The sequence below is a fragment of the Pseudohalioglobus sediminis genome (genome assembly GCF_008370495.1).
Classification (GTDB): Bacteria; Pseudomonadota; Gammaproteobacteria; order Pseudomonadales; family Halieaceae; genus Halioglobus.
Genome location: NZ_VTUX01000001.1, coordinates 57672 through 288357, shown reverse-complemented (window position 1 = coordinate 288357; position 230686 = coordinate 57672). Strand labels below are relative to the sequence as shown.

197 protein-coding genes, 3 tRNA genes and 4 pseudogenes (2 of these 204 only partly in view) are annotated in these 230686 nt (G+C 59.8%); 115 read left to right on the top strand and 89 right to left on the bottom strand.

The window, feature by feature from the left end; translation table 11 throughout:
• Positions 1 to 68: the end of a HupE/UreJ family protein gene (locus F0M18_RS01260; RefSeq protein WP_149609567.1), read on the top strand. Its footprint begins 934 nt before the window's first position; the window shows 68 of its 1002 coding nt (coding positions 935–1002); the start codon falls outside the window, past its left edge; its stop codon occupies positions 66 to 68.
• Here the strand turns inward: F0M18_RS01260 and F0M18_RS01255 are convergent.
• Positions 65 to 859: a hypothetical protein gene (locus tag F0M18_RS01255; RefSeq protein WP_149609566.1), complete on the bottom strand. Its 795-nt coding sequence runs from the start codon at positions 857 to 859 to the stop codon at positions 65 to 67. The two genes, F0M18_RS01260 and F0M18_RS01255, sit on opposite strands and share 4 nt — an antisense overlap.
• A 30-nt stretch (positions 860 to 889) precedes the next feature.
• Between F0M18_RS01255 and F0M18_RS01250 the strand changes: the two genes are divergently transcribed.
• Together F0M18_RS01250 and F0M18_RS01245 are read left to right on the top strand one after the other, a co-directional pair.
• Entirely contained in the window at positions 890 to 1690 is an 801-nt protein-coding gene (locus tag F0M18_RS01250; RefSeq protein ID WP_149609565.1) for an alpha/beta fold hydrolase, read from the top strand.
• Between the two features lie 70 nt (positions 1691 to 1760).
• Positions 1761 to 2087, top strand: coding sequence for a DUF3301 domain-containing protein (locus F0M18_RS01245; protein WP_149609564.1), 327 nt, complete (start codon positions 1761 to 1763; stop codon positions 2085 to 2087).
• Between the two features lie 7 nt (positions 2088 to 2094).
• Here the strand turns inward: F0M18_RS01245 and F0M18_RS01240 are convergent, their stop codons facing one another.
• The 3 genes from F0M18_RS01240 to F0M18_RS01230 are packed head-to-tail and all read right to left on the bottom strand — an operon-like array spanning position 2095 to position 5905.
• Entirely contained in the window at positions 2095 to 2718 is a 624-nt protein-coding gene (locus F0M18_RS01240) for a LysE family translocator (protein ID WP_149609563.1), read from the bottom strand.
• 5 nt (positions 2719 to 2723) lie between these two features.
• Complete coding sequence (locus F0M18_RS01235; RefSeq protein WP_149609562.1) at positions 2724 to 4172, bottom strand: coniferyl aldehyde dehydrogenase; 1449 nt, start codon at positions 4170 to 4172, stop codon at positions 2724 to 2726.
• Between the two features lie 17 nt (positions 4173 to 4189).
• Positions 4190 to 5905: a GMC family oxidoreductase gene (locus F0M18_RS01230; protein WP_149609561.1), complete on the bottom strand. Its 1716-nt coding sequence runs from the start codon at positions 5903 to 5905 to the stop codon at positions 4190 to 4192.
• Between the two features lie 89 nt (positions 5906 to 5994).
• Between F0M18_RS01230 and F0M18_RS01225 the strand changes: the two genes are divergently transcribed.
• A complete protein-coding gene (locus F0M18_RS01225; RefSeq protein ID WP_149609560.1) occupies positions 5995 to 6588 on the top strand; it encodes a TetR/AcrR family transcriptional regulator in 594 nt (197 codons plus the stop codon).
• A gap of 430 nt (positions 6589 to 7018) precedes the next feature.
• Here F0M18_RS01225 and queD read toward each other — a convergent pair whose 3' ends face one another.
• Positions 7019 to 7375 (bottom strand): 6-carboxytetrahydropterin synthase QueD, encoded by a 357-nt coding sequence (gene queD, locus F0M18_RS01220; RefSeq protein WP_149610082.1) that lies wholly within the window; start codon positions 7373 to 7375, stop codon positions 7019 to 7021.
• Between the two features lie 183 nt (positions 7376 to 7558).
• Here queD and F0M18_RS01215 point away from each other — a divergent pair.
• The 5 genes from F0M18_RS01215 to F0M18_RS01195 all read left to right on the top strand — a co-directional run bounded on the left by F0M18_RS01215 (position 7559) and on the right by F0M18_RS01195 (position 10492).
• Positions 7559 to 7634 (top strand) — tRNA-Val (locus tag F0M18_RS01215).
• Between the two features lie 28 nt (positions 7635 to 7662).
• Positions 7663 to 7739 (top strand) — tRNA-Asp (locus F0M18_RS01210).
• A 617-nt stretch (positions 7740 to 8356) separates the two neighbouring features.
• Positions 8357 to 8758 carry an OB-fold protein gene (locus tag F0M18_RS01205; RefSeq protein WP_149609559.1) on the top strand — a complete coding sequence of 134 codons (402 nt, stop codon included), beginning with the start codon at positions 8357 to 8359 and terminating at the stop codon, positions 8756 to 8758.
• 85 nt (positions 8759 to 8843) lie between these two features.
• Positions 8844 to 9089 (top strand): hypothetical protein, encoded by a 246-nt coding sequence (locus tag F0M18_RS01200; protein WP_149609558.1) that lies wholly within the window; start codon positions 8844 to 8846, stop codon positions 9087 to 9089.
• A gap of 95 nt (positions 9090 to 9184) precedes the next feature.
• A complete protein-coding gene (locus F0M18_RS01195) occupies positions 9185 to 10492 on the top strand; it encodes a hypothetical protein (RefSeq protein ID WP_149609557.1) in 1308 nt (435 codons plus the stop codon).
• A gap of 3 nt (positions 10493 to 10495) precedes the next feature.
• Here F0M18_RS01195 and F0M18_RS01190 read toward each other — a convergent pair whose 3' ends face one another.
• Positions 10496 to 10738, bottom strand: coding sequence for a phage portal protein (locus tag F0M18_RS01190; RefSeq protein WP_188109543.1), 243 nt, complete (start codon positions 10736 to 10738; stop codon positions 10496 to 10498).
• Between the two features lie 41 nt (positions 10739 to 10779).
• Between F0M18_RS01190 and F0M18_RS01185 the strand changes: the two are divergent.
• Both F0M18_RS01185 and F0M18_RS01180 read left to right on the top strand, forming a co-directional pair.
• Positions 10780 to 11897: pseudogene (locus F0M18_RS01185) on the top strand (IS3 family transposase).
• A gap of 277 nt (positions 11898 to 12174) precedes the next feature.
• Positions 12175 to 13212, top strand: a complete 1038-nt coding sequence (locus tag F0M18_RS01180; protein ID WP_149609555.1) for a hypothetical protein — start codon at positions 12175 to 12177, stop codon at positions 13210 to 13212.
• Positions 13213 to 13555: 343 nt separating this feature from the next.
• Here F0M18_RS01180 and F0M18_RS01170 read toward each other — a convergent pair whose 3' ends face one another.
• From F0M18_RS01170 to F0M18_RS01160, 3 genes are all read right to left on the bottom strand, one after another.
• Positions 13556 to 14221, bottom strand: coding sequence for an integrase core domain-containing protein (locus tag F0M18_RS01170; RefSeq protein WP_223177880.1), 666 nt, complete (start codon positions 14219 to 14221; stop codon positions 13556 to 13558).
• A gap of 131 nt (positions 14222 to 14352) precedes the next feature.
• Positions 14353 to 14526: a hypothetical protein gene (locus tag F0M18_RS20035; RefSeq protein WP_223177879.1), complete on the bottom strand. Its 174-nt coding sequence runs from the start codon at positions 14524 to 14526 to the stop codon at positions 14353 to 14355.
• Between the two features lie 232 nt (positions 14527 to 14758).
• Positions 14759 to 15793, bottom strand: a complete 1035-nt coding sequence (locus F0M18_RS01160) for an AraC family transcriptional regulator (RefSeq protein WP_149609553.1) — start codon at positions 15791 to 15793, stop codon at positions 14759 to 14761.
• Between the two features lie 203 nt (positions 15794 to 15996).
• Here F0M18_RS01160 and F0M18_RS01155 point away from each other — a divergent pair, with 203 nt between their 5' ends.
• The 6 genes from F0M18_RS01155 (at position 15997) to F0M18_RS01130 (ending at position 26374) form a co-directional block, all read left to right on the top strand.
• On the top strand, positions 15997 to 16797 hold the full coding sequence (locus F0M18_RS01155) for an SDR family NAD(P)-dependent oxidoreductase (protein WP_149609552.1): 801 nt from the start codon (positions 15997 to 15999) through the stop codon (positions 16795 to 16797).
• A gap of 99 nt (positions 16798 to 16896) precedes the next feature.
• Entirely contained in the window at positions 16897 to 18285 is a 1389-nt protein-coding gene (locus F0M18_RS01150) for an SRPBCC family protein (protein WP_149609551.1), read from the top strand.
• A 64-nt stretch (positions 18286 to 18349) separates the two neighbouring features.
• Positions 18350 to 20221 (top strand): DUF3604 domain-containing protein, encoded by a 1872-nt coding sequence (locus tag F0M18_RS01145; RefSeq protein ID WP_149609550.1) that lies wholly within the window; start codon positions 18350 to 18352, stop codon positions 20219 to 20221.
• Positions 20222 to 20362: 141 nt separating this feature from the next.
• Positions 20363 to 21898, top strand: coding sequence for an arylsulfatase (locus F0M18_RS01140; RefSeq protein ID WP_149609549.1), 1536 nt, complete (start codon positions 20363 to 20365; stop codon positions 21896 to 21898).
• A gap of 29 nt (positions 21899 to 21927) precedes the next feature.
• Positions 21928 to 23841, top strand: a complete 1914-nt coding sequence (locus tag F0M18_RS01135; protein ID WP_149609548.1) for a DUF3604 domain-containing protein — start codon at positions 21928 to 21930, stop codon at positions 23839 to 23841.
• Between the two features lie 142 nt (positions 23842 to 23983).
• Positions 23984 to 26374, top strand: a complete 2391-nt coding sequence (locus F0M18_RS01130; protein ID WP_149609547.1) for a TonB-dependent receptor — start codon at positions 23984 to 23986, stop codon at positions 26372 to 26374.
• A gap of 86 nt (positions 26375 to 26460) precedes the next feature.
• Here F0M18_RS01130 and F0M18_RS01125 read toward each other — a convergent pair whose 3' ends face one another.
• Positions 26461 to 27630, bottom strand: coding sequence for a transporter substrate-binding domain-containing protein (locus F0M18_RS01125; protein ID WP_188109542.1), 1170 nt, complete (start codon positions 27628 to 27630; stop codon positions 26461 to 26463).
• A 178-nt stretch (positions 27631 to 27808) separates the two neighbouring features.
• Between F0M18_RS01125 and F0M18_RS01120 the strand changes: the two genes are divergently transcribed.
• Positions 27809 to 28888 carry an energy transducer TonB gene (locus F0M18_RS01120; RefSeq protein WP_188109541.1) on the top strand — a complete coding sequence of 360 codons (1080 nt, stop codon included), beginning with the start codon at positions 27809 to 27811 and terminating at the stop codon, positions 28886 to 28888.
• A 7-nt stretch (positions 28889 to 28895) separates the two neighbouring features.
• On the opposite strand, the gene F0M18_RS01115 is transcribed toward F0M18_RS01120, so the two are convergent.
• The 6 genes from F0M18_RS01115 to F0M18_RS01090 all read right to left on the bottom strand — a co-directional run bounded on the left by F0M18_RS01115 (position 28896) and on the right by F0M18_RS01090 (position 36143).
• Positions 28896 to 29705, bottom strand: a complete 810-nt coding sequence (locus tag F0M18_RS01115) for a LytR/AlgR family response regulator transcription factor (RefSeq protein ID WP_149609544.1) — start codon at positions 29703 to 29705, stop codon at positions 28896 to 28898.
• Positions 29702 to 30796 carry a sensor histidine kinase gene (locus F0M18_RS01110; protein WP_149609543.1) on the bottom strand — a complete coding sequence of 365 codons (1095 nt, stop codon included), beginning with the start codon at positions 30794 to 30796 and terminating at the stop codon, positions 29702 to 29704. The genes F0M18_RS01115 and F0M18_RS01110 overlap by 4 nt, the downstream gene beginning before the upstream one ends.
• A 66-nt stretch (positions 30797 to 30862) precedes the next feature.
• Positions 30863 to 32650, bottom strand: a complete 1788-nt coding sequence (locus tag F0M18_RS01105) for an ABCB family ABC transporter ATP-binding protein/permease (RefSeq protein ID WP_149609542.1) — start codon at positions 32648 to 32650, stop codon at positions 30863 to 30865.
• Between the two features lie 60 nt (positions 32651 to 32710).
• The gene (locus F0M18_RS01100; protein ID WP_149609541.1) at positions 32711 to 33451 is read right to left on the bottom strand and encodes a fumarate reductase iron-sulfur subunit; all 741 of its coding nucleotides are present in this window, start codon (positions 33449 to 33451) and stop codon (positions 32711 to 32713) included.
• Entirely contained in the window at positions 33448 to 35418 is a 1971-nt protein-coding gene (locus tag F0M18_RS01095; protein ID WP_149609540.1) for a fumarate reductase flavoprotein subunit, read from the bottom strand. Before F0M18_RS01095 ends, F0M18_RS01100 begins: the two co-directional genes overlap by 4 nt.
• Entirely contained in the window at positions 35418 to 36143 is a 726-nt protein-coding gene (locus F0M18_RS01090; protein WP_149609539.1) for a fumarate reductase cytochrome b subunit, read from the bottom strand. Before F0M18_RS01090 ends, F0M18_RS01095 begins: the two co-directional genes overlap by 1 nt.
• A gap of 146 nt (positions 36144 to 36289) precedes the next feature.
• On the opposite strand from F0M18_RS01090, the gene lipA reads away from it, so the two are divergent.
• The gene (gene lipA / locus F0M18_RS01085) at positions 36290 to 37276 is read left to right on the top strand and encodes a lipoyl synthase (protein WP_149610081.1); all 987 of its coding nucleotides are present in this window, start codon (positions 36290 to 36292) and stop codon (positions 37274 to 37276) included.
• A 72-nt stretch (positions 37277 to 37348) separates the two neighbouring features.
• On the opposite strand, the gene F0M18_RS01080 is transcribed toward lipA, so the two are convergent.
• Positions 37349 to 38032: a DUF3313 family protein gene (locus tag F0M18_RS01080; protein WP_149609538.1), complete on the bottom strand. Its 684-nt coding sequence runs from the start codon at positions 38030 to 38032 to the stop codon at positions 37349 to 37351.
• A gap of 65 nt (positions 38033 to 38097) precedes the next feature.
• Between F0M18_RS01080 and F0M18_RS01075 the strand changes: the two genes are divergently transcribed.
• Positions 38098 to 39018: a 1-aminocyclopropane-1-carboxylate deaminase/D-cysteine desulfhydrase gene (locus F0M18_RS01075; RefSeq protein ID WP_149609537.1), complete on the top strand. Its 921-nt coding sequence runs from the start codon at positions 38098 to 38100 to the stop codon at positions 39016 to 39018.
• A 12-nt stretch (positions 39019 to 39030) separates the two neighbouring features.
• Here the strand turns inward: F0M18_RS01075 and F0M18_RS01070 are convergent, their stop codons facing one another.
• The 3 genes from F0M18_RS01070 to F0M18_RS01060 are packed head-to-tail and all read right to left on the bottom strand — an operon-like array spanning position 39031 to position 42679.
• A complete protein-coding gene (locus F0M18_RS01070) occupies positions 39031 to 40851 on the bottom strand; it encodes a phospholipase D-like domain-containing protein (protein ID WP_149609536.1) in 1821 nt (606 codons plus the stop codon).
• A gap of 3 nt (positions 40852 to 40854) precedes the next feature.
• The gene (locus F0M18_RS01065) at positions 40855 to 41769 is read right to left on the bottom strand and encodes an endonuclease/exonuclease/phosphatase family protein (protein WP_188109540.1); all 915 of its coding nucleotides are present in this window, start codon (positions 41767 to 41769) and stop codon (positions 40855 to 40857) included.
• The gene (locus tag F0M18_RS01060; RefSeq protein WP_188109539.1) at positions 41756 to 42679 is read right to left on the bottom strand and encodes a DUF1853 family protein; all 924 of its coding nucleotides are present in this window, start codon (positions 42677 to 42679) and stop codon (positions 41756 to 41758) included. Before F0M18_RS01060 ends, F0M18_RS01065 begins: the two co-directional genes overlap by 14 nt.
• A 41-nt stretch (positions 42680 to 42720) precedes the next feature.
• On the opposite strand from F0M18_RS01060, the gene F0M18_RS01055 reads away from it, so the two are divergent.
• The 5 genes from F0M18_RS01055 (at position 42721) to pepN (ending at position 48304) form a co-directional block, all read left to right on the top strand.
• Positions 42721 to 43605: an NAD(+) kinase gene (locus F0M18_RS01055; RefSeq protein WP_149609533.1), complete on the top strand. Its 885-nt coding sequence runs from the start codon at positions 42721 to 42723 to the stop codon at positions 43603 to 43605.
• Positions 43605 to 44471 (top strand): rhomboid family intramembrane serine protease, encoded by an 867-nt coding sequence (locus F0M18_RS01050; RefSeq protein ID WP_149609532.1) that lies wholly within the window; start codon positions 43605 to 43607, stop codon positions 44469 to 44471. The genes F0M18_RS01055 and F0M18_RS01050 overlap by 1 nt, the downstream gene beginning before the upstream one ends.
• Positions 44472 to 44543: 72 nt before the next feature.
• Positions 44544 to 44795 (top strand): YeaC family protein, encoded by a 252-nt coding sequence (locus F0M18_RS01045; protein WP_149609531.1) that lies wholly within the window; start codon positions 44544 to 44546, stop codon positions 44793 to 44795.
• Positions 44796 to 44840: 45 nt separating this feature from the next.
• Positions 44841 to 45641 carry a DUF2797 domain-containing protein gene (locus F0M18_RS01040; protein ID WP_149610080.1) on the top strand — a complete coding sequence of 267 codons (801 nt, stop codon included), beginning with the start codon at positions 44841 to 44843 and terminating at the stop codon, positions 45639 to 45641.
• Positions 45642 to 45649: 8 nt separating this feature from the next.
• Positions 45650 to 48304, top strand: coding sequence for an aminopeptidase N (pepN, locus tag F0M18_RS01035; RefSeq protein ID WP_149609530.1), 2655 nt, complete (start codon positions 45650 to 45652; stop codon positions 48302 to 48304).
• Between the two features lie 10 nt (positions 48305 to 48314).
• Here the strand turns inward: pepN and F0M18_RS01030 are convergent, their stop codons facing one another.
• From F0M18_RS01030 to F0M18_RS01005, 6 genes are read right to left on the bottom strand one after another with little or no spacing between them, the layout of a single operon-like run.
• A complete protein-coding gene (locus tag F0M18_RS01030; RefSeq protein ID WP_149609529.1) occupies positions 48315 to 49985 on the bottom strand; it encodes a BatD family protein in 1671 nt (556 codons plus the stop codon).
• Positions 49966 to 51744 (bottom strand): VWA domain-containing protein, encoded by a 1779-nt coding sequence (locus tag F0M18_RS01025; RefSeq protein WP_262500788.1) that lies wholly within the window; start codon positions 51742 to 51744, stop codon positions 49966 to 49968. The genes F0M18_RS01030 and F0M18_RS01025 overlap by 20 nt, the downstream gene beginning before the upstream one ends.
• Entirely contained in the window at positions 51741 to 52775 is a 1035-nt protein-coding gene (locus tag F0M18_RS01020; protein ID WP_149609528.1) for a vWA domain-containing protein, read from the bottom strand. Before F0M18_RS01020 ends, F0M18_RS01025 begins: the two co-directional genes overlap by 4 nt.
• Positions 52768 to 53247, bottom strand: coding sequence for a DUF4381 domain-containing protein (locus F0M18_RS01015; protein ID WP_149609527.1), 480 nt, complete (start codon positions 53245 to 53247; stop codon positions 52768 to 52770). The genes F0M18_RS01020 and F0M18_RS01015 overlap by 8 nt, the downstream gene beginning before the upstream one ends.
• Positions 53244 to 54185: a DUF58 domain-containing protein gene (locus F0M18_RS01010; RefSeq protein ID WP_149609526.1), complete on the bottom strand. Its 942-nt coding sequence runs from the start codon at positions 54183 to 54185 to the stop codon at positions 53244 to 53246. The genes F0M18_RS01015 and F0M18_RS01010 overlap by 4 nt, the downstream gene beginning before the upstream one ends.
• On the bottom strand, positions 54185 to 55141 hold the full coding sequence (locus F0M18_RS01005) for an AAA family ATPase (RefSeq protein ID WP_149609525.1): 957 nt from the start codon (positions 55139 to 55141) through the stop codon (positions 54185 to 54187). The genes F0M18_RS01010 and F0M18_RS01005 overlap by 1 nt, the downstream gene beginning before the upstream one ends.
• A gap of 256 nt (positions 55142 to 55397) precedes the next feature.
• On the opposite strand from F0M18_RS01005, the gene F0M18_RS01000 reads away from it, so the two are divergent.
• Positions 55398 to 60272: an NAD-glutamate dehydrogenase gene (locus tag F0M18_RS01000; RefSeq protein ID WP_149609524.1), complete on the top strand. Its 4875-nt coding sequence runs from the start codon at positions 55398 to 55400 to the stop codon at positions 60270 to 60272.
• A gap of 36 nt (positions 60273 to 60308) precedes the next feature.
• On the opposite strand, the gene rmf is transcribed toward F0M18_RS01000, so the two are convergent.
• Positions 60309 to 60512, bottom strand: coding sequence for a ribosome modulation factor (gene rmf / locus F0M18_RS00995; RefSeq protein ID WP_149609523.1), 204 nt, complete (start codon positions 60510 to 60512; stop codon positions 60309 to 60311).
• Between the two features lie 474 nt (positions 60513 to 60986).
• On the opposite strand from rmf, the gene F0M18_RS00990 reads away from it, so the two are divergent.
• Together F0M18_RS00990 and F0M18_RS00985 are read left to right on the top strand one after the other, a co-directional pair.
• On the top strand, positions 60987 to 61376 hold the full coding sequence (locus F0M18_RS00990; protein WP_149609522.1) for a bactofilin family protein: 390 nt from the start codon (positions 60987 to 60989) through the stop codon (positions 61374 to 61376).
• A 21-nt stretch (positions 61377 to 61397) separates the two neighbouring features.
• Positions 61398 to 62003 carry a hypothetical protein gene (locus tag F0M18_RS00985; RefSeq protein WP_149609521.1) on the top strand — a complete coding sequence of 202 codons (606 nt, stop codon included), beginning with the start codon at positions 61398 to 61400 and terminating at the stop codon, positions 62001 to 62003.
• Here the strand turns inward: F0M18_RS00985 and F0M18_RS00980 are convergent.
• The 6 genes from F0M18_RS00980 to F0M18_RS00955 form a co-directional block, all read right to left on the bottom strand.
• Positions 62000 to 62494: a GNAT family N-acetyltransferase gene (locus tag F0M18_RS00980; protein ID WP_149609520.1), complete on the bottom strand. Its 495-nt coding sequence runs from the start codon at positions 62492 to 62494 to the stop codon at positions 62000 to 62002. The two genes, F0M18_RS00985 and F0M18_RS00980, sit on opposite strands and share 4 nt — an antisense overlap.
• The gene (locus tag F0M18_RS00975) at positions 62491 to 64164 is read right to left on the bottom strand and encodes an AMP-binding protein (RefSeq protein ID WP_149609519.1); all 1674 of its coding nucleotides are present in this window, start codon (positions 64162 to 64164) and stop codon (positions 62491 to 62493) included. The genes F0M18_RS00980 and F0M18_RS00975 overlap by 4 nt, the downstream gene beginning before the upstream one ends.
• A 62-nt stretch (positions 64165 to 64226) precedes the next feature.
• Positions 64227 to 65462, bottom strand: coding sequence for a glycolate oxidase subunit GlcF (gene glcF / locus F0M18_RS00970; RefSeq protein WP_149609518.1), 1236 nt, complete (start codon positions 65460 to 65462; stop codon positions 64227 to 64229).
• A gap of 4 nt (positions 65463 to 65466) precedes the next feature.
• Complete coding sequence (gene glcE / locus F0M18_RS00965; RefSeq protein WP_149609517.1) at positions 65467 to 66504, bottom strand: glycolate oxidase subunit GlcE; 1038 nt, start codon at positions 66502 to 66504, stop codon at positions 65467 to 65469.
• Positions 66497 to 67945 (bottom strand): FAD-linked oxidase C-terminal domain-containing protein, encoded by a 1449-nt coding sequence (locus tag F0M18_RS00960; RefSeq protein ID WP_149609516.1) that lies wholly within the window; start codon positions 67943 to 67945, stop codon positions 66497 to 66499. Before F0M18_RS00960 ends, glcE begins: the two co-directional genes overlap by 8 nt.
• Positions 67942 to 68343, bottom strand: a complete 402-nt coding sequence (locus F0M18_RS00955; RefSeq protein ID WP_149609515.1) for a secondary thiamine-phosphate synthase enzyme YjbQ — start codon at positions 68341 to 68343, stop codon at positions 67942 to 67944. The genes F0M18_RS00960 and F0M18_RS00955 overlap by 4 nt, the downstream gene beginning before the upstream one ends.
• A 121-nt stretch (positions 68344 to 68464) precedes the next feature.
• On the opposite strand from F0M18_RS00955, the gene F0M18_RS00950 reads away from it, so the two are divergent.
• Both F0M18_RS00950 and F0M18_RS00945 read left to right on the top strand, forming a co-directional pair.
• Complete coding sequence (locus F0M18_RS00950) at positions 68465 to 68911, top strand: YaiI/YqxD family protein (RefSeq protein WP_223177897.1); 447 nt, start codon at positions 68465 to 68467, stop codon at positions 68909 to 68911.
• A gap of 53 nt (positions 68912 to 68964) precedes the next feature.
• The gene (locus tag F0M18_RS00945; RefSeq protein WP_149609513.1) at positions 68965 to 69537 is read left to right on the top strand and encodes a lysophospholipid acyltransferase family protein; all 573 of its coding nucleotides are present in this window, start codon (positions 68965 to 68967) and stop codon (positions 69535 to 69537) included.
• Positions 69538 to 69555: 18 nt separating this feature from the next.
• On the opposite strand, the gene F0M18_RS00940 is transcribed toward F0M18_RS00945, so the two are convergent.
• Together F0M18_RS00940 and F0M18_RS00935 are read right to left on the bottom strand one after the other, a co-directional pair.
• On the bottom strand, positions 69556 to 70650 hold the full coding sequence (locus F0M18_RS00940) for an ATP-binding protein (RefSeq protein ID WP_149609512.1): 1095 nt from the start codon (positions 70648 to 70650) through the stop codon (positions 69556 to 69558).
• A complete protein-coding gene (locus F0M18_RS00935; RefSeq protein WP_149609511.1) occupies positions 70651 to 72912 on the bottom strand; it encodes an ATPase, T2SS/T4P/T4SS family in 2262 nt (753 codons plus the stop codon).
• 135 nt (positions 72913 to 73047) lie between these two features.
• On the opposite strand from F0M18_RS00935, the gene F0M18_RS00930 reads away from it, so the two are divergent.
• Positions 73048 to 73938, top strand: a complete 891-nt coding sequence (locus F0M18_RS00930) for a crotonase/enoyl-CoA hydratase family protein (RefSeq protein WP_149609510.1) — start codon at positions 73048 to 73050, stop codon at positions 73936 to 73938.
• Positions 73939 to 74154: 216 nt separating this feature from the next.
• On the opposite strand, the gene F0M18_RS00925 is transcribed toward F0M18_RS00930, so the two are convergent.
• A complete protein-coding gene (locus F0M18_RS00925) occupies positions 74155 to 74817 on the bottom strand; it encodes a ChrR family anti-sigma-E factor (protein ID WP_149609509.1) in 663 nt (220 codons plus the stop codon).
• Positions 74818 to 74821: 4 nt separating this feature from the next.
• A complete protein-coding gene (locus F0M18_RS00920; RefSeq protein ID WP_149609508.1) occupies positions 74822 to 75400 on the bottom strand; it encodes a sigma-70 family RNA polymerase sigma factor in 579 nt (192 codons plus the stop codon).
• Between the two features lie 176 nt (positions 75401 to 75576).
• Between F0M18_RS00920 and F0M18_RS00915 the strand changes: the two genes are divergently transcribed.
• The 4 genes from F0M18_RS00915 to F0M18_RS00900 are packed head-to-tail and all read left to right on the top strand — an operon-like array spanning position 75577 to position 79551.
• Positions 75577 to 76863: an NAD(P)/FAD-dependent oxidoreductase gene (locus F0M18_RS00915; RefSeq protein ID WP_149609507.1), complete on the top strand. Its 1287-nt coding sequence runs from the start codon at positions 75577 to 75579 to the stop codon at positions 76861 to 76863.
• A complete protein-coding gene (locus F0M18_RS00910) occupies positions 76860 to 77612 on the top strand; it encodes a DUF1365 domain-containing protein (RefSeq protein ID WP_149609506.1) in 753 nt (250 codons plus the stop codon). Before F0M18_RS00915 ends, F0M18_RS00910 begins: the two co-directional genes overlap by 4 nt.
• Before the next feature lie 2 nt (positions 77613 to 77614).
• Positions 77615 to 78880, top strand: a complete 1266-nt coding sequence (locus F0M18_RS00905) for an SAM-dependent methyltransferase (protein ID WP_149609505.1) — start codon at positions 77615 to 77617, stop codon at positions 78878 to 78880.
• Positions 78877 to 79551, top strand: coding sequence for a hypothetical protein (locus tag F0M18_RS00900; RefSeq protein ID WP_149609504.1), 675 nt, complete (start codon positions 78877 to 78879; stop codon positions 79549 to 79551). Before F0M18_RS00905 ends, F0M18_RS00900 begins: the two co-directional genes overlap by 4 nt.
• Here F0M18_RS00900 and F0M18_RS00895 read toward each other — a convergent pair.
• Positions 79509 to 80987, bottom strand: a complete 1479-nt coding sequence (locus F0M18_RS00895; protein WP_149609503.1) for a cryptochrome/photolyase family protein — start codon at positions 80985 to 80987, stop codon at positions 79509 to 79511. The two genes, F0M18_RS00900 and F0M18_RS00895, sit on opposite strands and share 43 nt — an antisense overlap.
• Positions 80984 to 82414 (bottom strand): SDR family NAD(P)-dependent oxidoreductase, encoded by a 1431-nt coding sequence (locus F0M18_RS00890; RefSeq protein WP_149609502.1) that lies wholly within the window; start codon positions 82412 to 82414, stop codon positions 80984 to 80986. The genes F0M18_RS00895 and F0M18_RS00890 overlap by 4 nt, the downstream gene beginning before the upstream one ends.
• 178 nt (positions 82415 to 82592) lie before the next feature.
• Between F0M18_RS00890 and F0M18_RS00885 the strand changes: the two genes are divergently transcribed.
• The 3 genes from F0M18_RS00885 to F0M18_RS00875 all read left to right on the top strand — a co-directional run bounded on the left by F0M18_RS00885 (position 82593) and on the right by F0M18_RS00875 (position 87649).
• The gene (locus F0M18_RS00885) at positions 82593 to 84035 is read left to right on the top strand and encodes a coniferyl aldehyde dehydrogenase (RefSeq protein WP_149609501.1); all 1443 of its coding nucleotides are present in this window, start codon (positions 82593 to 82595) and stop codon (positions 84033 to 84035) included.
• A 166-nt stretch (positions 84036 to 84201) separates the two neighbouring features.
• On the top strand, positions 84202 to 86058 hold the full coding sequence (locus F0M18_RS00880) for a propionyl-CoA synthetase (protein WP_149609500.1): 1857 nt from the start codon (positions 84202 to 84204) through the stop codon (positions 86056 to 86058).
• A 64-nt stretch (positions 86059 to 86122) separates the two neighbouring features.
• Positions 86123 to 87649 (top strand): phospholipase D-like domain-containing protein, encoded by a 1527-nt coding sequence (locus F0M18_RS00875; protein WP_149609499.1) that lies wholly within the window; start codon positions 86123 to 86125, stop codon positions 87647 to 87649.
• 8 nt (positions 87650 to 87657) lie between these two features.
• On the opposite strand, the gene F0M18_RS00870 is transcribed toward F0M18_RS00875, so the two are convergent.
• The 3 genes from F0M18_RS00870 to F0M18_RS00860 all read right to left on the bottom strand — a co-directional run bounded on the left by F0M18_RS00870 (position 87658) and on the right by F0M18_RS00860 (position 89595).
• Positions 87658 to 88575, bottom strand: coding sequence for a patatin-like phospholipase family protein (locus F0M18_RS00870; RefSeq protein WP_149609498.1), 918 nt, complete (start codon positions 88573 to 88575; stop codon positions 87658 to 87660).
• Positions 88576 to 88581: 6 nt separating this feature from the next.
• On the bottom strand, positions 88582 to 89247 hold the full coding sequence (locus F0M18_RS00865; RefSeq protein ID WP_188109537.1) for a hypothetical protein: 666 nt from the start codon (positions 89245 to 89247) through the stop codon (positions 88582 to 88584).
• 96 nt (positions 89248 to 89343) lie between these two features.
• Entirely contained in the window at positions 89344 to 89595 is a 252-nt protein-coding gene (locus F0M18_RS00860) for a GlsB/YeaQ/YmgE family stress response membrane protein (RefSeq protein ID WP_149609496.1), read from the bottom strand.
• A 251-nt stretch (positions 89596 to 89846) separates the two neighbouring features.
• Between F0M18_RS00860 and F0M18_RS00855 the strand changes: the two genes are divergently transcribed.
• Genes F0M18_RS00855 through F0M18_RS00845 form a run of 3 tightly spaced genes read left to right on the top strand, consistent with a single transcriptional unit; the run spans position 89847 to position 92277 of the window.
• The gene (locus tag F0M18_RS00855; protein ID WP_149609495.1) at positions 89847 to 90809 is read left to right on the top strand and encodes an LOG family protein; all 963 of its coding nucleotides are present in this window, start codon (positions 89847 to 89849) and stop codon (positions 90807 to 90809) included.
• Between the two features lie 35 nt (positions 90810 to 90844).
• Entirely contained in the window at positions 90845 to 91102 is a 258-nt protein-coding gene (locus tag F0M18_RS00850; RefSeq protein ID WP_149609494.1) for a hypothetical protein, read from the top strand.
• Positions 91099 to 92277, top strand: coding sequence for a magnesium transporter (locus tag F0M18_RS00845; protein WP_149609493.1), 1179 nt, complete (start codon positions 91099 to 91101; stop codon positions 92275 to 92277). The genes F0M18_RS00850 and F0M18_RS00845 overlap by 4 nt, the downstream gene beginning before the upstream one ends.
• 60 nt (positions 92278 to 92337) lie before the next feature.
• Here the strand turns inward: F0M18_RS00845 and F0M18_RS00840 are convergent, their stop codons facing one another.
• On the bottom strand, positions 92338 to 93294 hold the full coding sequence (locus tag F0M18_RS00840) for a magnesium transporter CorA family protein (protein ID WP_262500787.1): 957 nt from the start codon (positions 93292 to 93294) through the stop codon (positions 92338 to 92340).
• Positions 93295 to 93499: 205 nt separating this feature from the next.
• Here F0M18_RS00840 and F0M18_RS00835 point away from each other — a divergent pair, with 205 nt between their 5' ends.
• From F0M18_RS00835 to F0M18_RS00815, 6 genes and pseudogenes are all read left to right on the top strand, one after another.
• Positions 93500 to 94363, top strand: coding sequence for a mechanosensitive ion channel family protein (locus F0M18_RS00835; protein WP_149609491.1), 864 nt, complete (start codon positions 93500 to 93502; stop codon positions 94361 to 94363).
• Between the two features lie 6 nt (positions 94364 to 94369).
• Positions 94370 to 96607 (top strand): phosphoenolpyruvate--protein phosphotransferase, encoded by a 2238-nt coding sequence (ptsP, locus tag F0M18_RS00830; protein WP_149609490.1) that lies wholly within the window; start codon positions 94370 to 94372, stop codon positions 96605 to 96607.
• Positions 96608 to 96621: 14 nt separating this feature from the next.
• Positions 96622 to 97545: pseudogene (locus F0M18_RS00825) on the top strand (ATP-grasp domain-containing protein); the annotation flags it as partial.
• A 9-nt stretch (positions 97546 to 97554) separates the two neighbouring features.
• Positions 97555 to 97845 (top strand): cation:proton antiporter regulatory subunit, encoded by a 291-nt coding sequence (locus tag F0M18_RS20070; RefSeq protein ID WP_394349381.1) that lies wholly within the window; start codon positions 97555 to 97557, stop codon positions 97843 to 97845.
• The gene (locus F0M18_RS00820) at positions 97842 to 98315 is read left to right on the top strand and encodes an ATP-dependent zinc protease family protein (RefSeq protein WP_149609488.1); all 474 of its coding nucleotides are present in this window, start codon (positions 97842 to 97844) and stop codon (positions 98313 to 98315) included. The genes F0M18_RS20070 and F0M18_RS00820 overlap by 4 nt, the downstream gene beginning before the upstream one ends.
• A 30-nt stretch (positions 98316 to 98345) precedes the next feature.
• On the top strand, positions 98346 to 99401 hold the full coding sequence (locus F0M18_RS00815) for a succinylglutamate desuccinylase/aspartoacylase family protein (protein WP_149609487.1): 1056 nt from the start codon (positions 98346 to 98348) through the stop codon (positions 99399 to 99401).
• Here F0M18_RS00815 and F0M18_RS20165 read toward each other — a convergent pair.
• The 3 genes and pseudogenes from F0M18_RS20165 to acnA form a co-directional block, all read right to left on the bottom strand.
• Positions 99402 to 100115: pseudogene (locus F0M18_RS20165) on the bottom strand (L,D-transpeptidase family protein); the annotation flags it as partial.
• Positions 100116 to 100268: 153 nt separating this feature from the next.
• Positions 100269 to 100895: pseudogene (locus F0M18_RS20160) on the bottom strand (hypothetical protein); the annotation flags it as partial.
• A 168-nt stretch (positions 100896 to 101063) separates the two neighbouring features.
• Complete coding sequence (gene acnA / locus F0M18_RS00805; protein WP_149609485.1) at positions 101064 to 103802, bottom strand: aconitate hydratase AcnA; 2739 nt, start codon at positions 103800 to 103802, stop codon at positions 101064 to 101066.
• Positions 103803 to 103918: 116 nt separating this feature from the next.
• Here acnA and F0M18_RS00800 point away from each other — a divergent pair, with 116 nt between their 5' ends.
• The gene (locus F0M18_RS00800; protein ID WP_149610078.1) at positions 103919 to 105271 is read left to right on the top strand and encodes a class II fumarate hydratase; all 1353 of its coding nucleotides are present in this window, start codon (positions 103919 to 103921) and stop codon (positions 105269 to 105271) included.
• Positions 105272 to 105397: 126 nt separating this feature from the next.
• Positions 105398 to 105685 carry an encapsulin-associated ferritin-like protein gene (locus tag F0M18_RS00795; protein ID WP_149609484.1) on the top strand — a complete coding sequence of 96 codons (288 nt, stop codon included), beginning with the start codon at positions 105398 to 105400 and terminating at the stop codon, positions 105683 to 105685.
• A gap of 90 nt (positions 105686 to 105775) precedes the next feature.
• Here F0M18_RS00795 and F0M18_RS00790 read toward each other — a convergent pair whose 3' ends face one another.
• On the bottom strand, positions 105776 to 106252 hold the full coding sequence (locus F0M18_RS00790; protein ID WP_149609483.1) for a MarR family winged helix-turn-helix transcriptional regulator: 477 nt from the start codon (positions 106250 to 106252) through the stop codon (positions 105776 to 105778).
• A gap of 169 nt (positions 106253 to 106421) precedes the next feature.
• Between F0M18_RS00790 and F0M18_RS00785 the strand changes: the two genes are divergently transcribed.
• Genes F0M18_RS00785 through F0M18_RS00775 form a run of 3 tightly spaced genes read left to right on the top strand, consistent with a single transcriptional unit; the run spans position 106422 to position 111126 of the window.
• Complete coding sequence (locus F0M18_RS00785; RefSeq protein WP_149609482.1) at positions 106422 to 108188, top strand: N-acetylglutaminylglutamine amidotransferase; 1767 nt, start codon at positions 106422 to 106424, stop codon at positions 108186 to 108188.
• A gap of 53 nt (positions 108189 to 108241) precedes the next feature.
• Positions 108242 to 109963 carry an N-acetylglutaminylglutamine synthetase gene (gene ngg / locus F0M18_RS00780; RefSeq protein ID WP_149609481.1) on the top strand — a complete coding sequence of 574 codons (1722 nt, stop codon included), beginning with the start codon at positions 108242 to 108244 and terminating at the stop codon, positions 109961 to 109963.
• Entirely contained in the window at positions 109960 to 111126 is a 1167-nt protein-coding gene (locus F0M18_RS00775) for an osmoprotectant NAGGN system M42 family peptidase (protein WP_149609480.1), read from the top strand. The genes ngg and F0M18_RS00775 overlap by 4 nt, the downstream gene beginning before the upstream one ends.
• A gap of 101 nt (positions 111127 to 111227) precedes the next feature.
• Here the strand turns inward: F0M18_RS00775 and F0M18_RS00770 are convergent, their stop codons facing one another.
• The 3 genes from F0M18_RS00770 to surE all read right to left on the bottom strand — a co-directional run bounded on the left by F0M18_RS00770 (position 111228) and on the right by surE (position 114746).
• Complete coding sequence (locus F0M18_RS00770) at positions 111228 to 112691, bottom strand: FAD-binding domain-containing protein (RefSeq protein WP_149609479.1); 1464 nt, start codon at positions 112689 to 112691, stop codon at positions 111228 to 111230.
• On the bottom strand, positions 112688 to 113629 hold the full coding sequence (locus tag F0M18_RS00765; protein WP_149609478.1) for a GIY-YIG nuclease family protein: 942 nt from the start codon (positions 113627 to 113629) through the stop codon (positions 112688 to 112690). The genes F0M18_RS00770 and F0M18_RS00765 overlap by 4 nt, the downstream gene beginning before the upstream one ends.
• 193 nt (positions 113630 to 113822) lie before the next feature.
• Positions 113823 to 114746: a 5'/3'-nucleotidase SurE gene (gene surE, locus F0M18_RS00760; RefSeq protein ID WP_149609477.1), complete on the bottom strand. Its 924-nt coding sequence runs from the start codon at positions 114744 to 114746 to the stop codon at positions 113823 to 113825.
• Between the two features lie 294 nt (positions 114747 to 115040).
• Between surE and F0M18_RS00755 the strand changes: the two genes are divergently transcribed.
• From F0M18_RS00755 to F0M18_RS00730, 6 genes are all read left to right on the top strand, one after another.
• Positions 115041 to 115220, top strand: a complete 180-nt coding sequence (locus F0M18_RS00755; protein WP_149609476.1) for a DUF6435 family protein — start codon at positions 115041 to 115043, stop codon at positions 115218 to 115220.
• A gap of 93 nt (positions 115221 to 115313) precedes the next feature.
• Positions 115314 to 116798: an amidase gene (locus F0M18_RS00750; protein WP_149609475.1), complete on the top strand. Its 1485-nt coding sequence runs from the start codon at positions 115314 to 115316 to the stop codon at positions 116796 to 116798.
• A gap of 111 nt (positions 116799 to 116909) precedes the next feature.
• On the top strand, positions 116910 to 117368 hold the full coding sequence (locus F0M18_RS00745; RefSeq protein ID WP_149609474.1) for a tellurite resistance TerB family protein: 459 nt from the start codon (positions 116910 to 116912) through the stop codon (positions 117366 to 117368).
• 137 nt (positions 117369 to 117505) lie between these two features.
• Positions 117506 to 118219: a DUF599 domain-containing protein gene (locus tag F0M18_RS00740; protein ID WP_149609473.1), complete on the top strand. Its 714-nt coding sequence runs from the start codon at positions 117506 to 117508 to the stop codon at positions 118217 to 118219.
• 266 nt (positions 118220 to 118485) lie between these two features.
• The gene (locus F0M18_RS00735; RefSeq protein WP_223177878.1) at positions 118486 to 119988 is read left to right on the top strand and encodes a hypothetical protein; all 1503 of its coding nucleotides are present in this window, start codon (positions 118486 to 118488) and stop codon (positions 119986 to 119988) included.
• 25 nt (positions 119989 to 120013) lie between these two features.
• A complete protein-coding gene (locus F0M18_RS00730) occupies positions 120014 to 121093 on the top strand; it encodes an amidohydrolase family protein (RefSeq protein ID WP_149609472.1) in 1080 nt (359 codons plus the stop codon).
• A gap of 60 nt (positions 121094 to 121153) precedes the next feature.
• On the opposite strand, the gene F0M18_RS00725 is transcribed toward F0M18_RS00730, so the two are convergent.
• Entirely contained in the window at positions 121154 to 121357 is a 204-nt protein-coding gene (locus tag F0M18_RS00725) for a hypothetical protein (RefSeq protein WP_149609471.1), read from the bottom strand.
• Positions 121354 to 121533, bottom strand: coding sequence for a hypothetical protein (locus tag F0M18_RS00720; protein ID WP_149609470.1), 180 nt, complete (start codon positions 121531 to 121533; stop codon positions 121354 to 121356). The genes F0M18_RS00725 and F0M18_RS00720 overlap by 4 nt, the downstream gene beginning before the upstream one ends.
• A 560-nt stretch (positions 121534 to 122093) precedes the next feature.
• Here F0M18_RS00720 and F0M18_RS00715 point away from each other — a divergent pair.
• Both F0M18_RS00715 and F0M18_RS00710 read left to right on the top strand, forming a co-directional pair.
• Entirely contained in the window at positions 122094 to 123014 is a 921-nt protein-coding gene (locus F0M18_RS00715; protein ID WP_149609469.1) for an alpha/beta fold hydrolase, read from the top strand.
• A gap of 170 nt (positions 123015 to 123184) precedes the next feature.
• The gene (locus F0M18_RS00710) at positions 123185 to 123817 is read left to right on the top strand and encodes a VOC family protein (RefSeq protein ID WP_149609468.1); all 633 of its coding nucleotides are present in this window, start codon (positions 123185 to 123187) and stop codon (positions 123815 to 123817) included.
• Positions 123818 to 124028: 211 nt separating this feature from the next.
• On the opposite strand, the gene F0M18_RS00705 is transcribed toward F0M18_RS00710, so the two are convergent.
• Both F0M18_RS00705 and F0M18_RS00700 read right to left on the bottom strand, forming a co-directional pair.
• Positions 124029 to 125864 (bottom strand): DUF885 domain-containing protein, encoded by a 1836-nt coding sequence (locus F0M18_RS00705; RefSeq protein WP_149609467.1) that lies wholly within the window; start codon positions 125862 to 125864, stop codon positions 124029 to 124031.
• 230 nt (positions 125865 to 126094) lie between these two features.
• Complete coding sequence (locus tag F0M18_RS00700; RefSeq protein ID WP_149609466.1) at positions 126095 to 126526, bottom strand: hypothetical protein; 432 nt, start codon at positions 126524 to 126526, stop codon at positions 126095 to 126097.
• A 509-nt stretch (positions 126527 to 127035) separates the two neighbouring features.
• Between F0M18_RS00700 and F0M18_RS00695 the strand changes: the two genes are divergently transcribed.
• From F0M18_RS00695 to F0M18_RS00680, 4 genes are all read left to right on the top strand, one after another.
• A complete protein-coding gene (locus tag F0M18_RS00695) occupies positions 127036 to 128307 on the top strand; it encodes an acetamidase/formamidase family protein (RefSeq protein WP_262500786.1) in 1272 nt (423 codons plus the stop codon).
• A gap of 173 nt (positions 128308 to 128480) precedes the next feature.
• The gene (locus F0M18_RS00690; protein ID WP_149609465.1) at positions 128481 to 129434 is read left to right on the top strand and encodes an IS481 family transposase; all 954 of its coding nucleotides are present in this window, start codon (positions 128481 to 128483) and stop codon (positions 129432 to 129434) included.
• 309 nt (positions 129435 to 129743) lie between these two features.
• Complete coding sequence (locus tag F0M18_RS00685) at positions 129744 to 131315, top strand: amidohydrolase family protein (RefSeq protein ID WP_149609464.1); 1572 nt, start codon at positions 129744 to 129746, stop codon at positions 131313 to 131315.
• 302 nt (positions 131316 to 131617) lie between these two features.
• Positions 131618 to 131989: a hypothetical protein gene (locus F0M18_RS00680; RefSeq protein WP_149609463.1), complete on the top strand. Its 372-nt coding sequence runs from the start codon at positions 131618 to 131620 to the stop codon at positions 131987 to 131989.
• Between the two features lie 212 nt (positions 131990 to 132201).
• Here F0M18_RS00680 and F0M18_RS00675 read toward each other — a convergent pair whose 3' ends face one another.
• The 3 genes from F0M18_RS00675 to F0M18_RS00670 form a co-directional block, all read right to left on the bottom strand.
• The gene (locus tag F0M18_RS00675; RefSeq protein WP_149609462.1) at positions 132202 to 132651 is read right to left on the bottom strand and encodes a GFA family protein; all 450 of its coding nucleotides are present in this window, start codon (positions 132649 to 132651) and stop codon (positions 132202 to 132204) included.
• A gap of 95 nt (positions 132652 to 132746) precedes the next feature.
• The gene (locus F0M18_RS19930) at positions 132747 to 132902 is read right to left on the bottom strand and encodes a hypothetical protein (RefSeq protein ID WP_188109536.1); all 156 of its coding nucleotides are present in this window, start codon (positions 132900 to 132902) and stop codon (positions 132747 to 132749) included.
• Between the two features lie 2 nt (positions 132903 to 132904).
• A complete protein-coding gene (locus F0M18_RS00670) occupies positions 132905 to 133468 on the bottom strand; it encodes a TetR/AcrR family transcriptional regulator (protein WP_149609461.1) in 564 nt (187 codons plus the stop codon).
• Between the two features lie 215 nt (positions 133469 to 133683).
• Between F0M18_RS00670 and F0M18_RS00665 the strand changes: the two genes are divergently transcribed.
• From F0M18_RS00665 to F0M18_RS00655, 3 genes are all read left to right on the top strand, one after another.
• Positions 133684 to 135624, top strand: coding sequence for a flavin-containing monooxygenase (locus F0M18_RS00665; RefSeq protein WP_149609460.1), 1941 nt, complete (start codon positions 133684 to 133686; stop codon positions 135622 to 135624).
• An 11-nt stretch (positions 135625 to 135635) separates the two neighbouring features.
• The gene (locus tag F0M18_RS00660) at positions 135636 to 136418 is read left to right on the top strand and encodes an SDR family NAD(P)-dependent oxidoreductase (RefSeq protein WP_149609459.1); all 783 of its coding nucleotides are present in this window, start codon (positions 135636 to 135638) and stop codon (positions 136416 to 136418) included.
• Between the two features lie 259 nt (positions 136419 to 136677).
• Positions 136678 to 137928, top strand: coding sequence for a cytochrome P450 (locus F0M18_RS00655; protein WP_149609458.1), 1251 nt, complete (start codon positions 136678 to 136680; stop codon positions 137926 to 137928).
• Positions 137929 to 137967: 39 nt separating this feature from the next.
• On the opposite strand, the gene msrB is transcribed toward F0M18_RS00655, so the two are convergent.
• From msrB to F0M18_RS00640, 3 genes are all read right to left on the bottom strand, one after another.
• Positions 137968 to 138516 (bottom strand): peptide-methionine (R)-S-oxide reductase MsrB, encoded by a 549-nt coding sequence (msrB, locus tag F0M18_RS00650; RefSeq protein WP_149609457.1) that lies wholly within the window; start codon positions 138514 to 138516, stop codon positions 137968 to 137970.
• Positions 138517 to 138593: 77 nt separating this feature from the next.
• A complete protein-coding gene (locus F0M18_RS00645; RefSeq protein ID WP_149609456.1) occupies positions 138594 to 139340 on the bottom strand; it encodes an OmpA family protein in 747 nt (248 codons plus the stop codon).
• A 29-nt stretch (positions 139341 to 139369) separates the two neighbouring features.
• A complete protein-coding gene (locus F0M18_RS00640; protein ID WP_149609455.1) occupies positions 139370 to 139756 on the bottom strand; it encodes a DUF4398 domain-containing protein in 387 nt (128 codons plus the stop codon).
• Between the two features lie 188 nt (positions 139757 to 139944).
• Here F0M18_RS00640 and F0M18_RS00635 point away from each other — a divergent pair, with 188 nt between their 5' ends.
• The 3 genes from F0M18_RS00635 to F0M18_RS00625 all read left to right on the top strand — a co-directional run bounded on the left by F0M18_RS00635 (position 139945) and on the right by F0M18_RS00625 (position 144918).
• Complete coding sequence (locus tag F0M18_RS00635; protein ID WP_262500785.1) at positions 139945 to 141303, top strand: serine hydrolase domain-containing protein; 1359 nt, start codon at positions 139945 to 139947, stop codon at positions 141301 to 141303.
• Between the two features lie 188 nt (positions 141304 to 141491).
• Complete coding sequence (locus F0M18_RS00630) at positions 141492 to 143105, top strand: leucine-rich repeat domain-containing protein (protein WP_149609454.1); 1614 nt, start codon at positions 141492 to 141494, stop codon at positions 143103 to 143105.
• 385 nt (positions 143106 to 143490) lie between these two features.
• The gene (locus tag F0M18_RS00625) at positions 143491 to 144918 is read left to right on the top strand and encodes a TIGR00341 family protein (protein ID WP_149609453.1); all 1428 of its coding nucleotides are present in this window, start codon (positions 143491 to 143493) and stop codon (positions 144916 to 144918) included.
• Positions 144919 to 145015: 97 nt separating this feature from the next.
• Here F0M18_RS00625 and F0M18_RS00620 read toward each other — a convergent pair whose 3' ends face one another.
• Positions 145016 to 145795 carry a hypothetical protein gene (locus F0M18_RS00620; RefSeq protein WP_149609452.1) on the bottom strand — a complete coding sequence of 260 codons (780 nt, stop codon included), beginning with the start codon at positions 145793 to 145795 and terminating at the stop codon, positions 145016 to 145018.
• 510 nt (positions 145796 to 146305) lie between these two features.
• Between F0M18_RS00620 and F0M18_RS00615 the strand changes: the two genes are divergently transcribed.
• Positions 146306 to 147910 (top strand): thrombospondin type 3 repeat-containing protein, encoded by a 1605-nt coding sequence (locus F0M18_RS00615; RefSeq protein ID WP_149609451.1) that lies wholly within the window; start codon positions 146306 to 146308, stop codon positions 147908 to 147910.
• 281 nt (positions 147911 to 148191) lie between these two features.
• Here F0M18_RS00615 and F0M18_RS00610 read toward each other — a convergent pair whose 3' ends face one another.
• The 3 genes from F0M18_RS00610 to F0M18_RS00600 form a co-directional block, all read right to left on the bottom strand.
• A complete protein-coding gene (locus tag F0M18_RS00610) occupies positions 148192 to 149547 on the bottom strand; it encodes a metal-dependent hydrolase family protein (RefSeq protein ID WP_149609450.1) in 1356 nt (451 codons plus the stop codon).
• 215 nt (positions 149548 to 149762) lie between these two features.
• Complete coding sequence (locus F0M18_RS00605) at positions 149763 to 150668, bottom strand: hypothetical protein (RefSeq protein ID WP_149609449.1); 906 nt, start codon at positions 150666 to 150668, stop codon at positions 149763 to 149765.
• A gap of 25 nt (positions 150669 to 150693) precedes the next feature.
• On the bottom strand, positions 150694 to 152199 hold the full coding sequence (locus F0M18_RS00600) for a hypothetical protein (protein WP_149609448.1): 1506 nt from the start codon (positions 152197 to 152199) through the stop codon (positions 150694 to 150696).
• Between the two features lie 344 nt (positions 152200 to 152543).
• Here F0M18_RS00600 and F0M18_RS00595 point away from each other — a divergent pair, with 344 nt between their 5' ends.
• On the top strand, positions 152544 to 153569 hold the full coding sequence (locus F0M18_RS00595; protein WP_149609447.1) for an AraC family transcriptional regulator: 1026 nt from the start codon (positions 152544 to 152546) through the stop codon (positions 153567 to 153569).
• 16 nt (positions 153570 to 153585) lie between these two features.
• Here F0M18_RS00595 and F0M18_RS00590 read toward each other — a convergent pair whose 3' ends face one another.
• Complete coding sequence (locus F0M18_RS00590) at positions 153586 to 154740, bottom strand: hypothetical protein (RefSeq protein ID WP_149609446.1); 1155 nt, start codon at positions 154738 to 154740, stop codon at positions 153586 to 153588.
• Between the two features lie 299 nt (positions 154741 to 155039).
• Between F0M18_RS00590 and F0M18_RS00585 the strand changes: the two genes are divergently transcribed.
• Together F0M18_RS00585 and F0M18_RS00580 are read left to right on the top strand one after the other, a co-directional pair.
• Positions 155040 to 156533, top strand: coding sequence for a UxaA family hydrolase (locus F0M18_RS00585; protein WP_262500784.1), 1494 nt, complete (start codon positions 155040 to 155042; stop codon positions 156531 to 156533).
• A 186-nt stretch (positions 156534 to 156719) separates the two neighbouring features.
• Positions 156720 to 157175 (top strand): MaoC family dehydratase, encoded by a 456-nt coding sequence (locus tag F0M18_RS00580; RefSeq protein ID WP_149609445.1) that lies wholly within the window; start codon positions 156720 to 156722, stop codon positions 157173 to 157175.
• Between the two features lie 86 nt (positions 157176 to 157261).
• On the opposite strand, the gene F0M18_RS00575 is transcribed toward F0M18_RS00580, so the two are convergent.
• From F0M18_RS00575 to F0M18_RS00565, 3 genes are all read right to left on the bottom strand, one after another.
• Entirely contained in the window at positions 157262 to 157879 is a 618-nt protein-coding gene (locus F0M18_RS00575) for a cadmium resistance transporter (protein WP_149609444.1), read from the bottom strand.
• A gap of 214 nt (positions 157880 to 158093) precedes the next feature.
• Positions 158094 to 158303, bottom strand: coding sequence for a hypothetical protein (locus tag F0M18_RS00570; protein WP_149609443.1), 210 nt, complete (start codon positions 158301 to 158303; stop codon positions 158094 to 158096).
• Between the two features lie 159 nt (positions 158304 to 158462).
• Positions 158463 to 159842, bottom strand: coding sequence for a GntP family permease (locus F0M18_RS00565; protein ID WP_149609442.1), 1380 nt, complete (start codon positions 159840 to 159842; stop codon positions 158463 to 158465).
• A gap of 337 nt (positions 159843 to 160179) precedes the next feature.
• Between F0M18_RS00565 and F0M18_RS00560 the strand changes: the two genes are divergently transcribed.
• The 9 genes from F0M18_RS00560 to F0M18_RS00520 all read left to right on the top strand — a co-directional run bounded on the left by F0M18_RS00560 (position 160180) and on the right by F0M18_RS00520 (position 172349).
• Complete coding sequence (locus tag F0M18_RS00560; protein WP_149609441.1) at positions 160180 to 161394, top strand: CaiB/BaiF CoA transferase family protein; 1215 nt, start codon at positions 160180 to 160182, stop codon at positions 161392 to 161394.
• Between the two features lie 34 nt (positions 161395 to 161428).
• A complete protein-coding gene (locus F0M18_RS00555) occupies positions 161429 to 162205 on the top strand; it encodes an enoyl-CoA hydratase-related protein (protein WP_149609440.1) in 777 nt (258 codons plus the stop codon).
• A gap of 45 nt (positions 162206 to 162250) precedes the next feature.
• Positions 162251 to 162559 (top strand): putative quinol monooxygenase, encoded by a 309-nt coding sequence (locus F0M18_RS00550; protein WP_149609439.1) that lies wholly within the window; start codon positions 162251 to 162253, stop codon positions 162557 to 162559.
• Positions 162560 to 162598: 39 nt separating this feature from the next.
• Positions 162599 to 163903 (top strand): serine hydrolase domain-containing protein, encoded by a 1305-nt coding sequence (locus F0M18_RS00545; protein WP_149609438.1) that lies wholly within the window; start codon positions 162599 to 162601, stop codon positions 163901 to 163903.
• Between the two features lie 124 nt (positions 163904 to 164027).
• A complete protein-coding gene (pdxR, locus tag F0M18_RS00540) occupies positions 164028 to 165884 on the top strand; it encodes a MocR-like pyridoxine biosynthesis transcription factor PdxR (protein ID WP_149609437.1) in 1857 nt (618 codons plus the stop codon).
• Between the two features lie 82 nt (positions 165885 to 165966).
• Positions 165967 to 166830 (top strand): carbon-nitrogen hydrolase family protein, encoded by an 864-nt coding sequence (locus tag F0M18_RS00535; RefSeq protein WP_149609436.1) that lies wholly within the window; start codon positions 165967 to 165969, stop codon positions 166828 to 166830.
• Positions 166831 to 166949: 119 nt separating this feature from the next.
• Positions 166950 to 169448 (top strand): TonB-dependent receptor, encoded by a 2499-nt coding sequence (locus F0M18_RS00530; protein ID WP_149609435.1) that lies wholly within the window; start codon positions 166950 to 166952, stop codon positions 169446 to 169448.
• 101 nt (positions 169449 to 169549) lie between these two features.
• Positions 169550 to 171166: a tetratricopeptide repeat-containing sulfotransferase family protein gene (locus tag F0M18_RS00525; RefSeq protein ID WP_149609434.1), complete on the top strand. Its 1617-nt coding sequence runs from the start codon at positions 169550 to 169552 to the stop codon at positions 171164 to 171166.
• A gap of 10 nt (positions 171167 to 171176) precedes the next feature.
• Complete coding sequence (locus tag F0M18_RS00520) at positions 171177 to 172349, top strand: serine hydrolase domain-containing protein (protein WP_149609433.1); 1173 nt, start codon at positions 171177 to 171179, stop codon at positions 172347 to 172349.
• 41 nt (positions 172350 to 172390) lie between these two features.
• On the opposite strand, the gene F0M18_RS00515 is transcribed toward F0M18_RS00520, so the two are convergent.
• Entirely contained in the window at positions 172391 to 173869 is a 1479-nt protein-coding gene (locus tag F0M18_RS00515; RefSeq protein WP_149609432.1) for a sodium:solute symporter family transporter, read from the bottom strand.
• A gap of 225 nt (positions 173870 to 174094) precedes the next feature.
• Between F0M18_RS00515 and F0M18_RS00510 the strand changes: the two genes are divergently transcribed.
• Entirely contained in the window at positions 174095 to 174319 is a 225-nt protein-coding gene (locus F0M18_RS00510; RefSeq protein WP_149609431.1) for a hypothetical protein, read from the top strand.
• 21 nt (positions 174320 to 174340) lie between these two features.
• Here the strand turns inward: F0M18_RS00510 and F0M18_RS00505 are convergent, their stop codons facing one another.
• Together F0M18_RS00505 and F0M18_RS00500 are read right to left on the bottom strand one after the other, a co-directional pair.
• Entirely contained in the window at positions 174341 to 176101 is a 1761-nt protein-coding gene (locus F0M18_RS00505; RefSeq protein ID WP_149609430.1) for an amidohydrolase, read from the bottom strand.
• A gap of 258 nt (positions 176102 to 176359) precedes the next feature.
• A complete protein-coding gene (locus F0M18_RS00500; protein WP_149609429.1) occupies positions 176360 to 177793 on the bottom strand; it encodes a DcaP family trimeric outer membrane transporter in 1434 nt (477 codons plus the stop codon).
• A 671-nt stretch (positions 177794 to 178464) separates the two neighbouring features.
• Between F0M18_RS00500 and F0M18_RS00495 the strand changes: the two genes are divergently transcribed.
• From F0M18_RS00495 to F0M18_RS00465, 7 genes are all read left to right on the top strand, one after another.
• Complete coding sequence (locus tag F0M18_RS00495; protein ID WP_149609428.1) at positions 178465 to 180714, top strand: TonB-dependent receptor; 2250 nt, start codon at positions 178465 to 178467, stop codon at positions 180712 to 180714.
• A gap of 63 nt (positions 180715 to 180777) precedes the next feature.
• Positions 180778 to 181881, top strand: a complete 1104-nt coding sequence (locus F0M18_RS00490) for an alpha/beta fold hydrolase (protein WP_188109535.1) — start codon at positions 180778 to 180780, stop codon at positions 181879 to 181881.
• A 190-nt stretch (positions 181882 to 182071) separates the two neighbouring features.
• Positions 182072 to 183370 (top strand): metal-dependent hydrolase family protein, encoded by a 1299-nt coding sequence (locus F0M18_RS00485; protein WP_188109534.1) that lies wholly within the window; start codon positions 182072 to 182074, stop codon positions 183368 to 183370.
• Between the two features lie 102 nt (positions 183371 to 183472).
• Positions 183473 to 184603 carry an esterase/lipase family protein gene (locus F0M18_RS00480; RefSeq protein WP_149609425.1) on the top strand — a complete coding sequence of 377 codons (1131 nt, stop codon included), beginning with the start codon at positions 183473 to 183475 and terminating at the stop codon, positions 184601 to 184603.
• 177 nt (positions 184604 to 184780) lie between these two features.
• The gene (locus F0M18_RS00475; protein WP_149609424.1) at positions 184781 to 185320 is read left to right on the top strand and encodes a hypothetical protein; all 540 of its coding nucleotides are present in this window, start codon (positions 184781 to 184783) and stop codon (positions 185318 to 185320) included.
• Positions 185321 to 185461: 141 nt separating this feature from the next.
• Entirely contained in the window at positions 185462 to 186034 is a 573-nt protein-coding gene (locus tag F0M18_RS00470; protein WP_149609423.1) for a methyltransferase family protein, read from the top strand.
• A 148-nt stretch (positions 186035 to 186182) separates the two neighbouring features.
• Positions 186183 to 187004 carry an SDR family oxidoreductase gene (locus F0M18_RS00465; protein ID WP_149609422.1) on the top strand — a complete coding sequence of 274 codons (822 nt, stop codon included), beginning with the start codon at positions 186183 to 186185 and terminating at the stop codon, positions 187002 to 187004.
• 30 nt (positions 187005 to 187034) lie between these two features.
• On the opposite strand, the gene F0M18_RS00460 is transcribed toward F0M18_RS00465, so the two are convergent.
• Positions 187035 to 187814, bottom strand: a complete 780-nt coding sequence (locus F0M18_RS00460; RefSeq protein ID WP_149609421.1) for a crotonase/enoyl-CoA hydratase family protein — start codon at positions 187812 to 187814, stop codon at positions 187035 to 187037.
• A gap of 239 nt (positions 187815 to 188053) precedes the next feature.
• A complete protein-coding gene (locus tag F0M18_RS00455; protein ID WP_188109533.1) occupies positions 188054 to 189538 on the bottom strand; it encodes an amidohydrolase family protein in 1485 nt (494 codons plus the stop codon).
• Between the two features lie 224 nt (positions 189539 to 189762).
• On the opposite strand from F0M18_RS00455, the gene F0M18_RS19925 reads away from it, so the two are divergent.
• Together F0M18_RS19925 and F0M18_RS00450 are read left to right on the top strand one after the other, a co-directional pair.
• Positions 189763 to 189924, top strand: coding sequence for a hypothetical protein (locus F0M18_RS19925; RefSeq protein ID WP_188109532.1), 162 nt, complete (start codon positions 189763 to 189765; stop codon positions 189922 to 189924).
• A gap of 237 nt (positions 189925 to 190161) precedes the next feature.
• Complete coding sequence (locus tag F0M18_RS00450; RefSeq protein ID WP_149609419.1) at positions 190162 to 191778, top strand: amidohydrolase family protein; 1617 nt, start codon at positions 190162 to 190164, stop codon at positions 191776 to 191778.
• 174 nt (positions 191779 to 191952) lie between these two features.
• On the opposite strand, the gene F0M18_RS00445 is transcribed toward F0M18_RS00450, so the two are convergent.
• Positions 191953 to 193371, bottom strand: coding sequence for a DUF1254 domain-containing protein (locus tag F0M18_RS00445; protein ID WP_149609418.1), 1419 nt, complete (start codon positions 193369 to 193371; stop codon positions 191953 to 191955).
• Between the two features lie 134 nt (positions 193372 to 193505).
• Between F0M18_RS00445 and F0M18_RS00440 the strand changes: the two genes are divergently transcribed.
• From F0M18_RS00440 to F0M18_RS00425, 4 genes are all read left to right on the top strand, one after another.
• Positions 193506 to 194678, top strand: coding sequence for a helix-turn-helix domain-containing protein (locus F0M18_RS00440; RefSeq protein WP_149609417.1), 1173 nt, complete (start codon positions 193506 to 193508; stop codon positions 194676 to 194678).
• Positions 194679 to 194936: 258 nt separating this feature from the next.
• Positions 194937 to 197375 carry a TonB-dependent receptor gene (locus F0M18_RS00435; RefSeq protein ID WP_262500783.1) on the top strand — a complete coding sequence of 813 codons (2439 nt, stop codon included), beginning with the start codon at positions 194937 to 194939 and terminating at the stop codon, positions 197373 to 197375.
• A 79-nt stretch (positions 197376 to 197454) separates the two neighbouring features.
• Positions 197455 to 198831 (top strand): alkyl sulfatase dimerization domain-containing protein, encoded by a 1377-nt coding sequence (locus F0M18_RS00430; protein ID WP_188109531.1) that lies wholly within the window; start codon positions 197455 to 197457, stop codon positions 198829 to 198831.
• A gap of 93 nt (positions 198832 to 198924) precedes the next feature.
• Complete coding sequence (locus tag F0M18_RS00425) at positions 198925 to 200349, top strand: amidohydrolase family protein (protein ID WP_188109530.1); 1425 nt, start codon at positions 198925 to 198927, stop codon at positions 200347 to 200349.
• A gap of 137 nt (positions 200350 to 200486) precedes the next feature.
• On the opposite strand, the gene F0M18_RS00420 is transcribed toward F0M18_RS00425, so the two are convergent.
• The 6 genes from F0M18_RS00420 to hppD all read right to left on the bottom strand — a co-directional run bounded on the left by F0M18_RS00420 (position 200487) and on the right by hppD (position 205880).
• Positions 200487 to 200735 carry a hypothetical protein gene (locus F0M18_RS00420; protein WP_149609414.1) on the bottom strand — a complete coding sequence of 83 codons (249 nt, stop codon included), beginning with the start codon at positions 200733 to 200735 and terminating at the stop codon, positions 200487 to 200489.
• Positions 200736 to 200880: 145 nt separating this feature from the next.
• Positions 200881 to 202596: an aromatic amino acid hydroxylase gene (locus F0M18_RS00415; RefSeq protein ID WP_149609413.1), complete on the bottom strand. Its 1716-nt coding sequence runs from the start codon at positions 202594 to 202596 to the stop codon at positions 200881 to 200883.
• A gap of 6 nt (positions 202597 to 202602) precedes the next feature.
• Positions 202603 to 203241, bottom strand: a complete 639-nt coding sequence (maiA, locus tag F0M18_RS00410) for a maleylacetoacetate isomerase (RefSeq protein ID WP_188109529.1) — start codon at positions 203239 to 203241, stop codon at positions 202603 to 202605.
• A 4-nt stretch (positions 203242 to 203245) separates the two neighbouring features.
• On the bottom strand, positions 203246 to 204238 hold the full coding sequence (locus tag F0M18_RS00405) for a fumarylacetoacetate hydrolase family protein (RefSeq protein ID WP_149609411.1): 993 nt from the start codon (positions 204236 to 204238) through the stop codon (positions 203246 to 203248).
• Complete coding sequence (locus F0M18_RS00400; RefSeq protein ID WP_149609410.1) at positions 204235 to 204780, bottom strand: VOC family protein; 546 nt, start codon at positions 204778 to 204780, stop codon at positions 204235 to 204237. Before F0M18_RS00400 ends, F0M18_RS00405 begins: the two co-directional genes overlap by 4 nt.
• 11 nt (positions 204781 to 204791) lie before the next feature.
• Positions 204792 to 205880, bottom strand: a complete 1089-nt coding sequence (gene hppD / locus F0M18_RS00395) for a 4-hydroxyphenylpyruvate dioxygenase (RefSeq protein WP_149609409.1) — start codon at positions 205878 to 205880, stop codon at positions 204792 to 204794.
• A 145-nt stretch (positions 205881 to 206025) separates the two neighbouring features.
• Between hppD and F0M18_RS00390 the strand changes: the two genes are divergently transcribed.
• A complete protein-coding gene (locus F0M18_RS00390; RefSeq protein ID WP_149609408.1) occupies positions 206026 to 206493 on the top strand; it encodes an Lrp/AsnC family transcriptional regulator in 468 nt (155 codons plus the stop codon).
• Positions 206494 to 206606: 113 nt separating this feature from the next.
• Here F0M18_RS00390 and F0M18_RS20030 read toward each other — a convergent pair whose 3' ends face one another.
• Complete coding sequence (locus F0M18_RS20030) at positions 206607 to 208463, bottom strand: mechanosensitive ion channel family protein (RefSeq protein ID WP_223177876.1); 1857 nt, start codon at positions 208461 to 208463, stop codon at positions 206607 to 206609.
• A 175-nt stretch (positions 208464 to 208638) separates the two neighbouring features.
• Here F0M18_RS20030 and F0M18_RS00380 point away from each other — a divergent pair, with 175 nt between their 5' ends.
• Together F0M18_RS00380 and F0M18_RS00375 are read left to right on the top strand one after the other, a co-directional pair.
• Positions 208639 to 208836, top strand: coding sequence for a BrnT family toxin (locus F0M18_RS00380; RefSeq protein ID WP_149609407.1), 198 nt, complete (start codon positions 208639 to 208641; stop codon positions 208834 to 208836).
• The gene (locus tag F0M18_RS00375) at positions 208823 to 209104 is read left to right on the top strand and encodes a BrnA antitoxin family protein (RefSeq protein ID WP_149609406.1); all 282 of its coding nucleotides are present in this window, start codon (positions 208823 to 208825) and stop codon (positions 209102 to 209104) included. The genes F0M18_RS00380 and F0M18_RS00375 overlap by 14 nt, the downstream gene beginning before the upstream one ends.
• A gap of 445 nt (positions 209105 to 209549) precedes the next feature.
• Here F0M18_RS00375 and F0M18_RS00370 read toward each other — a convergent pair whose 3' ends face one another.
• Complete coding sequence (locus F0M18_RS00370; protein WP_149609405.1) at positions 209550 to 210029, bottom strand: hypothetical protein; 480 nt, start codon at positions 210027 to 210029, stop codon at positions 209550 to 209552.
• 290 nt (positions 210030 to 210319) lie between these two features.
• Between F0M18_RS00370 and F0M18_RS00365 the strand changes: the two genes are divergently transcribed.
• Together F0M18_RS00365 and F0M18_RS00360 are read left to right on the top strand one after the other, a co-directional pair.
• Entirely contained in the window at positions 210320 to 210799 is a 480-nt protein-coding gene (locus tag F0M18_RS00365; protein WP_149609404.1) for a hypothetical protein, read from the top strand.
• On the top strand, positions 210799 to 211758 hold the full coding sequence (locus F0M18_RS00360) for a tellurite resistance TerB family protein (RefSeq protein WP_149609403.1): 960 nt from the start codon (positions 210799 to 210801) through the stop codon (positions 211756 to 211758). The genes F0M18_RS00365 and F0M18_RS00360 overlap by 1 nt, the downstream gene beginning before the upstream one ends.
• Before the next feature lie 236 nt (positions 211759 to 211994).
• On the opposite strand, the gene F0M18_RS00355 is transcribed toward F0M18_RS00360, so the two are convergent.
• The gene (locus F0M18_RS00355) at positions 211995 to 212990 is read right to left on the bottom strand and encodes a restriction endonuclease (protein ID WP_262500782.1); all 996 of its coding nucleotides are present in this window, start codon (positions 212988 to 212990) and stop codon (positions 211995 to 211997) included.
• A gap of 478 nt (positions 212991 to 213468) precedes the next feature.
• Between F0M18_RS00355 and F0M18_RS00350 the strand changes: the two genes are divergently transcribed.
• Positions 213469 to 213984 (top strand): hypothetical protein, encoded by a 516-nt coding sequence (locus F0M18_RS00350; RefSeq protein WP_149609402.1) that lies wholly within the window; start codon positions 213469 to 213471, stop codon positions 213982 to 213984.
• A gap of 245 nt (positions 213985 to 214229) precedes the next feature.
• On the opposite strand, the gene F0M18_RS00345 is transcribed toward F0M18_RS00350, so the two are convergent.
• Positions 214230 to 214306: transfer RNA gene (locus tag F0M18_RS00345), tRNA-Arg, on the bottom strand.
• Between the two features lie 169 nt (positions 214307 to 214475).
• Here F0M18_RS00345 and F0M18_RS00340 point away from each other — a divergent pair.
• The 5 genes from F0M18_RS00340 (at position 214476) to F0M18_RS00320 (ending at position 219381) form a co-directional block, all read left to right on the top strand.
• A complete protein-coding gene (locus F0M18_RS00340) occupies positions 214476 to 214898 on the top strand; it encodes an Hsp20/alpha crystallin family protein (protein WP_149609401.1) in 423 nt (140 codons plus the stop codon).
• Between the two features lie 278 nt (positions 214899 to 215176).
• A complete protein-coding gene (locus F0M18_RS00335; protein WP_149609400.1) occupies positions 215177 to 217069 on the top strand; it encodes a transglycosylase SLT domain-containing protein in 1893 nt (630 codons plus the stop codon).
• 50 nt (positions 217070 to 217119) lie between these two features.
• Positions 217120 to 218076 carry an arsenosugar biosynthesis radical SAM (seleno)protein ArsS gene (arsS, locus tag F0M18_RS00330; RefSeq protein ID WP_149609399.1) on the top strand — a complete coding sequence of 319 codons (957 nt, stop codon included), beginning with the start codon at positions 217120 to 217122 and terminating at the stop codon, positions 218074 to 218076.
• A 2-nt stretch (positions 218077 to 218078) separates the two neighbouring features.
• Positions 218079 to 218759 (top strand): TIGR04283 family arsenosugar biosynthesis glycosyltransferase, encoded by a 681-nt coding sequence (locus F0M18_RS00325; protein WP_188109527.1) that lies wholly within the window; start codon positions 218079 to 218081, stop codon positions 218757 to 218759.
• Positions 218749 to 219381, top strand: a complete 633-nt coding sequence (locus F0M18_RS00320) for a TIGR04282 family arsenosugar biosynthesis glycosyltransferase (RefSeq protein ID WP_149609397.1) — start codon at positions 218749 to 218751, stop codon at positions 219379 to 219381. The genes F0M18_RS00325 and F0M18_RS00320 overlap by 11 nt, the downstream gene beginning before the upstream one ends.
• Before the next feature lie 19 nt (positions 219382 to 219400).
• Here the strand turns inward: F0M18_RS00320 and F0M18_RS00315 are convergent, their stop codons facing one another.
• Both F0M18_RS00315 and F0M18_RS00310 read right to left on the bottom strand, forming a co-directional pair.
• The gene (locus tag F0M18_RS00315; protein ID WP_149609396.1) at positions 219401 to 219796 is read right to left on the bottom strand and encodes a hypothetical protein; all 396 of its coding nucleotides are present in this window, start codon (positions 219794 to 219796) and stop codon (positions 219401 to 219403) included.
• 310 nt (positions 219797 to 220106) lie between these two features.
• Positions 220107 to 220472 carry a translation initiation factor Sui1 gene (locus tag F0M18_RS00310; protein ID WP_149609395.1) on the bottom strand — a complete coding sequence of 122 codons (366 nt, stop codon included), beginning with the start codon at positions 220470 to 220472 and terminating at the stop codon, positions 220107 to 220109.
• A gap of 74 nt (positions 220473 to 220546) precedes the next feature.
• On the opposite strand from F0M18_RS00310, the gene F0M18_RS00305 reads away from it, so the two are divergent.
• From F0M18_RS00305 to F0M18_RS00285, 5 genes are all read left to right on the top strand, one after another.
• Positions 220547 to 220786 carry a SlyX family protein gene (locus F0M18_RS00305; protein WP_149609394.1) on the top strand — a complete coding sequence of 80 codons (240 nt, stop codon included), beginning with the start codon at positions 220547 to 220549 and terminating at the stop codon, positions 220784 to 220786.
• Between the two features lie 68 nt (positions 220787 to 220854).
• Positions 220855 to 222090, top strand: a complete 1236-nt coding sequence (locus tag F0M18_RS00300) for an acyl-CoA dehydrogenase family protein (protein ID WP_149609393.1) — start codon at positions 220855 to 220857, stop codon at positions 222088 to 222090.
• A gap of 11 nt (positions 222091 to 222101) precedes the next feature.
• A complete protein-coding gene (locus F0M18_RS00295) occupies positions 222102 to 223229 on the top strand; it encodes an acyl-CoA dehydrogenase family protein (protein ID WP_149609392.1) in 1128 nt (375 codons plus the stop codon).
• A 14-nt stretch (positions 223230 to 223243) separates the two neighbouring features.
• Positions 223244 to 224956 carry an amidohydrolase gene (locus F0M18_RS00290; RefSeq protein ID WP_149609391.1) on the top strand — a complete coding sequence of 571 codons (1713 nt, stop codon included), beginning with the start codon at positions 223244 to 223246 and terminating at the stop codon, positions 224954 to 224956.
• Positions 224957 to 225093: 137 nt separating this feature from the next.
• Positions 225094 to 226458: a hypothetical protein gene (locus F0M18_RS00285; RefSeq protein WP_149609390.1), complete on the top strand. Its 1365-nt coding sequence runs from the start codon at positions 225094 to 225096 to the stop codon at positions 226456 to 226458.
• Positions 226459 to 226545: 87 nt separating this feature from the next.
• On the opposite strand, the gene F0M18_RS00280 is transcribed toward F0M18_RS00285, so the two are convergent.
• Complete coding sequence (locus F0M18_RS00280; RefSeq protein WP_149609389.1) at positions 226546 to 227697, bottom strand: epoxide hydrolase family protein; 1152 nt, start codon at positions 227695 to 227697, stop codon at positions 226546 to 226548.
• A gap of 203 nt (positions 227698 to 227900) precedes the next feature.
• On the opposite strand from F0M18_RS00280, the gene F0M18_RS00275 reads away from it, so the two are divergent.
• Both F0M18_RS00275 and F0M18_RS00270 read left to right on the top strand, forming a co-directional pair.
• Positions 227901 to 228659 (top strand): class D sortase, encoded by a 759-nt coding sequence (locus F0M18_RS00275; protein ID WP_149609388.1) that lies wholly within the window; start codon positions 227901 to 227903, stop codon positions 228657 to 228659.
• 12 nt (positions 228660 to 228671) lie between these two features.
• Complete coding sequence (locus F0M18_RS00270; protein ID WP_149609387.1) at positions 228672 to 229238, top strand: hypothetical protein; 567 nt, start codon at positions 228672 to 228674, stop codon at positions 229236 to 229238.
• A gap of 153 nt (positions 229239 to 229391) precedes the next feature.
• Here the strand turns inward: F0M18_RS00270 and F0M18_RS00265 are convergent, their stop codons facing one another.
• Positions 229392 to 229727 (bottom strand): hypothetical protein, encoded by a 336-nt coding sequence (locus tag F0M18_RS00265; RefSeq protein WP_149609386.1) that lies wholly within the window; start codon positions 229725 to 229727, stop codon positions 229392 to 229394.
• A 71-nt stretch (positions 229728 to 229798) separates the two neighbouring features.
• A protein-coding gene (locus tag F0M18_RS00260) for a M61 family metallopeptidase (RefSeq protein ID WP_188109526.1) crosses the window boundary here: on the bottom strand, positions 229799 to 230686 show its 3' portion. Its footprint extends 33 nt past the window's final position; 888 of the gene's 921 nt are visible here — the last part of the coding sequence; the start codon falls outside the window, past its right edge; the stop codon is at positions 229799 to 229801.

Below are 230686 nucleotides of genomic sequence, written 5' to 3'. Positions count from 1 at the left end.
CGATCTATGTGCTTGGCTGCCTCTCGGCTTTCTGGTGCATAGAACGCGGCCTGGAAGTACTGGCCTAGTCGGGGTTGCCGGGCCAGCTTTTCATTTCAATCAGGGGGTGGAAGGCCAGTTGCACGCCTTCCATCACAAAATCCTCGTTTTCCAGCATGTTGCGGCGGCGCGTAAAGCGCCCGCTGGAGGAACGGGTGTCGATGGCGTCGGTTGCGTCCAGCCCGCCACGGCTGAAGAATACCCGCTGCAGGTCGGCATTGAAGATGCTGACCTGCAGTGAGGCGACAGCGGCGGGTGTGTTCCAGTCAAAGTCGGCAGTGACCCCGGATCCGGGGCCCTGCAGCGGCGGCTTGCGGCTGACGCCGTCCCAGCGTGCCAGGTGCTTGATGCCGCCGGAAAACGGCACTTCCAGTTCCACCAGGTCGGTAAATACGAAGGCATCCAGCTGGTGCTTCTGCACCAGTTCATCGCGCACACTTTCCATGATCTGGGCGAAGGTCTTCATATTGACGCGGCCGGAGGTGGGATCTACCGGGTCACCGTATGCGCGCGTGCCCACGCTCCACAGTTGCTTGAACTCACGCTGGTCGATCACTTTGTAGCCGTTGGCCTTGAGATAGCTGCTGACAAAGCCGTCGATGCGAGGTGCTTCTCTCTCCAGGTAATTGCGCGATGGCGTGCCGAGGTTGACGTGTGGGATGACCACCGTGCGTATATTGCTGGCCGCCAGTTTTTCTTCGTCGAGCTCGAAGGGGAAGGTGGTCGGGTTGTACGTCGGGGTACCGGCACAGCCGGCTATGAGCAGGCCCAAAACCAATAGGGTGAGGTAACGCAGGCCACTCAAATCAAATACACGCATGCTCGAATCCAATCCGTTATAGTGGCCCGCATGGTAGCAAAATCTCTCATTGTTCACAGCACCGCGGGCCAGGGTTCCCCCATTGTGTTACTCCACGGCCTGTTTGGTAATCGCAATAATCTCGGTGCCCTGGAGCGCTCGCTGGCTGATCGATACCAGGTATTCAGCCTGGACCTGCCCAACCACGGCCGTTCCGGGTGGACCGAATCTCTGGACCTGGCCACGCTGGCGGCAGCGGTAGGGGACTGGATGCAGGAGCAGGGCCTGGATAAAGCGGCCTTTGTCGGTCATTCCCTCGGTGGCAAGGTGGCCATGGAACTCGCGCTCGCCACGCCACGGCAGGTAACTGCACTGGTGGTGGCGGATATCGCTCCCGTAACCTACCCGCCGCATCATGACGCGGTCTTCGCCGCACTGGACGCGGTGCTGGCCGGGGAGTGTCGCTCTCGGCAGCAGGCGGCCAAGGTCATGGCGGAGCATCTGCGGGAGCAGGACGTTATCCAGTTCCTGCTGATGAGCCTGGCGCGAGGGGACGATGGCGTCTATCGCTGGCGTTTCAACGTGGACGGCATCAAACGCGATTACGCGGCGCTGAGGGCGGCGCCCGATGTTACCGCAGCCTACCCCGGCCCGGTGTTGTTGGTGAAGGGCGGGGATTCCGATTACATCCGCGAGGCGCATCGCGAGCAGGTGCTGGCGCTGTTTCCCGCCGCCGAGGTCAAGGTGATGCCTGGCTGCGGGCACTGGTTACATGCGCAGCAACCCGACCTGTTCAACCGCATTGTGGGTCGCTTCCTCGATGATGTGCTGCTGCCCGGTGAACGCGGCTGATGATGTCGCAGTTGTATACGCCGTGTTGCAGGCGCAGTAAGCTAACGGTTTTTTCTGACGGGGTTAATGCGTGTATCTGAGTCTGGGCGAGGTTCTGGCACTGCTGCTGTGCGGCGCTGTCGTGCTGCATTTCCTGGCGGCAACCCGGGTGCGGGAGCTGGCGCTACAACAGGTTATCCGCGCCAGCTCGCGGGACGACTTCCAACTGCTCGATCAGTCCGTCCACATCCAGCGCCTGTCGCTGAGCCGCGACCAGCAGGGGCGCTGGCGAATCTGGCGACAGTACCGTTTCGACTACAGTCTCGACGGTGTCGAGCGCCGCCAGGGGCATGTCATCATGCTCGGCAAGCAAATGCAGGCGCTGGTCGTCAGTGAACGGCCCCGCGTGGTGCACTGAGCCGCCTTCAGGACAGGGCCCTGATGGCGACGCTCAGCGCCAGCAGGATAAGAATGATACCGAAGGCGCGATCGATCAGCGCGGCGCTGCGCCGCAGTCGCGCCAGGAAAGCGGGATGGGATACCAGGCTGGCCATCAGCACATACCATGCCGCGTCGGTCACCCCCACGGTCAAAACCATGATGCCTTTTTCCATGACGCCTGCTTCCGGGCGCAAGAACTGCGCGAACAGCGCCAGCATGAAAACCGCCAGCTTGGGATTGAGGAACGCCACCAGAAAGCCATTGATGGCGGCGGCACGGGCGTTGCCAGTAGCGGGCTCATCAGGTGCCTGCACCGGGCCGCTTCCCGCACTGCGCAGGGAGCGCACGCCGAGGTAGGCCAGATAAACGGCGCCCGCCAGTTGCATCGCCAGGAACACATTCGGCGAACGCGCAATCAAAACCGCCAGCCCGGTCACGGTCAGCAGGCCGTAGAGCCCCACGCCAACACCGTGACTCAGTGCGGCGACGATACCGTGGCCTCGCCCTCCCTGCAGTGCCGCGTTGACCACCACGGCGAGGCTGGGGCCCGGCGACATGGCCCCGAGCAGGCAGATGCTGAACAGCGACAGCCACTGCGTTGGCTCCATAGACGCTACTTCTTGATTTGCGAGGCCAGCATCTTATCAATTTTCTCGCCGAAGGGTGGCAGCGTGCCGCCGAGCTTGGCCAGGTTTACCCAGCCCTCCTTGTACACACCGCGCGCGTGGCTGAAGGTGCGGAAGCCGTCGAAACCGCGGTAGTTGCCGCTGCCGCTGTGGCCGGTGCCACCGAAGGGCAGGTCGTCGCAGGCCACGTGCATGGCGACATTGTTGATGGACACACCACCGGAAATGGTCTCGTCGAGGACACGCTGCATCTCCGCCTTGTCGTCACCATAGTAGTAGAGCGCCAGGGGGCGTTCGCGGTCATTGATGAATTCCAGCACCGGATCGAGTTCATGGTAGGACTTGACGTTGAGCACGGCGCCGAAGATCTCGTCCTGCATACAGGCCAGGTCATCATCCGGGTCGATAATCAGGTGCAGCGCAATCTTGTGTTCTTCCCGCGATGAGAATGCCTCGCCTTCCGGGCACAGGGGGATGACCCTGGCGCCTCTTTCCCGCGCCTCGTCGATGTACGCCTTGACCCGGTCGAAGTGCCGCTCGTTGATACAGGCGGTAAAGTCCGGGTTGCCCTGCACAGTGGGGAACTGTTCCGCGATGACATCGCGACAGCGCCGGATGAACGCTTCCAGCTTGCTCTGGGGTACAAAGCAATAATCGGGGCTCACACAGAGCTGCCCGCCATTCATCGCCTTGCCGGTGATGATCGACTCCGCCGCCTTGTTGATATCGACCTTCTCCGAGATCACCACGGGGGACTTGCCGCCCAGTTCCAGCGTCACAGGCACCATGTTTTCGGCCGCGGCTCGCATCACCAGCCGGCCGATGCCGGTGGCACCGGTGAAGATGATGTGATCGAGCTTCAGGCTGCTGAATGCGGCGCCCACTTCCGGGCCTCCGGTCACCACGCAGACCTCGGACTCCTCGAAATACTGCGCAAACAGGCGCTGCATCAGCTCGGCCGTGTGTGGCGTGAATTCCGAGGGCTTGATCATGGCCCGGTTACCCGCACCCAGCACATCGGCCAGCGGGCTGAAGATCATGTTTACCGGCACATTCCAGGGCGTCATGATGCCGACCACGCCCTTGGGCTTGTACTGGACATACGCTTTTGCCCCGAGGAAGTTCATCGGCACCAGTGGCGTTCTCTTCTCGGGCTTCATCCACTTTTTGAGGTTTTTCTTGACGAACTTGAGGCTGCCCACGGAGTTCATGATTTCCATCATCTTCGAGGCGTACTCGGAGCGACAGCCAAAATCCTTGTTCAGCGCCTCGCAGATTGCGGGCTGGTTATCCACCAGCAGGGCAATGCAACGATCGATCCGGTCTATGCGGGTCTCGAGGGCCACCGGGCCCTCGGCCCGGAAGGCGGCGCGCTGGGTCTCCAGGATTCGATTGAGTTCACCTTCGGCGGTGTTGGCAGTGGTCGGTGCGTTCATGGCATGTTCTCCGGAATTCAGTTGTTGGTGGCGACGGCTTTGATCGGGGTGGTGACCGGGTCCTGCGGTGCGCTCTCTGCAAGCTCCGTGGGCAGAGTGACCTTGAGTCCGGCGTCCTGAAGCAGCATGTCTGCGCATTTCTCGGCAATCATGACCGCGGGTGCATGGGTATTGCCGGCGGTGATAACGGGCATGATCGAGGCATCAGCGACGCGTAGTCCCTCGATGCCGTGAACCCGCAGGCGCGCATCGACTACCGACATATCGTCATTGCCCATCTTGCAGGTGCCCACAGGGTGGTACACGGACTCGGCCTCGGCGCGTATGTAGGACAGGAGGTCCGCGTCGCTTTGCACGCTGTCGCCGGGCAGGAACTCCTTGCTCAGCCGGTGCGCCAATGCCGGCGCACGAAAGATTTCCCGCACCCGGCGCAGCGCGCCAATCATCACATTGCGGTCGCGTTCGGTGTCGAGATAGTTCGCGCGAATAGCCGGAGCCTCGGTCGGGTCGGTGCTGCGGATGTGCACGCTGCCCCGGCTCTCGGGCTGCAGGTTACATACCGTTGCGGTGGTGCCGGGGCTGGTTTTCATATTGCCCTTGCGATCCTGCTCGCTGGCGGCTGGCGCGAAATGAATTTGCGCGTTGGGTGTTTTGGCCTGGTCATCAGTGCGGAAGAAAACGCCAACCTGCGCGGCGGGATGCGCCAGTAAGCCTTTGCCGCGGGTGAAGTACTTTGCCAGGTTGCCCAGCATCGCCAGCGGTCGGGTCTCCTGGTAGAAGGTGTTGACCCCTTCAACTCCCTGCTGCACGTTGATAGTGAGGTGGTCCTGCAGGTTCTCGCCAACACCGGGCAGGTCTTTCACCACCTTGATGCCCAGTGATTCCAGGTGTTCGCGCTGGCCGATACCGGATAGCTCCAGCAGTTGTGGCGAATTGATTACGCCGCTGCAGAGAATGACCTCATTGGCAGCCAGCGCCTGTACGGATGTCGCGTTACCCTTTTTGTCTTCCACGCGGTACTGCACCCCGGTGGCGCGGTTTTCCTGCAACAGCACTTTTTCAGTCAGGGCTCCGGTAACGATGGTCAGGTTGGGGCGTTGTTTGCAGGCCTCCAGGAAAGTGCGCGCTGCACTCTGGCGTTTCCCGCGACGAATATTGAGCTGGTAATCACCGGCACCTTCCTGGCTGCTGCCATTGAAGTCTTCGTTGTAGGGTAGGCCGGTCTGCACCGCGGCCTGTACGAACATGTCCGCCAATTCCAGTTTTTCATCCAGCGCGATTTGCTCTACCCAGAGCGGCCCGCCATAGCCGTGGTATTCATTGGGGCCTTCCACCTTGTGTTCGGAGCGCTTGAAGTAAGGGAGTACCTCATCATAGGACCAGCCCTCGTTCCCCATAGCGGCCCAGCCGTCGTAATCCTCTTTCTGCCCTCTTATATAAACCATACCGTTGATACAGCTGCAGCCACCGAGCACCTTGCCGCGCGGGAACGCGATGCGCCGGTTGTGCATATTGGGCTCGGGCTCGGTTTCATAGCACCAGTTGACCTTCGGGTTTTTCATCATGAAGGCGAAACCCAGCGGGATATGGATCGCGGGGAAGGAGTCCTTGCCTCCGGCCTCCAGCAGCAATACCCGGCGACTGGCTTCCCGCGACAGTCGATAAGCCAGTGCGCAACCGGCCGAACCGGCACCGACGATGATGTAGTCGTACTTGTTTGTTGGCTCACTCATGATGCGCTCTCCAACGCTGCGGCTATAGACAATTGAACAATTACTGATTATTGTTCAATCGCTATCGTGATTCAAGAGAGGCCGGGCGTTTGAGTGCAGGGCAGTTCACCGCAGTAGACCACAATGACCCCATGATCGGCCGCATCCTCGACGCGGCCGAGGAGTGTATACGCCGCTACGGGATACGCCGCACCTCGGTGGGCGAGGTGGCAAGGGTGGGGAAGATGTCGCGGGGCACGATCTACCGCTACTTTGGTGACAAGGACAGCCTGGTGCAGTCCGTGTTTGCACGATTACAGGAAGCCTTTCTCAATCGCACAGAGTCAGCCATGGAGAAGCTGCCTACTTTGGTGGATAAAGTGACCTATGCCGTGGTGATGGGGCGCAAGGACGCGGCCGAAGGTATCTATGCCAGCCTGGCGCAGACTGAGCCGGAAACGGTTGCCATGATGTACCTGTCGCCGGGATTCTATGCCCGCAGTGTCGCATTCTGGCCGCCGCATATAGAGCAGGCCCGTGACGCGGGTGAAATTGCCGGGCAGGTCGACACCCGGTTCGCCACCGACGTGGTGATGCGCTTCGCGGTTTCCATGGTGCTGTTCCCGGACATGGGCCTGGAGCTGACCTCAAAAGCGAAAATTCGCGCCTACCTGGAGCGTGTTCTGGGCAGTGGTCTGGGCTGATCTGCAGACGCGGAATACCTGAGTTGTGCAGTGCGGGATTTTCCGTAACAGACCGCCTTAGTTTTCCACAGATTCTGTGGATAACTCGGTGGGTAAAGTGTTTAACCGGGCTGCAAATGCCCGCACCAAAGCCTTTGTTACAAATTGATTAAAAAGTGAGCAATAGCAATAAGTCTTTAAATATCATATAGATACATGCGGTATTTAAAGTCTTGGCAGTGAATAGACGGGTAACTTAGCCTTAGCGGCATCAGCTCCCGGTGCGTGTGTATAACATTCTTTGTCGTGCTACTGGAAGTAACTCGAGCGGTTTTTTGGAAACAGTTTGTTACAGTTTTGCCCAGCACCCCTGAAGTGCCTTTCAGCAGACCCCTGTATTTGTAGCACCAGCGAATTCGTCAAGTGTTTTTACCAGTGTTACCGGAATATTTCAGTCGCCCTTGTATACACAACCGCTGGTGCATGTCTCACGAATTTCTATCCTGTCGAGCGCAGGCAGTTCTGGTTTCAAGCGTTGCCAGATCCACCGCGCGATGTTCTCACTGGTCGGATTTTCCAGCCCGGGAATGTCGTTCAGGTAGTAGTGGTCAAGTTGATCGTAGATCGGTTTGAAGGCCGCCTTGATATCGGCGAAGTCCATGACCCAGCCGCTGGGTTCTGCGGCCTCACCGACGACACTCAGGCGAACCTGGAATGAGTGACCGTGCAAGCGCGCGCACTTGTGGCCCTCCGGTACGTTGGGCAGTCGATGCGCCGCCTCAAAGTGAAATTCCTTGTAAATCTCCATGTCCGGTACCTGCTCGGGAAGGGGGCTCAGGGCGCGCTTCATTAACTGCGTCTCGCGCCCGCTCAAGCGCGGATTTTACTACTAAAATCAACGGTTTTAATATTTCCAGGATATTGAAATGTTTTTTGCTGCGAACGTTTGACAGCCCAAGACAAATCTCTATAATGCGCGTTCTCGGTTCGGGGGTGATTAGCTCAGCTGGGAGAGCATCTGCCTTACAAGCAGAGGGTCGGCGGTTCGATCCCGTCATCACCCACCACTTCCGAGGAAGATATTGCTACCGTTTTGGACCGGTAGTTCAGTTGGTTAGAATGCCGGCCTGTCACGCCGGAGGTCGCGGGTTCGAGTCCCGTCCGGTCCGCCATATACAAAAAAGCCTCGCCCTTCAGGGCGGGGCTTTTTTGTATATCGTGGATGGGAATGCGGACGAGAAGCAGCCTTCGACAAAATCCGACCAAAGGAGGATTTTGGACGCGGGAGCGCAGCGACGGCGCCCCGAAGGGGTCACAACGGCCCCTAGGCTGTTGTGATCACTAACGACCAAAGGAGCGTTTGAGACGCCGCAGGCGCCCCGAAGGGGTCAGTGCAGGTCGAACGCGACCCCGGCCAGGCTGCAATGATCTAATCCCGTCCGGTCCGCCATATTTAAGCCCGCACGTTGCTGAAACTGAGGGCTTTTTAGTTTCTGGGGTTAGTTGAGATGCCCCATCAATACTTTCTGCCTGATTGCTTAAGTGCACATTAAGTGCAACGTGGCGCTGCGGTTTCATTTTTCCGCTTAAGCTGCGCTACCATATTGCGACAATAACGCATGACATGGAGCGTCTCGGACATGGCAAAAGCGAAATTTGAAGCGCGTGACCTAACACCCCCGCCACCCCGCAAGACAAAGGCTGAGGCTGACGCGCAGCCTGACCCCGCGCCCGTCCCACCGGCAGCGCGCCAGAACAGCAGCAGGAAGCACCCTACCTGAAACAGCGATTGCCTTGGTGGGAGTCGCTTTTATTCATTACAGTGGCCATTGGCGGCTTCGTGGCCTACGGCTACTGGTCAACCCACGGTGGTGAACCTGACTACACCATGACGGCGCAGCAGCTTGCCGCCGAATACCAGCAGAATGAAGTGCAAGCGCACGGTAAGTACGCTGGCAAAACCGTGCGCGTGACGGGTGCCTACATGACGTCAGGCGTTAGCTTGGGCGCGCCTTGGGTTATCCTCGACGCCAAGCGTGAAGGGCTGATAGGCGTCAGCGGGGTGCAGTGCCATTTTGGGCGCGGGGACGCGGCCAGCCTGCCACGGTTCAAGGAAGGTCAGCGTGTCAGCGTTACGGGCGAAGTGGCTGAAAAAATGATGTATGTGCAGTTGATGGATTGTGAATTGTAGTTCACGTTTTCGTGATTTCACCGCTGCTGAAAACTTCAGGCTGCGCTAACATGCCCCCACGACTACGACATGGACCGTCACCAGTATGGCCAGAGCAGCCGCAGCCCTTTGTCTAACCATCGCCGTTGTTACCGTCAGCGGCCCTGTACGAGCGCAGGACGCTCCCCTGTGGCAGTGTCAGCAGTGGCAGGACAAGATTGACTATTACACTGACCTGCGCAGGAAGGGTGGCAGCGTGCGTGATTTGGAAAGCTGGAAACAGGCGCGCGCTGAATATGAAGAAAAATTCAAAGATGCCGGGTGTCGGAAGCATGCAGGGCTATCGAAATAGAGAGTGCTTCTGAGCGCTCTGCTTGAGTCTTAGGTTATCAAATTTCACTACCAGCCCGCACGGGATGGCATAAGCAACAGTTTTGGGAGGTGAAAGTGGGTCAGTATGAAAAGGCGTTTGAAAACCACGAAGTGCATGCTGTTACCCAGCAACTTCTATCCACGCTAAATGAAAAACTTGAGTCTGATCTAGAGGATACTGGCGACGATCAGCGGAACCATCTGCATCAGGCCGCGAAGTACGTGCAGGCACGGCTCAAGGTTGCAAGCCCTGTGCTCACTACTAGTGCGCAACTCGACCCGCTTCGGGATCATATTAAAAATTCTCTTCACCAGTACAACCAGTACGTAAGTAGAAAGAACGAGGCCCACCTCACTAATGCAGCTAATGAAATTAATAGTGCTTTAACACGTGCCGTAACTTTGCCCTCTCTGGAAACAAGCATTCCCGGTTTCACTTCAGAGGATGCGTTGCAGTTTGGCAAGATTGTAGAAGAGCACCTTAATAGAATTCGGGCTAGTTCAAGTGATGTTGACGAGAAGTTAGAAGACCTGAAATCGCTGACGGACTCTATGACCGCTGAAGCGGAATCTCTGCGACAGCAGTTGATCAGTGTCAAGGGCAAGCAGGAGCAGTTTGAAGAAACCTTCGATCAAAAGGCTGAAGCCGCGTTGGCGCAATCTGAAGCTGCCGCCAACGAACAGCGGGAAGCATTCAAAGTTCTTTTTGAGAATGAATCTGGAACACGCGCAAACCACTTTCAGTCCGAAATAGACCGCATCACGCAGGCACACGAAGACGAGCTTGAAAAGCTCTCTGAAAAGAACAAACAGCACTTTCAATTTCTGGCCGAACAAAAGAAACGTGTTGAGAACGTGGTGGGGCTTATTGAGAACGATGGCTTGACCGGAAATTTTCAGCGGACCGCTAAGGAGGAGCGCACTGCTGCCAACCGGCTTCGCTGGGGTGCAATACTCTCCTATGTTGTAATGGTTGGAATAATTTTGTGGACTGCTTTTGATGTCACTTCGTTGCTAAGCCCTGCCGTTGGCGAGGAAATGGATAAGGCTGCATCCGTTTCGAAGGTTGACTATTTTCTACTGTTTGCGCGACTTTTCACTGCGTTTATCCTCTTGATCCCTGCGAGATACTTGGCGTCAGAAGCAAGCAAGCATATGGCTGTTTCGGAGCGGAACAGACGCTTTGAGTTGGAGCTTGCCACGATTGATGCTTACTTCATGTATCTCCCCGAAGAGGAGCGCGCAAAGGAAAAGGCAAAATTTGGTGAAAAGTACTTCGGGCAGATTGACAATGAACAGGTCGTGGTTGACGGGAGCATTAACGCTCCCGAATTGCTGAAGTCACTCCAAGCCATCGTGATGGAAGCACTGAAGCGAAATTGATGGTCAACTAACTTCCCTGCCGTTGTGCAGCATGTTCATGGGAGTCAGGCACACATCACCCCCATCACGCGGATTCATGTCACCAAGTGCCCTGATTTCATTCTGTGACAGCGCGCTATTCTGAAGCTGCTTGGTGTAAAACTCCGCGCGGGCTTTCATGTCGCCCCGTAGCAGGCTACGCACTTCAAACTTTACGAACTTGTCACCAGTCATCACCGCCTTGTTAAGCCTTGACCGTATCCCCATAATTCGATCCATGCAGGATGTGAGATTTCCATCTATTGTTGATAAACGGAGATCTCAATAAGAAGCGCAAACGCTACCCAGAAGAGCAGATCATTTCGATCCTCAAGCAGCATGAGGCCGGCCGCACGATGGTCGACTTGGTCCGTGAAAACGGCATCGCCGAGAACACGCTGTACCGGTGGAAGTCCAAGTACGGCGGCATGGAGGCCTCGAAGGCCAAACGTGTACGTGAACTGGAGTCTGAGAACGCCAGGCTGAAGCGGCTCCTGGCCGAGGCTGAACTCTACAAAGCTGCGATAAAGAAAGTCATCGAGGGAATGCCCAATAAAGCGGTGCAGGCCCAGTGTTAACAGCTCGCCAGCGGCGCCGGGCTGTGTAGTATCTCAAGAGCCGCAATGTCAGTGAACGTCGGGCTTGCCGGGTGATCCGGTTCAGCCGATATGCAGCATGGCGGACGCTCTAGGGGCGCAATGACGCAGCCCTGCGATCGGAGCTCAAGTCACTGGCGGAGCGCTACCCGCGTTATGGCGTGCCCCACGCTGCACGACGTGCTCCGCGCTGCGGGCCTGGTCCTAAATCACAAGCGCACCCATCGCATCTACCGCGAGGAAGGCTTACAGGTACGTACGAAAAAACGGAAGAAGTTGACCCGGTCGCGGGTACCGCTGCCTGTGCCAGATCGCATCAACGAGCGTTGGTCTGTCGGCTTCGTATCTGACCAGCTGGCGTATGGTCGCCGGTTCAGGGTATTCAACGTGGTCGACGACTTTAGCCGTGAATGTCTGCTCCAGCTCGTCGACTTCTCGATCAGTGGCCACCGGCTGACTCGCGAATTGGACCGCCGGCAGAGCAGCGAGAGCTGCCAAAGCGCATCGTCATGGACAACGGTCCTGAGCTAACCAGTAAAGCTATGTTCTTCTGGTCAAAACGGACCGGGTTGAAGCTGCATTTCATCCAACCAGGTAAGCCGACTCAGAACGCATTCGTGGAAAGCTTCAACGGCAAGTTCCGCGACTACTGTCCGGACTTGCATTGGTTCGTCAGTCTGGGCGATGCCAGGGAGGAAATCGAGTCCTGGCGCAACCATTATAACCATGTCAGGCCGCACCGCTCCCTAGGGAACAAACTGCCGGCGGTGTTCGCCCAGGAGGCAGCCTGATATGCTCAACTTCCCACATTCAGCAATGCTCCAACAAAGGGTACGGCCAGTGGAAGCAGGCGCGCATTGAGTTGCAAGACAAGTTCAAGGAAGTTATGTATCGGAGATTGGAGTAAGAAAGTGGGGATGCCCTGTTGTTTAATCCAAGTGACCCCTCATTGGGTTCAAAGGCGCCTACGAGAAAACGCCTTAGCACTCTTTTCAAGCCATGGACGTTAAGTATAACTTGTGCTCTTATATAACAAATGAAAACGAATACCAGATAAGGGTAGGTAAAATGCTGGGGTTACGCCTGATATGTATAGCGCTCATTTCTTTAGCTGTTTGCGCCTGTAAGGTCGAGATTATTGTTCCTGAAGGTGGTCGCGTCCTTACTGAATCCGGCGCTTACAATTGTTCGGAAGGCAAGACCTGTACTATCGATGTGGTCGATATTTTCTTCGACGAAGTCTTCCAAGCCCTTCCTGAGGAAGGGTACTTATTTGAAGGGTGGAAGAAACGAGACAATGGCTTTTGCGGTGGTAAGGATGAAGCCTGTAGTCTGTCAACTAAAGATTTTGCTGGTAATGATTTGCTTTTAGCAATTCTTGAGTCGGATGAAACTTTTTTCCTCCAACCGGTTTTTTCTAGAGTTGATGCCATTAGAAGCCAAGCTAGGAAGCTCTACATTTCTGACGGTATTTCGGGGATCATTGTAGACACCAACAAGTGGATTGAGACGGATACATTCGGTTTCAACGTGAATTACGCTGATTGGGTTTATCTGGATGGATCCCTTTACGGAATTCGCTCCAGCGGTACGGTATATAAGATAAATCCGTTGACCGGAGACGTTGCCGTTGTCGGCAGTTCGGGGCTGTCGACTGGGTCTACTGAAAGATTTCATATGTTCTCAGCAAACGGGAAAATGTACATTCTGATTGAAAGTTTCATACAAAGCACCCATAAGATATTTAAGGTTAATTTAGAGACTGGTTTCGCTAGTTTTCATTCTGATTTAAATGGAAAATCGTTCGAAGCAATTTCGTCTAGAGCGGACACTCGAGGTTTGGTGTATGCCGTCTCTGATGGGGATAACGACAGCTATTGGGTAAATGGATTGGACATAGAGTCAAAGGTTACGAAATCTTGGCTCCAAATTGATAATCCTGCCGGATATGACCTGAGACATATAGCTATAACCAAAAATGGTTTATTTGGTATAACAAGCGGCGGAACAATAACAAGATTTGACTTCGAGGCAGGAGAGCTGCGCGGTCTAGCAGCGTTAGATAATTCTATTGCTGTGTCTTTTGGAGTCGCTACTGGACCCTAGCTTGTCAACGTGTAAAGCACCTAATGCACAGGCAATTTGATCAGATAGCTAAATATTTGGCTAATCCGTAGATACAAATGTCAATACGACCCGAATGGCAACGCAGCGGGTACCGCCGAAGATGCCGGATATTGATTGTCGTCAGAAGGTCATGAGCTTACCTCCCTACCGTTATGCAGCATGTTCATAGGGCGCAGGTACACATCACCCTCGTCGCGCGGATTCATGTCCTCAAGAGCCCTGATTTCATTAGGTGACAGCGCGCCATTTTGAAGCTGTTTGGTATAGAACTCGGCACGGGCTTTCATGTCGCCCCTGTAATGACCCAGCTAAAACTGCACACTCACGCCGCTAAATTGTAAGTTTCCCTGGGCGTTTTCATGCCCAGGGCCTGGTGGGGACGCTGTTCGTTGTAATAACGGAACCACGCGCCCAATGCCTGTCTGGCCTCATCGAGCGAGGCAAAATTATGGAGCCACAGGTACCGCTCCTTCACAGATCGAATCAGCCGTTCCATCATGCCGTTTTGCTGCGGCGTATGGGGGCGGATGAACTCCTTCTTGATACCATAGCGATACACAGTCCGGGTATAGCGCCGACTGGTGAACACCAAGCCATTATCTGATCGGATGGTCAGATCATCCAGGGCTCGCCCCAGGATGCCATAACGGCTGTTCAGGGCCTCTTCCAGCGCCGCTTCTGCCGCCCGTGCATTGCCCGTAGGGCTTAATTGCCAGCCAAGCAGCTCCCGCGTGAAGCAGTCCATGGCCGGCGTCATGGAAAACCAGACCCTAGCCATTTCCGTCGCCCAGCGCTCATTCGGACTGGTGGCCGCAGACGGCAACGATTGTACTCGGGGTCGCGAACCGGACTTACGCTTCCAAACCCGCCAGCCCCTGATCTGGAAGATCCGCTGCACGGTTTTCTTGTTCTCGCCCAGTAGCCAGGCCACTGTGCGATACTCGGCGTACGGCAAGGTATCGATGACGCGCTTGATGCGTTGGGCCAAGAGCTAGTTCACCTTCGGTCTGCGTCGCTTAGGGTTTTAGTAATACGTCCGCCGCGACAGACCAGCCAGCTCACAAGCCTTGCTCACCGCAATCACTTCGCCTTCCTCCGCCATCTCAACAATGAACCGCTCTACGACTCCTCGGTCGATGCGAGATGGCGCTGCAACTTTTTTAGGAATTTGTTTTCAAGCATGTCCTCACCGTACGCTTCTCTCAGCTCACTGAGCTGCTTCTCGTATTGTTTAGCAATGTCTTTGGGATTAGTCTTCAGGGCGTTTTCCATGCCGGCTTCGGCATCGTCCATCCAGCCTTCGATCTCTGCCTGGGCGAGGTCGTACTCCCTGGCTGCCTCAGGAACAGTCGTCTGCCCCCGGTAGATCTATTTTATCAGCTCAGCCTTACGCTTCGCGGTCCATCGCTTGATTTCTGGTTCTTGCATCATGGTGATGCCCTCGGCAGTTGCGGCGACTATACCATGTGAAGTTATTCACTGGGTCGTTACACCGCCGCCATGGCACAGCAGAGTCCTTTGGAGATTATCGTGCCTGCAGCGTGAGGTTCTCTGCCTGATGTCCCGACTGCTGCTGTCTCCAGCAGCGCGGGGAGACGCCGAAGCGTTGGCGGAAGGCGTTGGAGAAAGCGCTCAGGTCTGAATAGCAGAGCATATCCGCCAGCGCGGTCAGCGAGCCATTGGACTCGCGCAGGTATTTCCTGGCCGCGTCAAAGCGCACCTCGTCCAACAGTTCCTTGAAACTACTGCCCTCTGCTTTCAGTCGCCGCTGTAGCGTGCGTTTGTTGATGGCCAGTGTGGATGCAACGCGCTCGATAGAGCAGTCACCGGTGTACATGGCCTGCTGGATCAGGTACACGACCTTGCCGCGAAGGTTGTCCGCGTGGGCGAACTGCAACTCGTCCAGGTAACTCTCGAGTAAGCGGTGCAGTTGCGGGTTGGCCTGCTCAATGGCGGTATCGAGAATCGCGGCATCGAAAGTTACCGTGGGGACGTCCCAGTCGAAGTGCAGCGGGCAGCGGAAGCGTTCGCGATAGGGCTTGATATCTTCGGGCTCCCCATGGGCGAAATAAACGGCATTGGGTGTCCAGTCGGGTCGCCAGAGCAGGCGCAGCATATCCACGCCGATACCCGCGACCAGATCCTCCTGCTGTCGGATCGGCAACTCACCCTGGAGTTTGCAGGTGAACTGCCAAGAGGCTACGCCCTTATCGACGCTCAGTGACACATTGGCGCCCTGGTTGTGGAACGAGAAGCGGGTAATCAATTCGCGCAGGGCAGTGCGTATATCCGGGGCCTGCTGGATGACGAAGCCCAGCGCGCCAAGGATGCTTACATCCTGGTGCTCAGACAGCAGCAGTCCAAAGTGCGGGCAACCGGTTTCCAAACTCGCCTGCTCCAGCAAAAGCAGGAAGCCGGAGTAGGAAATCCAGGTATCCGGATCCGCTTCCACGCCGTCCAGGCCGAGTCGCTGCAGCAGGTGACTGGCGTCGCCGCCCAGCTGCTCGATGGTGGGGCGAATCCCCGTCAACGCGGATGCCCGCACGAGGTAGTCTGACATCGCTTGTTATTCCGTGTATCGAATGTCTGTCGTCGAATATCAAGTATCGCGGAGGGGGTGTCAAGCTGTCCTGCCCGGCCTATCGGCGTGCTTTGTGGGTTTCTCCATGACACGTATTCGCAAGTTATTGTCGCGGATTACAAAATTCCCCTCATAGTCGTCAGGTAAAGTGCGCTGCAGAATAAGATGATGGCAGCACTGTCATGACGGATCAGCAGCAGGTGGTATTTATCAGTGGTGGCGGAAGTGGTATCGGCCTGTTCCTGGCCAGGCATTTTTTCGTCAGCGGTGCCCGTGTGGCAGTTTTTGACCTCTCCCTCAGCGCTGCCGTGCGTGAGGAAATTGACGTCCCCGGTAATTCCGGCAACTCGGTCTTTCACGAGGTTGATGTGCGCGATACTCGGGCACTGGAAATGCGCGTCAGCGAGGCTTGTTCCGCGCTGGGCGCGCCCACGCTGGCGGTGAACTGCGCTGGCGTACAGATAGCCGGCACCTTTGCGGATTTATCGGCGGAGCAGTTCTCCCGCGTGCTGGATACCAACCTGCTCGGTAGTCGTAATTTCGCCGCCGCCGTACTTCCGCATATGCGCCAGCACGGCAGGCTGGCGCTGGTGGCCTCCCTGGCGGGCCTGGTGCCCAACTACGCCTACTCCGCCTACAGCGCCTCCAAGTATGGCGTGGTGGGCCTGGCTGGCGCATTGCGTATGGAGTGTCTGCCCCGCGCTATTCACGTCTCGGTCATCTGCCCTCCCGAGGTCAGCACCCCGATGGTGGAGCGGGAAATGCAGACCATGGATCCCATCACCCGGGAATTGAAGCTGGCCGCAGGCACGCTGGACCTGGACACGGCCTGCCGGGAAATTCTCGTTGGGCTGCAACGTGGCGACTTCCTCATCATACCCGGGTCGAGGGCGAGGATGATCGACCGGCTCAATCGCTGGTTCCCCGGTTTGTTGCGGCGCAAGGCGGACAAGATCATCCTGTCCATGGCAGGCGGCACCTGATGCTGCTGCCTCCACAGCTGCTTCCAGAGGGCAGCCCTGTGACGGCTGGAGAGACCGGGTGGCGGGCATTCGCGCTGCCCGGGCAGAGGGCCCGACGCCGTGGCTGATCCGCATATTGCTCAGGTCGCGCTTTGCGCCCACAACGCCGGACAGCTGCGGCAGTGGTACCGCAGCGTATTCGACCTGGCAACCGGAAGCGGCGCGCTGGTGTCGGTGCCGCCCATGCCGACGCAACGCATACAGGGCATTGATCCCAATCCCGCCGAAGCGGTGACCTGGCTGGTGGACCAGCAGGATTACTTCCAGCTGGAGTTTTTCCAGTTTTACCGGCCCGTCTCAAAGCTCAAGCCAACAGCGTGGCGGCCCTGTGATATCGGTTACAGCATTATCGGCATCTGCGTCGCCGATTTTGAGGCGACTCTGTATCGCTACGCCGCGCACAGCGATGCGCCCCCGCCGCCCTCAGTCGTCGGTGAGTCGGGCAGGCGGCGCGCCTGTGTTCGCGACCCTGAGGGCAACTGGATTGAAATTCTGGAGCGGGATCCGCTGGATGACATTGCGGGCGCGGCGTACGGAATAGTACGCCCTGAGCTGGGCGCCGTGGTGCGTTTCATGCGTGTCTCCGTGCCCGACCTGAAGCGTGCTCGGGAGACCTATGTCGACGCGCTGGGCCTCGTGGAGGTGGCTGACGGTGCCCTGCACAGCGACGAGGACGAGGCGCTCTGGGGCCTGCCCGGCGCCAGCACAGATACCCTGCTCTTGCGCGGCAGCAATTTCCTGGTGGAACTGGTGCAGTATCTCGATCCCGAGCCGGCGCCGAGACCTGCCGGGTACCAGATCTGCGACCAGGGCGTGATGAACATCGCCCTGGGGTTCCGGACACCGGCGCAATTCAATGCGGCCTTCGCCCGGGCTACCGGGCATGGTCTGCGCCCCAACGGCAAGCCGGTGGATATCGGTATTTTCCGGGTCATGTACGTTAACGACGCGGATGGATTCAGCGTGGAGATGTTGTGCGCGCGGCCCTCCCTGTGGAGCCTCAGTGGCTTCTCGCCGGGCGGCGCCTACGTGCAGAACGAAGTCCTCATCCGCGCGCGGCCCGAGCGCGTGTGGCAACGACTGATCGATCATGCCGGCCTCGGTGATTGGACCCTGTTTCGCGGCCGCGTGCTGCGGCCCGGGGCGCCCGCGGAGGTGGGGCCGGGTTGTATGCGCGAACTGAAAGCCTTCGGTTTGCGCATTACCGAGGAGGTCGTAAGCTGGGAGCAGGGCAGTCGCTACCGTTACCGCCTGCGCAGCGGTGCACCGTTTCGCTGGCACTGCGGCGATGTGTTTGTCACTGCGGAGCAGGGCGAGTGCACGCGGGTACGCTGGGCGATACGTTTCGAGTCCCGGCTCCCATTTACTGGCAAGCTGACCGCCTGGGTGTTGGGCCGCATCTTCCGGCGCGCCCTGGGCCAGCTGAAGCAGCAGTTGGAGGCGTCGTGAACGATGGCGATTCAGCGCTTTGAGCTGTCGGCGAGCACAAGAGAATAAGAGGGTAGGTAAGCCTATGCGCCAAAACAGTAAATGCAGCCTCGCACTGGCCATTGGCCTGACTGTGAACCTGGTACAGGCCGGCGACTATTCACCCCATGTCGCCCCGCAGCCGCCGCGGGCACTACTCTGGGGAGACACCCACCTGCATTCCAGTCTGTCCACGGATGCCTTCGGCTTTGGCGTTACCCTTGGTCCCGAGGCAGCGTACCGTTTCGCCTCCGGTGAGACAGTCACCAGCACGCACGGTGAGCCCGCCCGCCTGGCCCGGCCACTGGATTTTGTGGTGCTGGCGGATCACGCCGAATCCTTTGGCCTGATGAATCGCGTGCAGGCGGGCGATAAGCGGCTCATTGACAACGACAAGGCGGCGCAGTGGCATCGCGTGTTGACGCAGGGTACGCCTGAGGAAAAGCGCGCCCTGCAACGCAAGTTCCTGACCCGGGAGGGGCGCTGGGAAGCGTTCGGGCTGCTGGATAATCTCAGCACGCCGGAACTGGAACTGGATGTATGGAGTGACGCCCTGGCCATTGCCGAGCGCTACAACCGCCCGGGCGTGTTTACCACGCTACTTGGCTATGAGTGGACGTCCGCGCCGGCAGGCAGCAACCTGCATCGCGTGGTGATATTCCGCGATGGCAGTGACAAGGCCGGGCGCATACCACCGCTGTCTTCACAGGCGGACCCTGACCCCCGCTCGCTCTGGTCCCACCTGGGGCGCTACGAGAAAGAGACCGGTGGCCGGGTGCTGGCCATTCCGCACAATGGCAATCTCAGTAACGGGCTGATGTTCCCGGTCGCCGAACGACTCGAGGGCCTGGAAGTCGACGCGGAATATGCAGCGCAGCGCGCGCGCTGGGAACCGGTGGTCGAGGTTACCCAGATCAAGGGTGATGGTGAAACGCACCCCTTGCTGTCGCCGGACGACGAGTTCGCCGACTACGAAACCTGGGACCTGGGCAACTTCGAGGGCAGGCCGAAGACACCGGACATGCTGCCGCGGGAATACGCCCGCGCGGCTTTGCGCAGCGGTCTCGAACTGCAGCGCTCGCTGGGCACCAATCCCTACCAGTTCGGCATGATCGGTGCGACCGATTCCCATACCGGCCTGGCCACGGCGGACGAGGATAATTTCTTCGGCAAGCACAGTGCGGTGGAACCCGGGTCACAGCGCTGGCAACAGCCTGTGGGCCGGGCTGGCGATACTGTGGTGCGCGGCTGGCAGATGGCCGCTTCCGGGTACGCCGCGGTCTGGGCCCGGGAGAACAACCGCGAGTCCGTCTGGGATGCCATCAAGCGTCGCGAAGTCTACGCCACCACCGGTTCACGCATCGCCGTGCGTTTCTTTGGTGGCTGGGAATTCGAACCGGCGGATGCCCGGCGGCCCGATCTCGCCGCTGTAGGTTATGGCAAGGGTGTGCCGATGGGAGGCGAACTCAGCTCCGCTGCCGGGAACGCTCCCGTCTTTCTGGTTGCCGCGAGTCGCGACCCGCTGGGCGCAAACCTCGATCGTATCCAGGTCGTCAAGGGTTGGCTGGACGCAGAGGGCGCAAGCCATGAAAAGGTCTACGATGTGGTCTGGTCGGACGCGCGTAAACCGGGCGCGGATGGCAGCCTGCCCCCTGTGGGTAGCACGGTTGACGAAGCCTCAGCCACCTGGCTAAACAGCATTGGCGAGGCATCGCTGGCGACGGTGTGGCGGGACCCTGACTTCGATCCGCAGCAGGACGCCTTCTACTACGCCCGCGTGCTGGAGATCCCAACGCCGCGCTGGACCGCTTACGACCGTCAGCGCTTCGGGGTTGCCATGGATGCGGACGTGCCCATGTCCACGCAGGAACGGGCTTACACTTCGCCGATCTGGTATCGGGCGGGCCCCGGGGGCTGACCGTGAATACTCTGCGGGTGTGCAGTGGCGATCAGCACCATGCAGGCGAGATTCAGCCCCCCGCGGTGGGCAGCAATAACGAGGCGTGTTTGGTTTACTACCGACTACACTGATGACAGGCAAACTCAGGAGACGATAACAATGCGAACCCGATTAACGACTGGCCGACTGCTGGCACTGCTGCTGGTCTGTTGCGGCCTGGCGCCACTGGCCCAGGGCGCCGACAAACCCAATATCCTGGTGATCTGGGGTGATGACATCGGCTACTGGAATATCAGCCGTTACAGCCTGGGCATGATGGGTTACCCCACGCCCAACATCGACCGCATCGCCAATGAAGGCATGATCTTCACCGACTACTACGGCGAACAGAGCTGTACTGCCGGCCGCTCCGCATTCATCACCGGCCAGCACCCCGTGCGCACCGGCTTGACCAAGGTGGGGATTCCCGGCGCGGACCTGGGCATACAGCCCGAGGACCCGACGCTGGCGGAACTACTCAAGCCTCACGGCTATACCACCGGGCAGTTCGGCAAGAATCACCTGGGCGATCGCGATGAATTCCTGCCCACCAACCACGGTTTCGATGAGTTCTTCGGGAACCTGTACCACCTGAATGCCGAGGAGCAGCCGGAAGACCCTGACTATCCGCAAAACCCTGCTTTCCACGAGCGCTTCGGCCCACGTGGGGTGATCCGCAGCTACGCCGATGGTCGCATAGAGGACTCCGGCCCGCTCACGCGCAAGCGCATGGAAACCGTGGACGAGGAGTTCCTGGCGGCATCCCTGAAGTTTATCGACAAGGCCCACGCCGAGGGCAAGCCCTTCTTCGTCTGGTTCAACTCCACGCGCATGCATTACTACACGCACGTGAAGGAGGAGCAGTTGGGCGCCTCCGGGCAGGGGTTCTACAACGACGGCATGGTGGAGCACGACGGCCATGTAGGCGTGCTGCTGGACAAGCTGGATGAGCTGGGTATTACCGATAACACCATCGTCGTCTATTCCACGGATAACGGCCCGCATTACAACATGTGGCCCGACGCGGCGATCACCCCGTTCCGCGGTGAGAAGAATACCAACTGGGAGGGCGGATTCCGCGTACCGGCGGTGGCGCGTTGGCCCGGCCGTATCGAGCCCGGCAGTGTCAGCAACCAGGTGATGTCACACCTCGACTGGGTGCCGACACTGATGGCGGCGGCGGGCGACAAGGACATTGTCGAGGACCTTAAAAAGGGCAAGCGCGTGGGGTCCAAGAACTTCAAGGTGCACCTGGATGGCTACAATTTCCTCCCCTACCTGACCGGCGGCACAGAAACGGCACCGCGGCGGGAATTCTTTTATTTCAGCGACGATGGCATGCTGACGGCGGTGCGCGTTGGCGACTGGAAGATGGTCGTCGCCGAGCAGCGCGCACAGCGCTTTGATGTCTGGCGCGACCCTTTCGTGCCACTGCGTATCCCGAAGATATTCCACCTGCGCCGTGACCCCTTCGAACGCGCGGACACCGATTCCAATGGTTACAACAACTGGTGGGACAAGAAAGTCGCGCCGGTGGCGATGCAGGGCAGGGTGGCGGTGGAACGCTTTGTGGGCTCGCTGGTGCAGTTCCCCCCGCGGCAGCGTCCCGCTTCCTTCAGCGTGGACCAGGTCATGGAAGCGCTTTACCAGAAATAATTAACGCGTACGGCACAGGGGTCAAGCTTATGCAACAACGCACTCTGACGGCGATACTGACAGCCGCAGCCTTCAACGTCGGTTTGAGTATGCCTGTTCGGGCTGCAGCAGACGCTACTACAGCGTACTCACCCTACGCCGGTCGGGACTATCCGACGCAAGTGCTGTTCGGCGATGTACACGTGCATTCGGGTTTGTCGGCAGACGCCGGTGGCGGCGGTACGCGCCTCATGCCCGGCGATGCCTACCGCTTTGCCCGCGGCGACGAGGTCACCTCCAACACCGGGCTGCCGCTGAAGATTTCCCGGCCCTATGACTTTCTTGCCGTGACCGATCACAGTGACGGCATGGGCGTGATCACCGACATACTGAAAGGTGCGCCCAATATCATGGCTGACCCTTACGGTCGCGAACTCAACGCCGCTTTCAATGAAAGCGGCATGACCGCCAAGAAAGCCATGGTGGGTATGATCGCCCGCTTCGCCCAGGGCGACGTGCCCGCGGCACTCAACTACCAGCCTGGCAATCCCGCCTACCGTTCTGCCTGGGAGGATACCGTTGCGGCCGGTCAGGAATTCAACGAACCGGGCCGCTTTACCACCCTGTTCGGCTTTGAGTGGACGTCCCTGGTCAACGGCAACAACCTGCACCGCGTGGTGCTGATGCGGGATGACGCCGCAGTGGCGAAACAAGTCGAACCCTACACCACCACACCACCGGTGGGCAGCCCGAACCCCCGCGACCTGTGGCGCTGGATGCAGGACTGGGAATCCACTACCGGGGGGCAGATGCTGGCCATCCCCCACAACGGTAACCTGTCCAATGGCTGGATGTTCCCGCTGGTGGATGATTTCCAGGACGGCAAGGCCCTGGACGTTGAGTACGCGCGTACCCGGCAGCGATGGGAGCCGCTGGTGGAAGTGTCGCAGCACAAGGGTGACGGCGAATCCCACCCACTGCTGTCAACGGATGACGAGTTTGCCGACTTCGAGACCTGGGATATGGGCAATCTCGATGTCAGCGAGGCCAAGACCCCCGAGATGTTGCCGGCAGAGTACGCGCGCTCCGGCCTCAAGCGTGGCCTGGAACTCGGTAAGGCTCTGGGCGTGAACCCTTACAAGTTCGGCATGATCGGTTCCACCGATACGCACCTGGCTGCCTCCACCGCACGCGAGGAAAACTTCTTCAGCAAGAATACGCCTGAAGAACCCAGGCCGGAGCGGGCCACGGCAATCGGCAAGCAGAACAAGGAACTGGGCCTGGTCCGCCATGGCTGGCAAACCTCCGCCGGCAGCCTGGTAGCTGTTTGGGCCAGGGAAAATACGCGTGGAGAAGTGTTCGACGCCATGCAGCGTCGCGAGGTCTACGCCACCACCGGTACCCGCATCCGCGTGCGTTTCTTTGGCGGCTATGGCTTTGCCGCCGCGGATGGGCGACGCCGCGATATCGCCCGCGTCGGCTATGCCAAAGGCGTACCCATGGGCGGCGACCTGCCTGCAGCCAGCAAGGGTAGCGCCCCCAGTTTCCTGGTAGCCGCCATGCGCGATCCCGACGGCGCCAACCTGGATCGGGTACAGGTGATCAAGGGCTGGCTGGATGACGAGGGCAGGGCGCAGGAGAAAGTCTACGACGTGGCCTGGTCCGGAGACCGGGTCCCCGGTGACGATGGCAAACTGCCCCCGGTGGGCAATACGGTTGACCTGTCAGTGCCGACCTGGACCAACACCATCGGCGCTGCAGAACTGACAACCGTGTGGACAGATCCCGCTTTCGACCCCGCTCAGGATGCTTTCTATTACGCCCGGGTGATCGAAATACCCACGCCGCGCTGGACAGCTTACGACCAGGCCCGTTTCGGTATCGATTTGCCCGATGATATCCCCCTGGTCCTGCAGGAGCGTGCCTATACGTCCCCCATCTGGTACACCGGCCGGCCCAGATGATGTCGCCCATGGGCAGGCGCGGCGGTAATTTGCCTCTGGCCTGTCACTCCATCGCAAATTCCTGTCGCCAATTCCAAAGTGCCTTACGATGCTGATGGTAGTGTTGCATAGCCGCAAATAATATAAACAGAGGGAAATTCTTATGCGCAACATTGCATTCCATCGTCTTACACCTATTGCCATGGCGCTCACCCTGGCGCCTTGTGCGCCACTGATGGCACAACAATTGATGCTGGAAGAAGTGGTCGTGACCGCGCAGAAACGCGAGCAAAGCCTGCAGGACGTGCCCATCGCCGTCGCGGCGATGAGCGGCGACAAGATCGAGGACATCGGCATTACCGACCTCGAGCAGGTGGCGCTGTACATTCCCAATGTGAGTATCAACCAGGGCCAGGCTACCTCCAATATCTTTATCCGCGGCGTGGGCTCAGGCACTAACCAGGGTTTCGAGCAGTCGGTGGGTCTGTACATAGACGGCCTGTATTCCGGCCGGGGGCAACTGGCGAAAGTGCCGCTGACCCTGGATCTTGAGCGTGTGGAAATTCTCAAGGGCCCGCAGGGCATCCTGTTCGGCAAGAACACCATCGGCGGGGCCATCAATATCACCACGGCGCGCCCTGACTTCGAGACCGGCGGTCTCGTCGAGGCCCTCTATGACCCGGACCACGGTGAACAGATACTGACCGGCGTGCTGACCGGTGGCCTCAGCGATAACCTGGCTGGCCGCCTGGCTGTGCGCTATGAGGGCATGGACGGCTGGTGGGAAAACGAGACCCTGGACGAGGAGGGGCCCGATAAGGACAACCTGTTCATTCGCGGCAGCCTGCTCTGGGAGGCCACGGATACCCTCGAGATCATCGCCAAGTACGAGCACGGCGATTTCGAAACTCTCGGCCGCCCGCAGGTGGTATACCAATCAGACCAGCCGACCAACTACCTCGGTCAGTCGCCCTTCCCGGTGTTGGATGACCATGACCGTGGCGCCGGTGACATCCTGGATACCGACGATACCGAACTCGATGTGGCCCTGTTGACCCTCAACTGGGATGTCGGCATGGGCACCTTCACATCTATCACCGGTTATGCGACTTACGATACCGAGCGCAACACCAACAGCGACATTGCCGCGACGGCCTCGCTCAACCGCCTGCAGGAAGAAGAGTACGACCAGTTCAGCCAGGAAGTCAGGCTGGTGTCTCCCGGTGGCGAGACCCTTGACTGGATCGTGGGCGCCTATTACCAGAGTTCGGAACTGTCCGTATCCAAGACCAACACCGACATTGATTTCCTCCTCTCCGGGCCGTTGTCTGTGCCGGCGCTGACGGCGACCACGGACCAGCGCATCCCCACGCAGTTCGACCAGGATTCAACCAGTTGGGCGGTGTTTGGCCAGGGCACCTATGCGCTGACTGACACCCTGCGACTGGGTTTGGGCGTGCGTTATAACGAAGAAGAGAAGGAACTCGACAAGGCGAGCACCAACCCGGGGCTGGGCGCACGCCTCACTGCGGATTTCGTGGTGCTGGCCAACCCCGCCAACAATATTCTTATCGAGGACCTGCGCAGCCACTCATTCCAGGGGCTCAAGCGCGATGAGGACAAGTTCACCTGGTCTGCCAACCTGCAGTGGGACGCAACCGACGACTCGATGCTCTACGCCAGTGTCAGCACCGGATACAAAGGCGGCGGCTTTGATGAGGCCTACAGCAACTCGGGGCCAACTGTGCGTACCGGCAATATTTTCACCGGAGAGCCCGACGGCGGCGTGGTGGAGACCGGCGTGGACAGTTCCATTCTCAACTACGATGAAGAGACGGTGCTGGCCTACGAACTCGGCGCCAAGATGACTCTGGCGGACGGCGCGGCGAACCTGAATCTCGCCGTTTTCCGCATGGAGTATGATGATCTCCAGGTCAGTTCCCTCGTGGGTGACGTGTTCCGCGTCGGCAACGCCGGCGAATCCGTCAGCCAGGGCGTGGAAGTCGACGGCCGCTGGCTGCTGGCCGAGGGCTTTACCCTCGGCGGCGCGGTAGCCTATCTCGACGCCACTTACGACACGTTTACCGGCGCCACCTGTACCGTGCCCCAGGTCTCCGATCCGGTGGCCAATCCCGGCTGCCTGAACCAGGACGGCACTAACATCGCCCCCGGCGAAAGTGGTGGGCAGGACCTCAGCGGCGAGACCCTGTTGTTTGCACCGGAGTGGAGTGGCAACCTCAACGCGGAATGGATACTGCCGCTTGGCGACAACCTAGAGCTGCGCAACAACCTCGACGTCAACTTCACCAGCAGTTTCTACTCCTCGCTGGACCTGGACCCCAACACCGAGCATGATTCCGCGACCAAGGTGAACCTGCGCATTGCGCTTGCCAGTGTCGCCGATACCTGGTCGCTCGCGGTGATTGGCAAGAACCTGACGGACGAAAAGACCATGGTCTGGCGCAATGACGTCGCACTGACTGACAGCAACAGCTACTTCGGGGTGCCGGAGCGGGGTCGCTCCATAGCTGTGCAGGCCCGCTACCGCTTCTGATCTTCGCAGGCGGCGCCGGCCCTTGATCAGGGGCTGCGCCGCGCTGGCCACTCTCGGCCTGGTCTTGCACGTTATCCGGGCGATACTTACTCGCCCAGGTATTTCTTCACCTCATTGCGCCACGCCGGTGTCCTGCGTACGACCAGTAGCGCCTGGTTGACTGCCTCGTCCAGTTCGCTGGCCGGTTGCATGGCAAAACCATAGTTCTGGTTGTCGAACTTGTAGGGCAGCACTGACAGCCTGTCGTAGATGCCTTGTTTCCTGCCCTCGAGAATGGTGTAACGCAGGAATGCGGCATCTGACACCACCGCATCCAGTTGCCCGGCGTCCAGTTCGCGCATCATCTCTTCCAGGTCCGGTTTGCGCAGATGCGGGATGCCGTTGTCCTGCAAAAACTTGGACGAGGTCGAATCCTGCAGCGCTGCCACGCGTACGTTGTTCAGGTCCTGCAGGCCGGTCACATTGGAACGCATTGCATCCAGGGTGAATGCGCTGGCCAGTATTGCGGTGATGGCGGCAATCAGGAAGGTGCTGCTCAATGCCAGCACGGCGGCCAGCACCCGCGCGGTCATGGTGCTGAATTCGTAAAACTTGATCGGCCCCTGGGTGACGAACATCAGGCCGACGATAAACGCCTCCGCCAGACGTCCCGGACGGGTCTCCGATGAATACAGTTTTGGCGTGCGCCTGCGTTCCAGCAGGTACAGCACACCGCCTACCAGTGCGGCAACGCCAATAACAATGGCCAGCGCTCTCCATATGGCAGCGCTGCCAAAAAAGCCACGCAGCATATCCATGAACGTGTGTTCGCGTACGACGATACCAGTGTAGGTTTCATGAAAGGAATGTGAGAAGTCGATAAGTTTCTCCCGTTCCGCGGTAATGGACAGGCAGGATATGCCGACATCGGTACGGGTCGGACTCATCGAGCGCGATTCCGATATGGCACTGAGCATATCGCTCAGCGGCAGTTCGTAGAGCTCGTATTGCAGGCCGATCTGTGCGGCAACCTGCTGCCAGAGGAACACGCCAAGACCGCTGAGTTCCCCGTTTTCACTGATGACGAAAGGCGGGCAGGGGGCGGCGGCAACGCGTATCCTGCTTTCTTTTGCTGGTTCGGCGGCGGCTGGACCTGTCTGCGCTGCGCTCATCAGCGGCGCCAGCAGCAGGATGAGCGGGAGCAGTAAATGCGCCGCCGGGATCAGGGTACGCCGAATGATCAGTGACTGGCACATCCATGACAGGTATCTGTTCAAGGTATTGCTCACTTCTGCAGTGTTTACCGGTTTGTATTCTGGACCAGTATGCAGGGATCGTATAGTTTTTGTCCTTCAGGGCGGGTGCCAGCCCCCGCGGCCGGATTTGCTGTTTCCGTGGGCAGCCCGCTACCGCCAGCTGGTACACTCGTCGTTGTCGCGATGTAATGGAGTGGTTATGTGGTTTCGTAAATCCTGTCAACGCAAGCGGGCGCTGCCCGCTGCAACCTGGTTCTGCCTGCTCTGCCTGGGGTTCAGCAGCGGTACATGGGCGCAGTACGAGCCGGCCCGCAATCTTGACCCTGCCTCGGCCAGTATCCGCCTGGGCACGCAGTTCCAGGACGATGCCTGGCTGGTCTACACCTACGATATCGATGTGCAGGGCAACGTCACCAACGCCGCCATACGGCGTTCCAATGGCGTCACCGAAGTGGAGACGGCGGTGCTCGACCAGGTTCGATCAATGCGCTTCCAGCCCGCAACCCGCGGCGGCACGCCGGTGCAGTCCTCCGCCAACCCGGTGATTTTTACCTGGATTCTCGACAAGCAGCGGGAGATGGGGCCCGCCTTCGCGGAGCGCTCTACCGAGGCCTGGGACCTTTTCGCCAGCGGTGATTATGCCGCGGCCGGTACCATCGCCAGCGAGCTGCTGGCGTTTCCGGGGCGCAACGCCCTCGAGGAGGTCAAGGCCAGCCTGCTGGCCGCGGCGGTGTCGCATCGCCTCGGCGACAATGGCGCCGAGACGCGCCACCTCGGTCGCGTAATGGAATTGCAATCGCTGGCACTGGACAATAATTTTCGCCACGGCTACGTACCCACGGAACAGTACCTCAAAGTATTGAGCCGCCTGGTCACGCTGCATGCGGAGGGCAACCGGCTGGGTGATGCGGGTGTGGTACTGGATCGGATGCAGGCGCTCGCCCGGGGCGAGCCGGTGGTGCAGCAGGCCGCGGCGCGATACGTGGAAGCGGAGAATTTCTTTCGCAACAACCAGGATGTCGCCGCAGCCGGTGAACTGGTGGCCCTCTACCCCGGGGGGGCGGCTACCTGGAAACTGCGCCTGACACGGGACCAGTTTTACATCTCTGACGTGAGCGGCAGCGTCAGCTCGGTCTTCCTGATCTGTGCCCAGGGCCAGCGTGTGATGGCCCGGTCCAGCAAACAACCCTGGCGTGTGCCGGCGGGATGGGACCAGTGCAAAGTGGACGTCTCGGGCACGGTGGGTACCCGGCTGCTACTGCACCAGGTTTCCTCCTGAGCGAGGTTCAGCCGGCCAGCAGTTCCCTGACCCGGGCGCGGTAGCCGCGGCTCACCTTCAGTTGTGCGCCACCCTCGAGAGAGAGCATATATTCGCCGTTGCCCAGGGTCTGGGCGCCACTGATGTAGTCGGTATTGACCAGGGTAGAACGGTGTACGCGCAGGAATCGCGCCGGATTCAGCATGGCTTCCAGCTGTTTCATGGTGATGCGCATGATATGGGTCTCGCCATCGGCGTGCACGCACATGTAGTCGCCGGCGGCGTCTATCCAGTGAATATCATCGATTTTTACCAGGTGAATGTCGGCACCGTCCTTGATCACCAGTTTGTCCGGCCACTGGGGCAGGCCGCGCTGCGCCTGCGCCATTTCCTCGATCGAGGAAGCGCTGGCGCCGGTCAGGCCCATCATCAGCTCCATGAGGCGCTGTTTGGTGCGCTCTGACTCTTCCTGTGAATGGTGTGCCACGGCGCGATCAATCGCCTCGTGCAAGCGGTCGTCGTCGATGGGTTTCAGCACGTAGTCCACCGCATGCACCTTGAATGCCTCCACTGCGTACTGGTCAAATGCGGTAACGAAGATAATCATGGGCATTTGCCCGGCCTGCAGTTTGCGCACCACGTCGAAGCCATCCATGCCCGGCATCTGTATGTCCAGGAAAACCAGGTCCGGCGAGTGCGCGGCGATGGCCTCCAGGGCCTCACGACCGTTGGCACATTCGCTGACCACGTCGACGCCTGGAATCTGCTGCAGTCGCAGCGCCAGCCCGCGTCGGGCCAGCGATTCGTCATCCACAATGATTGCGCTAAGGTTGTTCATGAGGCCCGGTTTCCAAATTCCAGCGGTATGTTTATGTCGATGGTGAGGCCGTGGGGTTCAGTCCTGCAGAGCTCAAAAGACTGTTGCTCGCCATAGATTTCCTTGAGCCGCTCGCGGCAGTTTACCAGTCCCACCCCGCCCGATTTGGCCGGCGACTTGCCGTTGAGTTCGATGCCGGGTCCGTCATCGGCGACCTGCAGGTGCAGGCGCTGGCCCTGCTGCTGTGCCGACACGGCTATGCGGCCGCCGTTGATCGCCTGGGCAATGGCGTACTTGATCGCATTTTCAACCAGTGGCTGCAGCAACAGGCTGGGCATCAGGGCGTCGCTGACCGCCTCATCGACGTCAAAGTGCAGTTGCAGGCGCTCGTCAAAGCGCACTTTCTCGATATCAAGGTAAAGGCGCAGCGCTTCCATCTCTTCTGTCACCGACACCTTCTGCATCGGGTCGTTATCCAGCGTATAGCGTAGGAAGCGGCTCAGGCGTGTCACCATGACATTGGCCAACTCGTTGTCGCGGTCGAGAATCAGCGTGGAGATTGCATTGAGTGTGTTGAACAGGAAGTGCGGGTTGAGCTGGTAGCGCAGCATCTTCAGTTGCGCCTCGTGGGCCATGGACACCGCCTTGAGACCGCGTTCCTTTTCTTCCTGGGCCAGCATGTAGTTCTTGATGCCGAAGTACAGGGCGCTCCACACCAGCATGACCCAGAAAGCGGAGATGGCGCCGTCGAAGTAGGAGAGTAACTCCATACCGTGTTGCTCCGTGACTTTCCGCTGCTCCGGGTAAAAGTGGTAAAACACGGTGCCGCGCACTGCCATCCACACCAGTCCGGCGGCGTAGGAGCCGGCAACAATGGCGACGATGCGCCGGGTGATTTCCATCTCCCACATGTGCCGGTACAGCGCGCGCAGGACCAGGGTAAGCAGCATGCCGATGGTGGCGATAAAGGGCAGGTAGAGATAGTACATCTCCGGTGGCCTGCCCCACATGATAACGCCGAGGTAAAACGACATGGCCCAGCCGCTCCAGCCGGCCAGCTGTAGCAGCCAGAAAAGCTGGCGTTTGTCCTTGAGCATTTCCTGCATATTCATGCGGCCATTATACGGGTGCAATCTGACTTGCTGTTGCAGTTTGTCGCAGCGTGCATGCTGTTCGTCTCAGTCCTGCGCATTCTGCTGCTTGCGCCAGAGTGCGGCGTAGCTGCCATCGCTTGCCAGCAGGCCATCGTGTGTGCCCGATTCAATGACACGGCCCTGTTCCAGCACCACGATGCGATCCGCGTCCACCACCGTTGACAGGCGGTGCGCAATCACCAGCGAGGTGTGGCCCTGGGCAATTTCGCGCAAGGCCCCCAGGATCGCCTGTTCGGAATGGCTGTCCAGCGAGGAAGTGGCCTCGTCAAAGACCATGATCGGGGGGCGCTTGAGAATTGTGCGGGCAATGGAGACGCGCTGCTTCTCGCCACCCGACAGTTTCAGGCCGCGTTCCCCCACCAGGGTGTCTGCACCGGCAGGTAGTGAGTCAATGAATGCGTCGAGGTGGGCGAGGCGTATGGCCTCGCGCACAGACTCATCGCTGGCATCCGGTGCGCCGTAGCGCACGTTTTCAAAGATAGTGTCATTAAACAGCACTGTGTCCTGGGGCACGATGCCGATAGCCTGGCGCAGGCTGCCCTGGGTAACCCGGCTGATATCCTGGCCGTCGATGGTAATGCAGCCGGCATCCGGGTCGTAGAAGCGGAACAGGAGTTTGACCAGGGTTGATTTACCGGAGCCACTGGGGCCGACCACCGCGACCTTCTCGCCCGGCGACACGGCCAGGTCGACGCCGTGCAGAATCTGGCGTTCGGCCGTATAACCAAAACTGACGTCCTGGAAGCGAATTGCGCCGCGGGTCTGGACCAGCTGCCCGGCACCGGGGCGGTCCACCACCTTCGGCTTGATAGCCAGTAGTTCAAACATATTCTCAATGTTGGCCATCGAACCCTTTATCTCGCGGAACACGAAACCGAGGAACCCGAGCGGCAGGAACAGCTGGATCATAAACTGGTTGATGAGTACGAAATCGCCGAGGGTAAGCGTGCCGGCTCTTACCTGCCAGGCCGCGAGCCCGATCATCGCGGTCTGGGAAATGGCGATGATCAGCGCCTGGCCGCCGTTGAGGCCAAACAGCGACAGTCGGTTCTTGCGCCGTGCCTGCTCCCAGCGGGCCAGCTCGCGGTCATAGCGCTCTGCCTCAAACGCCTCGTTGGTGAAGTATTTTACCGTTTCAAAATTGAGCAGGCTGTCTACCGCCCGGGTGTTACTGGCCGAATCCGCCGCGTTCATTTCCCGCACGAAGCGCGTGCGCCACTCCGTGGCATACAGTGAAAACAGGCCGTAGCTGAACACGGCGACCAGGGTGATGAGGGCGAAGCCTGCGCCGTAGTTGAACAGCAGGATCCCGACCACCATGGTGATTTCAAAGAGCGTGGGTGCGATGTTGAACACGAAAAAGCGCATCAGGAAACTGATGCCTGTGGTGCCGCGCTCGATGTCCCTGGCGAGGCCGCCGGTGCGCCGGTTGAGGTGGTAGTCCAGGTCCAGCGCATGTACGTGGCGAAACACCTGCAGGCCTATGCGGCGCATGGCGCGCTCGGTGACCCGGCCGAAGATGGTGTCGCGCAGTTCGCCGAAGAAGACGTTGGCAAAGCGTGCGCCGCCGTAGGCCAGTACCATGCCCAGTAACAGGGTGGGTGCCAGCGCGGCGAGATCGGCGCCGTCGAGCGCATCCACCAGGTTCTTCAGCAGGAAAGGGATCACCAGAATGGCCGCTTTCGCCAGCACCAGGCAGGCAAGCGCCCACAGCACGCGCTGGCGCGACTCCAGCAGGTAGGGAATCAGGTGTTTGACGATGCGCCAGTTTATCCTGGCGCCGGGCTCGGTATCGTGATGACTGGGGCGCATCGAGGCATCTTACGGGGTTTTGGCGCTGGCGTCAGACAGCTTTGTGGTGTGCGGCGCGGTCTAGGTGGCAACCATCCTGCGGCGCAGGAAGGCAATCTGCGTGGCCAGCGGCAGATCCTTGGGGCACATGTCCTCGCAGCCCAGCAGGGTCATGCAGCCGAAGACACCGGAGTCGTCACCCACCAGTTGGTAAAAGTCCGCGTCACTGCGCTGGTCACGCGGGTCGAGTCGAAAGCGGGTAATCTGGTTGAGACCGACGGCGCCGGCGAAATCCTCGCGCATTTGCGCAGTGCCGCAGGCGGCGATACAACAACCGCACTCGATACAGCGCTCCAGTTCATAGAGCTGCTGCGCCAGCGCGGGTTCCATCGGTGCTTCCATGACGTCGAGATCAAGCTGCTCCAGGCCCTCGGCATGCACCCAGGTTTCCAGGCGCTCGGCCATGCCGCGCATCCATTTCCCGGTGTTGACGGACAGGTCCGCGATGAGTTCAAAACCCGGTAGCGGGGCCAGGGTGATGGTGTCGGGCAGGTCGCGGGTGAGCGTGCGACAGGCCAGGCCCGGGCGGCCGTTGATGATCATGCCGCAGCTGCCGCAGATGCCGGCGCGGCAAACAAAGTCAAATTGCAGTGATGGATCCTGCTCCTCGCGGATCAGGTTCAGGGCCACGAACAGGGTCATGGCGTCGGCTTCTTCCACCTCAAAGGCCTGCATGCGCGGTGTCGATTCCGGGTCATGTGGATTGTGCCGCAATACATTGATGTTGAGCGTGCGCTGCTGGCGCACCGGGATCGTGTTCATGTGTCGTCTCCCAGGCGCTGGTTGGGTCCGCGAAAGCAACTCGGCAGCAGGTGCAGAAACGGCATCAGCTGTTGCTGGCGGTCGGTGTCACCGGCATCGGCCAGGAGTTGCTGTATCTGTGCCTGCCGGGTTGCGGTGTCCGGGTGCTCAATATAGTCGCGGGCACCATAGCCGCGCCAGCCCGGGGGCAATTCCATGCCCATGATGTCCAGGTCCTCGTAAGCGATGGTGGGCAGTTCGTCGTCATCCCCCGGCCAGCTGGCCAGGGTCCGCTTCATCCATTGCAGGTCATCGCGGCGCGGAAAATCGTCGCGAAAGTGTGCGCCGCGACTCTCTGTGCGCAGCAGCGCGCCGCGGGCCACACACAGGGCCAGCTTGAGCATGCGCGGCAGGCGGTACGCGGCAACCAGTTCCGGGTTGGCGCCCCGGGCCGCGCTGCGAATACCGATCCCGGCGGCCCGCTTTTGCAGCGCCTGCAGCGCTTCGACCGCAGATTCCAGCTTGTCACCGTTGCGAAAGATGCCGACCCGGTCGGTCATGGTTTCCTGCATGGCCCGGGTCAGTTCCACCGCGCTCTCTTTGCCGCCGCAGTTGGCCAGGGATTTGAGTTTGTCCGCCTCGCGGTTGAGGAAATCGCGCGCCAGCGCGGTGGAGAACTGCAGCTGGCCGGCATCGGATTCACAGAAGTCGGCCATGGCTTCGCCTACGATCATGCCCGCGACCACGGTCTCGGCGACGGAGTTGCCACCGAGCCGGTTAAAACCGTGCATGTCCCAGCAGGCGGCCTCGCCGACGGCAAACAGGCCCTTGAGCTGCGGGCTCTGGCCCAGTGGGTTGGTGCGCACGCCACCCATGGAGTAGTGCTGTGCCGGGCGCACGGGGATCAGTTCCCTGGCCGGGTCGATGCCGAGGAAGTACTGGCAGATTTCCTTGACCTCGCGCAGCTGGTCATTGATGTGCTCGGCGCCGAGCAGGCGGATGTCCAGCCACAGGTGCTCGCCGAAACGGCTGCGGGCGCCGTGGCCTGCGGCGATGTGCTCCTCCATGCGCCGGGACACGACATCCCGGGACGCCAGTTCGCGTTTCTCGGGCTCGTAGTCGGGCATGAAACGGTGTTCGTTGCCGTCCAGCAGCAAGCCGCCGTCGCCGCGACAACCCTCGGTGACCAGGATCCCCGCCGGGAAGATGCCGGTGGGATGAAACTGCACTGCCTCCATATTGCCGAGGGTGGCGAGGCCGGTTTCCAGGGCAATGGCTGCGCCCATACCTTCGTTGATGACCGCGTTGGTGGACACGCGATAGATGCGGCCAAAGCCGCCGCTGGCTATACAGGTGGCCCTGGCCATATAGGCCACCAGTTCGCCGGTAATGAGATTGCGCACCACGGCACCGGCACAGCGCTCACCCTCGTGAATCAGGGCGATAGCCTCGGTGCGTTCGTGCACGGGAATACCGGCAGCGATGGCCTGGTTGCTCATGGTGTAGAGCATGGCGTGGCCGGTACCGTCAGAGACGTAACAGGCACGCCACTTGGCGGTACCGCCAAAATTGCGGCTGGTGATCAGGCCGTGGGCGTTGTCCGCCTCGGTAATGGTCTTCTGCCTGCCGTCCTCGCTGATAGTGTGTTCACCGCGCTGTACGCGGCTCCAGGGCACCCCCCAGGCGGCGAGTTCGCGGATGGCCTTGGGCGCGGTGTGGGCGAACATGCGCACCACCTCCTGGTCTGCACCCCAGTCCGAACCGCGCACGGTGTCAGCGAAGTGCAGGTCCTCGTTGTCGCCAGCCCCGCCGAGGCAGTTACCCAGGCTCGCCTGCATGCCGCCCTGGGCCGCCGCGGAGTGGGAGCGCTTGGCCGGCACCAGGCTGAGCACGATGACGTCGTTGCCGCGCCGGCGTGCGCCGATGGCAGCGCGCTGCCCGGCCAGGCCCCCGCCGATAACCAGTACGTCGGTGTAGATGATTTGCATCAGCGCGCTGCCCCGTGAATGGCCGGGTCATAGCGCTCACCGGCGTAAGGTGCGTGTTCCGCACCGATGCGCATATAGGTAACCAGGGAAGCGGTGCCCAGGCAGAGGTAGAATGCCACGATGCAGTAGACAGTCAGCTTGATGCGGCCGCGCCAGAGGCCGGAAGTGGCGGCGGAAAAGGGCCCCCATTTCATTGCCAGGCGATAGATACCGATGCCCGCGTGTACATGCACCACCAACAACAGGAAAGCATAGAGAATCCAGAAACGGCCGCTCCAGATCCGGTCGGAGGACGCGTAGGGGCCGATGTTGTCAGGTTGCACCATGACCACCAGCAGGTGCACGGAAGCCAGGAAAAACAGCAGGAAGCCGGTAATGACCTGCACCACCCACAGCGTGGTGTCCAGGTGACGGATGCTGCCGACATGCTGGTTCAGGCGCTGGTACTGCCGGTAGCTGGCGGGAAACTTGCGCAGGGCCAGCAGTGCGTGCAGGGCAATCAGCAGAAACACGATCGCGGCAGCAGCGGAGACGAGGAGCGGGTAGGGTTGGCCGAACAGGTGCTCGCCCTCGAACATTTTCGTCACCCACAGCATGGCATCCTTGCCTAGCAGGATGCTGGATTCGAAAAACATGTGGCCCCAGATGAACAGTACCAGTAGCAGGCCACTGAGGCTTTGCAGCAGGTCCAGTCTCGCGGGCCAGCGATTGAGCGTGTGTTGCATTCCCGGGCACTCCGCCAGCTTGCCCCGTATTCTAGTCGGGCTATAGCCGTTGCGCCTTTGTCATGGCTCAAGAAATTGTCTGATCGCCGCCGCCACGGTGGTTCTGTATAATGCGGCTTCGCAGTAACGACTTCCGTGACCAGGCCATGACTGATCGAGACCTCATCCCCGCCGTGCAGGTAGCCAGCGGAGAGAAATTCGTCACCGACAAGGGCATTACCGCCATCAAGGACGGTATCAAGGCATCCAACCGCGCCAGCGGCCGGCTGGCAAAGCCCGACTGGTTGCGTATCCGTGTGCGCGGCGGCAAAACCTTCGAGAAAGTCAGCAACATCGTGCACGAGCACAAGCTGGCCACGGTTTGCGAGGAGGCGAAGTGCCCGAATATGAGCGAATGCTGGAGCTCCGGCACCGCCACTATCATGCTGCTGGGCGATGTCTGCACCCGCGCCTGTCGCTTCTGCGCCGTGAATACGGGGAACCCGAAGGGGTGGCTCGACCCGGAGGAGCCGGCCAACACCGCGCGTTCGGTGCAGTTAATGAATCTCAAGTACGTGGTACTGACCTCGGTTAATCGCGACGACCTGCCTGACGGCGGGGCAGGGCAGTATGCCGCCTGTGTGCGCAAGGTAAAGGAAGTCAATCCCGATACCGCGGTGGAGGCGCTGACCCCGGATTTTCTCGGCGTGCTGGAGGACGTGGAAACAGTAGTGGATTCAGGCATCGAGGTGTTCGCGCAGAACGTCGAAACCGTGAAACGCCTGACCCACCCGGTACGGGACCCCCGTGCCAGTTATGAACAGACGCTCGCGGTGCTGGCGCATGCCAAGCGTCACCGCCCGGAGGTGTTGACCAAGACTAGCCTGATGCTGGGCCTGGGCGAGACCGAGGAAGAAATACACGAGTGCCTGGACGACCTGCGTGCGGCCAATGTGGATATCGTCACTTTTGGCCAGTACCTGCAACCCACGGCGCATCATTACCCGATTGACCGCTACGTGACCCCGGAAGAGTTTGAACGCTATCGCCAATGGGGCCTGGACAAGGGCTTCCTGGAGGTGGTGTCCGGTGTGTTTGTGCGCTCCAGCTACCGCGCGGAACAGGTGTTGGCGAAGAACAACGTGGGGCTGTAACCGCCCCGTCGCTGGCCGCACCGGCGTCGGGTCGACACGCGTGTCCGGTCGCCCCGACGGGTTGAGCGCTGCTTACTGATCGCGGCCTGTCGCTCGCGCCAGCGCCGTATTGATCTGCGTCGCCCAGCTGTTGAACACGCGCTGCACCTCTGCCTTGTTGGTGACGCTGTTGTTCATACCCCAGAAACTGCTGCTGCTGCGCGCGTCCTTGACCAGGCCCAGTACCTCGCCGGTCTCGGAATCGCCAAAGGCCACGGCCACGGCGATACTGCCTGCACCCTCGGTAATCACGTAGTTGCGACCCGGGGTGCGCGAACGGTTGTCATCCTTGGGCCCGGAAGGGGCAATAGCGGTAATCATGGCGACGATCTCCAGTACATCATCGTCCGGCGTGGTCGCCAGCGGGAAATCACCGCGCTCCTGCAACTGCTTTTCCATCGCAGCGGCGAACATCTCCTGCAGTGACTGTTTGTCCGCGTCGGTCAACGCCCACTCTTTGCGCTGTATGGCACTGGTGGTGTTGGAGGGCTGGATAATCTCCACGTTGTCCACGCCCAGCGGCTGGATAAGCACGCGCTGGTATTTGCTGAAATCCGCGTTCGGGTCCACGTAGGCGAGCGACGCGCGGCTGTTGTCCACGCGATGCAGGTTGCCGTTGATGACCTCGGCGTCAGCGCCGGTCTCCACGGTGGGTGTGCCGGTACAGGCGGTGACGAGCGTGGCAACGCCAGCGATGCCCAGGAAATGTTTGATCATGATTTCACCTTGTTTGATGACAGCGGGATAATGCAGATGTCCGGAGACATGCGACAATCTTACCGATGGCCGTGAAATCCTCAACGCTATTTTCGTCACTGCGTGACGTACCCCTGCTCACTGTGCCAATGGCCAATGTCACGGTGATGCGTCTGGACCGGGAGGGGGGCGCAGCGCCGGGCAACAAGTCGTTCAAGCTTCGGCATAGCCTGCAGCGCGCCCGGCGCCAGGGCCTGCGGCGCATACTCAGCTTCGGTGGTGCCTGGTCCAATCACTTGCACGCGCTGGCCGCAGTTGGCGCCGAGATGGGGATGGAAACGATCGCCGTGGTTCGCGGGGGGGAAGTGGACACGCCGATGCTGCAGGATGCGCGCCGTTGGGGCATGCACATCGTCCCGGTTTCGCGCACGCAGTACCGTCGGCATAGCGACCCCGAGTGGTGCGAGGAGCTGGCGCAACGCTTTGCCCCTTGCCTGGTGATACCCGAGGGCGGCGCGTCCGGAGATGGTGTGCGCGGTTGCCTCGAAATCGGCCGGCTGATTCGTGACAGCGGGCGCCGTTTTACCCGCGTGGTGCTGCCGGTTGGCACCGGCACCACCCTGGCCGGCCTGGTGGCGGACCTGGAGCCGGATATTGAGGTGGTTGGTATCTCCGCGCTGTGCGGCGCCCGAGACCTGGAGCAGCGGGTGCTTGCCTCCCTGGACGAAAGCGGGCTGGCGCCACGGGCGTCATGGCGAATCCTGCACCACTACCACTGCGGCGGATTCGCACGTACCAACGCTGCCCTGCGCAGTTTTATGCTCGCTTTCGAGGATGCGCAGGCCATCGCGCTGGAGCCGGTGTACACGGGAAAACTGTTCTACGCCATTCACGCGCAGCTGGCCACCGCGGCGTGGTCGCCCGATGAACCGATTCTGGCGATTCACACCGGTGGCCTGCAGGGCCGGCGCGGTTTCCCGTGGCTATCCGGGGATCAATCCGGCTAGCGCTGGCAGCGCCTAGAACTGCCAGTGCAGGCCGGTCTGGCGCAGGTTTTTGAACAGGCTGCGCTGGCGCTTGCTGGTCACGCCTTTCATGCCGCCTTTCTCCCGCACCGCAGCGCGCATCTGCAGCCATTCCGGGGTGCCCCAGCGGTAGGATTGCGACTTCAGTGCCTCAAATTCCTCGACCAGTTCTTCGCGCAGTGGCTCGCCGACCACGTAGAAACCCATCTCGTTATTGAACAGCAGCGAGCGGTAATCCAGGTTGGTGGTGCCGACAAATGCCCAGGCATCGGTGAGGAAAAACTTGGCGTGCAACTTGCCATAGGCGACGTCGCCGCCGAGCAGGTCAGCGTCCAGGCGCCCGGTCTGGTAAATTTGTATGCGCGGATTGTTTATCATCCGCTGCCAGTGATCGCTGGCCACCAGTTCCGGGTTCAATTCGCTGTCCGCGAGTTTCTTGCGCCATTGCTTTACCGAGGCCTCGTCCAGCAGCAGGCTGGGTGCGGTGTCCATGTCGATGATGGACTGGGTGAAAAAATTGTCACTGGTGAGCACCGAGTTGGTGACGATCTCGAGACGGTTGTCCGGGTGCTCGTCCAGCCAGCGCTGGATATTGTCGGCACTGTCGTGAAACACGCTGCCATCATCACGCTCGTACCGTGGCAGGAACAGGTAGGGAGATACGATGCGTATGGTCCTGTTGTCCGGGTCCAGTTGTTCCAGCTTGCGGGCGATGTAGACGATTGAATTGGGATTTTTCGCCAGGTTCTCATCGTAACTGCCGACCACATCGTCGCTGACGATATTACCGAGCTCATGGGCAATGCGTGTGCGCACAGGGTGTATGTTTTCCTGCAGGTAGACGGGCATCGCGTCATAGGCGCGCTGGAAATCCGGCATGGCCCGTAGCGCCGCCAGGCTCTCCTGCATTTTCTTGCGTTGCCCGGCGTAGGCCATGCCTGAACTCAGCACCTTGTTGCCGGGATTGGCCAGCAGGATGCTTACGTAGTTTTCACTGACCCGGCCAACTGATTCCTCCGGTAGCACACCGGGTGCCGGACGCAGCAGCAGCTCGAGGTCCTTGTAGGCGTTGGGGTCGCGGCTGCCATCCTTGTTCAGGCCGTAGTAGGCCAGGGAAATATTGCGACCGCCGGTCATTACCCAGGCGTACTCCGGCAGCGAACCGTCGACGACCAGTAGTTTGTCGTGGGAGCGCCGGTTGTAATTACTGCCGGGCTGGGTCAGCGCGCCAAACACCGCGGCCTGCACCCTGGCCTTGCGTGTGGTGAGCTGGCCCGCGCTGTTTACCGCGAAACCACCGTCAGTAGCGCAGTGGCGCAGGGCCTTGAGTTCCGAATGCGTGGGGTGGTTGGAGCCCAGCGAATCGACCATAACCCGCACGTCCACACCTCGCTCAACGGCTTCACACAGTGCCCCAAGGAAGGCGTAACCGACCAGGTCGCGGGTAAATATGTAGTAGACGGCGTCCACACTGAAGCGGGCGTTGTCCACCAGCCACATTTTTGCCGCCAGCGAGGCAATGGATTCTTCATAGCTGCTGCCGATGACTTTCCCCAGCGCGTCCTTGACCGGGACATCTGCCTCCATGCCCAGCTTTATCGGGTCTATCTGCAGCGCACTGGCGTCGGCAATGGACCTGCGCTGGTAGCGTTGATCCACTACCGGATCCTGCAACGCGCCTTGCGGGGGGCAGTCCGGCAGGTTCTGGCGGTCGGGGTTGCACGGTGGTTGCGGCGGCGTGGCGGCACAGGCGGCGAGGAACAGCGTTGCCAGCAGGGCGCAGCCGCGCCAGGCGTTGTTTAGCTTTAACTTCATTCCTCAATCCTTCGTTTCAGCATTTCGCAAGCGCACGCTTGCCACTACCGCGCGATGGTCGGACAGCACCTCGGGTGCGGAGCGATAGTCAATAAACTCAAGTTCCCCGGAAATGATGATCCAGTCAAGTCGCTTGTTCTTGTAGGTGCTGAGTTGTCCCGCGCCGGTGTCAGGTGTATGCAGCAATCGGTCGTTGGTCGCGGCCGCCGCAACCAGGCGCGAGGCCAGCGCCTCGGAATTGAAGTCCCCCATTATGATCAGCGGGTTTTTGCGGCCCTGCATAATCTCGGCGAGTTCAGCGCTCTGGCGTTCGCGCACGGACTTACGTGAAAAATCCATGTGTACGGAGATAACGTCCACCGTCTGCTCGTGTCCAGGTGCCACCGGCCACTGTATTTCCGCAACGGTAAAGCCCTTGCGCGCAGTTGGCGGGGAGGGTGCGAAGCTCAGGCCGGCGGCCGCCGTAATCGGCAGTGCCGACAGCACTGCGGTGCCGTAGTTGGCGATACCCAGCCGGGCGTGGCTGTCCTGGGTCCACCAGGGGTAGCCAACGCGGTTGGCCAGAAAGTCTGTGTGGTGGAAACCGCCGCTCCAGTGTGAGGGTGCATCGGCTTCCTGCAGGGCGACAATATCGATGCGCTGCTGCACCAGGAAGCGCGCGATCTTGCGCAGGTTGTCGCGAATGGCCCGACGCGAAACCAGCAACTGGTTCAGGCTGTCGCCGCGGCCATGGGCAACATTCAGCGAGGCGATGCGCAGCTCCGTGCGCGCGGCAGGTGCGGAGTAGAGTTCGGGAGAGCGGATGTCCAGTCTGACCGGTTGCTCCGGCGCGGAGGCGCTTGGCGCACAAGCGCAGATGGCAAGCAGCATTGGCAGCAGGCCAAGCAGGCGTTTACGAGAGCGTCTAGGGTTGGTCATCGGGCCACCTGTCGGGTACGACGAACAGCCGTCCCTGTTCATTGCCCTGTGCATCGGTGATGGCAACCTGGAACGGCCTGTCCTCGAGTTCAGCTTGCCGTGTTGGCACGGGTTGCGCAACCGTGACGGTGACGCCGGATGCTGCTGACACCGGTGCCAGCCATTGCTGGCGGTGCAGGATCGCGACCTTCGCGCCCTGGAGGTGGTCACCGTATTCGTTGTCCCGGCACCAGTGCTGTAGTGGCAGTTGAGGATTGTAAGCCTGTGGTGCCGGTGCCCGGGAATCAATGTGTCGGAACAGTCGTCCTTTCAGCTCGATTTCCAACAGGGGGTTGGTGGCGCCTATCTGTTCCAGAGCCCGGGCACCCTCCGGCGTTGTCGACAGCAGGATCTGGTGCTGGAGCAGGCGCTGCAGCTTCAGGTCGAGGCGGTCCCGGGTATTGGGCCCGACCCAGTTTTCATGGGCTTGCGCAGCGCACGCCAGGGTGCGGTGGTGCAAATAAAACTTCAGTGCCAGCTCCAGGTGCACTGCACGCTGTCGCCGCTGGCAGAAGTAGATGCAGTCGTATTCGCCCAGCGTCTGTTTCCGGCCACGGACCGGCAGGTTATGGGCCAGCAGTTCCACTTCACTGTCGTGCAGCAGGAAAAAATGCCACAGCGCTTCAAAGTACAGGCCCAGGCGCCGGGATGCCCGTTCCGCCAGGTGATTCAGCAATGCGCGCGGTTGCCGGTCAAGCTGCAGGAGCCATTCGCGGCGCTGCGGTGTGAGTTCAAGTGCGCAGTTTGTCACCGGCATTGTGCAGGGCAGTTGCGCCGTGTGCAGCAAGGGCGGCGCGAAGCAGGCCCAGGCCAGGTCGCGGACGGCGGGGGAATGCAGTGATACAAGAGTGTTTTCGGGCAGGGCGCTCACGTGGTTATAATAGCAGTCCTTTGCCCGAATAGGCTGCGATCATGCCCGCGCCCTTTAACAAGATTGGACTCGTTGGACGCAGCAAGCAGGAAGGCCTCGATGTTGTGTTGCAGGAACTGCTGGCCTTGTTGGCGGCGCGCGGACACGAGGTGATCCTCGAAAAACGACTGGGCGAACTGGTGCCCGGTCACGGCGCACGCCTGGGCGGGCGCGACGACATCGGCAAGGAAGCTGACCTGGTGATCGTGGTGGGCGGTGACGGCAGCCTGCTCAGCGCCGCGCGCACCCTGGCACGCTACAAGACGCCCGTACTCGGCGTGAACCGCGGGCGCCTTGGTTTCCTCACCGACATCAATCCAGACCAGATCGCTTCACAGGTGCCGCCGGTGCTGGATGGCGAATACGACAAGGAAAACCGTTTCCTGCTCGACGCCGAGGTGCATCGCGAGGGTGAGGTGGTGGCGCGTGCCGACGCACTCAATGATGTGGTCGTCAACTCAGGCACCTCGGGCCAGATGATCGAAATCGAGCTGTCGATCAACGGCGTGTTCGTCTACCGCCAGCGCGCGGACGGGCTGATTGTGTCCACGCCTACCGGCTCCACCGCCTATTCGCTGTCCGGTGGCGGGCCGATCATGCATCCTTCCCTCGATGCCATCGTGCTGGTGCCCATGTTCCCACATGCCCTGAGCAGTCGCCCCATTGTCGTCGATGGCAATTCCGAGATCCGCGTGGATATCCTGCAACGCAACCGCACCCATCCGCCGGTCACCTGTGATGGCCAGGTCAACATGACCGCGCGGCCGGGCGATGCGGTGTATATTCGCAAGAAACCGCACCACCTGACCCTGTTGCATCCACTGGGCCACAGCTTCTACGCCAGCTGTCGCGACAAGCTGCGCTGGAGCAATGCGCTGGTCGACTGATGCCGGAACGTTATCGCGTACTTTGCGTCCCGCTCGACGAGGATCTGCTGCCGCTGACTGCCTTGCTGCGTTCGCGTGGCGTTGCCCACCAGATTTTTGAGGAGGATGGCCAACAGGTGTTGGAGGTGTTCAGCGCGCATCACCAGCGCCAGGTGTCCGAACTCTATCGCGCCTGGCGCGCCGGCGAGGTCCGGATTGCTGCCACGGCGGGTGGCAAGCCTGCGGCGCGGGCACCCGCGATGGCCTGGCGGTCAGCACCGGTGACCCTGGCTTTCGCCCTGGCCAGTGTGGCGGTATTCCTGGCTTTCCTGCTGGGCGCGCCCGACCAGTGGCTGGGCTGGCTCACTTTTTCGCCGCTGGATATCACCCGCGACGGGGTGCGCTTCCTGCCCATGGGTGAGCAATACTGGCGCCTGCTCACCCCGATATTCCTGCACTTCGGCTGGCTGCATATCACTTTCAACATGCTGTGGTTGTGGGAGCTGGGCTCGCGGATAGAGCGTACCATCGGCAGCCTGAACACCTGTGGCCTGATCGTGGTGGTGGCGGTTATCGCCAACGTCAGCCAGTTCCAGTTCGGCGGCCCCAGCCTGTTCGGTGGCATGTCGGGGGTGGTCTACGGCCTGCTCGGGTTTGCCTGGGTGGCACCGTGGCTGGAGCCGCGCTGGGCGATTCAGCCCTCCGCGCCGATCATGCTGTTCATGGTGGGCTGGTTACTGCTGTGTCTTTTCGGGGTGGTGGAAGTGCTGGGCTTCGGCGCTATCGCCAACGCCGCGCATTTTGGCGGGTTGCTCGCGGGCGCGGCACTGGGCCTGGTGTTCGGTGCGCTCGCACGCGCCCGGCGGGGCGGCCCGGCACAGGGTTAATCACCCGGCGCAGCAACACATTTGCCCGCTGCAGGCGTATAATCTGCGATCCATTTCAACCCGGGAGCACCTGTGGATTACCAACAGATGATTGAGTCCATGACCGCGGAAACCTATGCGAGTCTGCGCCGTGCCGTGGAACTGGGCAAGTGGCCGGACGGCCGCAAGCTGACGCCTGAGCAGCGTGAACACGCCATGCAGGCCGTTATCGCCTGGGGGCAACAACACCTGTCGGAGCAGGAGCGGGTCGGCTATATCGACAAGGGACACAAGGCGGGGGAGCAGTGTGATGATCCCGCCGAAACCCCCCTCAACTGGAAATAGGAGCAAGCGGTGACCAACCTACTGGCCGAGGGCAAGTTGCGCAAGATGCAGACGGCGCTGGAGCAACCTGTGTCCTACGCGCTGCCGCTGGACGATAATTCTGTAGACATGAACCCGCTGCTGGGCCAGGTAGTGCAGTTACGCTACCAGGGTGTCATCAACTGCATCGCCTGTAACCGCAAGACCAACAAGAGCTTCAACCAGGGATATTGCTATCCCTGCTTTCGACGCCTGGCCCAGTGTGACAGCTGCATCATGTCGCCGGAAAAATGCCATTACACCGAGGGCACCTGCCGCGAGCCCGAGTGGGGCGAAACCCATTGCATGATCGAGCACGTGGTTTACCTCGCCAACACGTCGGGGCTGAAGGTGGGGATCACGCGCCACAGCCAGGTGCCGACCCGCTGGATGGACCAGGGCGCCACCCAGGCGCAGCCGATTTTCCGCGTCGATTCCCGTTACCATTCCGGCATTGTCGAAACCCTGTTCAAGGACCACGTGGCCGACAAGACCAGTTGGCAGGCCATGCTCAAGGGCGATGCCGAACCACTGGACCTGGAGGCGGAGCGGCAGCGGTTGATGGCCGAGTGCAGTGCCGGCCTGCAGCAGGTACGTGAGCAATTCGGCCTGCAGTCGGTGACCGAGCTGGTCGGCGCGGAGGAAACCCGTATTACCTTCCCGGTGCTGGAGCACCCGCAGAAAGTGAAGTCTTTCAATCTGGACAAGGATCCCCTTGTCGAGGGCACGCTGCTGGGTATCAAGGGCCAGTACCTGATTTTCGACACCGGCGTTATCAACATGCGCAAGTATGGCGGCTATCAGCTCGCCATCGGCACCATTAACTGAGGTCTTTTATGCGAGACGCAACACCCGGGGCCATCTATCTGGCGGATTACCGCGCCCCCGATTTCCTGATCAACCGTACCGAGCTGCATTTCCATCTGGGGGAGGAGGAGACCATCGTTACCTCCCGCCTGCACCTGCTGCGCTCCTGTGAGGTTGACGGCACCCCGCCACTGGTGCTGAACGGGCAGGACATGGAACTGCTGCAGGTCAGTATCGACAACGAGCCGCTGGCCCCCGAGGCCTTCGAGGTGAACGATGACACGCTGGTGATCGCCGATGTGCCCGAACAGTGTGTGCTCTCGTGCCGGACGCGTATCCGGCCCCAGGACAACACCTCGCTGGAGGGTCTGTACAGGTCCCACTCGATGTATTGCACCCAGTGCGAGGCAGAGGGGTTTCGCAAGATCACCTATTACCTCGACCGCCCCGACGTGATGAGCGTGTTCACGGTAACTATTGAGGCTGACCCCGACCAGTTTCCGGTACTGCTCAGCAACGGCAACCTGTTTGCCAGTACAACCCTGGACAACGGCCTGCAGCAGGTGACCTGGCATGACCCGTTTCCGAAGCCGAGCTACCTGTTTGCCCTGGTGGCAGGGGACCTTGAGCATGTCGAGGACACCTTTACCACCGCCGGGGGCCGTGAGGTCACCCTGCGCATCTATGTGGAACCCAAGGACCTGGGCAAATGCGCGCACGCCATGGACTCGCTGAAGCGCTCCATGCGCTGGGACGAGGAGGTGTTCGGCCGCGAGTACGACCTCGATATCTTCAACGTGGTCGCGGTAGACGACTTCAACATGGGGGCGATGGAAAACAAGAGCCTCAATATTTTCAATACGTCCTGCGTGCTGTGCGATCCGGATATCACCACCGACCAGGGCTACCAGCGCGTTGAATCCATCGTCGCCCATGAGTATTTCCACAACTGGAGCGGTAACCGGGTGACCTGTCGCGACTGGTTCCAGCTCAGCCTCAAGGAAGGCTTCACCGTGTTCCGCGACGCGGAGTTCTCTGCCGATATGGGTTCGCGCACCGTAAAGCGGGTAGAGGACGTGAGCCTGTTGCGAACCGCACAGTTCACCGAGGACGCCGGCCCCATGGCGCACCCGGTGCGGCCGGATTCCTACATCGAGATCAACAATTTCTACACCGCCACGGTGTACGAGAAGGGCGCGGAAGTGGTGCGCATGATCCATACGCTGTTGGGCCCCGAGCGCTTTCGCAGCGGCTCGGACCTTTATTTCCAGCGCCACGACGGCCAGGCGGTGACCTGCGAGGACTTCCTGTGCGCCATGGAGGATGCCAGCGGTGTCGATCTTACCCAGTTCCGGCGTTGGTACGCCCAGGCGGGTACGCCACAGCTGCGCGTGCGCGACCGTTACGATGCCGACGCCCGCACCTATACACTGGAATTTTCCCAGTCGTGCCCGCCCACACCGGGGCAGCCGCAAAAGCAGCCTGTTGTGATTCCCTGCGCCATGGGTCTGCTCGGTGATGCCGGCAACCTGCCACTGCGGCTGCGGGGGGAGCCTGTCGATGCGGAAACCGCGGACAATACGCACCGCGTACTGATTATCGACCAGCCCAGCCAGGAATTTGTATTTGAGAATGTAGCGGAGCGTCCGGTGCCCTCGCTGTTGCGTGGTTTCTCCGCGCCGGTGCGGCTCGATTATCCCTACAGTCGCGAGGCCCTGTGCCAGCTGATGAGCCGTGACGATGACGGTTTCGTGCGCTGGGACAGCGCCCAGACCCTCGCCGTACAGGTGATCTCGGAAGTGCAGGAGCAACTGGCTACCGGGCAGGCGGCGAGCGTGGACGACATGTTGTTGGCGGCCTGCGCCCAGTTGCTGGAAGACGCCACTCTCGATCCCGCCATGGTCGCGGAGATGCTGACACTTCCCAGTGAGAACTACCTGGCCGAGCTGGCCGGGGAGGGCGCTGCTGATGTGGAAGCTATCCATGCCGCGCGCCGTGCCGTGCAGCAAGCCATAGGCCGCGAACTGGCCGGCCCGCTGCTGGCCCGGTACCGGGAACTGGAAGTGACAGGCGACTACGCCCCCAGCGGTGAGCAGATCGCCGCGCGGTCGCTGCGCAACCTGTGCCTCGGCTATCTTGCCGGGGCGGACGCGCAGCACCTGGCGCTGGCGGCTGGGCAGTTTGCCGCGGCCGACAACCTGACCGATAGGTTAGCGGCGCTGCGAGTGCTGGCTTGCCACGGCAGTGAAGCGGATTGGCAACAGCCCCTGTCGCGGTTCTACAGCGACTGGCAGCATGAAGCACTGGCAGTGAATCACTGGCTGACCACGCAGGCGATGATGCCTGATGCCGGTGTCATTGCCCGTGTGCGTGAATTGATGCAACACCCGGCCTTCGACCTGCGCAACCCCAACAAGGTGCGCTCGCTGGTGGGCGGTTTTGCCGGCCATAATCCGCTGAACTTCCACCGCGCCGATGGCGAGGGCTATCGCCTGTTGCGTGAAGCAGTGGCCGAACTCAATGGCATCAATCCGCAGATTGCTGCCCGCCTGCTGGCACCGCTGACGCGCTGGCGTTACTACCGCGGCAGGGCCGACCTGATGCGTGCAGAACTGGAGAAGCTGGCGGGGATGGAAGACCTTTCCCCCGATGTCTACGAGGTGGTCACCAAGTCCCTGCAGTAGGGCCGATAACTCAGCCTGTGGGGTAGAGACGCAGCCGCGCTTCCTGCTCAGGGCGATCCTTGTTCCGCCTGGCGTGCAGATGCTCGACGATAGCGCGCAGTCGCTGTCCCTGCCAGGCCTGGGCGTCGCTGCCGTAGAGCGCCCGTTCCAACCGCTCCGCCTCGGCCGCGAGCTCGTCGCTGTCCAGTGCTTGCACTGCCGCCTGCAGGGAAGTGATTGCCGGATCGTCCGCCAGCGCTGCTGCCCAGTTGATCAATGCGCTGCGCGCGGCTGCCGGCTGGTCCGAGGCACAGGTCGCCAGCAGCGACTTGTATTCACGGCGCGCGGAGTTGGCCACTGCTGTCGCTGTAGCTTCATTGGTGGCCACCCTGCGGCGCAACAGCAGGAACGTGGTGACAGCCCAGCCCAGGGCACACACCAGCGTCAGCGCTTGCCACAGCAGGTTGCTGCCGGCGGCAGGCGCCGGTGTGCTGGCGCCGGGATTCAGTGCGGGCGCGGTTGGGCCGACAGGCGCCGAAGTCTCCGGCGCCGCGGCGCTAACGTCCAGCGTGCGAGCGGGAATGACGGCAGTGCGCATCACTTCGGCGTCAGTGTCCCACCATGGAATCTCCACCGCGGGCAGTTCGATGCGCCCTGCGCGTGTAGGCACAATCGCCACACTGTCGCTGCGCGAACCCAGCAGGCCGCTGGATATTTCGCTGTCGCTGATGGCGGGCTGGTCCGGGTAGTGCTTGATGCCCGCAACCGGCTGGAACAGGACCGGCGGCAACTGTGCTCCCTGCACGCCTTCAGCGCGCAGCCTTACCGTGCGGGTCACCGACGCGCCCACTTGCAACGCATCCGGATCAGCGGACCATTCTTCCTCCACTACCAGGTTGCGTGCCGGCAGCCATGAATCGCCGGTGAATGCGGCCGGTCGCGGTTTTACCTCGATGCGTATCGGTTCGCTGTTAAGCCTCACCACGCGCCCGCGCGTGGAATCGAACAGACTGCGGCGGCGCACACTCTCGCGTGCGGTAAAGCGCAGCGCGGGAATTTCCATGGCGCCGCTTTGCTCGGGAAACAGCGCGTAGCGAACCTCGTATACCAGCCAGGGGCGGCCATTGACCTGGCGCTGGAACGATTTCTGTTCCAGCGGCACTACAAATGCCCCGGGCACCTCCAGTTCGGTGATCCGCTGATCATCCAGGTTGATGGCCTGCTGCAAGCGCACGGTGAGCAGCACCTGCCCCTGGACATAGACGCTGTCGCGATCGACTTCCGCCTCAAACAGTACTGTCTGCTGCCCCGGATCGAGCTTCGGTGCATCGGTGACCCGTATCTGGATAGGTGCGGTGCGTTTACTGCCAATTGTAAAAGCGGGGATTTCCAGTACCCCGGTGCGCAGCGGGGTGATTTCGAGTTGCAGCTGACGCTGGTGGCTGCGCTGGCCATTGACGATGCTGGTATTGCTGCGCGTGCTGCGGGACAGTACCTGGAAGTCGTCCTGCAACCCGGCGAGGTCCGCGCTGCCGAGGTCCTCGTCATCTTCCGAGGCACTGATCACCAGTTGCAGGGTGTCGCCCAGCGCCGCTTCAGTGCGATCCACGCTGGCCTCGACCACCGCCCACACACCGGGGCTGGCCTGAAGCAGCAGCAACACCAGTGCTGCACGCAGTGCTTTACCAGTACGTGTCATCATCTTTCGATTTTCCTTCTGCCTGGCGTCGTTGGCTCTGGTAACGGAATTTTTCCCGCAGCAGGCCCGAGGGGTCGTCCGGTACGCGACGCAGCCATTGTTCCAGTGCCTGGTCTTTTTCCATGTCGGCAGCGGTGTCGGCGTCGGTCATTGCCCGCAGTGCTTCCTGTGTCCTGGCCTGCTGCGGGTCCTGTCCCTGCTGCTGATTCTGTCCCTGCTGCGGCTCCTGTTCCTGTTCCTGTTGCTGGTCCTGTCCCTGCTGCTGGTCCTGCCCCTGTTGCTGGTCCTGTCCCTGCTGCGGGTCCTGCCCCTGTTGCTGGTCCTGCCCCTGTTGCTGGTCCTGCCCCTGCTGCTGGTCCTCTCCCTGTTGCGGGTCCTGCCCCTGCTGTTGCTGCTCTTGCTGCTGTTGTTTCAGCTGTTCCAGCAAGGCCAGGTTTTCCTCTGCGTCCCGGCGTCCGGGATCGCGCTGCAGTGATTCCCGATAGGCGGCAATGGCGGCATCCAGCTGGCCGGCGCGGGCCAGCGCATTGCCCCGGTTATACCAGCCGTCGGCGTTGTCGACAGCCGAGAAATGCTCGCTGGCCGCCTCATAGTCCCCTGCTGCAAAGGCGGCGGTGCCGGCCCACGCCGGGTCGGTAAACAGCTCTGCCGCAGCCGCCGCGTCGTCGCGCTGCAGCGCACGTTGCCCCTGCTGGTCGCGGGTCAGCCAGAGGTCGTCCCAGATACCGGCCTGCGCCGGCTGCGGCAGGGGCAGTACCAGCAGGGGCAGCAGGCAGACGACCCAGCCGCGACGAAACGCGGCCAGCGTCAGTGGCAGCAGCAGCAACACCAACCAGTAGCCCTGGTCTTCCCAGGCATCGGCAGAGCGATCCAGTGCCAGCATCTGGTCTGCATCTTCCAGCAGTGGCTGTGACAGCAGGAAGTCGAGGTCACTGTCGTCCACCTGCATACGCATGTAGCGTGCGCCGGTGGCGCTGGCCAGCTCGCGCAGCCTCTGCTCCTCCAGGCCGGGCATGACAATGGCGCCAGCATCGTCCTTGAGAAAGCCACCACGCGGCAGGGGCAGGGGTGCACCGGTCTGCGTGCCGATGCCCATGATGGACAGGCTAGCGCCGCTTCCGCGCATTGCGTCTTGCACCGCTTCGCGGTCCCGCTCTGTCATGCCGTCGGTGAGCAGCAAAATACGCCCGCTGCGGATGCCGGCGGAGTGCAACAGTTGCAGCGCCGAGGAGATAGCCCCGGCTGGCGCGGAACCGGGTATCGGCATCATGCCGGGGTGTAGCGCCGGGAGCAGGTTGGCAATCGTGGGCGTGTCATCGGTCAGCGGGGTCACGATGTGGGCGTCCCCGGCATAGGCGATCAGCCCGGTCTGGCCTTCGCGCCGGCGCTGCAAGAGGTCGAGCAGTTTCTGCCGGGCGCGATCAATACGCGAGGGTGCCAGGTCGCCCGCGGTCATCGAGTAACTGAGGTCCAGTACCAGCACCAGGGCGTCCTGCTTCTGCAATACCGGCTGTGCAACCTTCTGGAAGCTGGGGCCGGCCGCGGCCACGGTCGCCAGCACCCAGGCCAGCAGCACCAGTCCGGGCACCAGGCGGCGGGGGCTGCGCAGGCTGTCTTCGCCGATCAGGTGAGGCAGTAACTCCGGGTCGATCACGTTACTCCAGCCTGCGCTGTGGCGCCCCGAGCGCCACAGGATGATGAACAGCAGCAGTGCCGGCAGCAGCAGCCAGAGCCACTCCGGTCGCATCAGGTGAAAGCTCATCGGCCGCCCTCCGGCAGCGCTGCAGCGCGGCCATACGATCGCCAGCTGCGCCACAGCGCGAGAGCGAAGCTCGCCCCCAGCGCCAGCAGCAGCGGAATGTATCCCAGCGCCTGTCGCGGGCGGTAGCTGGCCGCGTCCACTTCTATCGGCTCGAGCTGGTCCAGCAACTGGTAGATGTTGGCCAGTTCAGCGGGGTTGCGGGCGCGGAAATACTGGCCACCTGTCAGCTTTGCAATTTCTTGCAAGCCTGCCTCGTCGAGCTCAGCGGAGGGGTTGACCTGGCGTGCGCCGAAGCTGGATCCGAAGATACCGGGCATGGTCAGTCGGTCGGCGCCGATGCCGATGGTATAAATGCGGATACCCAGGTCGGCTGCCAGCCGGGCGGCGTCAAGCGGTTGCACCGAACTGGCGGTATCCCTGCCATCGCTGAGCAGCACCAGCACACGACTTTCAGCCGGGCGTTCGCGCAGGCGTTTGACCGCCAGGCCGATGGCATCGCCGATAGCGGTGTCCTGGCCGGCAAAGCCGATCTGGGCCTCGAGCAGGAAGCGGCGCACGGTGCCGGTATCGAAGCTGAGCGGTGACTGCACGTAGGCGTTGCTGCCGAACAGGATCAGTCCCAGGCGATCCCCCTCGCGCTGCCTGATGAATTCACTGGCCACCTGCTTGACGGCGCGAATCCGGCTCACCATCTGGTCGGCCATCTCCATATCCTCGACCTTCATGGAGCCGGATATATCCACCGCCAGCATCAGGTCGCGGCCGCTGTTGGGCAGCTCGATAGGCTCACCCACCCACATCGGCCTGGCCGCTGCCAGCAGTAGCAGTAGCCAGAGCAGCCACAGCATCAGCATCGGCAGGCGCTGGTTACTGGCGCCGGCGGTGCCCTGGGTATCGCTCAGCTGTTGCCAGCGATCAAAGAAGGGCGCGCGCAGGGCCGGCTCCTGTCCGCTCGCCGGTGGCAGCATGCGGCGCAGCAGCCAGGGCAGGGGTGCCAGCAACAGCAGCCATGGCCACAACCACTCAATCATGCTGCCCCCGATGATGGCGAATCCAGTACCGGGCCCGCTGCAGGTGTGCGTCCACATCGCTGGCGTCCGCCTGGGGGTGATATTGCGCCTGCAGCGTGGCGGCAGAGAACTGGTGTCGATTGTCCATACCGCGGTTAAGCAACTCACACCAGGCCGCCCCGGTCGCCGCCGCGACTTCTCGCGCTGGATAGGCCTGCAGGGCGACTGCTTTCAGCAGGGCGTTGGTATCGGCCAGGGTCGCGGCGCTGTCGCCATGCGCCTGCCACTCCCCGGTTATTGCCGCCAGTTGCGCCAGGCCCTGGCGACGGTAGGCATTGCGCCGGTGACGTCGCCACAGCCACCACAGCGCCCAGCACGCGGCCAGGAGCAGCAGCACCGCCGCCAGCCACCAGCCCGGTGCCGGCGGCCACCAGCCGATGGGCTGGGCCTCGCGCAGGGGATTGAGCTGTGCCAGCGGGTCTGTCGGTGTCACCGCCCGGCCTCGCCATAGTAGGTTTGCAACAGTGACAGCGGGGCCTGTTCGGTGCTGGCCGCCAGCAGCGGTATCCCCAGTCGTTGCAGGTCCTGTTGCAGGGTTGCTGACTGCGCCGCCATGGAACGCTGGTAGTGTGCACGAATGCGCTGGTCAGCGGTGTCGAGTTCGCTGCGGCGTTCGCCGTCGGTTACGGCGTAGCGGCCGGCGCGCGGCAGTTCCCGCTCCAGCGGGTCGTGACACGCCAGGGCGGTGACCTGGGCATGGCGGGAAAGCTGGAACAGGTGCCTGCGCGCGTCCTCGGAGGTGGCACCGGCAAAATCGCTGACCAGGTAGATATCGCTTCCCGGTTTGGCGATCCTGCGCAGGTTGGCAAGCATCTCCGCGAAGCTCTGGTTTTCGCGCTGCGGCGCCAGTGGCAGTGACGCGTTGAATGACTCTATCTGGGACAGCAGTGCCAGCACGTTGCGCCGCGAGCGCCTGGGGCGGATTTCGCTGTGTTCCCTGTGGTTGAACACCAGGCCGCCGATGCGATCGCCCCCGTCCAGTGCCGCCCAGCTGAGCAGGCTCGCCAGGTGCGCGGCGAGCACGGACTTGAAACAGTGCCGGGAGCCGAAAAACATGGCGGGACGCTGGTCGATCACCATGATTACCGGGCGTTCGCGCTCTTCGCGAAACAGCTTGGTGTGGGCCTCTCCGGTGCGCGCGGTTACGCGCCAGTCGATGCCGCGTATATCGTCACCGGGCTGGTAGTTCCGCACCTCCTCGAAGTCGATACCGCGACCGCGAAAGTTTGACTTGTTGGGCCCGGTGATATGGTTGAGCGCACGCTTGCGGCGTGCCAGCTTGAGCTGCCGTGCCGGGAAACGCAGTGCGATCAGTTGTTCCAGTGCAACGTAGGCGCCCCGGGCGGGATGGGTGAACTGGGGGCGCAGCATCAGCCCACCGGCACCAGTGCCAGCAGTTCACGGATGACGCGGTCGGTGCTGACACCTTCGGCCTCCGCCTCAAAGCTCAACAGCAAGCGGTGCCGGAGCACGTCTGCGGCCACTGCCTGCACATCGTCGGGGCCGACGAAATCACGGCCCGCCAGCCAGGCGTGGGCGCGGGCGCAGCGATCCAGGGCTATGGTGGCCCGGGGGCTGCCGCCGTACTCGATCCAGCTGGCCAGTTCCTCGCTATAGGGCTGTGGTGAGCGGGTGGCGATGATCAATTGCACGATGTAGTCCTCTACCGCCGGGGACATGTGCAGTGCCAGCGCCTCCCGCCGGGCCTGGAATACCGATGCCTGGGGCAGGGGTGCAGGCATGTCAGCGGCCGGCGTACTGGCCTCTGCCCGCGTCAGTCGCAGGATGGCTGCTTCTGCCTCGGCGTCGGGGTAGTCCACGTTGACGTGCAACAGGAAGCGGTCCAGTTGCGCCTCCGGCAGCGGATAGGTGCCTTCCTGCTCAATCGGGTTCTGGGTGGCCATGACCAGGAACAGTTCCGGCAGGTTGTAGGTTTCCGAGCCCACGCTGACCTGGCGTTCCGCCATGGCCTCGAGCAGCGCTGACTGCACCTTGGCCGGGGCGCGATTGATCTCGTCAGCCAGCACCAGGTTGTGGAAAATCGGCCCGCGCTGGAAATGAAAGCTGCCTTCCTGTGGCCGGTAAATCTCGGTGCCGGTCACATCGCCCGGCAGCAGGTCCGGGGTGAACTGGATGCGCTGGAAATCGCCTTCCAGGCCGTCGGCGAGGCTTCTTACGGCCCGGGTCTTGGCCAGCCCCGGGGCGCCCTCTACCAGCAGGTGCCCGTCCGCGAGGAGGGCGATAACGATGCGTTGGACCAGGTGAGCCTGGCCGATAATCTGGCCGCTAAGCCACTCCTGCAAAGCCCTGACGTCTGCGCTTGCCACGCGTACTCCTGTTGTTCTGTTGAGTTTGGTCAAATTGAGAAGGCACGCATTGTAGCGCACCCTGATCACCGGTCTACACCCGCAACGTCCCGGGGTTGTACGCAACCGGCCGGGCGCTGCCATGCCCGGCGCAATCTGTGACTTTTCACCGTGGTAAAAGTTCCTGTCGGGTCACGCAAGGGCGACGCTTTGGTCTAGACTTGCAGCAAAGCGGGCCACCAGTGCCGGCCAATGGATAATGATGGGGGCGCACGCAATGATGTGGGAAAAGTTCAAGGACAGCCTGATAGCGGAACTCGGTCAGCGTATCGAGGCAGAGGCTGACCCCGCGCGTCGGGATTCGCTGCAGAATCTTGCCGATACGTTTTATCGGCGTTTCGCCGCCGAAGATATGCATGGTCGCTCAATCGACAATCTTTACGGCTGCCTGGTGCACCTGCTGTCGCTGATGGACCAACCGGTAAACGAGAGCCCGCAGTTGCTGATTTTCAACCCCGAGTTGCAGAAGCACGGCTGGGAAAGTAACAACACCATTCTGGTGATTCATTGCCGCGGCATTCCCTTTATTACCGCATCCGTGCGTGGCGAAATCAATCGCCGCAACCTGCCGATTCGCGTGATTGCCAGTACCAACCTCGCGGTGCGTCGTGCGCAGGATGGCTCGCTGGCTGAGATTCTCGGGCACAGCGAAGACACCGACGCGGATTGCCCCAGCGAGGCCCTGGTGTACTTTGAACTGGCGCGTCACTCCAGCCCGGAGGCACTGGACGAGCTGCGGCATACGCTGCTGGATATTCTCGGTGAAGTGGCGGTGGTGGTGGATGACTTCCCGGCCATGACAGAGCGCCTCGATGCCACCGTGCAGATGATTCGCGACAGCGACTGCGTGGACGCCGACCTGCGCGAAGAGGCGGCCGCATTCTTCGTGTGGATGCGACAGCAGCACATGACCCTGCTTGGCTATGAATACCTGGTCGTGGACCGCTCCGGCGAGCGGCCTGTGGTGAGCGCATCGCAGGACAATCGCCTGGGTTTGTTGCGGTTTCGCCAGACCCGTGGTGTCGAGGATCTGGAAACAGACCTGGCGGGTATGTCCGAAGAAGAGCTGCAGCGCCGGCAGCTGAGTTTCTCCAAGTCGCGTGAGCGTTCCCGCGTGCACCGGCTGACCTACCCTGACTATGTTGAAGCACGGGTGTTCAATGACGCGGGGGAAATGATCGGCCAGCACCGTTTCATTGGTTTGTATACGTCCTCGGTGTACACCATGCACCCCAAGTACATTCCCATCCTGCGGCGCAAGGTGCAGGCGGTGATGGATATGTCGCACATGGATTGGGCGGAGCACGAATCCCGGGAACTGGCCAGGGTGCTGGAACTCTATCCGCGGGATGAACTGTTCCAGTCCAGCATCGCGGACCTGTACAGCACGGTGAATGCCATCAACCGCATCCAGGAGCGCAGGCAAACGCGCCTGTTCGTGCGCCGGGATATCCATGGCAAGTTTGTCAGCTGTATCGTTTACGTGCCCCGGGATCGCTACACCACCGAATTGCGCGAACTGATAGGCAATATTCTCACCGATGCCTTCCAGGCGGAGGAGTCGGAGTTCACCACCCATTTTTCGGAGTCGATCCTGGTACGCTGCCATTTCGTTCTGCGGGTGAATCCGGACCGTGCCCTCGACTACGACGACAAGGAACTGGAAGACCTGGTAGTACAGGCCTCCCTGGACTGGGAAGATCGCCTGCGCAACCGCCTGATTGAAGAATTTGGCGAGGAACACGGCAACCAGTACGCAGTGCAACTCGGCGGCGGCTTCCCGGCGGGCTACCGCGATGATTTCGACCCGCGGATGGCAGTGGTGGACATCAAGAAGTTCCTGCGCCTGGTCAACGGCGAACGCCTGGCCATGTCGCTGTACCGGCCACTGGAAAACGGTGAGGACACCCTGCGCCTGCGCCTGTACAACAAGGGCGCCAGCCTGCCCTTGTCTGACGTGTTGCCCATACTGGAGAACCTCGGCCTGCGGGTGGTCAGCGAACGGCCCTACGGTGTGCAGGCGCAAAGTGGCGAGAGCTACTGGGTGCAGGAATTCACCATGTTGTACGGCCTGGCCGACAACGTCGACCTTGAGGAGGTAAAAGAGGAGTTCGAGGACGCCTTTGCCCGCATCTGGTTCGGTGAGGCGGAGAGCGATTCCTTCAACCGCCTGCTCATCGGTACGCGCCTGAACTGGCGTGAAATTGCGCTGTTGCGGGCCTATGCCCGGTATTTGCTGCAGCTCAATTTCCCCTACAGCGTTGACTACATTGCCGAGACGATGGCGCAGCACCTGCACATTACCGCGTTAATCGTGGAGCAGTTCCTGACCCGGTTCTCACCGGTGTTCGATGGTGATGAAGACTGGCGCGCGGAACGCGAGCTGGCGGTGGAAGAGCGCATCCTGACGTCCCTGGAAGAGGTGGAAAACCTGGGCCAGGACCGGATCATCCGCCAGTATGTCAAACTGGTCAAAGCGACGCAGCGCACCAATTTCTTCCAGCAGGAACCCGGCGGCGGCCTCAAGTCCTACATTTCCCTGAAACTGAAGCCGGCCTCCATTCCCGACATGCCGCGGCCCGTGCCCCTGTACGAGGTGTATGTCTATTCGCCTCGCGTGGAGGGGGTTCACCTGCGTGGCGGCAAGGTGGCGCGCGGCGGCTTGCGCTGGTCGGATCGCCAGGAGGATTTTCGCACCGAGGTGCTGGGCCTGGTGAAAGCGCAGCAGGTAAAGAATGCGGTCATCGTACCGGTGGGCGCAAAGGGGGGCTTTGTCGCCCGCCAGCTGCGTGCGGACATGTCCCGTGACGAGGTGCAGCAGGAAGGCATCGAGTGCTACAAAATGTTTATCCGCGGCTTGCTCGATATTACGGATAACCGGGGCGAGGTGTCGGTAGTTCGCCCCCCGCACTGTGTCGCCAAGGACGATGACGATCCCTACCTGGTAGTGGCTGCCGACAAGGGTACCGCGACCTTTTCTGACATCGCTAACGGTCTTTCGGCGGAATATGACTTCTGGCTCGGCGACGCCTTTGCCTCTGGCGGCAGTGCCGGTTATGACCACAAGAAAATGGGCATCACCGCCAAGGGCGCCTGGGTTTCGGTGCAGCGCCATTTCCGCGAGATGGGTGTGGATGTGCAAAACACCGACTTCACGGTGGTGGGAATTGGCGACATGGCCGGCGACGTGTTCGGTAACGGCATGCTGCTGTCGCGTCATATCAGGCTGCTGGCGGCGTTCAATCACCTGCATATTTTTGTCGACCCCAACCCGGATGCCGAGACCAGCTATCAGGAACGCGAACGGCTCTTCAACCTGCCGCGATCGAGCTGGGCAGACTATAACCGCGAGCTGATTTCGGCCGGTGGCGGGGTGTTTTCCCGCGCCGCCAAGTCCATCACCATTTCCGAGGAGATGCGTGAGTGTTTTGATATCGAAGCGCAGCAGTTGACACCCAACGAGCTGATTTCGCACCTGCTGCGGGCGCGCGTCGACCTGCTGTGGAACGGCGGCATCGGCACCTACGTGAAGGCCTCCAGTGAATCCCACGTGGCCGTCGGCGACAAGGCCAATGACAGCCTGCGGGTAGATGGCAGGGCCCTGCGCTGCAAGGTGGTAGGCGAGGGCGGCAATCTCGGTATGACGCAGCTGGCACGCGTGGAATACGCGCTTGCCGGCGGGCGCTCCAATACCGACTTTATCGATAACGCCGGCGGCGTCGATTGCTCAGACCATGAGGTCAATATCAAGATCCTGCTCAACGCGGTAGTCGCCCGCGGCGACCTGACGGAAAAGCAGCGCAACCAGTTGCTGGTGGCGATGACCGACGATGTGTCGCGGCTGGTGCTGAAAAACAATTACCGCCAGGTGCAGGCCATCAGCCTGGTGGAGCGCCAGGCCGAGGAGCGCTTTGGGGAATACCGCCGGCTCATCCAGAGCATGGAGGAAGCGGGTCGCATCGACCGCGCCCTTGAGTTTCTGCCCAGCGAGGAAGAGTTGACCGAGCGCCGGGCGCACAACCAGCCGCTGACGCGCCCTGAGCTGTCGATCCTCATTTCCTACAGCAAGGCCATTCTCAAGGAAGAGTTGATCGACTCTGACCTGGGCGCCGATCCCTTCCTGTCAGACCTGGTCAAGACAGCGTTCCCCGGGCGCCTGGTCGATGAGTACGGCGAGGAGATACTCAGCCACCGCCTGCACCGTGAGATCATGGCGACGCAACTGGCCAATGACATCATCAACCGCATGGGGCTCAATTTTGTACTGCGCCAGGCACGTGCGACGGGGGCGGGTGCCGCGGACGTGGCCCGGGCCTACATCACGGTCATGGAACTGTTCCGCCTGCGCGAATTGTGGGACTGGATCGAGTTACTGGATCACAAGGTCGGCAACGACGTGCAGATGGATATGATGCTCAAGCTGTTGCGTCTGGTGAAACGCGGCACGCGCTGGCTGTTGCGGAATCGCCGGCACGAGCTGAAGCCGACAGCCCTCGTACAGGAGTTCAGCGCCGGCCTGGAAGCCCTTGGCGACGCCTTCCCGGACATGCTGCGTGGTAGCACGGCGGAGCAATACCAGGCGACATACGAGCGCTACCTGGAGCAGGGTGTGGGAGAGGACCTGGCGGCCCGCGTTGCCGGCACGCACCAGGCCTACACCGCGCTGGGTATCATTCAGGTGGCCACAGAGACCGAGGCGCCGCTGCAGGATGTGGCGCGGCTTTACTTCTTCATGGGTGAACGACTTGAACTCGACTGGTTCAGCGCGCAGATACTCGCCTCCAAGGTGGAGAACGAATGGCAGGCCCTGGCCCGGGATACCTATCTCGAAGACCTGGAATGGCAGCAGCGCACACTGGCGGTGGGTGCACTGAAGTACCTGCCCGACGATGGCAATCTACTGACCTGCCTGCAGCGCTGGGAGGCAGAGCAGGGCGCGCTACTGGAGCGTTGGCAGGACATGCTGGCACAGCTGCATGCCAACGAAGCGCCCGACTTCGCCATGTTTGCGGTGGCGAACCGGGAACTGCTCGATCTCGCGCAAAGCAGTTTGCGCAGTGCCGCGCAAAGCCCCGCAACGGGGCCGGGCTAGGGTGGCGCTACTGGAGTTTTGGGGGCTCGCCGCAGCCTAGACAGCGCGCAATTTGTGCACACCGGATACACCGGTGAGCCCATCCCAATGGTCTGAGCGACCTTCCCGCCAGCCGGAAATCCAGGCCTGGCGGTGGGCATCGTTTTCGTGGGGGCAATCTTCCTGGCTGCGGCCACCCAGGCCCGCCTGATAACCCTTGTCGAATGCCCTGGAATTCATATCGCGCTTCTGTCTTCTCATAAAGACTGCCTCCGAGTGAGATGTGATCTCCGTGCGGGGCTGCGAGGTCTGCCTCGCTCACCGCGTACGGTGTTCGTTTCGAGTCTGTTCTGGCGTGTATTTGACTTTAACAGCGAAGCAATACAGCGAAGGGTACCCGCGGGTACACCCTAATCTAAGCAAAGCCGGGCGCTTCTCGCCAACAACGTTTTGTTCTGATAGCCGCGGATCGATATAACGAATTCATCGCTCGCCGCCACCTGAGACCGGATTGTTGCGAAATGTGCGCTTTGGTCTGGTTCCGGTCAGAGGTCGCTGGTACGATAAATCGCCCGTTCCAAGCGAGGTGATGATTCGATGTTTGAACGCAATAAGAATAAGCAGTCGGCACCCCCGGCACAGCCGGAGAGTGCGCGGTCTGCGCCCTCGACCACTGCTACCGCCAACCCGGCCCCCGGGGCCAGCAACAATACGACCAAGCCAAGGAGCACCGCCATGATAGGACCCAGTATCGAAATCAAGGGTACCGTGACCGGAGACGAGGACCTGGTGATTCAGGGCAAAGTCGAGGGCACTGTCGATCTGGGCGCCCACGAGGTCACCGTGGGTGAGTCCGGTAAGGTCAATGCCGACATCACCGCGCGCACCGTGCGCATCGATGGCGAGGTTTCCGGCGATATTCGCGGGATCGAAAAAGTGCTTATCTCAAAGTCAGGCAACGTGCGTGGCAATATCACTGCCCCGCGCATGACACTGGAAGACGGGGCCATCTTCAAGGGCGCCATCGATATGGATCCAGGCGAACCGGCGGCCAAGGTGTCACTGGCCTCCAAGGCCGCGGACAGCAAGTCGGAAGCGCCGGAACTGGACCTGAAAAGCGGCTGACGCACGAATTCCGTTAGCACCATGACTGAGCAGCAGGGAAGCCAGCTGCTGTCGGGACTGTTGCAGGCTCTCAAGGAGGAGCGGCACCTCAGCGTGCTGCATATCGGGCCTGTACAGCCGGAGACAGTGGCATTTTTTTCCGCTTTCCCCTGCCGCCTGTATTTCAACGACCTGTTTGCCGAACTACCCCTGTCGCGCAGCGACGACGAGGACAACAGCTTGCAGCAGCGCGTGCGCGAACTGCTGTGGTATGCGGACGATGTGCGCTTCGATATCTGCCTGTTCTGGGACATCTTCAACTACCTTGACGAAGCCGCGGTGACGGCTGTAATGGACGTGCTGCGCCCGCGCATGGTCCCCGGTGGCCGGGCGCACTGTTTCAGCGTGCACAATACGCGCAGTGAGCAACGGGACAGGAAGTACGCCATCGTTGCCGAGGACGAACTGAGGCTGCGGCCGCGGGAGCGGCGCCTGGAAGGGTACCGGCCTCATCCGCAGGGCAGGCTTAAACAGCTGTTGCAGGGGCTGGAAGTGGAACGCTCGGTGTTACTGGCGGACAGTCGTCTCGAACTATTGTTGCGGGCGCCGGGCGGCCCGCGTCCGGGCGGCCCGCGCAAGGGCGGCTAGGCTTTCTCTTCCTCGGTCCGGTACAGCCGCATACCCCTGGCCTGGTAGTTGGCCAGCGCGGCGGGGTGATCAAGTGAACAGGTGTGTACCCAGACCCGCGATACCGGCTGCCAGTCCCAGGCCTGTTGCAGGGCATTGCTCAGCAGGTAGCCGCCGATGCCCCTGCCGATAAAGGCGGGCGTCAGCCCGAAATACATGATCTCCACCGCTGTGCCCTGTTTCTGCAACTCGAAGTAGCCGGCGGGGGCGCCGTCACTGTATGCGACCCAGGTACGCAGGTCATCAGCCTCGGCATAGGCCTGCCATTGCTCGTCGCTCCAAGTCAGCTTGTCGGTCCACTGCCAGGGGGCGCCGACCAGGCTGTACAGGAAGCGATTGAAGGGGTATTGCTTGACCCTGGCTTCCCTCACCTGCACACCGCGGGCATCGCTTTGCGGGCACAGCTGCTCCCTGGCAAGCATCTCCAGGTAGTAGGTGGTAACGGCTGTCACGCCTGGTCTTGCCAGATCACCTTATCGCCGCTGGCGTACCAGGCATCGAGCAGCGGTTCATAGGCGCCCTCGATAACATTGCGCTTGATTTTCATGGTCGGCGTAAGGAAGTCGTTTTCCACCTGCCAGGATTCGCGCGCCACGGCGATGAATTGCAGTTTCTCGTAGCCTTCCACTTGTGCGTTCACGCTGTTCAACAGCTGCTCCAGGTGCGCGGTGGTCTGGGCGCGGAACTCAGGATCATCGTATTTTTTCTGCAGTTCCTCGGCCAGCTGTACCACCGCATAGCAGGCCGGTCGTCCCGAGCCGGCAACACAGCACTGCTCGATCATGCCATCCGAACTGAGCATGTTCTCAATGGGTACCGGAGCGACGTACTTGCCCTTGCTGGTCTTGAACAATTCCTTGACCCGGCCGGTAATGCGCAGCAGCCCGTTTTCATAGACACCGCGGTCCCCGGTCTTGAAGTAGCCGTCTTCGGTCATCACCTCGGCCGTAAGATCGGGTTGTTTGTAGTAGCCCATCATCAGGCCCGGTGACCAGATCTCGATTTCGCCGCTGTCGGAGATGCGTGATTTCACCTCCAGTGCCTGCGAACCGACATAGCCCGGTGCGCGCCTGTCGTCGGTGGACATGTGCGAGTACGCGAAGTCCTCGGTCATGCCGTAGCCTTCCATGATTTTCAGGCCGAGCCTGTCGTACCAGCGAATCAGGTCAGCCGGGATAGGTGCCGAACCGCTGGCGGCCAGGCGCACGCTGCCCAGGCCCAGGCCATCGAGAACCTTCTTGCGCACGATATTGCCGAGAATGGGTATGCGCAGCAAGCGATCGAGCTTCTTCTCAGGGAATTTCTGGAATACGCCGGACTGGAACTTCAGCCACAGCCTGGGAACGCTGATGAACAGGGTCGGCTGCGCCCGGCGCAGGTCCTGCAGGAAAGTGTCCAGTTCCTCGGCGAAGTAAATGTGCACGCCCTGGTAGATGGAGCCCGCCTCCACCAGTGCCCGCTCCATGACGTGGGCCAGGGGCAGGTAGGAGAGAATGCGGTCGCTCTCATTGACCTTGAGCACCTCGCCTTGCAGGTAGGCGGGCGCGGAAATGGAGCCGAAGGAGTGGGCCACGCCCTTGGGCTTGCCGGTGCTGCCGGAGGTGTAGCAGATCAGCGCGCGTTGCTCGGCGGGCCACTCGGGGTTGCTACTGATGGGCGGCTGGTTGGCAATGATATCGTCCCACTTCGGGTAGTCGGTTTCCGGCGCCAGTGGCAGCGCAATCTTGGGCAGGGCATCATCGACCCCGGCCTTCATGTTGTCCCAGCCGTCGAGTTTGCCCACGAACACCAGCTTCGACTCGGAGTGATCGAGGATGTATTGCACGGTGTCCGCGGTGAGCGTGGGGTAGAGTGCCACCGTACAGTGGCCCGCCATCCAGATGGCGAGCTCAGCGATGATGAAATGCGCGCAGTTCTTGGAGATCATCGCGATGTTGCTGTTCGGGGGCAGGTCCAGCGATTGCAGGTGAGCCGCCATCCGTCGCGCCTGTTCCATGGTTTCGGCCCAGGTGTAGTCGATGGCCTCGCCATTCACGGGCTGGGTCATGAACACGCGTTGAGGGTGTTTCTGTTCGCGCTCAAAGGCGGCCTGGAGGACCAGTTTGTCAGCGGCTTGGGTCATGGTGTGGTTTCCTGTTATGTAGTGAAGCGTTAATACCTGAATCCTGGCCCGCAGGCAACGGTTTATGTTTTCGGCGCGGACGTGGCGAGAGCTTCGTCGAGCAATTCTATCCAGTGGCGTACCGGTATGCCGGCGGCTTCACCCAGGTGCAACTGGCAGCCGATATTGGCGCTGACGATGACGTCGGGCCGGTCGCCACTGAGTGCGGCCAGTTTGCGTTCGCGCAGGCGGCCGGCCCGCTGCGGCTGTAACACCGAATAGGTGCCGGCAGAGCCGCAACAAAGGTGATCGTCGCGGGTGACGCTCAACTCGAAACCGGCGCTGCTGAGCACGCGCTGTACCATCCCACCCTGGCGCAGGGCATGTTGCTGGCTGCAGGGCACATGCACGGCGATGCGCTGCGTGCCGGCGGCGCGGCCAAGTTCAGCCAGGTCCTCCCCGGCAATCACCTCGGCGATGTCACGGTGCAGGGCTGCAATGCGGGCGGCCTTGTGAGCATAGCCGGGGTCGTGCGCCAGCGCCTTGCCATACTCTGCAAGCATGCTGCCACAGCCAGTGGCGCAGGACACGATTGCCTCAACGCCCGCTTCTACCTGCGGCCACCAGGCATCGATATTGCGGCGCATGTTGTCCAGGCCGGGCTCATGCGCGCCGAGGTGATAGTTGACGGCGCCACAGCAACCGGCCGAGCGCACCGCTACCAGGCTGATGGCCAGGCGGTCCAGCACCCGCGCGGCGGCGGCGTTGGTAGCCGGCGTGGCGGCCTGCTGCACGCAGCCATCGAGCACCAGCATGCTCCGCTTGTGCAGTGCCCTGGGCGGCTCGCCCACTTGCTGGCGGGGCGGTATTTTGCCGGCCAGGGCGCGGGGCAGGGCCGGGCGCAGCCACTGTGCGGGACGCAGTAACAGGGCAAACAGTGCGGGGCGCGAGAACACCTGCCGCAGCAGGCCTCGCCACGCCCGCTGCGGCAGTGGCCGCGGTGCGTCGCGCTCCATCATGCCGCGGCCGATATCCAGCAGGTTGCCATACTGCATGCCGGAGGGGCAGGTGGTTTCGCAGCTGCGACAGGTCAGGCAGCTGTCCAGGTGGCGGCGGGTCGCCGCGCCGGCCGTGCCGGTTTCCAGCAGCTGTTTGAGCAGGTAAATCCGCCCACGTGGGCTGTCGCGTTCGTCACCCCCGTCCAGGTAAGTCGGGCAAGTTGCCAGGCAGAAGCCGCAGTGCACACAGGCGCTGATCAGCTTGCTTGCCTCGACGGCGTCCTGGTCCTGTTGCAGGCGGGGATGCAGATCGACATACATGGCGCTAAATCCAGCTATACAGGCGGCCCGGGTTGAATATACCCGCCGGGTCAAAAGCCTGTTTGATTCGTCGCTGCAGCTGCTGCTGCACCGGGTCCAGCCTGCCGCGAACTTCGCTGCTGCGATCGCCGCCCTGGAACAGGGTCAGGTGCGCGCCTGCAGGCAGGTTCAGTGTGCGCACGTCGCCCTGTAGCCAGCGCACCGCGCCGCCCCAGTCGATAGCACGGGTCAGCTGCGCAATATGCGGCGTATTGGGCGCGCAGGACAGCCGCCACAATGGCTCCCCACCCTCGAAGAGCGGATGCTGAAGCTCCCGCAACTGTGCCCATATGCTGTCGTCGACCTGCTCCCCGCCCCACAGGGACGCCGTGTGCCGCACCGCATTCTCGGCGCCGGCCAGGCGCAGATACAGGCGTCCCTCCAGCCAGCAGGCGCCTGTCAGCGGCCTCGACTCCAGCGCGCGGGTGCACATGGTCGAGATGGCTGCTGCGGCCGGCATGTCATAAGCCAGGGTGAGCGTTGCTGCCGGCAGCGGCAGCACCTTGCAATGCACCGCGGTGATGACACCCAGGGTGCCCAGTGCCCCGGCCTGTAATCGCGATACATCGTACCCGGCCACGTTTTTCATGACCTTGCCGCCAAAGTCCAGCGTTTGCGCGCGCCCGTTGATCAGTTGTACGCCGAGTACGGCATCCCTTATCGAGCCCAACCAGGGGCGGGCGGGGCCGGACAGATTGCAGGCCAGGGTGCCACCCAGCGTAGCGCTACCCTGCAGTTGCGGCGGTTCAAAGGGCAGGGTCTGGCCATATTCGGCCAGCGCGTCTGCCAGCGCCACCAGCGGTGTGCCCGCACGTGCACTCAGCACCAGTTCGTCCGGCTGGTAATCGATAATGCCGCTGTGTCCGCCAATATCCAGTGGGGTGGCTTCACAGTCGCGCCCGATCAGCTTGCGCTTGCTGTCGCCGCCGCGGATATACAGCGGGCTGGCATCAGCGCACGCTGCCGCCACCGCCTCGCGCAGTGCTTCAGTGCGATCAGCCATGTCCATGCCGGCCAGGCAGGCTGCGGTATTCCTGGCAGCGCTTGAGAATGGGAATGCCTTTACCCGGGTTCAGTGTCAGCCCCGGATCAAAGGCCTGCTTGATGTCTTCCAGCTGGTGCAGTTCGGCCTCACTGAACTGGCTTTGCATCTGCGCCAGTTTTTCCACACCGACGCCGTGCTCACCGGTGATACAGCCACCCACGGCTACCGACAGTTCGAGTATATCCGCGCCGAACTTCTCCGCGCGGGCAATTTCGTCCGGGCAGCCGCCATCGAACATGATCAGCGGGTGCAGGTTGCCGTCGCCGGCGTGAAATACATTGGCGCAGCGCAGGCCGTATTGCGCGGACAACCGGGCAATCTCCTCCAGCACGTGCGCTACCTGGCTGCGTGGAATAGTGCCGTCCATACAGTAATAGTCCGGGCTCAGGCGCCCCACGGCAGGGAAGGCTGACTTGCGACCCTGCCACAACAAGGCGCGCTCGGCCTCGTCGGCCGATACCCTGATGGAGGTGGCGCCGTGGTCGGTAAAGATTTCGCGCACCGCGGCGATGTGCTGCTCCACTTCCTGCTCCGTGCCGTCCAGTTCACACAGCAGCAGAGCCTGGGCGTCCCGTGGATAGCCTGCATTGGCGAAGTCTTCAGCGGCCGATATCGCCAGCGCATCCATCATCTCCAGGCCCGCCGGAATGATGCCCGCAGCAATCACGGCGCCCACGGCGTCACCGGCCGCGCGCACGCTGCCAAAGCCCGCCATTACCACCCGCGCCAGCTCCGGCTGCGGCAGCAGTTTCACCGTGACCTCGGTGACGATGCCGAGCAGCCCCTCGGAGCCGGTGATCAATGCCAGCAGGTCGTATCCCGGGCTGTCCAGCCCGGCGCCACCGAGGGTGATCTTGTCGCCTTCCACGGTGAGCATATCCACCGCCAGCAGGTTGTGCGTGGTGAGGCCATACTTCAGGCAGTGCACGCCTCCCGAGTTCTCCGCGACATTGCCACCGATGCTGCAGGCGATCTGCGAGGACGGGTCCGGTCCGTAGTAGAGGCCATGGGGTGCGGCCGCCTGCGAAATGGCCAGATTGGTAACACCCGGTTGCACGCGCGCGCTGCGCGCCTGCGCGTCGATTTCAATAATCCTGTTGAGCTTGGACAATCCCAGCAACAGGCCCTCGGGGTGGGGCATGGCCCCGGCGCAGAGACCGGTACCTGAACCTCTTGCCACCACCGGCACCTGCAGGGAGTGGCAGCAGCGCAGGATGGCCTGTATCTGCTCCACAGTGTCCGGCAGCGCCACCGCAATCGGCAGCTCCCGATACAGCGACAGGCCGTCACATTCGAATGGTCGCTGGCTTTCCTGGTCTTCGATCAGGCCGTCAGCGGGGAGGATTTCGCGAAGCCGCGCCAGCAGCGCGTTTCTGTCTACGGCGGGCAGGGCGTTCACAGGTGCAGCACCACCTGGCGGGTGCCGTGGTAACGGCGGTGCTCCCAGAGGTAGATACCCTGCCACGTGCCCAGCAGCAGGTCGCCTTCGGTGAAGGGGATGCTCAGCTGGGTGGCGGTGAGCGCCGACTTGATATGCGCGGGCATGTCATCTGCACCCTCCAGGGTGTGGGTGTAAAGCGGGTCATTTTCCGGGACCAGGCGGTTGAGCCAGTTTTCCAGGTCGACGCGCGCACTGTCGTCGTAGTTTTCCTGTATCAGCAGGCTGGCCGAAGTATGACGGATGAACAGTGTACACAATCCCTCACGCTGCCCGCTGTCCTGCAATGCTGCACGGACCTGCGGGGTGAACGCGTGCAAACCCTGGCCGTCTACCTTGATATCCAGATATCCAATCATCGCTGCCTGGCTCGAGTGAACTAGAGCAGCAGTTTAATCGATTGGCGAGGAGATTTCGCACCCCGGGCAGTCGGTATCCAGTAAAATAGCGGCTGTTTTTGCTGAAGGAATCGCAATGGCCATCGCAATCTGGGTAGACGCGGACGCCTGTCCAAAAGTCATCAGGGAAATCCTGTTTCGCGCCGCGCAGCGGATGCAGTGGCCGCTGACGCTGGTGGCTAACCACGCCCTGCCGGTGCCCGCGTCGGAATATATCAGCAGCCGCCAGGTGCCGCAGGGCTTTGACGTGGCCGACGACTATATCGCCAGCCAGGTCAATGCGGGCGACCTGGTTATCACCTCGGACATCCCCCTGGCGGCGGAGGTGATCGCCAAGGGTGCGGGGGTGATTTCACCACGCGGCGAGGAGTTCACCGCCAACAATATCCGGCAACGGCTGAACATGCGTGACTTCATGGAGACCATGCGTTCCACCGGGGAAGTGCGCGGCGGGCCTGCGGCATTGTCGGATCGTGACAAACAGGTTTTCGCCAACGCCCTGGATCGCTACCTGGCCCGACACCGCTGAGCATTTCGTCAGGCGCTATGGTAGGCTGCGCCGTCTCCTGGTTGGATTGACCCATGAAAAAAAATCTGGCGCGCTGGATTCTGCGCGCATTCGGCTGGTCTGTTGAGGGCGAACGGCCGGCGTCGCCCAAGTATGTGTTGATTGCTGCGCCGCACACCTCCAACTGGGACTTCCCGCTGATGCTGCTGTTTGCCAGTGCCTTCGAGATGAAAGTGACATGGATGGCCAAGCACTCGCTGTTCTGGCCGCCCATGGGCTGGCTGATGCGGGCACTGGGCGGGATGCCGATTGAACGGCATCGCAACGTGAACACGGTCGACGCCATGGTCGCGGCTTTCCAGGATGCGGCGCAACTGGTGTTGGTGGTGCCGACCGAAGGCACCCGGGACCGGGTAGAGCACTGGAAGTCCGGCTTCTACCATATTGCCCGCAAGGCCGGCGTGCCCATTGTGCCCTCTTTCCTGGACTTTGGCCGCAAGCGCGGTGGCTTCGGCCCGGCGATGCTGCCCTCCGGCGACTTGACTGCGGACATGGATTATTTCCGTGAGTTTTACGCTGGCATGCAGGGTAAGTTCCCGGACTTGTTTGGCCCCATCCGCCTGCGCGAGGAATCCGACGCGCCCTGACACGCCGAGCGCGTCACTTCAGTAACGGAAACCAGCCTGCCAGCGCTCGTAGATGGTCTTCCACACGGGGCCCTCTTTCAGCGCCACCTCGGTCTCGAAGTAATGATTCATGCGCTTCAGGTCGGCGATATCGTCCTTGATGGCGGTCCCCACCAGGAAATCGTTGAAGTCCTCCGCCAGCATGCTGCCATCGCGGTAGTAATAGGCGTAAACCCCCATGGCGTGGGCCACGGATACGGCCTCGGCGGTGGACATTACCGCCGAGGCGAGGCGATCTGTGCTGCGCCCGTCCAGCGACTGGCCGTTGCGCAGTTCGTGGAAGATCACCACCAGGGCGCGGACGATGTCCTCATCGGGCTTCACGTCGACGCCGGATGCACGCAGGGCCTTTTCCGCCTCGCGCATGACCACGCCGATTTCATCGTCCACCGCCTTGATAGGGCGTATGGTTTCGAAGTTCATCCGTCGTTTCAGGGCGGAACTCATGTCGTTGACGCCCAGGTCGGTGGTGTTCGATGTGGCGACCAGGTTGAAACCGTCCCGGGCGTACAGGATGCCGTCGTCGCCCGCAAGCTCCGGTACCGTGATGGCGCGTTCCGACATGATCGACAGCAGGGCGTCCTGCAGGGCGGGGGCGGAGCGGGCGATCTCCTCATAGCGCACCAGCAGGCCCTGTTCCATACCGCGATAGATGGGCCCCGGGATCAGGGCCTCCTTACAGGGCCCTTTACGCTCCAGTATGGCGCTATTCCAGGTGTACAGCAGTTGCGTGACCGTCTCGATGGCCCCGCCCTGGATAATCAGTGTGGAGTTGTCGCAGATGGCGGCACAGATCAGCTCTGACAGCCAGGACTTTGCCGTACCCGGCTCGCCCACCAGCATGGCCCCGCGCTGGGTGGCCAGCGAGACGATCACCCGGGTCACGATCTCGCTGGGTGCGACGAACTTGGGTGCGATATTGCGCGCCGGATCACCGAGCACGAAAGTCTCCACGGCCCGGGGGGACAGCAACCAGCCAGGCGGTTTCGGCCAGGTGTCCTCCGAGCGCAGCCGGGCCAGTTCGTCAGCGTAGTACTCCTCCGCCGGGCGGCGTTGAATCTGCTGTGTGTGCATTTACCAGGCGCCCCGTTTCTCTGGCGCCATGCGCTCCGAGGGCAGCACCCGTGGCAGCTCGGAAAGCGGTATGACGCCCTCGGCGACGTGGGCCAGCGCGCTGTCGCGCATGGTGAGCAGGCCCGAGTCCAGGGCCACGGCGCGCAGCTGGGCGATGGGGTAGCGCAGGGAGATGCCGGTGCGGATTTCGCTGTTTACCTGCATGTATTCCACCACGGCGACGCGACCACTGGTGCCGCGATTGTTGCAGGCCTTGCAACCCGCGCCGCGATAACAGCGGAAATTGTCCGGAACACCCTCGGGGAACAGCTCGGCGAGTATGTCCGGATCCGGCTCCGCTGCCTCGCGACAGTGCGGGCAGATGCGCTTGGCCAGTTTCTGCGCGATGACAGCCATCAGTTCGCTGGCCACGGAGTTGGCATGTACCTCCAGGTCATAGATGCGCTGCAGGGCGTCCACGGCGTCGTTGGCGTGCAGGGTGGAGAGTACGACGTGGCCGGTCTGGGAGGCACGGATGGCTTCGAGGGCGGTTTCGGTGTCGCGAATCTCACCTACCAGGACGATGTCCGGGTCCAGGCGCACGAAGGAGCGCATGCCATCGGCGAAGTTGAAGCCGATGTCAGGGCGCGTCCAGGTCTGCTGAATACCCTCGATGGAATACTCGATAGGGTCCTCGATGGTCAGGACCTTGCGACGGCCGTCTTTGGCCAGCTCGGAGAGGCCGGCATAGAGCGTGGTGGATTTGCCAGAACCGGTGGGTCCCACCACCAGTACCAGGCCAGAGGGATTTTGCAGCAGGCGCCGGTAATCCCTGACCAGCCTGGAGCTCATGCCCAGGTCTTCAATGGCGACAATGTTGCCGGTCTGGGGCAGCATGCGTATCACCGCCGCCTCGCCGTGCAGGGTCGGTTGTACCTGAATACGCAGGTCGTAGTTCACGCCGCCGGCAGTGAGTTGCGAGCGGCCACCCTGTGGCAGTCGCTTTTCGGCGATATCCATGTCACCGCGAATCTTGATGACGTTGATCAGTCCCCGGGCATCCTGCGGGGCGAGACTGTAGTGATTGAGGTCGTGCAGGTCGCCGTCTACGCGCAGCCGTATGCGGGTGTGGTGCTTGTACTGTTCAATATGCAGGTCGCTGGCTCCCTCGCTGACTGCGTCCAGCAGCAGCGCATCACAGAGGGTTATCAGGTGTGCCTCTACCCGGGGCTTGTCCCGGTCGAGCAGGTCCTCATTGAGTTTCTCCTTTGGCCTGGCGGAAGTATTCCACTGCTGTTTCGCGTTGCCCTGCAGCGACAGTTCAACCGTGGTCCACAGGCGCTTGAAATCGTTTGGTGTGACCAGCACCTTGCTAACCCTTTCGTAGGGATACATGTGGAAGATGTCTTCCACCGCGCTGTCCGGATCGTCGGTGACGACCTGCAGTCCCCGGTCCTCGACACGCAGCGGTATCAGGTGATGGCTGTCGAGAAAGCTGCGCGAGAAACCCTCCATCAGGTCGGGTTGCACCTGTGGCAGCAGGTCGTCGATGGCGGCGAAAGGCATGCCTTTTTCCTCGGCGAGGCGCCGGTAGAGGGGGATGTCCTCCATGTTCAGCTTGTCGCGCAGGACCTTGATGACCGGGAGTTTCTTGTCGCGTGCCATGCGGCGCGCTTCAGACAGCATCACCTGGTCTACCATGCCCATGTCGAGCAGGGTCATGCCGGTGTCGCGTGAGAAGTCCACCATCGCCAGCTCTTTGCGCAGGGTGGCGCCGAGTTCGCTGACTTCGTAGCGGGTCAGAATCTGGCAGTCGTTTTCACCAATCTCAATGGCCAACAACATACCGCCGTCGGCCAGCTGGCCGATCAGCGGAGCCTTGTCGATAACATGGGGGGTGGAGACCAGTATGCGATCATAGGGGCCGAGATCCTCGGCACCCTGGCGGCCGTCTGCAGTGCGCTGTACGAGGTTGGCCAGGCCCAGCTCGTTAAAGCGCCTCTGCGCCTGGTGCGCCATGGCGGGGTTGATCTCCAGGGCCACGACCTGGCTGGCGAGCTTGCTGGCGAGGGCGGCGACGTAGCCGGCGCCGGTGCCGATCAGCATCACCTTGTGCTCGGGATTGATGGCCGCGTGTTCGAGTATTTCCGATACCGCGTTGGTGGGCGGGATGCTGTGGCCGATGACCAACGAAGGGTCGCTCATCTCGATGAAATGGTCACGCGGCAGTGTGCGCATGGCAATGGTGACGCGTTCTGCGACGCTCATACCCCGGTGTTTCATATATTCCCCTGTGCTTCTGCCCCGTTCTTGCTCGAGTATCCGGTATGGCCCCGGATGCTATTTGAGCTATATCAATAAACGCTCTAAGCTGCTGCAACCTTCCTGCAAAACTGTGAACCCGTGAACAGAAAGCCGATGCAATATAACGATATTAGTTACCAGACAGACGGGCGCATCGCGCGCATCACGCTGGATCGCCCGGAGCGGCTGAACGCCATTTCCATGGACATGCCGGGCGAGATCGCCGATGCCGTGGCGCGCGCCAACAAGGATGACGACGTTCATGTCATCGTGCTCACCGGGGCCGGCAGGGCATTTTGCAGTGGCTATGACCTGGTGGAGTTCGCCGAGGAGGAGGGCGAAAAGCCCGGCTCCCAGCTGGGCGACAGCCACGGCGGTCCCTGGGACCCCATGCTGGACTTTTATGGCATGTTCCAGAACACCCAGAATTTCATGTCACTGTGGAAAAGCTATAAGCCCACCATCGCCCGGGTGCAGGGCCCGGCAGTGGCCGGTGGCAGCGATATCGCCCTGGCCTGCGACATGGTGATCATGGCTGACGAGGCGGTGATCGGTTACCCGCCCGCCCGGGTCTGGGGCTGCCCCACTACCGCCATGTGGGTTTACCGCCTGGGGGCGGAAAAAGCCAAACGCATGCTGCTCACTGGCGACCTGGTAAGCGGTCCCGAGGCAGTGGAGCTGGGCCTGGTGCTGGAGTCGGTGCCGCAGGAGAAGCTGGATGAGCGGGTTGATGCCCTGGCCGCGCGGATGGCGGGGGTGCCCAAGAACCAGCTGATGATGCAGAAGCTGATGATCAACCAGGCCTACGAGAATATGGGCCTGAACAATACACAGATGTTCGCCACCCTGTTCGACGGCATCACCCGCCACAGCCCGGAGGGCGTCTGGTTCAAGCAGCGCGCTGAAGAGGTGGGGTTCAAGCAGGCTGTCAGGGAGCGCGATAGCGGCCAGCCCATTGCCGAGGGTGTCAGTCGCCCCTTGTCACCCTACAAGAGCGGGAAATAGCGCACTGGCCGTGGAGCATCGCAAACCCGAAATAGAAGGGCGGGATTCACTGGGTTATTGCGGACACTACCCAGGGATCGGTGCTATGCCCGGCCACGTCCCCTTTGGCGTGCCCGATACAGCGGGGCAGGCTCTCCTGCCTCTCGGGGACGTAGTGTAAATCCTGGACATAAAAAAAAGGGGCCGCAAGGCGGCCCCACGAGAGTGGCGAGGGGATCAGCTCGCCTGAAGCTTGAGGAACGGGTTCACGGCGCGGTATTTCCAGTCTGTGAACCGGATCGGTGCGTCCAGCACCCCGATACAGATGCAGTCGCGGTCCTGGGTCGCCGTCGGGGTGTGCTGTTGTTCGGCATCGCGCATGATGAAGTCGCCCACTTCGTAGTGGCCCTGCTCATCCGAGAAACCGCCTTCCAATACCAGGGTGAGTTCGGTGCCGCGGTGTGTGTGCTTGGGAATGCTGGCGCCGGCGCTGATGCGGTACAGGGCGAACTCGTTGTCCACGTCGCCTGTGCGCAACCTGCTGACGCGCACCTTCTTGCTGAGGTTGCGCCAGTCGAGGTCCTCATAATCGCCGTGCATCAGGCGCTGTACCAGGGGCGGCCTGGCATCGGTTTCGCCACCGTTGCCGCTGCTCTGGTAGCGCAGGGGCTCCTGCTCGTCGTCCAGGCGTGCCATCACCGTGCGCAGCAGGGAATCATCTACCTGCTGTGGCGACAGTTCCTCGAACAGTGCGGAACCGAGCTGCTGCAGCCGTTGATGGGTGCGACGGCACTGCTCGCAGTAGTTCAGGTGGAGTGACAAGCACACCGACTGGGCCAGGGGAAGCGTCCCAGAGGAGTACTCGTTAAGCAATCGTGTGTCGGGGTGGTGATTAATCATGGCACTATCTTTCTGCGGTTAACTGTAATTTCTTCATGGCCAGGCGAACTCGGGATTTTACGGTCCCCAGCGGCAGGTCCAGCTCTTCGGCAACTTCGCTGTGCGACTTGCCTTCCATATATACCTTGCTGAGAATCTGTGACTGTTCGTGGGGCAACTGTTCCAGCATCCCGCGAATGCGCACGGCATCTCGCTTCTGTTGTACGGCAGCAAACAGCTCTTCGGATTCCACCTCGGGCCAAATATCTTCGGCGTTGATGGGCGTATCGAACTTCTGCAGGCGCCGGTACATGTCGGTACGGCAGTTCCGGGCGATGGTATATATCCACGTGCTCGCCGCTGCCTTCTGGGGGTTATATCCGCTGGCCTTCTGCCAGACCTTGATCATCACCTCCTGCACCAGTTCCTCTGCATGTGCAGCGGCCAGTGCCGAGCCGTTCAGTGCAAACGCCTTGATGAGCGGGGCAAAATGCTTGAACAGCCTGGTGAATGCCTCCCTGTCGCTTTCGGCGACTTGCTGCAGGCAGACGCTCCATTCGTCATCCCGCCTGCCGCCGGCGTCAGTCCTTGGGGTTGTTGCCATTGCTGCGCTGGCTCCTGATCTGATCACTTATATGTCGCCCAGAGTTTAGCATTCACGGGGGTGTTTACGAGGGCATGGCGCACGTGGATCACTATTGTCTAGAATTGATCCAGTGGACGGTACGGGGCGTAACTAAGCTGAGGATCATTCAAGCACCCACGAGGTATAAGGTTTTAATGAAGATTGCGATCATCGGATCCGGCATATCCGGACTGGCTTGCGCCTACTATCTGCATCGGGAGCACGACGTCCATGTCCTGGAAAGGGACGCCCGCATTGGCGGCCACACGGCAACGGTGGATGTCGCCATGGGCGGCCGGCGTTTCGCTATCGATACCGGCTTTATTGTCTACAATGACTGGACCTACCCCAATTTTATTGCCCTGATGGACGAGATCGGCGTCTCCACCAAGCCCACTTCAATGAGCTTCAGCCTCTGGGATCAGGACTCCGGGCTGGAATACGCCGGCTCCAGCCTCAGTACCCTGTTCGCACAGCGGTCCAACCTGGTATCACCGCGGTTTCTTGGCATGCTGCGGGACATTGTCCGCTTTAACCGCAAGTCGGTGGAGGACCTCGAGGCAGGCCGCCTGCCGGAGGGCATGACACTGGGCGAGTACCTGCAGCGAGGCAAATACGGACGCGCATTCATAGAATACTACCTGGTACCCATGGGGTCGGCGATCTGGTCTGCTGATACCCCGGTTATGCTGGATTTCCCGCTGCAGTTCTTTGTGCGCTTTTTCCGCAATCACGGCCTGCTGAACATACGCAACCGGCCCCAGTGGCGGGTAATAGAAGGTGGATCCAGAGAATATCTCAAGCCCCTCACCGCCGGTTTTGCCAGCAATATACGCACTGGCGTGGACATCACCGGTGTGAGCCGGTCGCAGGAAGGGGCCAGCATTCGCTACGCCGATGGCAGCAGCGAGCAGTTCGATGCGGTGGTCTTCGCCTGCCACAGCGACCAGGCGCTGGCCATGCTGGAAGACGCACGGCCGGTGGAGCGTGAGGTGCTCGGCGCGATTCCTTACCAGAACAACGACGTGGTGCTACACACCGATACCCGGCTCCTGCCCCGCAACCGTCGCGCCTGGTCCGCCTGGAACTACCTGCGCCGCCCCGATACTGACCGCGCCACGCTGACTTACAACATGAACATCCTGCAGGGCTTGTCTGCTCCGGAGACCTTCTGCGTGACCCTGAATGACAGCGAGCGCATTAACCCGCACAAAGTGCTCGGCCGCTTCGAGTATGCCCACCCCGTATTCACCCTGCAGGGGATCGCTGCGCAGCAGCGGTGGCAGGAGGTCAGTCAGGGTGCGACCTGGTTTTGCGGCGCCTACTGGCGCAACGGCTTCCACGAAGACGGTGTGCACTCGGCGCTGCAGGTGGCCAAGGGTATTGGCGCCATCGCCAGCTCCGCCGACACCGCGGTGCAGAGCATGGGCAGCGCTGCGTGAGTGGAGCGATCTACAGCGGCTGGGTCCAGCACCGGCGCATGGAGCCGCGAGAGCACGGCTTTCGCTACCGCGTGTTCATGCCCCTGCTGGACCTCGACACGATGCCCGAGTTCCTCGAACGCTGTCCGGGCTGGTCGGTGCGCCGCTGGGCGCCGGCGCGCTTCCGTCGCGAAGACTTCCTCGGCGACCCGGCGGTACCGCTGAAGTGCGCGGTGCTGGATGAGGTAGAGAAAAGCTCGGGTGAACGCCCCGACGGTCGCGTACTGATGCTCGCCAACCTGCGCTATTTCGGCTACCTCATCAACCCAATTTGCTGTTTCTATTGCTATTCCAGTGACGACGAATTGCAGTATGTGGTGGCGCAGGTCACCAACACGCCCTGGAACGAGCGTTGTGCCTACGTGCTGCCGGCGCAGGGCAGGGCGGGATGGCTCGAGGCTGAGTTTGATAAAGCCATGCATGTCTCACCCTTCATGCCCATGGACATGCGCTATCGCTGGCGCAGCAACACGCCGGGTGACAAGCTGGTAGTGCACCTGGCCAACTTCCACAGCGCCGGCAAGGCATTTGACGCGACCCTGCATCTCAAGCACCGCGGCGATACCCCGGCCACGTTTGCCCGCTACCTGGCACTGTACCCGCTAATGACCCTGCAGGTGGCGGCCGGCATTTATTGGCAGGCCCTGCGCCTGTGGCTGAAACGTATTCCTTTTGTTCCCCATCCTAAAACCGTACACAGCGAGACTTAAATATGAACGATGCAAGTGTCAATGCCATCAGCGTACCCGAACTGAGAGGACACTGGCGTGGTGAGGGTTTCTCCCGCAGCATGATCAAGCGTTTGCTTGCCAGGCTCACCACCGGCTCCCTCACCGTGCGCGAAGGCGAGCGTGTGGAGCGCTTCGGTGACGTCGATGGCGACGGCATACACGCGGTGGTCAATGTGCATGACAGCCGCGTGTTCCAGCATGTGCTGACAGGCGGCGTGATGGGCTCCGGCGAATCCTACATGCTGGGTCACTGGTCTTCGCCCTGCCTGGTGGACGTTATCCGGCTGTTCTCCGCCAATATGGAAACCATGCGCTCAATGGACGCGCGCTCTTCACGGCTGCGGCAGTGGTTGTTGAAGGGACTGCACGCCCTGAACAACAACAGCCTCAGCGGTTCGCGTCGCAATATCGGCGCCCATTACGACCTGGGCAACGAGTTCTTCAAGCTGTTTCTCGACCCGACCATGATGTATTCCTCCGCGGTCTACCCGAGCGCCGATGCCAGCCTGGAGGAGGCATCCCTGCACAAGCTTGAGCTGCTCTGCCAGCAGCTGGAGTTGAGTGCCGATGATCATCTTCTGGAAATCGGCACCGGCTGGGGTGGAATGGCGGTTTACGCAGCGCAACACTACGGCTGTCGCGTTACCACCACGACCATCTCCCGTGAGCAGTACCGCCACGCCAGAAGGCGGGTCCAGGAAATGGGGCTGGAGGACAGGGTGACCGTGCTCTGCGAGGATTACCGGAAGCTCAGCGGCACCTATGACAAGATTGTGTCCATTGAAATGCTGGAGGCGGTCGGTCACCAGTATTACGGCGAGTACTTTCGCCGTTGCAGCAGCCTGCTCAAGCCGGGCGGCAAATTCGCCGTGCAGGTAATCACGGTGCAGGACCAGCGTTACGAGCAGGCGCGGGACTCCGTTGACTTTATCAAGCGTTACATTTTCCCCGGTGGCTGCCTGCCCTCCCTGGAAGTATTGTCGCGCCATGTGGCCAGGGATTCGGATATGCAGATGGTGAACCTGCGCGATATTACCGCCGATTACGCGCGCACCCTGGCAGACTGGCGCGAACGTTTCCTGGCCGCGAGAACAGCAGTCCGCGAGCAGGGTTTTGACGAGCGCTTCGAACGCATGTGGGAATTCTACCTGTGCTACTGCGAAGGCGGCTTCCGCGAGCGCATCATCAGCACCGTGCAACTGACTTTCGCCAAACCCGGCTACCGTTTCGCGGAAGCAGGCCAGTGACCCGGTACCCGCAGCGAGCGGTGGCGCTCGCCGGTGCAGTGTGCGCCGCCAGTGTCCTGTCATTCCCCGCACATGCTGTGCAGGCGGTGGGTGAGGCCCGGGGTGCGGACGGTGGTGAGCTGCGCTACACCGAGCACCACAGCTGTTCCGAAGCCGGCACCCTGTGTCAGGTAGAGTACCGTGACACCCAGGGCAACCTGTTCGCCCGCAAGAGTCTAGACTACTCGCTGTCCAAACACGCGCCCAGCCTTGAGCTGGAATATTTACCGGACGGGCGCACCCTGCGGGTAGAGCGAGAAGCGACCGGGGATCTGGTGGTGGACGCGGGCTTCGACCATTACATGCGCTCCAGCTGGGATATGCTGGCGCAGGGCGAGCCGGTGCAGTTCGAGTTCCTGCCCGCGGGCCGGGATGCTCCGCTGTCGATGCGTGCGGAACCGGTGGAGGAGGCCTGCCCGAACCAGCGCCTGTGTGTGAAGGTCAGGCTGGACAACTGGCTGCTGGGTGCCGTGGTGCCGCCGATTCGCCTGCAGTACGACCGCGATAACCAGCGGCTGATGCAATACCTGGGTATCAGTAACCTGCGTGACAGCGACGGCAACAGCCAGCAGGTGCGCATCGATTACAGCTACCCCGCCGCTTCAGACCCTGTTCCCGCAGAGCGCTCCTGATACGCTGCCAGGGCCATCTCCCGGGCTTCCTTGTGATCGACAATGGGGTGGGGGTAATCAGCCCCGAGCTCGACACCCTCTGCTGCCAGCAGCATGGGCGGCATATCCCAGGGGTCGTGAATGTGCCTGGCAGGCAAGGCTGCCAGCTCTGGCACCCAGCGCCGCACGTAATCGCCATCGGGGTCGAATTTCTTTCCCTGTAGCACGGGATTGAATATCCGGAACCAGGGCGATGCATCGGCGCCACAGCCGGCGACCCACTGCCACCCGCCGCTGTTATTGGCCAGATCAGCATCCACCAGGGTGTCCCAGAACCACTTTGCCCCCCATTGCCACGGCACCAGCAGGTGCTTGGTGAGGAAGGACGCACAGATCATGCGTACCCGGTTGTGCATGAAACCTGTCTGCCACAGCTCACGCATGCCCGCGTCCACGATCGGGTAACCGGTGCGGCCCTGGCACCAGGCCCGGTAGCCTTCTTCGTTGGCCTGCCAGGGCATATTCCTGAAATCATCCTTGAACGGCTGCGCATCGATGTGCGGAAAGTGGTACAGCAGGTGCTGGTTGAACTCGCGCCAGCCCAGCTCGGCAAGGAACTTCTCGCGGTCGTCCTCGAGGTCGTCGGTGCCCGCTGCGCGCAGTGTTGCCAGCACCTGGCGCGGGGATATCTCGCCCCAGTGCAGGTGCGGTGACAGCCGGGACGTGCCCGCCACCCCGGGTTTGTCCCGATCATCGCGGTAGCCTTCCAGCGCGCGCTCAATGAATGTTTCCAGCGCGCGGGCGGCACCGGATGTCCCGGGGCTCCACATGTCCTGCCACTCCGGCGATGGTTGCCACTGTTTCGGTAACAGGTCCCAGTCGTCTGTGGCCAGTCCTGATACTACCCCGGCTGCGAAGGCGCCATCTCCCGGCGGCTGCGCCAGCTTGTCTGTGGGCAGTTGCGAGCGGCAACGGCGCCAGAATGGCGTGAACACCTTGAACGCTTCGCCCGACTGGTTGAGGATGTCCCCCGGCGCAAACAACAGTGCGCCGGGCAGGGTATGCAGGGAGACGTCCTGTGCCTCCAGCTGTTTACCAACCCGGGCTTCCAGTTCCCGGTTCCAGGGTTCATAGGCCTGGCTGCAATACACACGCCCGGCACCGGTTTCAGACGCCAGTTGCGCCAGTGCCTCGTCACTGCGCCCGCGACGAACCACGAGTTCTCCTCCTTTTGCCGTGATCTGTTCGGCCAGTGAGAGCAGGCTGTGGTGCAGCCACCACTGGCTGGCTTCACCGAGTGCCCACTCGCCGGGGGAGGCGTCGTCGAGGATGAAACAGGGGAGTACGGTGGTACCGCTATCGGCGGCAGCCTGTGCGGCTGCATTCAGGGCGGGGAGGTCAGCCAGGCGCAGGTCCTGGCGAAACCAGTAGAGTACCGGTGCGGGTTTATCGGTCATGGGCTGGTTCCTGTCGCGGCCGTCAAGGGCTGTGGGTCGTAGTCTTTCAGGTAGGCCAGGAGTTGCTCCCGGTCGCTGGCACTTTCATGGGTTGAGGTCTTCAGGTGCAGCGGCTGTGCCTCGCGATCCATGAACAGTTGCCCGCTGACCCGGGCGGCTTCGGTGGCGACGGCCAGCCACACGATCGTGTCCGCGCCTTCCTCCGGGCTGCGCAGGGCGAAGCGCGTCAGCGAATGGAATGCCGGTAGGGAGGAGGCCACGCCGGGGGTGTCGGCCCAGCCCGGGTGCATGGCGTTGACCACAATCCCGTCATCCTGCCAGTCACGCGCCCACTTCCGGGTAACCACCATGAGTGCGCGCTTGGCGCGAGCGTAGGCCACGGCGCCGGAGAATTTCTCGGCGGAGCGGGCCTCCAGGTTCTTCATCGACAGCTTCTGCGTGTACATGCCGCCCGATACCACGTTGATGACCCGGGCGCTGCCGCTGGCGGATGCCAGCAGCGGCTGCAGGGCCAGGGTCATGCGATAGGGGCTGAGCAACAACAGTGCCAGACTGCGCTCTATGCCTTCCTCGGTCCTGGCATAGTCGTTGAAGAGTGCGCCGGCGTTATTGATGAGGATGTCGATCGGCTGGCCCCGGGCCAGCAGCCGCGCACAGAGCGCATCGACCTGGGCCAGCAGGCTCAGGTCCGCCAGTTCGACGCTGATTTCCGCATTGCCGGTCTCCTCCACCAGCTCGCGACGCACCGCATCGGCACGCTTCGGGTCGCGCATCACCAGGGTGAGGGTGGCGCCGCGCCGGGCCAGTTCCCTGGCGCTGGCCAGCCCGAGCCCGGAGGAGGTGCCGGTGATAACCGCATGCTTGCCGCGCATATCGGCAGACATGGGGTGCCAGGAGTTGCGGGCACGCTGGTAGCCGAAGCGGGTAAAACGCAGCACATGGCCTGGGCTGCCGGTGGTGTCGTCGCCCTGCATACCGGCTGGTGCCGGAAAGTCATCATCAAGCGCCCGCTTGAGGCCAGCGACCGAGGCGCGCCCCATGCGCTCCAGGCCAGCCTGCATCGCCCCTGACAGGCGTCGCAGCAGGGGCTTGAAGCGGAACTCGGCGCGATAGTCGATCCGGGTCGCGCCGTCCTCGCCTTCGGTAAAAGTGATAGTGTCCTCTACATCGAAGAACCGGCCCTTGCCCAAAAGAACCAGTCGGTGCGGCGCATCGTATTGCGTAATCGTGTAGTGCAGGTCCAGTGAGCCCAGTGGCAGGGCGCAGGTCACCAGGAATTCGGAGCCGGCCCCCGGCTGGCCGCGGGTGAGCCGCCGGGCGCTGGTGGCGGTGGCGTCCCACTCGGTAGTGGTGGTGAAATCGGCCACATAGGCGAAGGCCTCGCCAATCGGGCGCTTGACCTGGATGGATTCTGATAGGGTCGTCATAGCCTTCTCGGCGGTCCTGTAGAGAAAGGGGTCAGGGCTAGTTACGCACAGTTTCACGAATCGGCTCAGGCCGCGGCCTGTGTCCGGAAATCACCGGTATCATGCGCAGAATGTCAAGCGGGCAGGCGCGGCACACAGTAGACTATACTGCTTAATAAATAAGCAATCGAGGTTGATCATGACCGCCGCACAAGAAACCCTGTCCAGCGACAACGCCGCCATGCTGCGTGCTCACTTTGAACTCCAGCGCGAAGCGTATCACGCCAATCCCTACCCGGATTACCAGCAGCGCAAGGAGGATCTGCTCAACCTCAAACGCATGGTATCCGAGAACATGGATGCCATTATCGAGGCTATCAGCGCGGACTATGGCAACCGCTCGCGCCATGAAACCCAGTTCGCAGAGATCATATCCGCGACCGACGGCATCAACGACACCATCAAGCACCTCAAGAAGTGGATGAAGGTGCAGAAGCGCCACGTTGACCAGTCCCTGTTCCCGGGGGGCAAGAACCGCGTGATGCCGCAGCCGCTGGGCGTTGTGGGGATGATCGTGCCGTGGAATTTTCCCATCAACCTGAGCGTGGTCCCGCTGGCGGCAGCCCTCGCTGCAGGTAATCGCGCCATGGTCAAAATGTCTGAGAACTCCATCAACCTGACGCGCCTGCTGATGGAGCTGTCACCGAAGTACCTGCCGGAAGACAAGCTGCGCTTCTTCGAAGAGACGGGCAGCGTGGGGATCGAGTTCTCGCAGATACCGTTCGACTTGATTATTTTCACCGGTTCGGGCCAGACCGGGAGGAAAGTGATGGCCGCCGCGGCACAAAACCTCACCCCGGTAGTACTTGAACTGGGCGGCAAGGCGCCGGCCGTGATCGACCCCAATTACAACCTCAAGCGCGCTGTCGAGCGCATCATGTTCGTCAAGCAGTTCAACGCCGGCCAGATCTGCACCAATGTGGACTACGTGTTCGTGCATGAAAGCCAGCGCGAGGAATTCATCAGGCTGGCGCAGGAGTACGTGGCCAAACACTGTCCTGACATCGAGCACACGGATTACACCTCGGTGATTGATGATCGCTCGGTCAAGCGGCTGGCGGATACACTGGAGGACGCGCGCGCCAAGGGCGCTACCATCGTCAACCTGAACGGCGACCAGCAGATCAATTACGAGACCCGCAAGTTCCCGTTGCACCTGGTGCTGGACACCACCGATGACATGGTGATTCGTCACCGCGAAACGTTCGGGCCGCTGCTGAAGGTGATGATGTACCGGGATCACGAGGAGGTGGTGCAGCACATCAACAAGTACGACCGTCCCCTGGCCCTGTACCCGTTCACTAACGACCGCGAGTTGCAGGACATGTACATCCGGCGCGTGATGTCGGGTGGTGTCACGGTCAACGATGCCCTGTTCCATGTGGCCCAGCATGACATTCCCTTCGGTGGTGTCGGTCCCAGCGGCATGGGTCATTACCACGGCCGGGAAGGGTTCACGACGTTCAGCAAGTTGCGCCCGATCTACTACCAGCCAGCGTTCTCACCGATGAAGTTCCTGCGCCCCCCTTACGGCAAGTTTGCCACCCGGGTTTACAACCTGCTGGTCAAGCTCAAGTCCTAGGCCTGCATGATGCAGCCGCCCCGGCCTCCCGGCCGGGGCGGCTGCTGCGGTGTTGCGCTGTCGCTGCGGCGACAGCCTTCGCGCGTGGCTACCACCATGGTCGAATTGCCAGTGACCGGCGAAAGGGGGTAGTTTCAGGGGGATTACCGTCAACAGGAACAGGCATATGACTAATACCGAACTCTGGCAGCAGGCCGCCGGGAACATCCACTGGTATAAGGCGCCGACAACAGTACTGGATGAAAGTAATCCGCCGTTTTATCGCTGGTTCCCCGACGGTACCACCAACGCCTGCTATAACGCGCTGGACATCCATGTCGAGCAGGGCAGGGGCGAGCAGGCTGCGTTGATCTACGACAGCCCGGTTACGGATACCAAACGCCAGTACACCTACGCACAATTGCTGGACCAGGTCTCCCGTTTTGCCGGTGTCCTCGCTGGCCTGGGTGTGGCCAAGGGCGACCGGGTCATTGTCTATATGCCGATGGTGCCCGAGGCGCTGATTGCCATGCTCGCCTGCGCCCGTCTCGGTGCCGTGCACTCGGTGGTATTCGGTGGTTTTGCCAGTAATGAACTGGCCGTGCGCATTGACGATGCCGCACCGAAGGTCATTGTATCGGCCACTTGCGGGGTCGAGCCCTCGCGCATAGTGCCCTACAAGCCACTGCTGGATGACGCTATCGAGCTGGCAGAACACAAGCCCGGCCACACCGTTATCCTGCACCGGCCGATGCAGGATGCTGCCATGGTGGAAGGGCGTGACCTGGACTGGGAGCAGGCTGTAGCCGCTGCCGAGCCGGCGCCGTGCACGCCCGTGGCCGCCAATGACCCGCTGTATATTCTCTACACCTCCGGTACCACGGGGCAGCCCAAGGGCGTGGTGCGTGATACCGGTGGCAGTATTGTCGCGCTCAAGTGGAGCATGAAGAACGTCTATAACGTGGAACCCGGCGACGTGTACTGGGCAGCCTCCGACGTCGGCTGGGTGGTGGGGCATTCCTATATTGTCTACGGCCCGCTGTTCAACGGTAACACCACGGTAATTTACGAGGGCAAGCCGGTGGGTACGCCGGACCCGGGCGCATTCTGGCGAGTGATTTCCGAGTACAACGTCAAGGTGATGTTTACCGCCCCCACCGCCTTTCGCGCCATCAAGAAGGAAGACCCCGAAGGCAAGTATCTGCAGCAGTATGACCTGTCCTGCCTGGATGCATTGTTCCTGGCCGGTGAGCGCTGCGACCCGAATACGCTGGAATGGGCGCAGGATAAACTGGGCGTCCCGGTGATCGATCACTGGTGGCAGACGGAAACCGGCTGGCCGATCTGTTCCAATTGCCTGGGCATTGAGTTGCTGCCTGTTGTGCCGGGGTCGCCCGCCCGCGCGGTGCCGGGTTACGACGTGCAGGTGCTGGATGAGAATGGTGAGCAGGTGGCTGCCGGAGACATCGGTGCCCTGGTCGTCAAGCAACCTTTGCCTCCCGGTACCTTTACCACCCTGTGGAATGCGGAAGACCGCTATGTCAGCGCCTATTTCAGCCGCTATCCCGGCTATTACGAAACCGGGGATGCCGGTTACATCGACGAGAATGGCTATATATTCGTCATGGCGCGCACGGATGACGTGATCAACGTGGCCGGGCATCGCCTGTCCACCGGTGCCATGGAAGAAGTGCTTGCCGAGCATCCTGATGTCGCGGAGTGCGCCGTGGTGGGCGTGGCCGACCAGATGAAGGGGCAGTTGCCGCTCGGGCTGCTGGTGCTCAATGCCGGGGTTGATCGCCCGGCCGAGGACATTGCCGCCGAATGTATCCAGCACATGCGCGACAAGATCGGCCCGGTCGCAGCCTTTAAACTCTGCGCCGTGGTGGACCGACTGCCGAAAACACGCTCAGGGAAAATACTTCGCGGCACCATGCGCAGTATTGCCGACGGCGAAAGCTGGAAAATGCCCGCCACCATTGATGACCCGGTGATCCTGGACGAGATCACGGCCGCACTGAAAGCGCTCGGTTACGCGCAGTAAAAGCCGTATAAAGCTGGCCAGGGCCGCAGAGTTAATCTACCGTAACGGTAATCTGGCCTGGGGCATGAATATGCGGATTGACCGACTGCGCGCTGTCAGGGCGGGCAGCGCACTGGTGTTGCTACTGCTGCTGGCGGCCTGTGCCGGCCCGCTGCAGCGTTCCGTACAGGGCGACGAGCCTGCCATGGCGAAGTCGTCAGACGCCTTCTGGCAGCATATCGAATCCGGCACTCGTCACGACTGGTTTTACCTGCTCAATGAGGGTGAGGAGGCCATGCGTTGGCGCCTGCGTATGATCGACAGCGCTCACCACTCTATCGATATGGAGACCTTCCTGTGGTCTGCGGATACCGCCGGCTCCAGGGTGGTCAATCACCTGCTGGCGGCGGCGGATCGTGGGGTCAAAGTGCGTCTGCTGGTGGATGACTCCTTCACAGTGCATGCAGACCTGGCACTGCTGTCCCTGGATGCTCATCCCAATGTCGCGCTGCGGGTGTACAACCCCTATCGCGAGCGCGGGGGCGGCGTCGTGGGCCGTACCCTGTTCAACCTCGATGATTTCCACCGCGTCAATCATCGCCTGCACAACAAAACGCTCATCGTCGACGGCTGGGCCGTGTTGGTTGGCGGGCGCAATATGGCCAACGAATATTTTGGCCTCGACGATCTCTACAACTTCCGCGACATGGAGTTGCTGGCCATGGGCAACAGCGTGGCGCAGGCCGGCGCACACTTTGCCGCGTTCTGGAATAGCGACTGGACCTTTCCGGCAACCGATGTATTCGGTAGCCCGCCGGCGGGCGAGGACCTGGCCGCGCTGCGCGCGCGCCTGTGGCAGGATCGCGGCGAGCCGGATATGGAGAGCGAGCAGCAACTGGCAGCGGCCTGGCGCGAGCTGGCCTCCAGCGCGGAAGCCGGCGGTGCGGCCTTTGTGGCCGATGAGCCGCTGTTGAAAACCGCGACGCAGGCGCCGACGCAGCTGGGCGATTATATCGTTGAGCAGATTGCATCAGCGCAGCGCGAGGTGATCCTGGTGTCGGCGTACTTTGTTCCCACCGAACGCCTTGCGACGCTAATCGAAAGCACCATAGCGCGCGGGGTCAGGGTGCGTGTATTAACCAATTCCATGCGCTCCAACAATCACCTGCCCGCCCACGCCGCCTACCATGGCTACGTGCGCCGCCTGGTCGAGGCGGGTGTCGAGTTGTACGAACTGCGCGTTGACGCCGAGGACCGCAACCTCTATATGCGTGGTCCGGTAGAGGACAAGAAACTTGGCCTGCATGCCAAGTTCATGCTGCTGGATGACGACAGGGTGATGGTTGGCAGCAGCAACCTGGACCCGAGATCGCTCAAGCTGAATACGGAAGTCGCGCTCATGGTAACCAGCCCCGAACTGAACCGGGCCCTGCGCGCAGCGATCGCCGTGGACTTCCTGCCGCGCAACGCCTGGTCCGTGCAGCTCGACGATGCCCAGCGCCTGGTATGGGTTAACGACAGCGTGCGCCTGTATCACCCGCCTGCTGAATCCACGTTTCAGCAGCTGGAAGACTGGTTTTTGGGGCTGTTGCCCATCGATGCGGAAATGTAGGCAGCCGCTTATCCGTTGGAGAACTGCGCCAGTTGTTCAGTGGCGTCGCGGTAACCCGCCTCGATCCTCGGCCCGATGTGTTTTGGGTCCAGGTCCAGTACCGAACTGATCCCCGGGTCGATCCGGGGCGCCACCACGCCGACGCGCGTCTCGCCCAATACCACCTCGCCACTCTCGGCCAGGGCCCGTGTATGCGCCTTGAGGTCGCGGCCGTACTGCAGAGCCAGGGCCTGACTCAGTGACTGGCTGGAACCGAGTGTCACCAGGTCGAACATGCGCGTGACGGCCTCCCGGGTGGTGCGCGGCGCGTCGGTCACCTGTCCGCCCGCCGGGCTCAGCATGACCACCAATATCTCTGTCGCCCCGGCCTCGATCGCGGGAAACACCGGGGTATTGGCGAGCACGCCACCATCCCAGTAGAGCTCGCCGTTGATCTCGCACCAGGGAAATACGACGGGTATGGCGCAGGATGCCAGCAGGTGTTCGATGCTCAGTTGTTCTGCGCTGAAGTACTCGACCATGGCCCGTCGCACGTTGGTGGCGGCGACGGTGAGCCGTGGATGCGCCTGGCGCAGTGTCTCCTCGTCCAGGACCTCTGCGAGTACATCACGCAGGGGACCGTTGTCGATCAGGGCGGGCCATGGGGGATGCCGGCCAAGGAGGGTGTTGATACGGTATTTGAGGCGCTTCCACACCGAGACGCGCAGCACGCGCTTCTGGTGCAGGGAGTACCACAGTTGCTCCATGTCGTCGGCGCCCCAGCCACTGCAGATAAAGGCACCGTTGAGTGAGCCGATGGAGGTGCCGCACACCAGGTCGGGCTGCCAGTTCAACTCCTGCAGGCGGCGCCAGACACCGACCTGGTAGGCCCCCCGGCCACCGCCACCGGAGAGCACCAGGGCACGGCGCACGGGCCGGGTCTCCATGTGCGGCTAGCCGCCTTCAATAGCTTGCAGCGGCACGCGATACACCTCTGCGCCGCCATTGATCTCAACAGTCCAGAGGTCACCCTCCAGTACTGCCTTCACTTCGCGTCCGCCGGTGGCGTTGACGTAGTCGCGCATGAAGTTGATGGTGAACTCCTCACCGGCGGGGCTGGTGAGGGTGATGGATGCCTCGCCACCCTCCATGCGGGCAATGCCGGCAGGGCAGCTGCCAAAGCCGGCCTGCTCGCCTGTCCGACAGGGCAGCAGCGTGGTGGCGTCGTAGTCATCGGTGGAGTAGGGGTAGGTGGGGGAATCCTTGTCGGCGTCGGTGTTCATGGCCGTGGTCATCCAGTACACGTAGACGCTTTCCCCGGGCAGGCGAAAAATCAGCCCGGCACTGCCGAGACCGCTTTCCCGGTAGACGGCGTTGCCCTGTTGATCGCGAAAGTTACCGGCCACGTCATCGACGGGCACCAGGTCGTGGGTAACCCCGTCCTCGCGACTGATCACCACATGCCCCTGCCTCTGGGAGAAAGTGCAATCAAGTGATGCCGAGGCATGGTCCTCGCCTTTGGGATAGATGTCGCAGCGCGCCTGGGTTGAATCCGCCAGGCTTGCGCTGGCAGCTGCGAGAGCAGCCAGCGCCGTCAGGGTAAGGCTTATTGTGTTCACCAATGTGATCCTCTTGAACAGTGGTTGGGTCAGGTTTCAGGTGTCAGCGATGCCGCGGCGACGCAACTGCAGGGTCAGTGTCACCGCGAATCCCTATCAGGCCTTCTTGAGCACACCAATCAGGAACAGCAGCACCACCGCCCCGATGGTTGCGGAAATAATCGAGCCGATAATGCCTGTCGCACTCAGGCCCAGCACGCCCAGCAGGAAGCCGCCGATGAAGGCACCCACCACGCCGATGACGATGTTGCCGAGCAGACCCAAGCCGCCGCCTTTCATGATATTGCCGGCCAGCCAGCCGGCGATGGCACCGATGATAAGAAAAATAACCAGTCCTGTGATATCCATAAGCGAGCCCCTTTTTGCTGTTGCAATCATGTGAGTTGAGATCATCCATGCCGGCGCCAAAACGGTTAATGCAAGCGCTGACACCATCGATTATAGTGCAGAAGAAGAAACCTGCCCGGACGCACGTTCGTTGCATCAAGGAGAGAAGCGGAGTGCGGGCCTTTAGCGCTTGCTGCCTGCTGACGATGCCATTTGGAACTGTGCCGGGTAGCCGTATGCAACTTTTATCTGCGCATTTGAGGTAGACAGATATGGACGATGCGACATCTCGTGACCAGATTCCCGAGCCCGCCCATCCGCTGGACAGGAAGAGCCGCCTGCCCGGGGAAAAGCACGAGGAGATGGCCGCTGATTTTCACGAGGCCCATCGTATTGATCGTATACTCGAGTCCTCTGCTTATATACCGGCCACCGAGGACGTGGCTTTCCTGCAGGGCAGCGATGCCCGTGGCGTGCGGCTGCAGCTGGATTACCTCAAGCCCGAGTTGACCATGCGCGAGCTGGGTATCGAAAACACGATTGTGGTCTTTGGCGGAACCCGCATATCCGAACTCGGTGAATCGGAAAAGTCGGTAAAACGCCTGCGCGCGCAGCTGGATAAACAGCCAGATGATGTCACGCTGCAGCGCAAGCTTGCCGTAGCCGAACGCGTTCTGGAAAAGAGTCATTTCTATGAGGTCGCCAGGGACTTTTCCAGCCTGGTGGCGGCGTCCGGAGGCGGGCCGTCTGATCACCGGCTGGTAGTGATGACAGGCGGCGGGCCGGGCATTATGGAGGCCGCTAATCGCGGCGCCAGCGAGGCGGGTGCGCAAACGGTGGGTCTCAACATTACCCTGCCCAGGGAACAGTTTCCCAATCCCTACCTCACGCCGGAGCTGTGTTTCCAGTTCAACTACTTCGCCCTGAGGAAGATGCATTTTATGCTGAGGGCGCGTGCCCTGGTGGCGTTCCCGGGCGGATACGGCACGCTTGATGAGCTGTTCGAAACGCTGACCCTGATACAGACGCGCAAGATCGAGCCATTGCCGGTAGTGCTGGTTGGCGAGAGCTTCTGGCGCAGGCTGGTCGATATTGATTTTCTGGCTGATGAGGGAGTCATCGATGACGAGGATCGCGATCTATTCTGGTACGCCGACACCGCCGAGGATATCTGGGAGGGGCTCAAGCTCTGGTACCGCAAGGCGGGTAAAGCACTGGCTCCGGGCGTTGACTAAGCCCGCGCAGCGCAGCTAGTACCGGACTCATTGTCATGGAGCATTTCCAGGTATTGCTGGCAGGTGTGACCGCGGTCATCCTGTTTATTTTTGGCCTGGAAAACTTCTCACGGGAAATCGAGCAGATTTCCGGTGAACAGTTCCGTCGCACCTTATCCCGGGTCACTACGATTCCTGTTTTCGGCGCAATGATCAATTTCATTCCCTATTCCCGACGTCTCTCTGACAAATTAAACAATTTCGCCTACCTTGGTAGCACCATGACCCCGCCCTCGGCGGAGGAGGAATCGTGATATCACACGATAAAGAAGACTTGCTCGAGAACGTACAGGACCTCAATCCTGTCGAGGCGGCCTCGCTGCTGGGAGCGCAGCCCAGCGAATCCATCAAGGAAGTTCTGGCGGCACTGCCCGGGCAGCAGGCGCTGGACATCGCCTCACACCTGCCGGGCAGCATCTCTCCCGAGGGTGCCGAGACGGTGGCGCTGGTAGGTGACCTGGATGTCAGCGTCGGTGAGATAATGTCGCCGGCAATCGGCACGGTGTCGCCCACTACAACCGTAGCGGGTGCCATTGACGACATTGTGCACCGGGAGTCTGTTACCGAGGTAACGTATTTCTACGTGGTCGACGAGCGCGGTGTATTGCTCGGTGTGGTGACCCTGAGAGACCTGCTGCTGAGCAAGCCTGGGCAGGTGGTGGCGGAAATCATGACGCCGGAACCGTTCAGCTTTACGCCCGCAACAAGCCTGGGTGATGCGGTACAGGCCGCGCTGAACAAACATTACCGCCTGTACCCCGTGGTTGACGAGGACGGTGTGTTGCAGGGCGTGATTTACGGCTGGCAACTGTTTGAGTGCGTGGCCGGGGAGATCAATGCCCAGACCGGTACCCTGGTGGGCCTGGACAAGGAGGAGCGTATCAGCACGCCCTTGCTCGAGTCATTCCGCATGCGGCATCCCTGGTTACAGATCAACCTGCTCACCGCGTTTGCCGCCGCCTTTGTGGTCGGTGTATTCGAGAGCACGATCGCACAGATTGTTGCCCTGGCCGTGTTCCTGCCTGTGCTGGCCGGCCAGAGTGGCAACACCGGTTGCCAGGCACTGGCGATTACCCTGCGTGGAATCACGCTGGGTGAACTGGGCGATTACCCGGTGAAGAAACTGGTCGCCAAGGAAATCACACTCGGTGCGCTCAACGGCTTCCTGGTGGGGCTGGTGGCGGCAGCCGCCATGTGGGTCTACGCCTCGGGTATGGGCATGCAGGAACCCGCCATGCTGGCGCTGGTGATTCTTGTCGCCATGACCGGGGCCTGCATGTGCAGTGGCCTGTTCGGTGTCATGGTGCCGTTGACGCTCAAACGCTGGGGTGCCGACCCGGCCATGGCCAGCAGCATCTTCCTGACCACAATGACAGACATTGTCGGCATGGGCCTGATGCTGGCGCTGGCTACAGCCATCGTTTTGTAGCGCCGCTGCGCCGTCAGGCCGTCGCGCCGCTGGAAACACGGCGCTGTCCTCGCGATGACCTCATAGCCACCTGACGCGGCGGAACAGGATGAGCAGGGCGACGGTCAGCGTGGCCATGAATCCGAGCACCACGAAATAGGCATAAGGCCAGCGCAACTCCGGCATAACCTCGAAATTCATCCCGTAGATGCCGGCGATAAAGGTCAAGGGCACAAACAGCGCCGAGATGATGGTCAGCACCTTCATGGTCTGGTTCAGGTTATGCGAAGACAGCGAGATATGGCCCTCTACCAGGTCTCCGCATAACTCGTAGTACATCTGGCACAGGCTGTGCAATCGCTCGCAGCGGTCGTAGACGTCCCGGCGCACGTGCTCCAACTCTTCCCCCAGGTGCGGGAACAGCTGTTGCGGCAAACGCAGCGCCTGCTCGGTGATGTCCTTGTGATAGCTGAAGGTGCGCCTGAGTTTGCGCAAGCGGGTACGGTAGGCAACCAGCGCTTTCATGTCCTCTTCGGAATGCTCACTGAGCAGGCCGTCCTCGAGATCGCCGAGGCGGTCCTCGAACTCGAGCAGGGTGTCGAGGTAGCGTCCGCAGGCATAGTGCAGCAGCATCAGCGCCAGTTCCCCGGGCGCGCGCGGGCTGGGCTCACTGGATTGCCTGTTCCAGATGTGGTTGACGCTGATCGACGCCTGCCGGTGAAACGTGATCAGGAAGCGCTCACCGGCCCACACGGCGATCTGCTGGTGCTCAACCTCGAGGGTGGCGTCCATGCGCGCGATACCGCGAAACAGCAGGAAACAGTGCTCATCGAAGGCTTCTATCTTCGGCGGGTGGCGCATGCGAAAAGCATCATTTATCGCCAGCGGGTTGCAGCCCATGGATTCGAGCAGGGCCCTGCTGTCCTCACTGGCGCTGTCCTCTATATCAAGCCAGAGCCAGTTCGCCTGGTCGTCGCGCCACAGTGACAACAGTTCTATGCCACCTTCCTGGCGGACGCCGTCGTTGCTTGTAAGCACGGTTCTTATCATGGCGGGCCCCGAAATCAGTTGTTAACAATAATGCGACAAGGCGTTGCGCACGCGAGCACGAAAATTGTGATAAAAAGTGCCAAACATGCGCTATTCTCAACAGCCCCCGGTTGCAACAGACTCGCGCCCGGGCGCGCCGGGCCCACGGGGGTGTTGGCGCACACACGCAGAAGACATGAGCAGGTCCTGAGGCATGGAAGAAATCAAGCATATCATGAGCGTTCAGCTTTTGAGCGTCGGTGAACACAGCCTGACCCTTGGCCAGCTGTTGTCTGTGGCCCTGTTCACCGTGATTGGCGTTTGCGTGGTGATATGGACCAGCAAGCTGGTGCGCTCGAAACTGCTCGCCCGCAAGGTCAATGCCGATGCGGTGCAAATGATTTCCCGGGCCTACATCGTCATCGGTTTCGTGGTGCTTGGCGTCATGACGCTGGATTTCCTCGGCATACCACTGGCGGCGTTCGCGTTCATTTCCGGCGCCATTGCCATCGGCGTCGGCTTCGGTGCGCAAAACATCATCAACAACTTCATCAGTGGCTGGATACTGATGTGGGAACGCCCCATACGCATCGGTGATTTCCTGGAAATGGGCGAGGTGCGGGGCACGGTCGAATCCATCAATACGCGATCCACGTGTATCCGCCGGGTAGACGGGGTCCACCTGTTGGTGCCGAACAGCTACCTGTTGGAAAACACGGTCACCAACTGGACGCTGATCGACCGCCTGGTGCGCACCAGTGTGCGCGTCGGTGTCGCTTACGGCTCTGATATCAACCTGGTGACGCAGCTACTGCGCCAGGCGGCAGAGGAACATGCCCAGGTGCTGAAGGATCCTGAGTACTCGGTGATTTTCGATGATTTTGGCGATAACTCACTGATCTTTGACCTCAACGTCTGGGTGCACGCCACTGCCGAGCGCAGCCTGCGGGTGATTCGCAGCGACCTGCGCTACCAGATAGACGCACTGTTCAGGGAGCACGAGGTCGTTATCTCCTTCCCCCAGCGAGACGTACATCTCGATGGCAAACTGGTGCTCGAAAACGCCGGGGATCGTTGACCCGCCATGTCGGTATTCTCGTCGCTGACGCGCATTGTGCAAACGGCTGTAGAGGCCGAGAGCCCCGCTGTGCAGGTGAATTGCATTGTCGATGGTATCCAGCAGGAAATGGCCGTGGACGTGTGCTCGCTGTACCTGCGCAGCGAGCGCGACGAACTGGTGCTGGTGGCCAGCCATGGCCTCGACGTCCGCGCCGTAGGCAAGGCGCGCCTGCCTGCGGGGAGGGGACTGGTAGGCGAGGTGGGCGCGTCACTGCATCCGGTGAACGTGGTGGAGCCCGCAGCACACCCCGCCTTCGAGCTCATTCCCGGCAGCGGAGAAGAGCAGTATCACAGCTTCTGCGCGGTGCCGTTGGTACGGCGCGGCGCCATGATTGGCGTGTTGGCGGTGCAACGCCTGGCGCCGCGCGCCTTCAGCGCAGAGGAAGAAGGATTCCTGGTGACGCTGGCGGCGCAACTGGCGCTGGTGGTGGCCAACTGGGATGACTGGCACCTGGCGGCAGATTTCTCGGCGCGCACGGTAACCGGGCTTGCCGGTGCCCCGGGTATCGGTGTCGGAGCCGCCCGGCTGTGCGAGGTTCCCGACCTGTTCAGCGTGTCCGAGCAGGCCTGCGCCAGCATTGACGATGAACTCCAGAGCTGGCGTGCCCTGTTAGCGCGGGTGCAGGCTGAGGTCGCTGCTGAGCGCGATGCACTCGACCTGGGTCTGTCCCATGAGATTGCCGGGATATTCAACGCCTATCACATGCTGCTTTCAGATCCGGTGCTGACCGAAGGCGTTGCTGAAGGTATCCGCGCGGGCAAGAGTCTGCCGTCGGCGCTGCGTGCGACGGTGCAGCATTTTGCCGACCTGTTCCTGGCAATGGATGATCCCTATCTGCGCGCACGCCATGAAGACATCCGCCATCTGGGTAATCGGCTGTATGCCTCGCTGCTGCAGAGCACGGACACCAAACCACTGCAAACAGATGGTCCCGTGGTGCTGGTGGGGGCTCACGTCAGCGTCTCGGATATTGCCGCCATCCCCGCCGAAAAATTAGCCGGCGTGGTGTGCTTCCACGGCTCCCTGCTTTCGCATACTGCTGTGCTGGCCAGCGCCCTGGGCATTCCGGCGGTGATGGCAGTGGGGGAGTTGAAGGATGTTGCCGAGGGCGAAACGATGCTGGTGGACGGGCACACCGGCAAAGTGGTACTGCACCCGGATGCCCTGTTGTGCGATGAATATGAACGCCTGCGCACCGATGAGCTCGCATTCAATCATCAGCTGGCCGAACTGCGGGATGCACCGGCGATTACCCGTGACGGGGTGCGGGTTGAGCTGTTCGCCAACAGCGGGCTGACCGCAGATATCATGCCCGGCCTTATCAATGGCGCCGAGGGCCTGGGCTTATACCGCACGGAAATTCCCTTCATGGTAAGGGAGACCTTCCCCTCGGAGGATGAACAGTGCGCGCTGTACAGTGAGGTCATTGCCGCCTACACCGACAAGCCCGTGTACATGCGCGTACTGGATGTGGGGTCGGATAAGCCGCTGCCATATTTCCCAATCAGCGAGGAAAACCCGGCGCTGGGCTGGCGCGGTATACGCTTCTGCCTGGATAACTCACCACTGCTGCTGACCCAGATCAGGGCGATGCTGCGTGCCGGTGTCGGTCATGGCAACCTGAATATTATCCTGCCGATGGTGAGTTCATTCTCGGAACTGCGCGACTTCCACGTGCTGGTGACTGAGGCGATGGCCCAGCTCGAGAGCGAAGGTGTGCAGACGCAGCGCCCGCGCATGGGTATTATGGTCGAAGTGCCCGCGGCGATTTCCCAGTTGCCGAAATGGCGGGAGCTGATTGACTTTGTTTCCATCGGTTCCAACGACCTCAGCCAGTATGTGCTCGCGGTAGACAGGAACAATCCGCGCGTCGCCGGCCGCTATGACCACCTGCATCCGGCCGTTATCGCGGAGATCGAGCGCATAGTGAGCATTGCCGGGCAATTGCAGCTGCCCGTGAGTTTGTGCGGAGAATTGTCATCAGATCCCCATGCGGTGATACTGATGGTGGCTCTGGGAATGCGCCGCCTGAGCATGAGCGCTGCGCGCCTGCCCCTTGTAAAGTGGCTGCTGCGGGCGATGGACACACGCGAGGCGAAACGTGTCTACGATGAAGCGCTTGGCGCGGCCGACGCGGATGCCGTGCGCGCGATCACGACAACTTACCTGACCCGCCTGGAATACCCGGGTGTGGTCCACTAGAGCGGAAATAAAACATGAAACTAGCAATATTGTCCTGCAGTCCGCAGGCTTACAGTACAAGGCGCCTCAAGGAGGCGGCAGAACAGCGTGGACACCGGGTGAAGGTGCTCAATACGCTCAAGTTCGCCATTGACCTGGACCGGGGTAACCCGGACCTGTATTACCGGCAGAAACACCTCAGCACCTATGATGCGGTGCTGCCGCGTATCGGCGCCTCGATCACCTATTACGGCACGGCCGTGGTCAGGCAGTTCCAGGAGATGGACATCTTCTGTGCCAATACGGCACACGGTATTACCAACTCACGTGACAAACTGCGCAGCCTGCAGATCCTCAGTCGCCACCATGTCGGCATTCCCCGCACCACTTTCGTGCGTGACAAGAAAGACGTACTGCCGGCCATCAAACGCGTCGGCGGTGCGCCGGTCATTATCAAGCTTATCGAGGGTACCCAGGGCATTGGCGTGCTGCTGGCAGAGTCGGAGAAGCAGGCTGAGTCAATAATCGAGCTCCTGCAGAGCCAGAAGCAGAACGTGTTGATCCAGAAGTTTGTTGCCGAGAGCAAGGGCAAGGACGTCAGGGCGTTTGTGGTGGGCGACCAGGTGGTAGCGGCCATGCGGCGCGTGGCCCAAGGCCAGGAATTTCGCAGCAATGTGCACCGCGGTGGTATCGCAGAGCCGATCGACCTCGATGAACAGTACCGGGAGACGGCGGTGCGTTGCGCCCAGATACTCGGCCTGCGCGTGGCCGGCGTGGACATGCTCGAGGGCAAGGACGGGCCGCAGGTCATGGAAGTCAATTCCTCGCCCGGCCTGGAAGGCATAGAGAGCTGCACTGAACTCGATATTGCCGGCGCGGTGGTCGATTATATCGCCGCGCAGGTGGATTTCCCCGAGATCGACCTGCGCCAGCGGCTCACCGTCAGCAAGGGTTACGGGGTTACCGAGATCTTTGTGCCCGAGGGTTCCAAGTTTATCGGCCAGACGATTGTGGAAACCAAATTGGCCGAGAGCGATATCAATGTGCTGACTCTTTATCGTGGCTCCAAGGTGATTCCCAACCCGCGCGCCGGACGTGTGCTGGAGCCCGGCGACAAACTGCTTTGCTTTGGCAAGCTGGAGGCCATGCGCGGCATGGTGCCCGCCCGCACCCAACGCAAGCGCCGCCCGGTGGTGCAGGAACTGGATACGCAGTTGCTGGATGGGCAGGCGGGTGCTGATAGCGGAAGCGGCGAATGAGTACAGACAAGCCAGTTCTCGGCTGGCGCGAGTGGCTCAGTTTTCCCGGCATCGGTATCGCAGCGATCAAGGCCAAGGTGGATACGGGGGCGAGGACCAGTTGCCTGCACGCCTACTATGTCGAACCGTTCGAGCGCGACGGCAGTCACTGGGTGCGTTTCGGTATCCACCCGCAGCAGGGTGATACCAGCGAGGAGGTTCATTGTGAAGCCCCGCTCAAGGACCGGCGTGTGGTGCGCGACTCGGGCGGGCACGAGGAACTGCGCTACGTGATCGAAACGGAGATGGTCATCGGCGAGCACCGGTTTACCTCGGAAGTCACCCTGACTGACCGGGACACCATGAAGTTTCGCGTGCTGCTCGGGCGCACCGGCATTGGCGAGCACTATTTGGTTGACCCGTCGAAGTCCTATGTCCAGGGCCGGCGCAAACGCAAGGTCAAGCGCGGTCAACGCGCCGTAAAATCATGACGTACCAGCCAACCCCGGCGGAGAGTGAGTGTGAGTGAATTTGTCGTTGGCGGCGTGTCCGTCAGCCCCGGTCAGCGCGTGACTGTCGATGTGCCCGTGGCACCCATGTACACACATGATGACCTGTCGATCTCTGCCCAGGTGGTCCGCGGCAAGCGGCCCGGTCCGGTACTGTTTATCAGCGCCGCGATCCACGGTGACGAAATCAATGGTGTGGAGATCATCCGCCGCCTGCTGCAGCACCGTTCCCTGAAGCATATCAAGGGTACGCTGATCGCCATTCCTATCGTTAACGTCTATGGCTTTCTCAACCACACCCGCTACCTGCCGGACGGGCGCGACCTGAACCGTTCCTTTCCCGGTTCCGCCAAGGGCTCTCTGACCGGCAGGGTGGCACATACCTTTGTGCGTGAGATCGTGCGCAAGTGCACGCACGGTATCGACCTGCATACCGGAGCCCGTCACCGCAGTAATTTCCCCCAGATTCGTGCCGACCTGGACGATCCTGTGGCGCTGGAGATGACGGAAGCCTTTGCCGTGCCGCTGGCGATAGATGCCAAGATACGCGACGGTTCCCTGCGCGAGTGCGCCGGCGATGCCGGTATCCCGGTTATCCTGTACGAGGCCGGCGAGGCGCTGCGCTTCGAGGAGGTCTACATCCGCGCAGGCGTGAAGGGCATCATCAATGTGATGCGCAGTATCGGTATGTTGCCGAAATCACGCAGCAGGAAGCCGCCGCGCAAGCCTATTGTCAGCGACCAGACCAGTTGGTTGCGTGCCCCCGAAAGTGGCATCCTGCGCACCTTTGTGCCGCTGGGCGCCAAGATCGAGAAGGGCCAGGTTATCGCCATGGTTGCCGACCCGCTTGGTTCCAGCGAGACCCCGATCGTCGCGCCTGAAAACGGTGTGGTCATTGGCAGGACCAACCTGCCGTTGGTCTACGAGGGCGACGCCACCTTCCACATCGCCCAATATGGCCGCAGGATGGCAACGGTGGAAAAACACGTGGAAAAGTTCCACGAGGAGCACCAGCCCGCGGAACAGGCATTGCCCCCCGAGGCGGACGCGGAAGCCCCCATCGCCTGATCAGGGAGCGCCGTCGCCGGCGTACAAGGCCTGTTCCAGCCGCTGGTCGCGGCTGTAAATATCCGCTGCAAAATGCAACGCGCCTTCCATGTCCACCCAGGCCGTTTCATAGGTCAGGTGTACGTCCATTGGTCGGCTCAGGTTTTTCACCGTGCGCTCCTGGCTGTCCAGCACGGCCTGGATATCTTCCATGCTCCAGCGCGTATCGTCATCGTTGAACTGCAGAATCCAGGCCGCCAGGTCAGCGGGCTCCGACAGGCGAATGCAGCCGTGGCTGAAACTGCGCGCGGCCCTGGCAAACAGGTCGTGATTGGGGGTGTCGTGCAGGTAGACGCTGTGCTCGTTGGGGAAGATGAACTTCATGGTGCCGAGCGCATTCCAGGGTCCGGGATCCTGGCGAAACTTGAAACGTCCCGGGTTGCTGACGTTGTTCCAGTCCACGCTGCGCGGGTCCAGCTCTTTGGCGTCCCAGCCCCAGCCATCAAACACGCGGATGTGCTTGCTTTCCAGGTAATTCGGGTCCTTGCGAATCCTGGGGATGGTCTCGTGGCGGGCGATACTCGGTGTCAGGTTCCAGTAGGGGTTGAACTCGATGTAGCGGATACGGTCGCTGAACACCGGGGTCTCGTGGTGCAGTTTGCCGACAATGGCACGCATCTCCAGGCGCGGCTTGTCGTCGAGTACGGCCTGCACGTCAAAGCCGGCGATATCCACCATCACATGCGGGTTGCCGAGATCGTGGCTCATCCAGCGCCAGCGTTCCATGTTGATTTCTATCTGCCGCAGTCGCGATGCTGCGCTGACGTTCAGGGCGGCCACGGTTTGCGCACCGGCAACGCCGTCAGGTGCGAGACCATGATAGAACTGGAAGCGGGTAACCGCCTCAACCAGTTCCGGGTCAAACACTTCCGATATCATTTCGGCACCGGTGTATTCTCCGGTAACAGCGAGGCGCCGGCGCAACGCTGCAACCCGCGGATCGCTGTCACCGGGGTGTAGTGTGGCGCCAGTGCTGACCTGCGGCCAGCCACCGCTGGCGACCAGTGCCTGGTAGCGGGGCAGGGCATTGCGCAGGTTGCGATAGTAGTAGTGCTGCGGGTGCAGTGCATCGAGGTACTTTGCGGGATCGCCAGCGGCGAGAAAATCGCGTACTACCTGTACCGGGTCCGCGCGCCCGGTACCCGCTTCCGCAAACAGATCCGGATGCGACGCGCGCGGTTGCTCGCGACCGTTGGAGATGTCATTGACCCAGGCCAATAGTGCCAGCGTCAGCAGTATGTCCAGCCTGGCCAGTTCCTCTGCCTGCCGCGCATCCCATGCTTCCTGCAAGGCGTCCAGGTGATAGTCACGCGGATACAGGCCGTGACTGCGGGCATCGCTGATTGCGTCGACCAGGGCGCGGGCATGAATACCGGTGCCGACATCGCTGACCCAGAGTGGCTGCATGGCGAATTCGTGATAGACAGCGTAAAGCTCACGGTCTTCAGCCGCCATGCTGATCTCTTGTGAATCGAAGCCGAGTACTTCAGCCGGAGCATTGGCCAGACGTGCTGCCAATGCTTCGGTCAAGCCGGGGGAGGCACTGGCGGCGGGCTGCGCCAGCAGCAGCAAGCACAGCCCGAGCGTTGTGGTGAATCTACCAAAGAGCATGCATTGTCCCCGTTATTTTGCCGCCAGGTCGCGCAACACATAGTGCAGGATGCCACCGTTGGCGAAGTAAGCGAATTCGTTGGGCGTGTCGATGCGGATCACCGCCTCGAACTGCGAACTGCTGCCATTGCCGCGTTGTACGGTCACCGTGACCGTGTCCTGCCCCGGTGCAACCGCGGGGATGCTGAATGCCTCGGTGCCATCGAGCTCCAGCGAAGCTGCGCTGTCCCCCGCCGCGTACTGCAGGGGCAGAATGCCCATGCCGATCAGGTTGGAGCGGTGGATGCGCTCGTAACTCTCGGCGATCACTGCGCGGACGCCCAGCAACGCGGGCCCTTTTGCCGCCCAGTCCCGGGACGAACCGGTGCCGTACTCCTTGCCCGCCAGTACCACCAGCGGCACATCCTGCTCGCGGTAGCGCTCCGCCGCGGCGAAGATCGACATGACCTCGTCCGTTTCAAAGCAGGTTGTCCAGCTGCCCTCGGTGCCCGGCGCCAGTTCGTTGCGCAGGCGCACGTTGGCGAAGGTACCGCGCATCATCACCTCGTGGTTACCGCGCCTGGAACCATAGGAGTTGAAGTCCCCGGCCTCGACGCCGTTGGCGATGAGGTATTCGCCTGCCGGGCTGTCAATGGCGATCGCCCCCGCCGGGGAGATGTGGTCAGTAGTGACGCTGTCGCCGACCTTGACCAGGCAGCGCGCCTGCTCGATGCCCTGGGTGGGCTGCGCCGCTGCCGGCATACCGTCGAAGAACGTGGGTTTGCGCACATAGGTGGAGTCCGGCCAGTCGAAGAGCTCACTGTCAGCCACCGGCAGTTGGTTCCACACCTCGTTTCCGGTGAACACGTCGGCATAGCGGGACTTGAACATATCCGGGTTGATGTGGCTGGCGATGAGCTCATTGATTTCAGCGCTGCTGGGCCAGATGTCGGCCAGGTAAACCGTGTTGCCCTCGGCGTCTTCGCCGAGCCCATCCTTGTACAGGTCCACGCCCATGTTGCCCGCCAGGGCGTATGCGACCACCAGCGGTGGCGAGGCCAGGTAATTGGCGCGCACGTCCTGGTGGATGCGGCCCTCGAAATTGCGGTTGCCCGAGAGCACCGAGGTCACCAGCAGGTCGCCGGCATGAATGGCATCGGTAATGTCATCGGGCAACGGGCCGGAGTTGCCGATGCAGGTGGTGCAGCCATAGCCCACCAGGTAAAAGCCCATCGCTTCCAGGTCTTCCAGCAGGCCAGTCTGTTGCAGGTACTCGGTCACCACCTTGGAGCCGGGTGCCAGGCTCGTCTTGACCCAGGGCCGGGTACGCAGGCCGAGTTGACGTGCCTTGCGTGCCAGCAGTCCGGCCGCGATCAGTACGGCCGGGTTGGAGGTGTTGGTACAGCTGGTGATGGCGGCTATCACCACGGCGCCGTGCTCCAGGTTGAACTGTTCTCCGTCGCGGCTGACCGGTACTCCCTGGGCGGCCTCCCTGGTTTCCACCGCGGGGCCGCCTTCCTCCGCCCAGTCCTGCTCCTCCGGACTCACGGCGCGAAGGTCATGGTATTCCTGCAGCACCTGCTGGAACGCGGTTCTGGCGCCGGTCAAGGGAATGCGGTCCTGGGGGCGCTTGGGGCCGGCCAGGGACGGCACCACATCACCCAGGTCCAGGGCGAGCTCCGCCGTATAGCGGGCCGGGGCGCTGTTTTCGTCATGCCACATACCCATTGCCCGCATGTACTGCTCAACCAGTTGCAGCTGGCTTTCATCCCTGCCGGTAAGCCGCAGGTAGTTGATGGTTTCCTGGTCCACCGGAAAGATGCCACAGGTGGCCCCGTACTCGGGCGCCATATTGGCGATCGTTGCCCGGTCGGCGAGGCTGAGGTGGGCCAGGCCGGGCCCGAAAAACTCCACGAACTTGCCGACCACGCCGTGGGCACGCAGGGCCTCGGTCACGGTGAGCACCAGGTCGGTGGCGGTGGCGCCTTCCGCCAGCTCGCCGGTGAGGCGGAAGCCCACCACCTGCGGAATCAGCATGGTAACCGGCTGACCGAGCATGGCGGCTTCCGCCTCGATGCCGCCCACACCCCAGCCCAGAACGCCCAGGCCGTTGATCATGGTGGTGTGGGAGTCGGTGCCCACCAGGGTGTCGGGGTAGGCGAGGCTGCGCTCATCCTGCTCGCGCGTGAACACACCCCGCGCCAGGTATTCCAGGTTGACCTGGTGCACAATACCGGTGCCTGGGGGTACCACCTTGAAGTTGTCAAAGGCCTGCTGGCCCCAGCGCAGGAAGCGATAACGTTCCAGGTTGCGCTGTATTTCGACCTCGGTATTGCGCTGCAGTGCGTCGTCAGTGCCAAAGTAATCAACCATTACCGAGTGGTCGATAACCAGTTCAACGGGTGACAGCGGGTTGATGCGATCCGGCTTGCCGCCCAGTTCTATCATGGCGTCGCGCATGGCGGCCAGGTCGACAATGGCCGGCACACCGGTAAAGTCCTGCAGCAGCACACGTGCCGGGACAAAAGCAATTTCCTGTGACGGCGTGGCTTGCGGGTCCCAATTGACCAGGGCCTGCACATCGTCGTCGGTCACGAAGTCCTCGCCGCCATGGCGCAGCAGGTTTTCCAGCAGGATTTTCAGCGAATAGGGCAGGGTGGAGGCCCCGCTGGCGCCGGTGTCGCCCCCGGCGTCAAGGTGGTCGAATGGGTAGATCGTGTAATCACCTGCGTTTGTGCTCAGTGCCTGTTCACGGCTGTAGCGCGTGCTCATCGAAAAGACCTCCAAAATTCAGCTGCCCGGTATAGGGCAAGCTATGCTATCAGTAAATGCAGTGGTAACTATAGCAGGGGGAAGTCATCGTGGATTATCGAATCGAGCGCGACAGCATGGGTGAGGTCAAGGTGCCGAAGGACGCCCTGTACGCAGCGCAGACCCAGCGCGCAGTCGACAACTTCGGCCTGCGGCAACGCAGGATGCCGCCGCGCTTCGTGCACAGCCTGGCGCTGGTCAAGCAGGCAGCGGCGCGCGCCAACCGGGACTGTGGCGTGCTGGAAGGCGATATCGCCTCGGCTTTGGACAGGGCGGCCACGCGGGTAGCTGCAGGGGAATTCGATGAGCAGTTTCCGGTATCACTGTTCCAGACAGGCTCTGGCACCAGCACCAACATGAATATGAACGAGGTGCTGGCGCACCTGGCCAGCGCCAGCTGCGGCCATGAGGTGCACCCGAACGACCATGCCAATTGCAGCCAGAGCAGCAATGATGTCATTCCCAGCGCGATCCTGGTCACCGCGGCGCGTGCCCTGGAAGAGCAGCTCGCACCCGCGATGGCGGCCCTGGAGTCGGCGCTTGCCGAGCGGGCGCAGGATTTGCACGACCTCACCAAGACCGGCAGGACCCACCTCATGGACGCCATGCCGCTGACCTTTGGCCAGGAGATCAGCGCCTGGGCCAGCCAGGTAGAGGAGTGCCGGCAGCGCTTCGCAGATTTACGTCCGCGCCTGCTCAGGCTGCCGCTTGGGGGGTCCGCGGTGGGCACCGGTGTAAACGTGCCGGCGGGCTACGCCAAGCGGGCGGCAGAACACCTGAGCGACATCCAGGGGCAGACGTTTTCGCCAGCGGATAACGCGTTTGCGCGCATGGCGGGCCAGGATTCGGCGCTGGAGTGCTCCGCCTGCCTGCGTGCGCTGGCGGTTACCCTGAGCAAAGTGAACAACGACCTGCGCTGGATGTCTTCGGGGCCGCTGTCCGGGCTAGCTGAGATATCGCTGCGGCCGCTGCAGCCCGGCTCTTCCATCATGCCGGGGAAGGTCAATCCGGTACTGCCCGAGGCGGTGTTGATGATCTGTGCGGAAGTCATCGGTGACGATGCCTGCGTTGCGCTGGCCGCCCAGTCGGGCAGTTTCCAGCTGAATGTGATGCTGCCGCTGATCGCCGCAAAACTGTGCAGCGGTTTCGAGACCCTGAGCTGGGCGTGCGTCGCTACCGCGGAGTCCGTGGCGGGATTTACCGTCAATCGGGACAGGGTTGAGGCAACGCTGGCCAGCAATCCCATCCTGGTCACGGCCCTGAACCAGCGTATCGGCTACGAGGCAGCTGCGGTCATCGCCAAGCGCAGCTACGCGGAACGGCGGCCGGTGCTGGATGTGGCCGCAGAAGAAACCGGACTCGATCGCGCGGAACTGGAGCGTTTGCTCGACCCCTACCGGCTGACGCAGAACCCCGACAGTAAGGCCTGAGGGGTCTCGCCGGGAATTTTTTGTGCTGGTGTCCGCCGCTACAGCGAGATGTTGCTATACTTTTTTACCGTGCCCGACGGCGACGCCGCCGGGCCTCACCACCCCACCTGTTGCAAGGAGATATACATGTCGAACGAGGGCTACCACGAGCCGATCGAAGAACTGTCAGACGAGACCCGCGATATGCACCGGGCCATCGTGTCGCTGATGGAAGAACTGGAGGCCGTGGACTGGTACAACCAGCGCATGGATGCCTGCAAGGATGACGAGTTGCGCGCCATACTCAAGCACAACCGCGACGAGGAAAAAGAGCACGCTGCCATGGTGCTGGAGTGGATACGTCGGCGGGACCCAACCTTTGACAAGGAATTGAAGGACTACGTGTTTACCGACAAGCCTATCGCCCACGAGTGACAGGCAAGCGCCGCCGGCATTGCCCGGCGGCAGCTTCTCCCCCGCCACCGTGCACCGTCTGGTGCCGCCCACCGCGCGCGACACGCGCTGTTAAATCGGTTTCTGCACGTCCAGCAGCGGCGCCGCCTCAATTTTATCGGCGTCCATCATCGCCGCCACTTTTTCCAGTGCGTCCAGTATCGATTGCTGCTCTTTTTTCCCCAGCGACTCAAAGCGTTCAATAAAGGTCTCATGCAGCAGCGTGGGTGAGGCTGCCAGGGTCTTGCGCCCCGCCTCGGTGAGGCGGGCATTGACCACGCGCTTGTCCTGTTCATTGCGAATGCGCTCCACCAGCAGGCGCGACTGCAGGCGATCAAGAATCGTTGTCACCGTGGCCTGGCTCAGGGAGACATGGTCGGCGATGCGCCGGGTGGTGACGTCCCCCTGTGACTCGATTGCGCGCAGCACCACCAGCTGCGGGATAGTCAGGCCGCAGTCCTTGACCATGCGCCGGGATTGCATATCAGTAGCCCGGATAATGCGCCGCAGCGACACCAGCACACCCTGCCAGGCGGGGGTTTCAGCCATGGGAAGTCCTCCTTGATAACAGTGCGCATCATGCCACAGCTGGCTTTAATTTGACCACTAAACATTAGAGCTGTTAGTATATTGGGCATGAACATGTGGACGAATACTCTCACCAGTTCATTCCCTTCTTACTTTCCCTAATCATCCAATTGAGGTTCAGGCTGACTTTATGTGTGGCATTGCAGGTATTTATCATTTTGACGGACAGCAACCGGACAGGGGCGCAATCCAGCGCATGACCGACACCCTGGCTCCACGCGGGCCGGACGGCTCGGGCGTGCTGGCCCGCGACCATTTTGCACTCGGTCACCGGCGCCTCAAGGTCATCGACCTGAGTGATGATGCCAGCCAGCCGATGAGCGATCCCGACCTGGGCGTTGACCTGGTATTCAATGGTTGCATCTACAACTACAAAGCGTTGCGGCGCGAGTTACAGGCACTCAATTACCGCTTTTTTTCCACTGGCGACACCGAGGTGGTGCTGAAGGCGCTGCACGCCTGGGGCGTGGAGGCGGTGGAGAAATTTAACGGCATGTTCGCCTTCGCAGCCTTTGATCACAACACGGGGCGCTTTGTCATCGGCCGCGACCGACTGGGTATCAAGCCGCTCTATGTGGCCGAGTCCGGAGGCCGCCTGGCTTTCGCCTCGACCCTGCCAGCCCTGCTGGAGGCAGGGGATATCGACACCGACATCGATCCGGTGGGCCTGAACACCTACATGAGTTTTCACTCGGTGGCGCCGGCGCCACACACCATTCTCCAGGGCGTGCGCAAGCTGCCGCCTGCCACCGTGCGCACCTACTACCCTGACGGGCGCCGCGACAGCTGGTGCTACTGGAGCCTTGAGGTGGGCGGCGACGAAATCGAGGGCAGCTTTGAAGACGTACAGCAGCAGTTGCTGGATGTGATGCGCACGGCGGTGAAACGGCGCATGGTGGCGGATGTTCCCGTTGGAGTGCTGCTCTCGGGCGGCGTGGACTCCAGTCTCATCGTGGCGTTGCTGGCGGAACAGGGCCAGTCTTCGCTGAGCACGTTCTCGGTGGGGTTTGAGTCGGTTGGCGATGAGGCGGGCGACGAGTTCAAATATTCCGATCTGGTTGCCTCACAGTTCGGTACCGACCATCACCAGATTCGTGTGCCCACCAGCACCCTGCTGAACAAGCTGCCCGCTGCCATAGACGCCATGTCAGAACCGATGGTGAGCCATGACAACGTCGGTTTTTTCCTGCTGTCCCAGGAAGTGTCCCGGCACCTGAAAGTGGTGCAGTCCGGCCAGGGCGCGGACGAGATTTTTGGTGGTTACCACTGGTATCCGCCAATGCTGGACAGTGACTCGCCGGTGGATGATTACATGGCGGCGTTTGCTGACCGCGATTTCGATGAATACGCCAGGACTGTCAACAGCGACTTCGTGGCCGAGGATTTCGCCCGCGCTTTTGTCGAGTCGCAGTTTGCCGGGGAGGGCGGCCGCAGGCCGGTAGACAAGGCGCTGCATCTCGACACCACGGTGATGCTGGTTGACGACCCGGTAAAACGCGTGGACAACATGACCATGGCTTTCGGGCTGGAGGCTCGCGTGCCCTTCCTGGACCATGAGGTTGTGGAATTTGCCGCGCGGGTGCCAGCCAGCATGAAAGTGGCCAACGGCGGCAAGCATGTGCTCAAGGAAGCGGCCCGGAAAGTCCTGCCCAAGGCAGTGATCGATCGTCCCAAGGGCTATTTCCCCGTCCCCGAACTGACCTACATACGTGGCCCCGTTCATGAATACGTCAGCGATGTGCTGGATTCGAGCAGGGCGCGCAATCGCGGCCTGTTCAACCAGTCTTATGTCAACACCCTGCTGGATGAACCGGAGGAGCACATCACCCCGCTCAATGGTTCCAAGTTGTGGCAGGTCGCCTTGCTGGAAAGCTGGCTGCAAAGCCACAGCCTGTAGCGGACAGTCGCGCAGTGACACGCCACCGGAAAGACAACAGAGAGATATCCAACATGCAGAATACAGAACTGGTATCACTGAAGAACTGGGGAACGCCACCGCCTGATGTGCGCGCACTGGCTGCAGCCGAGGCGGTGGTGGATTGTGGCTGGGGCCGGCTGCTGTTCGGGCAGACGTTTTTCTCCAGCAGCAGTCTTGCCGACGAACTGCGCCGCGAGCAGCCTGGCTGCCGCGACGTGGCCCTGTACATACGCGATCCGCAGGTGATCATCGCGCAGGCGCCGCAGGAGTTGTTCATCGATCCGTCCTATACCTTCCGCCTGTCACTGCAGCAGACCCTGCAGGATGGCAGTGCAGCCGGTATTTGCATAGAAGCGCTGCAAGACGAGTCGGCGCTGCGAGAGGTAAATCGCATATACCTGGCCCACGGCATGGTCCCGCTGCGGGACGACTTCTGTGACGCGATTGGCGAGCGCGATGACATGCTCGTCCTGGTCGCCACGGATACCAGCACCGGCAAAATCGTGGGCTGCGTTAACGGCGTTGACCACTACCGCGCTTTTTCTGATCCTGACAATGGCTCCAGCCTGTGGGCCCTGGCAGTGGATTCCCAGTGTGCCAGGCCGGGAGTGGGCAGCGCATTGCTGCTGGGTCTGGCGCAGCGCTTCCAGCAGCGTGGCCGCGAGTTCATGGACCTGTCTGTCATGCACGACAACGAACAGGCGATCGCCCTGTACCGCAACCTGGGCTTTGAGCAGGTGCCGGTTTACTGCGTCAAGAATCGCAACGCCATTAATGAACCGCTGTACATCGGTCCGCGCTCAGACGATGCCCTCAATCCTTACGTCAGGGTGATTACCGATGAAGCCTATCGTCGCGGCATCGCTGTCGATGTGGTGGACCCGGAGGCGGGCCTGTTCGATCTCAGCCTCGGCGGCCGGACCATTCACTGCCGCGAGTCACTCACGGATGCGACCAGTGCGGTGGCCGTGGCCCGCTGCGATGACAAGGCACTGACACGGCGCCTGCTCTCCGGCGCCGGCATCCAGACGCCGGAGCAGGTGTCGGTGGCGAGCACTGACGATGCCCTGAATTTCCTGCACCGGCACGAGCGCATTGTAATCAAGCCGGCGCGGGGTGAGCAGGGTACCGGAGTGGCGGTGGACCTGCGGGACGAGGCCGAGGTATGCGCGGCCTATGCCAGGGCAGCGCAAACCGGTGAGCCGGTGCTTGCTGAGCAATTCGTGACAGGCGAGGACCTGCGCGTGGTGGTCATCGACAACGAAGTGGTGGCGGCGGCCGTGCGGCGACCGCCAACGATTATCGGCACCGGTCGGCACACGATTCGAGAACTGCTGGCGAAGCAAAGTCGCCGCCGGGAAGCGGCCACGGAAGGAGAGAGCCGTATTCCCCTGGACGAGGAAACGACCCGCTGCATCACCAGGGCCGGATTCAGCCTGGAAGATGTGCTGCCCGCCGGTGAGTCGGTGGCGGTGAGAAAGACGGCCAACCTGCATACCGGCGGTACTCTGCACGACGTCACCGATGCCTTGCACCCGCGTGTGGTCAGGGCGGCATTGAAGGCTGCCGCCGTGCTGGATATCCCGGTGGTAGGCCTGGACTTTATCGTGCCCGCACCGGAGTCCGCCACCTACGTGGTGATCGAGGCCAATGAGCGCCCGGGGCTGGCCAATCATGAACCCCAGCCCACGGCGGCCCGCCTGCTGGACTACCTTTTTCCGACATCCAGATCCTGCGAGGAAACCCGAGCATGAAGCCTGTACCCATCGATACTGATTACATACGCGAGACCCTGCTGGCCCTGCTGGCCATACCCAGCCCCACGGGCATGACCGACGACGTGGTGCAATACTGCTGCCAGCAACTCGAGGCACTGGGCATCGACTACGAGCTGACGCGTCGCGGCGCGATTCGCGCCACGCTGCCGGGCAGGGACCACGCGCATGACCGGGCCATCGTTGCGCATGTCGACACACTGGGTGCGATGGTGAAGAACCTGAAACCCTGTGGTCGCCTCGAGGTCGTGCCTATTGGTACCTGGCCGGCGCGCTCTGCAGAGGGCGCAAGGGTCACGCTGTTTGCCGATCACGGCCGACGCTTTCGCGGCACGCTGTTGCCGCTGAAGGCCTCCGGGCATGTGTATAACGAGGGCGTTGATGAACAACCCGCCAACTGGCAGAACCTGGAGTTGCGGCTGGATGAGGACATTGCCAGCCGTGAAGATGCCAGCAAACTGGGCCTGCAGCCGGGGGATTTCATCGCCGTCGATCCGCAGCCGGAGTTGCTGGACAACGGCTTCTGGGTATCGCGTTTTCTCGATGACAAGGCTGGCGTGGCCGCCCTGCTGGGCGCGGCGAAAGCGGTCGTTGAGAGCGACGTGGAGCTGCCGATGGATTGCCACCTGTTGTTCACGGTATCTGAAGAGACCGGCGTGGGCGCCTCACACATTTTACATGGTGATGTCGCCGAACTGATCGCCGTGGATAACGGCACCATTGCGCCCGACCAGAACACCTCGGAGTACGGCGTGACCATTGCCATGCAGGATTCCAGTGGTCCCTTCGACTATTACCTGAGTCGACGGCTCAGCGGTATCTGTGACACCTTCGAGATCGATCACAGCCGGGATGTGTTCCGGTTCTACCGCAGTGATGCTGCCGCGGCGCTGGAAGCGGGCAACGACATCCGCACCGCGCTGGTCTGTTTTGCTCTCGACAGCTCTCACGGCTATGAGCGCACGCACCGGGACTCGGTAGTGGCGGTGGCGAGGTTGCTGTCACTGCATATGCAAACCGAAGCCCTGTTTGAGCGCGACCGGGACGTGATCGGGCCACTGGAGGATTTCCCAGAAGAACAGGTGGAGTGGGAAGACAGCGAACTGGAAGACGTTGCCACTGCCTCCGCAGAGGTGGCCTGAATGGTCGGGACGCACAGCTTTCGTGACCCGTCGTTGCCGTGATGATGGATAACGCCGGCCGGAGCGCTGCCCGGGGCCTGCCTACCGGCTGACGGTTGCGCTCACGGTTTCCTTCGCGGCTGCCTTTCCACATGCCGGTTCAGTATACGCCGGCTTTCACTGACCACCTCGCTGTGCTCGCGCATCTGCCACAGGCGCTCGCGTGCCCGGCGGTAGCAGCTGGCCAGGTCGATTACCGGTTCCGGATAGCCCTGCAGCCAGGTAAGGCGCTCAATAGTCGTGGCTTCCCACGGCGCGTGCAGCAGGGCATCAGGTGCATCGCGCAATTCAGGCAACCAGTGGCGGATAAAGCGGCCGTCGGCGTCGTGCTCCCGCGACTGCTTGACCGGATTGTAGATGCGGATGGTATTGGTGCCGGTCACACCCGCCTGCATCTGCAATTGCGCGTAGTGAATACCGGGCTCAAAATCCAGGAACAGGGCTGCGAGATGGGTCGCGGCATCTCGCCAGTGCTGCCACAGCAGGTGGCAGAAATAACTGACTAGCATGGCGCGGGAGCGAAAGTTGATGTAGCCCGTCTGCGCCAGGCAGCGCATGCTGGCGTCGATGGCAGGAAAGCCCGTTTGCCCGGTTTTCCAGGCCGTTTGCAGCGTCGCATCGGCCGGCCTCGCCAGTTCACGATAACCGCGATTGATATCCTCGAATTCCATGCGGCACTCCATCTCGAACTTCTGGATAAAGTGGCAGTGCCAGTGCAGGCGGGATTCGAAGGCCGCCATCGAGCGCTCCCAGCCATAGCGATGTCGGGTGGCCTCCAGTGCCTGGTATACCTGGCGTATGGAAAGATTGCCCCAGGCCAGGTAGGGCGAAAGTCGGGAGCAGTGCTCGCGACTGGCCTCGAAACTCGACACGTTACCGGAATAGGCCCGTCCGCGCTGCAGCAGGAAGCTGTCCAGGCACGCCTGAGCAGCGGTCGGGCCGCCGCGCTGGAAGTTGTCGTCGCCATCTGCCCAGGGTGCATCATCGCGACGCATCAGTAGCGCCGCACTGGCGCCGTCCGGCTCCAGCCGCACTGCCTGCAGTTTATGAAAATCGGGTACCGACTGTGGACTATGCATGATGTCGCGCCACTGGCGGTTCCAGCCACGGCGATCGCGGCGACCGCGTTGAACGCCGTTGCTGGGACTTTCCTGCCAGCAGATCCCGGCGTCAGCGGCGAAACGTGTAACCGCCTGGTCGCGGGCGAAGGTCAGTTGCAGGCCGGTCTCTTCATAACTGTAGATTGTGGCGATGCCCAGTTCGCGGTGCAGGGTGCGCAATACTGATTCAGCGTCGCCGAGGAATACATGGACGCGGGCGTTCCAGCGCTGCAGTTGCTGATTCAGGTCGCGCAGGGATTCGCCAACAAAACGCCAGTGGCGCGAGGAATAGTGCGCATCCTGCATCAGCTCCGGCTCAAAGCAGTAACACAGCAACACCGGTCTGCCGGCACGGATCGCCTCGGCCAGTGGTGCGTGGTCCTGCAGGCGCAGGTCACGCTTGAACCACACCACGGAAATGCTCATGAGCTCGCCGCGTCAGCCCAGGCAACGGGGTCGCCGGTATCGAGGCTGAACAGTCGCGCCTCGCCATCGCGCAATACGCCGCGCAGAATCCGGTAGGTGTCGCGATCGAACATCAACCCTGCTTCCGTGCTGGCGCGGCGGGCGCTGGCGATGCCGGTAAAGGTGCCCAGGTACATCCAGTTGTGTAACAGGTGCCATTCTTCCGCGGGCTGGCAGTGCAGTGGCGCTGCCGGTGCCTCGCGCAGCAGAACCGGACCCGGGCACGGCCAGGCCGCCAGCTGGCGCGACTCCAGCGCCTGCAGCAGCCTGGCATTGTGCTCCGCCGCGGTTTCTTCCCCGGCACAGGCACCGCGGCAGCGGCCAATCTGGCGCTGGAAGCAGGGGCCGCGTCCGGATTCCAGGCCCAGCGTAAGTGGGCACAGCATTTCCGCGCGCGCCAGGCGTTCCAGCGCCCGGCGCGCATGATAGCGGCTGCCAAAGTGTCCGTAGGCCGCGCGAATGTCGGCGGCGTCATCGGCGAAGCAGCACAGTTCCGCGCGCAGGTAGTCGTTGGCGGCGGGCTCCAGCGTGATCGACCAGAGACGGCGCAGCGCGCGCTGGCGACGATTGAACTGCGGCAGTTCCTGCTTGATAGCGGCGTTTTCCAGCAGCAGGGCGCCTGCCTCCCCGGCAGTGGGCCGACAATCTACCCGCTCGGTGGCGCGCAGCAGGCGATGCTGGCGGGTGTTGGGCGCCTGCGGGCCCAGGTGTGTGCGAATACGGTCGCGCAGGTTGATGCTTTTGCCGATGTACAACGCTTGCCCGGCCGCATCCAGAAAGCGATAAACACCCGGGCAACGCGGGGGCGATTCAGCGGGGCGCCCGGAAATGGTAAAGGTGATGTGTTTCATGACAGATGACGGAGGTCGCTGGCTGGTGCGTGTTGGCGGGTCGTCCATGTGGAACTTACGCGCGAGCAGGATATCTGGATTGTGCAGTTTCCAAATCCTGGCAGGGAATGAAGTATGGCAGTGTGAGCAGGGGTGACAGCGGCACCGCAGGGGTGCCGTGAAGTTGTGTTACCAGCGGCTGATCAGCGGGTGATGGCGCCAAAAGGAGCCCGCCCGCAACGGGGCGGGCGTGGAGGAGGGGTTAGTCCGGGTACTGGCGCAGGTAGTCGCGCAGGCCCTGTGCCTTGGCGTTCAGGTAGGGCTGGACCACGACGACAGTAATGAAGCCTTTGGCAAACCACTCCTGGTCTGAATTTGGCACGTCCTCGCCCTCGAACGGTGTGACACCGGCCAGGCCGCCGCCCGTGGATTCGCCGACTTCGATATCGAAGCAGCCATCGCAACCGAATACCACGCTGCGCAGTGAACCGCCCAGCAGCGGCGCCTCACCCTGGCGTGCCACTTTTACCCCTTTCGGTTCTACCGGCGGATAGTTGATATTCAGCGCACGACCATTGGGGATCAGGGTAGAACTGCCGCGCACGAAAGCGGGGCGCTGCTCGAGATAGTCAATGTAGTCGACGATGAAATCCGCCACCTCGCGGCACGCCGGGCCGAGTTCCTCACCCTCGTTGCAGCGATCGTCTGTGCTCACGGCAATAGCGGGGATCGACACGCCACCCACGAACAATCCGGCAGCATGCAGGGCTGCGCCCACGGTGCCCGAGGTGTAGGTGGCCGCCGCCAGGTTGGCGCCACTGTTAATGCCCGAGACCAGCAGGTCAGGCATCATGCCGGTCTGTTCCTCGACCAGGCTGAGGCCGATGGCGCCGGCGGTGGCCGGTTCGGCGCCGGTCTCGCCGTCATCCAGCGCTACCGAGTACTGGTTTTCCGCCTGACGGGTAATTTCCACCGAGCCGATGTTGATTGAGGTGCCGCTGCCGCTCTGGCCGTCCAGTGGCGCGACCAGGATGACATTGTGGCCGGCGCCGGTGAGGGACTCATAAAGCGCCTGAATGCCGGGTGTGGACCAGCCGTCGTCGTTGGTGAGGGCGATGTTGAGCGCCGAAGCCGAAGCGGAGGCGGCCAACAGGCCTGCTCCAAGGAAAAGATTCTTATAATTCATGGCGGATGCCTCTTTTGGGATTCTTGTGGAGTATAGACCGACGCAGTGAATACCGCCGCGTTGTCCAGCCTCGCATTGTGCGGTACCCCCGCGGCCTTTGAAAGGCGAAGCTCCCTGACTGTTCTCGGCCAGCGGTCTTTTGCTCTGGCCACGTTCACTTAATTGAACCCGATGTCGGCGGACAGGTGATCACCTGGTGGCTGCCTGCAGTGACGAAGGCGGTGCCGGGGTAGATCTCATTCACCGGCCGGCACGTAAATAGAGTAAGAAAATGACTGCAACCAGGAGAACACCATGTTCGGGTTATTCAACAGGTCGCCGGAAAAAAAGCTGCAGGCGGATTACGAGAAGCTGTCCACGGCCGCGTTCGAGGCACAGCGCAACGGCAATATCCGGCTGTACTCCAGCCTGACAGCAGAGGCCGAGCTTGTGCGCCAGAAACTGGAGGCGCTGAAGTCCCCGGGCGCGGCGTGACCGTTGCGCCCACCCAACGCAGCTTCTGCTGCGCAGGTGCCCGCTGGTTAATACCTGCGCTACACTGAGTAGGTATTCACCGGGGGCGTCAGCATGGACACGAAGATCAGTGAACAGGAGTTCGCCCGCGCGGCGACAGAGCTTGGCATCAGCAGCAGCGACTGGGATGCGTATCGCCCGCTGGTAGAAGCCAACATGGAGGTGGCCGCCCTGGTGGAGTCGGTAGCGGTGCCGGCGCAGGAATATGGCGAGCGTGCCTGGCGGGTGCCAACCCCCGAAGACAACCCGCTGGGGGCGTGGTACCTGCACACTGATATCCGGGGCACGGGGAACGGCAGCCTCAGCGGGCGCACGATTGCCCTCAAGGACACCGTGCTGCTGGCCGGCGTGCCCGTCAATGGCGGCACCACCATCCTGGACGGTTACATCCCCGACCGGGATGCCGAGATCGTCACGCGCCTGTTGCAGTCTGGCGCCCGTATAACCGGTAAGGCTGTCTGCGAGGCCTACTGCTTCTCCGGCGGCAGTCATACCTCGGCGACCGGGCCGGTGCACAACCCTCATCACCCCCAGCATACCTCCGGCGGCAGTTCCTCCGGCTCAGCCGCGTTGGTAGCCAACGGTGATGTCGATATGGCCATCGGCTGCGACCAGGGCGGTTCTATCCGTGTGCCTGCCTCCTATTGCGGTATTGTCGGCATGAAGCCGACCTATGGCCTGGTGCCCTATACCGGCATACTCGGTATGAACCCCAACATCGATCACACCGGTCCGATGACGCAAAACGTGGCCGACAATGCCCTGCTGCTGGATGTGCTGGCAGGTGCTGACGGCGTCGACAGCCGCCAGCACAATCCGCGGGTTTCCCGCTACAGTGAAGCCCTGGGCCGGGATGTCAGTGGCCTCAGGGTCGGCCTGGTAACCGAGGGCTTCAGTATGGGCGGTGACGACCCGCTGGTGGGCAGCGCCGTGCGCGAAGCTGCCCGCTCACTGGCATCCCTGGGCGCGGTGGTCGAGGAGGTATCGGTGCCCGTGCATGCTATCGCCGGCGGCGTAGGCTTTGCCGGGATGCAGTCCATGCTGACCTCGATGTTCCAGCACGATGGCTGTCTGCTGGAGCGCCCGGATGTGGTGCCCAGGGGCTACCTGGCACACCAGCGCCAGTGGCGCGAGCGTATCGACGAACTGCCCGACCACCTGCGCATCAGCCTGTTGTCCAGCCAGATTCTTGGCAACCGCTACGGTTATGAATACGTTTCCCGGGCGCAGGAGGCGCTGCCAGTGGTGCGCGCTGGCTACGATGCCGCGCTGTCCAGCTACGACGCGCTGGTGATGCCCACAACGCCGACCACGGCCCCCCTGATTCCAGCGGCCGATGCATCGGTTGCCGAGAATATGGCGGCAGCACTCGGCCCGCTGGTGAACACAATCGCTTTCAACAACACCCATCACCCGGCGCTCTCTGTTCCCTGTGGCACCATTGATGGCCTGCCGGTGGGGATGATGCTTGTTGGGCGCCACTGGGAAGAGTCCACACTCTACAGCCTGGCGCATGCGCTCGAGCAATCCCTTGGCTGAAGGGCGAGGTAGTCGCAGCCGCCCCGGTCATGTAGGGTATGGCGACGGCGTACATAACCATGCACGTGCCCGCACAGAGCAACAAGTTCAACCACTGTTACGTGTTTTACCATGATAGATGCCCTGAAAGCCCTGTTTACAATGCCTGAAACCGAGAGCGAAACGGCACTGCAGCATCGCCTGCACGTCGCGGCGGCGGCCATGCTGATCGAGACCAGTCGCGCGGATTTCACGGAGGACGCGCAGGAGGAGGCGGCGATGGCTGGCATCCTTCGCGACAGTCTCGACCTGGAAGCGGGTGAAGTGAACGCATTGATGGCGGCGGCCGCCGAACGCGTTGACGAGTCGACCTCACTGTACGAGTTTACCCGCACGATCAACGACCACTACAGCGCGGAACGCAAGCTGCAATTGATCGCGGCCATGTGGAAGGTGGCCTACGCCGACGGTGACCTCGATAAGTACGAGGAGGCGCTGATCCGCCGGGTGTCAGAGCTGACCTATGTTCCCCATGAGGACTACATCCGCACCAAGCTGGCGGCCCAGGGCAAGCCGATACACAACGACTAGACTGACACATTTTATCGACAGACAGTGGCTGGCCATCACCCGCGCTGTGGCAATGCTGCGACGTTGCGCGCGTGCACCGATTCCGTCGGGCCTGTTATAGGGTTAAGCTGGCCCTGTCACAATGAGGAAGCTCCTTCATGCCGCTGCCACTGAATGCCCTGGAGTGGGTCGCGCTGGCCTACCTTGCGCTGCTCTGGATCGGCTATGGCCGCTATGCCAAATACCGGGCCTGCCGGGAGGATAGCAAGCCTTCCCTGTCGCGCTCCCTGCGCTGGCACCGGGAAGCCTGGGCCAGACGCCTGCTGAGTCGGGAAATGCGCATGACGGATGCGGGCCTGCTGGCCAGCCAGGAGCGGGTGGTGGGGTTTTTTGCTTCCACTACCCTGTTGCTGTTGGCGGCCGTGCTCACCGCCCTCACCATCAGCGAGCAGATAGCGGAACTGACTTCCCACATACCCTTCACCCAGGGCCAGAGTGCGGCGCAGATAGAGGCGAAACTGGCGCTGCTGTTACTCATACTCATCTACGCCTTCTTCAAGGTCACCTGGAGCCTTCGGCAGTACGGGTTTGCTGCGGTGGTTATGGGCAGTGCGCCGCAGCCCACCGAGGAGCTGACCCCGGAGCAGACACAGGCGTTCGTTGAAAACCTCGCCAGGCTGATGGACAGCGCCGGCCACGACAACAACAGTTGCCTGCGGGCGTATTACTTCGCCCTGTCGGTGGTGTGCTGGTTGGCGGGGACGCTGCCTTTCGTGGTCACCGCAACAATCATTGTGTTCGTGCTGTACAACAGGGAATTCGGCTCCACCGCGGTGCGGGGTATACAGGGGTCGTATATTGCCCCGCCCTGATAAAGGCTGCATGGGCGGTCGGGGTCGTCGGTGTTTCCCCTTTGAATGGCACACGGGATTGGCGGCTCGCCGGTGACGCCCGGCTATGCACTGGGCATACTGTCACCGGCAATTTGTGACTCCCGGCGTGAAATGCCCTGCAGTCCGCAGGGTGATTCGCTGCAGTGCGCAAAGTGCGATCAATTGCTTAATTTGTCTCCCCCGATTGACGGGCAGACCTATTGTGTCTATAGCATTGGCACAGTCTTCGAAGTAGGAGCGGCTACATGCCCAAGCCTGGAAACACCCCACAGAAATTAATGGTACTGGCGATCGCGGGTCTGTTATTTCCCACCGCGGCCAGTGCCGTGGATGACAGCGACGCGATCATGCAGCGCATACTGGCACTGGAAGAGAACCAGCGCCGCCTCGAGGCGCAGCTGACAGCCCGGGACGCGCGCATCGCTGAGCTGGAACAACTGGTAGGGCGCGACGCCGGGGAAATGCGGACGATTATTGTTGAACCGGCCACCGGTGCGGAACAGCAGGTCGCCGTGGCACAAGCGGTACCCGAAGAGGAGGAAGACAGCCTTATCGGTCGCTTCAATACCGGAGGCGGCGGGGTCACCATCGCCGACACGCCCGAGGCGCGCGTCAATTTCGGCGCCTGGACCTATGTGCGGTACCTGAACCAGACGGGCCTGGATGATTCCTATACCGACAGCTTCGGGCGCGAATTCGATATCGATATCCGCAATGATTTCCAGGTCAACAAGGTCAACCTGACGTTCAACGGCTGGCTGTTCGACCCCGATTTCCGCTGGCTCCTCTATACCTGGACCTCCAATACCAGCCAGGGCGAAAGTGCCCAGGTGGTGGTGGCCGGCAACCTGAAGTACCGCTTCAACGAGGCGCTGGATATCGGCGTTGGCATTGATCCATTGCCGGGTACGCGCACCACCGCCGGCAGCTTCCCGCACTGGGTCAAACTCGATAGCCGCACCATGGCCGACGATTTCTTCCGCCCCAGTTACACCACCGGTATCTGGGCGTCAGGGCAGCTGGCCACCGGGTTGGATTACAGGGTGATGCTGGGTAACAACCTGTCCCAGCTGGGCGTGAACGCCAGCCGCCTCGGCGACAGCCTGGATACGTTCTCGGGCCGCCTCGACTGGATGCCTACCACCGGCGAGTACGGACCGGGTAAGGGCATCGACGATTTCGACATGCATACCGAGCTGGCCACCATCCTTGGTGTCGCGTTTACGTACAGCGACGAGGATCGCCAGAGCCAGCCCGGTACCGAGGATATCAACAACAGCCAGATCCGGCTGTCGGATGGCACACGGATTTTCAACCCGGGGGCATTCAATACCGACGGGCGCATCAACGAGGCGACCTACCAGATGCTGGCCATGGACGCCGGTATGAAGTACCAGGGCTTCTCGCTCATGGGTGAGTACTACTGGCGCTGGGTGGATGACTTCTCTATCGAGGGCGATATCCCCGAGGACGAGTTGTTTGACCACGGCTTCCAGCTGCAGACCACGTATATGTTCGTGCCCAAGACCCTGCAGGGCTATGTGGCGGGTTCCAAGATCTTCGGTGAGTATGGCGACCCCTGGGATACCGCGGTGGGTGTGAACTGGTACCCCTTCGGGCACCGCCTGGTGCGCGTCAATGGTGAACTGCTGTACATGAAAGACTCCCCGATCGGTTACTCCAGTATCCCCTACCAGGTCGGCGGTGACGGGACGGTATTTCACGCCAACGTAGAGATGAAATTCTAGGCTTGCAGACAAGGAGACAACAGACATGAGCGTGACAACCAAACGCCTGAAAAATCTTGGCCTGACCGGCCTCACCCTCGGCTTGCTCGGCGGTCTCGCGACTGCGGCCTCGGCACAGGACGACTACTACGACGCCCACGTGCATCTCACCAATTACGTGCAGGAAGGCATCACCGCCCGGGAATACCTCGAGGTGGTGGGTGATCGGGTCGAGCGCTCGGTGCTGTTTGGCATCCCGTTGCAGATGCATTGGTCCCACCGGGTCACGGGCGACATCGCGCCGACCTATTATCTCGATGCGGATACCGGCCTCTACTATTACTCCTTTACCGATGCCTATATCGCGCAGCAATACCTGGGCCTGTCACTTGAGCAGCAGGCCCGCTTCGAGCCTATGATTACCGGCTTCAACCCCGCCGACATGTATGCCGCGGACCATATCCGGCGGGTGCTACAGACCTTTCCGGGTGTGTTCAGCGGCATCGGTGAATTCACCATTCACAAGGAGTTCGTGTCTGCCAAGGTCGAGGGCGACGTCGCGAGCCTGATCGACCCCGCGCTGGATCGCATATTCGAATTCTGTGCCGAGAGTGGCCTGGTTGCCATCATGCACAACGACATTCACATGCCATTCCCGAAACCGGAAGCCAGGCGTTTCTACTTCAATCAGGCCAAGGCCCTGCTGGCGCGGCATCCCGACGCCACCATCATCTGGGCGCACACCGGCCTGGGCCGGGTGGTACAGCCCGTGCAGGATCACCTCGCCATGATCGAGGAGATTCTCAGCGACCCGGCGCTCAACCATGTGTACTTTGACATCTCCTGGGACGAAGTCGCCAAGTACGTTGTGGCTTCACCACAGTCAACGGCACTGACCGCAGACCTGTTGGAGCGCTACCCCGATCGCTTCCTCATGGGCACTGATAACGTCGCCCTCAAGGATCCGCAGGCAAGCTTTGCCGTGTTTGAACAGTATCGGCCGCTGTGGTCCGCGTTGACGCCCGCCACCAGTCAGAAGGTTCGCAAAGGCAATTTCGCACGTCTGTTTGATGCGGCCGCGAAGCGGGTGCGGGCCTGGGAAAAAGCCAATCCCGCTGTGCAGTGAATGACAGCGCGCGGATCACCGCGCGCTGGGGGCAGGTCAGAGACAGTTGGAGTGATGAGGCTAGCGCTTGCCCTGGTGCTGCCTGGCTGTGCGGGTTTGCCTGCCGCCGGTGATGGCGGCAGCCTGGTTGCTTTTGCCCCGGCGCAACAGTGATTTGCGCAGGGCGTGCACTTCCGGGGCGTCGGTGCCTATCCTGGCATTGTGTTGCTCGCTGGCGGAATAAGACGAGAACGCAGACGAGAACGCATTTTCAAAACGGCTCATGAGTTCGCCTCGCGTGTCTTCAGGTGTTCGTGAGCACGGGGCTGTGTCTCTTGCTGCTCTTCCTGCTGCGCTGCTGCGTGCAGCGCCTGCTCCAGCGTGTTGATGGTTTCTGCAATCGAATCGCGTGCACACAATCGGTCTTGCGCACATACTGCATTGGTAGCAAAGCTACTCATGGGGCCTCCTGCCTTTGTTGCATTTATGGAACGTGTCACCAGGATTGAAGCAATTCATGTGCCAGCGACCTGCTGCGCTCCCGTGGTATGTGCTAACCCTCAGAAAGCAAAGGGAAAATGCGTCTTGATGTGGCCGGCCCCTCGGCTGGCGACCGGCCTGCCTGCCGTTGTTTTTGCAATATGTGCAAAAGCTGCAGTAAAGGCGATAATTGTAGCGGCCGTTACGGGTGGGGCAGGGCGCTTCGTGCCGCACCCGGCATAGATAAGTGGAAACAATCATGCCTGCCAGTCACCCTTTAGCAATATGGTTGCGCAGGGCGAAGCCATCAAGCCTGGGTCCCCACCGGACGGATGATCACCAATCGAGCTACTGGAATATATTCACCATGATGCTTGGGCGGCGATTCTTTGGATTTGCGCGGAATCTGAAAATTCCGCTCGGTAATTGACACAGCGGAGAGAAGCTTAGGGTCTTTACCAAATTCGCTTTCGCCGAAAAGCGGAAATCAATTTCAAGCCCAGGGATGGTAATTCTTTGCTGCCTTATCTAGCATTGTCGTGTGGATGCCGACGCTACCTGGAAAAGACTCAGCGTGATAAAAAAATGTCTACTTGCTCTAATCGGCTGCACGATAGTTATTGGTGTTTTCGGATTTGTTGCCCTTCGTGATAATCCCGCTCGTCAGGTTGTCGGTGAACCGCGTGATACTGACAATCACGGAGTCATCGTCCGGTACTACATGAGCGGTCCTGGCGATAGAGAAGTCGTGGTATTACTGGCTAGCTATGCCCGCTCCGGGTCGGACTTCAATGAGTTGGTAGAAAGAATCAATCAGGCTGGCTATCGCACACTGGTGTTACAAGCCCGCGGGATAGATGGCACGGAACTGCCAGGATATAACGTTACGCTGTTTGATTACGCGGATGATCTGGCAGCTGTGCTGGATCATGAAGCACTTCTTTCTCCTGTAGTCGTGATAGGTCACGCATTTGGTAATCGGATAGCGAGGTCTTTTGCCAGCCGATATCCAGCGAGAGTCAGTTCCCTGGTTTTATTGGCCGCTGGCGATGGCGGTCCTCCAAGGGATGTCCGCAACGACATTTTTAAAATCCTGCTGCGTTTTCTCCCGGATTCGACAAGGAGCGGAGCGCTGCACCGCGCTTTTTTTGCTCCCGATAATCGCGCACCGGACTATTGGATGACGGGTTGGTACCCCCGCGCAGGACTGGCCCAGGGTAGGGCGACTGCCAGTACCCCATTAGCCGAATGGTCAAGCGGTGGGACGGCTCCGATGCTGGTAGTGCAACCCGCCCAAGATGCTGCCGCACCCCACGGCGCCGAGAAATTGAGACAGCTGTATCCAGATCGAGTAACGATAGTTAGCCTGGAGAACGCAGGTCATGCCATCCTGCCTGAACAGCCAGAAGAGCTAGCGCGCATTGTGCTCGGACATCTGGATAGCCAAAGAGCGGAGCGCTAATCTTGGCGCGGTGGAGGTGAAAGCGAACGTTTCCTGCTCACGGATTGAATCAGCACCTGGAAGGTCCGCATTCGCCTATCCAGAAAACTTTCTGCTATTCTGTGTTGGCCGCCCGCTTTCGTCTACCGAAGCGGACTGTGTAAAAGAACAGGCTGCTGGAGTTCCGCCTAATGTCGAGCCCAACTGATCATCTGGTTTTCGCCACGAATGACCTGAAAGAAGGTATCGAACAAATCGAGGATTTGTTGGCCCTGCCTGCCACTATCGGTGGGCGTCATCCAGATATGGGTACTTGCAACGCACATGTAGCGCTTGGGCCCTATTGCTACATTGAAATTATTGCCCCTGATCCGGAACGACCAGATTTCGAAGGAGTGAGGCCATTTGGTATCGGCCAACATGAGACATCCCAGCTTGTCGCATGGGCGGCCCGCAGAGAAAAACTCACGCAGTTTGTTGAATCTGTTAGAGCCAGGGGTTGTCACTTAAGCGAGCCGTTTCCTATGTCTCGAATTACCCCGGAAGGTGAAACAATTGGATGGGAGCTTTCCTTTCAAGCTGAAGCAGATCAAGATGGAGTAAACGTGTTGCCATTCTTCATTGACTGGGGCAGCACTGCTCATCCAGCGTCGCGGTGTAAACAAGGGGCGACGTTGTTAGCTGTGAAATTGGAACATCCAGAGCCAGAAGAGTTGGCCAAAACTGCCGAGGTTCTAGAGTTAGATGTTGTAGTTGGTTTAGGTTCTTCACCTAGAATTATTGCGCAGATTAGTAGTCCCCGGGGCGAAGTGATGCTCAGCTAATCCATACCACTTCTAAATGACTGCTAATCCCAAAGCGGACGTTGAGAGCTGCCTCATTACCCATCCAAAACCTTCCCTAACGAGGTGAAAGCTGACGGATATGATCACTAATGGCCGATCATGACGTTTCCGCGGAAACGACTGCTTTCGCCTATTTTGAGACATCAGGATCAAATTATAGCGATGGCCGTTTCCGACCCGGCGCGCACCTTCATACCCCCGCCTGCTTGCGCTCGATGTATTGCCTGACCAGTTCTCCGATGGTGGTTAGCGGCAAAGCACCATTGCCAAGCACCACGTCATGGAAATCGCGTATATCGAATCTTTCACCCAACTCTGCCCTGGCTTCTTCGCGCAGGCTCAGGAGCTCCATCATGCCGACCTTGTAGGCCGTTGCCTGGGCAGGATTCACAATGTAGCGTTCAATCTCCATGATGGCGTCGCTCGTTGCCCACCCGGTGTTGTCAACCAGGTAGTCGAGAGCCTGCTCCCGGGTCCACCGTCTGGTGTGAATACCGGTGTCGACCACCAGACGTACGGCACGCAGCAACTCCGCCTGCAACCGACCGAGATTGTCATACGGATCAGTCAGAAAGCCCATTTCCCAGGCGAGTTGCTCCGCATACAGGGCCCAGCCCTCCTCGTAGGCGGTGAAGCCAATGGCCTTGCGAGACGCGGGAATTCCCTCGAGCTCTACATTGATAGCCGATTGATAATGATGCCCCGGTACGCCTTCATGATATGCCAGGGTGCGCATGCCGTACTTCGGCGTTGCCTTTATGTCGTAAAGGTTGGCGTAAAACACACCGGGGCGGCTGCCATCCTGGGATGGTGGCTCGTAATAGGCGCCTGGCACGGTCTCCTCTTGGAACGCTGGCACTCTCTCGATAACGATCTCGGCTCTGGGTCGCAAATTGAATGCGCCGTCAACACCGGCGTTGATTTCCTTAATGATTGACCTGTAGTCCCGGAGTATCTGTTCCCGACCTTCATCGGTATCGGGGTAAATGAAGCGACTTTCCTCACCCAACGCCTGGAAGAGCGACGCAACTCCTAACCGGGAGTCGTACCCCTCACTGGCAAAGGCATCGAGAGCCGCCTTCTGAATCCGCGCTACCTCGGCCAGTCCCAGGGTATGAATTTCATCTGCCGTCATATCTGTCGTGGTGTGCACTTTCAGCAAATAATTGTAATACGCCTCACCATCCGGGAGCTTCCAGACACCGGCCTCGGCGGTGGACTTGCTGCGAAGTGCGTTAAAATAGTCGATGTATTGCCGGTATGCTGGATAAACGGTTTCCTTGATCTCCGTTTCGACAGTCGAGAGCAACATGTCGCGATCAGCCGGGCCGATCGAATCAACCGCTTCAAGCTTTCGCTCGAAAGACGTATACAGTACATTGGCTCGCGCCGGGGCTTCGACGAAGCTGACCATTCCCGCGATGGACTTGTCGATAACAAACGTCGGTGGGATAACCCCCTTCCTCTCACGGACCAGCAGCCCGTCCATGATTTGTGCCATCTTTACATCGATCGTTGAGAGACGCGCAATGTAGTGCTCCGCGTCTTCCTTGCTATGAACGAGGTGATAGCTGTCCAGGAACTCCGGTATCGCAATATGAACGCCATTGAGCTGATTCACAGGATAATCGTGATGACGGAAGCGCCAATCCAGGTCCGGCGCTCCAATAAACTCCTGGAATACTGCAGCGGACAGCCTGTCGGACTCGCTGAGTTTCTCGAGGTCGTACCGGGCTAGGGTCGCCAAGACATCCCGAGAAAATTCGTTCTCACGCCGCGCTGCGGCTTCGGATTCGTCGTTCCATAGCGCATTGTGGCCATTGATGCCGACCGTTTCGAGGATACCAAAATAGGTCAGATCCTCGGGCCGATTCCACAAATACTGGATAAACGATCGACTGAAAAGGTTGCCGATGAAAACAGGTTTTGCATACCACTCATGCGCGGCAAAGGCGAAAAGCACCAGCAGTGCACACCCCGCCAAGACTGCCCCACGTTTGATGTATGTCTTGATAATGCTACTCATGATGAGACTCCGGCTCGGCTACACACCCGTCGCGCTGCAAAAGCGCACCTGAAACCACGAGCAGAACACATTTATAGCCGAAGTACACCTCGAGCATCAATGAAAAATGTAGTCGCACCAAGCATCTCCGGGCTCAGCGATTCGGGGGACACAAAGAAGGAGTTTCCACATGATTAGCAGATGGGGTTAACGGAGCTCACCACGCTGGGTTATGTGTACCAGGTTGAGAGCTATACAGCTTGCTTAAAAGTTTCAAACTCGTCGGCGTAGCCCTCGCCCGCATGCCACTTTTTCAGGTCTGCCCAGTTCACCTTGTGGTTGCGGGCCACGTCTAGTGACTGCTCCCAGCTTTGCGGGTCTTGCTCCAAATACCACCACAGCAGGCGATCTTTGATAGAGTCCGTGCGGCTGAGTAAACGAATCGTGCCGGCATCGGTCTCTAAAGCAGCAACCTGCTCACTCTGGATGTGCTCATGGCCGATTGCCAGTGGCGCAGTCGGAAATTCAACTGACCACTGGCAGTCAGTATGGATGAAGTATCTCGGGCTAAGGCCATCGGTTATGAACCCGATATTCGCCATTGCTTTCGCTAGCAGTTCCCGCGTCTCATCGAGAAACGTGTAGCGCGGATTGAACGTGTAGATGCGCGTGCGCCCTGCCAACTGTTGACCAGCAGCCCGTCACGCTCCATACGCTTGAGCTGGCCTTGGACCGTGCTCACGTCCATGTCCCACATATTCGCAATTTCGCGGGCGTAGCCTTCTTCTCTGGCAGCTAAGAAGAGCAGCACGCGTTCTGCTCCTTCACTGCCCACAACTGCTTCAATAACTGGAGAATCCTGATGCCGATATGTTCGGTCATGTTACCGATATATTCGGTCATGCTCACAGAAATACATCATAGTCTCGCTAAGGCCGATGAGCGGGGGCTCCCGGCCCCTTAGCTACCCTCAGCTGATGTGATAGCCTGGCGGCATTAAACATCCCAAAGCGGATCTTTGTTGTCTTGAGCAACATCGATGAGATTCAGACTGTCGGCTTTGCTTGATTCCTGGTGCTGCAACAATCTACTGGACCCTCATCCGCTATCCGCCGAAGGGACGAGCGGAGTGAGAATGACTTCTGGTGACTCCAGGTCTATGCTATTCAATATTGCAAATTAAGGGGCGCGTATGAAATTTGGTTTTTCCACCAGTCTTTTTGGTGGCCTGCTGTTGATGGCCCCCATACTCGCAGTCGCTGCCGCCGAAAGCGTTGTGCCGGAAATAGTGGTTGGCGACATCAGTGTTGGCTGCGCCGAAGATCCAGCTTGTATGAACCGCCTACACCCCGATATCCCTATGATCGCCGAAGCAGAACCCGGTCAACGTATCGTCTTCAATAGCCGCGATGCTTTTGACCTAACGCTCGATCCGGATAAAATTTCAAGCGCAAAGACCAATCCCCGACAAGGAGTGGGAATCGTTCATCCATTGACGGGGCCGGTCGCTATCAATGGCGCCAAGGCAGGTGACGTTATAGCCGTGACTATCGAGAGCATCGAGCCGGCGAAGGTCGGCTGGACTCAAGCCGGGCCATTGGGTTTTGCCGCTGACCAGTTCGGAACCGACGAACTCTTCATCGTCTGGCGCTTAGATGACGACTATGCCGTCAGCGATGCACTGCCAGGCGTGCGCATTCCAAATGGTAGTTTTCCAGGTGTCGTGACGACTCTACCCGGCAAAGAATTACTTGCCGACGTGCTAGCACGCGAAACACAGCTGCTCGAATCGGGTGGCACCGTATTCAACCCTGACCCGAACGAGGCCAAGCCAGCGTCATTGTGTGGAAATGGGGGCGCGAAATCGTCTGAGTGCCTGCGAACGGTTCCGCCGCGAGAGCACGGTGGCAATATGGACATCCGCTATATTACGACTGGCACCACTGTATATTTGCCTTGCTTAGTTGATGGTTGCGGCCTGGCGGTTGGCGACTTTCACTACGCCCAAGGCGACGGAGAAGTAGCCGGAACAGCGATCGAGATGGGCGGCAGGATGACGGTCACCGCTCGTATAGCGAAAAACCCTCCCGATCTGGCTTATGGCCCTCACTACGAGGGTCCGGCATCAGTGTTGAGAATACCGTCAAAGCGATTCTACGCCGTTACCGGTATCCCGCTTAAAGACAAAGGCACCACTCCTGCGGATCTCGCCTACCTCGACTCCCCGAAAATCGCAGGACTAACTAATCTGTCTGGCAGTATCAATCTCGCTGCCCGAAACGCTCTGGCCGCAATGATTGACTACATCATGTCGGAGTATGGTTATGACCGAGCGCAGGCATACATTATCGCGAGTGTTGCCGTTGATATGCGGATCGGGCAGTTGGTAGATGTCCCCAACGTCGGAGTGACCGCGGTGCTGCCATTAGACATTTTTGTCGGTCGCGCAACTAGCGCATTCTAAGGGTGATCCTGGCGACCGGTTGCGGCCCCAAAGCGGTCATTCGATGAGCTGCGATGAATGTGTACCGTGAGGTGGAAGCGGACATCTAGCTGTGATCTTTCAGTAGGTTGTTCACTCGGGGCATACCCGGAAAATTGGAGGTGCGACCCATCTCAATTGCCCCGGAGCCCCGAATGAACAACCACAAGAATGCCCGATTAACTATCCATGGTCGATCACTTCTCGTACGCCGCATCATTGACCATGGCCTCAGACCTGCTGAAGCAGCCCAAGCCATGGGTGTTAGCACCCGCACGGCGTATAAATGGCTTAATCGCTTCTTGAAGGAAGGAGAGGCCGGCCTGGTTAACCGTTCCTCCCGCCCCCGCCGTTGCCCACATGCAGTGCCGGTGAAGATGGCCCAGCGCGTGATCAAGCTCAGACGGCAACGCAAGACTTACCGCCACATCGCCCAGACTGTAGGCACCAGCCAAAGCACAGTTGCCCGCATCCTCACTCGAGCAGGCTTGAATCGCTTGTCCCACCTCGAACCAGCAAAGCCAGACAATCGCTATGAGCACGAGTCGCCCGGCGATCTCTTGCACCTGGATATCAAGAAACTCGGTAGATTTAGGCAGCCAGGACATCGCGTGACAGGCACACGCCAGCACTGCAAGAATTATGGTGCTGGATGGGAGTATGTCCACATCGCGATTGATGATCACAGCCGAATCGCCTTTGGGTCTATCCATCCGAATGAGAAGGCCCGTAGCGCCTGTGAGGCACTGATTAAGGCGATTCGCTACTATAGGGGATTGGGTATCCGGTTCCAGCGAGTGCTGACTGACAACGGCGCCCCTTATCGATCTGGTGCCTTCAAACGGTTATGTCGCAGGCTGGGCCTGAAGCACAGCAGGACAAAGCCTTATAGCCCTCGGACAAACGGCAAGGCTGAACGCTTCATACAGACGGCGCTGAAAGAATGGGCCTATGCTCGTTCCTACCGTAGTTCAGAGCAGCGTGCGCGGCACTTATTGCCATGGCTGCACCAGTACAACTGGCACCGGCCTCATGCTAGCCTTGATTACAAACCACCAATTAGCCGGAGTGGCCTTTCTGTGAACAACCTACTGAGTAACCACATCTAGCTCTCCAGTTCCCATTCTTGATTCCAAGCGTTCGCTGTCGCCTAATAGAAGCATACCTCTACTCTCACTAGTAAACCCAATAGGAGAGATAGACATTTCCGTTGAAGTACTATCCCTCGGCAAGCCGAAAAGAGGCATGACCCGTGCAGAGTTGCTACATTTGACTTTGGTGAACATAGATTTGGCTTCGAATGCTGTGGACGCGTTCATAACGCTTGTTTTCGCTAGTGTCGCCGCGATGCAGTGGGAGCTGCTGAAGACCACTGACCTGATCGGCTCGGTTTTCAGCGCACACAATGTGAGCGCGAGATGACGGCTGGACGTTCGATCCGTCTCGGGTTGCAGGGCCTGGGTGCAGGTATTGCACTGTTGATAGCCGCTGTAGTGGTGTTGCTCGCGCTGCCACTGCCAACCATGCCGGAACCGGGGCAAGTCGGCAGCTTTCACATTCGCAATGTGCATGTCATTGATGTGGTCCAGGGGCGTCTGGTTACCGACCGCGATATCGTCGTGCGCGACGGCATCATCACGGCCATTGACCCGGCGGGCGACCATGGTACCCCGGACGGCATGATCGCAATCGATGCGCAGGGCAAGTACGCCTTGCCGGGATTGTGGGACATGCACACTCATTCAACCACTCTGGCCGAGCAGTATCTGCATCCCCTGTTCCTGGCCAATGGCGTGACCGGCCTGCGCGAGATGTGGGGTTGCATGGACAGACCTGACAGCTATATTGCCTGCCAGTCGCAGCGCCAGGTGTGGAATAGCCAGTTGCGCCAGGGCGTGGTTTTTGCGCCGAGGTTTGTGCAGCAGGGCAGCTTCCAGATCAATGGCGGCAATGAAGTGCCGCCGGGTTATGCTGATTTCTTCAAGGCCCGCACACCGCTTGAAGCCCGGCAACTGGTGGAGCATTACGCCGATAGTGGCATCGACTTCCTGAAAATATACTCCGAGTTGCCTGCCGAGGCCTATATGGAACTGGCAGAGGCGGCACGGGACAGGCAGTTGTTACTGGCAGGGCACCGGCCCTTCGGCATATCCCTGCCCAAAGCCATCGCCGCCGGTCAGCGCAGCATTGAGCATCCGCGCCTGTTCCTGCTCGAGTGCTACCGCGATGCGGAGCAGTTCAGAGCGGCGCCCGACCCTTTGGGCGCCTACACGATGGCATTCCGTCATCGTCTGGTGACTGAGCAGGACGAGGAATATTGTGCTGAACTGATGCACTTGATGGCCGCGTCAGGCACTGCCTGGACGCCGACCTTGCAGGTGCTGCGAATGAGTGCGCGCGCTGACGATCTTGAATTCCGGGTTGACGAGCGCCTGCAATACATTCCCTGGCTGATCCAGCAGGGTATGTGGAAAGGTGATGCGAATCGAGCCGCTGATCGCGCTAAAACCGGCCCTTACCAGAATGCGGATAAAGCTATGTATCGACTAGCGCAGGCTCAGGTCGCCCAGGCCCACGCTGCGGGTATCGAACTGCTTATCGGCACAGACGCTGGAGATACCTATGTATACCCGGGTTTCTCTGTGCATGAGGAGCTGGCGGAATTCGTGGCGGCAGGCATGTCCCCCTCTGCTGCCCTGAAGATAGCGACGCTGGGAGCGGCAGAATATGTCGGTGTTGGGCAGCAGTTCGGCAGCATCGAGGTGGGCAAGGTCGCGGACATCCTCCTGCTAAATGGCAATCCCCTGGAAAACATCAACGCTACCAAAAACATTCACGGCATGTTGTTCAATGGTCAGTTTTTCAATCGTGAAGGTCTTGATCAACTGCTGCATTTCGCGGCATCGCAGGCTTCCAGTCTGCAGCTTAACCTGAAGTTGCTCTGGCGCCTGCTGAGGAGCCCTATCGTGCGTGTGCAATTGGCGGATTAGGTCGTGGAAGCTGACCCTGCATTCCACAGATGGTAGGGGATTGTATGGTAAGAGTATCATTTTGATCGGTGTTAGATTTTATATCCGCGATGTTTGTCAGCCTGAGTGTCCTTGTGGAGCGCTTAGAGGTGCGAGCGGAAATGCTCACCGTATGTATCCCCCAGGGCGTTAATGACGGCTTTCGGCCAGGAGCGGCCTTGTCAGCTATACTGGGCTCCATTGAGAGAGCGAACACTTGTGAGGAACCGGATTCCGGTTTTTCAACGGAATGAATTCGACTTATCTGGCTTTGAGGTGGGCTAATGGAAGGACTTACGGTTGCCGAAGCGATGGAACTGATACGCATCAATGAGGAAGCGATCGCGATCCAGTTCCAAACCTGGCTGACAATCACCTTCGCGACCATTGTGGCTATTTTCGCCGGTAGGAACCTGCTTACACGACTCATCAGGTGGTTGGTAACTCTGCTGTATTTGCTTGCATCGCTGTCAGTTGCCGCGATGAGTATTTATTTGGCTGAGGGGAATGCGCAGCTTATTGCCGGGCTAAATTCTCACGATGTGGCGATCGCGACTCCCGTCTTTGCTGGCAGCGTGTTCTTTGTGTTGTTCTTGGTGGGGGTAGCAACGACTGTGTACTTCATTCACATGACACCTGATGATCTGCACACCTAACATCTCAAAGCAGCAAGGGCGCTTCGCGCCGGTACGCGATTCTGCATGCCACTGTTTGAAACGTTAATGAGAATCCACTGCTGGTAGAAAACGCCCTGAATTTGCCAGAAGCAGCTTGTACCCCATGGCCTCAATAGGTCCGCTACGCCTACTTTGAGTCGTAGGGCTCAGTGAATATGGTGGGCTGTGGTTAACCCGAAGCAGGCGCTCTTTCAGGCTATCAGCGCTGGTAATAAACGCCGCATCACGGCCCATTGGCTGGCCAGATAACCTGAGATATGGGGCACGCTGTCATCCACATCGGCGCTGCGCTTGTCATAGAAGACGCGCACCGCAATGTCCGGTAACACTACCTGCCCCGCAAGCAGCTCACTCGGCACGAATGCGACGGCAGGCATCAACGGCCAACGCAGGCGTTCGAGAAAAGGCTGCTCGCAGTGCGCGCAGACCCCGCGGTCTACGGCGGGTGGCGGGCGCAAGCGTGAATAGCGAATCTTTGTGTCGCCGATCGGGCTTACGTCCTTATCGCGATAGAGAACAATGTCGGCGAACGGCGCAGCGTTGAACTGCTGACACAGACTGCAATGGCAAGCGATGCGTAGAAGAGGATCCCCTTTCACTTCAATGGTCGATAACCCGCAGGGGCAACTGGCGGTCGTCATGGCATATCTCTAGGTGGCATAGAGGCGGATTGAGTATAGCACCACAGCCTGACTGGGCTGGCCCCTGTGACGTGAAAGCAGAGAGTCGGCGCTACTTAGCGGCGCCCCTTCAGAACACCCTGGTACTTGCCAATGTGTGGGCAGGGGAGGGTGGCAGTCCAGAACTGCTTGGCCCTGACCGCGCCCGGGGGTTGCTCCGGCAGGGTAATACTGCGGCGATTGATGGCGTCGTACAGCGTTTGGATAATCACTCTTATTGAATCAGGTTCTGCGCCATCGTTCCCTCCAGGTCGAGCAGTTCGGCCAGCGCCTCCTCGCTGAGCGGATCGACGCCGAAGATCGCCTGGTGCAGCGGTGCCAGGGTCAGGTATCCCAGCAGCATGCTGTGAAAGGCCATCACGCTCACCGGTGTGATTGGGTGGCGGGCATCGTCCAGCGCGATTTGCGTGTGCTGGAAGAACTGGCGATACCAGCGCTCCACCAGCAGGGCGAGGTCTTCGCCACCCGAGAGTGTGGAAAGTTGCACGATACGCGAGGCATTGGGGTTGCGCAGGTGCTGGCGCACGATGCTGGCCTGGTTTGCGCCTGGTTCTCCCTGGGCAATGATGTCAGTGAACGGTGAGAACAATCGCTCCAGTACATCTTCAAACAATGCCCGCTTGTTGGCGAAGTGCTTGTAGATGGCCGGCCCCTGGATGCCCACGGATTCAGCCACCTGTTTGATGGTCGTGGCCGAGTAACCCTGGGTCGCAAACAGGTTTTCCGCGGCCTGCAGTATCTGCTCACGGGTATCGAGCTTTGTTTTGGTTGTGGCCATTGACTCTCCGTTTTCGAATCGTTAGGTTAATGGTTAATAACCATTAACTCAACCACCCGGCGTGCCGGGACCACAAGCCACCCCCGCAATGTTGTCCCGTGCGAGCTGGCGGACAAAGCGAACGCCCGCCGGCAACGGTGTGCGAGAGTGGCAAACGCCTGGTTAGCGGCTGAAAGTGAGTTGGGTGTTCGTACTGTCACATTCTGGAGCAAAGCATGACTGACCGAGACTTACCGCGGTTTGACATTACCGATGAGGACGCGGTGATCGAGCGCGCGCTGGAGGATGCCAGTATCCCCACGCTGATGATGAGCATGATCCATATGTCGGGCGATACCAGCCTGCTCGATGGTGCGCTGCGCCCCGCGGGTGTTTTTATCAACGAGTACCAGGGCTTCATGTCCGAGGAGGACAAGGCCGCCGTGCGTGCAAAGGCCCTGGATGTCATCAGGGCGTTTCGCGACGGTGGTTGCCAGCTGCCACCGCCGCCCTCGCGGGAAACCATACACCGCATGATGAACTTCCTGGTTGCCCAGGACGTCCCCGAGGATTATGTGCCCATGATGCTCGAGGAAATGGAGCTGGACGGGGAGGACCCGCGTTCCGACGCCTGGGGGGAGGAAGTGCCGGTGGCGCAACGTGAAGCGCACCGGGTGGTGGTGATTGGCGGTGGCATGTCCGGCGTGCTGGCGGCGTATCGCCTGCAGGAAGCGGGTATCCCCTTTACCGTGATCGAGAAGAACCCGTCAGTCGGCGGCACCTGGTTTGAAAACCGTTATCCCGGGGTCCGCGTGGACGTGGGCAATCACCTGTACTGCTACTCGTTCGAGCCAGCTCACCACTGGAGTGAATACTTTTCGCAGCAGCAGGAATTGCAGCAGTACTTTGAAAAGGTTGTCAGCAACCACGGGCTCGCTGAGCATTTCCGTTTTAACACCGAGGTAACTGGCGCGGTCTACGATGAGGCCAGCGGCCTGTGGACTGTCAGTACGATCAACCAGGACGGGGTGAAAGAAGACTATCTCGCCAATTCGGTTATCAGCGCGGTGGGGCAGGTCAACCGGCCCAAGCTGCCCGATCTGGAGGGCATCGATACGTTTGCCGGCCAGTGGTGTCACTCGGCCGCCTGGGATGACAGCGTCGACTGGCGCGGCAAGAACGTGGCGGTCATCGGCACCGGTGCCAGCGCTTTCCAGTTGGTGCCGGCGATCGCCGGGGAGGTCGGGTCGATGACGGTATTCCAGCGCTCGGCGCCCTGGATGTTCGAGAACCCCATCTATCACGAGAAGGTGCCCGAAGGTAAGAAATGGTGCCTGGAGCACCTGCCGTTCTATACCCGCTGGTTCCGCTTCCTGTTGTTCTGGCCGGCTTGCGATGGCGCCTACGAGACGGTGTTCGTCGATCCCGACTGGCCGCACCAGGAACGCAGCATCAATGAAATGAACGAATTCACCTACCACATGTTTTTCGACTACATCAAAAGCCAGGTGGGTGACGACGAAGCCTTGCTGGCAAAAGTCACCCCGGACTACGCCCCGATGGGCAAGCGTACACTGCAGGACAATGGCAGCTGGCTAGCGGCGTTGAAACGGGACAATGTCGAACTGGTGCCCCAGGGTGTCAGCCGCATCACCGAACAGGGCGTGATCAGCGAGGACGGCAGTTTTTACGCAGCCGATGTCATTATCTACGCCACCGGCTTCGAGACTGACCGCTTCCTGTGGCCAATGGAAATTCGTGGTAAAAACGGGGTGGCGCTGGCGGACCAATGGGGTAATGAACCGGCGGCGTACCTGGGTGTCACGGTACCGAATTTTCCCAACTTCTACTGCATGTTCGGGCCCGGCACCAACCTCGCTTTCGGCGGCAGCCTGATCTTCAACGGTGAGTGCCAGGCACGGTACATCATGGAATGTATCAAGACACAGTTGCAGGCAGGTGCTGCCACCATGGAGTGTAAACAGTCGGTGTTTGATGACTACTACAAGCGCTTTCGCGAATTGCACGCAAAAATGATCTGGGAGCACGACTCCATCAAAACCAGCTACTACCAGAATGATGACGGCAAGGTCACGCTGCTGTGGCCATGGAAAATTATCGATATGTGGCGCTTGACCAAAGAGGCCAATGCCGACGACTACAATCTGGCTTCCTAGGAGGAACTACTATGGTCAATCTTGAAAACAGGGTGGCAATTGTCACCGGCGCCGCATCCGGCATCGGCCTGGCCTGTGCGGAACGTTTCGCGCGCGAGGGAGCGATAGTCATCGGCACCGACATCAACGAGCCGGCGGAGTGGCAGGTCGTTCAGGATGCCTCGCCGAGCAGCTGGTTTCGCACCCTGGACGTGACTGACGCCGCGGCACAGCGCGCGGTAGCGCAACAGGCGGCGGAGGAGCACGGCAGGATCGACATCCTGGTGACCGCTGCGGGGGTTGGGGATGGTGGCCCTGTCAGTATGATCGAGGACGATGCCTGGGACCGGGTGCTGGATATCAATCTCAAGGGCACCTATCTGTCCATCAAGTCAGTGCTCGATACCATGATGGCCCAGCGCAGTGGCAGCATCATTACTGTCGCCAGTGTCGAGGGCCTGAACGGGACCGAGGGCGGCAGCGCCTACAACGCGTCAAAAGGCGGCGTGGTCCTGCTCACCAAGAATGTCGCGATCGATTACGGCCGCATGGGCATACGCTGCAATGCGATTTGTCCCGGCTTCATCCAGACGCCGATGCTGCATCAGGTGATGGATGCGATGCCGGATTTCAAGGCGGATGTGCAGAGGGAGACCAAGCTGAATCGCCTCGGCAAGCCGGAGGAGGTGGCCGGCGCAGCTTGTTTCCTGGCGTCGGATGATGCTTCGTTCGTCACCGGCCAGACGCTGGTGGTGGACGGCGGTTATACCGCCGGGCACAGCCATGGCATCGTCGAGCTGATGGGCCTGGTATAGGGCTTTTCCTGCCATGCCTGCAAACCGCGACGCCGCCGCATGCACCGGTTTTTTGGGCGCACAGCAAGCGGGTAAAACCCGCGGTATTGCGCCCGTTATGCTTGCCGGCAAGCGGATTGTTGCGGCCAGCGGGCAGCCAACACGGGCGGGGCGCATGCTTTACGCAGCACGCGGCCCTGTGACATAATCTGCTATTAACTAATAGTCATTAGTTTGCTGTACTTTTCCTGTTGCAGCAAGCGCTTTACCGGAGACTGCTATGAACCAATGTCCCTTTGCCAACCTGCTGGACCCCGACACCTATGCCCAGGGCATGCCCTATGAAAAGTTGCAGGAAATACGCAACGCCGGGCCCATCGTGAAAATGCAGGACCCCACCACCGGCATTCCCTACTGGGCCGTTACCCGGCAGGAAGCGATGGACTTCATCTCCAAAAACCCGAAGTTGTTTTCGTCTGCCGAGCGCCTCGCTTTTCCCATGGAATTACCGGACTACACGCTGGAGCCGCAGCGTATGGCCATCATCAACATGGACCCGCCCGAGCACCAGAAAGTACGCCGAATTGTGCGCAATGCCTTCACCCCGAAACGGGTGGAATCCTACGAGGCTAAATTCCGCGAGCACGCCAGGCAAATCGTTGACGCGGTGGCCAGTCGTGGTGAATGTGAGTTCGTTGAGGAAGTGGCTGCCGAACTACCGCTTATCGCCATACTCGAATTGTTGGGTGTGCCGCTCGAGGACCGTAAGAAGTTCTTCGACTGGACCAACACTATGATATTCGCCGATGACCCGGATATGTCGGTCACCGAGGAAGCCGGGCAAATAGCCTCCCTGGAGGTGCTGGGCTACGCCGCCGATCTCGCCACCAAGCACCGCGCCAATCCGCAGGACACGATTACCGGGGCGCTGCTGGACGGCAAGCTCAATGGCGAGCCCATCACCGAGGAGATGTTTGGCTGGATGTTCATCCTTATCCTGGTGGGTGGCAACGAGTCCACCCGCACGGTAATTGCCCAGGGCATGCGCCTGCTGATGGAGAACCCGGACCAGCTGCAGTACCTGGTGGATAACCCGGATAAGATCGGCGATGCCTGCGAGGAAATCCTGCGCTACAACACCGCCTTCATTTCCATGCGCCGCACGGCGACGGAGGATGTAGAAGTGGACGGGGTGCAGATCAAGAAGGGCGACAAGGTGATCCTGCACTACCACACTGCCAACCATGACGAAGACGTGTTTGGCGAGGACGCCATGACCTTCGACGTGACCCGCGCCGAGCGCATGCCGGACCTGTACAACCAGCACCGCTCATTTGGTATCGGCCAGCACTTTTGCATAGGCTCTCACCTGGCTCGACTCGAGTTGAGAATCATGATGGAGGAGATCATCCCCCGCCTGCGCAATCCGCAGTTCAAGGGTGAGCCGAAATTTGTGCGCTCTTTCTTTGTCAACGCCATGAAAGAGATGAATATCACTTTCGATCCTGAAGCCGCCACCAACGCTGCCTGATGGCTTACCCGTGCGCCTTAACCTCTGTTGAGGCGCCGCTTAAGCTGATGGCAGGAACTTCAGTGCAACGCCGTTGTTGCACCAGCGCTCGTTGGTCGGCGCCGGACCATCCTTGAACACATGCCCCTGGTGGCCGCCGCAGCGTAGGCAGTGATACTCGGTGCGAGGCCAGATCAGCTTGAAATCAGCCTTGGTGCCAAGGGCACCGGGTATGTGGGTAAAGAAACTGGGCCAGCCGGTGCCGCTCTCGTACTTCATCTCCGAACTGAACAGGGGCAGGTCGCAACCGGCGCAGACATAGACGCCGTCTCTTTTCTCGTCGTTGAGCGGGCTGGTGTGACTGCGTTCGGTACCCTCGTCGCGCAGCACGTGGAACGCCTGCTGTGACAGCTGTTGGCGCCATTCATCCTCGGAGCGTTGTACAGCATCCGCTGGCTCAGGGGGGGAGAAGCCCGCGGGCAGGAGTGCTGTCCACTCCTGTTGCATCCGCTTGATGTCGTCTGGGGTAAGCCTCGCGGACTGCGCCGGGCGCAGGGTCAGGGCGAAGGGCAGGGTGAGTAAGCCACAAATCAGCGATCGTCTATTCATACCGATGTGACAACCCGCCTGCCGAAAAATTCCCGATGTGCAGTCAGCGAGTGTGAAAGCCGGGCAGCCCTGTGAGCCTAATTCTGGATCACGATTTCGACACGCCGGTTCTGCTGTCGGCCTTCCGCGGTGCTGTTCGGCGCTATCGGCATGCTTGACGCAAGACCCGTGGCAGTGATCCGTTGCGAGTCGATGCCCTTGGCGATGAGCGCGAGACGCACGGCGTCGGCGCGATCCTGTGACAGGCGCAGATTGGTGGTTTCCGAACCGGTGTTGTCGGTATGCCCCTCAATCAAGGCGGTCTTTTCACTGTGTTCCGCAAGGTACCTGGCGAGCCGGTCAACAGAAGCCTGCGCGCCGGGTAACAGCTCAGATCGGCCTGTGGCAAACAGCACGCTGCCCAGTGTGACTACAGTCCCGCGCGAGGTCTGTTTCGCCTGCAATTCGGCGAGCTCTTCCCGTGTGGAAGCCAGCTCCGCTTCGCGCACCTCAAGCTGCAAGCTATCCCTGACCTTGGTCAGTTCGTCGATCCTGGCTTCGGCCAGTTTCTGGCTGGTAACAGCTTGCGCTGTGTAGACCTTGGCATTCGCAACATAAGCAAGCGAATTCATATCGGCCAGTTCTTCAGCAGTACTCGCGCGTTGCAGCACTTGTTCAGCCTCTTTCAGTTGATCGGGTGCATACCGCAATACGTCCGGATTGCCCTTCGCTGCGTCGTAGGCTTGCTGCGCCGCGAGCAGGTCCGGCGATGGGTCGGGTGTTGATGCGCAGCCGACCAGAAACAGGGTCAGGCCTATGGCGGCGACTTTAATAAATTGACTCATTGCTGTTTATCTCCTGAAGCGATCAGCTTCTAGCGTTGGGACCGTGCGCGATCAATCTCGTTGCGCATCAGGGCGATGCTGCGTTCCAGTTGATCGGCGTTGCGCTGCTCCTTGGCGGCATTGGTTTTTGCCGCCGCCAGCTCGGCGTCAGCCAGGGATTCTTCTGCCAGCCGCCTGGCCTGGGCGTACTCCTTGTCCCCCATGGCGGTTTCAGCGCGCTGCAGCTTGGTCTTGGCCCTGTCCATTTCAACGGGTGCCACTTGCCTTGCGTCACCGCCTTCAATCGCACGAATGGCTGTGCGGGCGCTTGCCAGTTCCGCAACCGGTTCTGGAACGCTTGCGCAGCCCGTGGCGATGATCAAACCACCGATTGCAATACACATGCGCAGGTCTTTTGCGCGAGTCAGATAGTTCATTGCTACTCCTCTCTGGTACCACGTTGTTGTGGCACACGTTTGACGAGTGAAGTGTCACACATATTGGGGTGAATGCAAGCGCGGTGTTGCTGCACAACTCCGCGAGAACCCGCGCTGAGCGCCGGCAGCGCACCCTTACCCGGTGCCACCCGGCCGCATCAGGAGCCTCCTGGCGCCACGGCGGGTAAATGGCGTTTCTGTGTATGGCTGTCGCCCGCTATACTCGCCCCACATTGAATGCACAGCAGGTGGGGCTGGTCCTGATGGACGATTTTCAAGTGAAAGGCGATGTGGCACCCGGGTTCGAATCGGTCAAACGGCTGTTTCAGCAACAAATGAGCACACTCGCAGAGGAGAACGCCCAGCTCTGCGTATACCACCGGGGCAAGAAAGTGGTGGACCTGTGGGCCTCGGCCAGCGGTGATGAAACCTTCGCGGCGGATTCCCTGGTCAATATTTTCAGCAGTGGCAAGAGCCTGGAGGCCATTGCCATCGGCATGCTGGCCAGCAGAGGGCTCATCGACTACGACGCCACGATTACCCGGTACTGGCCGGAGTTCGGCGCCCGGGGCAAGCACGGGGTAACGGTGGCTGACCTGATGCGGCATGAGGCCGGCCTCGCCAATTTCGATACCCCGCTGGATGCCAAAGACCTGTTTACCGAGAACATCAAGAAAAACGCGGTCGGGCAGGTGATTGAACAGCACGAGCTGAGCTACGGGCCCGATGGCAAGCGCGAATACCATGCCATAACCCGCGGCTGGATTGTCAATGAGCTGTTTCGGCGTGTTGACCCGGCGGGCCGTACCATCGGGGAATTCCTGCGCGAGGAGATCAGTGGGCCACTGGGCGCGGATGTGTTTGTGGGTTTGCAGGAACAGGAGCGGCAGCGTGCGTTCCCGGTCCGGCCCCTGGGCTTCGCTTACCAGATATGGCAGAGCCTGTTGCCGCGTCGCCTGGGGCGCAGGGTATTCCACAACGCGTTCCAGCTGCTGGCGCGTATTGGCAAGATGCTTCCCTCCATTATCAAGCGCGGGCGCAAGGGCAGGCCGCCACCGGCATTCAGCGAGATGACGGGCCTGGACTACTTCAATGCCCACGAGTTCGGCAAGGGCGAAACGTCTTCTGCCAATGCCACCTGCTCCGCCCGCGGCCTGGCCAGAGTCGGCGCCATGATGTCCGCCGGCGGCACACTGGAAGGCAGGGAGTTTCTCTCGGCGAGCGCCTGGCAGGCTCTACACGCCAAACCCGTTGCCGCGATGATGGGCGCGGTCATGCCCACGCGCTTCACCCAGGGCGGGGTGGATTGTTTTAAGCCCAGCGCAGCCGGGAGTTCGCTGTTCGAGCGGGCTTTTAACGATGGCAGGGAAGGCTTCTATGGTTGGATGGGCTTTGGCGGCTCCATTTTTCAGTGGCACCCGGAGCAGGATATCGGCTTTGCGTTTGTGCCCACGTCGCTGCACTACCTGGATTTCCTGAATGAGCGCGGCAAGTACTACCAGGCCGAAGTGTTGCGCTGTGTAGAGCGCCTGGAGCCGCCCGTCTGAACAGGCACCGGTTACAGAAGAGTGGCTTGTTGTAGCCCTGAAACAACCCTGGCGTTCTGTGGCCGTCGATTCCTTATCGCTTAATAACCATGCATTATATAAGGATATATTGACCATGATCATTTCCCCTCCATAAAGCATGCCTTTTAATAGGATGGTGTGAGCCATTCTCCGGGGAGGGTGCTGTCGTGTCCCGATACTTAACCAGCATTGCGGTGCTGCTGACTTCTCTAACACAATTGTCCGGCTGCTGGATTGAGGTTAGTGTGCCGAGCGGCGGTGATGTGACCGGTGGCAGCTCTGGCTACTACTGTGAGTCAGGGCAGACCTGCGCGATAGAAGTGGCAGACATGCGCTTCTCAGCCACTTTCGAGGCTCGACCCTGGGCGGGTTGGGTCTTTATGGGCTGGCGGCAGGACTGGAAATACCTGTGCGGAGGCAGCCAGGAAACCTGCACCCTGAGCACGGACAACCCTTACTTCCCGGAAGACCCGCGGCTCGTCAAACTCATCGAGTCCGATGAGGTCTTTTACCTGCAGCCAGTCTTCGTCAGGGGCACACCGACCGAAACAGCCATAGCCGCGGTTGCCGACCCCGCTTTACGTGTTTGTTTACGCACTGTCGTGGACGACATCCGCGATGTGGCCTACGCGGAGGAGCTGCCGCGCCTCGAATGCGGGAACCTGCAGTCGCTGCAGGGGCTGGAGGTCTTCCAGGGGCTGGAGAGACTGGAACTCGACGACTTCGAGAACGAGTTGATTGACCTGTCGCCACTGCAGGCTCTGGTCAGGCTGCGTACGCTCGCGCTGGTCGGCAACGGCGACGATGATACCTTCCGCGATACCAGCCATCTGGGAGAGCAGTTGACGGCAATGCCAGATCTGGAATCACTGGACCTGAGCAGAAACGCCATTGACGACCTGTCACCACTGGCCGTCGCCCTGGCACAGCTCAAGCGCCTGACTCAGCTCAACCTTTTTGCCAACCAGATCAGTGACCTGCGGCCACTGTCGGCGCTGCATAAACTGACGAGCCTGAACCTGCTGGGTAACCAGATCGAAGACATCGGGCCGCTGGCTGCGATGACCCGGCTGCGGTTTCTTGAGCTGTCCGGCAATTCAATCACTGATCTGAGACCCCTGGCGGAACTGAAGGAACTCACGACCCTGAACACCATCGGTAGCCCTATCGATGACATCAGCCCGTTACAGGGGTTGCAGCAGCTGCAGTTCCTCAACCTGAGTGGTGGGAACATTGATAACCTCGCGCCGCTGCAGAGCCTGACCGCGCTGGAGGTGTTGCGCTTGAAGCGCAATCAGATCAGCGAGGTGGACAGCCTGGCGGGGCTGAATCGATTGACGTGGATTGAACTGGCGGGCAATGCGATCGAGGATATCGGCGGCCTTGCAGACCTGACCAGAGTCGAATACCTCGACCTGGGGGAAAATGCACTGCGTGATCTTGGGCCTCTCGCGGGGATGATCGGGCTTCAGGAGTTGAATCTCAACCAGAACAGGATTGTCGACGTGGGCCCGTTGGCGGGTCTTGATAACCTGCGCGAACTCAGCCTTGGCGGTAATGAGATTGTTGATGTCAGCCCGTTGACGGATCTCGCTGGACTGGATTTTCTGGACCTACGCGAAAATGCGATTAGCGAAGTCGGAGACCTGGCGAACAGTCTCAGCCCGGGCGCCATCTTATTACTGTCGGGGAATCCTCTGAGTTGTGGCGAAATTGATCGTCTGCTCAGTGAGAAACAACTTAGTGTGGTGTATCACCCGTTACCGGCCGAATGTACTTAGCCAGCTGGGGCAGGGGGCAGGCCAGCCCAGGCTGGCTGCAGGCCCGGTTCTGCGCCAACGCCGATCGCCTTAACCGTTAACGCAAGGTCTTGGCGTGGCGTAGGACCACAGCGCAAGCTTTCCCCGAGTAATTCCAAATCAGTAGTCGCGTTGTTTGAATCGATGCATTTCGTTGTTTCAGGGTCCAGCTCAAGCCGCGACGCCTAGCAATTTCCGAGTAACCACGAAGTTCAGGGTTTAAAACTGTGACTCCCGCCACCCGGTCTTTCGAAAAAGCGAAGCGGGATGAAGCTGCATAAGAGCGATGCTGCAAACACCTGCTTCGCAGCAGGCCGGCGCTCTCGATTAGAGTCTATAATCGGGCTTTTACCGGGGATCCAACTATATGGGCAGATTTAATCTCCAGCAGTTACTTGCGGAAAGGGGGCTGACTCCCGAGGAGCGCAGGGAGGTGCTGGAAGACCTGTTTGTTTTCGGCAAGAAAAACCTGGCGCCGTATCTGGTGCGCATGAGCATTTTGCTGGTGCTCTCTACGATCATCGCGACGGCGGGCCTGATCTCGGATTCGGCGGCAGTGGTCATCGGGGCCATGTTGGTGGCGCCGCTGATGCGCCCGGTAATGGCCGCCGCCGGAGCGGTCGTCATGGGCTGGCCGGGGCGTTTCTACAGCGCACTGTGGCTGGTGTTCATTATGGGCCTGGGGGCATTGTTCATTTCCTCCCTGCTGACCTTGGCTTCGCCGGAGCTGATCTTTCTTCCGGAGCAGGTGCTGGCGCGTACACGCCCGACCTACTACGACCTGCTGATCGCCCTGGCTGCGGGTTCTGCGGGGGCGTATACCATTACTCGCAAGGAGACCAGCGCCATCCCGGGTGTGGCTGTTGCAGTGGCCTTGCTACCTCCGCTGGCCTCGGCGGGCATTCTGGTGACGTCGGGTGAATACGAACTGGCTACCCGGGCTCTGGTCCTGTTCCTGACCAACCTGATCGCCATGGTGCTGGCGGGCGCCCTGACTTTCCTCGCGGTGGGCGTGTCTCCCGCGACCCAGCGCAAAAAATCGGCAGACTTCGCCAAGAGCCAGATCAGCCTGTTCCTGGTGCTGACAGTCGCCGTTTGTATTCCGCTGTGGTTCTACAGCGACAAAGTGATATTCAACGCGCATTACCAGGCCGCCAAGTCGGAAATCCTCCAGCAGTGGCTGCGAAACAATCGCCTGGAGATGACAGATGTGGATATCCTGCGCGAAACCCACACTATTCACCTCAGCCTGGAGGGACCTTCACCCCCGGTCAATATCGGTGATCTGCATGAGCAGTTCATGGAAGCCCGCAATGACGACGCGGCTGAACCATTCAAGATCAGGTACACGTGGACCCAGAAAGTGAGCGGCGTCTGGCCCCAGGAGGCTGATTCAATCGGCGAAGTGGCCAGGAAAGCCCAGGTCGGTATCAAGCAACTGGTGGCCAACAGGTGGCGCTGGCGTGCAACCCAGTACGACGCGGAAACCGCGACCCGACCCTCCAGGAGCGATAGTTATACCCTGCTGTTCATGGATGACGGCAAGTTCGAGGTGACCGCAAGCTGTGGACTGTGGACAGGCAAGTTCAAGTTTGCGGGCCGCGCCCTGAATATTGAATCCGGCCGCAACCTGCTGTCAGCATGCCGCAAAGACGAGGTGTTGCGCATCTTCCTGGATGACCTGGAACGAGCCAGGGTGGCCTTCATAGAGAATGACCGACTCCAGATCACTCTGGCGGGTAGTGAGGGCATCATGTACTTTGAAAAATACCGGCTGCCGATCAACGCGGAGTAGTAAGCCAGATACCGGGGGCTGGATACGTTGCCAGGCGCTATGACACAGCTTAACCTGCGCGACAGGCCCGTGAATTCCAGGCATCAAGGCTGTTGCTTCAGCCGTAGCGGCGCTCGTGCTTGCCAAGAACCAGTTCGCAGCGCTGCGCAGCCTTGCGTATGCGCTCGCCGATTGAGGCGCCGCGGTTGCCTGCGGCCAGCAGGGCTCCCGAGTGCGCCGCACAGAGGTTTCCCGCATCGCCCCAGGCCTCCGCTAACGCTACCGCCCAGTCCCTGAACTCCGCTGCCGCGCCCTCGCGCTTCTCCAGCGCCATGGTCAGCGTCGGGTGGAAACTGAGCCGGTCGCGCAGGCCCACCAGCCCCAGCAGGCGTGGCAGGCGCAGATACATCAGGGTGTCATCTGCATGAATAGTGCCGGATGCCCGGTGGTAGGCCAGCACGGAGGCGAAGTGTACGTTTTCATTGGCGGAAATGAAGTCCACCCCTTGCGGGATGCTGAAGTCGAGATCGTCGGCGTACCAGTCGTGGAGTTCCTGGTCTTCGCTGAGCACCTCTTCCCAGGGCAGGTCGGGGAAGCGGTCCAGGTGCCGCTGGGTGCCATGCAGGCGTGCCTCCGGGAACAGCTCGTGCATACGCTCCACGTGTACCGTGTGGAAAGGGTGCAGGTTGAGGATGGCTTCGACCTCGCCTCCATCCAGGATCGCGTGGATTTCCTTTTCCAGCGTGTCACTCAATGCATAGGAGTCCAGTAGCAGAAAACTGCCGCTGGCGAGGCGCACGAGTGAGGCCTGTGTGCCTATATCCACGACCCCGCCGATACGAAAGGCGCCGCGGATATTCCAGAAGTCTTCTGCTACCTGGATAATGTTTTCGGCCATCTGTCATCCTCCTGGCACGGCAATCGTCAATGCCCCCACTGCTGGTGGGCGATAAAACAGCTTTTAGGTTCCCCGGCTTGATCGACGCCGGCACAAAACCTGTGGTGCCGGAATAACACACGTTTAATGCTTCCACACAAATCTGGATTGGCCCTCGTTTACGCTGCCATCAGTGATTTCCGCAGAGCTTTGGTTTGCACCAGCCTGTGGCGCACAGTGTAGCGCACATAGCGTAAGCTCACCGCCAGGCAATTTGTTCCTTGCCGGTTGCGTCACCTGGACTTGAAAATCTACAGCCAGGCCCGATACGGTGTCTGCTGGCACCGTGGTTTATTTTTCTGAACCAGCATCAAGCGCTTGAGCGTCCGATGGCGAGTTTATAGGATAGCGATTGATAGTTTTGAGCCGCGTAACTAGCTTCTTTAGCGATGCGTGGAGGAAATGGCCGGGCTGACGATCAATGATCGCAGTTCAGTTGAGCGCGCACAAAAATGCTGCCCTGGAGACCCAATGATTAATAGAACACTACTCGTGCTCGTCTGTTTGCTACTGCCTGTGTCCGCCCATGCTGCGAAAGTGACACTCCACGAGGCGGAGGTCGACGCCATATTTGCCCAGGAAGGCTTTGGTGAGAATGCCATCGACATACGCTACGGCGAGTCACAGGTTCTCGCTGACGCTGATTTCCTGGAAGTGTTTTTTGCTTTTGGGGGAGGGCCAGGTTCTGCAGCGACTACCTTTGACCGGCTGGTTGAGCGTTCGCTGGGTCAGGATTCCTCCGTGATCTATATTTATTTCGTTGACCGACTCGAGGTGGATTTCGGGTCCGGGAGTGGCAGGACAGATCTTGCAGGCCTCGCGGTCCAGAACACCATCGTGGTGCGGTCAGAAGACGAGGATGCGGCTGAACCCAATCCCCAGGGCGGTGCTGATGGCATCCAGGGCGCGCGTTTGCTGGCGCATGAGATCGGTCATGTGCTGGGTTTACGGCATTGCAATGAGGTCGATTTCGCCACGCTGTGTCCGGACGCGTTCAGCCCGGATAGACCCCAAAACCTGATGGATGCCACTACCGGCAACCCTTTCATCCCCTACAGTACCGCGTTGGGCCAAACGCAGATCGACTTCCTGTTCAGCCCCAATAACATTCCTGTGAATCGTTTTGGTTTCATCAAGAACGACGGAGACGGCAACTACGTAGAGGTTGTGCCGGTTCTGGTAACAGCCCCTGTTGTTGACAGCGATGGCGACGGCGTTGAAGACGGCGCGGATAACTGTCCTGCCACCGCCAACGCGGACCAGGTGAATTTTGATGGTGATGCTCTGGGTGATGCTTGCGATATATGCCCGTCTGATCCCGAGAACGATGCCGACGGCGATGGCGTGTGCGCCGAGGTGGATAATTGTCCCGCGGTGAATAACCCCGGCCAGGTCGATACGGACCGGGACGGTTTCGGCGATGCCTGTAACAACAGCTTCGATGACGACGGCGACGAATGGGCAAACAGTGTCGACAACTGCCCGGCCAATGCCAACACCAGCCAGCTCAACTCCGACGGCGATAGCCTTGGCGACGCCTGCGATGTGTGCCCGCTCGACGCGGACAATGATGTAGACGGCGACGGTTTCTGTGCCGATGCTGACAATTGCCCCTTGATCGCCAATCCCAGCCAATCGGACATCGACAATGATGAGCTGGGTGATGCTTGTGACAATGATGCCGACGGCGACAGTGTCAACGACGATGTGGACAACTGCCCGCTGATTGCCAATGCCGATCAAGCCGATTTCGATCTGGACGGTGAGGGCGATCTCTGTGACGCGGACAACGACAACGACAAGGTGATCGATGCCGCTGATCAGTGTATTGGTACCGCCATCGGTGCCGCGGTCAACAGCGAAGGGTGCTCCGTCGCGCAACTCTGCCCGGCAGACGCGTCATGGAAAAACCACGGCACCTACGTGCGCTGTGTAGCGCAGACCTCGCGCGGGTTTGTCAGGGAGGGGCTGCTCAGCAAGCGTGAGCGGCGTGCAGCAATCGCTGCCGCCGCATCGTCCGATGCAGGCAAAAAGCAGAAGCAGAACAAGGCAGGCGATAAAGACAAGAAGAAGTAGCGCTTGCTACAGCGCCTTTCCGGTTTTTCACCAAAGCCGGGACCAGAATCGGCGGCCCGTGAAGTGAGTAAGAAAAGCCCGGTTGTGCTGCCGGGCGGTGCTTCAAGGTGCACGGCAGCACACTGACTGTGCGCTCCGTGCGTATTTGATGCGAGTGGCTTAGCGGGCCACTGCGGCTGAATTGTGGAGCGGGCCGGGCTTGCACCCGGCTGGCAGCAGACTGAGCCGTATGCACTCACAACTGCTGCCAGGCGGCACCGACTCCAGCGAAGCTGCCATGTCTACAGTGTGTTCTTGTAGATCGTGCCGTCCTTCATGATCAGCTTGAAGTTGTTCTCCGGGTCGCTGACCAGGTCCAGGTTCTCCAGCGGATTGCCGTCTACCAGGATCATGTCTGCGTAGGCGCCCTCGTCGATCACACCCAGCGGGCCCTCGGGGTAGGGGTTGAGTTTGCCGGACATCGCCATCAATTCGGCGTTGTCGCAGGTGGCCATCTTCAGCGCCTCAAACGGGGTGAACCACTTCTGCAACTTCGCCAGTTGCGCACCCTGGCGCTTGGCCAGGTCGGCGCTGAACAGGGTGTCGGTGCCGAAGGCGATCTTCAGGCCCAGTTTCTTGGCGTTGGTGTAGACGAAATCCGTACCGTCGGTGACAAACTTGTACTTGGCTTTCTGGAATTCGTTGAGCGCGGGTGCGTCCTCGTCGTCCATGAAGGGCTGCATGCTCAACCAGACACCTTCTTTCTTCATGCGCTTGAGGTTTTCCACGGTGGACATATGGCCGTGCTCGATGCTCTTCACCCCGGCGTCGATGGAGTGGCCAACCGCCTCGTTATTGATGGCGTGGGTCAGTACATAGGTGCCCCAGTTGTCCGCCGCTTCCACGGCAGCCTTCAGTTCGTCCAGGGTGAACTGCTTGGTGTGAATCGGGTCGTAGGAGGAAGTGACCCCACCGCCGGCCATCAACTTGATCTGGGTCGCGCCCAGCATCAGGTTTTCGCGCACGCGCCTTAGCACCTCCGGTATGCCGTCGGCGATGTAGAACTGGCGCATTTTCTCGAAAGGGTGCAGGTTGTCAGGCGTGGCGGGCACGTCCCGGGTCATGCGGAAGTCCATATGTCCCGCGGTCTGTGAGATTGCCGGACCGGAGGGGTAGACTCGCGGGCCCACGATTATTCCCGTATCCGTCGCGGTGGCGATGTCGAACATGGGGCCGGCGGTATCGCGCACGGTGGTGAAACCACGGTACAGCGCATCGCGCTGCGCGATCGACGTCTTCAGGTTCCAGTGGCCCTCGTTGGTGGTCATCATCTCGCCGATGGTGGCGGTGGCATACATGCCGTGCCAGTGTGCGTCGATCAGGCCGGGAATCAGCGTGTGACCCTCACCATTGATCTCCACGGCACCCTCGGGCGCTTGCAGATCGGGCGCGATGCGCGTGATCATATTCCCCGACACGAGCACATCAGCGTCGGCGAGTTGCTTTGAACAGCCGCTGAAAACCCTGGCGTCGCGGATCACCACGTGATCGTGTTTGACGCCGTAGCCAAAGGCGCCTTCCTGGGCATTGGCGGTGCCGCCCGTTGCGCCGACCAGAACGGCGGAGAAAATCGCCGCTTTCGTCAATATCTGTTTCATAACATTTCCCTATTCATCGTGTTGTTAGTGTGGTGCAAGGCATTGTGCCGGTGTGAGGCGTGGCGTTTTCCGTTGATTTCCTTGGCACAACCGCGTCAACCTCTATGGTGAGAGAGGGTAGTGCGTTGCGCGGGATCGCCTCGGACCCCGGGTTCATAGGTGGAGTGTCGTTCATCCGCATCTAGGCATTGTAGTCCATGTTGAGAGGTCAGGGCTTACCATGGCAGTGGCACCACCGGCCCAAAGGTGAAGCGAATCTGGAAGTCGGGCCCCAGGGCGTCTGATTGCTTCACGTAGTGCCAATATTGCACCGCGAATCTCCAGGGAGTCTTGCCAATCCTTGTGACCCTGGTAATGCCGGTGCCGATAGGTAGCGTCCATTTCTCGTCACCGTCAGCGGCTTCATGGTTGTAACTGAAGGTGGGCGATCCCTGGATCTGCCAGCCACCGCCCAGATTGATGGTGTAAAAGTACTGGCCGGCAGTAATGCTGGTATCAAAGTCATCGTCCCCGGCAACGTCCCACTGGTGGGTGACCAGCACGCCCAGAACGCCCCAGTCGAATATCTGGGCGATCAGCGCTTCGGGGCCCAGCAGGGTCTGGCCCAGGCCGACCGCATCATCCGTTGCGGTATCCAGTGTGCCCACCACGCCACCTACCAGGACCGTTTTGCTGGGGAAGGTTTTGCCAACGGCCACGTCGAAACCGATATCGCCGAGTTCGACATCTGAGTTGCGGAATAGCCCCGATTCGATGCCGACATCGCCGCCAGGTGGTGCGATATCCGAGTCGCCGATGTGCGGCACGGGCTGTTTGTACAATACCGGGATATTTGGGCGAGCGAACAGGTTGACTCCCTCTGCCAGCGGGTAGGGAAACACCGGTTGGAAGCTGAGTCGGTAGGCTTCCTGGTTATCCGCGCCCGGCACGTCGCCCTTGTAGTTGGTGTAATCAAGGTTGAAATTCAGGCTCCCGAGGGACGTGTTGGGATTGGACAATTCCCTGGCCAGTGCATCTCCGCTTGTCACTTCTTCGCCCATTGCGGGCAGGGCCAGGCAGGAAAAAATCAGTCCTGCCGGCAGTGCAATCGCAAGTTTGAAGCGTTCTTGTAGAGTCGACATGTTTTTCGTGAACCTGAATTAGTGATTAATAGTAATAGAAGGTGCTGAACTGCAGGCGAGACGCATCGCCGTCATCGCCTGAAACGATTTCCTTCTCGCCCCACATGTATTCCAAGCCTATTCGAAAACGCGGATCGAAGTCGTAGATCAGGTTGGCGTGCGCTGCCCAGGCTTTGGCCATCTCATCCGCCTCAAACAGGTCCGGAATTTCCTCGAGTCTGGTATAGGCAAAGTGCAGGTTGGAGGAAAACTTACCCGGCAGGTCCAGGTATAGACCCATGCTCGCGTTCCACCCCGTGGCCAGGTCAAGGTCCCCGTCTTCATCCAGGGCTGCGTTGGGTGTGCCGGCATTGGCGAAAGCGATGATGTCTGCCACCGTGCCGTGAGTATAACCGGCGTTGAAGCCGACGAAGTGCGTGTTGTCCGGGTTGAGATAGACTCTCGAACCCACCACCGTGGTCCAGCCCAGTTCCGACGCGTCATCGCGGCCGTGCTTGCCGTCGAAGCGTACTTCATTGAGCGCTGCCCCCACGCTGACTACGCCATGATCCCAGGGATAGCTGAGACCGCCCGACAGGCGGGGTGCATTGGCACGGGCCAGGCCGCGACCCTCGAGTGTGTCCGGCGTGACGATGCGCGTATCGTCGTAGGCTTCAAGGCCGATAGCCCAGTCGACGGCGCCGAAGATCTTGTCGCCGTCCCACTTGATCTGTTCCGAGCGGCCACCCAGTATCGCGTCGCCGGCAGCGAAATCCAGAATCAGGGGCAGGGCGCGCAGTTCGGTGATAATGCTCCAGGTGCGCCCCGCCAGGAATTGGCCGAATTGCATGTAGGCGTGACGCAAGCGGAAATTGGTGCTGTCTTTGCCGTCGTAAAAGTCGAACTCAAGGAAAAACTTGTCAGTCTTGTGAGGAGAGTTTACGTTGCGAATTTCCAGGTGGGTACGGCTCTCCCGGATGTGTAGTTTGCTGTAACTGCCGCCCTGGGGTGAATCGTTTACCGGGATTTCTCCGAGCACAAACTGGTAGGGGTCGCCCACGCCGTCAAAGTCGAAAATCAGGTCTGTTTTGGCATAGCCGCCGATGGAAAACCTGAAATCCGAGCCGAACAGGGGGGCGGATTTCACAAAATCGGGATCATTGAGGCGCTCACCGCGACCCATGGCGGCCATTGGCATAGTGGCGAGAATCTCCTCGGTATCTGCCCCGATGAATTCGGCAGCATCCCGGGCTTGCTCACTGTCCTCGATCTCGCTGCCCGGGGCAGTCTCAGTGCCTGTATCGTGGCTACTTGCGACCTGCGTGTCCGATTTGGTCTCCCGGTTGGCGTCCCGCTGCCGCAGCAAATCCAGTTCCCGCTGCATCGCCTCCATCTTGACCTGCATGGCCTGCATTTCCCGCATCTTTACCTGCATGGCTTGCAGTTCCGCCTGCATCTCCTCGAGGCTCATGGTCTGGCTATAGGCCGGAGCGGATAAGCTCGCCACCAATGCCATGAGGGTGGCTGCCGGTTTCAGTGCATGTTTGCGCATTTTTAGTGGGGCCTGTCGGTGAATATGCCGAGCGTCTCTATGTCTTGCCATCCTGGGTACAGCTTTCTGAAGGGGGTTGCGTAGAAAAACCAAATCAACCATATACGATTCCAGTTTCAGTGCCACCACGATGGCGAAATTTCCGACATTTTTCGCAGTTCCCCTGCGTTTTTTTGCCTTGCCATAGCGGTACGGTTCGTAAGGACAATAAACAAACTTGCCTGACGGCCAATGCAATATCACGCTACCGCCTGCATTCGCTTGTTGTGAGTGGACAAAAAATCGATGCGCTTTGTAGTAATCTTTCGCCAGACACGTCCAACTTATGGGTAGTCGCGAGAGCTATGAGTAGAGAGAGCTATCTGGTTCGCAGTGAAGTGCTGGCGGGTTTCGATGACCTGGTCAGGGAGCTCGGGGGCAACCCCAGCCGGATGTACCGCCGCGTGGAACTGACGGAAGCGCTCATGTCGAACCCCGACCACATGGTGCCCTGTGCCAACGTGTCCGCCTTGCTGGATACGGCGGCCCGGGAACTGGGCCGCAGCGACTTCGGCCTGTTGCTGGGCGCACGCAGGAAAGTGTTCCAGGTGGGGCTGCTGTGGCCATTGATCTCGCACTGCCCCAGCGTGGAGCAGGCGCTGAAAGCGGCCACCGAGCACCTGCACCTGCACAATCGCGGTATTCTCTGGCAGCTGGATGTGAAGGGCAATCATGCCATGCTGACCCGGGTGGACAGGGTGCCCAGCGACGTACCGACCTTCCAATGGGCCGTGTACAGTACCTGTTCGATGTTCGCTGGCCTGAAAGCCCTCTGTGGCCAGAGTTGGCGGCCCTCTGCCGTGGGCTTTATTCACCCCGCGCCCGCAGACAGCCAACTCTATGACCGGTTTTTCGGCGTCAAGGTTGAATTCAACCGGGAGTTCAATCTTATCGATTTCCCGGCCTCGGACCTCGCCGGTGACCTGCACAAGCGCAACAGCAGTCTTTACGGTCAACTCAGCAGGCAGATCCAGGCGCTGGAGGAAGACTACGCGCAGCAGGAAGACTTCTGTTCCAAGGTGAAGTTGTTGATTGAGCAGCGTGTGCACACGGCGCAGTGCACACAAACGGGCATTGCGGAGATGATGTCAATGCATCCCAAGACGCTGCAGCGGGAACTGAGCCGCCACGGCGTCACTTTTCGCGAGCTGAAAGCCGAGGTGAGGCTGGATATGGCGGAGCGCTATTTGCAGGATTCCGAGCTGCCGCTGACCACGGTGGCGGACATTCTCGGCTTCAGTGAGTTGAGCAGTTTTTCCCACGCCTTCAAGGCGCGACATGATCTTTCGCCTGCCGAATGGCGCCGGCAGGCGAAAGCAGAACCGGTCTAGAGAGCAGCGGCACCCGTCAGGATGCCAGCCCCTTCTTCTCCAGGCAGTACAGCGCTTCCATCAGGTAGAAGTCTCCCCAGATCAGTTCGTTTCTCTCGGCGACGTGTTTCCTGCCGTTCATGCAACCGTTGAGCAGCATGCCCACGGGGCGAGTGTCCTGGTCATCGATGGGGGTCAGGTGTTGGCACAGGCTTTCCAGCATCGGCTCGAGGCGATCGACAAAGGGCCTGGCTTCTTCCGGCAGCGGATCCAGCACGGCGAGGCGCGCCAGTGCCGAACAGACGATGGCGGAGGAGGAGGTCTCCAACGGCGCGTCGGGATTGGGATCATTGAAATCCCAGGGCGGGATAGCGGCACCGACCCGGTCCCACCAGTAGTCAAACAGCTTGCCGGCCACAGCCAGGTAGTGCGTGTTACGGGTGTGCTCGTAAGCCCACAGGTTGCCGGCGATGGCCCAGGATTGACCACGGGTCCAGCATGAGTCATCGGCGTAGCCCAGCAGCGTCGGCAGTTCAGCGATCAGTTCGCCGGTTTCCCAGTTGAACATGATGTTCTCGATGGTGGAGCCGTCTTCGCGAATAAAATGCTCTTCCAGGACCTTGAGCATGCGCTCCGCTCCAATCAGGAAGGTGTCGTCGCCGGTTTCTTTCCAGGCCCACCAGTCCAGGATGAGGGCAGGGTGCACATTGTCGACACAGATAGTGTTGCGAGAAAGCGCGCCCGCAGCCACCTCATCGGTGAACTCTACAGCACCCAGGACCTGGCACTGGCTGCCCACCGGCATGGCGCCATTGCCCTTGTTGGCACTGGAGCGCATGGCCCAGGCTGCGGCCAGGGCCAGCGTACGCATATTCTGGTCACCGGTTGTTGCATAAAGACGTGCCGCTGAATACGCAAAGCGGTGCCCACGGAACATGTCATCCAGTTCCAGCTTGTGCCTGATGGCTTCCGTGCGGCTGAACGCCTCTTCGATCAACTCCGGGCGGTCCAGCAACTCCCCGGTCATACGCAGCATGTCCACCCAGTGGCCATCGACCCAGTCGCCAGTGGGTACGGTATTCCACTTGCCTGTTTCAGGGTCTGCATTGTGTGCCCAGGCATCGCCTATTTGTTCACGGGTGCTCAGTACGCGCTGGCACAGCAGGTTGAGTGCGTTTGCTCGATCGGCCATCAGACTTCTCCGGTGTGAATGTTTGAGGCCTGATTATCGCGCCGTATCGCACGTCCTTGCTTGATATGAGCGGACAGGGTTCTGCCGCTAACGACATCGCTGCTGACGCAGCGCCGCCAGGGTCCAGGCGCCGGCGGCTGCGGGGGGCAGGGCCCGCGTCACAACATGCGGGCTACTGAATCCGCCCCAGCCACGAAGCCCAACAGCACAGGCTATGCATTGTCGTGCAGGCGACACAACAGCCCTGCTGACTCGGCTATAATCCTCGGTTAAATCACTTGCGTCCCAGGGGTCTCACCATGATGAATCCGTGTATCCAACTTCACGCGAACGACGACGTGCTCATAGCGCGCGAAGATGTTCCCGCCGGCACAGCGTTGACGGATTCCGTCACGACCACCGCGGACATCCCCGCCGGTCACAAGGTGGCCAGGCGCGCGATAGCCAGTGGCGCTCCTGTGATCCGCTACAACCAGGTGATCGGTTTTGCTGTTCAGGATATCCGCCCGGGCGAACACGTACATTCCCACAACCTCGCGATGGGCCACGTCGACCTCGACTACGCGTTCTGCCGGGACGCCAAGCCGACCGTAGCGGACTCCCCCCAACGCACCTTCATGGGTATACGACGCGCCGATGGCCGGGTGGCGACGCGCAACTACATCGCCGTAATCTCCAGCGTCAATTGCTCGGCGACGGCGGCAAAGATGATTGGCGACCACTACCGCAACGCACTGGGTGAGTTCCCCAACGTGGACGGGGTACTGGCACTCACGCACAAGAGCGGCTGCGGGCTCGATCATCCGCTGCCCGGAATCAACGCACTCAAGAGCGCTCTGGCGGGTTATGCCCGCCACCCCAATATTGCCCACGTCATCGTGGTCGGCCTTGGCTGTGAAATCACCAACCTCGGCGACGTGCTCGGCGGCGCCCCCGGCGACTCCTATTCCATCCAGACCGAGGGCGGCACGCAGAAGCTGGTGGACAAGGTGATCGCGCGTATCGATGAAGTGCTGCCCGAGGTGAATGCGGTGCAGCGTGAGCCGGTGCCCCTGGCTGAACTCAAACTCGCCATGCAGTGCGGCGGTTCCTCGGGCGTATCCGGCATCAGCTGCAACCCGGCGCTGGGCTATGCGGTGGACCTGCTGGTCAGGCAGGGAGGCACGGCGATACTGTCCGAGACCACCGAGTGTTACGGCGCCGAGCACCTGCTCACCGCCCGCGCCGCCAGCGAGGAGGTCGGCCAGAAACTGGTGGACCGCATCAAGTGGTGGGAAGCTTTCACGGCGAAAAACAACATGGTCATCGACAACAATCCTTCCCCCGGCAACAAGGCCGGCGGCCTCACCACGATTATCGAGAAGTCGCTTGGCTCCATCGCCAAGGGTGGCACCACCAACCTCAACGAGGTATATCAGTATGCTGAGCCGGTGGCAGCGGGTAAGGGGCTGGTGTTCATGGACGCCCCCGCCTTTGACCCGGTGGGTGCCACCGCACAGGTCGCCGGAGGCGCCAACCTGATGGTGTTCACCACGGACCGCGGTTCCGCCTTTGGCTGCAAACCGGCACCGTCGATCAAGTTGGCCGGTAGCACTTCGCTTTATGAGCGTATGCCCGACGATATGGATATCAATGCCGGGACCATTCTTGATGGCACCGAGTCGGTGGAAGAGGTGGGTGTGCGTATTTTCGAGCGCATTATCGCCGTGGCTTCCGGTGAGCGCTCAAGGAGTGAGGCCATGGGCTATGGTGAGGAGGAATTTTGCCCCTGGGATATGGGGGTAATGCTCTGATAAGCAATTTGCACCAAGTGACTTTCCTTCTTGTCCTCTGACAGCAAGCGCTGCCTGCTTCAGCGCCGCGACAATACTCACTAAACAGCGGCGCCTGCCTCGGCTGCTCAGCAGCAGCCAGCGTGCGCGACGCTGAACGATGTCTGCCAACCCGGCGAAGTATGTCGCGAACAAGAGGATAGTGTTATGAGGGAAGAAGCGAAATTTTTTGAAGATTTCGAGATTGGTGAAACGCGTACGACCGATGCGAGGACCATCACCGAAACCGATATTGTCGTGCACGCTATGCATTCCGGCGACTGGATGCCGCACCATACGGATGCCGAGTGGTGTAAGACGCAGCCGTTCAAGAAGCCTATCATTCACGGCAATGCGACATTCAGTATCACTACCGGGCTCTGTCTCCAGGGAGAGCCGCTCAACCCCCACGGTATGTCTTACGGTTACGACAAAATTCGCTTTCCGGTCCCCGTGTTCGCGGGTGATACCATCAAGGTCAATGTGACCATTATCGAGAAAAAGGATCATCCCAAGAAATCCACCCACGGGCTGATCACGGAAGAGAAAGTCACCACCAATCAAAAGGGCGAGGTGGTCCTTGTCGCCCATCACGTGCTGTTTGTGGAAAAACGAAACCCGTAAGGGCGAAGCGCTGTGGCAAGGTTGGTGCGAGCGATTAAGCAGGTGACCCCTGCCTGTTCTTGCCGGCAACCGGGAGCCCTGCGGTTTCAGCCGAGGCTGTCCGTCGGGGTATCCAGAAGAATATACAGGCCGACACCGATCATTATCCAGGGGACTATCTTCTCCCCGCGCCGCTCTATGCACTCGGCCAGTGCGCGGTAGTTGATCAGGATCCCCGCTAGCGCAATCCACACTACTGCCAGCATCAGGTAGCTACTGGCGATAAACCACTGCCCCCCAGCCCCGGTCTCCGCCAGCAGGGGGAGCAGCACGGCCAGGCTGTCTCCGCTGTTGCCGGCCATCAGCATCAGGGTGCCGCTGCAGATGCTCCAGCGAGAGCGACCCGCCAGCGTATCGATTCCAATTTCGGGATGTCGCTCCCGCAGCCAGGCCATGTAGAGCATGCGCAGACCGAACAGCAGGGGTATCAGCCCAAGGTAGCCGAGCAGGTCGGGTTCCACCACTGTCCCCAGGGCAAGCCCCAGGGCCGCGACGCATAGCAGCGCGATGGCGGCACCAAGGTAACCCAGCAGCACGGCGGCACGCGCGCCCGGATTGGCACCCTGGAGTACAACAAGCAATAACAGGTTGTCGAGATTGGTGGCGACAAAACTGCTGGCGGTCAGGCCGAACAGGGTGGCAACCATTGATGGATTCAGGTCCATGCTGCGTGCGGCTCTTGCTGGGTTAATGAAGGTGCGGGCTCCGGTTCACTCATCTACCGAAGGCTACTGTGAAGAAGCGGCAGCCAAGACCACTCCTTGCAGAGCGGCACATGCCAGGGCCCTCAGCAAGACCGGTGACGAGGAGGCGCTGCAGCAGTTTACCGCAAAGGATTAAGCAGGTAAGTGCTGTCTGCCACCGGCAGGTCCTGACTCCCTACTGCGGAAACGTTTCCGTAACACCGAGGCGGGCACAGATATCCTGCAGCAGGCGTCGCGCTCTTTCGGGTTCTGACAGGCGCCCTTTGGCGAATCCTTCTTCAACGGCCATTCTGGCCCTGCCCCATTCGCCCCTGGCCAAATAGCGTTCGGCCTGGCTGATGTGCAGGTCGCCACGACTGGTTTTACGACACAATATATCCAGCATTACCTTAACCCTCTCACGGCCTGTAGCCTGCCCGCGCAGACGCGAAAAGTTTCTTGAACCCCGGCGCATAGATTCTCGACCCATGCGCTCGGCAACTAATTCCGGCAACTAATTCCGGCAATATGGCCCGGCAACACAGGTCGCCATCTAACAGGGCCATCAGAGCAGGGCCACCACGCCCATCACGCACAGGGTGGCGAACACGGGGATCACCACCGTGATCATGCCAACATCCCTGTAAGCCTCCTTGTGGGTGAGGCCGGTAATCGTCAGCATCGCGACAATGGCGCCACAGTGTGGCAGCGAGTCGAAGCCACCGCTGGCCATGATGGAAATGCGGTGCAGCGCGCCGGGACTGATGCCCATCTCAAGATAGGCCGGTGCCATGGTCTCCATGAATATCTGCAGACCACCGGAAGAAGAGCCGGTGATCGCCGATACCAGGCTCACCGAGGTAAACATCGACAGTAGCGGCGGCAGCCCGAAGTCCAGCATAACCCGGGTAAAACTTTCAAAACCGACGGTGTGGGTCACCACGCCCCCGAAGCCGATGACTGCGGCGGTGTTGACCAGTGGCAGCATGGCATCCTGTGCGCCATTGCCGGCAATCACCAGTGCATCGCGTCGCACCAGCGGAAACAGGGCGATCGCCAGCAGGGTGCCGAGCGCCAGTGCGATACAGGGCCAGACGATGGGCTGGCTGGAGGCAAAGCGCAGCAGCTCGAATGGCCAGGCGGCTGATGACAGTGTGGCCTCATCCAGGACGCCCGTGAACAGGCGAGGCAGCATGATCGTCAACAGCACCAGCGCCAGGGGCATGATGGCGACGGCAGCCGCTGGGTGTTGCGCGTCGTCTTCAGCGGCGTTGGCGATGCGATCCAGTGGGCCGGGTACGAAGTGCTCTCCGTTCAGGGCAGCCAGCAAACGCTGGCGTTCCAGATACCACATGCCGCCGCCGAACATGATCGCAGCCCCCATCAAACCCAGCCAGCCGCCGGCGAAGAGGTCAGTTTCCAACGCCACGGCGGCAATCACGTTCTGTACCGAGGGGGTGCCGGGAAGGGCGGTAAGGGTGAAAGTGCCAGCGCCCAGGGCCAGTGCCGCGCAGAACAGGCGCTTGGGAATATCCGCCTCCTTGAGCAGCCGCAGCCCGAGGGGATACATGGCAAAAATGACCACGAACGCCACCACACCACCATAGGTCAACAGGCCGCAGGACAGGGTGGTAATCCACAGGGCGCGGTGAGCCCCCAGCCGTTTGACCAGCGCCAGCGCGATACTGGCGGCGGCGTGGCTGTCGCCCATGACGCGACCGAATACGGCCCCGGCGGTAAACAACAGGAAAAACTTCCCCGCAAAGGTGAAGGCGCCAAGGGGCCCGAAAGAAAAATACTCGGTGATACCGCGAGCGAGCGGCAGGTCATTGGTCACAATCACCAGCAGCGAACTCAGTATCGCCGCCAGTACGATGTTGACACCTCGCAGGGCAAGCCAGACAAGGAGCGCGACACCGCCCAACAAACCCAGATATTCTATCAACTGACCAGCCCTCTATTCTTATTCCAGTATCGGGTTGCCGGCAAAGGGTAATCGCCGCCGACTGGCTCGATGCTGTGCGCAACCTGCGTGCTCCCAGGCATGCGATGGTTTAGCAGCATGTCAGTCCGTGGCAATCGAACGCGCTACCGATCCGAGGTGAATGTTTGCAGCGTTATTGTTCCGATTTGCTGTTTACCGTGCTTGATATGAGCGGACAGGGATGAAAGCACTGATAATAAAGGGCTGGCGCGTCATGTCCTCTCAAAGCAAGCGAAGCCCGCGGCCTTGTGGAAATAATAATGCGAGCACTGAAGCGAATAACCAGGAGTAGAGTCTTATGGGTGGAATACTGGAAGGTATCAGAGTAGTCGAAGTCGCCGCGATGGCCGCGGCGCCGTCCGCAACCGTGATCCTCGCAGATCTAGGGGCCGAAGTAATCAAGGTAGAGCCATCCAGCGGAGATCTATGGCGATACGGTCACAAGGTGGTGCCCATGCCGCCAAGTGATGTGCCTTATACCACGTTCATTCAGAACCGGACCAAGAAGTCGGTCGCCCTGAACCTGAACGTGCCTGCAGCGCAGGAAGCCCTGCACAAGCTGGCTGCCACAGCGGACGTGTTTCTCACCAATTCGCCACGCCAGGTGCAGGAAAAACTCAAGCACACCTACGAAGACATCAAGGCGGTTAATCCAAAAGTTATTTACGCATGGGTAAATGGCTTTGGTTCCCAGGGACCCGACAAGGACGCACCCGGTTATGACATGACCGCGCTGTATGCCCGCACCGGTCTCATGGAGGAAATGCGACCCAAGGGCGGGGACCCGGCAGTGCTGCCTGCCAGTGCCGGCGACCTGGCCACGGCGACCTCACTGTTCAGCGCGGTCATGACCGGCCTGTTCCATAGGGAGCGCACAGGCGAGGGGTCAAAGGTGTCAACGTCTCTCATGAGCAACGGGCTCTGGATTAACTCGAGCATGCTGCAGTCGACGCTGGTGGGAGCGCCACCGATACAGAAGTACCGGCGCACGGAATGGCCCAACCCGGTCACCGCGGGCACCTACAAGACCCGGGACGACCGCTTCATCATTATCGTGGAACTCAATCCCGCAAACTTCGAAAACTGTCTCGATGCCCTGGGGGCTGATCACCTGAAGGGCGATGAGCGATTCAGCACCCCGGAGCGGCGTTACCAGAACCACCAGGTGCTGTTCGACGAGATACAGAAAATTATCGGAGCGCATGATCTTTCTGCCATTGCCGAGATTCTGAGAAAAGGCCATGTGAATTTCAGCGTGACGCAGACGACTGAGGAATGCACCCGCGACGAGCACATGATCGCCAACGGCTGTTTCCCGGAAGTTGAGGGCACGGACGGTATCCGTACCGTGGACAGCCCGATCCAGATTCAGGCGCAAGGTATCGACAAGGTCAAACCGAGAAAGCCACCGGGGATCGGCGAACACACCCTGTCTGAGCTGATGGACCTGGGCTACAGCGAAGAGGACGTGCGGGCAATGGCAGAGGCGCGGGCGGTCGGCTTGCCGCGCTAGACAGGCTAGTTTATTCAACAGCGGAGAATTCATCATGAGCGATTTCAAGTACATGAAAACCGAACGCAAAGGCAGCGTCGGCGTAGTGACCTTCAACCGTCCGCAAGCAATGAATGCATTGAATGAGGAGGTGGCAATTGAGGTGACGGATGCCTTGATGGCGTTTGACGCTGACGACAGCATCGGCTGTATGGTCCTTGCGGGCGATGACAAGGCCTTCTGTGCCGGCGCCGACCTGAAGTGGATCGCGTCGCAGGATTTCGAGAGCGCCTACCTCACGGACCTGGCCGCATATATGGACAAAGTGGCCGAGCTGCGCAAGCCGGTGATTGCGGCGGTGAGAGGTTTCGCATTCGGGGGTGGCACTGAAATCGCACTGATGTGCGACATTATCATTGCCGATACCACGGCCCGGTTCGGCCTGCCAGAGGTGACCCTGGGTGTTATTCCAGGCGCCGGCGGTCCTGCCCGGCTGACGCGCGCGGTCGGCAAGGCCAAGGCGATGTACTACATCCTGACCGGGAAAAATATCAAGGCGGAAGAAGCCGAACGCATCGGTATGATCTCTCACGTCGTTGCCGATGGCCAATTAATGGAAGAGGCCATGGCAGTGGCCACCGTGATCGCAAGTAACCCGCGCCTGGCCGTGCTGGCGGGCAAGGAAGCGGTGAACCAGCAGGCGGAAACGCCGTTGATACCCGGGTTGAAACTCGAACGCCGCCTTTTCCACGGACTTTTCAGCACACCGGACCAGAAAGAAGGCATGGCTGCCTTCGCCGAAAAGCGTAAACCCGACTTCAGGCAATACTGAGGCCGGGGCACTGGCCACACAAAACCTACCCACGGGGGAAGGCACATGATTCAGGTAGTGACGACGGTCGAAGTCTTGCCGGACCGTCTGCAGGATTTTCTGTCCCTGTTGCACGAGACGGTTGCAACGGTTAAGGCTGAGGACGGGTGCCTGGCCTATGAGCCCATGGTGGATATCGCTACGGGATTGCCTACCCAGGTGGAGTTGCGCCCCAGCACCGTTACGCTGGTGGAAGCCTGGGCGAGCCTGGAAAGCCTCCAGGCCCATCTGCAGGCAAGCCACATGACCCGTTTTCGCGAAGCGGCGAAAGATTACGTCAAGCATGTCAGTCACCAGTGCCTGCAGCCTGTGTAATCGCCCGGTTACCCCACACTGGTTTAACAGGAGATAACAATGCATTCAGTATTCAGGGTGTTCGTCCCGCTAGTGCTGGTGGCCATCACGCCGCTGACGGCGCTGGCCGTGGATGTGAAAGATTCTCGCGACGGTTATTCGCTGCAAGAAAGCCAGCGCTATGCCAGCGCCACGAGCTATAGACAACTGCTTGGCGGCGGCGATATCACCTCCTGGTGGAGCGAGAATATCGCCCGCACCATGCGCACGGCGGTGCTTCCCAACCGGCTTCCTGCAAACACCTTCAAGCGCAACGAAAGCGCCTGGGCCGGGAAACTCGATAAAGTGAGCGCGAAGACCGACCTGGGCACCATGACCCTGGCCGAAGCGATCAATGATCCACGTTCGGCCACCAAGGCCATCATTGTCCTGCGCCGCGGCGAGGTGGTCTACGAGGCTTATCCGGGCCTGAAGCCGGCGGACAGTCATCTCTGGGCATCAGTGGCCAAACCCACCGCGGCGTTGCTCATAGAACAGCTGATTGATGAGGGTAAGCTTGCCGAGACGGATAGCGTCGCCGAGCACCTGCCTGACTTTGCCGGTACCGCACTGGGCGCGGTGCGCATCATTGAGTTGCTGGACATGGTTCCGGGTACCGATACTCACGACAGTGTGCAGACACGGCAGGAACCGGACTCGACGGCGACGCGTTACTATCTCGCCGAGTTCGGGGAAGCCTACAAGCATGGCAAGGTCGAGACGGTGCGCGAGATCTTGAAAGATGCGGAGCGCACGGGAGCACCCGGACAGGTATTCGAGTACAGCTCGGGTATCACCCAGATGCTGGTATTCATTGCCGAAGCCGTAACCGGGCAGAGTTGGCCGGACGCTTTCGACGAGCGGGTCTGGTCCCACGTACGCGCTGAGGGCCCGCTGCAGGTGCATCTCGCGCCGGATGGCATGGCCCTGGCACACGGTATTGTGTCCTCGCGGCTGCGTGACCTGGCGCGTTACGGTTTGCTCTATACACCCTATTGGTCACTGGTTGCAGACCGCCAGGTGGTGTCCGATGCCGCACGGGCGCGTATCGCCAGGCCGCATCACAGCCACGAGGTTTTCATGAAAGGCGATGGTGAGCGCTTCAGCGCCTATCTCGGTGAAACGCCGCTGGGTAATTCACGCCAGTGGGACGCGGTGTATGCCGATGGCGGCATGTTCAAGGGCGGGATGTTCGGGCAGGGGCTATACGTATTGCCGGAGGAGGGCATCGTTATAGCCTATTACTCAACCGTGCCCAGTTCCCCGCTGACCCGGTTCTTGCGGCCACTGTCGCAAGCGCTTGCCGGGAAAGAGGGTGAGGGCTAGGCCCCGGCACTTCAAGTGCCGGGGCAGCGTATAAAGCCCTTACTCGCACAGCCACGGGCAGGGCGCTGACAAACGCGCCAGTTTGTCGATGCAATCGAACTCTTGCGTGAGTTAAAATCCGCGCATGAGCGAAGCCATCATTTACCTCGACCCCGAATCTACACTCAATCTGCAGGCCCAGATCCGCCAGAAGCTGGTGGAGGCGATAACCCTGGGCAATTTCCCCGAGGGGCAGCGCCTTCCCTCCTCACGTAAGTTGGCGGAACACCTGGGGGTTGCCCGCAACACGGTCGTACTGGCCTACCAGCAATTGGTGGATGAGGGCTACCTCGTCAGCCGGGAGCGCAGTGGCCTGTATGTTAACGAGGAGATCAAGGCGGGCCAGGTAGCGCCGGAAAAGTTCCAGAAGCGCCGGCGGGAAGCCAGCTCGCGCTGGCGTATGCGCTTCAGGGGCTCACTGGCGCCATCGCAGGAGTTCACGTGTCCGCCGAACTGGCAGCAATACCCCTACCCGTTCCTGGAGGGCCAGTTCGATCATTCCCTGTATCCGGTCAAAGAGTGGCGAGAGGCGAGCAGGCTCGCGCTGGGGGTCAGGGAGATCAATGCCTGGGCAGGGGAGACGGGCGACATCGACGACCCGGTGCTGATCGAGCAGATTCGCACCCGCATCCTGCCACGTCGGGGTATTCAGGCGCGTCCGGAAGAGATACTGGTGACCGTGGGTACTCAGCAGGCGCTCTATCTGGTCGCCCAGCTGCTGGTTGACACACAGGTGGCGGTAGCAGTTGAGGAGCCGGGCTACCCGGGCATGCGTCGGCTGCTTGCACAGCGCGGCGCACCCATCATCTACCAGCCGGTAGACGAACAGGGCCTTGTTGTCGATGAGCGCCTGGACGACTGCCAGCTCATCTACGTCACCCCCAGCCACCAGACGCCGACGGCGGTAACCATGTCCATGGAGAGGCGGCAGGCCCTGCTTGCTGCAGCCGGCCGCAACGACGCATTGATTATTGAGGACGACTTCGAATTTGAGAGTAACTACCTGACGTCTCCCCATCCTGCTTTGCGCAGCATGGACAGGGAAGATCGGGTGATCTACGTGTCCTGTCTGTCAAAAGTCCTGTCACCCGGACTGAGGCTTGGCTTCATGGTGGCTGCGCCGGAGGTGATTGATGAGGCCCGTAAGCTGCGGCGGCTGATGGTTCGCCATCCGCCACTGAATAATCAGCGCACGGCGGCATTTTTCCTTTCACTGGGGCATTACGACAGCTTTCTCATGCACATGCATCGCATCTTTGAGCAACGCTGGATTGCCCTGCGCCGGGCGCTGAATTACTACATGTTGTTTTATGTTGAAATGGCACCCGCCCAGGGCGGTACCTCCCTCTGGGTGCGAGGGCCGGAGGACCTGGACGTCAAGTATGTGGCAGAAGAAGCCGCAAAGCGCGGCATATTGATCGAACCGGTAGACCACTATTATGCCACCTCCAACGCACCCAAAAACTGTTTCCGCATGGGGGTGACCAGTATTCCTCATGAGCGCATACGTGATGGCGTGCTGGCGCTGCGGGACCTGTTTCACGATCTGACTGAAAATAAAACCGAGACCTTCGACAACGCCAGGGGTGAGCACCTGGTGGGCAGCGCGTTACACGACGCGCTCGCGGGGAAAGTCATGGTCAGCGTCATTGCCTACGGTGATCCCTGCACTATCGAGATCTGCGATGACGGATCACTGATCGGCAAGGCCGGCTACGCTGCTGAGGACGTGGACCAGGGCCACTGGTGGATTGAAGGTGATCGCTGGCACCGCCAGTGGGGGCGCTGGGCCTGGGGCGAGACCGGGATCTACGATGTGCGCCGTGAAGGCAGTGTGATAAAGCTGTTCGATGAGGACGGCTGGCTGATTGATCGCTACATCCCCCAGCACATTCCTGATGGCGAAGCGCACGATGCAACAACTGGCCTAAACACGACCTGATAACTGGCCCTATCTACGCGGCGCCGTTTTTCATTAAATTCAATCATCGAACTATTTACTCGCATTTAAGGAAGACTGGCTCATGAGTCACTTCGCCGTCGCCGGGCTGCAGCTGGAAATATCTGGCAAGGACAATCGCTATCTCATCCAGAAGGAGATCGAAAGTACGCTCAGACTTTTCCCCTGGGTGCAGATGGTGGTGGTGGGCGAACTCGCCAGTTTCGGCACAGAGAAATCCTTTGCCCAGGCATTGCCTGGTGAAATTGAACAATTCTACTGCCGCATAGCACGCGATCTCGGCATCTGGCTGGTCCCCGGCAGCGTCTACGAAAAAGATGGCGACAAGGTGTACAACACCGCCCTGGTGATCGAGCCACAGGGGACGGTCGTCGGTCGTTATCGGAAAATGTTTCCTTTCTGCCCTTATGAAGAGGGTGTGCGGCCCGGCACTGAATTCCTGGTATTCGATGTGCCGGATGTTGGCCGTTTCGGGCTCAACATCTGTTATGACCAGTGGTTCCCGGAGACGGTGAGGCAAATGGCCTGGATGGGCGCTGAGGTTATCCTCTGTCCTACCATGACCAACACCACCGACAGGGACCTTGAGCTCTGTCTGGCGCGGGCAAACGCTGTCAGCAACCAGTGCTACGTATTCAATGTAAATGTGGCAGGCGCATTGGGCAACGGTAAATCCATAGTCGTTGCCCCCGATGGCAACATCGTTCACCAGGCCAGCGAACTTGCCGAGACTTTCCCATTGGAACTGGATCTCGGCCTCGTCAGGCGAGTGCGTGAACGCGGGGTCAATGGTTTAGGCCAGCCCTTGAAGAGCTTTCGCGATGCCAGCATTGATTTTCCTGTCTACTCCGGCGCGCTGCCGGAAGGCGCGATGGCTGAGCTGGGCCCGTTGGTCAAGCCGTCTGCGAAAGGCGCCAAACTGGACTAATAAGCGAGGGTCAATTGGCCCTACTTGTGAGCAGGCGGGTTGGGTAGTTTATCTGCAAGCAATAAAAACCGTATGCAAAGGGTCTCAAACGACTTAAATAACGGCACTCTGGGGGATACATGAAACCAAATCGCACATTCAGCAAGAAACTGCTGGCCACTGCCATCAGCACTGCGACCACGCTGACTGCTACGGCTGCGCTGGCACAGAACACGACACTGGAAGAGGTAATCGTGACTGCTTCAGCGAGGCAGCAGTCAATGCAGGATATACCCTACAACATCTCTGCGATGGCCGGAGAGGAGATTGAAGCGCTGCAGATCACTGACCAGGCAGAATTGCTGCGCGCGATGTCGGGCGTTTCGGTTGTCGATCGTGGTTATCGCAATTCCGGCACCGTCAACAGCATCATCATTCGAGGCCTGAACGTGGACAACGGCCTCAATGGTGACATCGCACTGAACGCGGTGCCTACGGTCTCGACCTATGTTGACAACACGCCCCTGTTTGCCAACTTCGTGCTTCGTGACATCCAGCGGGTGGAAGTGCTGCGCGGCCCTCAGGGCACGCTGTACGGATCAGGCTCGCTCGGCGGCACCGTACGCTACATCACCAACAAACCGACAACGGACGGTTTCGAAGGACAGGTCAGCGCGGGTTACAGCGAGACCTCCGGTTCTGACGGCAACAACGCCGATCTTTACGGCATGATCAATATTCCAATGGGTGACTCGTTTGCCGTGCGCGGTTCAATCGGGCGTATTGATAACGACGGTATTATTGATTACGTCAACGCCTACCAGCTCAACGAGTTTGGCGAGCCTCTGGTAGCCACTGCCGATGGCTGTGTAAGCCCCCGGGAGGCCGCTGACGACGCGGTGCTGAATAACGGTTCATGCTATCGCAACAAGAAGGATGCTGACGACGTTACTATCGATTACGCGCGTGTGGCCGCCGCCTGGGACATTACCGATAACCTGAGCATACTTGCCAGCTATCATCATCAGGAAGATGAGATCGGTGCCCGCCGTGCAGTTACCGAGGGCAATAACAACCAGCCGGTAGATTCCGACCTGTATTTTGAGTACGACGATCATGAGAGCGGCCAGGTGTTGCTGGAGCCGTCTGAACGCGATGTGGACCTGTTCAGCCTGGACGTGGAATGGGACCTTGGCTTCGCCACCCTGACCTCGAACTCGTCCTGGTACGATCATGAAGGTGAAGGCGACAGCGACAACGGCGGCCTCTGGGTCAGTGGTGGTGAGGAAATTCCCGAGAACAGCCGCGACTGGATTACCGCTTTTGGCTATAGCGGCTGGCCGCGGCCAGCCCAGCGCGCGGAACGCGGCTACAAAGACGAAGCCTTTGTCCAGGAACTGCGCCTGGTGTCAAACGAATCCATTGCCAACTTCGACTGGCTGGTTGGTGCCTTCTATCTTGACCAGGACCAGACTGTCTACCAGAACAGCTGGAACCCCGGAATGAATGAGTTCAGCGTAACCTGTGCTGAAACGGGTGACCCGGTCTGCGATAACTTCTGGCCCAAGGTCTATCCTGAGCTGAGTGAACGGGATTTTGAATACCGTCGCGATGTCACCTTTGAGGAGCTTGCCGTGTACGGCGAGCTTACCTACAACTTCACTGACGCCCTGCGCTTGACAGGTGGTCTGCGCTGGTTTGATAACGAAACCGTCAACGACACGATTATGGGTTTTCCACTGGGCATTAACGCCACATCTGATCCTGTGCCACAGTCGCGGGACGAGGACGACGATATTCTGGTCAAGCTAAACCTGTCCTGGGATATCAGTGATGCCAGCATGGTTTATGGCACCTACTCCGAGGGCTATCGTCGCGGTGGTGCCAACGCGATTCCCAGTCTCGACAATGGGGATAATTTTGGCGAGCCCAACGCGGAAGCGATTCGCAGCTACGATTCCGATTCAGTGAGCAACTATGAGCTCGGCTTCAAAGGTCAAACCGAGCGTATGGCCTATACCGTTTCGGTCTTTTACGTTGACTGGGAAGACCCGCAACTGAATACCACCTCTTCCTGGTGGGGCTTTTACATGGCCGAAAATGGCGATAAAGCCTCTACCTCAGGTATCGAACTCGAACTCAATGGCTACCTGACAGATGCCCTGGGCTATCACCTGGGCTATACCTACGTGAAAGCCGAACTGGAAGAGGATTTCTTCAGTACCCAGACCGGGGAACTCATCGCGCCTGATGGCTCCACGCTTCCCGGTACGCCTGAAAACGTCTTCAGCGGCTCTATGGACTACACCTGGCAGTTGTCCAGCGCAATGGACATGGTGGGCAGGGTCAACGCCTACTACCAGTCAGAATCCGAGAACTTCATCGACGCGGATTCACCGCAAGCACAGACTCACGATGACTTCTGGCTGTTCGGTGCCTCCCTGGGCCTGATCACCGAGAATTGGGATGTCACGCTCTACGGTAAAAACCTGGGTGATGAAGAGGGTGTCACGGGTGCCTTCCCCAGTGGCTACTGGAGCTTTGATACGGGCACCTTTGAGAACTGGTATGGCAATGGTAACCGGCAGATGATTACACAGCCGCGCACTATCGGGCTGGCGGCCAGCTATCGCTTCTAGGCATGCGGGCCACTCCGCCCTACCTGGAGTGGTTGAGCTTACCGGGCCTTGTGCCCGGTTTTTTTATGGCCATGACTTACATGCTTGCGCATAATTGAAACATGGAAATCAGCAGCAAAGCCGGTACCGGCCCGCAGCAACTGGAAGCCAGGGTGCTGGCAGCAGTCGGCCAGGGCAACACCAAACAGGCGATTATCAGCTGTCGCCAGTTAAACAGGCAGTTTCCTGGCTTCGCCTCGGGGTGGTACACAGCCAGCCAGCTGGCTGCCAGGGTCGGTAACGCCCGGGGGGCAGTGCATGCCATAGACAAGGCTATCGCCCTGGAACCCGACAATCCCCGCTGGCAGCTGCAAAAAGCAGCCTGCCTGATGCGCGCAGGCGACACCAGGGCAGCGCGGCCAATTGTCGAGAAACTGGATAAGCTTGATCTCAGCAGTGGCTTCCAGTGCGCTCAGCTGGCCCTGCAACTGTCCCGTCTCAATCACCATGAGAGGGCTCTGCATCACTACCAGCGGGCGATCCGGCTGGAGCCGGACCAATCCGAGCATCATTACAACCTGGCCAGCGTCCACCGCTTTCTCGGTAATTTCAATGCGGCGGAACAGGCCTTGCAGAATGCCATAAGCCTCAACCCGCGAGACTTCGAGGCGTATAAACTGCGCTCAGACCTGCGCACGCAAACCACCGGGCGCAATAACCTGGCATCGCTGCATGCCGCACTTGATCGCTACCCGCAAGATCACAACGCCCGCGTACAACTCAATTTCAGCCTGGCCAAGGAATACGAAGACCTGCAGCAATGGCAGCAAGCCTTCCAGCACCTGGCTGCCGGCGCAGCCGCGCGCCGGCAACGCATGCGCTACGATGTGTCAGGGGATGTCGCAACCATGCGTGAGATCGCAGCGCACTATGACGCCGAGTTTATTCAAGCGCATCAGGGCGACTGCGCCAATGAGGAGGCTATTTTCGTCCTCGGAATGCCGCGCACGGGTACCACACTGGTCGAGCGCATTTTTGCCAGTCACTCGTCCGTATCCAGTGCGGGTGAATTGAACAACTTCGCCCTGGAAATGAGTAAGGCGGCGAGAAAATACCTCCCTGCTGACAAGGCCGCTGCGGATGTCTCCAAACTTGATCGCGTTGTCGCCAGCACGCAACTGGACTTTAGCCTGCTCGGGCAGCAGTACATTGACAGCACCAGGCCTGTCACTGGAAGCAGTGAGCGCTTCATCGACAAAATGCCATTGAATTTTCTTTATGTTGGCCTGATTCACATGGCGCTGCCGCAGGCAAAAATCGTGCATCTGGAACGGCACCCGCTCGATACCTGTTTTGCTGTTTACAAGACCCTGTTCGCCGACGCCTATCCCTTCTCTTATCACCTGGAAGAGTTGGGTGAGTATTACGCGGCGTACCGTCAGTTAATGGCACATTGGCATCAGGCCATGCCGGGGCTGATCTATAACCAGTCTTACGAGGCCCTGGTGACAGATTTCGAGCCCCAGACGGAGCAACTGTTGGCACACTGCGGGCTGGCCCTGGAACCGGCCTGTCTCGATTTCCATACCCAGCAGCAGCCATCTACCACCGCTAGCGCCACCCAGGTAAGGCAGCCGGTTTACACCAGTTCGGTCGCAAAGTGGCGTAAATTCAGGGACCCGCTCTCGCCACTGATAAAAGTCCTGGAGAGTCGGGGCATTGACCCCCGGATAGATTGAGCGCCAGCCCATGCGCATACTGATCTGTCTTCTCTTCGCCAGCCTGCTGGCCCATGCAGCCAGCGCCCAGGCACCCTACATCGATCCCCGGGAAGACCACAGCCACCTGGGCGCGGCTGAAGACATCCTGTTCTGGCGTGTTGAGGAGAAAGTAGCCGGATTTCGCAATCAGGAGCTGCTTTACCCGGTGAGGACTGTGCGCCGCGGAACGCAAACGCTTGCGCTGCCGTACGCCCTGCAGGACCTGGGCAGCATCGCTTTCGAGTACCAGGGTCAACAATTGACCATCGATGACTACTTCAGGGATTACAATACCGCGGGCCTACTCGTTATCAAGGATGGCGTCATTCGCTATGAGCGCTACGGGCTTGGTAATACGGAACAGACCCGATGGTTATCCTGGTCGGTGACCAAGTCCATAACCTCCATGCTGGTGGGCGCCGCGATAAAAGACGGTTACATCGACAGCGTGGATGAAGCAATCTGTGACTATCTACCGCGCTTGCAGGGCTCTGCCTATGAAGGCGTTTCCATCCGGCACATCCTGCAGATGACCTCCGGTGTGGCCTGGGACGAGAACTACTCGGACCCCGCCGCTGATATCAACACTGTTTACTGGCATACGCTGTCCCTATACCGCCATCTAAAGCAAAAGCAACGCCTGGCCCCACCGGGCGAACGCTTCAATTACTCGACGGCGGAGACCCACCTGGTGGGCAACCTGTTGCGGGCTGCTATAGGCAACAATCTCTCTACCTATCTCAGTAACAAGATCTGGCAGCCATTCGGTATGGAACATGATGCGCACTGGCAACTGGTGAGCCCGGGAGGCGGCGAATACGGTGGCAGCAGCCTTGGCGCCACACTGCGTGACTACGGGCGTATAGGCCTTTTTGCACTGCGTGGCGGCGCCTTGCCAGACGGTGAAAGGATACTGCCGGCAGACTGGATGACATTGTCCACCGAGGGCAGTTCCGCGAATGAGCGATACGGCTATCAGTGGTGGCTCGGAGGCGAGGGGGTCTACCGAGCCATGGGCATTTTCGGACAGACCATATCAATCGATCCGGGGCGACAGGTAGTGATTGCCCAGCAAAGTGCCCGTGAACAGGCCAGCACAGAACACGACTGGGCAGTGCAGGCGGCGGCTTTCGAGGCCTTGGCAAAAGCAGTAAGCCGATAGACCCACATGCCAGAAGCCGGGTTCAGACCCTGCACCCGGGATCAGTTACCGCTTTTATCCTGCAACAGTGGCAAGGTACCCAGGCGATCAGACAGGTCTAGCGGCTGGCCATCGACATCCGTCAGCAACCGCGGCGGCGATGACTGTTGGGTGGCCAGCGACACAATTACCGTCACCAGCAGTGATACCCAGAAGCCGATAAAATCTGCCGGCCAATCCGGATGCGTAAATTTCAGTAGGGCGAAGGTGGCGAAACCTGAAAAGATGCCGCAATAGCCTCCCGCGCTGGTCAGTCGTGGCCACCAGATGTTCAGGATGCCCGGCGCCGTCAAACCGGCGAAACCCAGGGATATGGCAGCGGCGATCGCTGATATCACGGTCGCGGTATTGAACGCTGTATACAGTGCAATGACAGCCATGCAGGGCACTGACCAGCGCGCCACCCTGAGCTTGAGTTCTTCACTGGGCGCGGCATGGACTCGCGGTAGCAGGTTCACAGAAATAATTGTGCCGCAGCCCAGCAGGATACTGTCAGAGGTGCTCATAATCGCAGACACCACCGCACCGACGAAAATCGCCACCAGAACCGGATGCAGATGCTCTACCGCCAGCAACGGGATGATCGCATTCGCATCCTCGACCCCCGGCATGGCGACCGTTGCGATGTAACCCAGGGTGACGGGAATCATGCCGAAAACCAGGTAAACGCAGCCGCCGATGTAAAACGCATTCTGGGCCACGTACTCATCCCTGGCCGCCATCGCCCGCTGCACCAGAGACATCGTGCCAATCGCCACCAGGCCGGAACTGAACCAGACCTGTAAATAGTCAAACCAGTCTTTAAAGGAACTACCCTGCGGGGTGAAATCGAACGCATGGGCCGGCAATTGTGGCGCCACTTCACTCCAGCCGCCGCTGTCACCGAGCACCACGAAAAACAGGATCATTACGCCAACAACGATAAACACCATCTGCAAAACATCGGTTGCCGCGACCGCCTGCAGGCCACCGAACATGGTGTAGACCACGATCACCAGGGTGCCGCCCAGAATACCCAGCGCGGCGGGTTGGCCGGTCAGGGTTTCGAAAACCACGCCAAATGCGAACAGCACGCCACCGAGCCAGATGGTCCCGGCAATCAGGTTGACGAATGAAGCGATAACGCCGGCGAGTGGGCCGATCCTGATTTCAGTAAATTCGATACTGGTGGTGCGCCGGGAGCGCCGATAAGTGCGCGCGAAAAAAAAGCCGGCAATGAACAGCGACACGCCGGAGACAAGCGGGTCGCGAAGCACTTCCAGGGTTCGTCCGGCGTAGGCAGCTGCTGCGGAGCCCATCATGGGCCCACTGCCGAACCAGGTCGCGACTATCGAAATAGAGCAAACCGAGAGAGACATTTTGCGCCCGGACACGGCGAAGTCCTGCATGGAGGAGGACCTTCGCGCCGCCAGCATGCCCACACCGAGCATCAGCAGCACATACAGACACACACCTACCAGAATAATCGTCTGGGAAGTCATTGACACTCACTCACAGGGCTACCTCGTTCAAGCCGTTACCACGCCAGACTAAACCTTAACAATTTCCCGGGCACAAGGTAGCGCCAGTTAGCGGGACGACATGGAGCCAATTGATTCATACAAAACTCGCCGGCAACGGCACTGGTGCGAAGCGGCGCATGGAACCTGACGCCTGTTCAGTCCATCTCTTCCAGTCGCAAGTTTGTCCATTCACAACAAGCTTGAGTGTTGCCGGCTGGCGATACTGCGCATCGCAATTCACGCCAGTGGGACGCGGTGTATGCCGATGGCGGCATGTTCAAGGGCGGGATGTTCGGGCAGGGGCTATACGTATTACCGGAGGAGGGCATCGTTATAGCCTATTACTCAACCGTGCCCAGTTCCCCGCTGACCCGGTTCTTGCGGCCACTGTCGCAAGCGCTTGCCGGGAAAGAGGGTGAGGGCCAATAAGACATGGCCGCAGCCGTTAACTCAGGGCGCCTCGCGGCGCCAGACTGTCTGCCCGTCCTTGATCGTTTCGAGCACCACGATGTCGTTGATTCGCATCGGCTCAATGGTTAACGGGTTGTCTGACAGGATGACCAGGTCTGCGCGTTTGCCGCGGGTAAGAGAACCCTTTTCGTCTTCTTCGAAGTGTTGCCAGGCGCCCCACAGAGTGACGGCCTTGAACGCTTCCTCCGGGGTCAGGCGTTCCTCCGGGCCCAGTATCTTGCCGCTCCGGGTCACCCGATTCACCGTGGCCCACATCACCTGCATGAGATTAGGCAGTACTACCGGCGCGTCCGTGTGGCTGGTGATAGGAATGCCATGGTCCAGGGCTGAGCGGACTGGGGAAATATGCCGCGCCTTGTCCGGGCCGATCAGCTCAACGTGCCAGTCACCCCAGTAGAACGTGTGCATGGGGAAGAAACTGCCTACGATCTGCAATTCCGCCATCTCCGGCAACTGGTCCAGGCGCGTGTACTGTCCGTGGACGAGCACATGGCGGCGGTCTCCGGGGCCGTACTTTTTCTGGGCCGGACGAATCGCCCTGATCATCTGGTCCACTGCCGCGTCGCCGTTGACATGCATAAGTACCTGCCAGCCATTGCGATAGGCCTGGTCCACGATATCGATAACCACCTGATCGTCGGGGATGGCGGGGTAGCCGGCGTAGTCGGGCCCCTGGCCTTCCGGTGGCAGTAAGTAAGGTTCCGTGCGCCAGGCCGTGCGCCCCTGGGGCGACCCGTCCAGGGTGACTTTCACGCCGCCGACGCGGTACCCGTTCTGGTAGCCCTTGCCATACCAGTCACTGGAGAGAGGCGAGAGATCCGCGTAGTCGATATAGCTGACAACGTCGATGGGAAAACCCACCGCATCGGCATAGGCGGCAAGATTGTTATGGATATTGACGAAGGCGCGTCCTTCCTGCGCGGTGGTGTAACCGAAGGACATGGCGAGTTCCAGCCCTTGTTCCATCACGTAGCGAGCGTCCTCGGGTGTGCGCGGGGAAATTTCCCGCATGTACACCGGAATGGCGGCCAGTTCTTCTAGCACGCCGTTGGGTTCCATACTTCCCGGCCGCCTCTGGATAATACCCCCTTCAGGATCCGGCGTGTCTGCCGTATAGCCGATGACCTCGAGCCCCTTGCTGTTCACCGAGGCGAAGTGCCCCGAGATATGAATGGCCATCACCGGCTTGTCTGTGCTGACCCGGTCCAGGTCGTCCCGGGTTGGAAAGCGGCGCTCCTCCAGTATGGCGTCATCGAAGCCCATGCCGAAAATCCAGCCTATCCGTTCGTCATCGTTGGATTCCCCGGCCCACTGCTGCAACGATTCGACGAGGTCGTCGATGGATCGTACCTCTCCGTCAGGCGGTGCCAGCAGATTGGCGCCGATCGCCTGCAGGCCCAGGCCGTTGATGTGCATGTGCCCATCAACGAAGCCCGGGGCGAGGGTGCGGCCTTTCAGATCAATCCGCTGCGTATCAGGGCTGGTGAGCGGCTCCAGTTCTGCCATGGTCCCGACCGCCTGAATACGACCTGCGCGCACGGCGACGGCCTCGGCGGCGGGTGCCGCCTCGTCGACCGTGATGATGGGGCCGCCGAAATAGATCGTATCGGCGACCTCGACGGCGGACGCGCCAACAACAGGGGAGGGCGGGGCGCGCTCAGGCTCCGAGCGCTGGCAACTGGCCAGCAATGGAGTGCCCAGGAGGAAGCACAGAGCGAGGGTGAGTCGGTTAGTCAACATGGCAGCTCCGATTGCAGTGTGTCCTGATCCGTCGTGATGTCGGACCCGAATAAGCGACATACTTTGGCGATTGCCGCCGAAAAAGGTTGGTTAGTCGCTTCACTTGTGTCACCTCATCGTGACCGGGTTTGAGAATAATGGCCTACGATTTCTTGCGTGATTGGCCATTGTTCAACACGCTGCAATAACGTTTTCAGTGTGGCAAAAACTCCGTTTACCACAGAGGAGATATTCGCAGCCTGGCTCATTTCGTGTCACCTAGAACTCAAACTTCGCCATTAGCTGCAGCCGCGTCGCATCTCCAGTGGCATTGTTCTGCACTCGTGTCTTTCCATACATGATTTCCGCGCCCGTGGAAAAATGTCCGTTTTCGTTGGGCTTCCAGATCAGGTTCAGGTGGCCTATGCCGCCCCGCTTCAGTGCCAGCGGGTCTCGAGTGTCCGGTGTGTCCAGCCAGCCATAGGCATAAGAGAAGTTTGATGACAGCGTGGATGTCCAGTCATAGCCGAAGCCGAGCACCGCGGCGAAGGCTGGAATCGTCTTCAGGTTCCCATTCGCGTCCAGCACCGCGTTGGCGTCAGTACCGGCAAAGGCCATAACGTTTTCACCGGCACCTTCACTGTACGAGAGGTGCCACGTGGCATAGGCACGCTCAGTCAGGTTCTGGCGGCCTGCAACCAGGGCTGCTATCTGAACCTCGCTGTCCGAAGGCGTGCCCGAGTCTCCATCCCAGTGGAGCTGGCCGATGCTTGCCCCCATCAGCAGCAAGCCACTGTCGTAGCGATAGTCTGCTCGGAATGCGAGCAACGGCCACTGTGTTGTCGCTTTTCCTGGCAGCTCGTTGGCGTTCTGAATACCCAGGAACTGCAGTTCTTCCAGTCCGACAGACAGTTTCCAGCGATCATCGAGTGACGTCTGATACCGTATCTGGGCCGCGCGGCCGCCAAACAGGGCATCGCCTGCCGCGAAGTCGATCATGTAGGGCATCGCTTCAAGAAACGACAATGCGGTCCAGGTCTGGCCAACAATGAAGTCACCGGCAGTGACGTAGGCATGACGCAGCCTGAATTGGTTATCCGACGAAAAAAAATCGCCCTCAATAAAGCCTCTCAGTGGCACAGAGCCAGGGAGAGTCCGGCGTATATCCAGGTTGAAGCGGGTCTCTTTGGCGAAAAAATCAACATAGGGGTCGGCGCCGTAGTCCTGTGTTCCCTGCACCGGAATGGTGCGCATGAGAAACTGTGTTGGGTCACGGGTGCCATCGAAATCGGCGACGAAATCCGCCTTGATGTAACCGCCGACTTTCAGGCGCAGATCGGTACCGAACATTGGCCAGGACCCGGGGAAGGTGTCGGAAACGATCTCGTTGCGGGTCAGCAACTGGTGTGTTTCGCGTACCTCACCGGAAAGTTCCTCCACGGCTTGATCTGCTGTATCAGCGGCATCAACTGTGGGCGCCATGGCTATGGACTGTTCTGCTGCGGGCTTCGGATCCTGCAACGGCGGAGTAACGTTTTCAGCTTCGTCGAGGCGCCGTTCAAGGTCATCCAGTCGCTCAGACTGCCGTTTGATCTGCGCCATTTGCTGTTGCAGTTGCTGCATTTGCTCAGAGAGTCGCCGGCGCTCTATTTCGAGTTGCTTTCTCAGTTCCGAGGCTTCTTCGACCTGGCCATGGGCCACGGGTAAATGCAAAGAGCACAGAATCGTTATAGCCAGGCAGACCGGTAGTTTTTTCCGATGCATGGGGTGCGAACTCTCGCTTTTACCCAAAGGCCGCTTCAACGGCTGCCCCTCGTCGGTATGATGGAATTAGCAGGCGGATGGATAGGTGACTCAAGCATGTGTCTTCCCGGATTTCTAGTATAGGTCGTGATGAAGAGCGTTTCATAGAGCTTAGACTACTAGCTGAGTCTGGCATAGTCTCTTACAAAATAGTCTAAGAAAAGTCGAAGTTGCGTTGTTGCGGCGCGGGTAGACCCGGCGAGCAAAGACTCTTCACAGTACTGTCACAATCCGGTGTGACTAGAACCGCATTCCCGCCGGTATCTCTCCTTGCAGTGGTGAATTGTGCCGATGCCAATCCTGGCGCCCATCTCAGCGGCCATGGGATTGGCGGTTTCGGTTGCGCTGGTGAGCGCAATCCATTGGGCCCATCCAACGCGCAAGGGCGGCGCCTGGTCAGTCCATCTTTTCCAGTCGCAAATTTGTCCATTCACAACAAGCTTGAGTGTTGCCGACTGGCGATACTGCGCATCGCACTAGTAACTGGTAGCGCAATAAGGCCGAGACAGGCTGTTGCATACCGGCAGGGCCGGTTGTGCCCGAATCCGCAAATTAAAAAATAATCGTGAGAGAACATTCTGATGAAATCCATAATATGTAAGCGTACGACAAACTTCCTGTTGCAGGCAGCCGTGAGCAGCGCGTTGTTGAGCGGCGTGGCTGCGGTACAGGCACAGGAATCGATGCTCGAGGAAGTGGTGGTAACCGCCCAGAAGCGCTCTGAGCGACTGATTGAAGTACCGATTTCCATCACCACCCTGAGTGCCGAGACCATCGAGCAGAGCGGCGTGAAAGAGCTTAAGGAACTGGGCGATCTCACCCCCAACCTGATGATCAGCCAGAACTCCGACTTTGGCACCAATATCGTTATTCGCGGTGTCGGCGCCAACAGCCGCAACATCGGCTTTGACAGCCGCGTGGGGGTTTACCTCGACGGTGTTTACCTCGGGCAGTCGCCGGCCGCCAACCAGGGCATGATTGACCTGGCGCAGGTTGAAGTACTGCGCGGCCCACAGGGCACGCTGTTCGGCAAGAACACCGTAGCCGGGGCTATCAGCCTGACATCGGTAAAACCGGGTGATGAGTTCGAAGGCTCGGTAGGGGTTAATGTCGGCAACTACGATAACCTCGAGTTGCAGGGTTCTGTCACCGTGCCGTTCACAGACACCACCAGCATGAAGCTCTACGGCAATAAAACCACCCGTGATGGCTACATCGACAACGTGTTCAACGGCGACAAGGTCAATGAGCGCGACGTACTCTCCGGCCGTGTGCAGCTGCGTTCCGCGTTGACCGACTCGCTGGAGATGAACATCAGTGCTGATTACCTGGAACAGGATCGCAAGGGTTTCAACGGCGAGCCGCTGACAGACACCTTCGGTTTTGCCCGGCCGGACGAGGGCGCTGCCAAGTATAAAATCTCCCAGCAGACGCTCATTGAAGACAAAGAGCTCAAAGGCGCCTCGGTGACCTTCGACTACGATACCGATGGCGGCTACCTGTTCAAGTCAATCACCGCCTACCGTGATAGCGAGATCTTTTACGATGCGGATCCCGATTACGATAGCGCCGAATTCCTGGGTGTGCTCTATACCGACGCCTACGAGCAAACCACCCAGGAGTTCCAGATCATCTCGCCTGACGATTCAAGCTTCAAGTATGTGGCGGGTATCTACTATTACCAGCAGGACAGCACCACTGACCGCGATGCGATTGCCGGGACAGGCACGGTGTTCTTCCCCGGTGCCGGCGCCGAGGTGCCCATTTCGGTATTCGGTATAGACCCGACCATGAAGGTGGTTGATATCGACGGCGCAGTCGATACCGAGAGCTATGCGATCTATGCCAACGGTACCTACGACCTGACTGATCGCCTCACCCTGGGCGTGGGTTTCCGCTACGGTGAAGAGACCAAGGACGTGGACTGGAGTATTGACGGTTCAAACTCCGGTGCCTTCAGGATTGCCACGACCACAGTCAAGGACAGCCGCACCGACACCAGCTTTGACCCGACCATCAGCCTTAATTACGCGGTGTTCGAAGACAGCTATATCTACGGCCGGGTTTCCACCGGCTCCAAGAGCGGCGGTTACAACCTCGACTTCATCAACGTGGACCAGGTCGAAGCCGGCATTGAGTTCGACGAAGAAACCGTAACCAGCTACGAGATAGGTTATAAAGGCGAGTTCCCGGATCAGAACCTGCGCCTGGGTGTGGCACTGTTTTACTCCGAGTTCGAAGACTACCAGGTGAACCAGTACGTCGATCTCGGTGGCGGCCGCACGGCACTGTCCATCACCAACGCGGCGGAAGTGGTGACCCAGGGTGTTGAGGTTGATCTGACCTACCAGCCCACGGTGAACCTGCAGTTGACTGCGGCCCTGGGCCTGTTGGATGCCGAGTTCGACAGCTTCCCGGGCGGAGATGCGGAGGGCGGTGACGCTTCCGGCAACGAATTGCCCTATGCGCCCAAAGTGACTGCCTCGCTCGGCGCCCAGTACTACTACCCGCTGCCGTCCATTGAGTCCAGCCTGTTGTTGCGCGCAGATTACGCCTATACCGATGGCTACTACATCACGGCAAGCAACGACGAGGGCTATACCCTCGCCGATGGAACCGAGGTCGCCTTTGGCGAGGTAGACAGCTATGGCACCATCAGCGCGCGTATTGGCCTGGTGAGCGACGCTGAAACCTGGGAAGTGTCGGTCTGGGGGCGTAACCTCACTGACAACGATTACCAGAACTACAGCTTCCGTGACTTCTTCGGCACTATTCTCGGTGGTTACGCCATGCCCCGTACTTACGGTGTCGAGGCCAAGTACAACTTCTGATCCAGGCAGTCGCGGCCAATGGGTGCGATGGTAGCCGATCAGGCTCACTATACTGCAGCAAGCGTGGCACGCCGTCTGGGTGCCACGCTTGTCCTGCTAATTGTCATTTTCACCACCACAGCTCAGGCGGCGGATACGCTGCCGGCTGAGCCTGCATGTGCCAGCACGTCAGGGGTAGCCCTGGTAGAGCGTCCCGTAATTGGCGGAATTCCCCAGGGAATCGTCATCCGCGGCAACAACGCCAGTAATCCTGTGCTGTTGTATCTCCACGGCGGACCGGGCAGGCCGGTCTACCCGGCACTATATGACGATGCGCAATGGAGCAGGATTGAAAACCTGTTCACGGTCGCCTATTGGGATCAGCGCGGTACGGGCATGTCCAACCCGCCGGACCTGGATGTATCGTCCATCAATCTTGACAGTTTGGTAGAGGATACGGCTGCGGTTGCCAGCTACCTCAGGTCGAAGTTCGACAAGGAAAAGATCTACCTGCTGGGACATTCCTGGGGCAGTGTGCTGGGCTCTCACACCGCCTTCCTGCATCCCCAGTTGTTCCACGCGTACATCGGCGTTGGCCAGAGCAGTAATCAGGCACGCTCCGAGGCAGAGACGCTCGCCTGGTTGAAAAGCAGGCGGGAGCAAGCTGCCGACGAGAACATCACCGCCGCGATTGATCAACTGCGTCTGCCGCAGACGGCTGCAGTGGGGTCCTGGCTTGAATACCTGGCGATAAATCGCCCACTGGTGCACTACTTCCGCGGCGCGCGCTACGACAAGGTGGTGGGGGCCGATGAGTATGTTAAAGCCATGGCGGCTTTGCCTCACTACACCAAGCGGGAGCGGGACATCAATGAACTGGCTTTACGCGTCAGCCTGGAGCAGCTATGGCTGCAGATTATCGCAACAGATCTGAGTGTCACGGTGCCCAGGCAGAGTATCCCCGTATTCATCTTCCAGGGCGTTCACGACTACCAGACCACCTATCGGCAGGCCAGAGTCTACTTCGATAATCTGCAGGCGCCGACAAAACGTTTCTATCGCTTTGAGCAAGCCGCGCACTGGCCTCATGTGGAACAGTACGACGACTTCGAGCGTATCGTCAGGCGGGACATCCTTGGCAGTTCGCTTCCCAGTGATGTCGTGCATCAGGGATCGTGCAGCGATTGACGCAGAGAGCCCGTTTCCCGACCCTCAAGGGCACGATTGCTCCCCGGGGGCGCAATGTCGCGTCCACGCAAGGGATTGTCTTGCACTCGGGATGCGGAGGTTTACCATGTTGCAATTCTGTTCACAGAAACGGAGTCAGGTTCTGAAGATAACGCTGGTTGTAATCTCCCGGATTATGCAGGGCGCTTGCATGGCGCTAATCCTGTCCAGCGCCGCGGTGGCACAAGAGCGCGCCGGGGCAGGCACCCTGATCACCGGCGCGCGGATATTCGACGGTGTCGGACCGAAACTCATCGTTGGCCAGGACGTGCTGGTGCAGGACGGTATGATTGTCGCCGTCGGCGAGCGTCTCGACGTGCCCGAGGGGACGACGATTATCGACGCCGATGGTCGCGTGATGACACCCGGCCTGGCTGACATGCACGCGCACCTGATGTTACAGATGTCCTTCGGCGTGGGCTTCACGTCGGACCGCGAGTACTGGGCCTATGTCGCCTCGACAGTCGCGGAGCAGTACCTGATGCAGGGTTTCACCACGGTGCGGGAGCTCAGTGGAAACTCGTTCTCACTGAAGCGCGCGATCGATGAAGGCATTCTGAAAGGGCCGCGCGTGTACCCGTCGGGGCCGATGATCTCGCAAACATCAGGGCACTCCGATCATCGCACCGACGCCCAGGGGCCGGCGACACTCGAGTTCGAACCCAGCGTGCCGATGAAGTACTTCCACGTCGCGGTTGCTGACGGGCGCGACGAAATACTGAAGACGGTGCGCGAAGTGCTGCGCCGCCGCGCCTCGCAGATCAAGATCGCCGTTGGGGGAGGCACCGGCTCCTACGCGGACCCGCTGGATACCACCCAGTACACTGCCGATGAGATTCGCGCTGCCGTGGAGGCTGCGAGCGACTGGAACACTTACGTTACCGCGCATGTCTACAACTCCGAGGGCATAATTCGCGCTGTGGAGAATGGCGTGAAGTCCATCGAGCACGGCAACCTGATCAACGAAAAAGCCATGCGCATGATGAAGAAACACGACGTCTGGCTTTCGCCCCAGGTTATCGTCTATACCTTCCACCCGGCGGGCTTTAACGACGAAATGAAAGCCAGGCACGACGCCGCCTACGCGGGTATAGACCAGATGTTTACCATGGCCAAGGAAATCGGCTTTGAGAACATCGTGTTTGGCACGGATATCATTACCTCCCCGCAAATGATCGCTCGCGCCAACGAAGAGTTCACACTGCGCACAAAGTGGTTCGATAACGCTGAAATCCTGCGCCAGGCTACCTCCAGGGCGGGCCAGCTGCTGGCCCTGTCCGGGCCGCGCAACCCCTACCCGGGTAAGCTGGGCGTGATCGAGGAGGGCGCCCATGCTGATCTGCTGCTTATCGATGGCAATCCACTTGAAGACATGTCCGTCATGACGAAGTATGAGGAAAACTTCGACCTGATCATGAAGGGCGGCGTGATTTTCAAGAACACGCTTTGAGGTCAGGGTAGGGCGACAGACCCATTCCGCGCTCCATACATGCAACATGTCAGGCATTTCGCTGTATGATTTATCGCAGTGCGCGAGACTGGAGTTGACAGCATGAAGAGGCATATTTTTCTTATCCCCGGTTTCTTCGGCTTTACCAATCTGGGAGACTTTACTTACTGGGGGCCGGTGCGCGAGCGCTTGCAGCAGATTCTTGACACTAGCGGCCTGCCTTCGGAAATTCATTACGTAAAGTCACTGCCAACGGCGAGCCTGCGCACGCGCACCCGCGTGCTGCTCGATACCATCGTGTCGACGCGGCCGGCAGCGGATGACATTATTCACCTGGTCGGGCATTCCACCGGGGGACTGGACGCCAGATTGCTGTTGACGCCGGCGGTGGATCTCAAGACCAGGAAAAACGTCGAGAATATCGCCCGCAAAGTCAGGTCCAGCATCAGCGTTGCCACGCCGCATCGCGGCGCGCCCATAGCGTCCTTTTTCAGTAGTCTGCTCGGGCAGAGACTGTTGCGACTGCTGTCACTGGCGACCATGGTCGCCATACGGCACGGACAAATGCCCCTCTCTGCATGGACCAGAATGGCAGGGCTGTTCGTGCTTCCCCCCAGCCTTGAGCGGGCCACGGGGTCGTTGGCGGGCCAGGTATATGATCAATTGCTGCTGAATTTCGATGACGTACGACAGTCGCAGGTTGAAGAACTGCTGGCGGAGCTCCAGCGTGATCAATCACTGCTCACCCAGCTGACGGTTGAATCCATGGACCTGTTCAATGCCGCCGCCGGCGATCGGCATACGGTGAAGTATGGCTCCGTAGTGACTCGCGCCAGGAAGCCTGACTTAGCAACATCCAGGGAGATCGGTTTGCATCCGAGTGCCCAGGCACAACTGGGCCTGTATTACAGTCTCAGCAAGCTCTCGGAAGGGTATGAATTCAGTGGCATAAAAAAGGTGCACAGGGCGGCGCTGAAAAGCGGCCTGGGTGAGCTGCCTGATGGCTCAGCCAACGACGGCATAGTGCCCACGCTGTCACAGCCCTGGGGCCAATGCATTGCTGTGGTACAGGCTGATCACCTGGATATTATCGGCCACCATGGACGCGGCACTGACGACACCATCAAGCACTATGACTGGCTGACCACCGGCAGCGATTTCCGCGAGGCCGAGTTCGATCAGGTGTGGGAGCGAGTGGCAAAATTCATGGTTGCCTCTGAGACGTCTGACTAGTCCGGTCAGGAGTCGTCACGGCCTTGCGAGCCGATTCCAGTCGAGGCCCGGCCAGGTAAGGCCCGGCCAGGCGAGGCCTTGCAGTGATCACGTTGGCATCGCCGCGTGGCGCTTCCAGAGTAGTGCCGCCCACTGCTATGCTGGGTACCGGAAATTCATTATCAGGAACTGAAGTTGATGACAGATGCAAGCGGTAATAAGGGCAGCGTAAAAGAGCGTTTCCTGAAGGAGATGCGAGAGTACCTGATTATCAGTATCTATCTGTGGATCTGTTTCAGCGTACTGCTAACGTACAAGGCAGCGATCCTTGAGGCTGAAAACGTGGCGTTTTTGCCGTTGGGTATCGCAGCGGTAAAGGCACTGATAATCGGCAAATTCATTTTGATAGGCAAGGCAGTCAAGGCCGGGAGCCGCATGACGTCGGGGATTCTTCTCGCCAGGATCATGTGGAAATCCCTGGCCTTCCTGTTGCTGCTGGTCGTATTCACGCTGATCGAGGAGCTGGTCGTGGGCTGGTTCCACGGTAGCACTGTTGCCCATACTGTAGATGAGTTGATGGCCCGCTCCTGGCTGGAACTTCTCGCCCCCTCGGTCGTCATGCTGCTGGTACTCATCCCCATGATCGCTTTCGAGGAAATTGATCGCGATCTGGGTAAGGGTAAGTTGCGCCAGCTGTTGTTTGGCCGCTCCGATGCAGAACCGTCGGGCGCTGGTTAGCACAGGCGATGTCGTGACCGGAAAGATGGGCGCCGAGCCTGGCACGGATCAACTCCAGCGGCGGGTGGCGCTGTGGCGAAATAGGCGAGCGGTAAGGTCAGGGACGAGATCCGCCTCGCTACAGACGAAGGCCGTAACAAGATGAATGAAGCCGTAGCGCTAATTGCATTGCATCAGTTGGTGTACCAGGGGATGTTCTTTGCGAAAAACTTTTTCCTGCGCCGCCGCCTGGGCAAGTCCATCCGGGGTACTAACAGGGAAGCCAGTGTCTTTATCGGTTTCTTCGTGGTCTTTCTCGGTTTTACGCTTTTTGAGGCGCTTCACAGCGACAGGGGTATCGCGCCACCTTCAACAATGGATACCGTCACGTATATTCTGGGCATATTGCTGATGGCGGCCAGCGTTATTGTCGCCTGGGCTTCCCTGAGGGACCTGGGTGATTCATGGCGGGTGGGGGTGATTGAGGAACAACAGACCGAACTGGTAAAAACCGGCATCTATCGCTTCACTCGAAATCCTTACTTTGTCGCTTACCTGATTTTGTTCGCCGCCTACACGGTGTTCCTGCAGAGCACGTCATTGTTGATACTCTCGGCCGTGGGCTTTGGGCTGATTCACAGGCTGGTGCGCAGGGAAGAGGCCCATCTGTCTGCCCAACACGGCGAATCGTATCGGGAATTCAAAGCAGCTGTGCCGCGTTACCTGTGGTGGTAAACCCGTAACGACCGAATCACGGAAGTGCCGGTGCACGGTTTGCAACTGTATCAAGCGGAAAGAATTTGTCTTGCCGGTTAGTGGGGCTAGCGCGCTTGATTTACCTTCGCGTCGGGGCTTAACCTGTAGGCAAAGTGAGGAGATAGCAATGTACCCTGGGTTTGAGTTCAAGGATACGGTGGTCTGGATAACCGGCGCATCGTCCGGAATAGGCGCCGAGATGGCGCGACAACTGGCGGCGAAGGGCGCCAGGCTGGTGCTGTCGGCGCGTTCAGCGGAAGGTTTGCAGGCGGTGCGCAGCGAACTGCCGGGAGACCCCGAAAACTATCTCGCACTGCCGCTGGATATCGGTCAGTACCAGGACATAGCGGGCAAGGTCGATCAGGTGACAGAAAAATTCGGGCGTATCGACCTGTTGTTCAACAATGCCGGTATCACCCAGCGCAGCTTTTGCGTCGACACCCCAATGGATGTCTACCAGCACCTGATGGAAGTTAACGTACTGGGGCAGATTGCGTTGACCAAGGCCGTGCTGCCGGTTATGCAGGCGCAGGGCAGCGGGCATATCGCGGCTACTGCCAGTGTGGCCGGAAAGGTGGGCGCGCCATTCAGGACCGGTTACTGTGCCACCAAGCATGCCGTGATGGGCTTTTTCGATGCCCTGCGAACGGAGGTCGACCAGCTCAATATCCAGGTCACCACCGTTGTACCCGGTTTCATCAGGACAGATATCGCCAGCCGCGTTGCCACCGCCGAGGGCGAGGGCTTCAGTGGGGACAACAGCGAAATTGAGAACGGCATGCCCGTTGAGGACTGTGTTCGCGTGATCGTTGAGGGTTTCGAGAGTGGCCTGCCGGAGATTCACGTGGGCGCGGGTCCGGAGATGGACTTCATCGCCCTGCGCCATACTAACCCTGAACTCCTGTTCAAGGCCGCCGCAGAGATGGCGGCGAGCTCCGGGGACACCTGATTAACTGGCATCGGGTGTTGCGCCCGGGTTTCAGCGTCCCTTGAAGACTGCCTCTCGGCGTTCGAGAAAAGACTGAATTCCCTCGTCGGCGTCTTCGCTCTGCATCACCGGCACCAGGTCAGCAAACATTTGCTCCACAGCTTCATCCTGAGAGTGGTGCGCAGCAAAGTGCACCGCCTTCATGACACCTTCCACCGCCAGCGGCGCCGCTTTGGCGATGCGCCCGGCGAGTTCCATCGCCCTGTTGTATTGCTGCCCCGTGGCGACCACTTCCTGCACCAGGCCAGTACGGTGGGCCTCTGCTGCCGTCCAGCGATCGCCGGTAAGGAGGAATCGTTGGGCGTTGGCATAACCCATCTGCTGCGGCAGGCGTATGGTCGCACCGCCGCAGGGGTACAGTCCCCTTTGCACTTCCAGCATGGCAAACTGGGTATCTTCAGCGGCGATGCGAATGTCCATGTTCAGCATCATCTCTACCCCCCAGGTGAAACAGTAGCCCTGGACAGCCTGAATAACCGGCTTGCGACGGCGCGGACCGACAAGGCCGAATATGTCGATGCCTCCCGGCTGCAGCGGAAACCCATCGCCGGAACCAAAATGCGGCGCCCACTGGTCGAGCTCGACCCCCGCGGTAAAGTGCTTGCCCTCGGCGTGCAACACGGCAACGCGCAGCTGTGGATTGCCATCGAGTTCCGCCAGCGCGCTGCAAAGTTCATGAAACATCTCCAGGCTCAAGGCATTGAGTTTTTCGGGCCTGCGTATGTGGATTTCCAGGATGTGTTCTGTGACAGATGTTTCTACCTGGGCCATGGTAGTGATCTCCTCGCGAGGTTTGAGCGATACCTAGTGTCACGCGTCAGCGGATTTACATCAAATATTATGTGGTCTAGTTCCTGCCGAGCGATGGCGCTCGGCCTGGCAAAAACACCGCATCCTGGAGTTCTGCGAAAACCTCTAGCCAAGGATCGATTGACTTTGCTATGCCTTCCTTCACGGCGGCATTGCTGAATGCGGGAACCGAATAACCCGCGCCGCTGCAGCGTGAGCTACTACCGCCTTCCGAGAATTCTTGTTCCTGAGTAGGTTCCCGTTACCTTGTCATGGTCGATAACGATCTTGCCGTTGACGATCACGTAGCTATATCCGGTGGAAGGCTGGTAAGGGTCTTCAAACGAGGCCTTTGTTTCCAGCGCTGCCAGGTCAAATACCAGTATGTCAGCGTCTGCTCCCTCCTGGATACGTCCCTTGCGCTTGAACGCCGGCGCAGCGTTCTCAAGGCGCCTGGCGGGATTGATGGTGCTCAAGGCAATCGCTTCGCTGAGTCCCAGCCACGCTTCGTCTCGCACATACTTGGTCAGAACTTTGGTATACGAGCCTATCCCGTTGGGCACGACTTTCTTCTCTCGCGTGTAGGAGGGCATCGCATCTGTGGCGACAATGATACCAGGGTACTTGAGGATATTGCGTATTGATTCTTCCTTCATGTAATGGTGGATGACAGTGCCCCTGGGCTGCTCCTGCCGCATGCTGTTAAATTCATCCAGGCTCTCGAAGTACTTGCCAGTGTCTCCCCACTGCACGTCAGCATAGGTGATGTTGAATATTTTCTGCCAGTCCCGCCCAAACACATCGGATGAAATAGAGGTAGAACCGGCGGTATAGGGAAACAGCTCAGTGCTGATATCAGCGCCATTGGCGTTGGCTTCGTCGATAGCCGCCAGCCAGTTGCCATAATTTCCCATCGCATTGGCATTGATGTGGCAGACGTGCAGGGGTGCCCCGATTTTCTGTGACCATTTCAGTACTTCATTCAGCCCCCTGATATCACCATTGACATAGCGCCTCACATGTACGAACACTGGTACATTGTGCTCCTTTGCCAGTTCGAAGAGCATTCTGAGTTCGTCATCCGTCACCGCGTTGGTCATATAATCGAGGAGCAGGGCAATACCAATGCCGCCATTCGCCAGCCCCTTTTCCAGCAGTTGCCGCATCTGTGCAATCTGTTCGGCTGTTGCCTTCTGGGTAAATGCCGGCGTATTCATCGCGCCGTATTCGTAATAGGGCGTCTCCCGCCCTTCTATCACCTGTATTCTGGCCGCCGGATGCCCGGCTGAAGCACCAAAATTCGCCGTGGACTTCCCCTCCAGCCTGGTACCGTATGACATCACCGGCATGGCACCGGCTTCCAGTTCCAGCACCGTTGTGACCCCGTCGCGGGTAGAGTTGGTGACACCGAAAGGAAACGGTGAGTGATGATGCATGTCTATCCATCCGGGGCTGACAATCTTTCCCCTTGCATCAATGGTGGTTTTTCCTTCGATTCGGTCGCTTGTCACGCGCGCAATGCTGTGGCCCATGACACCCACGTTCAGTACCTGATCAGTGCCGGTTTCCGGGTCAATGACGCGACCGCCGAGGATAACAAGGTCATATACCGTACCTTGCGGTGCTGCGCTGACGCCTCCGCTGCAACCCATGAGGATGAGTGGAATTAGCAGTAGTACGCACAGGCGGCTTAAGATGGTTTTCATGTGGAACATGGTGAAACGCTCTCTTTCTGGAATACTTAAATGACTTCACACATATGCCCTCATCTAGCATCTCAGCGATGGCTGTTGTCAAGCGTGCTTCAGACTGGTCCTGTGGGCGATCTACCTCTATACAAATGGCTCCCAAAGCAGGTTGGTTTACCGCTGTAGATATGAGAGAGCAGTTTCAGGGAAGACGGTGCTCGCCAGATTGTGAACAAGCGAATATGAAACTGGAATATCGGTCTGACGTACCGGTTATCGAGATCGTTCGCAAACTCGATAGGTATGACGGCGTGGCAGAGAGCAGGTTGAGCTACAAACTGCAGTTAAGTAGCCTTGCATTCTCCCGTCCCGGTACTTCACGCGCTGAGACACTGGCGAAGTAGCAGAGATGGCACTGCATCTGGTAGACCTTTTGCTATTTGCCTGCTGACAGTAAGCCTATGATTTAACGAGCTTTTCCAAGCCTGGCTGTGAACCTCTTCCGAGCCGATTTTGAATATTGAACTTGAATAGCGGCGCGGTCTGGCATCTTCTACTATATTGAGAAACGCCTTAGTTCAAGAAGGCGTGCTGTATAAACGAAAACACTTTTCAAACCTCTAATATATTGAGATGAAATCATGAAAAATGCAGGAACAGCATTTGTAAGAAGCGCGTTATTTGCCTTGCTTTTAATCAGCGGTAACCCGGCGTTCGCCAGCCAGGGTTCAACCGACAAAGCTGAAGCCGCGGGTTTGCCGGCAGATACCGAGTTTGACATCGTTATTCTGGGTGGGAGAGTGATGGACCCCGAATCTGGCTTGGATGCGCCTCGGAATGTAGGCATCAAGAGCGGTAAAGTTGCAATCATAACCGAAGAAGCGATTTCGGGAGGAGAAACCATTGATGCAACGGATCACGTAGTATCGCCGGGCTTTATCGACTTGCATGCACACGCGGCCAACATTCCTTTCGGCCAAAAGCTGCATCTCCGCGATGGCGTAACCACTCCGCTTGAATTGGAAATAGGCGCTTATCCTGTCGACGCGTATTACTCGCGATTGGAGGGCAAGTCGCAAATAAATTATGGCGCAACGGTTGGGCCTGGCGGAATACGCGAGAAAGTGGTTCACCCAGCCTACAATTCTACCTCTGGTTCTCTGGTAACCGACCTTTTTGATACGCATGAAGATGCTTTTGCAACGTTAGACGTCGCTACTTTTCTTCCGTCTCCAGAGCAAATTTCTCAAATTAACGACATGGTGGAAGAAGGTATCAAGCGTGGCGCTTTGGGGATTGGCGTCCCTGTAGGCTATATGACTACCGGCACCACCTCCACGGAAACCGCGGCATGGCAGCGTCTGGCCGGAAAATACGGCCTCGCAACTTTCGTGCACGGCAGGTTTTCCAGTCAAAAGCCCCCTACACCGGGGATTCTCGGTTTTCAGGAGATGATTGCACCTGCCGGGATTTACGGAGGCGGTATATACATTCATCACCTGCATCAACAGGCTCTTGACCAGACTCCAGAAGCACTGAAAATGATTGACGATGCTCGAGCCGCTGGATCAAAAATCGTCGCAGAAATCTATCCGTACTATCAAGGCGCTACTATTGTTTCAGCCGACTACCTGGTTCCTGAGAACTACGGTCCAAATATGGGACGTAGCTATGAAGATATTATTGAAGTGGCAACAATGAAGCCGCTCACAAAAGAGCGCTATGACGAATTGGTGAAAACGGCACCCGCCACGTCAGTGATCTTTGGAGGCATATCGGAAGAGGGCCTGATGTCGGCCTTGGCCGATCCCCACACGATTATTGGCAGCGATGGCATGCCGTTAACGATTAGTGCAACAGGCGAGATGGCAGTAGATTGGGATACGCCATATGATGCAGTTCAAGGTCACCCGCGTGGCGCCGGATCACACGCCAAGGTTCTGCGTTTGGTTCGAGAGAGGAACCTTATGCCACTGATGCTGGCCATCTCAAAAATGTCCTATATGCCTGCTAAATTCCTGGAGGAAAACGGTGTTAAAGCTATGGCCTCAAAAGGTCGGATGCAAGTAGGTGCAGACGCGGATATCGCAATTTTCCATCCTGAAACCGTTACTGACAATGCCACTATGAAACAAGCCGGGCTACCTTCTAGTGGCATACCCTATGTTATTGTAAATGGTACTGTGGTGGTTAGAGATTCCAAAGTGCTGAAGGGAGTTTACCCTGGCAAACCGATTAGGAATCCAATACTAAACTGAGGTGTTCCTAGTTACCGACAACCGATAGAGCGCTTAGTGTGAGCTGATACAACTTAGCGGCAACGAACGGCAGCACCAACAGGCACTGAGTATGAAAGCGCCCGGGGAGGCATGCGAGTTTGCGGCGTGAACCTGCAGTGCTATCAGGGGCGCCCGTCCAAGCCGGCTTACACTTTATTGCTCTATTCGTTGCAACCTGGGCAGCAGGTACTCGTCTTCGAGCACCGCCGCTGCCGGTTCATAGAGTCGCATCACCAGTAAATAGTTACCCGCTGGTACGGGCAGCCAATTGGCCTCGGTGTCGTCGGGTTTTTCATGTTGCAGGGTCAGCGTGAGAGAACCATCAGTGTTGTAGCGGAGACCCTTGGTGCGGTCGCCAATGCTGTAGCGCTGGAATTCATTTTCTTCGAGCTGCTGGTCTGTGAGCCTATACGCCGAGAGTGACCAGAATCCATTCACTGGTGGCATTTCGTCGGCCGCGAAGTGAAGCTGGTAAACCTGCCCGCCCTCGAGGAGCTCTCCGTCAGCGTCAAATAGCATCGCCGGGTAAAGCGACTCTTCAGGCAAATTGCCGTAGCCGCCTCGGGCTACCGAGGCCCGATGCATGTAATCAAAGCCGTAACGGCCAATCTTCTTAGAGATCATCCAGCCGTTATAGTCGGGAATCGTGCGTTGCGTGGCAGCTTCCACTAATTTTTTACCAGCGACCACGGCTCTTTCCAGGCCGCGGCGGGCTGCTTCACTCAGCGTCGTCGGGTCAAAGGATTGGGAGCGCGACAACCCGATCGCCTCGAATTGCGCCATCAACGCAGCTTCATCCGGGCGCGGTGGCAGTTTTTCAAGCTGTGCATGGAAAGTACTGAAAAACTCCAGGTTATTGATGACGTCGGTGGCTGGAGCCTTTATTTTGGGCGGCATGGCCGGCCGCTGGCCAGGTGTAAACTCCGACAAAGACGCCAGCCAGATATCGTTCACCAGCGCCATGGCGGCTTCGTAATCCTCAGGCCCCTCCACCAGCATGCGCCCAAGCAGCCAGCCCTGTTCGCTCTCCACGGAGATTCGTGTGACATCATCAGGCAGCCTTCCTTTCCAGTTGGGGCCGGTGAGCCCGAAGTACTGCTGCTTTGTCCCCGTTGTACGCCGACCTATGTGCTCCACTTCGCTGTAGAGATTAGTGACGGCAATTGTGTAATACCGACCCTGCGTATCAGGGGTATGGATAATCAGGGGCTCTTCACTGATGTCGAACCAGCCACTGTAATAGAGCGTATCGTTATTCGGCGCTCGCAGGTTACCCCCGGTATCCGGGCCCACAATTTCGGGGAAACGGTGCAAGCGATTGACCGGGGCATACACCTGCTGGTCATCGGACACTCGATGGGTTTCGTTGTGCATTTGCTGGGTCATATCGACAATCGGGTAGGCGTAAAGGTAAGCCAGTGTACCGATATGGTAGGCCATGGACTCTTCAATTAAGGCATCGTTCTGTTGTTGCCGAGATGCAACGATACCAGCCAGATTGGCATTGATTACCAGAGCGCCGGCGAGAATTGCCGCAATGACCAAAGAGATAATCAGTGTCCGCTTTTTCATGTGCGACTCAGCTCCAGAGTGAATACCCTGTCATTGTATACCTGAGTGGCTGTCTCTGGAGGCCTCGCTTGCCTCCCCGAGGTCGATTACTTATCCTGAAGCCAGATAAAAAATGAGAGAATAGGTTTTTCCAAATGGACTGGCTGACCTGGTTTGCCAACCTGGGCGCCGCGCAGGGATTGATTCTGGCACTTGCCATCGCGACCGTCCCCTATGGCAACCGGCTCGCCAATCGAATTCTGGCGGCATTTCTGCTTGCCGAATCCCTCCGGCTGATATCGCTGTCTTATTACTATTCGGGTGAGCGATTAATGCCCGGCATGCCGATCTACATGTTGCAACACCTGAGTCTCACTTTTGGCCCTCTGCTGTATCTGTATGTGCACGCGTTAGTGGATAAAGGCTTTGCTTTAAAGCCGGTCTATCTCTGGCACTTTACGCCGATGCTGGTGGCTGTATTTTTGTCCTTTCCGGGCCTGATGATTGGCGAATTGTTTGGCCAGTATGACAGTTACAGCGACGTGCCTTCAGAGCTTAAGTCAAGAATCTCCTTTGTTACGCTGCCGGTCGACATTTCCTTGGCAACCTACTCTGCGATAGCGCTGCGGTACATTCAGCGCCACCAGGTGAGTATTCGGTCGGAGTTCTCCAATCTGGAGAACATAGATCTGCGCTGGCTTAAGTGGCTGCTTTGGCTGTGTATGATCAGTGCCATCGTTGCCGGCCTCTTTGAACTTCTCCAGGGTTTGCACGTGCTGGACTTCGGGCGACGTGTGGTGGCCGCGGCCGTCGCCAGTGTGGCAATCATTTACTACATCGGCCTGATGGGGCTGCGTCAGCCCCGCATATTCGACCTCGATTCCCAGACGGCAACTGTTTCCGAGCCTGGCGAGGAGTCGGGAGCAGCGCCTGGGCCAGAGAAAGAGGGTGGCAAATACCTGAAATCCGGCCTGCGTGACGAAGAAGTGGAGCGTCTGTGGGAAAAATTGACGGCCCTGATGGAAGAAGACAAACCGTACCTTGAGCCGGGTCTGAAAATCGGAGACCTGGCCCGCAGGGTGGGGAGCCGGGCCGACTATCTCAGCCAGGTGATTAACACCAAGTCGCGGATGAACTTCTACGAGTTTATTAACAAATTCCGCGTTGATGAGGCTTGTCTTCTCCTGGAGGCAGACCTGAACCGGCGCCATAACATCGCCGATATCGCCCAGGACGCCGGTTTCAGTTCTATCAATGTATTCAATCGGCACTTCAAGCGCTTGCGAAATACAACTCCCAGTGCTTACCGTAAGAATCTCTCTGCCTGACGGTTAGTCAGGTCTTTCGCGAGACGCCTTTCTCTTCTGTCCTTACAGCTCCAAAATGGGGGGACTGTCTCTTCAAAGGGGCCGTTTTTGCCGGCTTTGACACTCCGGATAGCGCTCACCAGCGTCTCAATGCCGGCCGCTTGTGAAAAATAAATATACATAAAATCAATGGCTTGTGTGGGTGTTTTTGGCATCCCTGTCGGCTGGCTGGTCTGCCGCTGTATCGGCTGGCCCGATTCGGCGTGGCAGTGCTTAACTGTGCATGACCAACAGGTTGTTGCAACTAGAAAGGCACTTACTTGGGCCAGGATGAACGGGCGAATGACAGTGTCAAACGATAAATATAAGAGGCTTGGCTCCATGTTACTCAACACCAACGCGACCCCCAATTTTCGAAGGACCATGCTGGCCTCGGCGCTTTCTGCCGCTGCGGTGTCAGTTTCTGCCCAGGATCTTGTGCTTGAAGAGGTGGTTGTGACTGCCCAAAAGCGAACCGAGAACGTGCAGGACGTTGCAGCGACGGTGAATGTGGTGAGTGGGCAAGATCTGGATAAATTCGCCGTCTTCGATTTTCGTGCCATCGAACAACAAACAGCAGGCCTGACCCTGTCCTCGCCTAACGCCCGCAATTCCACGATTTCCCTGCGCGGCGTCAGTATCGACCCGGAATCGGGCGTGTCTGCAGCGGTTGATGTCTATTGGAACGACGCCGTGGTGCGGCCGGATGTGGCCTTTAGCCAGATGTACGACCTGGAGCGTATTGAAATTCTTCGCGGTCCGCAGGGAACACTGCAGGGAGCAACGTCTCCTGGGGGCGCGCTGAACATGATTACCAGGCGCGCTGGCGTCGATCAGGCCAGCGGCTACGTGTCGGCCTCGGTGGCTGACAATAACGGCCTTAATGCCCAGGTGGCCTACGGTACGCCGCTGATCGACGGCACACTGGGTATTCGCGTTGCCGGTGTCTATGACACTGACAATGGCGCCGACGTACAAAACCTGACTAGCGGCTTTGATGACCAGGAGTTGGAGGCATACTCTGGCCGAATCAGCACCACGTGGCTACCTACCGACACCTTTGAAGCGCAATTCATCTATCAGTACTTGGACCGCACCGCGGATGATCCCAAGGCTATGGCCGGGGCTGATGCCCTGGCTGTCAGGCCCAGGCTACGCCCTGTTGATAACAAGGCCTTGGGTAAAACCGATAACTACGGCGATTTTGATTTCAACGTGGCCAATCTCGTTATGAGCTGGGATGTGGCAGATTTGCAGCTCACCGGTCTTGTCGCGTACCAGGACTCCCATAAAACGTCGGCGACTGAACTGGATCGGGCCAACTCCCTGCAGCTCACAGAAATCGTCGCTCCCACGTTTCAGCAGTCAACCACAGACGTGGAAAGTTGGGTGTATGAATTTCGAGTGGCTTCTACGGAAAATGTATTCTGGAACTACATGGTGGGTCTGTACCACAGGGACCAGCAAACCAGCACAGAAGCACTTGCCAATTCGGTTCGGCTCGGCGGTCCCATAGGCGCGCTTGGCTTCCAATCTGTCGCGTACTTGCCATTGGACGCGAGTGAGTTTGCGGTCTTCACCTTCAATACGTTTGACCTTGCCGATACAGTGCAGTTGGAATTCGGATTGCGCTGGACTGACTACGACCGCACGCGCAGGGCGGATGTGGAATTCGAGGGGCTCACATACCTGCCACCCGCATTCGAGTCGCTGGCAGAACTGATCAGTGATCGTTTCAGTGAGGGTTTTCCGATAATCGGCGTACCCAAAGACAAACAGTCTGCCAGCGAAGATGCCTGGACAGGCTCTCTGGCAGTGCGTTGGGACTGGCGCGATGACACGAATCTTTATGCTTCCTACAACCGTGGTTATCGGCCCTCCGGCATTTCAATTGTGCCCAGTCCGACTATTGAGTTTCTGCCCAATGGCGTTGACGACCTGCTTCACGATGAAGAAACCAGCGACGCGTTCGAGCTGGGTTTCAAGAGCCGCTTGTGGAACGATCGCGCAAGCTTGAATGGCGCGCTCTATTACCAGACCTTCGAAGGCTATCTGGGCTTTGTGCGCGGTACCCAGGTCATCGATGATACGGGTGCGCCGATAGGTCTGCCCGGCGGTCTCATCTTTAACGGTGACGCCACTATCTGGGGAGTGGAGTTGGATGGCCGTGTATTGCTTGGCGAGACCTGGGATTTCGGCGGGGCATTGAGCTATAGCAAGGGTGAATGGGACGGCGTGTCAGCCCCCTGTAATGATCGCGAGCCGGGTGAGGTGCTGGGAACGTGTGATCTGGACGGCAAGCCGCTGGGCGGAGAGCCGGAGTGGTCGATCTCGCTGAACTCGGAGTATTTCATTCCGCTGGAGAACGACAGCGAGGTGTATGTGCGAGGCTTGTTTAAGTACACCGATGAACGCCAGAACACAGATGCATCAGCGGGCCTGGGGCAGGTGGCCGAGACGTTTGAATCCTACCAAGTGCTGGATCTTTTCGTGGGATGGCGCAGCAGTGACTACAGCTGGGACATTTCATTGTGGGGCAAAAATGTGTTCGACGAAGATGCTGTCACCTTTGAACAGGGTCCGGATCAGTACGATGTTGCGCTCAGCGGCGGCTCGTATACCCAGACCAATATATTGCCAGAGCGTGTCGTGGGTGTAACCGCCCGCTACAGTTTCTGAAACAGTAGATTAGGTCTGTAACTAACACCGTTTAAAGCTTCATGCACCAGGCTGCATGACTTATGGAGAGGTACTCACTATGCTCAAACCAACAGTTCTCATACGCTCGGCGCTTTTCAGCTTGCTGGCAATTACCGCGACAAGCGGAGTGGCCGCCGAGGACGTTAACCTGAATACTGATGACGTTCGCGCGGGAGGTACGCCGACCGGCAATCTCATTCGGATACCTGTCGAACGTATCCAGGTAACCGACAATATTTTTTACGCATCCGGCCTGGCTAATGCATATGTCGTAAACACCTCTGAAGGGGCTGTCGTCATCGATACCGGTTTCGCGCACCAGTCGCCGCGACAAATGGCGCTGTTGAAGGAAGTTATTGACGGGCCGGTCAAGTACATATTCCTCCCGCAGGGCCAGCATGACGACATAGGCGGTATCGACCTGATCAAGGAGGACGGCACTCAAATTATTATGACCCGCAATTCCATGGAATACATGATCCATAGGAAGAAGGCACAGGGCTACCTGTCACCCCGGTACGCAGCGCTGTACAACTGGGCTCCGGAGTTGGACCAAAAAGGCAGTGAAAGAAAGAAGAAAGCGACCCCCTTCCCCTACGAGGTGATAGCGCCTGACATCCTGGTCGAGGACGAAGCCGGATACAAGTTTGAACTGGGAGGAGTCCGGTTTGAGGTGATGTCTCTGCCGGGCGCTGAAGGCATTAACTCTGCGGGCCTTTGGCTGCCCGAGGAGAAGATTCTGTTTGCCGGCGGCGGCTCTGTGGGCCCGGACTTTCCCATGTGGCCAAACCTGGGCACAGTGCGTGCGGATCGAAATCGCATACTTACAGAATACATTGACACCATCAACAAGATCATTGCACTTGAACCGGAGATGCTGCTGCCACAGCAGAATCAAATTCATACCAACAAAGATGAGATCATGACCTCCCTGGTGTTGATGCGCGACGCAGCTCAGTACGTACACGATCAAATCTGGGCGGGTTTGAGTGAAGGCAAGGATGTTTACGAACTGATGCGTGAAATCCAACTGCCGGAACATCTGGCACATCTTAGCCAACAACATGGGCGAGTAGAATGGACCGTGCGTGAAACAGTCTATCAGGCAGGCGGATGGTTCCAGTATCGCTATACCAGCGAGCTTTATCCTTTCAGGCCTCATGAAATCTATCCCGAGCTTGTGCGTATGGCAGGGGAAGAAAGCGTCGTCAAAGAGGCCAGAGTCATGCTCGCGGCCGGCGAGTTGGAGCGGGCCATGATGATGGCCGAGGCAGCGTTGGCAGCTGACCAGGAAAGCCAGGCGGCGCTGATACTCCAGCTTGATGTGTTGCAGGCCTTGTTGAAGCGTGCACAGGAGGGATACAACACCTTTAGTGAAGTGGCCTGGTTGCAGTCGCAAATTGCCAAGGTAAGGACAAAGCTTGGCCGAGCTTAGCGTTAGATCGCTACCGGCTAATGCACGCGGTACCGCGCTGGTTTGCATTAGCCAGCGCCTCGTGTCGTGGATGTGGGTGATATGAGGCGAACGATGAAGGTAACGCTTTGCGCCGGTGCGCTATTCATTGCACTCGGCGCGTTGGCGCTGCGGATCTTACAGCCTCCTGCTCCGCTGGCGATACCGGCTTCGAGCGTGGAGTTGCACTCTGTTGTGCTGGTCGTCCCCGGACAGTCTCGTTCTGCGCCGGTTGACCTGACGCTAGAGCGCGGTTATATCAGCGATATCCGCCCGGCGCGCGCTGCCGGGATAACCGGATACATTCTACCCGGTCTTGCTGATGCTCATATACACGGGCCTATGCTGCCGCTGCCAGGGCAGAATGAATTGTTTGCTTTCCTTTACTTGTACCACGGTGTTACCAGCGCCCGTATGGCCGCGGGCGACGCACGGATGCGCGATGCTATCGATGGCGGAGAGTACCCTGGCCCTCGAGTCCTCAGCTGTGGGCCTTTTTTGGATGGGAAGCCACCGCTGTGGCCTAACTCTCTGGTGGTGACTGATGAGCCGAGTGCAGAAGCGGCAGTAGAGCAGGTGGCGGCAGAAGGGTACGACTGCATCAAGGTGTATAACGAGCTGACCGCAGAGGCTTCTCGCGAAATCTACCAGGCAGCAAAGCAGAGAAGTTTAGCTGTTATTGGGCATGTGCCCTGGCGCCAGAACTTTGATGCCGTGTATATCGACGATATCCAACACCTTGTCGGTTGGGCGCCCAGGTCTGCTGAAGATGGCGCTACCGAGTATATTCATCGCCTGATGAAATTAAAATACCTGGATCAGCAGCGGGTTCAGGCGCTAATTGATGCCTCTCTTGCCAGGGGATTTGCGCTCACGCCGACGCTGGTGACCCTGCAGCGAAAATTTGCACTCAGTGACTATGCAGATCTAGAACAGTCCGATGCAGCCGCATTGTTACCATCATACTATCGGGACCAGCTGTGGCATCCGCAACGCGGGTTGGTTTCCGCGCGTCTATTGAGTCCTGCGCAGCATGATCAATTCCGTGCGCTGTACCCGCAGGCGCAGCGGGCGGTTCGATCACTGTATGAGGCGGGAGTCGCATTGCACAGCGGAACGGATTCTGCGGCAGAGTTTATTGTCCCGGGAGCAGGTCTGCTTGAGGAACTGCAACTGCTTCAACAAACCGGTCTGACTCCGGAACAGGTGCTGGAGATATCCTCCGTGAACACAGTGCGTTATCTGCACGGAAAGGCCTACGGTCGCCTCAGCGTGGGTGCTCCGGCAGATTTTGTTGTGTATGCCATGGACCCAACGCAGGACCTCGCCAATCTCGATACTCGAACAGCTGTAGTGCGAAATGGTGTCTATTTTGAGCGCAACGCGCTGGAAGAGCAGTTGCAGCGTTACCAGGTGTGGTTTAATCACCCAGCGTATCGAGTGATTACCACGTCTTTAGTCAGTGCGGGACTGTTTGCTGTGAGTATGCTGAGTCACTAAGAGCCAGGTCACGGGGTTTGCTGAATGGAGCAGCGCAGTTGCGTGAGACCACGCTATGGCTATTTGCGGTCTGGTGCTGTCCGGTTGCCAAGCGTCACGTAGTTCCCTGGCGGCTGCAAAAAGTCTGGCTGTCAGCTTTATGATGGCTCCCACACAGAGTCGATGTTTACCGCAAACGGCATACGCTCACCCGTTTCGTTGAGGCAGGTACCGTGCCAGACATTGCCGCTCTCGCTCTCTCGATACCAGTCTTCCAGTTCGATACTGTCGTTCTCGCATCCTCGCTGGACGGCCTGCTCTCGAACCCATTGGACCAGGTCGCCTGCGTTCCAGATTGATGGCATGCAGGCCTGCAAGGTGAAGGCCAGTGAGAGTATTAGTAACAAGCACGGCATTACACGCGAAGGCTTATACGGAATCACAGTTTAGCTCCTTGTAATGTGATCACGATAGAACAGGCCTGGCGCGTCGGTTATGCCCTGTCACTGGCAGCTGTCGCGGGCGGTACCGAAAGTCGACTACTGGGCGGCTTCAGCCGGCCAGCGCGAGGTCGATAAGGCCGGCAATCTCCGGGCGCCGGGTGCCCAGATTCCTCAGCTGAGTTCGAATCCGCTCGTGCAGCGGTGCGTCCGCCACTGCCAGCATTTCCGACAGGAGCAGCCATTCATCCGGGTGTTGCTCGAGTATGGCGAGCAGGGTATCTCTGGCGTCGTCTCCCGCTGCAGCGCCAGCCGCAGCCAGGCGTGCGACGAGTGTGTAGCAGTCCATCAGCTGGGTATTGTGAACCGCGCGGATGGTTTCGGTTCGGGGAGTGGGTTTGTACAGCTGCAGCTTTTCCCGGTCGGCGACACCGCCATAGACCGAGGTGACGGCGGAGCCGACAGCGAGATCGTAACTGCCCCAGGCCGGATCAAACAATACGCGGCCGGACAGGTCGCTGACCCTGCAGTCTTCAAAACTGAGGACAAGGTTGCGGTTGTCCTGACGAAAGACTGTTTTCAGCACGCCGTCCACGGTGATACCGGACAGGTACTCCAGGCGTACGCGTTTGCCGATCTCGATGGCATGGGCTTTCAACTCGTCGATGGTGTACTCGGACAGGCAGCGGCTGAAATCCTTGAGGTGGCCAATGGGTGAGCCGAAGCCCTCGGCATGGTAGTCCACCCCGTGGCCGTAGATCTCCGTGTCCTTGAATGCCAGTTGTGTTGGGCCGCTGGTTCGCAGGTAGGTGGCGTTGCCCACGGCGTCGCACAGCACCTCGCAGAACTGGCCGCTCACCTGCATGCCGGAATCGTAGCGGGCGGTGCAGATGCTCCCCGCGGCGATCGCCGTGCGCAGTGATGCAGCGCCGCCCTTGCGGTAACACATGGATTCGGCGAACTCTTCCAGCACCTGGCTGAGGTGCTTGCAGCTCTTGGTCACGAATAACTGTGGCTGTTCGCGGGTAATGTCGTAGGGCGTGAGCACCGCGTCCACAGTCAGCGGTAACTTGCGTACCCTGGCATCGTCCAGGCAGTGGGTGCTTTCACCCAGCGACGAGAGCAGGCCTGCACCGAAAATGCGGTACTCCTCCGGGTCGCCGACCAGTCCGTATTCCACGGTCCACCAGTGCAGGCGTGTGAGCAGGGCGGCCTCGGATGGACTGGCATTGTCGGCAACCGCCAGGCGTTCAAGTTCGGCCTCGGCAGCTGCGATACTGTCAGGGGTGCTGTCCGGGCACTCCTTGAGAATAGACAGCTTGCGGATCGCTTCATATTGTTCCAGGTCCTCGCGTGTGGCGATGGCCTTCATGCCCACCTCGCCAAAGCGCTGCAGGAACTCGGCATAGTCAATGTCGATGATGAAGGGGGCGTGGCCGGCAGATTCGTGCACGATATCGGGCGCGGGGGTGTAAAAGATGTGGTCGACACTGCGCATGTCCAGGGCGATGACCAGCACGCGCAGGGCCTGGAACTCCATGAAAATCGCCGGCGGGATGAACCCGTCCACCACGACAGCGCGCCAGCCCAGTTCGGCCAGACAGTCATTCATTTCCTCGATGGAGGGAATGTGGTCCAGGGCGATACCCGTTCGCCGCAGCCCCTCGAGGTATACCGGGTGCGCGGTATCGGCGAGTTGCCGGGTCAGGTGCTTCATCACGAAGCGCCAAACCGCCTGGTCCCGGGGCGTGTAATCCTCGTAACGCTGGGTCTTAACGAATGGCCTCAGGTGGGAGGGCAGGCTGTCGAGGATTTCTTCCTGGGTCATGGCGATCTACACGGTACTGTCGGGCTGGTGTTCCGGCGCGGCATCGCGGAACGCCGGCAGGGCGATACACCTGTCCACAACGCCCCGAATATTGGGGTAGGGCGCCAGGTCGATGTCGAAGCGCCGCGCATTGTAGATCTGTGGCACCAGGTACAGGTCTGCCATTCCGGGCTGTTCGCCGAAACAGAAGGGGCTGGCATTTTCGGCGAGCACCGGCTCAACGGCGCTAAAGCACCGGTGCATCCAGGTGCTGTACCAGTCAACGATGTCGGCCTGCCCGGCATCGAAGTGGGATTTGAGGTAGTTGGTGACGGCGATATTGCAGACGGGGTGCGTGTCGCAGGCAATACTGCCGATCAGTGAGCGAACCCGCGCCCGAGCCAGGGCGTCGGTGGGCAACAGCGGAGGTTCGGGATAGGTCTCTTCCAGCCACTCCAGCAGCGCAACGGATTGGCCCAGGGTGCTGCCGTCGGGCAGTTCCATTGCCGGGACCAGGCCCTGGGGGTTGAGGCGCAGGTACTCGTCGCCCTTTTGTTCTGCCTTGAGCAGGTTCACCGGGACATAGTCGTAGTCCAGGCCCTTGAGGTTGAGGGCAATGCGCAGGCGGTAGGCCGCGGATGAGCGAAAGTAAGAGTACAGCTTCACGGGCTTAATCCCGAGGTGGTGTGTACTGCACCACCACCTGGTCGATCTTGCCGAAGATTGTCTCGCCGCTGGCATCGAGCATATCGATCTCGATACGGTCACCGAAAGACATGAAAGGTGTGCTCGGGCTGCCATCGCGAATGGTCTCCAGGCAGCGAACCTCGGCCAGGCAGCAGGAGCCGTCCTTTGAGCCGACATTGGAGACTGTGCCGGAGCCAATCACGGTGCCGCTCATCAGCGAGCGCGACTTGGCACAGTGGGCGATAAGGGTGGGGAAGTCGAAGGTCATATCGACACCGGCGTTGGGCGCACCGATCAACTCGCCGTTGAGCGTGGCGCGCAGCGGCAGGTGCAGTTTGGCGCCATCCCAGGCGTCACCGAGTTCGTCGGGGGTTGCCAGTACCGGGGTGAAGCTGGTCCAGGGCTTTGACTGGTAGAAACCGAACTGCTTGCCGAGTTCGGCGGGGATCAGGTTGCGCAGTGATACGTCGTTGACCAGCCCGAGCAGGCGGATATGCTGGCGCGCCTGTTCCGGCGATACGCCGGCGGGCACATCGTCAGTAACGATGACCACCTCCGCTTCGAAGTCGATGCCCCAGTCTTCGCTCTGCACCTCGATATCATCGTGCGCTCCGATAAAGGCATCAGAAGCACCCATATACACCAGCGGGTCGTGCCAGAAAGACTCGGGCAGTTCCGCGCCGCGGGCTTTGCGCACCAGTTCCACGTGGGTCACGTAGGCACTGCCGTCTACCCAGTGATAGGCACGGGGCAGGGGGGCGGCGCAGGCGTGTGGGTCGAAGGCAAAGGCGTCGTCGCGCTTGCCCTCATTCAACGCGCTGTACAGCGCCTGCAGGCGCGGTTCCATTGTTGCCCAGTCGTCAAGTGCAGACTGTAGGGTAGGGGTGACCTCGCGTGCGCTCACGGCACGGCTCAGGTCACGGGATACGACGAGCAGCTCGCCATCGCGGCCGGATTTCAGGCTGGCCAGTTTCATGCATTTCCTCCATCAAATTCCTTGTCGTGCAGCCATGCCGCATGGCGGGGCGCCTTGCGGGTCTGGCTCCACTCCTCAAGCATAGCCGGTGCAACGCGGTGTAACTCGGCCATTTCCTCATCGGTACAGGTATTGGCGACCAGTTCCAGGCGATGCCCATTGGGATCGCGAAAGTAGATGGACTGGAAAATGCCGTGGTTGGTGGGGCCGATCACCTCCAGACCCTCGGCTTCCACGGCCGCCATGGCAGCGAGCAGGGCGGCGTAGTCCTCGAGTTCAAAGGCGATGTGCTGCACCCAGTCGGGCGTGTTGCCGTCGAAACCCATGTCGGGTGAGTTGGGCAGTTCGAAAAACGCCAGCACATTGCCCATGCCGGCATCGAGGAACACGTGCATGTACGGGTCCGGCGCCTTGGTCGACGGTACCCGATCCTCGGCGATGGCCAGCACAAAGTCCATACTCAGCACCCGCTGGTAAAATTCCACCGTCTCTTTGGCATCGCGACAGCGATAGGCCACGTGATGGATACGCTTTAGCTCCATGGTAAGGCTCCTCAGGCGGCGTCTTCGGAATCAATGGCGCCACGGCGCAGCTGGTCGCGCTCCATGGATTCGAACAGGGCCTGGAAGTTGCCTTCGCCAAAGCCCTCGTCGCGCTTGCGCTGGATAAATTCGAAGAAAATGGGCCCTATCAGTGTCTCGGAGAAGATCTGCAACAGCAGGCGCTTATCGCCTTCTTCGGTGGAACCATCGAGCAGGATGCCGCGGGACTTGAGCTCGTCCACCGGCTCGCCGTGATCGGGCAGGCGATCGCCGAGCATTTCATAGTAAGTGTCAGGCGGCGCGGTCATGAACGGCACGCCGCGGGCCTTGAGCTTGTCCCAGCAGCCTGGCAGGTCGTCGCAGGAGAAGGCGATGTGCTGTATGCCTTCGCCGTTGTACTTGAGCAGGTACTCCTCGATCTGGCCCGCGCCGCCGGCCTGGCCCTCTTCATTGAGGGGAATACGTATCTTGCCATCCGGCGCGGTCATGGCGCGGGAGCGCAGGCCGGTGTATTCGCCCTTGATGTCGAAGAAGCGGATCTCGCGGAAGTTGAACAGCTTCTCATAGTAGTTGGCCCAGTAATCCATCCTGCCGCGGTAGACATTGTGGGTCAGGTGGTCGATGACTTTGAAGCCGCAACCCTCGGGGCGGCGATCCACGCCTTCCAGGTATTCGAAGTCGATATCGTAGATCGAGGCGCCATCCTCGTAGCGGTCGATGAGATAGAGCACTGCGCCGCCGATGCCCTTGATCGCCGGCAGTTTCAGTTCCATGGCACCGACGGGAATATCGATAGGCTGGGCGCCCAGGTCCAGGGCGCGCTGGTAGGCCTGCTTGGCGTTCTTCACGCGAAACGCCATGCCGCAGGCGGAGGGGCCGTGTTCCTCGGCGTAGTAATAGGCCCAGGACTTGGGCTCGTAGTTGATGATGAAATTGATGTCGCCCTGGCGCCACAGGTCCACGTCCTTGGAGCGATGCCTGGCCACGTGGGTAAAGCCCATCATTTCGAATACGGGTTCCAGCGCGCCGCGCTCGGTGGCGGCGTACTCCACGAACTCGAAGCCGTCCAGGCCCATGGGGTTGTCAAAGAGATCTGTCATTGCTGCTCACCTGTAGTGTTATCTGGTAAAAGGCAGCTATCAGGATAGACCTGTCATGGCGCAAGATATGTTCTTTCTTCGCCTCGTATTGAGGTAATATGACAAGAAATCATCGAATTTCTTATCAAAAAAGAAGGAATCAGCCATGAAGCTGGACAGGTCTGAGCGCGACATCCTGCGTGTCCTGCAGGGCAAGGGGCGCATCTCCAACGTCGAACTCGCTGCGGAGGTGGGTTTGTCCGAGTCGCCCTGCTTCCGCCGGGTGCGAGCGCTGGAGGAGGGTGGGATAATCAGCGGCTACGGCGCCTACCTGGACCAGCGCGCCCTGGGTTTCCAGGTAACCGCATTTGTGCTGGTGACTCTCGACAAGCAGGACGAGCGCAAGCAGCGCGAGTTTCTCGCCCAGGTCGAGGCCGAGGACCACATCGTGGAGTGCCACGCCATGAGTGGTTCCCACGACTATTTATTGAAAGTGGTAGCGCGCAGCATGGAACACTTCTCCGAACTGGCCATGCAGCGCATTCTCAAGTTCGCCGGGGTGCGCAACATCGAGTCGAATTTCAGCCTGCTGGTGGTGAAAGAGCACGGTGCGCTGCCGCTACCCAGAGGTTGATGGCCGAAGCCGACAGCGCACGACACCCCAAAGCATGCCGCACTGCAATAGAAAAAACGCCGAATCGCAGGGCAGAAGATCTGCTGCCGAGTTTGCTCACTGTCAGGCTGAATCTAGGCATTCTGCTGGTGAATGTGCACATCCCGCTGTGGAAATGGAATGGAGATACCTTCGCGATCGAAACGCATTTTCACTTCACGGGTGATATCCCAGTAGACCTCCCAGTAGTCGGGCGTTCTGGTCCAGGGCCGCACAATAAAGTTAACGGACGAGTCGCCAAGATTGTGCAGGCGGATATTCGGTGCGGGTTCTTTCAGAACCTTTTCATGCGACTCCAGAACCTCTCGCAATATTCGTTCAGTCTTCTCGATGTCATCGCTGTAGCTTATCCCGAACTCAAGATCTACCCGCCTTGTCCTTTGGGCGGTTACATTTTTGATCACGTCACCCCAGATTTTGCTGTTGGGTATGATCAGGGTCTGATTGTCGAAGGTGTTGATCGTGGTCGATACCAGGCTCATCTTCTTCACGAGACCAATAGCGCCGGCAACTTCCACGAAGTCATCCACGTCATAAGGCCGGTAAAACAGAATCATTCCGCCCGCAGCGAAATTACCCAGTGTGTCCTGTAGTGCGAAGCCGACGATAAACCCGGCAACACCCAGCCCCGCCAATGCGGGGCCCAGTGAAACGCCGACCTGTGACAATGCCACCAGAATACCCACCAGCATTACGATGGCACCAGAAGTGGATGTCAGGACATCCTTCAGTAGTGTGGAAAAATCAGACCTCGACTTGTTCAGTGCCGAGCCGACGAGTCGTTTGGCGAGGTGAGAAAGTGCGCGGAAGACAAACAGAATCAACAGAAATGCCAGAAACTTCAAAAGCAGATCAGGCAGATGCCTTGACGCTGCCTCGCTTACTGTTTCCCAACTGTCCTCGATGGTTTGTTTGACCGCCTCGCCATCAAACATACGGACTGACACACCGCTGCTTTCACGCAGTAGCACAGAGCGATACACAACCGTGTCAATATTGAGTCGTGTCATTAACTTTAACAGCGACTCCAGCCGACTGACTTCCATGGCGTTGGTCAATTTGATCTCATTTGCCGCAGCTTGCATACCGGTGTTGGTTGAATCCAGAGCGAGCCTCTTATTCATTTCCCGCAATGTGCTTCTGAAAAGTTCGATGCGCGCGGACGTTGTTTCTGCCTGCTGGTAGAACAGCGATTGCGCGAGCTTCCGTAATGACTCTGCTGAAAGTCCCAGCGTTTCCCGGATTTCGATAAGGTCAACCAACGATGTATAAAAACCCAGGCGCAACGCCTCAAGGCTGTTCAAGTGAGCTTGCACAGCAAACTTTTCGGCTTCAGTCGCACTGCGAGATCTTTCGTCGAACTCACTAATTCGTTCATCGAGTTCCTGAATATGCTGAACCAGTACCTGATCGGTACCTGATAGATCACTACGCAGGCGCTCTTGCAGTATCACCCGGTCAGGGTCATCTTCTGATAGTGAAGCGGTGTGGCGGGCGAGTTTAGCGACATCGGCGATTAGTCTGATAATGCCCTGGTCAAGACGAAAAGCCAGGGCCTCGCCATCAGCATGAGTACTTCTTTCGGCGTTTTCTACAAGCGGTTGTAATCTGCTTATGCTTTTCTCAATATTGACTATTGCTTTGGTGATTTTTTCGGACGAAATAGGCTCTTGCGCCGCGCTCTCGGTAACAGGTGTCGCAGATATTAGACAGAGTAAGAGAATAGGCAGTGTTCGAGAATATTTACGGAATTGACGTCTCATGATTGTCCACCCCTTGTGGCTATATTTCAGGATTCTTCTCCTGCAGTTTTGAGCCGGGAAAATTGATACTGGCGGGCCAGTAGGTGCGCGGTTCAGTTTCGGGGCAACACCGATTGCAGACCAAAAGGCCATTGCCAGCGAAATCACCGAATCCGCTTTTTTTTCCATTGTGATTTTATAGATCTAACGCCAGGTAAATGTTCATCCAACGGGTACGCTATCACCGCTATGGCGAGTTGCGCTTGTTCCAAATCAATATGCGACTAGTTCGTCTGGTTGAGATGTTGTGGTAGCGTGAAATACCTGCCGGTAGTCATCTGCCCCTGCCAAAAGTAAATTCACCGTGAGGAATGAAGGCGTCTACGAAACCCCGGGAAGTCCACACAGTCAGAGTGAAACCAGAATTCAGGCGCTGGGAAAGACGGACGCTGGAAGACGGCTGCACGTCACGTTTACCCTGAGAGGAGCAGGTACCTTGATCCGGGTAATTTCAGCCAGAGACATGCACCGGAAGGAGAGGGCGGTATATGAGCAAAGGTAAAAAAGGTAAGAGCGTGCCTAAGTTTGCTTCCGAGCAGGAAGAACGAGAATTTTGGGAAGCAAATGACTCGAGTGATTACGTTGATTGGGACGGAGCTAGAGTCGCTTCCCTGCCGAATTTAAAACCATCCACCAAGACAATCTCATTGAGATTGCCGGAGGGTTTGCTGGACAGCATCAAAATTGAGGCTAACAAGCGAGACATGCCGTATGAGTCTTTAATCAAAGCCTGGTTGGCGGAAGATGTTAAGGAGAGCCGGCAGGGATAGGCTGGCTATGTTGCAGTCATCAGGTCTTCTGACCCAAAGACCATAAGTCGCCAGTCCCGCCCATAAAATCGGCAGGTGCAGTCTGTATAAGTCCTTGAATCTGTAGAAATTGGTCCGCCTGGCAGAATTCGAATCTGGGACCTGCCGCTTAGGAGTTGGAGGGAGGAGGCAGGTCGTGGTCAGTAAGGCAATGAAAAATAACACGTTTTCTGTAGGTCGGTTTCCCGCACCGCACCAACCGAGACTATCCCGAACCTGTACAAGGTCGGTTTCGGTGCCCTCTGGCAGCAAGCCGAAGATTTGTAACAGCTTTTCCCAACCGAACTCCGAACCTCTTCCGAACCGAGCTGTGTTTTTCGTCAGGTACGACGGGTGAGACGGTCAGAAATCATAGGAGTTCGCGGTTGTTTGATGGTTTCTTTTGCTTTTTCGAAGGATATCTTTGTTATTGTTTAGCGCAGTATTTCCCAGCCCGATACCAGCCCGTGGGGCATGGAACGTCATTCTCTCTGGAGATGACTTCCTTGTCTGAACCGCTCATGCGTTTGCAGTAGTCCCCAGCGGAGTAGAATCCAGTTGGACAGGATTTGCCTTCTTTGACAATGGCTTTTCCACTGCGGCTTGATGGAATTGGCTTGCAGTAGTTGCCTGTTCGGTAGTAGCCGGTGGGGCAAGCACCGCCCACACGTTCAACTGGTGTTGATGCTGCAGATGACAGTGGTAAGGCTAGTGTCATCGTGTAAACGAAGAGCTTTTTCGTCATAAGCTTGGCCGCTTTTTCAGAATAATTGAAGTCATCAGCCCTGTTGAGCTCTCCGATAGTTCGCTCTGAACTACTGAAGCTTGGCATATGCTTGAAAATCGTACATGTAAATAATCGCAGTGTCGCGGTTGATCCACTTATGGACCAAAATGGATTGGTCATATTTTTGCAGTCTGGTGGTGTTCATGTTGGAAAAAGTTGCACGTATAGTCGGTTACCTGGTTCTTACCGGAGCTGGGATTTATTTGGCTTTGCTTGGTGGTTCTATCTTGCTAGCAATCTTGGTGCCATTCTTTGTGCTTGGCGTATACCTGTCTCTTTTGGCTATACTTATTGGGGGGTTGGGGTTTATGGTCTATCGGTTCTGGTCGTGGATATCCGGAAGCAAACCTAACCGGGAAATATAACTTACTCTCTAGCTCAGATATTTAACCACGGAAGGCAATGAATCCATGCAAGTAAAAGCGACCCACCCGGAGACAGGCGAAACTATTACCGTAGAGATCTCGGAAAAACAGTACTCGGATCTAGAGGAACTAAAAAAGGATAGAACCAGTCGATCAAAGCTACAATCCTATATAGATAATCTCGACATTCCCGCAGACGCAAAAAATCTCATTTCCAGAATACTCGATATAAGTATATCGATCGGCAGCACAATAATTCGACTTGGGCAGCGAATCATTGAGTTTGTCGTATACATCGTTTCTAGGTTTCCTAATGCTACTTTCGGTGTCATATTTGGTTTGCTGTTGGGAGCTCTTGTGGCAACGATTCCATTAGTTGGGTCATTGCTCGGAGCCTTTGTTATGCCTATTTCCGCAGCCTTTGGCCTGGCATCGGGGTATATGGATGACATTCGGGATAACGCACTGAAGGCGAAAGTCGGAGAGGCGGTTGAAGCGTTCAGTCCATTGAAAGGTCAAGCGTGATGTCACTTGCTGATGATCTGGATGAATTTTTTGAGGGAACTGGCGAGAGCATCGTACAGGAGCCTTTACGATTTAAATCCAAGTTGGGTATTGGCGAGAAAGCCTATTTCCTCGTTCGTCAGCGGGAAAATATGACGACATTCTCAGAAGCCATCGGGGTAGGAGCGACCGCATCGTCGCTGGCCGGGAGTAGTTTGGTTGCCTCAACTTTTTTTGCGAAGACAGGTGTGCTTGCAACTGCGTTGACATCTGTTGGGCTTGGAACTGCCGCAGTGACGCCGTTGGGCTGGGTAATCGGAGCTGGCCTGCTAGTAGGTGGTGGATATCTGGGGGTTAGTCGGATATTTGAATCGCCTAAAGATTCTGGTGTAGTGATCGTCCCAAAGTATATCAATACACCCCTTGACGTAATAGCAATCGCACTAGTGGAATTGATGCTTCCCATCAGTTTAAAAATTGCGAATTCTGATGGAGAAATCGCAGATTCAGAGCGGGTTGCTATTGAAGATTTTTTTGTGTCTGAATGGGGCTACTCAAAAGCGTTTATAAAGAAATTGGTCGAAGAATATGAGACAGAAATAGAACTGATTTCATATCCAAAGTTGGCAGAGTCACTTACGGCTTACTGTGATTCCAGCAAAGACTGTGAGCCCGGTGCGATAGCCAAGGACTTTATTCTTCACTTGGCCAGGATAATTGAGGCTGACGGTGAGATTACACAAGCAGAATTGACCGAACTCCAATACATAAAAGAAATATTACCGAGTAGAGATCATTCCGGTTCCGTCAGAGATTGGTTAGGCTCCGTGGGTGGCACTGTGTCAAAGGGAGCCTCTGAGGTATCCCATACGGCGAAAAATGTCTTTGGAGCCGCAGCGCAGAAAGTAGGATCAGGCACTAAGACAATTAGAAAATTTTGGCACAAATCTCCAGATGAAACGGGCGGTAGTCACACCTAGTGCGGAGTGAAGAAATGCTGATCCCTTCTCCATTGAAACGTGAAAGGGATTTTCCAACTGACTCTAGGACATTACTTGCTGAAGAATAGCACGGTAAGCGGCGCCCGAGAGGAGCAGCGATGACGAATTCACCTATGCAAGAGACATCAGTTGTTTGCGAGTTACCAGGTTAGGGCCGACGAATCATAGGTTGAATGGGAATCACGCAATCGAATGAATTGCGGTGTGGCAACCATTTATAGTTCCGCGGGCCAATAGATTCTCACCAAAGGTATTAGTGCTTTACCATCCAGATCGAACTCCTCGTAAAAGTCGACAACAAGAGAAGCCAATTCGTCTATGTCTACTAGCGAAACCGGGATGTTGGCTCGCTCTGCTTCGTACCTCGATTCCTTGCTAAAGCCGCCGGTGCTAACGTAGATGCCTCTGTCTCCAGGCCGCAGTGCGCCTATGAAGCTTCTTATAGCCTGAGAGCCCATACTGCCTGAACGATGCTTCACCTCGGCTTTGATTCGTGGCTCCTGCAAACCCAATCCGTCCGGAGACGCTATAACATCGACCCCTCTGTCAGGCCCTTTCGGTGACACTCTCGCTCTGAATCCCATAGCCCTTAGGAGCGCTGCGACCAGTTCTTCCATTTCTTCTGCATCTAGCGCCGTGATTAAGTCTTTAATTAGTTCCTTACTCTGATTGACTACGTCTTCTTTGCTGATCCCTTCCTCTTCCTCGGCAACTTCGGTCGCTTGGGCTGTTTCCGCTGGTCTGCCTTCCAAAACCCGCAGTAGATCGTCAACGACACTTGGTTTCAATGCAAAAAGGGTCAGCAGCGAGCCTAAGGAATTTTTGCTTGATGTTCTGAGTTCGTCACGAGAGACACGGCCGTACCATTTTGCTCGTCTTATCTGGTGGTAATCACCGACTGTATCAGGGCTGTATTCATAGTTGCCGACAATTTCCCCAACAAGATATTCCCGAGTACTCGTGTCATAGCTGACGACGATATCGCCAATGCCAACTACGTTGAGAAACTTGTTGATGACGCCAATGCTTTTGGACTTCTTGGATGGCTTAATCTCAGGGTATTTTTTTTCTATTAGAGCTGCGACATTCTCTTTCGTGCTTAGGCGGGACAAGTCTCCAAGGTTGCTCCAGCCGATCGCTACGAAGCCCTTTTCGAACTCTTCAATGAGCCTGCCACCTTCTCCAGCCCTGACCATCCATCCGTTTTTCACTACTTATTTCCTTTTCTGGGTTAGTGCTCGACAATCAGTGGGTTAGCATATCAATATGACCAGAAAAACAAAGCCGGTTTTGATAGTCTCATAGACGAAACAGATCATTCGGATAATAGACAAGGATGGCGTCATCTAATTTTCAGTTGCTAGGGTCTCATGGATCGCTTCTTAGTCAACTGGCCACAACGGCAGAACACGCCTTCGTGTGTGACCCGAATACCACGTTGCTCAAACTCCATCAGCTTGGCGAGGTGATTGCTCAAGATATGGTCCTCCGTTTCGGCATTAAGGTAAGGAAGCGGATAGCCTCTGAGCCTTCTATTGATAAGGTGCTTCTCAGATAGTCGAAACCAACTTATCAACACAGGGTGCTGGTGTCGAAGCTGTCAGCGTTTTGCTGTTGCGTGTACAAGTTGGTTGCTGCAACGTTTGAACCAAAATGGATATGAAATATCAGTAGTGGGAATAAGATCTGATGCAATACACACCTCACGAACATAAGCACAATTTCTCCGTTTGGGCGGCGGCGAGAGCGACCCAGCGAGGTTTCGCTACCGTGAGCGAGTTACGAACTGCGTTGGATCAGTGCGGTGTTGAGCAATTTGCAAGACAACCAAAGAAGCTTGGCTCGTTCGATGAGTTTCACCGTGATTGGTGCAAAACCATTTGCGCTCATCTACAGTCAGGCGGTAAAGCCAATGTGGCCTATGGCCGGGCTGCGAAACTTGTCAATGTCTACCTGAAAAGCATGGTTGTTTTGCCGGACATGGATGGCAAAGCGGCGGCGATTATACATCCGCCCATTGATAGGAGGCTGCTACTGAGTATTGCATCCGATACCTCTGTCGATCTGCGTCATAGGGAGGTGTGCAGACGCATCAAATGGACTCAGCTGGATGAGGACAAGTACTTCGATTTAGTCGCCATTTTAAAATCGATCATTGGTGACAAGCCGCTCTGGATGATAGAAAAATACTGGGAACCGTTTTAGAGCGCAGATATGTGCCAAAGCCTTTCGCGGCGAAAATATACGCGAGAGGTCGGGCGTCGAAAGCCAAATGGAAAAGTGAGAGCCCACTCGGATCCCTGGAAGCCAATACACCACCCATGACTCGGCGTCATTGCTGCAAACACATGGGTTATCCCCAATCATTTAGCAGTTGTGACATGCGGAGCCCACCTCCACCCATAAAATCGGCAGGTGCAGTCTCCACAAGTCCATGAATCTATAGAAATTGGTCCGCCTGGCAGAATTCGAATCTGCGACCTGCCGCTTAGGAGGCGGCTGCTCTATCCAGCTGAGCTACAGGCGGGTAGGGGGTGGGATTATTCCTAGTCGCTCACGCGATGGCAAGTGCTACGGGCCATTGATGCAGGTCAAACCCACAAAAAATTTACGCTTTCCCGCTTGAAAAACAGTCACCGAGCACCAATTTACAGGAGCAAGGCAGATGCTGCCGTATCACTGATAGGAGGTGTCGAATGACTTTAGTACCACGTAGTGCACTGTTTGATATCGATCGTTTTTTTGGTGACAACTGGCCCCGTAGCGCAGATCGTGAAATGGGCGAGTTTTTTGCCCCGCGAGTGGATATCAAGGAAGCGGATGATCACTTTGAGATCACCGCTGAGCTGCCCGGAATTGACCGGGACAATATCCACGTGCATGTGAACGAGGGTGTGCTCACCCTGGAAGCGGAAAGCACGCAGGAAGACAAGGAAGAGAAAGAAGGCCGCATTATCCGCCAGGAGCGTCGCTACGGTAAGTTCATGCGTAGCTTCAACCTCGGTGGTGAGGTCCATGAAGAGGACATCCGGGCCAGCTTCAAGGATGGCGTGCTGACCCTGAAAGCGCCCAAACTGGTTGAGAAAACACCGGTAAGGCGACGGATCGAAATCAATTGACCGACCCCGGCTGCCCGCACTGCGGGCAGTCGTATTACCACGGCCCGGCGTATCCCTGAACAACATCCACTGTGTTCAGGGATCGGCGGGCTTTTTTGTGCGCGGCATAAAGCGCTGTTGCAGCCCCCCCGTGCCAGGGCTTGCAATCGTGGCGGTGTCGTATCACTCTACTTGCCTGTAGCGCGTTGCCACTCCGGCAGCGCCGGAACGACAGCGCGAGCTGAAGGTGAGTTGTGTTGCGGTATCGGGCCAGGTTAGCGGTATACGCCTTGCTTTTCATGTGTGGTTCCCAGGCCACAGCAATCGCCGCCCCCGCGGCGGAAATAGCCTCCTCAAGAGATGATTATTCGGCAGCGGTGCGCGCCATAGATCGCGGCCAGTGGACGGAATACCAGCGCTTGCGGCCGGGGCTGGACGACTACCCGCTGGCGGTCTATCTCGATTACCAGCAACTCAACCGGCAACTGGATACAGTGCGCCCCGCCGATGCGCGCCGCTTTATCAGCCTCAGTGAGGACACGCCGTTGCCAAACCGCTTCCTCGCCAACTACCTGCGCCAGGCGGGTCGCGACAGGCGCTGGCGCGATTTTCTCGCGGTGATGCCCGACGAGCCGCGCAGTGTAGACCTCAAGTGTTACTACTTTCGCGCCAAACTGGCCAGCGGTGACCCACTGGCTGCCTGGGAAGGCGCCGAGCGCCTGTGGGTGCACGGTGAATCGCGACCCAAGCAGTGTGATCCCCTGTTCGAGGCCTGGCTGAAAGCGGGCCAGATCAGTGATGAGGTGGTCTGGGCGCGCCTCCTCAAGGCCTTCGATGCGCGCCAGCAATCGCTGATGCGTTATGTGGCCCGCAAGGGCAGCTCCGAGCTGCGGCCGTGGGCAGAGCGCCTGCTGGCGGTGTACAGCAAGCCCTCCAGCCTGCGGCGCCAGTCGCTGCCGGCGCAAAACGCTTACTCTGCCGATATCGCCACCCACGGCCTGGTTTACCTGGCCCGCTACAACCCGGCGCAGGCGCTGCACGACTGGCAGGCCTTCCAGGACGAACAGGCCTTTACCGAAGTGCAACGCCAACAGGTTGAATATGCCATCGCACTGCGCTCCCTGTTCGCGCGCACCGAGGCCAACCTGGATTGGCTGCCAGAGGCGCTGGCCCGTCTGGGCGACGACAAGCTGGTGGAAATTCGCCTGCGTTGGGCGCTGAGCGAGCAGGACTGGGAGGGGCTGGCGGAAAACCTGTCACTGCTGTCGGCAGAGGCGCGCGGCAAGGCCGGCTGGCAATACTGGCACGCGCGCTACCTGGCACAGGCCGGCGATGAGGTACAGGCGCGCACGATTCTGGCGACGCTGGCTGCGGAGCGCGACTACTACGGATTCCTCGCCGCAGATCGCCTGGGCAAGGACTACAGCTTCAACGACCGCCCGCTGGTGCTGCAGGCCGCGGCAACGGATTCCCTGCGCCAGTTGCCGGCGCTGCAGCGTATAGGCGAGCTCAATTACCACCAGGCGCAGCGCGATGCCCATTCCGAATGGTACAAGGTGTTGCAGGACACGGACGATACCTCACAGCAACACGCTTTGGCGCAGCTGGCGGCAGAGCAGGGCTGGCATCGCATGGCGATCGATGCCGCCAGTCGGGCGCAAGCCTGGGATGCGCTGGACGTGCGCTTCCCCACGCCATACCAGGACACCTTCCAGCGCTATGCCAGCGCGCAGGGCGTGCCGGCTACTGAACTGATGGCCATTGCACGCCGCGAAAGCGCGTTTTTCCCCGAGGCGCGCTCACCCGTGGGCGCCCGCGGGCTAATGCAGGTGATGCCCGCGACGGGAGCGCAGGTGGCGTCGTCCCTGAACCGTCCGTCCACCCGTGAAGAGCTCTACGAAGTGGAGCACAACGTATTGCTGGGCAGTGCCTATTACCGGCAACTCCTCGACCGCTTCGATGGCAATCGTGTTTTCGCCCTTGCGGCCTACAATGCCGGCCCGCACCGGGTCGATCGCTGGCGCAACGACCGCGGTGAACGGGTGCCGGTGGATATCTGGATAGAGACCATTCCTTTCCGCGAAACCCGTAACTATGTGCAGGCGGTGCTGTCCTACAACGTGGTGTTCCAGTACAAGCTCGGACATACTCACTCCCTGTTGAGCGATGCGGAGCGACGCGCGCTGTACTAGGGCCTTTACAGACTGACTGCGTTGGCCACGCTACCTGAGGAAAAGAAACCATGCAGGACACACGTCCCCTGTTGTTGGAAAGTGATTTCCCGCCGCTGACCCGGGTCGGCGTCGAGACGCTGCAGGTGAACCTGGGTTACCGCTGTAACCTGAGCTGCGTGCACTGCCACGTCAACGCCGGCCCCACGCGCACCGAGATGATGGACGCCGACACCGTTGACCTGCTGCTCGACGTTGCCGAAAAACTGGCTATCGATACCCTGGACCTCACCGGCGGCGCGCCGGAGTTGAACGCGGAGTTCCGGCGCCTGGTGACCACGGCACGCCAGCGTGGCTATCGCGTTATCGACCGCTGTAACCTCACCGTGCTGTTCGAGCCTGGCCAGGAAGACCTGGCCGCTTTCCTGGCCGCGCAGGGCGTGGAGGTAACCGCCTCGCTGCCGTGCTATCTCGAGGAAAACGTCAACCAGCAGCGTGGCGCCGGTGTCTACGACGACAGTATTCGCGCCATCCGCCTGCTCAATGAGCTGGGCTATGCCGACGACCCGCAATTGCAGCTGAACCTGGTCTATAACCCCGTGGGCCCGGTGTTGCCGCCGCCGCAGGCAGGCCTGCAGGCCGACTACAAGCGCGAACTGGGAGAGCGCTTCGGTATTCGCTTCAACCAGCTGTTCACCATTACCAATATGCCGATCAGCCGCTTTGGCGCAGTGCTGCTGGCCCAGGGCCAGTACACCGATTACATGCGCTTACTGCGCGACAATTTTGCCGAGGAAAACCTCGCCGGGCTCATGTGCCGCACGCTGCTGAGTGTCGACTGGCAGGGCTATCTCTACGATTGCGATTTCAACCAGATGCTCGACCTGCCGGTGCTGGCGCGAGCCGGGCGCCCCCACCTGCGTGACCTGCTGTCTTCCGAACCGCTGCATGGTAACCGGGTGACGACGGGTGAGCACTGCTACGGCTGCGCCGCGGGGCAGGGCAGTAGTTGCGGTGGCGCGCTGTAGCGTTGTCGCAGCCCCCGTACAGTTTTGTTATTCCAGTGCTGAACGAGGCCGGGCGGGTGCGCGAGCTGTTGCTTGCCCTGCGCCGGCGCTTCCCCGATGCCGAGCTGATTGTTGTCGACGGCGGCAGTGCAGACAGCACCGCAGCGCAGGCGGCCCCGCATTGTGACCGCCTGCTGCACAGCCCCGCCGGGCGTGCCCGGCAGATGAATTGTGGCGCGCGCGAGGCGAGGGGCCGTTACCTGTTTTTCCTGCATGTCGACAGCTGCCCCGGTGTGGAGGCACCGCGTCTGGCAGCTTACCTGGCCAGTGCGCCGCTATGGGGATTCAGTCGCGTGCAGCTCAGCGGCGAGCGGCACGCCTTTCGCGTTATCAGCGCCTTTATCAACTGGCGCTCACGCCTGACCGGCATCGGTACCGGTGATCAGATGCTGTTTATCCGCCGCGATGCCCTGCACGGCGCAGTCTGCTTTGACGATATCCCATTGATGGAGGACGTGGCTTTCTGCAAGCGCATGCGGCGGCAGGGCCCGCCACTTGTTCTCGCCGAGCCTGTGCTGACATCTAGTCGCCGCTGGCAGGAACACGGCGTGGTGCGCACCGTGCTGACCATGTGGGCATTGCGCCTGGCCTACGCGCTGGGTACACCGCCGGAGCGCCTGTGGCGCATTTACTATGGCAGCTGAGGCCGTGCGCGATACGCTGTTCATCCAGTTTGCGCGGGAGCCGGTGCCCGGGCGGGTGAAAACCCGGATGTTGCCGGTGCTTGATCCGGAAGCGGCCTGTCGGCTGCATTGCGAGCTCGTACAGTGGACCAGCCGCGTGTTGACGAGCGCCGGGCTCGGCCGGGTGGAACTGCATGTCGCCGGCGATTTGCGCGCGCCGCTGTTCGGGCAATGCCGGCAGATGGGCGTTGCCGCCCTGCAGCAGCAGCGTGGCGGAGATCTCGGTGAGCGCATGTACAACGCACTCGAGAAAGGCCTGGAGCGCCACGCCCGGGTGGTACTGGTGGGTAGCGACTGCCCGCAAATAGATCGCCGCTACCTGCGCGATGCGCTGTCGGCGCTGGACGCGGCACCGGTGTCCCTGGGCCCGGCGCAGGATGGTGGCTACGTGCTGATTGCCGTGCGTGAAGTGCATGCCCGCTGGTTTGAGGGCATCAGTTGGGGTGGTGACAGGGTGTTCGCAGACACGCTTTCCCGGCTGCAGGAAACCGCTACGTCATGGCGGGAATTGCCGCTGCGCCAGGATATCGACCGACCGCAAGACCTGGCGCTATGGCGGCAGATCGTCGGCGCGGGTCAGTGAAAGAGCTGCCCTGACGGCGTCAGGCCAGTGCTCTCTCGTCCGCAGCGCTGGCTGCGGTTTCCTTGGCGAGCCCGGCTCGCTGGTAGAGCAACCAGGCTATTGCGGTGCAATAGCTGAGGTTGGTCTGTAATTCACCATCCGGGTCACTCAAGAATGCCCGCTGGCTGGCCAATCCCCGCACCCGGCTCGCCATGTCCGGGTTGAAGGCCAGGTAGCGGTCCCACAGGTCGCGGTGTTGTGCCGCGGTGATGTGGAACAGCCCGAGGCCGTCATTGCGTGCGGAGAAAAGCCCCAGGTCGGGGGCATCGATAGCGGCGTCGAGAAGGAAGTTCTCGCATGCCGGCGTCCATTTTCCCAGATATTTGAGGGTAGGTCGTATGACCTGGTCCCTCAGGTGCTCTGCGGTAACGTACATAACCCACTACCTCGCAGGGAAGTCAAATCCGTCAGATACTGCCGTTTCACTTATGGTTGTTGTTGTGGCCCGGTTATCCCTGCGGGAACTATCCCATTTCCCGACATTTCCGTGCTCACGAGATACTTTTTAACACACGAAAAAATAAAATCCAATAAAAATAACGCCTTGCGGCGTTTAATTAATAAATATTTCGGGAAAGGCTTCTAACTAGGACGATTCAGGTGCTGCAGGACGGTTTCCTCCGCGAGCCATCTGTCGCTAACGTCTGTAAAATTATGGTTAAAATGGCTGAAAATCATAAAAAGTGCTATCCGCCTGCCAGTTTGACGGTATATCCGCGTTTTTCCAGCTCGATTTTTATGAGATCGCGCTGGTCACCCTGGATTTCGATCACATCGTCCTTGAGTGCGCCGCCCACCCCGCATTTCTGCTTCAGGGCCTTGGCCAGGGCCTTCAATTCCTGGCCCGCCAGGGGCACACCGCGCACCAGGGTCACGGTCTTGCCGCCGCGCCCCTTGGATTCGCGGTGCAGGCGAACGATGCCGTCGCCACTGTAGGCGGGCCGGTCCTTGCCGCACACACAGTCGGCCACCGGGCGCTGGCATTGGGGGCACAGTCGCCCGGCCTCGGTACTGTATACCAGACGTCCTGTGGAAATTTTTCGTTTGCTCATGGTTCTGCCGTGTTCATCTACCGGGCGGGCAAGTATATTAGCCCGCTGTGTTCAGGCAACAGCAACGTCGATAAATGGCCGATATAGAACAAATGCAACAACAACTGGTAGACCTGCAGAGCCAGGTGGCTTTCCTGGAGGATGCCGTGGCCACACTTGACGACGCCATGGCCAGCCAGCAGCAGGAGATTATTACCCTGCGCGAGCAACTGACGCTGTTGAAGCAGCGGCAGGACGAGCAGGCGGCCAGGCTGGATCGCGGTGGCCCGGGCGAGGGTCTCTCTCTTGAAGAAGAAAAACCACCGCACTACTGATCCCCTCGCGAACACACATCGAATCAACCCAAGTAAACACCGCATGTAACCAGAACAGGAGTACGGTAATGGCAGACGAACAACTCAAGGACACGCCTGAACAGGCCGAGTTCAGGCAGCGGGCTCGCGCCTGGATCGAGGACAATCGTCCCGCGGAGCCGCCGGTGCGGCTGCCGCAAACGCCGCTTGAGATCATGACCCCGGAGCAGATGGACTACCTGCAGGCGTGGCAGAAAGCCGCCTACGATGCCGGCCTGGTGGGCTGTGACTACCCGGAGGCCGTGGGCGGACGGGGTATGACCGATTGCCAGCGCATTGCCAACGAGGAAATGATGCGAGCCCGCACGCCGTATTTTCCCAATGTTATCGGCCTCGGCATGGCCGCACCGACCGTGTTCTACCACGGCCAGGAGGCTCTGAAGGAGCGCCTGTTGCCGCGGCTGTTTTCCGGCGAGGACATCTGGTGCCAGGGCTTCAGTGAGCCGGGCGCCGGGTCCGACCTGGCCAGTGTGCAGACCTTCGCCGAGCGCAAGGGCGATAAATGGGTGATCAATGGCCACAAGGTGTGGACATCGCTGGCCCACTTCGCCGAGTGGATGATCATCCTGCTGCGCACCGACAAATCGGTCAAGCACGACGGTTTGTCCTATTTCGTGGTGCCGATCCGCTCCGCGCTGGGCAACGGGGTAACTGTGCGCCCGCTGATCAAGATGACCGGTGAGACCGGTTTCAACGAGGTCATTTTCGAAGACCTCGAGGTGGACGACAGTTTCCGCCTGGACGAACTGGGCAAGGGCTGGCAGGTGGCCATGACCACGCTGGCCCACGAGCGCGGCGCCGGGGAACTGGTGACCCCGCGCTCCGGGGGCATGGTCAACAAGTCCTCCCACAGCACCAGCGCCTCGGCGCTGATCAAACTCGCCCATGCCACTGCGCGCAATGGCGGCACCGCCGCGGACGACCCGCTGCTGCGCGATCGCATCATGCAGCAGGCAATACATGAGGCCGGCTTCGCCGCGAGCCAGCGTCGCAGCCGGGTGCCGGCACTGCTGGACCACCCCATGCGCCTGCCGCTGCAGAACAAGCTGCTGATGAGCGAGATTTCCCAGGGCACTTCCGGCCTGGCCATGGATATCGAGGGCGCCGCGAGCTCCCTCTACCTGGGTGATGCCAATGCGCCTGATGGCGGGCAGTGGCCGATGGCTTACATGAACTCGTTTGGTTTCACCATCGCTGCCGGCACCTCTGAAGTGCAGCGCAACATACTCGGCGAGCGCGTGCTCGGCATGGCCAAATCCAAATAGGGAGAACGAAGATGACACAACCGGATGATTTTGGATTTACCGAAGAGGCGGCCCTGTTGAAGGAGTCCGCCCGCAAATTTTTCAGCGAGCATTTCAGCGTCGACAAACTGCACACCATGGTGGCAGCGGACCCGACGCCAGAGCGTGCCCCCGAGGTGAACTGGGACGCAGCGCTGTGGCAACAGATGGTAGACCTGGGCTGGAGCCTGCTGGCAGTGCCCGAGGAGCAGGGTGGTGTGGGTATGCCGCTGGTCGGTGTGGCCGGCCTGGTGGAGGAACTGGGGCGCGCGGCATTTCCCTGCCCGTTGCTGTCTACGCTGTCCGCCAGTTATGTGCTGGCCGCCAGTGGCGATGGCGCACACCAGGCCCTGGAAGAGATTGCCGCCGGGGAAACCGCGGCCCTGGCGATGGTGAACGCCAGTGGATCGTGGAGTCCCGCGGATACCTCTGTCAGCGCCAGTGGCGGACGTATTTCCGGCACCGCCTGGTACGTGCAGGATGCCGGCAAGGTCAGTCGCTTGCTGGTCTGCGCGCGCGCCGGCGATAAACTTGGGCTGTACTGGGTGGCCGCAGATGCCGCGGGCGTCGAGATCACCCAGGATGGCATTGTGGACCCGACTCGTGACCAGGCCCATATCCAGTTCAGTGATGTCGAGGCCGTCTGTGTCTCAGAGCAGGCCGGGGAGGCCTTCGCCGCGGCCATGCCGGCCATCTGGACGCTGCATGCGGCCGACATGGTCGGTGCCGGTGAGTGGCAGCTGCAGACCACGGTGGAGTACGTTAACCAGCGCCAGCAGTTCGACAAGCCGCTGGGATTCTTCCAGGCGGTGAAACACCCGCTGGTAAACGTGATGATCGACATCGATGAGGCCAAGTCGCTGGTTTACGCCTCGGCCTGCGCGGTGGATTGCGAGCCGGACAAGGCTGCCCAGTACGCGCACATGGCGCAGGCGTCGGCCAGTGACATGGCGGGGTTTGCCAGCAGCCGTTCGGTGCAGTACCACGGCGGTATTGGCTTTACCTGGGAGTGCTATGTGCACCTGTTCTTCAAGCGCCAGAAGCACAGCCAGATGCTGTGGGGTGACGGCCCCTGGCACCGGGCGCGGCTGGCGGAAATCCTTATAGATTCCGCCGCCTGAGCAAGGACTGAACCATGAACTGGAAGACCGCTGCCCTGATCCTGGTTGCCCTGCTGGGCGGCCTCACCGTGCTGTTCAAGATCGCCACCCGGGTACCGCAACCGCCGGCGCACCAGGTGTTCATTAACGGTGAGGTGCTGACCATGGACGCCGCCAACAGCATTGCCGAGGCGGTTTCCGTGCGCAATGAGCGTATCGAAGCCGTGGGCAGCACGGCTGAGATCATGGCGCTGGTCGAAGACGCTACCGAGGTCAACGACCTGCGCGGCCGCACCCTGATGCCCGGCTTTATTGATGCCCACGGGCATTTTCCCGGCTCCGGCATGAGCGTGGTGTCGGCCGACCTGACCAGCCCGCCGGTGGGCGACAAGCTAAGCATCGCCGATGTGCTGGCGGCCCTGCGTGAGCGCGCCGAGGCCACCGAACCGGGCGAGATGGTCAGTGGTTTTGGCTACGACGACACCCTGCTGGCGGAAGAGCGGCACCCGACCCGCGCGGAACTGGATAGCGTTTCCACCGAGCATCCCGTGGTGGCGACCCATGTGTCCGGCCATATGGTGGTGGCTAACAGCCGTGCCCTCGAGCTGGTCGGTATCACCGCCGACACCGAGGATCCGGTGGGCGGTGTGATCGGGCGGCGGCCCGGCAGCCGTGAGCCGAACGGATTGCTGGAAGAGACGGCCAGGATGGACCTGATGATGTACATGCAGGACATGGGGCTGCGTGAGATATACGCCATGATGAAATCCGCCTCGGTGGAATACCTGCGCGCGGGGGTGACCACGGCGCAGTCCGGTGGCACCTCGCAGGCCCTGGCAACCGGGCTGGTGTTGTTCAGCAGGCTGGGAGTGGTGCCCCAGCGCCTGGTGTTGTTCGCCTTTGACTCGGAATTCGCCGACCTGATGCAAAGTGGCGACTTCGACCCCGCGGACTATGCCAGCGACCGGGTGACCATGCCGGCTATCAAGCTGGTGGCCGACGGCAGTATCCAGGGCTATACCGGCTACCTCAGCCATCCCTATCATGTGCCGCGCGATCCGCAGGACCCGGATTACCGTGGCTATCCCTCCATCCCCCGCGAAGACCTGTTCGCACGCGTAAAAGCGCTGCATGAGCAGGGCTACCAGATCGCCATTCATGGTAACGGGGACGAGTCCATCGAGGATATTCTCGATGCCTTCGAGGCTGCCCAGCAGGCGCACCCGGTAGACGACCCGCGCATGATACTTATCCATTCGCAGATGGCGCGCAAAGACCAGGTGGCTCGGATGAAGGCACTCGGCGTTACGCCCAGTTTCTTTTCTGCGCACACCTATTACTGGGGCGACCGCCACCGCGACATTTTCATGGGGCCGGAACGCGCGGCGGCGATGAGCCCGGCGCGCTGGGCGCAGGAGCAGGGCTTGCGCTTCAGCTCGCACATGGATACGCCGGTCACGCCGATGCTGCCGCTGCAGGCAGTGTGGAGTCAGGTGCATCGGCGCAGCTTCGGTGGCGACGTGATCGGACCGGAGCAGCGCATCGATGTCATGTCGGCATTGCGCGCGGTCACCATCGACGCGGCCTGGCAGGTGTTCCAGGACGATCGCATCGGCTCTATCGAGCCGGGCAAACTCGCTGACCTGATCGTGTTGTCCGGCAGTCCACTGGACATGTCTGTCGATATGCGCGAGCTGCAGGTGGAGCGCACACTGATCGACGGCGCGACCGTATACCGACGCTACTAATCTCCAGTCCGGTTGTGTGGGATTTTCACGGCGGCCGTTGCCAGCGGCCGCCCATTCCTATATAAATATGCAAACGGCCTGAGCGTATGTCCCGCCAGTGCTGTTTGCATCCGTCAGGAGGACCCAAACAGCAGCCTATGTATCGTTACAGTGTCGACAGAGCCGTCACCTACACCTCCGAAGATATCGTTCTGTTCCGGGAATCACCTTTCGCGTGCTGGATGGAAAGACTGTGCCTGGAGAACCCGGACCACGGTATCGCTCCCGACTCCCAGACCGCGCGTCCCACCGGGTACGTGCAGCGCCAGGATGAACTGGCGGCAACGCTGCGGGATGAGGGCAAGCAGGTCGCGCTGATCGACTGGGACGCAGAAGAGCAGGTCCGTCGCAGGGAAACCCTGGAGGCGATGCGCAGCGGTACCGACTACATCGTCAACGGCCAGCTCGCGCTGGGGCCACTGTCTGGCGCGGTGAATCTGCTGATGCGCACCACCGGCTATTCTGACCTGGGCGCTTACCTGTATATCCCCTGTGACACCCAGGCGAAAACCACACTCAACTCCGCATTTCGCCTGTGCTTTGCCGCCGACCTGCTGCACAGCCTGCAGGGCCAGCTGCCGCCGCAGATGCTGATTATTCGCGGCGATGCAGACCTGTTGCCGCTGCACACTGAAGACCATATCTATTGCTATCGCGCGGTGAAGCAGCGCTTCATGAATGCGATGCGTGACTTCCGTAAACACCGCATGCCGGACCCGGCGGAGTCGTCCCATTTCGGGCGCTGGTCGGACTGTGCCCATGCCCTGATCAAGCAGCGCGCGCTGCGCGAGGAGCAGGCCGAGGGTACGGGGGCTGACAACAACGAAGCCGAAAGCCTTGCCGCACTGGCCGCCAGTGAACCGGTCGTCGCCAGCGAGAAGTCAATGCAGCCGCGGATCGCGGCCCGGGGTATTCCCGTTGGCGATACGCTGGCGGCGCAGGCCAGGCGGCTTGTCAAGACAGCGTCGGTTGCGACACCGGCCGCCGCAGCGCCCGCGCCCGCGGCTGAGCGCAGGCTGGACGCCGCGCTGGAGAACCTGGAGTTTATCGGCAGTAGCGGTGCCCGCTCGAGCCTGGCCGGGCAGGGTCTGCGCCCGCCTACGCAGACGCCACCACCGCAGGCCGCATTGCACACCAGTGCGGCGGTAGCGCCGGCGCAGACAGTTGCCAGTGCTCCCCCGCGCACGCAGCCTTTTGAGCGCAAGGCAGTAGTGAGTGAACGGCCCCGTGCCGAGGTGAACACACCGTCGGAGGCGACGCCTGCACCCACGCTCAACACCCACAGCCGGGCATTCGAGGTGGATTGCATCGACGACTCAGACTATCAGATGCCCTCCATCAGCGCCGAGACCCCGCCCGCCCCGGAGGCGGAGGTAAAAGAATCCAGGGTTGATGTTCGCGCACCAACACGGCCTTTCTCCAGCAACCTCAATACCAGCAATTTCCCCGAAGACCTGCTCTGATTTACTGCCAGCAGCGCGCCGCCGTACAGGCGGCACTCGTGGACCGATCACGGCCCCGGCACTCCGTCCGCCGCTACTGGCCCGCCGCTAGCGCAGCTGCCTGAAGCAGTCGCGCACTTCCTTGATAAACACTTCCGGTTGCTCGAACGCGGCGAAGTGACCACCGCGCTCAAGTTCATTCCAGTGAATGATCTGGCTGTAGCGTTGCTCCCCCCAGCGGCGGCTGGCGCGAAAGATCTCGCAAGGGAACACCGAGCAACCTACCGGTATGTCGATGGGGTTCAGGTTGGGTGTGCGGAAACTTTCCCAGTACAGTCGCGCCGAGCTGGCAGCGCAGTTGTTCAGCCAGTACAGCATGACGTTGTCGAGCATTTCATCCCGGGTCAGCGCGTTTTCGGGGTGCTTGACGCCATCCTTTTCGCAGTCGGTCCAGGCATGGAATTTCTCCACGATCCACGTCATCTGGCCCACCGGCGAATCCGCCAGGCCATAGCCCAGCGTCTGCGGGCGTGTGGACTGCTGCTTGGAGTAACCGGAGTCCCATTCGTTGTAGAACGCCATGCCCTCAAGGGCCGCCTGCTCCATCGGCGTCAACTGGTCCATGGTGTCCGGGTCCGGTGCCACGATGGGCATGTTGATGTGGATGCCGAGGCAGTGTTCGGTTTCGCTCATGGCGATGCACTGGGTGATCATCGACCCCCAGTCGCCGCCCTGGGCCACCCAGGCATCGTAGCCCAGCCTTGCCATGAGCTGGCCCCACAGGCTGGCGATTTTCTCTACTGAAATACCGGTCTGTGCCGGCTTGCCCGAGAAGCCGTAGCCGGGCAGGGACGGTGCGACCACGTGAAACGCGTCTGCGGCATCGCCGCCATACTTTTCGGGTTCTGCCAGCGCATCGATGATCTTGTGGAATTCGATGACCGAGCCGGGCCAGCCGTGAGAAATGATTAGCGGCAGCGCGTGTTCGTGCGGACTGCGGCGATGTATGAAGTGTATATCCAGTCCTTCGAGCGTGGTGGTGTAGTTGGGCCAGGCGTTCAACATCGCCTCGCAACGCCGCCAGTCGTAGTCCTGCTGCCAGTAGGTGGTGAGTTCGCGGGCGTAATCCAGCGGCACGCCCTGGTCCCAGCCGTCGCAGGTTTCTGCTTCGGGCCAGCGCGTGCCGGCCAGACGTTGCCGCAGGTCCTGCAGTTGCTCGCTATCGATTTCGACAGTGAAAGGGCGAATCTCTGTGCTCATTGGCAATATGCTCCGTTTGTTTTTTCTCAGTTGGTGGTAATCGCGTGCTGCAGGTGAGAGGATAGTATGAATTCCGTCGTGATGTGCGTGTCGTCGGCGCAAAACTGAACTAGCACTTTTGCTGGAAAGGGCTAGAATAGGGGCAGTGAGCTTCCCGGTGCACCGTGGAAGTGGCAAATAATAAGGGGAAACACGACAGTCCTATGTCGTTGTCGATTCGCTCAATAAGTGTCCGCGCAGGTGAATTGCTGTGCTATGCAGCAGGTGTTGTCTTCACCGGCTTCTTTGCCGTGCAATTGGCGCAGGGAGAAGTCGAGCGGCGCAGTACCATAGCAGTATTTGAACAGCAGATGCAGCTGGCCTCGGCCGCCGTGGAGATGCCGGCGGTGGAAGGTGCATCGTCACCCGAGCAGGCTCCCGTTACCGCCGCAGGTGAAGGTCCGGCGCCGGCATCCAGCGCCACCCCGGGTTTCAGTGTCGATGAAGAGCCGGATACCTCACTGTGGGCCCCCGGCCGCATCGCCGACTACCAGAAAAGCCTCAGCGCAAAACTTCCGCCCGTACTGGGTGTGCTGGAAGTCCCCGCCGTCGAGCTCAAGGTGCCGGTTTACCAGACCGCTTCGGAGCTGGTGATGGACAGGGCCGCAGGGGTGATAGACGGCATGGCCTACCCGCACGAGGGCGGCAACATCGGCATTTCCGGTCACCGCGATGGCTATTTCCGGGTGCTTAAGGATGTGAAGGTCGGCGACCAGATAGTGTTGCAGACCCTGGAAGGGGAAAAACGTTTTACCATCGATGCCACCACCGTGGTGGACAAGACCGATACCCATTTACTCAAGGACACCCGTGAGCAGACTGTCACGCTGGTGACCTGTTACCCGTTTTACTTTGTCGGGCATGCGCCCCAGCGATTTATCGTCACTGCGTCACTCGACACAACCTATGTCAATCAAAACTAAGGAGGATTTGACATGCAAAAGAAGATCGCACTAGCAGTAGGTATGGCTCTGTCACTGTCGGCGGGTTCGCTGATGGCGCAGGAAAAAGCGGAAGTTACTGACGTCACCTGTGCCGACCTGAACTGGTCAGCAGAGGTACTGGCCGCCAATCCTGATATCGCAGCATCCTGCCGCAGCGTCTATGAAAGGAACGGCGAGCTCTATGCCCAGGCAACTGTAGAGGTGGTACGTGTGCGTGGTAATCGCATGACGTTCCGTCCCCTGCACACCGACGGCACCATGGGTGACAGCCGCAGCGTGCAGCTGCCCAGCAGCTGGCGTGCAGAAATCGGTGGCCGTAACTATCGTGCCAGCGACCTGATGCGCGGTCAGCAGCTGAACGTCTACATTCCCCAGGACCGCTTCGCACTGGCGGTACACGATACAGACGGTCTGGATGAGGCTGATATCGTTGTGATTGAGGAAGAAGTCGTGGAAATGCCCGCTACAGCTTCACCGCTGTTCCTGGTTGGCGCAGTCGGTGGTGCCTTCCTGGCACTGGGCGGCCTGCTCACCGGTATTCGCCGCCGCTTCTCCTGAAGCCTGGACGGTTAATCCAAAGGGGCCTTGCGGCCCCTTTTTTTATGCTTGCTCAACAGGGTTCAGCTCGCAGCCGTGCGCACTCCGGCAACGCGAGACGCTGGCAGTAGGTGACATGCAGTATGGCCGGCGGCTGACGCCGGCAGGTGAGTGTTAGTCGTCGACCCAAACCTGGCGCACAGGTTCCCCGAAGTCGTCATAGATCACCTTGCGTCGTGGCTTTGGCAGGCGTTTGCGTTTTTGTACGGGACGTCGCTTGAGTTTCTCCAGGCGACGCGCCTCGATCGCAGCGACCACGTCGGGTACCAGCGTGCGTTCGGTTTTGGGCTCCAGGAACAGGCGCCGATTGAGAAACAGGGGCGGATCTGTAGGGTCCTTGCCGCTGGTGCCAGTGGGTACGTTTTCCACGCGACCGCCGCGCTTGAGAAAACGCGCTGTCTCGCGTTCAAGCTCGGCCCTGATGTCGGCTTTGGTAACGGTTTTTTTCACTGCGCCCCGTGTTTGCCTGCCTGGTGGCAGTCAGTCGAACAACGCTCAAGTATAACTGTCGGCACAGAGAATTAAAGCGCCGTTGATTGCAGGAACTGGCGCCGGCGCTGTGCCGCAGCGCCTGAGTCACTGAGAACGACATCGTCTCCGGCGATAGTGATGCCCAATTCGGCGAATAGCGGCACGTGGTCCGGCATCTGCGTGGCGTTGCGCAGCTGTGTGTAGAGTTCGCTGAAAACGCTTTGTTTGCTGGCGGCGTCGAGCTGATGAATGATCTCCGGCACCGAGAGTGCGTCTTCACCGCAGCAGTCATTCAGGTCCCGCAGCGCGTTGTCGAGGCCATAGCTGCCGCCACTGCGCTGGCGCAGTCGCAGGTCTGCGGCGAGGAAGTACCAGGCGCCGCTCCAGTAGACGCGCATGTAGCCGCCATTGCGACGCATCTGGCGGTTTACCGAGATCAGGCTCAGGCCATCGAAGCGGGTGTCGTCGCGACCGCGTACAAAGCCGGCGTGCAGGCGTTGCCACATGTCCTGTTCCGTAATCAGCCCCGCCCTGGCCTGGATCAGGTTCTGGTAGTAGCTGGCCAGGCCCTCGCTGAACCAGGTATCACCCCAGCCGCGATAGGGGAGCAGGAGATGGGATACCTCGTGGTAACCGGTCCACTCCCGCGCCAGGGCGTCGGTGTGGGTATTGGTCACCACGTAAAAGCTCACCCGGTCGGTGTCGCCTCGGCTCACCTGCGCCCAGGGGATGGGGTCGTCGGCGCTACCGGACGCGGTTTCCACCTCTATCGCCCAGCGCTGGCGTGGCCAGTGGCCGTATACCAGGGTCAGGCTGTGGGCAAGCTGTTCCGCCCAGTGGGTGATTTGCTGGCGCGAATCAACGGGAAAACGCGGGCTCACGCTCACTTCCAGGCGGCGCCCGTCGGCGTCGTAGAGCACGTGCTCGGCGCGGGCCGT

Excerpts from the sequence above, each read along its gene's own strand:
- F0M18_RS00550 (WP_149609439.1), top strand. The coding sequence starts at position 162,251 with ATGATTCAGGTAGTGACGACGGTCGAAGTCTTGCCGGACCGTCTGCAG.
- pdxR (WP_149609437.1), top strand. The coding sequence starts at position 164,028 with ATGAGCGAAGCCATCATTTACCTCGACCCCGAATCTACACTCAATCTG.
- F0M18_RS00590 (WP_149609446.1), bottom strand. The coding sequence starts at position 154,740 with ATGGCCGATCGAGCAAACGCACTCAACCTGCTGTGCCAGCGCGTACTG.
- F0M18_RS01240 (WP_149609563.1), bottom strand. The coding sequence starts at position 2,718 with ATGGAGCCAACGCAGTGGCTGTCGCTGTTCAGCATCTGCCTGCTCGGG.
- F0M18_RS00675 (WP_149609462.1), bottom strand. The coding sequence starts at position 132,651 with ATGACGACCGCCAGTTGCCCCTGCGGGTTATCGACCATTGAAGTGAAA.
- F0M18_RS00495 (WP_149609428.1), top strand. The coding sequence starts at position 178,465 with ATGAAATCCATAATATGTAAGCGTACGACAAACTTCCTGTTGCAGGCA.
- F0M18_RS00555 (WP_149609440.1), top strand. The coding sequence starts at position 161,429 with ATGAGCGATTTCAAGTACATGAAAACCGAACGCAAAGGCAGCGTCGGC.
- F0M18_RS00855 (WP_149609495.1), top strand. The coding sequence starts at position 89,847 with ATGGACGATGCGACATCTCGTGACCAGATTCCCGAGCCCGCCCATCCG.
- F0M18_RS00710 (WP_149609468.1), top strand. The coding sequence starts at position 123,185 with ATGTCGAGCCCAACTGATCATCTGGTTTTCGCCACGAATGACCTGAAA.
- F0M18_RS00425 (WP_188109530.1), top strand. The coding sequence starts at position 198,925 with ATGAAGGTAACGCTTTGCGCCGGTGCGCTATTCATTGCACTCGGCGCG.
- F0M18_RS00800 (WP_149610078.1), top strand. The coding sequence starts at position 103,919 with ATGGGTGAGGTCAAGGTGCCGAAGGACGCCCTGTACGCAGCGCAGACC.
- F0M18_RS00820 (WP_149609488.1), top strand. The coding sequence starts at position 97,842 with ATGAGTACAGACAAGCCAGTTCTCGGCTGGCGCGAGTGGCTCAGTTTT.
- F0M18_RS00975 (WP_149609519.1), bottom strand. The coding sequence starts at position 64,164 with ATGACCCAAGCCGCTGACAAACTGGTCCTCCAGGCCGCCTTTGAGCGC.
- F0M18_RS00545 (WP_149609438.1), top strand. The coding sequence starts at position 162,599 with ATGCATTCAGTATTCAGGGTGTTCGTCCCGCTAGTGCTGGTGGCCATC.
- F0M18_RS00635 (WP_262500785.1), top strand. The coding sequence starts at position 139,945 with ATGGCGTTTCTGTGTATGGCTGTCGCCCGCTATACTCGCCCCACATTG.
- F0M18_RS00440 (WP_149609417.1), top strand. The coding sequence starts at position 193,506 with ATGGACTGGCTGACCTGGTTTGCCAACCTGGGCGCCGCGCAGGGATTG.
- F0M18_RS00270 (WP_149609387.1), top strand. The coding sequence starts at position 228,672 with ATGCAAAAGAAGATCGCACTAGCAGTAGGTATGGCTCTGTCACTGTCG.
- F0M18_RS00885 (WP_149609501.1), top strand. The coding sequence starts at position 82,593 with ATGACCGCCGCACAAGAAACCCTGTCCAGCGACAACGCCGCCATGCTG.
- F0M18_RS00790 (WP_149609483.1), bottom strand. The coding sequence starts at position 106,252 with ATGGCTGAAACCCCCGCCTGGCAGGGTGTGCTGGTGTCGCTGCGGCGC.
- F0M18_RS00765 (WP_149609478.1), bottom strand. The coding sequence starts at position 113,629 with ATGGACGACCCGCCAACACGCACCAGCCAGCGACCTCCGTCATCTGTC.
- F0M18_RS01130 (WP_149609547.1), top strand. The coding sequence starts at position 23,984 with ATGCGCAACATTGCATTCCATCGTCTTACACCTATTGCCATGGCGCTC.
- F0M18_RS01055 (WP_149609533.1), top strand. The coding sequence starts at position 42,721 with ATGCCCGCGCCCTTTAACAAGATTGGACTCGTTGGACGCAGCAAGCAG.
- F0M18_RS00670 (WP_149609461.1), bottom strand. The coding sequence starts at position 133,468 with ATGGCCACAACCAAAACAAAGCTCGATACCCGTGAGCAGATACTGCAG.
- F0M18_RS00300 (WP_149609393.1), top strand. The coding sequence starts at position 220,855 with ATGGCAGACGAACAACTCAAGGACACGCCTGAACAGGCCGAGTTCAGG.
- F0M18_RS00875 (WP_149609499.1), top strand. The coding sequence starts at position 86,123 with ATGAATATGCGGATTGACCGACTGCGCGCTGTCAGGGCGGGCAGCGCA.
- F0M18_RS01080 (WP_149609538.1), bottom strand. The coding sequence starts at position 38,032 with ATGATCAAACATTTCCTGGGCATCGCTGGCGTTGCCACGCTCGTCACC.
- F0M18_RS00360 (WP_149609403.1), top strand. The coding sequence starts at position 210,799 with ATGTCACTTGCTGATGATCTGGATGAATTTTTTGAGGGAACTGGCGAG.
- F0M18_RS00880 (WP_149609500.1), top strand. The coding sequence starts at position 84,202 with ATGACTAATACCGAACTCTGGCAGCAGGCCGCCGGGAACATCCACTGG.
- F0M18_RS00430 (WP_188109531.1), top strand. The coding sequence starts at position 197,455 with ATGCTCAAACCAACAGTTCTCATACGCTCGGCGCTTTTCAGCTTGCTG.
- glcF (WP_149609518.1), bottom strand. The coding sequence starts at position 65,462 with ATGTATGTCGATCTGCATCCCCGCCTGCAACAGGACCAGGACGCCGTC.
- F0M18_RS00745 (WP_149609474.1), top strand. The coding sequence starts at position 116,910 with ATGATAGATGCCCTGAAAGCCCTGTTTACAATGCCTGAAACCGAGAGC.
- F0M18_RS00625 (WP_149609453.1), top strand. The coding sequence starts at position 143,491 with ATGGGCAGATTTAATCTCCAGCAGTTACTTGCGGAAAGGGGGCTGACT.
- hppD (WP_149609409.1), bottom strand. The coding sequence starts at position 205,880 with ATGACAGATCTCTTTGACAACCCCATGGGCCTGGACGGCTTCGAGTTC.
- F0M18_RS00535 (WP_149609436.1), top strand. The coding sequence starts at position 165,967 with ATGAGTCACTTCGCCGTCGCCGGGCTGCAGCTGGAAATATCTGGCAAG.
- F0M18_RS00930 (WP_149609510.1), top strand. The coding sequence starts at position 73,048 with ATGCAATATAACGATATTAGTTACCAGACAGACGGGCGCATCGCGCGC.
- glcE (WP_149609517.1), bottom strand. The coding sequence starts at position 66,504 with ATGGCTGATCGCACTGAAGCACTGCGCGAGGCGGTGGCGGCAGCGTGC.
- F0M18_RS00455 (WP_188109533.1), bottom strand. The coding sequence starts at position 189,538 with ATGAAAACCATCTTAAGCCGCCTGTGCGTACTACTGCTAATTCCACTC.
- F0M18_RS00785 (WP_149609482.1), top strand. The coding sequence starts at position 106,422 with ATGTGTGGCATTGCAGGTATTTATCATTTTGACGGACAGCAACCGGAC.
- F0M18_RS00730 (WP_149609472.1), top strand. The coding sequence starts at position 120,014 with ATGAGCGTGACAACCAAACGCCTGAAAAATCTTGGCCTGACCGGCCTC.
- F0M18_RS00895 (WP_149609503.1), bottom strand. The coding sequence starts at position 80,987 with ATGACCGATAAACCCGCACCGGTACTCTACTGGTTTCGCCAGGACCTG.
- F0M18_RS00615 (WP_149609451.1), top strand. The coding sequence starts at position 146,306 with ATGATTAATAGAACACTACTCGTGCTCGTCTGTTTGCTACTGCCTGTG.
- F0M18_RS01020 (WP_149609528.1), bottom strand. The coding sequence starts at position 52,775 with ATGATTGAGTGGTTGTGGCCATGGCTGCTGTTGCTGGCACCCCTGCCC.
- F0M18_RS00485 (WP_188109534.1), top strand. The coding sequence starts at position 182,072 with ATGGCGCTAATCCTGTCCAGCGCCGCGGTGGCACAAGAGCGCGCCGGG.
- F0M18_RS00890 (WP_149609502.1), bottom strand. The coding sequence starts at position 82,414 with ATGACGACCCTATCAGAATCCATCCAGGTCAAGCGCCCGATTGGCGAG.
- F0M18_RS01110 (WP_149609543.1), bottom strand. The coding sequence starts at position 30,796 with ATGAATATGCAGGAAATGCTCAAGGACAAACGCCAGCTTTTCTGGCTG.
- lipA (WP_149610081.1), top strand. The coding sequence starts at position 36,290 with ATGACTGATCGAGACCTCATCCCCGCCGTGCAGGTAGCCAGCGGAGAG.
- F0M18_RS00925 (WP_149609509.1), bottom strand. The coding sequence starts at position 74,817 with ATGATTAATCACCACCCCGACACACGATTGCTTAACGAGTACTCCTCT.
- F0M18_RS00735 (WP_223177878.1), top strand. The coding sequence starts at position 118,486 with ATGCCCAAGCCTGGAAACACCCCACAGAAATTAATGGTACTGGCGATC.
- F0M18_RS00585 (WP_262500784.1), top strand. The coding sequence starts at position 155,040 with ATGATGAATCCGTGTATCCAACTTCACGCGAACGACGACGTGCTCATA.
- F0M18_RS01010 (WP_149609526.1), bottom strand. The coding sequence starts at position 54,185 with ATGCTGCGCCCCCAGTTCACCCATCCCGCCCGGGGCGCCTACGTTGCA.
- F0M18_RS00610 (WP_149609450.1), bottom strand. The coding sequence starts at position 149,547 with ATGAAACAGATATTGACGAAAGCGGCGATTTTCTCCGCCGTTCTGGTC.
- F0M18_RS00655 (WP_149609458.1), top strand. The coding sequence starts at position 136,678 with ATGAACCAATGTCCCTTTGCCAACCTGCTGGACCCCGACACCTATGCC.
- F0M18_RS00530 (WP_149609435.1), top strand. The coding sequence starts at position 166,950 with ATGAAACCAAATCGCACATTCAGCAAGAAACTGCTGGCCACTGCCATC.
- F0M18_RS01000 (WP_149609524.1), top strand. The coding sequence starts at position 55,398 with ATGATGTGGGAAAAGTTCAAGGACAGCCTGATAGCGGAACTCGGTCAG.
- F0M18_RS19925 (WP_188109532.1), top strand. The coding sequence starts at position 189,763 with ATGAAACTGGAATATCGGTCTGACGTACCGGTTATCGAGATCGTTCGC.
- F0M18_RS00835 (WP_149609491.1), top strand. The coding sequence starts at position 93,500 with ATGGAAGAAATCAAGCATATCATGAGCGTTCAGCTTTTGAGCGTCGGT.
- F0M18_RS00725 (WP_149609471.1), bottom strand. The coding sequence starts at position 121,357 with ATGAGCCGTTTTGAAAATGCGTTCTCGTCTGCGTTCTCGTCTTATTCC.
- F0M18_RS00795 (WP_149609484.1), top strand. The coding sequence starts at position 105,398 with ATGTCGAACGAGGGCTACCACGAGCCGATCGAAGAACTGTCAGACGAG.
- F0M18_RS00775 (WP_149609480.1), top strand. The coding sequence starts at position 109,960 with ATGAAGCCTGTACCCATCGATACTGATTACATACGCGAGACCCTGCTG.
- F0M18_RS00740 (WP_149609473.1), top strand. The coding sequence starts at position 117,506 with ATGCCGCTGCCACTGAATGCCCTGGAGTGGGTCGCGCTGGCCTACCTT.
- F0M18_RS00985 (WP_149609521.1), top strand. The coding sequence starts at position 61,398 with ATGACTGAGCAGCAGGGAAGCCAGCTGCTGTCGGGACTGTTGCAGGCT.
- F0M18_RS00640 (WP_149609455.1), bottom strand. The coding sequence starts at position 139,756 with ATGAACTATCTGACTCGCGCAAAAGACCTGCGCATGTGTATTGCAATC.
- F0M18_RS00720 (WP_149609470.1), bottom strand. The coding sequence starts at position 121,533 with ATGAGTAGCTTTGCTACCAATGCAGTATGTGCGCAAGACCGATTGTGT.
- F0M18_RS01250 (WP_149609565.1), top strand. The coding sequence starts at position 890 with ATGGTAGCAAAATCTCTCATTGTTCACAGCACCGCGGGCCAGGGTTCC.
- F0M18_RS01075 (WP_149609537.1), top strand. The coding sequence starts at position 38,098 with ATGGCCGTGAAATCCTCAACGCTATTTTCGTCACTGCGTGACGTACCC.
- F0M18_RS00350 (WP_149609402.1), top strand. The coding sequence starts at position 213,469 with ATGCAATACACACCTCACGAACATAAGCACAATTTCTCCGTTTGGGCG.
- F0M18_RS01050 (WP_149609532.1), top strand. The coding sequence starts at position 43,605 with ATGCCGGAACGTTATCGCGTACTTTGCGTCCCGCTCGACGAGGATCTG.
- F0M18_RS00850 (WP_149609494.1), top strand. The coding sequence starts at position 90,845 with ATGGAGCATTTCCAGGTATTGCTGGCAGGTGTGACCGCGGTCATCCTG.
- F0M18_RS00695 (WP_262500786.1), top strand. The coding sequence starts at position 127,036 with ATGAAATTTGGTTTTTCCACCAGTCTTTTTGGTGGCCTGCTGTTGATG.
- F0M18_RS01190 (WP_188109543.1), bottom strand. The coding sequence starts at position 10,738 with ATGGGGATACGGTCAAGGCTTAACAAGGCGGTGATGACTGGTGACAAG.
- F0M18_RS01160 (WP_149609553.1), bottom strand. The coding sequence starts at position 15,793 with ATGTCAGACTACCTCGTGCGGGCATCCGCGTTGACGGGGATTCGCCCC.
- F0M18_RS00415 (WP_149609413.1), bottom strand. The coding sequence starts at position 202,596 with ATGACCCAGGAAGAAATCCTCGACAGCCTGCCCTCCCACCTGAGGCCA.
- F0M18_RS01235 (WP_149609562.1), bottom strand. The coding sequence starts at position 4,172 with ATGAACGCACCGACCACTGCCAACACCGCCGAAGGTGAACTCAATCGA.
- F0M18_RS00340 (WP_149609401.1), top strand. The coding sequence starts at position 214,476 with ATGACTTTAGTACCACGTAGTGCACTGTTTGATATCGATCGTTTTTTT.
- F0M18_RS00295 (WP_149609392.1), top strand. The coding sequence starts at position 222,102 with ATGACACAACCGGATGATTTTGGATTTACCGAAGAGGCGGCCCTGTTG.
- F0M18_RS00665 (WP_149609460.1), top strand. The coding sequence starts at position 133,684 with ATGACTGACCGAGACTTACCGCGGTTTGACATTACCGATGAGGACGCG.
- rmf (WP_149609523.1), bottom strand. The coding sequence starts at position 60,512 with ATGAGAAGACAGAAGCGCGATATGAATTCCAGGGCATTCGACAAGGGT.
- F0M18_RS00475 (WP_149609424.1), top strand. The coding sequence starts at position 184,781 with ATGACAGATGCAAGCGGTAATAAGGGCAGCGTAAAAGAGCGTTTCCTG.
- F0M18_RS00450 (WP_149609419.1), top strand. The coding sequence starts at position 190,162 with ATGAAAAATGCAGGAACAGCATTTGTAAGAAGCGCGTTATTTGCCTTG.
- arsS (WP_149609399.1), top strand. The coding sequence starts at position 217,120 with ATGCAGGACACACGTCCCCTGTTGTTGGAAAGTGATTTCCCGCCGCTG.
- F0M18_RS01095 (WP_149609540.1), bottom strand. The coding sequence starts at position 35,418 with ATGCAAATCATCTACACCGACGTACTGGTTATCGGCGGGGGCCTGGCC.
- F0M18_RS00620 (WP_149609452.1), bottom strand. The coding sequence starts at position 145,795 with ATGGCCGAAAACATTATCCAGGTAGCAGAAGACTTCTGGAATATCCGC.
- F0M18_RS20035 (WP_223177879.1), bottom strand. The coding sequence starts at position 14,526 with ATGGACGATGCCGAAGCCGGCATGGAAAACGCCCTGAAGACTAATCCC.
- F0M18_RS00755 (WP_149609476.1), top strand. The coding sequence starts at position 115,041 with ATGTTCGGGTTATTCAACAGGTCGCCGGAAAAAAAGCTGCAGGCGGAT.
- F0M18_RS00575 (WP_149609444.1), bottom strand. The coding sequence starts at position 157,879 with ATGGACCTGAATCCATCAATGGTTGCCACCCTGTTCGGCCTGACCGCC.
- F0M18_RS01140 (WP_149609549.1), top strand. The coding sequence starts at position 20,363 with ATGCGAACCCGATTAACGACTGGCCGACTGCTGGCACTGCTGCTGGTC.
- F0M18_RS01030 (WP_149609529.1), bottom strand. The coding sequence starts at position 49,985 with ATGATGACACGTACTGGTAAAGCACTGCGTGCAGCACTGGTGTTGCTG.
- F0M18_RS01255 (WP_149609566.1), bottom strand. The coding sequence starts at position 859 with ATGCGTGTATTTGATTTGAGTGGCCTGCGTTACCTCACCCTATTGGTT.
- F0M18_RS01065 (WP_188109540.1), bottom strand. The coding sequence starts at position 41,769 with ATGACCAACCCTAGACGCTCTCGTAAACGCCTGCTTGGCCTGCTGCCA.
- F0M18_RS01120 (WP_188109541.1), top strand. The coding sequence starts at position 27,809 with ATGTGGTTTCGTAAATCCTGTCAACGCAAGCGGGCGCTGCCCGCTGCA.
- F0M18_RS00445 (WP_149609418.1), bottom strand. The coding sequence starts at position 193,371 with ATGAAAAAGCGGACACTGATTATCTCTTTGGTCATTGCGGCAATTCTC.
- F0M18_RS00365 (WP_149609404.1), top strand. The coding sequence starts at position 210,320 with ATGCAAGTAAAAGCGACCCACCCGGAGACAGGCGAAACTATTACCGTA.
- F0M18_RS00560 (WP_149609441.1), top strand. The coding sequence starts at position 160,180 with ATGGGTGGAATACTGGAAGGTATCAGAGTAGTCGAAGTCGCCGCGATG.
- F0M18_RS01115 (WP_149609544.1), bottom strand. The coding sequence starts at position 29,705 with ATGAACAACCTTAGCGCAATCATTGTGGATGACGAATCGCTGGCCCGA.
- F0M18_RS00375 (WP_149609406.1), top strand. The coding sequence starts at position 208,823 with ATGAGCAAAGGTAAAAAAGGTAAGAGCGTGCCTAAGTTTGCTTCCGAG.
- F0M18_RS00480 (WP_149609425.1), top strand. The coding sequence starts at position 183,473 with ATGAAGAGGCATATTTTTCTTATCCCCGGTTTCTTCGGCTTTACCAAT.
- F0M18_RS00460 (WP_149609421.1), bottom strand. The coding sequence starts at position 187,814 with ATGGCCCAGGTAGAAACATCTGTCACAGAACACATCCTGGAAATCCAC.
- F0M18_RS00400 (WP_149609410.1), bottom strand. The coding sequence starts at position 204,780 with ATGGAGCTAAAGCGTATCCATCACGTGGCCTATCGCTGTCGCGATGCC.
- F0M18_RS00390 (WP_149609408.1), top strand. The coding sequence starts at position 206,026 with ATGAAGCTGGACAGGTCTGAGCGCGACATCCTGCGTGTCCTGCAGGGC.
- F0M18_RS00305 (WP_149609394.1), top strand. The coding sequence starts at position 220,547 with ATGGCCGATATAGAACAAATGCAACAACAACTGGTAGACCTGCAGAGC.
- ngg (WP_149609481.1), top strand. The coding sequence starts at position 108,242 with ATGCAGAATACAGAACTGGTATCACTGAAGAACTGGGGAACGCCACCG.
- F0M18_RS00525 (WP_149609434.1), top strand. The coding sequence starts at position 169,550 with ATGGAAATCAGCAGCAAAGCCGGTACCGGCCCGCAGCAACTGGAAGCC.
- F0M18_RS01090 (WP_149609539.1), bottom strand. The coding sequence starts at position 36,143 with ATGCAACACACGCTCAATCGCTGGCCCGCGAGACTGGACCTGCTGCAA.
- F0M18_RS00280 (WP_149609389.1), bottom strand. The coding sequence starts at position 227,697 with ATGAGCACAGAGATTCGCCCTTTCACTGTCGAAATCGATAGCGAGCAA.
- F0M18_RS01180 (WP_149609555.1), top strand. The coding sequence starts at position 12,175 with ATGCTGGGGTTACGCCTGATATGTATAGCGCTCATTTCTTTAGCTGTT.
- F0M18_RS01230 (WP_149609561.1), bottom strand. The coding sequence starts at position 5,905 with ATGAGTGAGCCAACAAACAAGTACGACTACATCATCGTCGGTGCCGGT.
- F0M18_RS00465 (WP_149609422.1), top strand. The coding sequence starts at position 186,183 with ATGTACCCTGGGTTTGAGTTCAAGGATACGGTGGTCTGGATAACCGGC.
- F0M18_RS01100 (WP_149609541.1), bottom strand. The coding sequence starts at position 33,451 with ATGAACACGATCCCGGTGCGCCAGCAGCGCACGCTCAACATCAATGTA.
- F0M18_RS00660 (WP_149609459.1), top strand. The coding sequence starts at position 135,636 with ATGGTCAATCTTGAAAACAGGGTGGCAATTGTCACCGGCGCCGCATCC.
- F0M18_RS00685 (WP_149609464.1), top strand. The coding sequence starts at position 129,744 with ATGACGGCTGGACGTTCGATCCGTCTCGGGTTGCAGGGCCTGGGTGCA.
- ptsP (WP_149609490.1), top strand. The coding sequence starts at position 94,370 with ATGTCGGTATTCTCGTCGCTGACGCGCATTGTGCAAACGGCTGTAGAG.
- F0M18_RS00750 (WP_149609475.1), top strand. The coding sequence starts at position 115,314 with ATGGACACGAAGATCAGTGAACAGGAGTTCGCCCGCGCGGCGACAGAG.
- F0M18_RS01025 (WP_262500788.1), bottom strand. The coding sequence starts at position 51,744 with ATGAGCTTTCACCTGATGCGACCGGAGTGGCTCTGGCTGCTGCTGCCG.
- F0M18_RS01070 (WP_149609536.1), bottom strand. The coding sequence starts at position 40,851 with ATGAAGTTAAAGCTAAACAACGCCTGGCGCGGCTGCGCCCTGCTGGCA.
- F0M18_RS01040 (WP_149610080.1), top strand. The coding sequence starts at position 44,841 with ATGCAGACGGCGCTGGAGCAACCTGTGTCCTACGCGCTGCCGCTGGAC.
- F0M18_RS00920 (WP_149609508.1), bottom strand. The coding sequence starts at position 75,400 with ATGGCAACAACCCCAAGGACTGACGCCGGCGGCAGGCGGGATGACGAA.
- F0M18_RS00315 (WP_149609396.1), bottom strand. The coding sequence starts at position 219,796 with ATGTACGTTACCGCAGAGCACCTGAGGGACCAGGTCATACGACCTACC.
- pepN (WP_149609530.1), top strand. The coding sequence starts at position 45,650 with ATGCGAGACGCAACACCCGGGGCCATCTATCTGGCGGATTACCGCGCC.
- F0M18_RS00940 (WP_149609512.1), bottom strand. The coding sequence starts at position 70,650 with ATGCACACACAGCAGATTCAACGCCGCCCGGCGGAGGAGTACTACGCT.
- F0M18_RS00935 (WP_149609511.1), bottom strand. The coding sequence starts at position 72,912 with ATGAAACACCGGGGTATGAGCGTCGCAGAACGCGTCACCATTGCCATG.
- F0M18_RS00595 (WP_149609447.1), top strand. The coding sequence starts at position 152,544 with ATGAGTAGAGAGAGCTATCTGGTTCGCAGTGAAGTGCTGGCGGGTTTC.
- F0M18_RS00570 (WP_149609443.1), bottom strand. The coding sequence starts at position 158,303 with ATGCTGGATATATTGTGTCGTAAAACCAGTCGTGGCGACCTGCACATC.
- F0M18_RS00310 (WP_149609395.1), bottom strand. The coding sequence starts at position 220,472 with ATGAGCAAACGAAAAATTTCCACAGGACGTCTGGTATACAGTACCGAG.
- F0M18_RS00605 (WP_149609449.1), bottom strand. The coding sequence starts at position 150,668 with ATGTCGACTCTACAAGAACGCTTCAAACTTGCGATTGCACTGCCGGCA.
- F0M18_RS00990 (WP_149609522.1), top strand. The coding sequence starts at position 60,987 with ATGATAGGACCCAGTATCGAAATCAAGGGTACCGTGACCGGAGACGAG.
- F0M18_RS00870 (WP_149609498.1), bottom strand. The coding sequence starts at position 88,575 with ATGGAGACCCGGCCCGTGCGCCGTGCCCTGGTGCTCTCCGGTGGCGGT.
- F0M18_RS00770 (WP_149609479.1), bottom strand. The coding sequence starts at position 112,691 with ATGAGCATTTCCGTGGTGTGGTTCAAGCGTGACCTGCGCCTGCAGGAC.
- F0M18_RS00370 (WP_149609405.1), bottom strand. The coding sequence starts at position 210,029 with ATGACCAATCCATTTTGGTCCATAAGTGGATCAACCGCGACACTGCGA.
- F0M18_RS00600 (WP_149609448.1), bottom strand. The coding sequence starts at position 152,199 with ATGCGCAAACATGCACTGAAACCGGCAGCCACCCTCATGGCATTGGTG.
- F0M18_RS20030 (WP_223177876.1), bottom strand. The coding sequence starts at position 208,463 with ATGGAAAAAAAAGCGGATTCGGTGATTTCGCTGGCAATGGCCTTTTGG.
- surE (WP_149609477.1), bottom strand. The coding sequence starts at position 114,746 with ATGAATTATAAGAATCTTTTCCTTGGAGCAGGCCTGTTGGCCGCCTCC.
- F0M18_RS00520 (WP_149609433.1), top strand. The coding sequence starts at position 171,177 with ATGCGCATACTGATCTGTCTTCTCTTCGCCAGCCTGCTGGCCCATGCA.
- F0M18_RS00690 (WP_149609465.1), top strand. The coding sequence starts at position 128,481 with ATGAACAACCACAAGAATGCCCGATTAACTATCCATGGTCGATCACTT.
- F0M18_RS00405 (WP_149609411.1), bottom strand. The coding sequence starts at position 204,238 with ATGAAACTGGCCAGCCTGAAATCCGGCCGCGATGGCGAGCTGCTCGTC.
- F0M18_RS01105 (WP_149609542.1), bottom strand. The coding sequence starts at position 32,650 with ATGCGCCCCAGTCATCACGATACCGAGCCCGGCGCCAGGATAAACTGG.
- acnA (WP_149609485.1), bottom strand. The coding sequence starts at position 103,802 with ATGAGCACGCGCTACAGCCGTGAACAGGCACTGAGCACAAACGCAGGT.
- F0M18_RS00955 (WP_149609515.1), bottom strand. The coding sequence starts at position 68,343 with ATGATTGGATATCTGGATATCAAGGTAGACGGCCAGGGTTTGCACGCG.
- F0M18_RS00290 (WP_149609391.1), top strand. The coding sequence starts at position 223,244 with ATGAACTGGAAGACCGCTGCCCTGATCCTGGTTGCCCTGCTGGGCGGC.
- F0M18_RS00470 (WP_149609423.1), top strand. The coding sequence starts at position 185,462 with ATGAATGAAGCCGTAGCGCTAATTGCATTGCATCAGTTGGTGTACCAG.
- F0M18_RS00580 (WP_149609445.1), top strand. The coding sequence starts at position 156,720 with ATGAGGGAAGAAGCGAAATTTTTTGAAGATTTCGAGATTGGTGAAACG.
- F0M18_RS01135 (WP_149609548.1), top strand. The coding sequence starts at position 21,928 with ATGCAACAACGCACTCTGACGGCGATACTGACAGCCGCAGCCTTCAAC.
- F0M18_RS00945 (WP_149609513.1), top strand. The coding sequence starts at position 68,965 with ATGAAAAAAAATCTGGCGCGCTGGATTCTGCGCGCATTCGGCTGGTCT.
- F0M18_RS00860 (WP_149609496.1), bottom strand. The coding sequence starts at position 89,595 with ATGGATATCACAGGACTGGTTATTTTTCTTATCATCGGTGCCATCGCC.
- F0M18_RS00320 (WP_149609397.1), top strand. The coding sequence starts at position 218,749 with ATGGCAGCTGAGGCCGTGCGCGATACGCTGTTCATCCAGTTTGCGCGG.
- F0M18_RS01145 (WP_149609550.1), top strand. The coding sequence starts at position 18,350 with ATGCGCCAAAACAGTAAATGCAGCCTCGCACTGGCCATTGGCCTGACT.
- F0M18_RS00645 (WP_149609456.1), bottom strand. The coding sequence starts at position 139,340 with ATGAGTCAATTTATTAAAGTCGCCGCCATAGGCCTGACCCTGTTTCTG.
- F0M18_RS00275 (WP_149609388.1), top strand. The coding sequence starts at position 227,901 with ATGTCGTTGTCGATTCGCTCAATAAGTGTCCGCGCAGGTGAATTGCTG.
- F0M18_RS01155 (WP_149609552.1), top strand. The coding sequence starts at position 15,997 with ATGACGGATCAGCAGCAGGTGGTATTTATCAGTGGTGGCGGAAGTGGT.
- F0M18_RS00680 (WP_149609463.1), top strand. The coding sequence starts at position 131,618 with ATGGAAGGACTTACGGTTGCCGAAGCGATGGAACTGATACGCATCAAT.
- msrB (WP_149609457.1), bottom strand. The coding sequence starts at position 138,516 with ATGAATAGACGATCGCTGATTTGTGGCTTACTCACCCTGCCCTTCGCC.
- F0M18_RS00505 (WP_149609430.1), bottom strand. The coding sequence starts at position 176,101 with ATGTTGACTAACCGACTCACCCTCGCTCTGTGCTTCCTCCTGGGCACT.
- F0M18_RS00515 (WP_149609432.1), bottom strand. The coding sequence starts at position 173,869 with ATGACTTCCCAGACGATTATTCTGGTAGGTGTGTGTCTGTATGTGCTG.
- F0M18_RS00285 (WP_149609390.1), top strand. The coding sequence starts at position 225,094 with ATGTATCGTTACAGTGTCGACAGAGCCGTCACCTACACCTCCGAAGAT.
- F0M18_RS00915 (WP_149609507.1), top strand. The coding sequence starts at position 75,577 with ATGAAGATTGCGATCATCGGATCCGGCATATCCGGACTGGCTTGCGCC.
- F0M18_RS01200 (WP_149609558.1), top strand. The coding sequence starts at position 8,844 with ATGGCCAGAGCAGCCGCAGCCCTTTGTCTAACCATCGCCGTTGTTACC.
- F0M18_RS00335 (WP_149609400.1), top strand. The coding sequence starts at position 215,177 with ATGTGTGGTTCCCAGGCCACAGCAATCGCCGCCCCCGCGGCGGAAATA.
- F0M18_RS00905 (WP_149609505.1), top strand. The coding sequence starts at position 77,615 with ATGAACGATGCAAGTGTCAATGCCATCAGCGTACCCGAACTGAGAGGA.
- F0M18_RS00705 (WP_149609467.1), bottom strand. The coding sequence starts at position 125,864 with ATGAGTAGCATTATCAAGACATACATCAAACGTGGGGCAGTCTTGGCG.
- queD (WP_149610082.1), bottom strand. The coding sequence starts at position 7,375 with ATGGAGATTTACAAGGAATTTCACTTTGAGGCGGCGCATCGACTGCCC.